Source organism: Sulfitobacter mediterraneus (genome assembly GCF_003054325.1).
GTDB lineage: Bacteria > Pseudomonadota > Alphaproteobacteria > Rhodobacterales > Rhodobacteraceae > Sulfitobacter > Sulfitobacter mediterraneus.
Genome location: NZ_QBKU01000011.1, coordinates 1 through 164,840, shown reverse-complemented (window position 1 = coordinate 164,840; position 164,840 = coordinate 1). Strand labels below are relative to the sequence as shown.

The window sequence follows — 164,840 nt, the reverse complement described above, 5'->3', positions numbered from 1 at the left end:
TTTGCTCTTCACTGAAACGGCTTCTCTTCATCGTCTGTCTCCTTGTTGGAGAACAGGCTAACTCAAAACACCGGACGTTTCAGGGGAGCAGGTCATACCGTCCAAAGCACCGTAATAGGCTTTGCGCATAAGAGTGCTTTTACCACACCCTCGTGGACCGATCAGAAGCTTCGCGCCACCGCCAACAAGTTTCTTGACTATGCTGGCTTCGCGAGGATGCTCAGCTGCAAGCAGAAGAAACCTGTCGCGACCAATATATTCGGCTTGTTCGATGAAGTTCTCTTCGAATGGCAACTCATCGTTCGCTTCGTCTTTGAATAGTAGTGATGACATGACAGATGTTTCCTGTAGTTTTTAGATCCAGCTACATTTGAGTCCTCTAACACTCTTACATGTCACCAGCGGCTTCATATCTATGCTTTTTGGCATACTGTCACTAAATTGCAGAGCTTTGACAAGGTCGCGGGGGGCCTTACCGCTTAGCGCCGCTACTTGCTCTAAGCTGTTAAAGTTGCTTTTCGGATAAAACCCAGTAGCTGGCCCACACTCTTCATCTGAATTTCCAAGCTCAGATCCATAGCGCAAACCTCCCGTCGATGTCGCCCTGTCTTGGATGATCAAACTACGAAGGTCTGCTTTCGTTCCCAGGTTAGTCAAAATACTGGTATGCAGCGAAGGTCAGCTCTCCGCCCATAGTCTCATGTCAGGATATTAAAAGTAGAACTCCTCGAGCTACCCATCTAACGTGTCTTTGTGGCAAATGCACGATTGTAAGGTATTTTTTTGTTCGCGGAGATCAACTGAGGGGCAGTTAGATCGGGTGGGGCCTGCCAGGTACCTAGATCGAGCCTTACAGAACGCTCATCGGCCTCTTGGACGCGCAGTCGGCCTCAAATGCAGCCAGAAACCCTTGCTAACGTTCGGAACACTAGCCAATCGCCCTCGGAGACATAAGTATCGGAGAGGGTGATGGGCGGCGCCAAAACACCTTCCCCCCTTGTTCCAGTATACACCTAGCGACACAATTCTCTCTAATTCCAACCTTCAACGCGTAAGGTTTCGTGGCCACATTTGCCGTTGCCCAGCGGCGGCCAGCGCCTGAAGTCAAGTTTCTTTTCGAGGGAACGCCTCAAGCAGACGTAAAAGTGCTATAAATGCCGCAGAGCCCTGTATGCGCCTAGAGACACAATTTCTCCTCCTGAGCGGAAAAGTGTTTTCGTTTGTTGCGATGAATTTTCGCCCTGTCTAGACTCCAAGTATCAGAACAGTTTGCATGGTCTCAATTAGCCCATTCACCCGATAGAGTGCGCAAAGCTGTTCCAAATATGGCTACTATTCTAGGTAAGAAAATGTCGACGAAGAACATTGAAAAGAAGGCACTAGGGCTCCTCAACGCATTCGAGAATGCTGGGAAGTTGGTTAGTTGTGTCGCTATAGATGGTCGGAAAATTGAGATATTTCTAACGAAGAAAAGTGATGCCGATGAATATGCGGGGATAGACATGCGCCATGGCAAAACGTGAGTTACCAAAACATATCTACAGACAAAGGAACGGGCTGTATTTTCAGCGACGCGGCTGGCCATCTCAGAAGTTAGTAACAGAGTTTGGCACACCAGAATTTTGGAAAGAGTATTCGGACATTTTGTCTGGCAATGAAGCGCCAAAGCGGGTCACCTCACGCAACTTCTCCTCACTAATTTCCCAATATCGTAAGTCTCCTCGCTACAAGAACCTCAAGCCGCGAACTGCGCTGGATTACGATAAATATCTAGATTTTTTCGAAAAAATCATGGGGACTGCGAACCCCTCGAATATGAAACGGAAAGACGCCATCCGGCTTCGGGACGCGAATGCACAGAAACCCTATTTCGCGAATTACTCCGTCCGTGTTCTGCGCATACTAATGGAACATTGCGTTGACTTGGGGTGGCGCGAGACCAATCCGGTCAAGGGGGTTCCTGAACTGAAAATCCAAAAGACTGAACGTGAGCCTTGGCCGCTTGAACTCCTTTTGGCCTATCGCGTTGTTTGTGCGCATGGAACCAGGGAACGTCTTGTAATGGAGCTGTGCTTAGGTACTGGCCAAAGAATTGGTGATGTTCTCGAAATGCGATGGTCTGACATTCAGGACGGCGCTGTTTTCGTGCGTCAGAACAAAACAGATAAGGAACTCTGGGTTCCGATCCTACCTGAACTTCAAGCGACCCTTGACGCTGCTAGCCGCCATTCGATCTTCATCCTCACCAATGAGCGGGGGACCAACCGTTGGTCTTACCGTGGGGCCTCAGCTGCGGTCCGGAAGGTCAGGGACCAGATCGGAGCGTTGGCCTACGATATCCATAGTTGGCGCTACAACGCCGCCTGCGAGTTGGTTGAAGCTGGATGCAGCGATGATCTGGTCGCGGCGGTGACAGGCCAAAGTCCAGCGATGGTCCTTCACTACACAAAGAAGGTACGCCAACGGATCAGGGCTCAGCAAGCTCAGCAAAAGCGAACAGAGCGCAGCAACAACTAATTTCTACCGAACTATCAGAGAGGTGGCCGGTTTAGTTGTTTCTGGGAGGACCAATGGAAGACATCGTTTCTTTAGTACTCACCCTGCTTTTGACCGTCTTCGTTGTCTATCTTGTGCTGTGGTTCTGCATCCTGCTGCCCGCAAGCATGGCGAAACGCAGGGGCCGCAGCCAAGTTATTAGGGTGCTGGTGTCCGTGCTCATCACACCATTCTTAGCGATCTTCCTTCTTTGGGCGTTCGGAGACGCAAAGGCTTAAGGCTCTTCGGCACATATCTGTACCGCGCGTCACAGCCCAAGACAGAACAGAACAAAAACAGAATGTTTAGACATTTGTTTAGACTCGCATAAGCGAGTTTCGCAAAAATCATCTAAGTGGTTGATTTTAAATGGAGGCGAGTACCGGAATCGAACCGGTGTACACGGATTTGCAATCCGCTGCGTAACCACTCCGCCAACTCGCCGCCTGTGGTATCGGCACTGCTAACGGATCATTTCGGCGGCTGCAAGATGCGACTTGCGGGAAAGTGCATGCTAGCCGTTGCTGATAGCCCCGCGATGTGGCACATCTGTTTCAGAAGAATCTGAACGTATGAGTTTAGCTGATGAGTGATTTCACTGCCCGCCGCACAATGATGGTCGATACACAGGTCCGTCCGTCTGATGTGACCAAATTTCCAATCATTGACGCCATGCTAACGGTGCCGCGCGAGGACTTTGTGCCAGCGGCCCGGCGCGAGGCGGCCTATCTCGGCGAAAACCTCGATTTGGGGCAGGGGCGTGTCTTGCTGGAGCCGCGCACTTTGGCCAAAATGCTGGATGCGTTGGCGATTGTGAACACCGAAATGGTGCTCGATCTGGGGTGCGGCATGGGATATTCTGCCGCCGTGATCGCCCATATGGCGGAGGCGGTTGTTGCCGTCGAAGAGGACGAAGCCATGGCCGCCGAAGCGCAAGAAGCTTTGACCGCGGCTGGGGCGGACAATGTGATTATGCACACCGGCCCCATTGCCGAAGGTGTGGCGCAGCATGGGCCATATGATGTGATCGTGGTTGAAGGCGGCGTTGCGGCTTTGCCGGATGCGATTTTGGGGCAACTCAAGGACGGTGGCCGAATTGCCTGTCTCTTTATGGAGGGGCAGCTGGGCGAGGTTCGGATTGGTTACAAGCGCGGTGATCAGGTGAGCTGGCGGATGGCCTTCAACGCAGCGGCACCAGTGTTGCCGGGTTTTGAAAAAGCGGCTGAATTTCAGCTTTGACGTGCGGACATCTTTGCGATGTCATTTGTATTGAATTGGTGAGAGGCGTTCGAGATGCGGTCTGCAAGAACATCGTTTAAATCGCGGTTGCTGGGCGGAGTGCTGGCGGTTGCCGCTGGCCTGTCTTTGCCCCAGGCCATGTCTGCCGAAACTCTCGCGGATGCGCTGGTTGGTGCCTACAATCATTCGGGCTTGCTGGAACAAAACCGCGCTTTGCTGCGCGCCGCTGACGAAGATGTGGCGATTGCCGGATCGGCGCTGAAACCGGTTGTGCGCTGGACCGCAGCGGCGACCCAAAGCTTTGGACGGGTGCGGACGGCGGCGACCGGGGTCGCGGTTGCAAATGATGACCTGACCGCGTCATTGAGTCTTGTGGCAGAGATGCTGATCTATGACGCCGGTGCCCGGAAATTCCGGGTTGAGGCGACAAAAGAAACGGTTCTGGCGACCCGCGATGCGCTGGTGAACGTGGAACAGCAGGTACTGTTGCGGGCCATTTCAGCCTATATGGGCGTGCTGGAAGCCTCTGAATTTGTGGCCCTTCGCACCAACAACGTTCGCCTTTTGACCCAGGAATTGCGGGCCGCCCGCGACCGGTTTGAAGTGGGCGAAGTGACGCGCACCGATGTGGCGCTTGCCGAGGCCCAGTTGGCGCAGGCCCGCAGCGGTTTGGCGGGCGCGCAGGGGGATCGGCTTCGGGCGATTGAGGAATATCGCAACGCGGTCGGCCGCAAACCCGGCCAGTTGCGCGCAGCACCGCCATTGCCTGCCATCGGACAAAGCGTTGATGCAGCCAAAGCCTTGGCTGTGCGTGTGCATCCGCTGCTTTTGTCGGCGCAGCATCAGGTGGCCGCCGCAGATCTGCTTACCCGTGCAGCTGAATCCGATATGTCGCCTCAGGTCACTGTGAACGGCCGGTTCGGCCTGACAGAAAACCTCAGTTCAAGCGACTTCAACCACAGTGGGTCCGTCGGCATTGAACTGGGACAAACGATTTATCAAGGGGGCCGCTTGTCCGCAGGCGTACGCCAGAACCAAGCGCGGAGTGACGCGCAGCGGGCCAACCTGCACACCGTGCGTCATGACGTGCAGCAATCCGTTGGCAATGCCTATGCCAACCTTGCCTCGGCCCGCGCACAATTGTCGGCATCCGAACGCCAGATCCGCGCCGCCAGCATCGCCTTCCGCGGCATCCGCGAAGAGGCAGCCTTGGGCGCACGGACGACGCTGGATGTTCTGGATGCGGAACAATCTTTGCTGGACGCGCAGTCCCTGCAGGTTTCGGCCCGTGCCAACCTTTATGTTGCGGCCTATACATTGTTGTCTGCGACGGGGCGTTTGACGGTCAAAGACCTCAAGCTTCCGGTGCAGACATATGATCCTGCGGCCTATTATAACTTGGTCAAAGACAGCCCTGCCAAACGCTCCAAACAGGGCAAACAGTTGGATAAGGCGCTCAAAGGTATCCTTAAAAACTGACCAATTGTAACCAACCATTGTGAGAATCCGGTGTTCGCGTTAAACTGGCGAGCGAGGAAAGAGTGGTAATGATATGTCCGACCCCGTCACAAATGCCGAGGTAGAAGATGTTTTGTCTTCGATCCGGCGTCTGGTCTCAGAAGACAAGCGCCCGATGCAGGCCTTCAAAGAACCTGAGCCGCAGGCCGCTGCACCCAGTGATCGCCTGGTGTTGACCCCCGCCTTGCGGGTGGCGGATGCACCGGCAGCAGAAGAAGGCGCAGACACTCCTGATGCGCCGCAATCGGCGGATGATTTTGCCCGGGACGTCCAACAGATGACCGCCGCAGCTGAGCCAGCCCATGCAGAAGTAGAAGTCTCTGATGCAGGCAATGGCGGCGAGACGGTCGAAGCGGACCTGCACAAATTGTTCGAAGATGAAGCCTCAAGCGAAGAGCAGACCGCACCGGATCAGGACTATTCGGATGATCCTTACGGCTTTGCTGATGATGAGGATGCTGATGGTGCAGAGGATGAACAATCCTGGCTGCGCCGCGCCCCCGAGGACGAGGAAGCCCAGGACGGGGAAGACGCCCCTGTCGGCACCGCCTCCTTGACCGCCAAGATCGAAGCGCTGGAAACGGCGATTGGCAATATTTCCGACACTTGGGAGCCTGACGCACCGGGCGAGGATGAATATTCCGGCACAGATGCGCCTGCGATGTCCTGGGAGGACGAGGCCAACGACCAGCCAGAGCCCGCCCAGCAGGAAGAGGCATCGCAGGACGCCGAAAGCGATGCCCTTGCCGTGATGGAAGACAGCACCGACGAGGATGAAGACGAAGATACCTCACCCGGTATTTTTGCCTCAACGCGCCATCACGCGGCGGATGCCACTGAAATACTGGAAGAATCCGCACCTGAAGCAGACGTAATGCTGACCCCGCCACCAATGGCGAACGTGTCCAGCGCGGCGGATGAGGGTGATTTTGAATACGAACAGGATGATCAGGTCATCGACGAAGAGGCGCTGCGCGATTTGGTCTCTGAGATTGTCCGGTCTGAACTACAGGGCGCATTGGGTGAACGGATCACCCGCAATGTCCGCAAATTGGTCCGCCGCGAAATTCACCGCGCATTGACCGCACAGGAAATGGAATAACGGCGCTAAGCCGTTATTTCGCCTGCACAATTCAACAACAGGTCAACATCCATATAACGTTCGACATGGTCGGCCAGCGCATCCAGCGCGGCCTCTACGCCGGTCTCAAACACGACGGATGATGTTCCACCCAGCCCCGCCAGAAACACAGCGCGGAAGGCGTCAGAGCTGAAGATCCCATGCATATAGCAGCCCCGCACACGGCCATCGAGACTGGCCGCGCCTTCGGGCCGGCCGTCAAAATCAAGCCATGCGCGTTCAGTGTCCGGGCCGGATGTTTCGCCGATGTGGATCTCATAACCGTCCAAGTGCGCGCCGCTTTCGCAGTGCGTACCCGATTTGAGCGACAAATGCTTGATCGGGGCCATTTCTGTCTCGATGTCCAGATGCCCGAGGCCAGCAACCTCTGACGGATCGCCCTCAATGCCGTGTGGATCAGCAATGCGCTGGCCCAACATCTGATAGCCGCCACACAGGCCCAGCACATGCCCGCCGCGCCGGATATGGGCAGCCAGATCAATATCCCAGCCCTCGGCGCGGAAGGCCGCCAGGTCGGCGATGGTTGCCTTGCTGCCGACCATCAAGACCAGATCCGCATCCGCGGGCAGGGGGCTACCCGGCATGATCATCCGCAGATCTACACCGGGTTCAGCGGCGAGCGGATCAAGATCGTCAAAGTTGGAAATGCGCGGCAGACGCGGCACTGCAATCACAATGCCATCACCGCTGGATCTCGCCCGCGCGGGCAGGTCCATCACATCCTCGGCTGGCAGGCGGTGCGCCTGATCAAACCACGGGATCACCCCAAGCGAGGGCCAGCCAGTGCGCCGGGCGATGTCATCCCGCCCCGCATCAAAGAGGCTGCGATCCCCACGAAATTTGTTGACGGCAAAGCCGCGCACCAAGGCGTTGTCTTCGGCCTCTAGCACCGCTTGCGTGCCGACGATCTGGGCGATCACACCGCCCCGGTCGATATCGCCCATCAAGATCACCGGGACATGCGCGGCGCGGGCAAAACCCATATTGGCAATGTCGCCGGCCCTCAGATTGGTCTCGGCCGGGCTTCCGGCCCCTTCGACGATGATCAAATCGCATCCCTCGGCCAGACGATGAAAGGACTGCAACACCGCTGGCATCAGCGCGTTCTTGTTCTTGCCAAAGGCGGCGGCCTCCTGATGGCCCGCGATCTGGCCTTGAACAATCACCTGTGCCCCTGTGGCGGTCTGCGGTTTGAGCAGGATCGGGTTCATATCCGTGTGGGGCGCAACGCCAGCCGCGCGGGCCTGCAAGGCCTGCGCCCGGCCAATCTCGCCGCCATCCTCGGTTACGGCGGCGTTGTTGGACATGTTCTGCGGCTTGAAGGGGCGCACGACAATCCCCCGCCGGGTGCAGGCGCGGATCAGCCCTGCAACAATCATGGATTTGCCGACATTGCTGCCGGTGCCTTGAATCATGATGGCTTTGGTCATGGGGGGCCTTTGTCCGTTTGACCGCAAAATGGCGCAATTCGGACAGGGGCGAAAGCACTTTGGCGACCAACAGGCCGGAAAGAACGGCGCGGCGGGTGCAGCATTGCTCAAAAACAAAAGACGCAGCCCGAAGGCTACGTCTTTTTGTCAGTTCTATGATTGGATGCTTAGGCCGCTTCGGCCTGTTGTGCGGCATTGCGACGCTCAGATTCTTCGCGCGACAGCGCAACGGAGGTCCGAACACCCTTGCCAACAAAATCCATCAGGCCTTCCACAACACGTTCGTTGGGGTCGATACCTGCACAGCTCAATACTTCACGGCCATCGCGCGAACGCGCCCAGCGTGCAATCTGCTCGGGGCCATTGCCATATTTCTTGTCGTCAGCAATAGCGTCGTCCAGTGCAGCCAGTACCACAGCTGCGAAAAGTTTACGGGCACGGTTGCCTTGTTCGTTATTGAAAGCGGTGCCATCAACGAAATCTTTCATCTCGTCGTCCTTTCCATTATTCTTGCTCTTGTCATTTCGGCGTGAAGCCTCTTATGACGGATATCGCGCGATTCGGATACCAATTTATTGCATAACTCCTATGCATTTGATGCATATCTCCCCGATATGGGCACGAGATATCGTTGCCTTGCAGGGGGCGCACCTCCCAGATATAGAGCTGATCATCATTCTATCAACCTTTTGCCTTGGTTTGGACACATGCCTAAAATTAACGGAAATGAGATTCGCCCCGGTAACGTGCTGGAGCATAACGGCGGCCTTTGGGCTGCTGTGAAAGTCGATCACGTCAAGCCCGGCAAGGGCGGCGCGTTTGCCCAGGTCGAGATGCGCAACTTGCGCAACGGCTCAAAACTCAACGAACGTTTCCGGTCTGCGGACAAGGTTGAGAAAGTGCGCCTTGAACAAAAAGATCAGCAATTTCTCTATGAAGACAGTGGGATGCTGGTTCTGATGGACACCAACACCTATGAACAAGTGCAGCTTCCGGCCGAGCTTTTGGGTGATCGTCGCCCCTTCCTTCAGGACGGGATGATGGTGGTTGTGGAGTATCACGAGGACGAGGCGCTGAATGCGTCCCTCCCGCAAAAGGTGGTCTGCAAGATCGTCGAGACGGAGCCTGTCGTCAAAGGCCAGACCGCAGCGAACTCATTCAAACCCGCGACATTGGACAACGGCGTGCGCGTCAGCGTGCCGCCGTTTGTGGGACAGGACGAAGATATCGTGGTGAATACAGAAACCATGGAATACGTCGAACGCGCCTGATATCGCCTTTGGGTGACGTGGCGTCATAGCTAGGTCAACTTACAAAGCCCCGGTCGATCCGGGGCTTTTTTGTATCAATCTGCCGGTTTTTGATCCCATTGCACCGCAGCATCACCGGCCTGCATCGGACCTTTGGCGCGGTCAAAGCGCAGATAGGCGATGGCGCGGCCACCTGATTGGGTAAAGAGCGTTCCCGCCGGTTTCTCGCCCGCAAGTATCTCACTGCCCTCTGGCGCTGTGCCTTCAATGGCAACTGTGGCGAGCCCTTTGCGCAGTTCGGTCTTGTGTTTCATTCGCGCGGTGACCTCTTGGCCCACGTAACACCCTTTGCGGAAATCCACGCCGTTCAGCCGCTCAAATTCGGCCTCAAGGATGAATGTATCCGGTGTCAGTTCCACTCCGGTCTCCGGGACCAGATGTGTGACGCGCAGCGCATCCCAATCAATGCCGCTGTCCGGTTGCGGTGCATCGCGGTAGGCCCGCCAGCCAAGGGCTGGATGGCGCGGGTCTGCATAACCGTCCGCAGGCACATCGCCCACACCGCGATGTAGATGCAGATCGGTCTGTTCAATCGCGACCTTGGCCCGCAATTTATACATGCCCAACCGTTGAGCCAGCATATCGCCAAGCGGCTCTGCCACGTCAAGCAACACGCCATCGCCATCGCGTGCCAAAAAGAAATCCGCCATGTATTTGCCCTGCGGCGTCAATAGCGCGGCGTAAACCCCGCCGTCCTTTAGCTTGGCAATGTCATTGGTGATGAGCCCTTGCAGGAAATCTGTTGTGTCATCGCCTGTCAGGCGCAGAATGCGGCGCGTGGTCATGGGTGTGTCCTTTGGCATTTTGCCATGACATATAGTCTGCAACGTTCCATCAAAAGAGCCAATGATGCCCGCCCCCATTTCCGTGATCATCCCGACATTAAACGCCGAAGCGGTTTTGCCCCGCTGTCTGGAAAGCCTGATGGAGGGCTTGGAGGCCGGGTTGATCCGCGAATTGGTGATCAGCGATGGTGGATCAACAGATGCAACCGGCGCCTTGGCGCAGGCTTGGGGCGCCGAGGTGGTGCAGGGGGGCGCATCGCGCGGAGGGCAACTGCGGCGGGGCTGTGCAGCCGCCAGGGGCGATTGGTTGCTGGTGCTGCACGCCGACAGCCGTCTGTCACCCGGCTGGGCCGACGTGGCCGCAAGGGCGCTTGCGCAGGCCGATCAGGCCTATTGGTTCCAGCTGCGGTTTGATCAGGGCGGACTGCCCGGGCGGATCGTGGCCGGATGGGCCAACCTGCGCAGCCGGATGGGATTGCCCTACGGGGATCAAGGTTTGCTCATTTCCAAAACGCTTTATGAGGCGCATGGCGGCTATCAGAACATTCCGTTGATGGAAGACGTTGCATTGGCGCGGGCCTTGAAAGGGCAACTTTGCGGATTGGAGGCGCAGGTCATTACCAGCGCCGAAAAATACCGCCGTCAGGGATGGCTGCGCCGGGGCGGGCGCAATCTGTGGACCTTGCTGCGCTACTTTGCCGGGGTTGATCCCGAAACGCTTGCAGCAGCCTACCGCCAAAAATAGCCGTTCATCCGCTGCCAAACAGACGCTGACCCAGCCGTTGAAACAGTCCCGGCTTGCTGGGCTTGGTTGCGCGGTCCTTGGCGCTGAGGGCGCGTAGACCTTCGGCGTCACTGATGGTTTTGCCATCCTGAAATTGCAGGCGATAGAGATCGGCATAGATCCCGCCCCGCGACAACAGCTCATCATGGGTGCCTTCGTCCGTCACACGGCCCCGATCCATCACGACAATCTTGTCGGCGCTGCGGATTGTAGCAAGACGATGAGCGATCACGATCGTGGTGCGCCCTTTGGACAAACGGTCCAGCGCATCCTGCACAACCTGTTCGGATTGCGCATCCAACGCCGAGGTTGCCTCATCCAGCAGCAGAACAGGTGTATCGCGCAGCAGCGCCCGCGCAATCACAACCCGCTGGCGTTGACCGCCCGACAGGGCCGACCCACGCGGCCCGACCAGTGTATCAAGGCCCTTTTCCAGCTTGGGCAGGAAATCGGCCACATGGGCGGCTTTTAACACTTCTTGCAGCCGTGCCTCGGTGACATCGGTGCGGCCCAGCACGATATTCTCGCGCAGGGTTTCATCAAACAGGAGCGCCTCTTGCGTCACCACAGAGAACAGCCCGCGCAGGTCGGTCATCTTCATCTGATCCACAGCAACGCCGCCGATGCTGACACTGCCGTTTTGCGGATCAATCAATCGGGTCAGCACATTGAAAATGGTGGATTTCCCTGCACCAGAGGCACCGACCAGCGCCGTGGTCTGCCCGGCCTTGGCTGTCAGGTTCAGCCGATCCAGCACCTTGGCCTCGCCATAGGACAGATCAACATCTTTCAGGACGATGTCGGTGTTTGTGGTCGGTGCCGCGACAGGGCTGGCCGGATCCTTGAGCCGCAGAGGCGCCTCCAGCAATTCGCGGATGCGTTCCAGCGCTGCTGCCGCAACCTGCCAAAGCCCGCTGATCCCGCCCAAACGGCGCAGCGGGCTAAAGGTAAAGCCCATGGCGGTGAAGAATGTCATGAACTGGCCAATGGTCTTGTCGCCCGAGATGATCTCGGACCCGCCATAGAGGATCACCGCCATAAACCCGACACCCGACATGATGTCGATCATCCCCGGAATGGCCGAATTGCCAAAGGCAGCGCGCACTTCGGTGCCAATGAATTTATCGGTCAAATCGCGATATTGCCGCGCTTGGTAGGATTCCAGCGCGTTCAGTTTGACCTGCACAATCCCGTGGAACACCTCGTCCAGACGGGTCGCCAGATTGGCGCCCAGATCCTTGGCTTCGCGCGAGCGGCGGCGCACAAACCGCTGCGCGGCGGCGGCAGGCAGCACCATCACCGGAATGCCGACACAGGCCAATAGGGCCCAAACCGGGTCAATAGATATCGCAACACCCAAAAGCACCATCAGCCCGATGAAATCGCGCCCCGCGCCGGTGATCACCGCCCGCCAGACATCCCCGACCGAATTCACATCCGATTGCACCCGCTGGATCAGGAAACCGGGGGGGTGCGATTGATGGAACGCGCCGTCCTGCTTCATCATCCGGTCGAGCAGATCAATGCGCATATCCGCCGCCGTGCGCTGCGCCACGCGGGTCAACAAAACCTTTTGCGATACACCTGCCACAGCTCGCAAAATGAAAATGCCGATCAACACCAGCCCAACCCAAAGTAGGGCGTCCTTTTCCCCGGCAACAAACACCTGATCGAACATCGGCTCCATCAGCCGCGCCAAAGCGCCCAGAGTACTGCCCTCGATAACCATAAAGAACGTGGCCAGCGCCATAAGGCCAATATGCTTTTTCAGATAGTTCTTCCAAAGCCAGCGCAGCAGATCACCGGACGTATAGGTTTGGTCATTCATCCCCGGTCGATCCTTTCGAAACCCTTTGGCCGTTGTACGTAACGCGGCCAAGCAGGGCAAGGGTCCGCCATCTGGTTGACGCGGCAAGCAAGCAGCCTAATGTGCGGTTGAAACTCAATAAATTCAGGGTCGCTATGGCACATTCCATCTCATTGGCGCAGGGGCGTCCTTATCTGGCCATCCCCGGCCCGTCGGTCATGCCGGACGCGGTCCTGACCGCTATGCACCGGCCCACACCCAACATCTATGCCGGTGAACTGGTCGAGATGATGCCGGGGTTGATGGAGGATCTGAAAAAGGTCGCCCGAACCAAACACCATGCTGCGATGTACATCGGCAATGGCCATGCAGGCTGGGAGGCGGCACTGTGCAATGTGATCACGCCGGGCGACAAAGTACTCGTGCCCGCAACCGGTCACTTTGGCATCAGTTGGGGCGAAATGGCCAAAGCCCTGGGCGCCGAGGTGGAATTGATAGACTTCGGCCGCAACTCTCCTATCCAGATGGACCGTATCGCAGAGATATTGGAGGCTGACAAAGCCCATGAAATCAAGGCGGTGCTGGGCGTTCATGTGGATACTTCAAGTTCCGTGCGCAATGATCTGGCTGCTTTGCGCGGGGTTTTGGATGCCGCAGGGCACCCCGCGTTGTTGATGGCTGATTGCATCGCGTCCATGGGCTGTGACCGTTTTGAGATGGATACATGGGGCGTCGATATCGCCGTCACCGCCAGCCAAAAGGGGCTGATGGTGCCGCCCGGTTTGGCTTTTGTGTTCTTCAACGATCGCGCGGCTGAGGCGCGGGCGCGGTTGCCCCGTGTCAGCCGCTATTGGGATTGGACCCAGCGTGCAAACGGGGTGGAGCTTTTTGAATACCATTGCGGCACCGCACCGACCCAACATCTGTATGGCCTGCGGGCGGCACTGGACATGATCCATGATGAAGGTATGGAACATATCTGGCAGCGCCACGCCGTGCTGGCCGAGGCGGTTTGGGCCGCTTGCGAGGCCTGGTCCGAAAAAGGCAGTTTTGCCATCAATATCGCCGACCGGTCGCATCGCAGCCATGCGGTGACCGCGCTGCGGCTTCAGTCCCCTCAGGCGACGGAGCTGCGCAACTGGGTGGAGCAAAACCTCGGTCTCACGCTTGGTATCGGGTTGGGCATGGCCGCGCCCGGAGATCCGGCCCGTGACGGGTTTTTTCGGCTGGGGCATATGGGCCATGTGAACGGACATATGATCATGGGCATGCTGGGCGGCATTGAGGCAGGGTTGTCCGCGCTGAACATCGAACGCGGGTCCGGTGCGCTGGACGCCGCGGCGGCAGTGATCGGCGGGGCTGTGTAAAAAGCGTTCGGATTAACTGCGAGCCGCATCAATGCGGCTGATCACCCGGTTGACGGCCCAGCCGGTCGCGGCAGCCGCCAACAATCCCCAAACCACCCAGATCGCCATGAGGATCCATGTCAGATTGATACCGAACATCACCACACAAGCGGTGGTGTAATTGGGGGCGGCGGGGCGGTCATTGGTATCGCGCATGAGGCATCCGTTGGCTGACTGCCAAGGACTATAGACCGCAAATCCCGCAGGTCAGGTGTTTTTTGCATCCTCAATCGCGGCGGGCAAGGCGGCGGCCAGCGCATCAAGCTGCGCATCAGTGCCGCAGCTGATCCGGATACAGCGGTTTTGCGGGGTCGCAAATGGCATACGCACAAAGATACCCCGCGCCACCAAACCATCCAGCACGGCCTTGGCGAAAGCCCCGTCGCGGCCGCAATCCACAGCCACAAAATTTGCGGCGGAGGGCAGCGGTGTCAGCCCGTTTTCGGCTGCGATCTGTCCGATCCGATCGCGCGCGCGCGATACCCGGTCCAGCGTTCGCGCCAGCCACTCCTGATCTTGCAATGCCGCCAATGCTCCGGCCTGTGCGGCGCGGTTCATACCAAAATGGTTGCGCACCTTGTGAAAGGCGGTGATCAACTCTGGCGCGGCGATGGCATACCCAACCCGCGCCCCGGCAAGGCCATAAGCTTTTGAAAAGGTGCGCATTCTGATCACCCGCGGATCATCCTTGGGCAGCGGCAGTTCCGTCCCCTCCGGCGCGCATTCCACATAGGCCTCGTCCAGCACAAATAGCGATCCCGCCGGCAAACCCTCCATCGCCTGGGCCAAAGTGGCACCGCTGTGCCATGTGCCCATCGGATTGTCCGGATTGGCCAGATACACCAGCTTGGCATCCACCTCTGCGGCCTTGGCAAACAGGGCGGAGGGGTCTTCGTGATCGTCCCGGTAAGGCACTTTGTGGATCGTGCCGCCAAAGCCTGCCACATGGTAGTTAAACGTTGGATAGGCGCCGTCTGAGGTCACCACCGCATCGCCTTGCCCGACAAACAACCGCACCAGATAGCCCAGTAGCCCGTCGATACCTTCACCCACGATAATGTGATCCATCGTCGTGCCATGATGGGCCGCCAAAGCACGGCGCAGCTCATAGCTTTCTGCATCGCCGTACATCCATTGCTCTGTCTCGGCCATCGCCTGAACCGCATTGGGCGAGGGGCCAAATACATTCTCATTCGCACCAATGCGCGCCACGAACGCACGGCCAACCTGCCGCTCATGGGTGTCAGGGCCAACAAATGGCACAGTGGCGGGCAGGGATTGGGCAAGCGGGGTCAAGCGATATCGGGTCATGCAAAGGTGATAGGCCCAGCCGGGGCAGGGGGCAAGGGTTGCAAATCTGCGGAGGATGCCTACATGAGAATCATTCGCAACAACGGGAGCGCCATCCATGGCAAACCTCACCAGACGCGGCTTTATCGCTGCAACCGTGGCCGCCGGTACCATTCGCAGCGTGCCAATGCTGGCCACCAAACCCGCTGCACGGCGGGTTCTGACACTGGTCTATGACAAGAGCCTCGGCATGATGCGGGCGATTGACCGGTTGGTTCCGTAAAAACCAGCGCTGCCGCCACGTTCTGCTTTTCACGCAAGACCGGATCGGGTGTTATGCCCCTGCCCAAGCAGGAGGACAGCATGGCCCGCGTTACCGTCACCTATGAAAACCACATCGCTTTTGTGCGCCTGACCCGCGCCGACAAGATGAACGCCGTTGACCAAGCCATGATCGACGGGATCATCGCCGCAGGACAGGAAATCGCCGAAAGCAAGGCGCGGGTGGCTGTCATCTCGGGCGAGGGCAAAGCGTTCTGCGCAGGGATCGACATTTCGGGCCTGTCGGGCATGATCGGCAAAGACCCCGCAGAACTCTTGATGCCGCGCACCCACGGCGATGAAACCACCAACCAATGGCAAGAGGTTGCGATGATCTGGGCGCGGCTCGACATCCCGGTGATCGCGGCGGTGCATGGAGCGTGTTATGGTGCGGGACTGCAACTCGCGCTGGGTGCGGATATCCGAATTGCCACGCCGGATGCCAAATTTGCCGTGATGGAAATGAAATGGGGCATCGTGCCGGATATGGGCGGTATGGTCCTGCTGCCCAAGCTGGTGCGCAGCGACGTGCTGCGCCTGCTGACCTACACGGCGATGCCGGTGAATGCCGCCCAGGCGCTGGCCTGGGGCCTGATCACGCAAACGGCGGATGATCCGCTTGCCAAAGCGACAGAGCTGGCAACGCTCATCGCGGGCAAAAGTCCCTCTGCCATCCGCGCGGCCAAACGCCTGATCGATACGGCAGAAACCCAAGACGCCAATGCGGTCCTGCTGGCAGAATCCCAGGAACAAGTGGCGCTGATGGGCAAACCCGAACAAATGGAAGTGGTCGCCGCCGAGTTCGGAAAACGCCCGGCCAAGTTCGATTAATCCCCCGCGATTCGAAGTGGGGTCAAGGATCGCAGCGCGACCTCGCCATCGGCGCGGCCTGTCCTTGACGCCGCTGCGACTCGCATAAACACTTGACCAAGGTCGTTCAGGACGCATTGCGCCCTGAACACCATCTCAGCGATATCAAACCCCTTAGCCTTGCCACCAGCATCACCGTGATTGGCTCAGGCGGCGACAAGCTCCAATGAAAAGCACCGCGCATCGCGCGGCCTTCGGATCACTCCATCTCGGCCAAACGATCCAATGCCGCCTGAAGCTGATCGGCTTCTTCCTGCCGCGCATCCAGATTGGCCTGCGCCTCGGCGACAACCTCTTCGGGGGCGGAGGCAGCAAATTTGGGGTTGTTCAACCGCCCCTTCAGACCGCCAATCTCTTTGCCCAGCTTGTCCAAGGATTTCTGCAACCGCGTCTTTTCCTCGCCAATGTCAATCAGCCCGGCCAAAGGCAGGCCAAAGCTGGCCCCCGGCACCGCAATCGAAACCGTCCCTTTTGGGAAATCGCCAGTTTTTTCAAGGCTTTCCACACGCGCCAAACGCTTGATCATCACTTCGTTGCGATCCCATGCGGCCTGTCCAGCCGCGTCCAGATCGGTGACCAGCATCGGCACCTTCAATCCCGCAGGCACATGCATCTGCTGGCGTGCCGAACGGATGCTTTCGATCAGGCCAATCACCCAGTTCAATTCGCGGTCCGCATCAGCATCCAGCAAATCGGCGGTGCTGTAGGTCGGCCAATCGGCATGCACCAACATCTTGGCGCGGCTGGCGGTGGTCTGCCACAGCTCTTCGGTGATGTAGGGCATGATCGGATGCATCAGGATCAGACATTGATCCAGCACCCAGCCCATGGTCTGGCGCGTCTCGGCGGCCTCAGGTGCATCGTCCTGCAACAGCGGTTTGGACAATTCCACATACCAATCGCAAACCTTGCCCCAGACAAAGGCATAAAGCGCATTGGCCGCATCGTTGAAACGGAAATTCTCCAGCGCCTGATCCACCTCTTCGCGGATCCGGGCACATTCGCCGACAATCCATTTGTTCAAGGTGGCTTCGGGCCTGGGCATTTCCGCCTGCGTACCGGTGAACACACCATTCATTTCGGCAAAACGATGTGCGTTCCACAGCTTGGTGCCAAAGTTGCGATAACCCGCAATCCGCGCTGTCGACAGCTTCAGATCACGCCCCATGGCAGCCATTGCCGTCACGGTAAACCGCACCGCATCCGCGCCGTATTCATCAATCAATTCAAGCGGATCAAGCACGTTGCCGAGGCTTTTCGACATCTTCTTGCCCTTCTCGTCACGGACAAGAGCGTGGACATAGACGGTGTCGAAGGGTTTTTGATCCACCACGGCATATTGCATCATCATCATCCGGGCGACCCAGAAGAAAATGATGTCGAAGCCGGTAATCAGCACGGAGGTGGGGAAGTATTTGTCCAGCGCCTCGGTCTGTTCGGGCCAGCCCAGCGTGCCGATGGGCCAAAGGCCGGAAGAGAACCATGTGTCGAGAACATCGGGGTCGCGGCCAAGGAAAATAGTGATGTCATCTTGGGTATCTGACGGAACGCCAGGCGCTCCTACAGCGGCGGTTGCTGCGAGCGAGCGGCCCTTCTCGTCAGCATTCGTGAGCGAGTCCCAAATTGGCTTCACCGTGATATTTGCGTTAGGATATTTTTCTGAGTGCAAAGCGTGAGCAAGATCCATCGCTTCCGCTTCCGTTGCTGCACAGAACTCGTTTCCGAAATCATCAAACCAAACCGGAATCTGATGCCCCCACCACAGCTGGCGTGAAATACACCACGGCTCGATATTCTCGAGCCAGTGGAAATAGACCTTCTTGTCCTGCTCAGGCATGATCTGCACATCGCCGTTGCGCACCGCGTCAATGGCGGGGCCGACGATCTTGGCGGTGTCCACAAACCACTGATCGGTCAGCATCGGCTCGATCACCACTTTGGAGCGATCGCCAAAGGGCTGCATGATCTTCTTGGCCTCGACCAGCGGCACCGGACCGGCCTCAACTTCGGCTTCGTCCTGCTTCTTCTTTTTCTTCGGCTTGCCCAGACGCGGATCATCGGCATCGGTCATCACCGCGAGACCCTCAGCGGTGATGTCGGCAACCACGGCCTTGCGGGCCTCGAACCGGTCCATGCCGCGATAGGCCTCGGGGACAAGGTTCATTGCGGCGATCTTGGCCACATCGAACGCTTCCTCGCCGGCGGCTATGCGTTGGGCAATCGCGGCCTCTTCGGCATAGGCACGGCCATCGGCCCGCATGGCGCCTTTGGTGTCCATGAGGTTGTACATTGGGATGTTGCCGCGCTTGGCAACTTCATAGTCGTTGAAATCATGGGCGCCGGTGATCTTCACCGCGCCGGAGCCAAAATCCTTGTCCGGATATTCGTCAGTGATGATCGGGATCAAACGGCGGCTTTCCTTCGGGCCAACAGGAATTTCGCAAAGCTGGCCGACGATGGAGGCATAGCGTTCGTCCGATGGGTGCACCGCAACCGCGCCATCGCCCAGCATAGTCTCAGGCCGCGTGGTGGCGATGGAAATATAATCGCGCACCTCTTCCAACGTGACGTTGCCGTCTTCGTCTTTTTCAACATAGGTGTAAGTGGCGCCCCCGGCGAGTGGGTACTTAAAATGCCACATGTGGCCGTCAACTTCGATATTCTCGACCTCAAGATCGGAAATCGCGGTCTCGAAATGCGGATCCCAGTTCACCAGACGCTTGCCCCGGTAGATCAGCCCTTTGTTATACATGTCCACAAAGACCTTGATCACCGCATCGTGGAAGTTGCCTTCCTCGCCCGCCGGGGCGTTTGGCGCACCGGACATGGTAAAGGCGTTGCGGTCCCAGTCGCAGGACGCGCCAAGGCGCTTGAGCTGGTCAATGATCGTGTTGCCAGATTCGGCTTTCCATTCCCAAACTTTTTCAAGAAACGCCTCACGGCCCATTTCACTGCGAGAAGGCTGCTGGGTTTCGGCCAATTTGCGTTCCACCACCATTTGCGTGGCAATGCCCGCATGGTCCTGACCGGGCTGCCAAAGCGTGTCAAAGCCGCGCATCCGGTGCCAGCGGATCAGGATGTCCTGAAGCGTGTTGTTGAACGCATGGCCCATGTGCAGAACGCCGGTGACATTGGGCGGCGGGATCATGATGGAAAAGGTCTCATCCCGGCTGGCGTTTGCGCCGGCCTTGAAGGCACCCGCCTGTTCCCATGCCGCATAAAGCCGCTTTTCCGCTTCGGCGGCGTCGAATGTTTTGTCCAGAGCCATGATCGTAAATCCTGTGGTCGTTTGGGATGGGGGTCTACCGGAGGATTGCAGCAAGGGAAAGGGCGGCTGGCCGCCGCTCCTGCGCAAAAGCGCAGATCGCCCCGCCCTCCGGCCCGTGTTCCTGCGCTGCCGCCGCAAAAGCACGGCGCGGGCGGTGAATACGGGAGAGTTTTAAGGGCCAAATGAAGCGGGATCGGGGTATGTGCCTTGCTGCACAGGCTTCGCTTGATGTCAGAGCGGTTGTATTGCTTCATTTGGCAAGAAAAACTCTACCCTGCGTTATCAGCGTGGGCTGCCGGTTCTGGCTGGACAAGCCGCCTCAGCCCTTTATCTGTTGTACCTAATATAGTGTTGGAGGATCCGCAGATGGATAAGTTTGGTAAAAGTCAGCCGGTCAAGCGGACCGAGGACATGCGGTTTCTCACCGGCGAGGGGCAATATGTCGATGACATTGCGCCGCAAGGATCACTGCACGGTTTCTTCTTTCGCTCTTCGGTTGCCCATGGGGTCATCACCGAGTTGGACGTCAGCGATGCGGCCGAGCTTGAGGGCGTGCATCTGGTCCTGACCTGCGCGGATCTTGAGGCGGCGGGCATGGATGTTTCCATGGCCGGGGCCGTGGTCGACAACCGCGATGGCACCAAAGGGGCCAAGCCGCAGCGCCCGATGCTGGCCAAGGGCAAGGTCCGCTATGTGGGTGAGCCGGTGGCCTTGATCGTGGCGGACAGTTTGGCGCAGGCGCGGGATGCGGCCGAGATGATCATGTTTGACGTCGATGATCTGCCGGCCAAGGTGGATATGGCCCGCGGCGGCGCAGCCGTGCACGATGAGGCGCCCGACAATTGTGCCTTTGATTGGGGCATGGGCGATGAGGCCGCAACGCAGGCCGCCTTTGATGCGGCAGCCAAAACCGTGGCGTTGCAGGTGGATGACAACCGCATCATCGTCAATTCGATTGAGCCGCGCGGCTGTTACGCCGAATGGGACAACGGCCGGGTTCATGTGTCGATCAACGGGCAGGGCGTCTGGGTGCACAAGGGGTTCTTGCAAAAGGCCTTTGATCTTGAGGAAGATCAGGTGCGCGTCACCAACCCGGACACCGGCGGCGGCTTTGGCATGAAGGGCATGACCTATCCGGAGTATTTCAGCGTGGCGCAGGCGGCGCGGGTCTTGGGCCGTCCGGTGCGCTGGATGTCGGAGCGGACAGAGGCGATGCTGACCGACAATGGCGGTCGCGATCTGACCTCGCTGGCCGAGTTTGCCTTTGATACAAACAACAAGATCACCGCATATCGGGTTAGCACCCGCTGCAATTTGGGTGCCTATAACTCGCAGTTTGGCCAGCCCATTCAGACCTTGCTGTTCAGCCGGGTATTGATGGGTGTTTACGACGTTCAGACCACCTGGTTGCAGGTCGAAGGGTACTACACCAACACCGTGCAGGTGGACGCCTATCGCGGCGCCGGACGGCCTGAGGCGATTTATGTGCTGGAGCGGTTGATGGATCGTGCCGCCCGCGAGCTGGGCATTGATCCATGGGAGCTGCGGCGGATCAACTTTATCAAACCCGATCAGTTTCCCTATACATCCGCCACGGGTGAGACCTATGACGTGGGCGAGTTCAACCGTCTGCTGACCCGAATGGCGGCCGAGGCCGACCGCGCCGGATTTGAGGCCCGCCGCGCCGCGGATGCCAAGCGTGGTCTGCTGCGGGGGCAGGGCCTGTGTTACTATATCGAAAGTATTCTGGGCGATCCTTCGGAAGGGGCCAAGGTGGTCTTTGAAGAGGATGGCACGGTGAAGATCTTTGTCGGCACTCAAAGCAACGGTCAGGGGCATGAAACAGTTTATGCGCAGTTCCTGTCGGATCAGACGGGCATTCCCGCAGAACTGATCACCGTGGTGCAGGGGGATTCCGACTTGATCAAACAGGGCGGCGGCACCGGCGGTTCACGCTCTGTCACCACGCAGAACACCGCGACGCTGGCGACGGTGGCCAAAATGACCGAGGCCTTCACCGCCTTTCTGGCCGAGAAAATGGGCGTGCCTGCCAGTGCGGTCGAATTTGACGATGAACGGTTCCGCGCCGATGGGTCCAACCTGACACCAACGATGCTGGAGGTTGCCGAGATGGCCCGCGAGAAGGGCCGCGAGGATCTGCTGGAGCATCACGAACGCGCCACCTTGCCGGGGCGCAGCTACCCCAACGGGGCGCATGTTGCCGAGGTTGTGATTGACCCCGAGACCGGCGTTGTAACCACCGATCGCTACACCGTGGTTGATGATTTTGGCAATCTTATCAACCCGATGCTGGCCGAAGGTCAGGTGCATGGCGGGGTCGCTCAGGGCATTGGGCAGGCCGTGCAGGAACGGGTTGTCTATGACGAGGACGGCCAGCTGCTCACGGCATCGTTTATGGACTATGCCTTGCCCCGCGCGGCGGATCTTCCCAATATTTCTTTCACGTCAGAGCCGGTGCCCTCAACGGCCAATCTCATGGGAATGAAGGGCTGCGGCGAGGCGGGCACGGTTGGGGCGCTCGCGGCGATATCGAACGCGGTGCAGGATGCACTGTGGGATCAGGGGGTGCGGCAGGCAGATATGCCATTCACGCCGCACCGTGTTTGGGAGATGTTGAAAGGTGCGTCCATCGCTGCGGAATGACAGCTTTCTCAGCCGCCTGTTCGGGCGTCTTTGGCATCGCCCTGCCTCTGACTTCGGTCCGCGGCGGGGCAATGTCACCCATGTGATCATCCTCGACGGCACGATGTCTTCCCTCGATCCGGAGAGCCAGACCAACGCAGGCCGCGCCTATGCCCTGCTGCGCGAGATGGGCAGCGACATTTCCATCTATTATGAGCCGGGTCTGCAATGGCGCGACTGGCGGTCCGCTGTGGATGTGGCGATGGGGCGGGGGATCAACCGCCAGATCAAACGCGCCTATGGCTATCTGGCTTCGCGGTTCAGACCCGGTGACAAGATATATATGCTTGGCTATTCGCGCGGTGCCTATGCGGTGCGCAGCCTTGCAGGCATCATGGATCAGGTCGGTCTGCTCCGGGCCGATTGCGCGACCGAGCGGAACATCCGCGATGCTTACCGTCATTATGAGAACAACCCGTTTGGCGCTGCGGCGCGGGCCTTCGCCGATGTGCATTGCCATGAGCGGGTCGAGATTGAGGCGATTGGCGTCTGGGATACGGTCAAATCCCTCGGAATCAACGCCCCGGTGCTGTGGCGTTTGACGGAGCCGCGCCATGCCTTTCACAACCATGATTTGGGCGGGACCATTCGCAACGGATTTCACGCGCTGGCGTTTCACGAATCCCGCCTCGCCTTTGCGCCGGTGCTTTGGGAAACCCATGCCGGGTTCAATGGCCACGTCGAACAGGTTTGGTTTCGCGGCACCCATGGTGATGTTGGCGGTCAGCTTGGCGGGTATGAGGCCGCGCGGCCCTTGGCCAATATCCCGCTGGTGTGGCTTTTGGCCCGGATCGAAGAGACCGGACTGCCGATGCCCGCCGGATGGAAGCTGCGATTTGATCAGGACATTGATGCGCCCTCTGCGGGCAAATGGCGCGGCTACGGCAAAATGTTCATGAGCCGCCGCAAGCGCAAGGTTGGGGCCGATCCGTCAGAGCGCCTGCATGAGACGCTGCAAGAACACCAAGGGCGCGCAAAACCCGTGCGCTCAAGCCTCGTTGATGCGGTGACGCGCTAGCCGAGCTTCATCACAATGCAGGTTGTCGATCCGGTGGCATAAAGCTTGCCATCTTCAACACCGCGGATTTCACCATGTGCTACCCCGGTGGACCGGCCGACATGATCTGCGATGCCGATGGTGTCGACCTCCATGCCAATCGGGATCGCCCGCAGGATATTGATCTTGTATTCCAACGTTGTGTAGACGCTGCCGCGCGGCACTTTGGTCATCACCGCGCAGGCCATCGCACTGTCCAGCAAGGTGCCATACCAGCCGCCATGCACCGTGCCCATTGGGTTGGTCATCATGAATGTGGGCGCACCGCGAAACACGGCGCGGCCATCTTCAACCTCTAACAGTGTGTAACCCATGGTCTGACCGATCGGCGGACCGGGGTTCGTGCCATCCACAATCCGCTGCATGAATTCGAGCCCCGACAAGGACAACGCCTCGCTTTGGCTCAGCAGGTCTTCGGGGCGTTCGGCAACGCGGGGCATGGCACTCTCCGGTTTGGATATTTGCGCAAATGCTAGGGCGCAAAACCGTGAAAGTGCAAGCTGTTACGCCACGTCCGAAAGGGCAATCTGCGGCATGACACCCAAGGCCCGGCACACGTTGCGTGTCAGATCGGGGCGGTTCAGGGTGTAAAAATGCAAGGCATCAACCCCTTCATCCACCAGCTTGCTGCACATTTCCGTGCACAGGGCTGTGGCCAACAGATCATGCCGATCATCCCGGATCGCCGCGTCAAAGGCCTGATCCAGCCAATCGGGGATCGGGGTGCCACAGCGCTGGGCAAAACTGCGGGCGGATTTCCAGTTTACGATGGGCAAAATACCGGGGGTCACCGGCTTGTCGATGCCCGCTTTGGCACAGGCATCACGGAACCGCAGAAAGCTGTCGGCATCAAAGAAAAACTGGGTGATCGCCTCATCTGCGCCCGCCTCAAACTTGCGCTTGAGCCAGTTAACATTGGCTTGGGCGTCTGACGCTTCGGGATGCACATCAGGATAGGCACCCACACGAATGTTGAAGGTGCCGGTTTCCGCCAGCGCTGTGATCAGCTCGCAACTGTCCTGAAACCCGTCAGGATGCGGGGTGAATGTTTCCGCCCCGCCTTCAGGATCGCCGCGAAGAGCAACAATATCGGTCACGCCGATCTCAGCATACCCTTTGGCAACGGCCAAGGTATCGGCGCGGCTGGCGCCGACACAGGTCAAATGCCCGGCCACCGGCAAGCCAGAGGTCCGCGCCAGAACATGCGCTGCATCATGAGTTAAGTCGCGCGTCGTGCCGCCTGCGCCATAGGTGACCGAGAAAAACCGCGGCGCCAACGGGGCCAGCGCCTGCGCGGTGTCCCACAGTTTGAACGCGGCATCCACGTTACGGGGTGGAAAAACCTCAAATGAAACGGCAGGGGTTGGCATAGCGGTGATCCTCATGTGCGAATTTCCTTGCTTGTCTCATGTTTCTTGATGTGAGACAAATTCATAACTTTCATCTTGAACATGAGTGATGCCTCATATGCATATCGAATTCCGTCACCTGCGTACGATTCAGGCCATCCACGAGGCCGGCGGTCTGGCCCGCGCCGCCGAACAGATGAACATCACGCAATCCGCGCTCAGCCATCAGGTGAAAGGGCTGGAAGATCAGGCAGGAGTGGAACTTTTTGTGCGCCGTTCCAAGCCGCTGAAGCTTTCGCCCGCAGGGCAACGGCTGCTGAAACTGGCGCAGCAGGTGTTGCCGCAGGTGCAGGCGCTGCAGGACGAATTTGCCGGTCTGCGCGAGGGCAGCACCGGGCGCATGCACATCGCCATCGAATGCCACGCATGTTTTGAATGGCTGTTTCCGGTGCTCGAACACTTCCGCCGCGCCTGGCCGGATGTGGATGTGGACATCCGCCCCGGTCTGGCCTTTGACGCGCTGCCCGCACTGCTGCGCGAAGAGGTCGATCTGGTGGTGTCTTCCGACCCAGAGGAACTGCCGGGCGTGAAATTTGTTGAACTCTTCGATTATAATCCAGTTTTTGTCGCATCGGCCAACCATCCTCTGGCACAAAAAACCTATGTAGAGGCCGCAGATTTTCGCGCGGAAACCCTCATCACCTATCCAGTAGAACGCACGAGGCTGGATATCTTCAGCCAGTTGTTGATCCCCGCCAAAGTCGAACCCGCCGCCATCCGGCAGGTTGAACTGACGGCGGTGATCTTGCTGCTGGTCGCGTCAAATCGCGGTGTTTCCGTGCTGCCCGATTGGGTGGTGCGCGAGGTGAAATACAGCTCTGACTATGTCACCCGCCCCCTCACCAAAGACGGCATCACCCGCCGGCTTTATGCCGCCGTGCGCGAGGATGATCTGGGCAAACCGTTCATGGACGAGTTGTTGCGTCTGGCTGGGGAAGAGGCCCGTAAACTGCAAGCGCAATAGGGGGCCAGCCCCCATCGCCGCAAACGGCGATTCCCCCGGAGGTTTTTTGAGCCAAATGAAGAGAAGAGCGCCTTTTTCTTCATTTGGCCCTTAAACCTCTGGGGTCCGGGGCAAGGCCCCGGGTGTCAGCCGACTTTCACAATCGCTTTGCCGTGATTGCCGCCGGTCAGCAAATCCATGAAGGCTTGCGGTGCGTTTTCCAGCCCTTCGGTGATGTCTTCTTGGTATTTGACCCTGCCATCGGCGATCATTGGCGCGACCTCTGCGACAAACTCTGGGAAGCGGTCCCAGTGATTTGAGATGATAAAGCCGTTCACGCTGAGGAAGTTGACCAAGATCGTGCGCCAAATTTTCGGCGCCGTCAGCCCCTGACCGGCAGCGTCGGCACCCAGACCGCCCGCGTTGTACCATGCGATCATCCCGCAGACGGGGATACGGCCATGTGGGTTCATCAAAGACAGGGCCGCATCCAGAACCGGCCCGCCGACGTTTTCGAAATAGACGTCTATGCCGTCTGGTGCGGCTTCTTTCATGGCTTTGCGCAGGTCTTTGACGTTGTCATAAGCGCGGTGGTCGATGCAGGCGTCAAAGCCAAAGCTGCCCTTGGCCAACGCACATTTCTCAGCGCCGCCTGCGATGCCCACCGTGCGCAGCCCCTGCGCCTTGGCAAGCTGCCCGACCATAGAGCCAACTGGTCCGGTTGCCGCAGCAACGGCGAGGGTTTCTCCCGATTTGGGGCGGCCATATTCCTTGAGGCCCAGCCAGCCGGTGAAACCGGGCATGCCCAGCACGCCGAGTGACGTGGTCACGGGGGCCTGCGCCGGGTCCAGCTTGCGGCACATTTTGGCATTGGCGGTGCTGTGTGTGGCCCAACCAAACGGGCCGAACATATGATCGCCCTCGGCAAAGCCCGGCGCGTTGGATGACAGGACCACACCAACGCTGCCGCCCTCCATTTTGCCGCCGATCGGCACCGGTGCGGCGTAGGATTTTGCATCGTCCATGCGGCCGCGCATATAGGGATCCAGCGACATATGGCTGACTTTTACCAAGATCTCGCCCTCGCCAGGGCTGGGGATTGCCGCGCTCTCAAGGCGGAAATTCTCTTGGCTGGGTGCGCCCGTGGGGCGGCTGGCCAGCACGATCTGTTGCATCTGGTCGCTCATCTGTCTCTCCCTTTGATCTGTTGATTGGGGGGCATGGTGCCGGGCGGTGCGGCGATTGCAAGGGCAGATCAAAATCACGGTGCGTCAGTTTGGATCTGCCCCTTGGCATTCGCGGCATTGGCGCTTATACGCAGCGCCTGATCCATCGAAGGTACAGCAAATGGTTGGCAGTGCGAATCTCAACATTATGATCAAGGCTGCCCGCAAGGCGGGCCGGGCATTGATCAAGGACTTCCGTGAAGTCGAAAACCTGCAGGTCTCTGTCAAAGGTGCCGGGGATTTCGTCAGCAAGGCAGATCTCGAAGCGGAACGGACGCTCAAGCAAGAGCTGATGGGCGCGCGCCCAACCTATGGCTGGCTGGCCGAAGAGGGCGGCAAAGAGGCGGGCCAAGACCCGACGCGCCGCTGGATTGTGGACCCATTGGATGGCACAACCAATTTCCTGCACGGTCTGCCGCATTGGGCGATTTCCATCGCACTGGAGCACAAGGGCCAGATCGTTGCGGGTGTGGTGTTTGATCCTGCCAAAGACGAGATGTTCTTTGCCGAAAAGGGCACAGGCGCTTGGATGAACGAAAGCCGGATGCGTGTGTCGGGCCGGAACCGCATGATCGAGAGCATCTTTGCAACTGGTTTGCCCTTTGGGGGCCGCTCTGATCTGCCTGCAACGCTGCAAGATCTGGCGCGATTGATGCCGGTCTGCGCGGGCGTGCGGCGCTGGGGCTCTGCGGCGCTGGATTTGGCCTATGTTGCCTCTGGCCGCTATGACGGGTTTTGGGAACGTCGTTTGAATTCCTGGGACCTGGCCGCGGGCATGTTGATCGTCAAAGAGGCGGGCGGCTTGGTTGAGCCGCTGAACCCTGCGGGCGATGTTCTGACGGATGGTGAGATCATTTGCGCCAACGAGGCGATCTTCTCAAACTTTGCCAAGGTCGTGCGCGGCTGATCTATTGATCTGATGGGTGGTTTACGCCGTCGTTCCATGGGAACGGCTCGTGCTCCCATGTCTTGACCCCGTCAATACACCCCAGATTGATCCCGCATTCATCGGGGTCGGACCTGCGTTGATGATGGGTGTAGATGCCGCAGGTTTTGCAAAAGTAATGCTGCGCGGTTTGGGTGCCCCAGGTGTAGAGACCAAGGTTGTCCGCGCCTTTCAGGATCTTGAGCGATGCCGTTGTTGCGGTGACCGCAGCGGCCTGCCTGCGGGCGCAGAACGAGCAGGTGCAGCGGGCCGCATCGGACAGGCCATGGGGCAGCGTTGCCGATAAGATCACAGCGCCGCAGTGGCAACTGGCGCGGATATCCATCGCATCACTGCTCATTTGCGCCGCACCTTTGGAATACTGCTTTTGAGCATCGGATATTCGGCGGGGGGATGCGGCGGGTGTCCTTCATTGCGGGCCCAGAACGATCCCGCGCCGCGCCGCAACCACAGTGGCAGTGCAAAGGTCAACCCGGCCACAAAACCGCCCGCATGGGCCCAATAGGCCACGCCGCCCGTTCCAGCATCGGCCGCAATACCGCCCAAAAACTGCGCGCCGAACCACAGCGCCAGCATAATCCATGCCGGGATTGGAAAGATGCGGAAAAACACCACAAATATGATCAGGATATCGACCTTGGCCTTTGGGAACAGCAGCAGATAGGCGCCCATAACACCCGCAATCGCGCCGGACGCGCCGACCATTGGCACGCGCGATGATGGCTCAAACCACACCTGTGCAAGCCCCGCAGCGACACCGCAGGCAATGTAGAACAACATATAGCGGACATGCCCCATCTCGTCTTCGATATTGTCGCCAAATATCCATAAAAACAGCATGTTGCCCAGAAGATGCATCCAGCCGCCATGCAGGAACATCGAGGTAAAAAGCCCTTCAAACCCCTGTCCCATGCCGATCCGCGCCGGGATCAATGCCCATGCATCATAAAAGGCATAGAGCGCCCTAGGTTCGGTCAACAGCGGCACATAGCTGAGAAAAATGCCGATGTTCATCGCCATCAAGGCATAGGTGACATAGGGCGTGCGCCCTGACGGGTTGTGATCGCGTATTGGAAACATGACCGCACGCTCTGCGATTGGTCCGCCGGGGTCAAGGCAGGTGTGGTCAATCTGTGCATTGGGCCGGGCAATGCTGCCCGGCCCAATGCCGTTTAGGTGACCGCGCCGAGCAAGGCCGCGTTGCCGCCCGAGGCGGTGGTATCCACACAAACGTGCCGTTCTGCGCGGACCCGTGCCGTGTCCGGCAGACCATGGATCAACGGCAAGATCGGGCCATTGCGCTGCGCCAGCGCCTGTTCGATCTGCCGTGCGGTTTCTTCGTCGCCCCACCACAGAACGCCGCCATAGGCCGGGCCGTCAGTCAACGCTGCTGGATCAAAACCGCCACCAGCCTGCAAAGCAACGCCGCCAAGGGCCGTAACCGCGCGGGCCTGTTCGGAGGCGACATCGGCCCCCGGGCCCATACACAGCAAGGCCGGACGGGGCAGGGTGGACAGGCGATTGGATTCGCCCGTAGGCCCCGGCATCGACAGGGTCTCAATTGGCAAGGCCGGACCATGAGCAGGCAGCGATGGCAATGCACCCTGAACGCCATCCCAGTTTCCATCGAGAGATTTGTGATCTGGCGCAGAGAACCGTGGCAGATAGTTCGGCCCGCCCGCCTTGGGCCCCGTACCAGAAAGACCTTCGCCGCCAAAGGGTTGGCTGCCGACAATTGCGCCGATCTGGTTGCGGTTGATATAGACGTTGCCCGCCTCGATCCGTTCCGAGACATGTTGCACCCGGTCATCGATCCGCGTGTGCAACCCAAAGGTCAGCCCGTATCCGGTGCCGTTGATCGCATCGATCACACTGTCCAGTTCATGCGATTTGAACGTCGCAAGATGCAGCACGGGGCCAAAGATTTCACGCTCCAGATCGGCAATGCCGTTCACCCGGATGATGGTGGGGGCAACGAATGTGCCATCTGTCGGCGCTTTGATCTCGGCCAGAACGCGGCCCTCGTTGCGGGCCGCCTCGATATGATCGGTGATGCCTTTACGGGCCTGTGCGTCAATCACGGGGCCGACATCTGTGCTGAGCTGCCATGGATCGCCCATTTTGAGGGCCTCCATCGCGCCGATCAGCATCTTGGTTAGATCTTCGGCAATGTCGTCCTGCACATAGAGACAGCGCAAGGCCGAACACCGCTGCCCTGCGGATTGGAACGCGCTTTCGACAATCGCCTGCACGGCCTGTTCGGGCAAGGCGGTGCTGTCCACAATCATCGCGTTCAGACCGCCGGTTTCTGCAATCAATGGTGTGCCGGGCGCGCAATGGTTGGCCATCGCCGCACGGATGCGCATCGCGGTGGCGGTTGAGCCGGTAAAGGCCACGCCGCCAATGCGCGGATCAGAGGTCAGGGCTGCCCCAACAGCGCCGCCGCCGGGCAGCAATTGCAAGGCACTGCGCGGCACGCCCGCCTTGTGCAGCAGCGACACAGTGACATGGGCCACCAGCGGTGTTTGCTCCGCAGGTTTGGCCAAAACCGCATTGCCCGCCGCCAAAGCCGCCGAGATTTGCCCGACAAAGATCGCCATCGGGAAGTTCCAAGGCGAAATACAGGTAAAAATCCCAGCAGGCGGCATATTGGTGGCCTGTCCGGCATAGTAACGCAAGAAATCAACACCTTCGCGCAGTTCGGCGACACAATCGGGCAGGCCTTTTCCGGCCTCCCGCGTCAGCAATGCAAAAATTTCGCCATAGTTGTCTTCGATCAGCGCGGCGGCCTTCAGCAGCACATCACGGCGGGTGGCTAAGGGCGCATCCCACGGCGCGGCGTGATCAAGGGCCGCTTTTACATCCGCCTTTGATGCGTTGCGGACCTCACCCGGTGACAGGGCCGGATCGGCCGGATTAACCACAGCAGTGGCGGCGTCTGGCTTGGCCTCGACCGCCAGCAACGGACCGGCCTGCCATTGGTGGGCTTTAAACGGGTCGCGTGCGGCATCAATCGCTTGCAAGGTCGGTGTATGGGCCAGATCAAAGCCGATGGCATTGCCGCGCTGGGGCAAAAAGACCTCCGGCCCTTTCGGGATCACCATGCCAGTAAGGCCGAGGCTCTCAAACGGATCGGCCGCGACCACCTCTGGCGGGACGTCCTCATCAACGATCTGGTTCACAAAGCTGGAGTTTGCGCCGTTTTCCAGCAGACGCCGCACCAGATAGGCCAGCAAATCGCGATGCGCACCAACGGGGGCATAGATGCGGCAGCGGGTGCCGTTCTGTTCCAGAACCAAGTTATGCAAGGTTTCACCCATGCCGTGCAAGCGCTGGAATTCAAACGCTTCTTTGTCTTGTGCCATTTTGAGAACCGCACAAACCGTATGTGCGTTGTGGGTGGCGAATTGCGGATAAATCCGGTCCGTCATGCCCAGCAATTTGCGTGCATTGGCGATATAGCTGACATCGGTTGCGGCTTTTTCGGTGAAGACGGGAAAGCCATCAATCCCCTCGACCTGCGCCCGCTTGATCTCGGTGTCCCAATAGGCGCCCTTGACCAACCGCACCATGATCCGGCGGTCATGGCGCTGTGCCATCTCATAAAGCGCATCAATCACCCGGCCCGCACGGGGGCCAAATGCCTGTACCACAACGCCAAATCCGTCCCAGCCCGCCAAGGCCGGTTCGGACATCACGCGGTCAATCACCTCCAGCGACAGAGCCAGGCGATCGGCCTCTTCGGCATCGACGTTCAGCCCCATGCCCGCCGATTTCGCGAGCAGCGCCAGCGCCCGCAAACGCGGCACCAGATCGCGCATCACCGCGTCATGCTGTGCGACCTCATAACGGGGGTGCAGGGCGCTGAGCTTGACCGAAATGCCGGGGTTTTTGCGAATGTCCTCGTCAGTACAGGCCGTGGCAATCGCCGAAATCGCCCGGCTGTAGCTCAGGTGATAGCGCTTGGCATCCGCCTCGGTCCGCGCCGCTTCGCCCAGCATGTCATAGCTATAGGTATAACCTTTCTTTTCCATGCCTTGGGCACGGGTCATCGCGGCGTTGATATCCTCGCCCAATACAAACTGCCGGCCCATTTCCTTCATGGCACGGGACACGGCGGTGCGGATCACCGGCTCCCCCAAACGTTTGATCGCGGCCCGCAGATGGCGCACCGGTCCGGGCTGATCGTCGTCCAGCACACGGCCCGTCAACATCAGCGCCCAAGTGGATGCGTTCACGAGGCTTGAGGTAGAATGCCCCATATGGCGGCCCCAATCGGACGGCGCGATCTTGTCCTCGATCAGGGCATCAATGGTATCGGCATCCGGCACCCGCAACAGAGCCTCCGCGAGACACATCAGCGCGACGCCTTCGTCCGTCGAGAGGCCATATTCGGCAAGAAACACTTCCATCATGCCGGGCGCCGTGGCGCCGCGAATGCCGCGCACCAGCGCAGCGGCGTCTGCACTGATCGCGGCGCGGGCATCCGCAGACAGATCGGCGGTGCGGATCAGTTCGGGCAGCACCTGTTCAGGATCGGCGTAGGTACCTTGATCAATCATCAAGCTCAGCGGGGAAGCGACGTCATGGGCCATTGGAAACTCCAGTCAGAAGGGATTTATCGTAAGTACACTGGATTTGACGGTCTGAATGACTTAGTTTATGAAAAAACGAAGTCATAATGACCAAATTTCAGGAGAACAGCGATGCAAAGTGGAAAGGTCAGTTTGGATCGCTTCGACTCAGCGATCCTTGGTGTTCTGGGGCAAGATGGCCGGATCTCGGTCACAGAACTGGCCAAACGCATCGGATTGTCGAAATCCCCAACGCAGGCGCGGCTGCGGCGGCTTGAGGAAAGCGGCGTGATCCAAGGCTACCGCGCCATGCTGGATCCAATCCGGCTGGGATTGGATCATGTGGCCTTTGTCGAGGTGCGATTGGATGACACCCGCGAGGCCGCGCTGCGCAAATTCAATGCCGCCGTTCTGAAGGTGCCGGAGATTGAGCAGGCGCATATGATCGCCAGTCATTTTGATTACCTACTCAAGGTTCGGACCCGCGACATGTCCGCTTACCGGCGGTTTTTGGGCGAGACAATCTCGGCGCTGCCGCATGTTTCTAACACCTCGACCTATGTCGCGATGGAGGCGGTCAAAGGCACCATGCTGACGGACGGCACTTGACGGAATAGGGCCGGGCGCTCTTTATTATGGGATGATCCGGTCCAGTTTGATCCCAGCGTTGGTGACCGCCCTTTGGGCTGGGCCGCTTTTTGCGGATTGCCCCGCGCCTGCCGACACCCGCGCCGAACTGCTTGGGCTTTTTGCTGACGCGCAGTCGGCACAGACCTTTACCGATGGGCGGCGGGCATCGCAGGCCATGTGGCAAGTCTGGCTAAGGGCACCGGACGAGGCCGCCCAAGAGGTGCTGGATGCCGGGATGCGCAAACGCGATTCCTACGATTTTCTTGGGGCGCTTGCGGCCTTTGACCGGCTGGTTGCGTATTGCCCGGAGTATGCCGAAGGTTTCAATCAGCGGGCCTATATTCATTTCCTGCGGCAGGACTATGCCAAAGCATTGGTGGATCTCGATGCGGCGCTGGCGTTGCAGCCTTTGCATGTCGCCGCGCAGTCGGGCCGGGCGCTGACATTGATGAACCTGGGCCAGCTTTCTGCGGCCCGCAAGCAACTGCTGGAGGCGGTTGAGAACAATCCTTGGTTGTCCGAAGCGGCGCTGTTGGCGAAGGGCGCACCGCTTGGACCGCAAGGCGAGGATCTATAGGCATTTACACCGCCCGCCGCATGGCTATGGTGCGCCCATCACCCGGCGCGGGCGTGATGGAATGGTAGACATACCAGACTTAAAATCTGTTGGGGCGTAGCCCCGTGTGGGTTCGAGTCCCACCGCCCGCACCAAAAGCTCTTCCGAAGGAAGATGCCGAAGCTTTTTACAACATCTGCAAGCGGCAGTTGCCCCGCATGAGCAATGAGAGCATCTGGTGCTAAATTTCGCCTTGCCCGATCTGCCAGATCAACCTGCGCGTTGATTGACCCGTTTGATCAGGGCTTCGCCGGTCTCCTTGCGCTCGCTATAACGTTCGACCAGGTAATCTTTGCGCCCTCGCGTTAGCAGGGTGAATTTCACCAGCTCTTCCATCACATCGACCATCCGGTCGTAGTTCGGCGAGGGCATCATCCGGTCATTGTCATCAAATTCCAGAAACGCTTTGGGCGTTGAGGATTGATTGGGGATGGTCAAAAGCCGCATCCAACGGCCAAGGATCCGCAACTGATTGACGGCGTTGAAACTTTGCGAGCCGCCATTGACCTGCATCAGGGCCAGCGTTTTGCCCTGCGTGGGCCGGACCGCGCCCAGCGAAAGCGGGATCCAGTCGATCTGCGCTTTCATAATCCCTGTCATGGCGCCGTGCCGTTCGGGGGAACACCACACCATGCCCTCGCTCCAGCTGACCAGATCACGCAATTCCTGTACTTTGGGATGATCGGCCTCGGCGTCATCGGGCAGGGGCAAGCCGCTGGGATTAAAGGTTTTTGTCTCAGCGCCAAACCGCGTCAAAACGCGGGCGGCCTCTTCGGTCATAAGGCGGCTGAAGGACCGGTCCCGCAAGGAGCCATAAAGCAACAGGATGCGTGGCGCATGGGCGGAGGCATCATTGGCAAACAACCGGTCGGAGTCGATGTCGCGAAAGTGGTCGTTTTCGATGTTTGGTGTATCGGTCATGGTGTTGTCTTTCGATGGGTTTTGAGAGCAGTGATCAGGCTGTCCATGGCGCGGTCCAGATGCGTCCGCGGGCAGGCAATATTGAGCCGGCCAAAGCCAGCGCCAGAGGGGCCAAAGGCAAGGCCGCGGGTGATGGCCCAGCCGGCCTTGCTGCGCAGAAATTCGGTGAGATGCGCGGGATCGAACCCCAGTCCGTTGAAATCGAGCCAAAGCAGGAACGTGCCCTCTGGTTCGATCAGAGTGACCTCAGGACTATCTGCAAGGCGGTCCCGAACCAACGCCAGATTGCCCTCGATATAGGCATTCACCGCATCCAGCCACGGACCACCCTCAAGATACGCTGCCTGCATTGCGGCGCTGGCGAAGGCGTTGTTTTTATTGACCGTTAGGCGGCTGTTCTCGGCCTTGAACGCAGCGCGGCGGGCCGCGTCCGGCACCACGGTGAACGCAGAGCAGCAAGCAGCGATGTTAAAACTTTTTGCCGGGGACAGGCAGGTGAGGCTGTTCAATGCGTCTGCCTCGGAGACCGAGGCAAAGGGCGTGTAGCGATGACCGGAGAATGTGATATCGCCGTGGATTTCATCGCTGACCACCACAACGCCATGTTTGCGGCAGATCGCACCCAACCGCGCCAGCTCGGCCTTTGTCCAGACCCGCCCGACAGGGTTGTGCGGATTGCACAGGAACATCATTTTTACGTCGGGTTTTGCCGCTCTAGCCTCAAAGTTTGCAAAATCCATTTCGTAACGGCCATTGGACAGCACCAGCGGATTGACCACCAGCCGGCGGTCGTTCTCTGCGATGATGTCTTCAAAATCAAAGAAGACCGGCGGCTGGATGATGATCCCGTCCCCCGGATCGGTGAAAAGGTTCGCCGCCATCGCAAGCGCGTTCAGAACGTTGGGCGCACGCAGAATGTGATCTGTTTCTACCGCCCAATCATGCCGGTTCCGCAGCCATCCCAACAGCGCAGGTAGCAATTCGCTCGGTACCGTTTCATAGCCAAACACTCCGTGGGCCGCGCGCGCTGCGATGGCCTCCAGCACCGGTCTCGGGGCGCGAAAGTCCATGTCCGCCACGCCAGCCGCAAACAGATCCATCCCATCGGCGCCAAGGACCATTGGATGAACCTTGAGCGCAGGCACTGCACGCCGATTGATCACCTCATCAAAGTCGAACGGTTCTTCAACCATCGTCGCTTGTGTCCAACAGCCAGCCGAAAAACAGGGTCGCCAGGACCGCCGCGACCAGCTGCACCGCGATGAACGCCGCCACATCCACAGGGGCAATCCCGGCAAATGTATCGGAAAACCCGCGTGCAATGGTCACCGCTGGATTGGCAAAGGAGGTGGAGGAGGTAAACCAATAGGCCGCCGTGATATATAGACCCACGGCCATCGGAACCGCCGTAGGCCGGGCTTTGATACAGGCAAGAATGGTGCCGACCAAGCCAAAGGTGGCCACAAATTCGCCCGCCCATTGGCCAATGCCACTGCGCACTGTGGCGGAGGGATCAATCAGTGGATGTTCAAACATCACATGTGCAGCAAGCACCCCAATGATGCCGCCAAAGACCTGCGCCAGCACATAAAGCGCGGCCTCCCGCTTGGCGATTTCCCGGCGCATCGCGAAGCTGAGCGTCACTGCGGGGTTGAAATGCGCACCAGAGATTGGGCCGAAAATGGTAATCAACACCACCAGTATGGCCCCGGTAGGGATGGTATTTCCCAATAGCGCAATGGCGATGTTCCCGTCTGCCAGCCGCTCCGCCATGATGCCCGATCCAATGACCGTCGCCAAAAGCGAAAACGTGCCCAACCATTCTGCCATTAGCCGGCGTTCGAGTGTCATAATGTGTCTCCAGTGAGTGCCGCGAACCGCGACGTGTCTATATTCCCGCCGGTGATGACGGTTGCAATTGTGCGACCCTTGATGTCGATTTGTCCGTTCAGGATTGCAGCAAGGCCAACAACCGCGCCAGGTTCGGTGACGATCTTGAAATGATCAAAAGCAAAGCGCATTGCGGCGCGTACTTCGGCATCCGTTGCGGTCACGCCCCCCGCCAGCAGGTCAAGGTTGATCGGGAAAGTTACGTCATTGGGAATGGGCGTCATGATCGCGTCGCAGATCGTGCGCTGGCCCGCCGGGTTTCCGATACGCTGGCCCGCTTGCAGTGACCGGCGCGTGTCATCAAAAAGTTCAGGTTCTGCAGAAAAAACTTCGGTGGCGGGCGATGCCTCAGCCAGCACTGCCGCAGTGGCCGCCGTCAGGCCGCCGCCGCCGCAGGGCACCAAAACTTGGTCCAGCGGTCCTGCGTCTTGAACCAATTCAAGCGCCGCAGTTCCCGCGCCAGCCAATACCTGCGGATGGGCACTTGGCGGAACCTCGATGCGGCCTGTTTGTGAGGCTATGCGTTCTACCACCTCAGCGCTGTTTTCGCTGTCCCGCTCAAACGTCACAATCTCGGCTCCCAAGGCGCGGGTGGCGGCCATTTTTGCGGCAGGCACGTCGGCGGGCATTACAAGGATCGCGGACGAGCCCAGCATTTGCGCTGCTCGCGCAAGTCCAAGCGCATGGTTGCCTGACGAATAACTGACGGTGCCGCGTGCCCGTTCCTTGGCAGTGAGATTGGAGATCCGGTAAAAGGCCCCCCGGATTTTAAAGGCACCGGTGCGCTGAAAATTCTCGGCCTTTAATAGCAGCCGACCACCGAGCATGGCGTTAACGTCAGCGTTCTCAAGGATCGGCGTACGCACAACAACATCGGCTAGAGCGTTCTGTGCGGTGCGCACCGTGTCCAAAGTAACGGGGTGTTGGGTCACTCTTGATCCCCGCGAGGTGCAGCGTCCGATGCGATTTGAAACACGGCATCGCCGCGTACAACCTGTGCCATTGTGCGCATGCAAAGGACCATACCGCCATAGGGGGACGTGATTTGGTCTGGCTCGGCCAGAGGTGTATCTGGATGATGAATTAGGCCGACCAACTCGCCGGGCGCAACATCATCGCCGATGGTCTTTAATGGCTCAAATTGACCTGCTGCATAGGTGTAGACCGACCCCTGCACATTCAGCTCGCGGGTGCCTGCTGCGGCATCGGGCTGATAATCAGGCATCATGCCAAGCGCATGCAAAATGCGGCGCAATCCCCGTTCGGTTTGGCGCAAGATGTCGGGCGTTACCGCGCCACCGCCGCCCAATTCGGCCATGATGTTGATCACACCTTTGCGGTTGGCCGCACCCATGGCGGTACGGGCAGTGCTGCCTCGGCCGCCGCCGCTGGTAAAGACCCACGCATAGGGAAGATCGAAAGCATTTTGCATACAGATCAATGCCTTGGTTTCTTCGGGGGTATTTCCTTGACCGCGAAACACGGTCGGTGGGTAGAACAGGGAACTGCCTCCTGAATGCAGATCGACGGCGTAATCTGCCATCGGCAATATGACCTCTTCGACGTAATGCGCGATCATTTCGGTAGGGCTGCCACTGGCATTGCCGGGGAAGGAACGGTTGAGGTTTCCTTGATCAATCGGAGAGGTCCGCAAACCAGCCTCGGCCGCAGGGGCGTTAACCATCGGCAGCAAGATCAACCGTCCCTTGATTTCGTCGGCCTCAAGGTCGCGGGCCAGATTGGACACAGCGATCTGGCCTTCGTATTCATCGCCATGATTGCCCGCCATGATCACCAGCGTTGGCCCGTCACCATTGTTTATGGACACGATAGGAACAGGGAGCCAGCCATACGCCGACCGATGCACGGAATAGGGAACGCGTAGAAAGCCGAAGTGCTTTCCGGGTGCATCAAAGTCCACTTCGGAGGTGATCGAAGTTCCTGCCATCTACATACCTTTGCCTAGTCAATTCGGCAAACGCCGAAGTGACTCTGGGCTAGGTCAGCCATTCCGCCTTGTCAAGCTTCGATATTTCGGGCATTACCGAATTATGGAGCAAGACACCGCCATCGAAGCCTTTGCCGCCCTCGCGCAGCCGACGCGGCTTGAGGCGTTCCGCCTTTTGGTCAGGGTTGGGCCGAAGGGCTTGCCCGCGCTGGAAATCTCGCGGCAATTGGGGACAAAGCCATCAACGCTGTCGGGGCATCTGTCGATTCTCAAGCGGGCAGGGGTCTTGGCCGCGACCCGGCATCAGCGCGAGATCCATTATTCGGCCAATCTGGCCAGTGTGAATGCGCTTGTGCAGTTCCTGATTGCCGATTGTTGCGGCGGGCAGATCAAAAACTGCTCTGAAATTGTGGCCTTGCTAGAGCGCCAAGGCACGGGCTGTTAGGCGGGCCACCGCCCGCCCTCCATCTTGCACATCAATTCAGCCTCAGGCCGGTGTCCGGCGCGAAATATGACACTTTGCCAAGGTCAAAGGCCAGGCGCTGGGCATTGCCGGGGGCGGCGTTGGTTTCCGAATGCAACCGTGCGGTCACATGTTTGCCGCCAAGCTGCATCACGGCATAGGTGTCTGCGCCCGCCGGTTCCACAATATCAATCAGGCACTCGGCCTCCTGCATATGCGCGCCCGACCGCATCGCTGCATCGCCAATGTCTTCGGGGCGCACGCCAAGGATGACATCCTCGGGCAGATCGCGGTTCTTGGTGTCGGTCAACACGATCGGATCGCCGCGATCCTGCGCGATCTGGATGTCCGTGCCGCTGCCATTGGCGCGGGCCTTGGCCGGGATCAGGTTCATCGCTGGGCTGCCCATAAAATCCGCGACAAAAAGGTTGGCGGGGCGATTGTAGATCTCTGCCGGGGTGCCGATCTGCTGGATCACGCCGCCTTTCATCACCACGATTTTGGTGGCCAGCGTCATCGCTTCGATCTGGTCGTGGGTCACATAAACCATGGAGGCCCCAAGCCGTTGGTGCAGTTGCTTGATCTCTGTGCGCATCTCGACGCGCAGTTTGGCGTCGAGGTTCGAAAGCGGCTCATCAAACAAGAACAGCTTGGGATCACGGACCAAGGCGCGGCCCATGGCGACCCGCTGTCGTTGGCCACCCGAAAGCTGGCCGGGCTTGCGTTTGAGGAGGTTCTCGATCTGCAATTGCTGCGCCACATGGGCCAGCTTTTTGTCCTGCGTCGCTTGATCCACGCCGCGCACTTTCATGCCAAAGGTGATGTTCTTGGCAACCGTCATCGTGGGGTAGAGCGCGTAAGACTGAAACACCATCGCAATGTCACGGTCTTTGGGGCTGACGGCAGTCATGTCCTGCCCGCCAATGTGCAGCGATCCGCCGGTGATCGGCTCAAGCCCTGCGATGCAATTGAGCAAGGTGGATTTGCCACAGCCGGACGGGCCGACCAGAACAAGGAAATCGCCCTGCTCAATCTCCACATTGATGTCTTTGAGGATCTCGACAGACCCGTAGTTCTTGAACAGATGTTCGATTTTCAGGATGTTTGCCATTGGGATTATCCTTTCACGGATCCGGCGGTCAGGCCGCGGACGAAATATTTGCCGGCAACGACATAGACAAGCAGGGTCGGCAGCGCAGCGATGATCGCGGCGGCCATATCAACGTTGTATTCTTTGACGCCGGTGGTGGAGTTGACGATGTTGTTCAGCGCGACCGTCACAGGCTGGGTTCCGGCCTGACTGAAGGACACACCAAACAGGAAATCATTCCAGATCTGGGTGAACTGCCAGATCACGGTGACAACGATGATCGGCAGCGAGAGCGGCAGGAAGATCGACCAGAAGATGCGAAAGAAACCCGCGCCGTCCACTTTCGCGGCTTTGGTCAGATCCGCCGGGATCGAGACGTAATAGTTTCGGAAAAACAAGGTGGTAAAGCCCAGGCCATAAATCACATGCACAAAGATCAAGCCCGGAATGGTACCGGCAATGCCCATCATCCCAAGCACCCGCGCCATCGGCAGCAGAACCACCTGAAACGGGATGAAGCAGCCAAACAGCATCAGCGAAAAGATGATATTGGCCCCGCGAAACCGCCATTGCGCCACGACATAGCCGTTCATCGCACCCAACAGGGTTGAAATGGCCACGCCGGGAATGGCGATCAGGACGGAGTTCCAGAAATAGGGCCGCACCCCTTCGCATTGGATACCGGTGCAGGCACCAGACCACGCGGTGCGCCAGGCGTCGAACGTGACCTCGCGGGGCAGGGAAATCAGATCCCCTGTGCGAATTTCATCAAGGCTTTTCAGTGAGGTGGTGATCATCACAAAAAGCGGCAGCAGGTAAAACAGCGCAAACAGGCACAGCAGCGTATAAAGCGACCAGCGCAGGGCAATTTTGCCGGTTTGGCTTTGCCCCGCAGGGGAGGCAGCGGAGACAGACAGATCAGCCATCTTTGGACCTCAATTCGGAATAAAGGTAGGGCACCACAATCGCAAACACGACCAGCATCATGATCATCGCAGAACTGGCCGCCTGACCGATATCGCCGCGCGAAAACGCCATGGCGTACATGTAGGTTGCGGGCAGATCGGTGGCATAGCCGGGGCCGCCGCCAGTGAGCGCGATAACCAGATCAAAGCTTTTGATTGCAAGGTGCGACAGCACGATAAACGCTGAGAGGAAAATCGGCGCCATCGATGGAATGATGATCGCGGTATAGACACGCCACGTGGGGATGCCATCGACCTGCGCGGCCTTAATGATCTCTTCGTCCACGGACCGCAGACCCGCGAGGAACAGCGCCATCACAAAGCCCGAGCTTTGCCAGATCGCGGCCAGCACAATCGTGTAAATCGCCATATCTGGATCAACCAACCAGTCAAAGGTAAAGTCCTCAAACCCCCAACCCCGCACCATGGCCTGAAGACCCAGACCGGGATTCAAAATCCATTTCCATGCGGTGCCGGTGACAATCATCGAAAGCGCCATTGGATATAGGTAAATCGTACGGATCGCGCCTTCGGTACGGATGTTCTGATCCAGCAAGATCGCAAGCACCAAACCAAGGATCATTGCGATCACGATGAACAGGGTGCCAAATATAAACAGATTGCCAAAGGCCGTGTCCCAGCGCGGCGATGCAAACAGCCGGTCATACTGGATAAACCCTTCGATCTCGTATTTGGGCAACAGCCGCGAGCGCGTCATCGAAACCCATGCTGTCCAGGCGATAAAGCCGTAGACGAACACAAGGATGGCAATGAAAGAGGGCGCCAGCACCAGTTTGGGTGTGTTTTCTTCAAGCCATTTTGTCATGAACTTTATCCCCCCGGAAAATCTGCCGCCCCGGCCAATTGGCGGGGCGGCAGCGTGGCTTACATGCTGTTTGCGACAGCGTCTGCCAACATCTGAACCGCATCCGCAGAGGACATGTCAGAGTTGAAATGCGCCGTCACAACATCGGTAATGGCACCGGCCTGTGCGCCGCGCAGGGCCATGCCGTGCGCATAGCTGGGCAACAGTGATCCGTTGTCAGAGCTGGCCGCCATATCTGCCGCAGACAGAACCGCGCAGCTGTCAAATTCGTCGAGCGGTACGTCGGTGCGTGCAGGGATCGAGCCCTTGTTCAGGTTGAACACCTTTTGGAAGTTTTTGCCGACAACCAACTCAGCCAGCAGGGCCTGACCGGCCTGCTTGTCTGCACCGCCCACTTCGAACATGGCAAAGCTGTCAACGTTGTAGAGGAACCCATCGCCGGGGGTCGAGGCGCAGAGGAAGTCCTCGCCGGGCGCTTTACCCGCTGCCATAAATTCGCCCTTGGCCCAGTCGCCCATGATCTGAAACGCCGCCTCGCCGTTCATCACCATGGCGGTGGCCAGGTTCCAGTCGCGGCCCGAGAAGTTCGGATCAACATAACCGCGCATTTTGCGCATCTGGTCAAAGGTGGCGACCATCGCGTCAGAGGTCAGCGTGTCTTTGTCCAGTTCCACAAAAGCCTTGTGGAAACCTTCGGCGCCCAGAATGCCAAGCGCGACCGCTTCAAAAACCGTGGCGTCCTGCCAGGCCTGACCACCATGTGCCAATGGAATGATACCTGCCGCTTGCAACTTGTCTGCGGCGGCGTTGAACGCCTCCCAGCTGGTTGGCATTTCGATGCCGTTGGCCTCAAGCACGTTGGCGTTGGCCCAGATCCAATCCACGCGGTGAACATTCACCGGCGCCGCACACCAGCTGCCCTCGCATTTCATGTGGCCCGCAATAGAGGCTGGCAGAACGGCCTCCCAATTGTTGGCCTCGGCGACGGCTGAGATATCGGCCAGCACGCCTTCTTCGTACCATTCCTGAATGGCGGGGCCCTTCAATTGAACAGCGGTGGGCGCATTGCCCGACAGAACCCGCGCCCGAAGCGCGGTCATTGCGGCATCACCGCCGCCGCCTGCCACTGGCATGTCCGTCCAGGTGCCACCATTTGCGGCAAACTCTTCTTGCAACACGGCGACGGATTTGGCCTCGCCGCCGGATGTCCAGTAATGCAGCACTTCGGCTTGCGGTTCGGCAAAGGCCGCGCCGGATGTGCCCAGTGCGACACCGCAGGCAATGCTCAAAGCATAGGATTTCATGTGTGTTTCCTCCCAGAATTATCCGCAAAAGCGGTCATGATGGCGCAAGTCTGTGGGATGGGCCGCCCGCCATGCAATCCACTTATAGCGGCGCCGGGCCCGGAAATGGCAATTAAACAGCAGCGCCGTTACCGGTTGTTACATAGCCCTCGATTTTGTTGCATTGTGTTACATGAATTGCATCACCGGCGGCCAGAACGGCCCGCCCCAAAGGAGAGACCCAGGTGACAATCCCCCGGATTCTTGTGGTTGATGACGACCAGGACGTGCGCCAGATGGTGACGCAATTCCTGCGCCAGAACGGTGCGATGGCCCTGCCTGCGGGGACAGAGGCGGACGTGCGCAAACATCTGGATGGCGGGCGGGTGGATCTGATCTTGCTCGACGTGATGCTGGGCGATGAAAACGGACTTGAGATCTGTGCGCGGCTGCGCAGTGAACAGGATGTGCCGATCATCATGGTCTCGGCCCTGTCTGCCGATCATCAGCGCATGGAAGGCTATGAGGTTGGCGCGGATGATTACATTGCCAAACCCTTCAACCCCGATCTGTTGCTGGCGCGGGTCAAGGCGGTCCTGTCGCGGGCGCGGCGGTCTTCGTCGCTGGTTCATCGGCGCAACACCAAGACATTTGAATTTCACGGCTGGGTCTACAACGCCAAACGCGGTGAGGTCCTGTCGCCCGCGGGCATTCAGGTCACCCTGTCCCGGCGCGAGTTGGCTTTGTTGCAAACGCTGGTGGCCAATCCACATATCCCCCTCACCCGAGAGGAAATCGCCGCCGCGCTGGATGTGACGGGCGATACCGGACAAACAGCGGATGCAACGGGCCGTGCCATTGATGTGCTGGTCGGGCGGCTGCGTTCCAAGATTGAGAAAAACCCCAAAGATCCGCAAATCCTGCGCACCGAACGCGGGGTCGGCTATGTCTTTTCCGCAGACGTCACGGTGCAGGACCAGTGAAAGCCCTGCACAGCCTCCGCGCGATCGTCAGCGCCTTGGTGCTGGCGGCCTTTGTGGCGGCGGCGGTCGCGGTTGGCCTGTGGATGCAATCGACCCAAAACTGGAAATCCCATCTGGCGCAGGCGCAACTGGCGGGCACAACCCTTTATTATGCGATGCAAAACGGCACCGCGCCGCCCGAAGGTGTCCGCGTCACGCCCTTGTCAGCGGTGGATCAAACCCACGCAGAGGCCGGAGCCTTTCACCAGATCAGTGGTGCACCCAATGGAGCGCGGATCACCAATGTGCCGATCCTTGCAGATGCCCTGAACCGCACAACCAGCAAGCCACTGACTTTGGCGATCCTGTCGCCCGATCTGACCTACCGTTTGGCCGGACTGCCGCACCGCGACGGGCAAACTGCGGCGGAAACCACTGGGGCGGTGCTGCGGCTTTTGGCTTCTTATTGCAGCGATCCTGTGGTGGTGGCCCAGATGGGCCAAGCGCCATGGGTGCGGATTGACGGTGCGCTGGTCTGGGGTTGCGACGCGGCGCCCGTTGACCTGCGCCTGCCTGCGGTTCTCTTTGCCATCGTCGCTTTTGGCATTTTGATCACCATCGCGCTCAATCAATCCAGCGATTTTGCCCGTTTTGCTGCACAGTTGCGCGACCGCCGCCGGGTGGGCGGGCCAGCCAGCTATGATCTGCCCGGCCCGCAAGAGCTTCAGGATATCGTCGCGGCGGTGAACAGCTATCTTGAGGCGGAACGGGCGCATCTGGCCAATCGTGCGGCAGTCTTGTCGGGGGTCAGTCACGATCTAGGCACCCCTGCCACCCGCCTGCGCCTGCGCACCGCGCTGATCGGCGATGCAGACCTGCGCGGTAAGTTGGACGCGGATATCGACAGCATGACAGGCATGATCGAAAGCGTTCTGACCTACACCCGCGCCGAGATGAACGTGGAAGAGCCGCGCAAGCTATCGCTCAATGCGCTGATTGATGCGGTTGTGACGGATTATCAGGACATGGGCCGCGCGGTCAGTTTCCGCGCGGCGCAAGACGTGGTGATGCAGGGGGGCGGATCGGTGTTCATGTCCCGGCAGGGCCAAAGTGTGATGGCGGGGGACCGGCAGATCACCGTCACCGGCCGGCCTATTGCCCTGCAACGCGCGATGGCCAATCTGATCGACAATGCGCTGAAATACGGACGGCGTGCGACCGTTTCGCTTGAGGCAGACGCAGGCAGCGCCACGATCATCGTTGAGGACGAAGGATCAGACAGTTCCGCCAAGGACATCGAGGCCTTGCTGGCCCCGTTTCAACGGGGTGAGAATACCGCGACGATTGATGGCTACGGCCTTGGCCTGACCATCGTGGCCACTATCGCCCATTTGCACGGAGGCACATTGTCGTTTGAGGACACCGCCGTCGGGGTCTCCGCGCGACTGCTGATCAAACGCGGGTAGGGGGCTTACAACACCACATCGTCAAGCGCTTTGGAATGATCCGTGATCTGTTCATACCCGTCTTCGGTGATGATGAAACTGTCGCCGACCTGCGCCCGGAAATGATCGGTGTTCACTGACCCGTCCACGGCCAGAACCATCCCCGGTTGCAAGACAGTGGTGTCACCCGTCACCAGTTGCGGATGTTCCAGATAGCTGAACCCCGTCGCCCGCCCGCAGCGGAAGGGATACTCATATCCCGCTGTCTGGATCACCTCGGCATAGGCGGCATGCACGCTTTGTGCTGTTACGCCGGGGCGCAATACCTTCAAGGCAGCCTGCTGGCTGGCCACGGCAACATCGTAGATCGGAAGCTGTCGTTCATCTGCAACTTCGCCAATCCAGAAGGTCCGGTCAAAGCCCAGCTTGAAGCGGTGAAAATTGGTCATCCCGCAAAAACACAGAAACACCGGCTCCCCCCGCCGCATCACACGGGTCGAGGCGCGGTGGTGGGTTTTGGTGATCTGATCCCCCGACGCCATGATCTGTAGAAAATGGGTGTTGGGTGACATGTCGGCATCGTCATAATGCGCCGCCAGCAGTTCCGCTGCTGCCCTTGTGCCCGCCTGCGATGTGGCAATGGCCACCTCGTATTCCGGTACACCATCGCCAATGGCATCGCGCCCCGCGCGCATCATCGCATTGGCCACTTGGCCTGCGTGGCGGGCCAGCTGCAATTCCGCTGGGGATTTGATCATGCGCATTTCTGACAGGATCGGAGTGGCATCCACAACCTCTTGCGGACCTGTGATGTCATCCACAAACTTGCGCACAGAGGGCGGCATATGCGCGGTTTCAACCGCAATCTTGCGCCCCTCCTTCAAAACGGCCGGAAGCTCTGCCCGCCATTCGTCTCCGGCGCCATCGTTCCAAGGGGCGATCCGATCGACCTGCGCGGCACTTTGCGCCGCCACATAATCAATAATCGGAGTGATCAGAACACTTGGCCCATCGCGTGGGATGATCAAAATGGTCGGCCTACCAAATTCCATATGCAGATAGTCGTAATAACCGGTGAGGTAATACACGCTGTCATCATCAGTGATCAGCGCCACATCCACGCCCGCCTCGGCCATCTTTGTGCGAAAGGTCTCAAGGTTGCGTTGGAACATCTGCTTTCCTTTCAGGTTTGGGTGGGCAGGCGATCTTGTACAAGTTGCGTCCAAAAGGCCGCGCCAATGTGCGACAAATCGTCGTTGAAATCGTAATCCGAGGCATGCAGCGGGCGGCCATTTGCGCCTTCAGTTCCATTGCCCAACAACAAAAAGCACCCCGGAATGGCGGCGCTGAAATGGGCAAAATCTTCGGAAAAGCTCATTGGTTCACGGTCGCCAATCACTTCCAGACCGCGGGTTTGCCCGGCACTCAAAACGGCCTCCACTGGTTCGGGCGCATTGACCGTTTCGATAAATTCGGTGTTGAACGATACCGCGACCTCAACCCCATGCGCCGCGCCGATGCCATTGGCGATCTGATCCATCAGGGATGCAACGGCTTTTCTGTCTTCGCCGGACCGCGCCCGCACGTCCCCCTTTAGAACCGCAGGTCCGGGCAGCACGTTGCGTTGGCCATCGGTCAGAAACTCGGTCACCGAAACCACGACACCGGCGCCGGGTGCCAATTTGCGCGAGACGATGGTTTGCAGCGCCAGCACGATCTCTGATCCGATGGTGATACTGTCACGGCCCGCTTGCGGCATCGACGCATGACCGCCCTGACCGTTGATAGTGATTTCAAACAGGCTTTCGCTGGAACAGATCAACCCCGGACGGGTGGACAATTGCCCAAGCGGCGCACCGGGCAGATTGTGGATGGCGTAGACTTCCTGCACCGGAAACCGTTCTAGCACGCCTTCGTTGATCATGGCCTTGGCGCCGAGCCCGTGTTCCTCATTGGGCTGAAAGATAAACACCACTGTTCCGTCAAAATGACCGGTCACGGCCAGTTCCGCCGCCGCACCCAAAAGCATCGTCATATGGCCGTCATGGCCGCAGGCATGCATCGTTCCGGGTGATTGCGAGGGGTAGTCATGCATGCTGGTCTCAAGAATGGGCAGGGCATCCATATCGGCCCGCAGGGCGATGGCGCGATTGCCGGTGCCGCGTTTCAGGATGCCAATAATGCCCGCGCCGCGATGCACCTCGATTCCGAGATCCGTCAAAATCTCGGCCACTTTGTCCTTGGTTTGGTCTTCTTCGAACCCCAGTTCGGGATTGCGGTGAAAGTGGTGCCGCAATTGGCGCAGTTCTGCTGGCGTCATGGCATGCCTTTCCTGCAGTGTCCGGCGCAAGCCTAACCGCAGGATAGGCAGCTGGGGAAGCGTAAACTAGGGGGCTGGGGTGCCTGCAATCTCGTGCAACACTGCCCGACGAACAAGGCTTTCGGGGGACCATACATCTTTGATAACGAAATATTCCTCAAAGGCAGGTGCATCCTGCGGCAACACCACCCAAGGCTGTTTTGTCGAGGTGAAAATATGGACATCGGGCGGAAAGGCGTCGGGGTTATCAAGCGTGCCAACCCGAATGAACCGAACCAATTGCCCCAAGCCGCCGCGCATTGCCAGATACTTGGTCCAAAGCGTGACCTGACACTGAGGACACTTTGAAAACAACTGTCCGATGCCGCTTTGCGAGGGTACCAAAATTTCGGCGACATCACCCTTGGTGACGGTCACGCGGTCCGCTTCGATCAATGCATTCACCGCAAAGGCGCCACCACTTTCGCGCTGGCACCAGCGGCAGTGGCAACCATGCACGATCATGGGGGTGCTGCTGATTTCATAACGGACATGCCCGCAGGCGCATCCCCCTTCAAAGGGGCCATTCGGTTCGGTCATAATGTAATCCTCAAAAACTGTTGTTTCTCACGCGGGTATCACGGCATGAGACAATGAGGTGAGCCTAGGCCAAGTGGCCAGCTGTGCCTAGCGCCCGACCACGTGAACAGAATCCACCTCACCCAGCGATTGCAGCAGGCTGCTGGTGTTGGCGACGCCGAATTTCTTGAGCAGCTTGGCGCGGTAGATCTCCACCGTTCTGTAGGAAATATCGAGTTTCAGCGCGATCTCTTTGCTGGTCAGCCCCAGCGCCAGAAAAGACACGATCTCGCGTTCGCGGCGGGTCAGTGGTTTGTAGGGGCGCACCTCGGACAGATCCGCAAAACTCCACACCGCGCGGCCCAAGGGCGCGTCCGGGGTAAAGGAATGTCCGCGCACCCGGCACCAGAACAGACTGCCATCCTTGCGGGCCATGATCCGTTCGTCCCAATAGTGATTGGTGGTCTGCAACTCTTTGACACCGCGATCACGGATGTTGGCAAACTCTTCATCCGAGGGGTAAAGCACGGCAAAAACCTGATCGCGCAAGTCTTTGATTTCATAACCAAACATCTGCGCAAACGCATGGTTGCAATCGCGGATCACGCGGTTCTCCGTGACCACAAGACCCACAGGCGCATAGAGGTAGGCAAGCTCTGCAAACTGCCCGTCACGAAAGCTGTCGTCTATACGTGTTTCCACAATATTGCGCCCAATCCCGTGACCTGAAACATTTCTACTTACAGAAAGTAAGGGACCGATCACATGGGCGCAATGCCCGCGTGGGATGGGTCACTGTAGGGAGAGAGAAAATGAAATTATTCACACGGCGGCTTGGGGCCGCCTTGTTTGGTCTGGCTATCGCGACCACGGCGCAAGCCGAAGATCCGGTCAAGATCGCGCTGGTGCATGGCATTTCGGGCCACTCGTTTGAGGTGTTCTCAAAGCAGGCTCAAACCGGGTTTGAGCTGGGCATCGAATATGCCACTGGCGGCACAAATATGGTCAAAGGCCATCCGATAGAGATCATTCACAAGGACACGCAGTTCAAACCGGACGTGGCCCGCGCCGTGCTGGCCGAAGCTTATGGTGATGATGAGGTCTTGCTGGCGGTTGGCGCGACATCCTCTGGTGTAACCAAGGGATTGCTGCCGATTGCGGAGGAATATGAGCGCATCTTGATCATTGAACCCGCTGTTGCCGACAGCCTGACCGGGCCAGACAGCAACCGCTATGTGTTCAAAACCTCGCGGAACTCATCGATGGACATGCAGGCGCAGGCTTTGGCGTTGGCACCCGATGAAAACCTCTTTGTGGCGACCTTGGCCGAAGACTATGCCTTTGGCCGCGACGGGATTGCCGCATTCAAGACGGCGCTGGACGGATCGGGCGCGACCATCGTGACCGAAGAATACACCCCGCAAGGCACCACAGATTTCACTGCCGCAACGGAACGCATGTTCAACGCGCTGAAAGACAAGGAAGGCCGCAAGGTTATCTTGATCTATGTGGCGGGCGGCGGCGATCCGATGGGCAAAATCCTGGCCATGCAGCCAGAACGCCATGGCATCGAGATTTCCACAGGCGGCCACATCTTGCCGGTCTTGCCGACCTACAAACGGGCACCGGGCATGGAAGGCGCGATCTACTATTACTATGAGATGCCCAAGAACCCGGTGAATGAATGGTTGGTGACCACCCATCAGGAACGTTTCGACGGCCCGCCTGATTTCTTCACCGCAGGTGGCATGGCGGCGGCACTGGCCGTGGTCAAAGCGCTGGAAACAGCCGAAGAATGGGAAACCGAGGCCCTGATCACCGCGATGGAGGGGATGAGCTGGGAAACACCCAAAGGCACCATGACCTTCCGTCCCGAAGACCATCAGGCGCTGCAATCCATGTACCACTTCAAGATCCGGGTGGATGATGACGTGGCGTGGGCGATCCCTGATCTGGTGCGCGAGATTACCGCCGAAGAGATGAACATCCCCATCGGGCGCAACAATTAAACCCAATGCATCCGGCCCCTTTGCCGGGGCCGGACAGCCACCGGATAGAATTCATGACAGTGCAACCTTCCTTGGAAACGCGTGATCTGAAGATCCGCTTTGGCGGCCATGTGGCCGTGAACGCGGTCTCTTGCGCCTTTCACCCCGGCGAATTGACCGTGATTGTTGGCCCAAACGGCGCGGGCAAGACGACCTATTTCAATCTGATCTCGGGACAGCTGGCCGCGTCGCAGGGGCAGGTCATCAAATCCGGCACCGACCTGACGCGTATGTCGCCCTCTGCACGGGCGCAGCGCGGCATTGGCCGCGCGTTTCAGCTGACCAATCTGTTTCCGCAATTGTCGGTGCTTGAGAACATCCGTCTTGCCGTGCAGGCGCGCTCCGGCGACGGCTGGCGGATTTTGCGGCAGGTGGCGGGCCTCACAGATCTGGCAGAACAAGCCGAGCATTACCTTGAAGCCGCCAAGTTGAGCGGGGTCGCGCATCTGCCAGCCGCGGCCTTGCCCCACGGCGATCAGCGCAAGCTGGAGGTGGCGCTCTTGATGGCGATGGAGCCGGATATCTATATGTTTGATGAACCCACCGCGGGCATGTCTCTTGATCATGCGCCGGATGTGCTGGACCTGATTGCAGGCATCAAGAAAGACACCAGCAAAACCGTGCTTTTGGTGGAACACAAGATGGATGTTGTGCGCAGCCTCGCCGACCGGATTATTGTTCTGCACAACGGGGAACTGCTTGCGGATGGTGCGCCAGATACGGTGATGTCCAGCGACATTGTGCGCGATGTCTACCTTGGCAAATCGGCGGTGCCCGCATGAGCCTTTTGTCCCTCAATTCAATGAAAACCAACATCGGCCAATATGCCGTGTTGCATGACGTGACCCTTGAGGTGCCGGAGGGAGGCGTGTTTGTCCTGCTGGGCCGCAATGGCGCGGGCAAGACGACCACGCTGCGTTCAATCATGGGCCTGTGGCAGCCTTCACCGGGGTCGGTGCTGTTCAACGGCCAGGATATCACCGCGATGCACACCGCGGATATCGCCCGGCTGGATATCGCGTTTGTGCCTGAAAACATGGGCGTTTTTGGCGGGCTGACGGTTGAAGAGAACCTAATCCTTGCCACCGCCAAAGGCCGCTTTGATCCCGCACGCCTGAAACGCATTTATGAGCTGTTCCCGGCACTTGAGACCTTTTGGACCAAGCAGGCATGGGCGCTGTCAGGCGGGCAGAAACAAATGCTGGCCGTGGCCCGCGCAATAATCGAGCCGCGTGCATTGATCCTGATTGACGAGCCGACCAAGGGGCTGGCGCCCGCGATTGTGGATGCGATGGCCGATGCCTTTCGCGAGATCGCGCAGACCACGACAATCCTGCTGGTCGAACAGAACTTTGAATTTGCCAAATCGCTGGGCCGCGACATGGCGGTGATTGACGATGGCCGGATTGCCCACAGCGGCACGATGGCCGATTTCGCCGCAGATACGGCGCTGCAAGACCGGCTGTTGAGCCTGTCAGCCTGAGGAAGAATGATGCAACAGATAAACGATTTTGCAGGCCGATTAGGCGGGGTTTACCTGCTGCCTGTGGTGGTGGCGGCGCTGGCCTTTGTGATGATCGGTGCGCCGTCGTCTTGGGTGACGCTTACCGTGGCCGGACTGGCGATGGGCATGATGATTTTCCTGATGGCCTCGGGCTTGTCACTGGTGTTTGGCCTGATGGATGTGCTGAACTTCGGTCATTCGGCCTTTGTCAGCTTTGGCGCATTTATCGCGGCCAGTGTGCTGGCATGGCTCTCTGGCTGGTTGGAGGCGGACGCGGTCTCGCTCAATATTGCCGCATTGTTTCTGGCCTTTGGTGCAGCGATCCTTTTTGGGCTGGTGGCCGGATGGTTCTTTGAAACCGTGATCGTCAAACCGGTCTACAAGGATCACCTGCGCCAGATCCTGATCACCATGGGGGCGCTCATCGTGGCCGAGCAGATGATCTTGGCGATCTGGGGCGGCACACCCGTGTCCGTGCCGCGCCCCGAATTTCTGGAAGGCTCACTGCTGATCGGGGACATCACGATCGAGATTTACCGGATCTTTGCCTTTCTGCTGGGGCTGGGGGTCTATGCCGCGCTGTATCTGACGCTGAACCGCACACGCATCGGCTTGCTGATCCGCGCCGGCGTGGAAAACCGTGAAATGGTTGAGGCACTGGGTTTTCGCGTGGACCGGCTTTTTGTGGCGGTGTTCATGCTTGGCTCTGCTCTCGCGGCCTTGGGCGGCGCGATGTGGGCGGGCTATGAAACGCTGATCACGCCTGCGCTGGGCGCGGAGATGATGATCGTGGTCTTTATCGTGGTGATCATTGGCGGTCTGGGCTCGATCCAAGGCACTTTGCTGGGCGCGATCATGGTGGGGCTGATGGCCAACTACATCGGATATCTCGCGCCCAAGCTGGCACTGGCGTCGAACATGATCCTGATGGTGGCTATCCTTTTGTGGCGGCCCAATGGCCTGAAACCGGCGGTGAAATAAGATGAACGCGTTGTCTCAAACCACCAGCGGCACCAAGGCCGTAAAAGCCGCGGTTTTGTTGATCTTTGCCCTGTTGCTGTTTGCGCCCTTTCTGTTTCAGGACGTTCGGGCGCTGGAAGTTGCGGCGCGTGTTTGTGTGTTTATCGTGCTGGTCGCCAGCTATGACCTGCTGATCGGGTATACCGGGATCGTCAGTTTTGCCCATACGATGTTTTTCGGCTTTGGCGCTTATGGTGCTGCGATCAGCCTCAAACAGATGGGTCCGGGGTGGGATGCTGTTGTGGTCGGTGCCTTGGCCGGGATGGGGGTCTCACTGATTGTGGCGGTTGCGATTGGCCTGCTGTCCCTGCGGGTCAAGGCGATCTTCTTTGCGATGATCACCCTTGCCACGGCCAGCGTGGCGCTGGTTCTGGCCTCACAGCTGAGCGATTTTACCGGCGGCGAGGATGGGATCACCTATCGCGCACCGGCGTTGTTCAAGACAGCGACCAAACTGATGCTGGATGAAAACGGCAAGGTGCTGCGGGTGTTTGGAGTCAAGATCAACGGCAAACTGGCGGCCTATTATTTTGTGTTCTTCAGCTGTCTTGCCCTGTTTGTGGTGATGCTGCGCATGGTCGGCTCACCGCTTGGCACCGTCCTCAAAGCGATCCGAGAAAACGAAGCGCGCGCCGAGGCGATTGGCTACCGTGTGGTCAGTTACCGGACCTTTGTGTTCTGTATTGCCGCGCTGGTGGCGTCGCTGGCGGGTACGATCTATGCGATCTGGCTCAAATACACCGGGCCGGACACCGCGCTGAGCTTTGCGATCATGATCGACATCCTGTTGATGGTGGTGATCGGCGGCATGGGCACGATGTGGGGTGCAGTGATCGGTGCAACGATGCTGGTGCTGGCGCAATATTACCTGCGCGATCTGATGGGAGCGGCGGCCAAGGCCACAGTGGATATCCCGATCCTGCCGCATGTGCTGGACCCTGATCGCTGGCTGTTCTGGTTGGGCATCATCTTTATCCTGCTGGTCTATTTCTTTCCAAAGGGCATTGCCGGCACGGTGATGGCCAAAGGGGCCCCTCGGTGAGCCAGTGGTCACAGCCACGCCATGCCTTTGTGCCTGTGCTGGGTCATGAGATCTATGTCGCGGAGTGGGGCGACCGATCCGCGCCGCCGCTGGTGATGTGGCACGGGCTGGCCCGCACGAGCCGCGATTTTGATGAACTGGCGACAGAGCTGGCCCGCGATCATTTTGTGATTTGCCCCGACACCATTGGCCGCGGGCAATCCAGTTGGTCGCAACATCCCGAAGCCGAATACTCAATCAAACACTACACCCAGATCGCGCTGGGCTTGATGGAGCATTACGGGATGGAACAAGCGGGCTGGTTTGGCACCTCAATGGGCGGTTTGATCGGAATGCGCATTGCATCCGGGCCAATGGCGGACCGGCTGAACTATCTGGTTATCAACGACATCGGCCCCGAAGTTCCGCAACCGGCCATAGATCGGATATTGGCCTATGCTGCCGAGTTGCCCTGCTTTGACACTGTCGCAGAGGCGGATCGTTGGCTGAGGGCCACCTACGCCCCCTTTGGCGTGGCGGAGGACGCATTCTGGCAACGCATGGCCGCGACATCGCTCAGGCGAAAAGGCAACGGCAAGCTGACTTTGCATTATGACCCTAAGATTCTTGTGCAATTCACGGCCTCGGCCAAAGAATTGCTGTCTTGGGACCGTTATGACCGGATTGCGTTGCCCATGCATGTGATTCAGGGCGCAGCATCTGACATCCTGCCGCCGCAAATCCTACAGCGCATGTGCGCCAACGGTCCGCGCCCGACAGTGACCACGGTGCAGGGCTGCGGTCATGCGCCAAACCTTTCGATGCCCACCGATGTCCGCTTTGTCCGCGAGGTTATTTCCACATTGGAAGTCGATTGTTCCACGTCGGGCTGAAGCCAATTGTTGCCAATCCCTTGATGTGGATCAACGTGGCCCCACCGCAAAGCCATTAGACCGACGTTCAGAAAAGCGGCTGTCGAGCCGTCTGAGCAAAGGAAAAATGACATGGCGGGTTGCAAGAACTGGGGCAGGGCAATCATTGGTATGATCGGCCCGGTCTTGCTGTGTTTGATGGTCCTGGCCGGGACCGCACAAAGTGATCCGATTGTCGAAAAGTTCATTCCCAAAGTCCCCATCGACGAGTTGGTGCCGGGGGCAGATGCCTATGGGCCCATGCACGCGGATCTGCCGGTCTTGCCTGCGCAAAAGGACGGGAAAACAATTGGTTATGTTTTTCTGACTTCGGATTTTGTGACCACGACAGGCTATTCGGGCAAGCCCATTCATGTGCTGATGGGGGTGGACAACGACGCCAAGGTCACGGGTGTGAACCTTGTCAAACACTCCGAACCTATCGTTTTGATCGGCATCCCTAATTCCAAAATCAAGGCCGTGACCGAAAGCTATAAGGGCATGGATCTGACCGAAGAAGCCGCGAGCGGTGGCAGCGCGCATGAGCTGGATATCGTGTCGGGGGCCACGGTGACGATCATGGTCATCGACGATTCCATCGTGCGGGCAGGCATCAAGGTGGCGCGGCAGCTGGGCCTTGGCGGTTTGCAACCGACCGTACGCAACAGTGGCCCGCAAAAGACCATCAAGCGGCCAGACGGTGCCGAGGCGCCGGTCTCCGATTGGCAGACTCTTGATGGGGATGGCTCCATCCGGACGCTGCGACTGGACGTGGGACAGGTCAATCAGGCCTTTATCGACAGCGGCGATGCCCGCGCCATCGCGCGGCCCGACAAGGGTGCGCCAGAAGACACCTTTATCGAGATGCACGTCGCCTTGGCCAGTGCACCGGAAATCGGGCGCACGCTTTTGGGTGATGATGAATATGCGAACTTGCAAGACTGGCTGGAGGAAGGCGAAGAGGCGATCCTTGTGCTGGGCCGGGGCAAATATTCGTTCAAAGGATCGGGCTATGTGCGCGGCGGCATTTTTGACCGGATACAACTGATCCAGCAGGACAATTCTGCGCGGTTCTTTGACAAACAGCAACGCCGCCTTGGACGGCTGGCCCCTGATGGCGCGCCATCCTTCACCGAGCTGGACATCTTCAAGATACCTGCTGATATCGAATTTGATCCGGCAGAGCCCTTTCGCCTGCAACTGCTGGTGCAGCGGGCCGTGGGGGCAATTGACAAGACCTTTATCACTTTCGATCTGGGCTACCGTCTGCCGGACCGATACCTCGAAGTGGTGACCCCGGCGGCGGCCCCCACAGATACCACATCCGCTGCGGCGACAAGCGATCCGGATGAACTGAGCCATCTGTGGCTGCGCATCTGGGAGCAAAAGCAGATCGAAGTGGCACTGCTGGTGGCGGCCATTGGGGTGCTGACGGTGGTGTTCTTTTTCCAGATGCAGGTTACCCGCAATGCACGGTTTGCCTATTGGTTCCGCATCGGGTTTCTCAGCTTTACCCTGATCGTTCTGGGCTGGTATTCTAACGCGCAATTGTCCGTGGTGAATGTTCTGGCGTTTTTTGCAGCTGTAACGGCAGATTTCTCATGGTCCGCGTTCCTGATGGATCCGCTGGTATTTATTCTGTGGTTCTCGGTGGCGGCATCGCTATTGTTCTGGGGCAGGGGCGTTTTTTGCGGATGGCTCTGCCCGTTTGGAGCGTTGCAGGAACTGTCGAACAAGATCGCGCGGTTCTTCAAGGTGCCGCAGATCACCGTACCATGGGGCCTGCATGAGCGGCTTTGGCCGATCAAATACATGATCTTTCTGGGGCTCTTTGGCCTGTCGCTTTATTCGCTTGAGATTGCTGAACGTTACGCCGAGGTGGAGCCGTTCAAGACCGCGATCATCCTGAAATTCCAACGCTCATGGCCCTATGTTCTGTTTGCCGTGGCACTGCTTGGGGCGGGGCTGTTTATCGAACGGTTTTATTGCCGCTACCTGTGCCCGCTGGGCGCCGCGCTGGCGATACCGGGGCGTCTGCGGATGTTTGACTGGCTGAAACGGTACAAGGAATGCGGCAGCCCCTGCCAGCGTTGTGCCAAGGAATGCATGGTGCAAGCCATTCATCCTGAAGGAAATATCAATCCAAACGAATGCCATCAGTGCCTGCACTGTCAGGTTCTATATCAAAGTGAAAAGGATTGTCCTGTCTGCATCAAGAAGGCCGTGCGCCGGGCGCGGGACAAGGCGAACCATCCAAATGCATTTGTTGTCCCAGATCAAAGACAGAAAGAATCGACCTAGGTACTCAGTCCTTAATGTTACCGAATCTCGGAAACATATTCAAGATTTAATATCTGAAAAAAGGAAGAGAGTTATGTCTGCTGAAGAAACCCGGAAAAAAGGCTTCTCGCGGCGCGGTGTGCTGACAGCGGGGGCCGCTGCTGCTGCTGGTGCCGGTCTGGCGTCCGGCTTCGTCCCTGGGTCTGCCAAGCCTGCTGCGGCGGCTGGTGCGTCCAAAGTGAACCTCGCCCCCGGCGAGTTGGACCCGTATTACGGCTTCTGGTCGTCCGGCCAGACGGGTGAAGTGCGCATTCTCGGCTTTCCTTCCATGCGCGAATTGATGCGTATTCCGGTGTTCAACCGTTGCTCGGCCACTGGCTGGGGCCAGACCAACGAGAGCCTGAAGATCCTGACCGAAGGCTTGATGCCCGAAACCAAGGAATTTCTGGCCGCCAAGGGCATGAAAACCTACGATAACGGCGATTTGCACCACCCACATATGTCCTTCACCGACGGCACCTATGATGGCCGCTATCTGTTTGCCAACGACAAGGCCAACACCCGCGTGGCGCGTATCCGCTGTGACGTGATGAAATGCGACAAGATCATCGAGATCCCGAATGCCCAAGACATCCACGGCATGCGTCCGCAAAAATATCCGCGCACCGGCTACGTCTTTGCCAATGGCGAACACGAAGTGCCACTGGTCAATGACGGTCAGATCCTGAACGAGCCCGAGAAATACGTGAACATCTTCACCGCCATTGATGGTGACGAGATGAAAGTGGCCTGGCAGGTGATCGTCAGCGGCAACCTTGATAACACCGATTGTGACTATCAGGGCAAATACGCGTTCTCGACCAGCTATAACTCCGAAATGGGCATGACGCTGGCTGACATGACCGAAGCCGAGATGGATCACGTGGTTGTCTTCAACCTCAAGGCCATCGAAGAGGGTGTCAAAGCGGGCGATGTTCAGATGCTGAACGGTGTGCCTGTTGTGGATGGCCGCAAAGGTCAGAACAAGAAATACACCCGCTATATCCCGATCCCGAACAGCCCGCATGGTGTGAACACCGCGCCAGACAAACGCCACGTGGTGATCAACGGTAAACTGTCCCCGACAGTGTCGATCATCGACGTTGAAAAACTGGATGCGCTGTTCGAAAGCGATATCGATCCACGGTCCTGCATCGTCGGCGAGCCAGAGCTGGGCCTTGGCCCACTTCACACCGCCTATGACGGCAAAGGCAACGCCTTTACCACGCTGTTCCTCGACAGCCAGGTTGTGAAATGGAACATCGACAAAGCCATCCGCGCCTTTGCGGGCGAAGATGTCGATCCGATCATCTCCAAAGTGGACGTGCATTATCAGCCGGGCCACAACTCCACCTCGATGGGCGAAACCGCCGAAGCGGATGGCGAATGGCTGATTTCGATGAACAAGTTCTCAAAGGACCGGTTCATCAATGTAGGTCCGTTGAAGCCAGAGAACGAACAGCTGATCGATATTGCCTCGGGTGATGAGATGTCTGTTGTGCATGATGGCCCCACTTTTGCCGAGCCGCACGATTCTATCATCGTTCGCTCTGACATTGTGAAGCCTGTGAATGTCTGGGATCGTGCTGATCCGGTCTTTGCCGATGCGGTCAAGCAAGCTGCGGCTGATGGTGTGGATCTGGAATCCGACGATGTGGTGATCCGCGATGGCAACAAAGTGCGGGTCTATATGACATCTGTCGCGCCGCAGTTCGGGCTTGAGGAATTCACCGTCAAACAAGGCGATGAAGTCACCGTTTATGTGACCAACCTCGATGATGTGGACGACGTGACCCACGGCTTTTGCCTGTCCAACCACGGCATCGCGATGGAGGTTGCACCACAAGCAACATCGTCGGTGACCTTCGTGGCCAACCGTCCGGGCGTTCACTGGTTCTATTGCCAGTGGTTCTGCCATGCGCTGCACATGGAAATGCGCGGCCGGATGTTTGTTGAACCACGGGCAAGCTAAGGCAGCCTAAAATGAAACGGATGGCCCTCGTCCTTACAAGCGCTCTGTGTCTGGCGCTGCCGGTGTCTGCCTTTGCGGCAGATATTCCGGTGGCACCGGGGCAGGGCAGCTTGGCCGGGGCCATCCGAACCGCTGACGCCGGGGACCGGCTGATCTTGCAGGCCGGCACCTATGGCGGCGGCGTAACATTGGATCAAACGCTGTCTATCATCGGACAGAACGGAACAGAGGTGATCGGTCCCGATGAGGGGTCTGTGATCACCGTGAACGCGCCGGACGTAACCATCTCTGGCCTGACCATTCGCGGTTCCGGGTCGGACCACCAGAACATCGACAGCGGCGTACAACTGACCAAAAAGGCCAAGGGCGCCCAGATCATCGACAACCGTTTTGAGGGCAACCTTTACGGGGTGGATGTGCACGGCGCCAAAAACGCGCTGGTCGAGAACAACACAATCATTGGCCGCCGCGACCGCCTGATGAACCGCCGCGGCAACGGAATTTATATCTGGAATGCGCCGGGCACAAAGGTGGTCGGCAATTCCGTTCGCTATGGGCGGGATGGTATTTTTGTGAACTCCAGCCGCAAAAACGTGTTTTCGTACAACCGGTTCGAGGATCTGCGCTTTGCGGTGCATTACATGTATGCGGACAACACCGAAGTGACTGGCAATGTCTCGATCGGCAATCACCTCGGCTTTGCCATCATGTTCAGCACACGGGTCAAAGTGATCGGCAACACCTCTATTCGTGACCGCGATCACGGTATCATGCTGAACTACGCCAACTCCTCGGTGATCAAAGGCAACATTGTCCGCGAAGGCGGAGAAAAGTGCCTGTTCATGTACAACGCCAACAAAAACAAACTGCTTAATAACACCTTTGAAAAATGCCAAATCGGTATCCATTTCACCGCCGGTTCTGACCGCAACACAATTGCCGGAAACGCCTTTGTCGGCAGCAAGACGCAGGTCAAATACGTGGGCACCAAAGATCACACATGGACTGGCAACTACTGGAGCGATCACAGCGCATATGACGTCAACGGCGACGGCATCGCAGATCAGGCCTTTCGTCCCAACGATGCGATGGATCACATCTTGTGGACGCAACCCTCGGCCAAGTTGCTGCTGGGCAGTCCTGCGATCCAGTTGATCCGCTGGGCGCAAAAAGAATTTCCGGCGCTTTTGCCGGGCGGCGTGGTCGATGACGCCCCCTTGATGAACGCGCCACAGGCGCTTGCCCCCCTCGCAAAACAGGCCTCCCTCAAATGACCTCCTTGCTCAATATTTCCAACGTTTCCATGTGCTTTGCGCATCGGGACGTGCTGTCAGATGTCTCCTTTGATGTCGCACCGGGTGAACGGGCGGCCCTGCTGGGCCACAATGGCGCGGGTAAAACCACGCTCTTTCGCATCATTTTGGGATTCTTGAACCCCAGCGCAGGGCAGATCACGGTAAACGGCGCTGTGCCCGGCACGGCTGCGGCCCGCAACGCGGTGTCCTACCTGCCAGAAAGCGTGTCATTCCCCAAGCTTTTGACAGGCCGGGAAACCGTCGCCTTCTATGCCAAGCTGAAGGGCGTTGCGCCTGCTGCGGTGGATCAGGTGTTGGCGGATGTGGACCTGACGGATGCCGCAGATCAACGGTGCGGCACCTATTCCAAAGGCATGCGCCAGCGGCTTGGCCTTGCGCAGGCGATGCTGGGCGATCCCAAACTGCTTTTGCTGGATGAGCCAACCTCGGGCTTGGACCCATTGGCGCGGCAAAGGTTCTACCACCTGATTTCAAAAATGGCGGAACGGGGCACAGCGGTGCTGCTGTCCTCTCATGGTCTCAGCGAGATCGAAGCGCGCACGGACCGCGTCGCCATCCTGCGCAAAGGCAAGCTGGTGGCGGATGCCCCCCTGACCGATCTGCAACATTCGGCGAACCTGCCGCTGCGCATTCGGGTACAGGCCGACACGGCCCATGTCGATACAGTGCATCAGCAGATGGGCGGCCAGCGGATCAACGGTGCCACGGTCGAACTGGAATGCCGTTATCCTGAAAAGATGCAGCGGCTGTCGGCCATCTCGGCCCTTGGACCCGCGGTGCGGGATGTCGAGGTGTATCCGCCAAGCCTGGACGACATTTACCGCCATTATTCGGCCGGCAAGGAGACAAAACAATGAGCGGCCTGATCGCCATCGCCCGGAACGAAGTGCGCATCGGAATGCGCAACAAATGGATCATGTTGGCCACAGCGATCTTGCTGGTGTTCGCGCTGTTGCTGGTGCTTCTTGGCTCTGGCCCCGCCACATCCAGCAGCACGGACGGATTGACGATCATCTCCGCCAGCCTCGCCACCCTGTCGGTCTATCTGGTGCCGCTGATCGCATTGCTACTGTCATTTGACGCGATTGCCGGTGAAATTGATCGTGGGACTTTGCAACTGACCCTTGCCAGTCCGGTCAGCCGCGCGGCGGTGGTGCTGGGCAAGTTTCTGGGCCATGTCATAGTGTTGTCCATTGCGGTGATGATTGGCTATGGCCTGGCCGGGCTGTGCGCCTTTGTTGCCATCGAAAACGTCGCCGCCGAAGGCGTGTTGGATCTTGCACGGGTGGTCGGCACAAGCATTGCATTGGGCGCAACATTTGTTGCCATCGGATATGTCGCCAGCGCTTGCGTGCGCCAAACCGGCACGGCGGCGGCTTTGGCCATTGCGATCTGGCTTTTTGCGGTGGTGCTGTATGATATGGCGCTGCTGGGCGGCTTGCTGGCCGATCCCGAAGGGGTCTTTGCCACCGATCTGTTTCCCTATCTTTTGGTGGCCAATCCGGCGGACGCGTTCCGCCTGTTTAACCTCACAGCTCTGGATGCCGCTGGCGCCAGCACCGGTTTTGCGGCAGGCGGTGACGTTCTGCCCTTCGCGCCGCAGCTTGCCATTGCCAGCCCGTTTATCTGGATCGCCGTCACGCTTTGGCTCACGGTTGTGATGATGCAAAGGATCAAACCATGAGACAGCATTTGAAACTGGCCGCATTGGCCGTCTGTGCCTGTGCCGCCCTCGTGGGCTGCAAGCAAGAGCAAGCGGCCGAACGCCCCGTCGCCATCGCCATGACGGAAGAGGCGGTTGGCCACTATTGCAACATGACCATTCTGGAGCATACAGGCCCCAAAGCGCAGATCCATCTCAAGGGCATCCCGTTCCCGATCTGGTTCTCGCAGGTGCGTGACGCCATCGCCTTTACACGCTTGCCCGAAGAAACGCAGGAACCCGTGGCGATCTACGTCAACGACATGGGCCGCGCGGCAGATTGGGATTTTCCCGCAGACGACACCTGGATCGACCTTTATGAGGCGTTCTTTGTGATCGAAAGCACCCGTACCGGCAGCATGGGCGCGCCCGAAGCCGTGCCGTTCAGCACGCAAGCCGCCGCAAATGATTTTGCCCAGACCCATGGCGGCCGTGTGCTGCAACTCAATCAAATCCCGGATGACTATGTGCTGGGCCCGGTTGAGCTGGATTTTCAGGATTCTTAAGACAGAAGGACGCAGGCCATGACTGTTTCACGCCGCCGATTTATCGCAATCACCGCTGGTTTTGCGTTGGCCTCAGGACAGGCCAGTGCCGCCCAAGCCACGGCGGATTGGCAAGGCGTTGCATTGGGCGCGAGGGTGCAGCTGCGGCTGGTCGGGCTTGATCAAGACCATGCCGCGCATCTGATTGATATCACCCGCAATGAGCTGCTGCGCCTGGAAAAACTCTTTAGCCTTTATCAACCCGGCAGCGCCTTGTCGCAGTTGAACGCCGAGGGACGTTTGCAAGCGCCGCCGCCTGAAATGTTGGAACTCTTGGGGCAGGTCGGGGCGATCCACCGCGCCACGGATGGCCTTTTTGACCCCACCATTCAAACGCTCTGGACCGCCTATGCCAATGCCAACGGCACGCCCACACCGGACACAATTGTGGCCGCCCATGCCAAGATCGGCTGGGAAAAAGTTCGCTTTGGCGCGGGCGAAATCTCCTTTGATCAAGAGGGCATGCAACTGACCCTCAATGGCATCGCGCAGGGCTATATCACCGACCGCATCACCGCATTGCTGCGCAGCAATGGCGTCACAGATGCCGTGGTCGATATGGGTGAGGTTTCTGCCATGGGGCAGGGGCCGGACCAGAAACCGTGGCGCATTGGGCTGGCTGAGAAAAGTGATCAACCGGCGGCGCAGTCTATCCAGCTGAGCAATAAATCGGTGGCAACATCTGCCCCGCAGGGCATGACAATCGCCGGACAGGCCAGCCATATTCTAGATCCCAGAACCGGCAATCCCGCCCCGCAGTATTGGAGCCGTGTCAGCGTGATCCATCCATCCGCAGCGATTGCCGATGGGCTCTCAACCGCCGCGAGCCTGATGCAGGCCGATCAAATGCGCAGTTGTATCAAAGGCTTCGCTTGCGTTGACATTATCGCCGCCGGGCCGGAGGGGCGTCAGCTGCGCCTGCGTGTGACCTGAAGTTCAGATATCCTTCACCAACCTTAACGCGTCATAGATCGCCGCGTGGGTGTTGCGGGCTGACACAGCATCGCCAATCCGAAACAGTTGAAACTGCCCCTCTGGGTTGGCTGTGATCCCTTGCGGTTGCCCCGCGATCAGCGCGTCATAGTCCACCGCGCCACCGTTGGAGGACAGCGGTTTGAGGTCGAAATATAGATCATCCAAGGGCAACGTGCCGTAGTTCAGCACCACCTGATCAAAGTCTTTCTCATAGGTGTGGTCTGAGTAATCCGTCCCGATGGTTGCCCGCATTTTGTTCCCCGCAGGGGCCACATCGACCAAGCGGCGCGTGACGGTAAAGGTCACATCCTTGTCCTGAAGGCTACGCATATAGGGCACAAGGTTCATGCCCATCACCTCGGGGGCAAAGCTACGATCGGGGGTCATGATCTCAACCTTCGCGCCACTTTGTGCGGCAACCTCGGCGGCTTGCAGCGCAGGGTGATCGCCGCTTTCGTCATAGATCAGGATATGCCCTGCAGGTTTCACATCGCCCGAGATCAGATCCCAACTGGTGATCACATGCGGGGCCTCGCGTCCGGTTTCAAACAGCTCGGTGTTGGGAAGGCCGCCCGTGGCAACAATCACCACATCGGGGTTCAGCGCAATGACATCCGCCGTCTCCGCCCAAGTGTTAAAGTGGAAGGTTACATCACGCGCCGCGCATTGCGCCATGCGCCAATCAATGATGCCGATCATCTCGCGCCGCCGATGCGACTGCGCGGTCAGCCGGATTTGTCCGCCGGGATCTGCGGCGGCCTCAAACACCGTCACCTGATGACCGCGCATCGCTGCCACCCGGGCGGCTTCCAATCCGGCAGGGCCAGACCCGATGATCACCACCTTGCGCGGCTGCGGCGCAGGGGCAATATCTTGCGGCATGGTCAATTCGCGGCCCGTCGCGGCATTGTGGATACACAGGGCTTCACCCGCCTGATAAATCCTGTCCAGACAATAGGTTGCCCCGACACAGGGGCGAATGTCATCCTCGCGCCCTTCGGTGATTTTGCGCACAATATGCGGGTCCGCCATGTGGGCGCGGGTCATGCCGACCATGTCCAAAAGGCCGGAAGCCACCGCATGCCGCGCGGTGGCCACATCGGGAATGCGGGCGGCATGAAAGGTCGGCATGCCGGTTGCCGCTTTGACCGCTCCGGCAAAATCCAGATGCGGGGCGCTTTGCATGCCCTGAACCGGGATGATGTCGGTCATCGCGGGATCGGTATGAATGCGCCCCCGGATCACATTTAGGAAATCCACCTGACCGCTGTCTGCGAGGCGTTTGGAAATCTCAAGGCCTTCCTCCGGAGAGATCCCGCCCGACTGCGCCTCATCAGCGGTATAGCGCAGGCCCACGATGAACTCAGACCCGACGCGTTTGCGGATCGCGTCCAGCACATCCATCGGAAACCGCATCCGGTTTTCCAACGTATCGGCGCCATATGGGCCGGTCAGATTATTTGTCAGTGGCGACCAAAACTGATCCAGAAGATGGCCGTAGACCTGTAATTCGATCCCATCCATGCCACCGTCTTTCATCCGCTCGGCGGCATCGGCAAAATCTGCGATGATCCGGTCAATATCCCAATCTTCCAACAGCTTGGGAAAGGACCGATGCGCGGGTTCGCGGTGTTTGGAGGACGACACAGAAGGCAGCCAATCACCCTTGTTCCACCCCGTGCGCCGCCCCAGATGGGTCAGTTGGATCATCACCGCGCAGCCATGTTCATGCACCGCATCTGTCAGGTTGCGCACCCATGGCACCACGTCATCGCGGTAAGCCAGAATATTGTTGAACACCGGTGGGCTGTCCCGGCTCACGGTGGCGGATCCGGCGGTCATCGCAAGCGCCACCCCGGCTTTGGCCCGCTCTGCATGATAGGCGGCATAGCGGTCCTTTGGCATGCCGTCCTCGGGATAGGCTGGTTCATGTGCCGTGGTCATGATCCGGTTTTTCAGCGTCAGGTGTTTGAGCTGAAAAGGCTGGAGCAGGGGATCTTTTGACATGAGCCTCACCATCGGAATGCGCGGCCCTTATAGCGGCCATTTGTGATCAAGCTTAGCCCCCAACCCAAGCTTTCGGAAAACAAAAAGCGGCGTTTCCAAAGGCAGGAAACGCCGCTTTTCAATGTTTTCGGACCATTGGCCGGAATTTAGGCCAGATCAAACCGGTCTGCGTTCATCACCTTGGTCCATGCCGCAACAAAATCCGGGATGAAGGTGTCTTTGGCATCCGCTGCGCCATACACCTCTGACAAGGCACGCAATTGCGAGTTTGAACCAAAAATCAGATCGGTCCGCGTGGCGGTCCATTTGACCTCACCACTGGCGCGGTCACGGCCCTCAAACACCTCCTCTTTGTCGTCCACAGGCTTCCATTCGGTGCCCATGTCCAGAACGTTGACAAAGAAATCGGTGGTCAGCGCGCCGGGACGGTCGGTGAAAATGCCATGGGTTGAGCCGCCTGCATTTGCGCCAATCGCCCGCATCCCGCCAACCAAAACGGTCATCTCAGGCGCGGTCAGGGTCAGCAGTTGCGCACGGTCCACCAACAGCTTTTCTGTTGGCACCGCATAATCCACCTTGAGGTAGTTGCGGAACCCGTCTGCCTGCGGCTCCAGCACGTCAAAGCTTTCGGCGTCGGTTTGATCAGCAGAGGCATCCATGCGGCCCGGTGCAAACGGCACCTCGATGTCATGGCCTGCCGCTTTGGCTGCCTGTTCAACACCAACAGACCCCGCCAGCACGATCAGATCGGCAAGGGACACTTTCTTGCCGCCCGAAGCCGCTGCGTTGAAATCAGATTGGATCTTTTCCAGCGCATCCAACGCTTTGGACAATGTTGCCGGTTCGTTGACTTCCCAATCCTTCTGGGGTGCCAAGCGGATACGGGCGCCATTGGCACCGCCACGTTTGTCAGAACCGCGGAAGGTAGATGCCGAGGCCCATGCCGTTTTGACCAGATCAGCGGTGGACAGGCCAGTCTCGGCAATCTTACCCCTAAGCGCCGTGATGTCTGATGCATCTACCAGCGGGTGATCTGCCGCCGGAATGGGGTCTTGCCAGATAAGGTCTTCGGCAGGCACTTCCTTGCCCAGATAACGAGCCTTTGGCCCCATATCGCGGTGGGTCAGCTTGAACCAAGCCCGCGCATAGGCATCGGCAAACTCTTCGGGGTTTTCGTGATAATGCTTTGAGATCTTGGCATATTCCGGATCAACCTTGAGCGCCAGATCCGCAGTGGTCATCATCGGTTGATACTTTTTCTCGCCGCTGGCCGCATCCGGCACGGTGCTGGCCATTGCATCGCCTTTGGGCTTCCACTGGTTGGCACCAGCGGGGCTTTTGGTCAGCTCCCATTCGTTGTTCATCAGCGTATCGAAATAGCTCATGTCCCACGTGATCGGCGTCGGCGTCCATGCCCCTTCGATGCCGGATGTGGTGGTATGCGCCGCCAACCCGCTTTCAAAAGTATTGCGCCAGCCAAGGCCCATCTCGTGGATCGGCGCGGCCTCTGGTTCTGCGCCAACAAGGGATGGATCGCCCGCACCATGCGCCTTGCCAAAGGTGTGACCACCGGCAACCAAGGCAACGGTTTCGGCATCATTCATCGCCATCCGGGCAAAGGTGTCACGAATATCATGGGCAGAGGCCTGCGGATCGGGGTTTCCGTCCGGGCCTTCGGGGTTCACATAGATCAAGCCCATTTGCACAGCAGCCAGCGGGTTTTCCAGATCGCGTTCGCCGGAATAGCGGCTGCCTTCCTTGTCGGAGGTGGCCAGCCATTCTTCTTCGGTGCCCCAGTAGATATCTTCCTCAGGCTCCCAGATGTCCTCGCGGCCCCCGGCAAAGCCAAAACATTCAAAGCCCATGGTTTCCATGGCGACATTGCCGGTCAGGACAAACAGATCGGCCCATGAAATTGCATTGCCGTATTTCTGTTTGATCGGCCATAGAAGACGGCGGGCCTTATCAAGATTGCCGTTGTCCGGCCAGGAGTTCAGCGGCGCAAACCGCTGCGAGCCGGAAGAGGCGCCGCCGCGACCGTCACCGGTGCGGTAGGTGCCGGCGGAATGCCAGGTCATGCGCACGAACATCGGGCCATAATGGCCATAGTCGGCTGGCCACCAACTCTGCGAATCTGTCATCAGAGCCGCCAGATCTTTTTTCAGAGCGTCCAGATCCAGTGATTTGAACGCTTCGGCATAATTGAAATCCTTGGCCATCGGATCGGACAGGGGGGTGTTCTGATGCAAAATCCGCAGGTTAAGCTGATTTGGCCACCAGTCTCGGTTTGACCGGACGCTTTGTGTCGTGTTTTTGGCCGCGCCGTGCATCACCGGGCATTTGCCGCCTGTATCCATGTCATTGCCGTCCATTGGTCTCTCCCTTTTGTGTGATTTGGAATCTTTCTAACAAGGCAGAGTGTTAAATAAAAATTGGAATTTCGGATGGGTTTGATAGTTTGAAGTTATGATAAACCTCACCCTGAAACAGCTCCGCTATTTTGAAGCCTTGGCGCAGCAACAGCATTTTGGCCGCGCCGCCGCCTTTTGCTCCATTTCGCAGCCCGCGTTGTCCGTGCAGATCAAAGAGATGGAAGTCCAACTGGGCCGCCCCTTGTTTGAACGCGGTGCCCGCGAGGTGCGCCTCACGGCGTTTGGGGCCGAAATCAGTACCAAAGTGCGCAGTATCCTCAGCGCTGTAGATGACTTGGGCGATTTTGCCCGTGCGGGGCAGGACGGCTTGGCAGGCACGTTCCGACTGGGGGTCATTCCGACCATTGCACCTTATCTGCTGCCCCGATTGATCGGCGATCTGACGCGGCGCTATCCGCGGATGGATCTGCATTTGCGCGAAACGTTGACCGCGCGGCTGGTGCAAGAGCTGCTGGAGGGCGGTCTTGATGCGGCCATTGTGGCCTTGCCAGTGTCAGAGCCATCGCTCACCGAAACACCGCTCTTTTCCGAAGATTTCCTTTTGGTGCGCCCGGCCGCGCAGGCCGATGCCCCAGTGCCAAGCCGCGAGGAATTGCGCGATATGCGCTTGCTGCTTTTGGAAGAGGGGCATTGTTTCCGCGATCAGGCATTATCGTTCTGTCAGGCGGATGCCGGGCCGGCGCGGCACGGTTTGGATGGCAGTTCGCTTGCGACCTTGGTTCAAATGGTTGGTGCCGGTATCGGCGTGACCATGATCCCCGAAATGGCGCGATCGGTCGAAACCCGGTCAGCGGCGGTTGATTGCGCCCGGTTTGCAGGGCCGCAACCCTCGCGCAGGATCGGAATGATCTGGCGGCGCACCACGCCGCTGGCTGGGCAATTGCAGGAAATGGCAGAAGTCGTGCGTCTGGCTGCACAGGACCAACGGCTTGCAAACTAAAGAAAAACCGCTGCGTATTCCGTGACAGTTGGGACGGGGCTATGTATTTCAACAGGTTAAGGGGGGTTCCAATCCGAGAAATGACATTGCTCCGTTAATCTGGTTGTAACGACTACTGTTCTAGATGCCCCAAACGGACAGGGCAGTCCGAACAGGTCGAAGGAACTTCATATGTCTGAACGCGGCAGTCAAAAACCACGGTTGAACCCGATCCATTCGCTGTTCTTTAAATGCACGTTTATGGTCGCAATCTGCGTGATCGTTGTTGTCGCGGTCATTGAATTTCGCAACAACGTTTACGTCCGCGCAAAAACCCAGCAGAACATCGCCGAACGCGCCGAGGAGGTGACAAATCTTCTGGCGGTTCAAATGGGCGGTTCGGTGAAATTTGGCAACACAGACGCGGTCGAAGGGATCGTCAGCGGCGTCGTGACCGAAGCGCGGCGGGAGGCAGTTGGCGCAGTGGTGATAGATCGCGAAGGCAAAATTGTCTTCCAAGGCGAAACACCGGAATTTGAACCCCTGCGCGAAACGGCTGAAGAATTGGCACGCCAATCCCTCTCCAGCGGCGCGGTTGTCACGGCGGACAATGGCAAATTGATCGCGATGCCCCTGCGCTTTGGCCGGGAAAATGCGGTGGTCGGTTCAGTTGTCACCGCATGGAGCGATGCCTACGCGTTGCAAGCACTTGCGCAGGAGAATGTGATTACGCTGGGCGTCGCGTTGGCCATTCTGGTCGCGGCGTTGGGGGTTGCAGCCTATTACCTGCGGACCCGGATGTCCCAACCCCTGGGCGCGTTGGAAGCCGCGATGGAGCGGATTGCCGGCGCAGATTATGATACAGCGGTCCCTTTCATCAAGCGGCGCGACGAGATCGGCAAAATGGCAGGCAAGTTGGATGCGTTTCGCATGTCCTTGAGCAAGGCGCATCAGGCGCAACGCGAAAACGCCTTCAAAAGCGCCGCTTTTGCGGGATCTTCCGCGTCTTTGATGGTCGTTGATGAAAACGCCAAAGTGATTTTTTCCAACCCCGCTTGCATTGCCATTATCGAAAGCTTGATGCCTGAATTGGAAGAACATTGGCCAGATATCTCGCCGGAGAATCTGGTCGGCGCATCGCTGACACAGTTGCACGGGATGCAATCCGCGATCACAGGCATACTCGAGGGCGGCGAAGGGGCGGGCGCATCTGGGGAAACGGCAGTGACCCTTCGCGTTGCAGATCGGATCTTGAGAATTCGGACCAATCTGGCCCGTGATGGGGAAGGCAGGGTGATTGGATGTGTGGTCGAATGGACGGACCGAACGGAAATTCAACACAATGCCGCTTTGCTGGATGCGATCAACACAGGCCAGTTGAGCGTAGAATTCTCGATCAAGGGGCAAGTTCTGGATGCCAACGACAATTTCCTCAAGATGATCAACGGCACCAAAAAAGATACAGAAGTCTGTTCATTGTTCTCGATGTTTGCAAACAATCTGGAAGGAGACACAGACGGCCGTCTCTTCGCAGCAGAGGCCTGCGCAGGCAAAATCCCTCCCGGTCGGTTCAAGGCCTACAGCATTCATGCGGACAAAGCGTTTGTTGTTGAAGGCAGCCTTGCGGTGATCAAGGATGAAAGCGGCGCACCGGAAAAGGTCATTTTCCTTGGCGCTGATGTGACCGGCCAGGATGAGGCAATGCGGGCCGTAGAACAGAGCAATGCAAAATCCGCAGAAGAGCAGGGCAATGTGGTGTCACTGTTGGGGGAGGCGCTGAACCGTCTTGCTGATGGCGATCTTGAGGCCGAAATCTCGGAACATGTGCCGCCCGCCTACGAAAAACTGCGTTCGGATTTTAACGGCACCGTCGACAGTCTGCGCAACGCCATTTCTACCGTGATCCACAATTCAGATTCGATCCGCAGCGAAACCAACGAAATTACCTCAGCCGCAGACGATCTGTCACGCCGCACCGAAAAACAAGCCGCGACCCTGGAAGAAACCGCCGCGGCCTTGGATGAATTGACCGTTTCCGTTCGATCAGCAGCCGAAGGGGCCGATGACGCCAGCAAGATGTCGGCAGACGCCCAGAAAAATGCCGAACAAGGCGGTGAGGTGGCCCGGCAGGCCGTGGATGCGATGGATGGAATTAAAAACTCGTCTCAGGAAATTTCCAAGATCACCAGCGTGATCGACGACATCGCCTTTCAGACCAATCTTCTGGCGCTCAACGCCGGGGTCGAAGCGGCGCGCGCAGGCGAGGCAGGCCGCGGCTTTGCGGTTGTCGCTACCGAAGTCCGCGCCCTTGCCCAACGGTCGTCAGATGCGGCGCGTGAGATCAACACGCTGATCTCGTCCAGCGGTGAGCAGGTCCGCCAAGGGGTTGATCTGGTAGACCGCACCGGCAGTGCCCTGGCTTCCATCGTGACGTCGGTTTCCGAGATATCAAACAGAGTTTCGAATATCGCCACCTCGGCCCGCGAACAATCCAGTGGCCTGGCCGAGATCAACACAGCGGTCAATGAGTTGGACCATGTCACCCAGCAAAACGCAGCCATGTTCGAAGAAACAACTGCGGCCAGCCATGCACTGACAAGTGAGGCTGATGCGTTGGCGCAAGCCGTCGCACGGTTCCGGTTGGGTGCCACCCACACGGCACCCCCGCCGATTGCAACAGCGCCCGCACCGGCCAGCCCCGCAAAAAAGCCGGTGCCAGCCTTGCCTGCGACCCAAGGCAACGCCGCGCTGAACATCGCCGCTGACGCTGACGGCTGGGAAGAATTCTAACGTCGAGAATTGAAGCAGATGACAACCCGCTCCGAGGGCTAGCCCAAAGGGCAATCGCAATAGCCCAAAAAAAGACAAAAAGGACGCTATCTAAAGCAGGGCGGGTGAAAACACCGCCAAAGCAATCAACGCTAGCGCCAGTGGCGATCAGTCACGGGTTCCGGCAAAACGCTCCGCCCAGCTTTCGCGATCGTCGTCGCTGATCTTTGCGAACAACACCTCCGGAACGTCGAATGCATGGCCCGGCGCCATCACTGACAATGTGGCGGGCACATCATCGGGCCAGACCTGATCGGGAAGATGTACGGCAGACAGCATTTTGGCCGCTGCATCAGGAATAAACGGCGCAGAAAGGTTGGCATAGAACGGGATCAGGTTCAGCGCCAATCGCACCTGCGCGGCGGCCTTGTCCGGATCGGTTTTGAACGTCGTCCAAGGCGCTTGGGCCTGCAGGTATTCGTTGCCTGCCGCCCAAATCGCACGCAACTCCTGCGCGGCCTTGCGCACTTCAATCGCGTCCATATGACCCTGATACCGCGTGACCCGCTCGGTCAGATCCGCGATCAACGCCGCCTCTGCCTCACCAAATTCACCCGCCTCCGGCACGGCTTCGCCAAATTTGGAGCGGCAGAACTTAGTGATCCGGCTGACAAAATTCCCCAAAACATCGGCCAGATCCTTGTTCACCGACGATTGGAAGTTCTCCCAGGTGAATTCCGCATCCGAGGTCTCGGGCGCATGGCTGAGCAGCCACCAGCGCCAATAGTCGGCTGGCAAAAGCTCAAGCGCCTGATCCATAAACACACCGCGTCCGCGCGAGGTGCTGAATTGGCCACCATCATAGTTGAGGTAGTTGAACGATTTGATGTAATCCACCAACTTCCATGGCTCATTCGACCCCATGATCGTCGCGGGGAAACTGAGCGTGTGAAACGGCACATTGTCCTTGCCCATAAACTGGGTGTAGCGCACGTCATCCGCGCCTTGATCGGTGCGCCACCAACGCTGCCAATCCGTGCCTTTGCCCGCATCGACCCATTCCTGCGCACAGGCGATATATTCGATGGGGGCGTCAAACCAAACGTAGAACACCTTGCCTTCCATGCCCGGCCATTCCGCATCACCGCGTCTGACCGGCACGCCCCAATCGAGATCCCGCGTGATGCCGCGATCTTGCAATCCATCGCCGTCATGCAACCACTTTTTGGCAATCGAGGTGGTCAACACCGGCCAATCGGCCTTGCTGTCAATCCATTGATCAAGACGGTCTTTCATCTGGCTTTGCTTGAGAAACAGATGTTTGGTGTCGCGCATTTCAAGTTCGGTTGAGCCGGAAATGGTGCTATGCGCGTCGATCAGGTCAACCGGGTCCAACTGCTTGGTGCAATTGTCACATTGATCGCCGCGCGCGCTGTCAAACCCGCAATTGGGGCAGGTCCCCTCAATATAGCGGTCGGGCAGGAACCGCCCGTCAGCAATGGAATAGACTTGCTGTTCGACGACGTCTTCGATCAAGCCCTGATCGGCCAGAACACCGGCAAAATGCTGGGTCAGCTTTTGGTTTTGGACGCTGGAGGAGCGGCCGAAGTGGTCAAACGAGAGGCCAAATCCATCCGCGATCTTGGCCTGCGCTGCATGCATTTCCGCGCAATACTCGGCGACAGGTTTGCCCGCTTTTGCCGCCGCCAATTCGGCGGGCGTGCCGTGTTCATCCGTGGCGCAGAGGAACAAAACCTCGCTGCCGCGCGCGCGCAGGTAACGGGCATATAGATCCGCAGGCAGCTGGCTGCCCACAAGATTGCCCAGATGTTTGATCCCGTTGATATAGGGGATGGCCGATGTAATCAGATGTCGGGTCACGCGCGAAATGCCTTTAGCCGTTGTTTGATGCTGCTTTAGCAGGCGGCGGGATCACTGGCCAGCCTGCACAAACAGCATCGATTATTTCTCGCGGCTGCGGCCCAATAGGCGCCCCACCTGAAAGCTTGTGCGCGGCGCATAGACATAGCGGGTGCGATCTTTGCGGGTCGGACGTGCCCGCATCCGGGTCAACCCAAAGACGACCAATACTGCGTGGCCTGCCGATATCATCAAAAACAGCGCCGATGCGCCGAAATTCTCGATCAGGACCGAGGCAAGGTAGGGCGCAAAAATCGCTCCAAGCGCAAAGAAAAACATCAAGGCCGCGGACAGTTCCACCCGTTCTTCGCTGCTGGCAAAATCATGGGCGTGGGCGGCGGCGACAGAATAAATTGGAAAGGTCGTCAATCCGAACAATCCGGCGGTCAGCATGATACCAACAGTACCCATGCCCGACGCCATCACGGTAATGAAACAACTGCCCATGGCCGCAACCGACAGCCAGATCAACACGACCCGCCGGTCGTATTTGTCCGCAAGCCAGCCGATGGGAAACTGGGCCAAAGCGCCGCCTAAAACAAAGGCAGACAGGAACCAGGCGATCTGCCCTGCGCTCAGCCCGACTTCCTGACCATAGATCGGGCCGACCATACGGAACGAAGCGCTGGAAAGGGCGGCAACTACCACGCCCGCTGCGGCAAGGGGGGATCGCGTGACGGCCAACATGGGCCGCAGACGGGGGGATTCTGGCGTTTCGGGTTGCTTTACCTTGGTCAAAGTCAGCGGCAATAGCGCGGCGCAGCAACCCATCGCCAACAGATTATAAGAGACATAGCTGGCAGGTGCCAGAATGCCGATGATCATCTGTGCGCCCAGTGAGCCGGTCATATCCACAACGCGGTAAATGCCCATGGTGCGCCCGCGGGTCTCATTGGTGACTTTGGATTGCAGCCATGCCTCGATCACCGTGTAACAGCCCGCCACGCACAGGCCTGAGGCCACCCGCATCACCGCCCAGGCATATGCATCAATGACAACCATATGCGCCATCAGGCCAATTGCGCCCGTTGCGGTAAAGGCGGCAAAGGCGCGGCTGTGCCCGACCGATCCCATCAGGCGCGGTGCCCACCAGCATCCGATGAAAAACCCAAAGAAATGCGCCGAGCCGAGCATCCCGATTTCCTGCCGGGAAAAGCCCAGAACCGTGCCCGACAACACATCAAGCGGACCAGTGCCACCAGAGGAGAGTTGCAGCAAGATGACGGAAAAGAAGAGGGCGGCAAATGAAATGAGCAGGCGCATACCCGCTGATAGGCCGAATGCACGCATAACCCCAAGAGGTTTACCGACAAAATCCGGTCGTTTTCGAAAAACGACAGCACTTTTTAACGTTTTTCACAGACATAGGCTTGTGGGAATGTGGCTTGCGACGGCGGGCAGAGGGCGTAGTGTGTCGCCAAAAGGAGAGGCGGAATGAAGCGGAACAAACTCGGCCAAAGCGATATCGAGGTGTCTGATTTGTGTTTGGGGTCCATGACATGGGGCACCCAAAACACGGCGGAAGAGGCGCATGAACAGATCGACCGGGCGCTGGACGCGGACATCAACTTTGTCGATACGGCGGAAATGTATCCGGTCAATCCGGTGAATGCGGAAACCATCGGCCGAACCGAACGCATCATCGGCCTGTGGTTCGAACGCGACAGCCGCCGCAGCGATATGGTGCTGGCCACCAAACATTCGGGCGAAGGGATGACCCATGCCCGTGACGGCGCGCCCATTTCGTCAAAAACCATTCCCGACGCGATTGAAGGGTCGTTGCGCCGCCTCAAGACCGACTACATCGACCTCTATCAGTTCCATTGGCCCAACCGCGGCAGCTATATGTTTCGCAAAAACTGGAGCTTTGATCCTTCGGGACAAAACCGGGCGGAAACGATTGCCCATATGGAAGACACGCTTGGCGCGCTGCAAAAGGAGGTCAAACGCGGCACGATCCGTGCCTTTGGCCTCAGCAACGAAAGCGCGTGGGGCCTGACCCAATGGGCCAGTGTGGCAGAGCGGGTTGGCGGACCGCGACCGGTATCGGTGCAGAACGAATATTCGCTGCTCTGCCGGATGGCCGATACAGATGTATCAGAGACATGCATCAACGAAGAAATTGATATGTTGGCGTTTTCTCCCCTCGCGGCGGGGCTTCTGACTGGCAAATATCAAGGCGGCGCCGTGCCGGACGGATCACGCATGTCACTGAATGCGGAACTGGGCGGGCGCAAAACAGAACGCGCCTTTGACGCGGTGGATGCCTATCTGTCCTTGGCGCAGGCTTACGGCCTTGACCCGGTGCAGATGGCGCTGGCGTGGTGCAGGCAGCGGCCTTTCATGGGGTCGGTCATCTTTGGCGCGACAAATATGGACCAGCTTGAGCTTGCTATCGGGGCCGGGGATCTGGACCTTCCCGATCAGGTGATCAGGGCCATTGACGACGCGCATAGATCACATCCTTTCCCCTACTAACCGGACAAATACAGTTGCTAGGCTGAGCTTTCGCGGCTTTGCCCCTGCCGCATCTGGGTGGCCGACATCGCAAACTGCCCTCGAAAGGCACGGGCAAAGCTGGCCTGCGAGGCAAAGCCGGTCGCCAAGGCAACGTTTTGCAAGCTGAGATGGGTCTGGCGCACCAATCGCTCTGCCTCGGACAAGCGCAGGTGCAGGTAATGCGCTTGCGGGCTGCGCCCAAGCCGGTTTTGAAACTGCAATTGCAGCGCCCGCTGGCTCAGTCCCAAGCGCTTGGCCAATTGCGCGACGGGCAGTGGATCATCAAGCGCGGCCTCCATCAATTGTTGGGCTTTCGCGGTCACTGCATTGTGGCGCGGATCGATGCCGCGGCTTTGTGGCCTTGGCGGTGCGGGGTCGTAAATGAACGTTCCGGCGATCCTTTGCGCCAGCGTTGACCCATGTTGTCTGCCGATCAGATCCAGCATCATCTCAATCGCGGGCGCCGCGCCAGCGCAGGTCAGACGGCTGCCACTGATCTCGAACCGGCTGTTGACCACATCAATCAGCGGGAAACGCTCGGTAAATCTTTCCAAATCTTCCCAATGGGTTGTGGCGCGATGTTGATCCAAAAGGCCAGCCATCGCCATCACCCATGGTCCACCATCAATGCCGGCAATCACGCTGCCTTGGCCATCCAATCGGCGCAAACTTGCGGTAAGGGCGGGGGTCGATTGTGCCTCAAGATCAAAACCTGCGACGATGATCAGAAGATCGGTGCGCGTGACCTTCTGCAAGGGCGCGGCGGGGATCGTCACACCACTGGTCAGGGTCACGGGGGCCGCGCCGGGGGTGGCAAATTGCCAATCAAAAAGGATGCGCCCCGCCTGCCGGTTGGCCGCCCTTAACGGATCAACCGCCGCTGCAAAAGTCAGGGTGTTGCAATCGTCGAGAACCAAAAGAGTGGTATGTGTGATTTTGCCGGATTTCATTAACTCACCTTCGTATTGTGCAAAGCCAGCCAGATCAACCTGTCTCATACTTACGGGAATTCAGATCAAGGGAGCCTGACAATGCCGCTCAATATGAACAAAGACGTGTTTATCACCTGTGCCGTGACCGGATCGGGAGGCACCCAAGACCGCAGCCCGCATGTGCCGCGATCCCCCAAACAAATTGCCGACAGCGCCATCGCGGCAGCAAAGGCAGGCGCGGCGATTGTGCATTGCCATGTGCGTGATCCCGAGACGGGCGCCCCCAGCCGGGATCTGGCGCTTTATCGCGAAGTGACTGAGCGCATCCGCGACAGCGACACCGATGTTGTGCTCAATCTCACCGCTGGCATGGGCGGGGACATCGTATTTGGCAATGTCGAAAGCCCGTTGCCGACCCGTGAAGGCACGGACATGATCGGCGCAACAGAGCGCGTCGCACATGTGGCGGAATGTCTGCCGGAAATCTGCACGCTGGATTGCGGCACCATGAACTTTGCCGAGGCCGATTATGTGATGACCAACACGCCCGGCATGTTGACGGCCATGGGCCGGATGATGACCGATCTGGGCGTAAAGCCCGAGATTGAGGCCTTTGACACTGGCCATCTTTGGTATGCGAAACAATTGGTTACCGATGGCGTGCTGGACAGCCCGGCCTTGGTACAGCTGTGCATGGGCGTGCCTTGGGGCGCGCCGGATGATCTCAATACCTTTATGGCGATGGTCAACAACGTGCCAGACGACTGGACCTTTTCTGCCTTTGGTCTGGGGCGCAATCAGATGGCCTATGTCGCGGCGGCGGTGCTTGCGGGCGGCAATGTGCGGGTGGGCCTTGAGGACAATCTCTGGCTGGAAAAAGGTGTTTTGGCCGAGAATTATCAACTGGTGGAACGCGCGCAAACCATCATCGAAAACATGGGCGCGCGGGTCATTGGCCCGGCAGAAGTGCGCGAAAAACTGGGCCTGACCAAACGGGCACCCAAGTGAAAAGGGCGCTGGCTTTTGTGCTGATCTTGGCCGGATGCGCAGCAGCGCCCTTGCCGGAGATCAGCATCGGCTTGCGCAATCCGACCGCGCCCATTGGCGGCACCAGCCGGTTTGATGCGGCGCGTTTTGCAGGGGATTGGCATGTGCTGCGCTGCCTTGGGAATTGTGCGGCGCAGGTACGCTATGACCTTGGTGCAAGCGGGAAAATACTGCGGCAGACCGGGGCGGATCAAACACTGTTCACCGTCACAGCCCCCGGCATTTTGCGGTCCGATGCGCCAAAGCAAACAGTGGTGGTGATGTGGGTGGACGAAGGGTTCCGAACAGCCGCAGTTGGCGATGCCGATGGCCGCTGGGCCGCGATCCTTGACCGCAGCGCGGCATCCTCGCCTGACCGGATCAAAGCGGCAACTCAGATATTGGATTTCAACGGCTGGGACATCAGCCAACTTCGGAAAGTGAACAAATGACCAAGACAGCAGCAATTATCGGCGGCGGCGTGATTGGCGGCGGCTGGGCCGCGCGGTTTGCCTTGAACGGCTGGACCGTGCAGGTGTTTGACCCCGATCCAGAAGCCGAACGCAAGATCGGTGAGGTTATGGCCAACGCCCGCCGGTCCTTGCCCGGATTGACGGATGTGGCTTTGCCAGATGAGGGTGAAGTCCGGTTTTGCGCCTCAATTGCCGATGCCGTGACCGGCGCGGATTGGATTCAAGAAAGCGTACCGGAGCGCCTTGAAATAAAACACAAAACCTTTGCCGAGGTGCAGGCCCATTGCGCGGCGGATGCGGTGATCGGATCGTCCACATCGGGCTTCAAGCCGTCGCAGTTGCAACAGGGCGCGGCCCGCCCCGGTCAGATCATGGTCGCCCATCCGTTTAACCCGGTGTACCTGCTGCCGCTGGTGGAACTGGTACCGGGGGATGCGGGCGATCCGGCTTTGATTGAGCAGGCCAAGACTCTGCTGTCCGGCATCGGCATGTATGCGCTGCACCTCAAAAAAGAGATCGACGCCCATGTCGCGGACAGGTTTCTTGAGGCGGTCTGGCGCGAGGCGCTGTGGCTGGTCAAAGACGGCATCGCCACCACCGAAGAGATCGACAATGCGATCCGCTATGGTTTTGGCATCCGTTGGGCGCAGATGGGCCTGTTTGAAACCTACCGCGTCGCGGGCGGCGAAGCGGGCATGAAACATTTCATGGCGCAGTTTGGTCCGTGCCTCAGTTGGCCATGGACCAAGCTGATGGATGTGCCTGAGTTCACCGACGAACTGGTTGATCTGATTGCAGGGCAGTCGGATGCCCAATCCGGGCATCTGTCGATCCGCGAGCTGGAGCGGGTGCGCGACAACAATCTGGTGACCATGATGCGCGGTCTCAAGGCGCAAGATTGGGGGGCAGGGGCGCTGCTCAACCAACAGGAAGTTCTGATGCGCCAAGGCTCCGAGATGGGGGCAAGTGCTGCTGATCTGCCTGCGGACCAACCTGTGCCAACGGCGCGGCGCACGGTGCCGCTGGATTGGACCGATTACAACGGTCACATGACGGAATCGCGCTATCTGCATGCCTTTGCCGATGCCACGGACCGGTTCATGGAACTCATTGGCTGTGATGCGGCCTATATCTCTTCGGGAGGCAGCTATTTCACGGCCGAAACCCATATTCGCCATCTCGATGAGGTCCATGCCGGGGCGGTGATCACGATCACCACCCATGTGGTTTTGGGCGAGGGGAAAAAGATGCACCTGTTCCATGAAATGCGCGAAGGGGATCGGTTGTTGGCGACCGGGGAACATTTCCTGCTGCATGTGGATCTGGAGACCCGCAAACCGTCACCGCCATCGCCGCAGATCGAGGCCAATCTTGTGCGCTTTGCCCAAGGGCATGCACAGCTGCCGGCGCCGGATGGTCTGGGCCGTGCGATCGGAGCCCCACGGTGAAGCGGGCGCTGATCACTGCGGGGGCAGCTGGTATTGGCCGCGCCATGGCCGATGGGTTTGACGCCGCGGGGTTTGAGGTTTGGGTGACGGATGTTGATGCGGGCGCCTTGGATCAATGCCCCGATCACTGGCGTTGCCACCACGCCAATGCTGCAGATGAAACGGCCGTGCGGGATGTGTTTGACCAGATGGATCATCTCGATGTGCTGTGCGCCAATGCCGGAATTGCCGGACCGACAGCATTGGTTGAGGATGTGGCTTTGGCCGACTGGCAGGCCTGTGTCAGTGTCAATCTGGAAGGGGCTTTTCTGGCCGCCAAACACGCGGCGCCCTTGATGAAACGGGCACAATCCGGCGCGATGATCCTCACATCTTCAACGGCGGGGATCTACGGATACCCCAACCGTGCGCCCTATGCGGCGGCCAAATGGGCGGTGATTGGCCTGATGAAAACCCTCGCGATGGAGCTGGGCCCCTTTGGCATTCGGGCCAATGCAATTTGTCCCGGTGCCGTCGAAGGGCCGCGCATGGAAGGGGTGTTGGAGCGCGAAGCGGATACCAAGGGCATGACCCGTGATCAGGTCTATGAGGGCTACGCCGCTGGCACGTCGATGCGCAGCTTTGTGACGGCGCAGGATATCGCCGACATGGCGGTGTTTCTTGGGTCCGATCAGGCGCGGATGGTGTCAGGGCAGGTGATCGCGGTGGATGGCCACACGGAAAATCCCGACCCGAAACTTTAACGGATCAGCGCCCGCATCTCGGTCAGGAAATCGGGGAATTCGCGGGCGGTGGTGCTGGCTTCACGGACAAGATTGTCAAAATCCGCACTCATGGTGTCGATCCGTTGGCGGTCGCGAAAGGCCATGTAGTGGCCGCCCGTATAAAACACCGCCAAAAGCGGCCCAAACACCGTGACAGGGGCGCTGTACATCTGGCGGGCGTCAAATTGATAGATGCGCAGACGGGGGTACAATTGCCGCGACAGCGCGATCAACTGATCGGTTTGGGCCAGCCGTAAGAGGGCGGGCAATCCGGCATAATAACCAACGCCGCGCACAAAACACTCGATCTCGGACAGGGGCATCGCGATCTCGTATTCCGAGCCTGCACCGCGCATCCAATCCAACCGGTCGCGCGAGGCGTTGATCGCCTGCTGTGTGGTCCGGCCCAGATGCGGCCCGTATTCCCACTCCAGCATGTCCTGGGTCTTGAGCATATCCGGCAACGTCGCGGGTACATGGCGGATTTTGTAACCCGCTGCCTCCTGATGCCAGCTGAAGATCTGCTCGTCCACCAAGGCGCGGGGCGCTTGGGACACTTCAAAGCTGTTTGACACCAGATCCGCCGCGGTTTCGGGCCGGTCAGACAGCCCCAAAAGCCAATCGGACGACACCCCCAGAACCTGCGCACAGGCGGCGACCACATGCGCCCCCGGCATCCTTGCACCGCTATCGGTCAAGGCTTGAGACAGGGTGGATCGATCGGTGCCGATGGCCCGCGCAAGCGCACTTTGTGAGATGTTTGCATCCTTGATTGCCTGCGTCAGGCGGGTGCGAAACTGGGCGGCGCGGTCAAGTTTGCTGTCATTTTTAATCATATGTTTACTTTTGTCACGATATGTCCGCTTTGTTAATCATTATCTGAATGGGCAGCGCAAAGAGTTTGAGTCATCACGAAACCGTTACAATTCAAATATGAAACGGGGTTTTATGCAGGCGGAACAGGTTCAGGCAACAATTCTTCCTGAACAGATCGACGTTGGCCCGGTCCCCAATACCCAAAACCTGTCTTTCGAATGGCCCACGATATGCCTTTTGGCGATCTGTGCGGCGCTCTGGATTGTCGCGCTTGCGCTACCTGCCGGATGGTGGCCACTGGCCTTGGTCCTGCTGATCCCTGCATTGGCGCAGCATTCCTCGTTGAGCCATGAAATCCTGCACGGGCATCCGTTTCGTGCTGACTGGGCTTGCACTTTTCTCGGTCTGTTTCAGCCGGGACTGTTTGTACCTTATCTGCGGTTCAAAGCGCTGCACCTTGCGCACCACCATGATGCGCGGCTGACCGATCCCTACGATGATCCTGAAACCAACTACCTTGATCCGGCGATCTGGGCACAGATGTCAGGTTGGCAGCGGCACATCTTGAACTTCAACAACACCTTGCTGGGGCGAATGCTGATTGGTCCGGCGTTTGGCACCCTGTGTTTTGTCAAATCGGACATCAAACTGATCTGCCGCGGTCAATTGGATGTGGCGATGCATTGGATTTTGCATCTGCCCGGTGTCGTTCTGACGCTCTGGCTGGTGAGCCTTTCGGCGCTGCCGCTCTGGGCCTATCTGCTGGCCTGCTATGCTGCGCTGTCGATCCTGAAAATTCGCACCTTTCTGGAACATCAGGCCCATGAACGCGCCTCTGGCCGGTCGGTGGTGATTGAGGATCGTGGCCCGCTGGCATTGTTGTTTTTGAACAATAACTTGCATGTGGTGCATCACATGCACCCCACTGTTGCATGGTATCGCCTGCCGGGTCTGTACCGCGCACAGAAGGAACGGTTTTTGCGCCGCAATCATGGCTATGTTTTCGCCTCCTACGGCGAGATTTTCCGCAAGTTCCTGCTGCGCAGCAAAGATCCGGTGGCGCATCCGCTCTGGAAGCCGAAGGCCGAATGAGCCTATAGGAAGGGATGAACATCCCGTTTCCTGATCTCTGGATCATCGTTTCATTGGCTGCGGCCGCCTTTCAAACTGTGCGGTTCATGCTGCAAAAGCATCTGGCGACGGCGACATTATCTGCGGGCGGCGCAACCTTTTCGCGGTTTCTTTATTCGATCCCCTTCATTCTGGCGCTGCTGGCAGCCTATTTGTTGATCTCTGGCAAGCCGATGCCGCAGATCGGTGCGGGCTTCTGGATTTACGGTCTGGCGGGGGCCACTGCGCAGATTCTGGCAACCGTCTGTGTGGTGATGCTGTTCAAACAGCGCAACTTTGCCGTGGGCATCACCTTTAAGAAAACCGAAGTCATTCAGACGGTTCTGATGGGATGGATCCTGCTGGGCGAGGGGGTTTCGACCCTTGGTTTTGCCGCGATCGCACTGGGCATTGTTGGGCTGCTGTTGCTGTCTGGCGGACCAGAGGCCAAGGGCTGGCAGCTGGGCGATCTGCGCAACCGTGCAGCGGGGCTTGGACTGGCCTCGGGCATTCTGTTTTCGATTTCTGCGGTCAGTTATCGGGGCGCGTCCTTGACCGTGGTTGAGGCCGATCCGATCCTGCGAGCGGCGGTGACATTGGCGGCGGTGGTGACAATGCAAACGCTGATCATGGTGATCTGGCTGCGCCTGCGCGAACCCGGAGAGATCACAGCAGTTTGGTCGGCGCGTAAGGTCGCGATCTGGATCGGGTTGACCTCTATGGGCGGCTCACTGTGCTGGTTCATCGCCTTTACCTTGCAAAACGCGGCCTATGTCAAAGCGGTGGGACAGGCGGAACTGATCCTGTCCGTCGCGGCCTCTACTTTGTTTTTCCAAGAGAAAATCACCCCACGCGAATGGGCAGGCATGGCGATCCTGATGGCATCTATCTTGATGCTGGTTTTGGTGATCTAAACCGAAGTGTCAGCCGGACGCCTGCAGTTCCTTCAACACCTGCATGGCTTTCTCGCTGAGCGCATCGGGAACAAAAGCATGATCATGATGGAACGCGGCGACCATATTGCAGGCGATGCCATTTTCGGCCAAGGCAGTGGCCACCGCCGCCGTCAGGCCAACCCCTTCCAGCGATGAATAGACGTTCAAAGTGATGCAGCGCATAGGTTGATCTACGGGCAGGCCCGCCGTTTCCGCGACCTTGGCAGGCAAGAGCAGGGACAGCCCCTCATCCTCGCGAAACATCGAAACGGCCTGCGCTATCAGACCTGCGCCAACCTGTTCGTCAACACTGGCAAACACAAAGCTGCCCGGCCGCAATTCGGGAGACATGCCCGAGATCATATCGGAAGCGGTATGGGCGATCTCTGGCATTGGGCGTTCCTTTTTGGATCAATCCGTCATCGGGTGGCCGCGCAGGCGCAAAAACAGGCTTTCTTCGTCGTTGTTCTTGAAAAACGGCACCGATGCGGGGGGCGCAAGGTCGCGGGCGCGGGCCTGAACCTCGGCCAGCACAACCTCGGTGATAAACGGCATGTCAAAGGAACGGGCTTCGCTCAACGCGACCCATTGCAGATGCGACAGCTCATCACAGGCGGCGTCAAAATCATCCAGATCACTGGCAATGTCTTCTGCGTCCACCAAGAAAAACCGCGCATCAAATCGGCGTGGACGGCCCGGCGGGGTCAGGGCGCGAAACACGAACTGCAAGGGCGCTGCATGTGGCAAATGCCCGGTGGCGGCAAAGCTGGCCCAATCGGCGGGCGGCTCGATGTCCCATGTACCGGGGCGGCCAAGGATCAGGCCGGTTTCTTCCCACAGCTCGCGCACCGCGGCTACGGCAACCGCATGAGCCAGCGCCGGATCTGCATCTTCGCGCAGACGCGCAGCGCAGGTGTCGGGCAGGGGGGCGGCGAGCGGGATCTGGGCATCTTCTGCGTCAACCGCGCCGCCCGGAAACACGAATTTGTTGGGCATGAACGCCGCTTTGGCGCCGCGTTGTCCCATCAGGATCTTGGGATCGTCATGGCGATCGCGCAACACGATCACGGTGGCCGCATTGCGGATCTGGCTCTTGTCGATGGTCATCTATGGTTCCCCGTCCTGCCTCGGACCGAAGGGACAGATCAGGTGCCGCTTCCGAAGCCGCCCATCTCTTTGGCCCATTGAAAGCCGATCATGGCCCCCTTCAGTCTGGGCAGAAGGTAAAGCGACAGGCCGACACATCCAACCGCAAAAATCGTGAACAGCGTCAGCGGCTCGGGACGCCATTGCACAAACACGATATGCAGCAGCGGCGCCATCAGATGCCCGACGATCAAAATCGTCAGATAGGCCGGGCCGTCATCGGCGCGGTGATGGTGAAATTCCTGATGACAGACGGTGCAATTGTCGTTGACCTTTAGATAGCTCTTGAGCAGTGGTCCTGACCCGCAATTGGGGCATTTGCGCCGCCAACCGCGCAGCATCGCCGCGCCGCGCGCACGTCCGCCCTCGGCGTCGGTGGCATAGGTTTGCATATCGGCTTCGGCGATCACAGTCTGGGTCATGTCAGCATCCTTTGGTCCGATCTAGATGGGGGGAACGGGGGCAAAAAGAAAGAGGGCAAATATCGCTTGCGGCGGGATGTCGCAAATTCTCCTCAACGATTTTTTTCAAAATTGTCCGACGGAAAACCGATTTGGGCCCGTTTGACCTGTATCGCACCTCAAAAGGGGGCGGAAAAAAACAAACCAAGGAGATCACATATGACTGTTCGAGCAACCCTTCACATCGTGTCTTTGGCCGCATTGATTGCCATCGGAGGTCAAGCTGCCGTCGCCAAGGGCGATGGCAATGCATCCAAGTTCGCCGAGATTGACAGCGACAGCAACGGTCAGGTGACCGAGGCCGAAATGCGCGCCCATGCCGCCGCCCGCTTTGCCGCAGCCGACAGCAACGGTGATGGCTTTTTGACTGCGGATGAAATGCTGGCCTCTCGCAAGGCGCATGGCGGCAAACATGCCGAAAAGATGCTCAAGAAGTTTGACAAGGACGGCAACGGATCGCTGGATGCATCTGAACTTGAAGCCGCCGCCGAAGGCCGCCAGGGCAAGCGCGGCAAACGCATGATGTCGCGGCTGGACGCCAATGACGATGGCAAGCTGGCGCTTGAGGAAATGACCGCAAAACGCGACCCGGCGAAAATGATCAAGAAGCTGGACAAAGACGGCAATGGCACGTTGAGCGCCGATGAATTTGCCGAAATGCGCAAACATGGCAAGAAACGCCATGGCAGCTACAGCTCTGACTAAGATCGGGCAGGGGGCGCTTGTCATGACCGCCCCCACACCCTAGCAATCATGAATATGCACGCGGGCAATACCGAACCGGATACCGAAGCCGAGCTTCTGGCGCGATACGCGGCGGGCGATCCTGCCGCTGCCCGTTTGCTGGCGGCGCAGGTGACCCCGCGCATGTTTGCCCATGCACTGCGCGTGTTGGGCGATCAGGCGGAGGCCGAGGATGTCACGCAAGACGCGATGATGCGGCTTTGGCGCATCGCGCCGGAGTGGCGGGCAGGCGAGGCAAAGGTCAGCACTTGGCTGTACCGCGTCGTGGCCAATCTGTGCATCGACCGGCTGCGCAAACGCGGCAGTGTCGCGCTTGAAGACATCGCCGAACCGGCCGATCCGGCACCTTCGGCCATGCAGGGGATGCAGCAGGCAACACGGCTGGATGCCTTGCAAGCCGCGCTTAATACTTTGCCGGACCGGCAGAGACAGGCGGTGGTGCTGCGCCATATTGATGGGCTTGGTAATGCGCAGATCGCTGCCATTCTCGATATCGGCGTGGAAGCCGTAGAAAGTTTGACGGCGCGGGGGAAACGGGCGCTGAAAACGGCCCTTGAGGGGCAAAAGGACGCATTGGGGTTTGAAGATGACACGATCTGACAAGAACACATCGGACACAGAGATCGAGACATTGTTTGCGGCGGCACGATCTGCCCCGCCGGCCGTGCCGGACGCCTTGATGGCCAGTATCCTTGCCGATGCGGGGCAGATGCAACCGGCACAGCCCGCGCAGGGCGGCGTTTTCTCGTGGCTGCGGGCCTTGGGCGGCGGGCCGGGTGTTGGCGGGCTGGTTTTTGCCACCTGTGTCGGGTTCTGGATCGGGGTTGCACCGCCCGCAAACCTGCCGGACCTGGCGGGACAACTGTTGAACTTGCAATCCAGCACAGACATTGACGACAGCGATCTGACCGGCTTTGGCTGGGACATCGAAGAGGGATAGTTCTATGGCACATCAGACACCTACACCCAAGGCCAGCCGCAAAATGCGCTGGGCGCTGGGTCTGTCTTTGGCAGTGAACCTGCTGTTTGTCGGTGCCATCGGCGGTGCGGTCTATCGCAATGCGGGCGGTCCCGGTCTGGACCGGCATCGCGCCCCCGAGCTGCGCAGCTATGGCACCCCCTATGTACGCGCCCTTCCGCGCAAGGACCGGCGCGACCTGCACGCAAATCTGAAGAAAGACAACGGCGCGGCGCGGCCCTCCCGAGCCGAGCGGCGGGCGCAGTATGACAACATGTTGGCCGTCCTCAGGGCAGACCCCTTCGAGGTTGACGCCGTGCGGGATATCCTCAAGGCGCAGGGCGCTGCCGCTTATGGAATGCAGACAGCGGCACACAGCGCTTGGCTGGACCGGATCAGCGCCATGTCAGAGGCAGAACGGCAGTCCTACGCAGACCGGCTTGAGCGGGAGTTGAAAAAGCCCAAGCGCAAATGGCGTAAGCCGCCGCGCGACTAGGGCCTTGCCTGCGGTTCCCGTGGCTTGCTCTCTTAGAACCGGCGCGATAGGCACATGCCGTAGGATTTGGAGCTGGCGATGAAATTCAAGGACAACGACGAAGTGCTGGCCACAGTGCAGGCGTCTTCTGGGCGGCGGTTTTTGGGCGTTGTCTCGCTCGGGATCTTGGGCGTGTTGCTGATCTATATTGCGATGGTGCGTTCGCCCGGTTGGGAATGGCAATTGTTTCTTGTCGGCATCGGCGCAGCGGCGCTTTGGATGGCGCAGGCGATGTGGCGCGCCACGGCCAGCGCGGTTGAACTGACACCGCTGGTGCTGCGGGATGCAGACGGCACCGTCATCGCAGAGGTTGCGGATATCGTCGGAATGGATCGCGGATTTTTCGCGTTCAAACCCTCAAACGGTTTTTTGCTGAAGGTTGGCAGCGGCAGCACGCGCAACTGGCGGCCGGGCCTGTGGTGGCGTTTTGGCCGCCGGATCGGCATCGGCGGGATGACCCCCGGCAGTCAGACCAAATTTATGTCAGAGATCATCTCGGCGATGATGGCCACCCGCGACGCGGATATGCCAGAAATTTAGGTGCCAGCCGGACAATTTTCCCAGCACACGCGCGGCGCATAACGGGGCCGTGTAAACACAAAGTTGCGGATCTCGCGCTCTTCCAGCCCTGTTTTGAAGGGGGCCTCGTAGGTCGTAAATGTCTCAACCACAATGACGCGTTCGCGGTCGGGCAAAACGGGCAAAACATCATGCCAGTTTTCGACATCCGAACTGCTCAGCGGTAGAATGCCGCCGCCGCGCGTTTGCGACCAATCCCGATAAAAGCGATCCTCGGACTGATCATAGAGGATCGAGGTCACGCGGATCGAAGAATCCCCCTGACTGTTGCTGAGGTATTCAAACAACTGGTGCAGCCCGGTCAGATATGCCCCATCAATCGGAACTGTCTCACGGGAAATGGCATCGCCCAGGGAATAGGCCGCACGTTGGGTCAACCCATGGGTCCGAAACGAATGAAAGATCGAGAACATGGTCAGGAATGCCCAGAACATAGCGGGCAGAATGATCATTGCCTCGAGGGCAATCACACCATCCTCCCGGCGCATGAAGTCTGCACGGGCAATGGATTTCAAAGTGACTTTGAAGCGTTGATAAAGCATTAACCCGGCTCCTGAACAAATGTGGAGGATGAGAGCATTCTAGCCTTGCCTGACCCGTCTTTCTCGAACGCATAGCCTAGTCCGCTGGTCGGATAGACCGGATCAAAGCGCACGCAGGCCCGCATCATCATCAGTTCGTGTTGTTGGCCCAACGTGAACCCGCGCACCGGTTGAACCGGTTGTGCTGTGTCTACGCAATCGGCCTGCTGATCAAAGGTCGCAAAATTGCGCGGATCAACTGGCGTCATCTCAAGGCGCAGCGACGAGTCGCAATCCTCAAGGAACCCGGCGTTGTCACAGATAATCGTCTTGATCTGGTCATGGGTCATGGCGACATTGGTGTTCAGGCGCACATAACGCACCGCGATGTCGAGACCGCGATCGAGATACATCTGCCGCATCGAATAAAGGCCCATCTCAACCGACATCAGGAATGCCCCAAAGAGGATCGGGATGAAGATACAAAATTCGATGACCAGCGCAGAGCCGTCCTCGTCGCGGCGAAAACGCCGCAACTGGTTTTTCAAGATGGTCTTCATTGTGTCAACCTCAGCTGGTTAATCTGGCGTGCAATGGCCGAGAATGCCTCGCTGATTTCCACACCTTCTACCCGGAAGAAGTGGCTGGGCGAAGAGGCGCAGTTCTGCATCACGGATGCACCGTGATCGGAGACCTCAAAACCAATGGACCAAATCACCATCTTATGGACCTTCGCGGCGTCGCAGATGTTGTCCAGCAGGCTGTCGCCAAGCGACGCAGTATACCGGCGCCAGTAGTAACGCGAGCGGCGCGAGGAGCTAACGGAGTTGTACAGATAGTATTGCAGATTATAGCGGTTCCAATGCGCATATTCGCTGTCGGAGTTGTAATAACGATCTGAAATCCGGTAGCTTCGGTCGTTCTGGCCATCGGTCATTAGAATGATGGTTTTCAGAGTTTCGTGATCACCGTAAGTTGCCGGGCGGTTAGCAAACACTGCATCAACATGACCTGCGTTGGACAATTGGCCGGTAAGGGTCGTGAAGGAATTGTCCAACATCGAAACGGCCCATTTCATACCAAGGAAAATTGACGTACCCGCACGTGGTTTGAACCGATCAATCCGGTTTTTTAGATCATTGGCATCCTGGCTGAACGGCACAATCTCTTCGTACCAGTTACGCGGGCAGACCGTGTCGTAACGTGTGTTGCGGGTGCTGCCGGATTCGTTGGAGTAATAGTTCCACTGGAAATGCTGCATCTGGTCGTAGGTCTGGCCTTGGTTCAAGGACGCGTGGCTGTACTCTGTGTCCGGCATTTCGAGGCAATGGGAGAAGTTGTGGACCTGATTGACGTTCAATTGATCCATAATCTTTTGACCCACATTCACATGTTCCGAATAGGGGATCATGGAGATGGAGATCAGATCACGGTTCCCCGGCGTCAGAACAGTGTCGATAAACACTGATGCGGCATCTTGAAGGTTTTCCATCTTGCTGTTGTTTTTCATCGACCCGGAGATATCGAGCACCAGGGAGATTTCGACTTTGTTGACCTTTTCCTGCGCTCTTGAACGGGCGGGCACGCTCAACTCTTCGACGCCCATCGTGTCCATAAACTGTGTGTTCATGGTCATCGACGCATCAACAGTCACTGTGCGGTAATTCAGCCCTTCGTCCACATCGACGTTTGACACGTAACCAGCCATGCCCGACTTATCGAAATAGTCGCGCACAACGGCTTCGGGATCCAGGGTCTGATCAAGGTCGGCCGCGGCCAGCACCGCCCGGTCAGAGACAGCTTGAATGCGCGTGCGTTCCATCTCGTGGCGCATCATGTCTGCGCCAATGCCGCCGATCATCACCATCATCAAGACCATGAACATCGCGAAGATGGTGATTGTCCCGTCTTCCTCGCGGGCGAATTTCCGCGGCTGCTTCATGATCGCATCGATCATTTCTTGGTTCATATCTGGTTTCATACCGTCACCTTTTCATGGTTGGACTGTCACCAGCCCGCAGCGCGGATTACGCACTATGCCTTAAGAAGGTTGTGATCCCGAAACGTGTCTTAAATAGGGCCATTGAATGTCAATCCGGGCCCATTTCGCCGACATTTTAGCGTCAATACAGGTGCTTGGAGCATTCTGTTTCCGAGCCAGGAACAAAAGCCCCAGAATCCGGCGAATCACCGCTTATGCCTACAAATTGAGCATTAACTATGAATATTGTCGCACCTTGCAATTCTGGCGGTTAGGGTGGTGACGCAGGGGAAGGCCAACTGAGTCGTCCTGCATAGGTTGCATCACTGGAATAATACAGGAGCCCCCAATGAACCCTTCCAACGAGCCGAGCTTTCGTGACAGCGTTGACATGATGTTCAATCGTGCTGTCGCACTGATGGACCTGCCGCCGGGGCTGGAAGAGAAAATCAGGGTGTGTAACGCAACCTATACCGTGCGTTTCGGGGTCCGCCTGCGCGGCAAGATCCAGACCTTCACCGGCTACCGTTCGGTGCATTCGGAACATATGGAACCGGTCAAGGGCGGTATCCGCTATTCCATGGCTGTGAATCAAAACGAGGTGGAGGCGCTTGCGGCGCTGATGACCTACAAATGCGCTTTGGTCGAGGCGCCCTTTGGCGGCTCCAAGGGTGGTTTGTGCATTGATCCGCGCGAATATGACGACCACGAGCTTGAGCTGATCACCCGCCGTTTTGCCTATGAGCTGATCAAACGCGATATGATCAATCCGGCGCAAAACGTCCCCGCCCCCGATATGGGCACCGGAGAGCGTGAGATGGCGTGGATTGCGGACCAATACAAACGCATGAACACCACGGACATCAACGGCGTTGCCTGCGTCACCGGCAAGCCGACCAACGCAGGCGGCATTCAAGGCCGGACAGAGGCAACGGGCCGCGGAGTGCAATACGCGCTGCGGGCTTTCTTCCGCGACGAGCAGGGCAAAAAGAAAGCCGGCCTAGAGGGCAAGCTGGATGGCAAACGGGTCATCGTGCAGGGTCTGGGCAACGTGGGCTACCATGCGGCGAAATTCCTGTCTCAGGAGGATGGCTGCAAGGTTGTGGGCATCATCGAACGGGACGGCGCGTTGCACGACGAAAGTGGTCTTGATGTCGATGCCGTTTATCAGTGGATTGCCAAACATGGCACCATCACCGGCTATCCCAGCGCCAATTGCGAGGCCGACGGTGCCAAACTGCTTGAGGGGGAATGCGATATCCTGATCCCCGCCGCGCTGGAAGGTGTGATCAACCTCAGCAATGCCGAGCGGGTTCAGGCGCCGCTGATCATCGAGGCGGCCAATGGCCCTGTGACTGCGGGCGCTGATGATATTCTGCGCAAGAAAGGCACAGTGATCATTCCCGATATGTACGCAAACGCTGGCGGTGTGACGGTGTCCTATTTCGAATGGGTCAAAAACCTTAGCCACATCCGCTTTGGCCGGATGCAACGGCGCCAGGAAGAGGCGCGTCACCAGTTGGTTGTGGACGAATTGGAACGCTTGTCCTCGGACAGCGGCATTGGCTGGCAACTGAGCCCAAATTTCAAAGAACAATACCTGCGCGGTGCGGGTGAGTTGGAATTGGTGCGTTCTGGTCTCGATGACACCATGTCGACGGCTTATGATTCCATGGCGGCGGTTTGGCACGGGCGTGATGATGTCGATGATCTGCGCACGGCGGCCTATCTGGTCTCGATTGACAAGGTTGCCGCCAGCTATCGCGCCAAAGGGCTGTGACCCTGTAAAGACCGGGGCAGGGCGTGCAATGGCGCCCTGCCACCTCAAACCATTTTCCCAACGGATCGCATTTTCTGGAATAGCTGCCCGATCAGAGGCGGACAGCCTTCAAACCTGCGCGTAAGGTGCGGCTATGATGTTTGATCTGCCTGATGAAAACGCGCTTTATGCAGCGTTGATAAACCGCGACGCGGATTTTGATGGCCGCGCCTATGTCGGGGTCACCTCGACGGGCGTCTTTTGCAGATTGACCTGTCCGGCCCGCAAACCCAAACGCGAGAACTGCCGTTTCTTTGAAACAGTTGCCGCCTGTGTCGAGGCCGGGTTCAGGCCCTGCAAACGCTGCCATCCCACCGGCACGGCGGCAGAGGCTGATCCGATGATCGTGCAACTGATGCAGGCCTTGCAAGCCGATCCCGCCCGCCGCTGGGGCGAGGCGGAGGTGCAGGCGCTGGGCCTTGACCCGTCGACCGTGCGGCGCAGTTTCAAACGGCACTTTGGTATGACCTTTCTGGAACTCGCGCGGCTCACACGGCTGCGCACCGGTGCTGCGGGCCTGCCCGGCGGCGCTCGCGTGATTGATGCACAGCTTGAGGCCGGATATGACAGCCCCGCCGCGTTCCGCAGTGCCTTTGCCCGCTGGATGGGGATGCCGCCCGGACGTTTTGCCAAGGATGCGCTGTTGCGGGCTGATTGGATCGACACCAAGCTGGGCGTGATGATCGCGGTCAGCGATGCCCATGCGCTGCACCTGCTCGAATTTGCAGAACGCCGCGCTTTGCCGGGTGAGCTTAAGAAACTTTACACCATGTCCAAGGGCAGCCTTGGGTTTGGCCGTTTTGCCCCCACCGACCAGATCGAAACAGAGCTGGAGGCGTTCTTTGACCTGCGCTGCGCCCGCTTTGAAACGCCGCTTGCCCCGCTGGGCACGCCGTTTTCGCAACAGGTTTGGCAAGCACTGCGCGAGATCCCCGCAGGCCAGACCAGTAGTTATTCCGATCTGGCCCGCGCCATGGGCCGCCCTGATGCCACCCGCGCCGTGGCCCGCGCCAATGGGGCAAATCCGATTGCCATCGCCATCCCTTGCCACCGGATACTGGGGGCGGATGGGGCGCTCACCGGATATGGCGGCGGGCTGTGGCGCAAACAGGCGCTGATCGATCTGGAACGCCAATTTGGTGCAGACACCCCTCAGAAAAGGACAATCCAATGGTAAATCAAACAGGCAAAGCGACAGAATTTGCAAAGCTGCACGTCAAAGGCACGCCTTTGGTTCTGTACAATGCATGGGACGCAGGATCGGCGAAGGCCGTTGCGGAAGGCGGAGCACCGGCCATCGCAACAGGCAGTTGGTCCGTTGCGGCCGCGCAGGGCTATGCGGACGGGCAGGCCTTGCCGTTGGATCTGCTACTGCAAACCGCCGGTCAGATCGTGCGGGCCGTTGATCTGCCGGTCAGTGTGGATTTTGAAGGCGGCTATGCCACTGATGCAAATGAAGTCGGGCAAAACGCCGCTCGTTTGCTGGACAGTGGCGCCATTGGGCTCAACTTCGAGGATCGGATTGTGGGCGGCGACGGGTTGCACCCCGTTGCGGATCAGGCCCGCAAGATTGCCGCAATCCGCGCCGCAGCTGAAACCGCCGGCGTGCCTTTGTTTATCAATGCCCGCAGCGACGTGTTCTTTCAAAAGAACAGTGCACCGCATGCAGACCTGATGGACGAAGCGCTGACCCGCGCGAAGGCCTATGCCGATGCCGGGGCGAACGGGATCTTTGTGCCGGGACTGTCGGACTTGGGCCTGATCAAGGAACTCAGTGATAGCCAAACCCTGCCTGTGAACATCATGCGCATAGGGGACAGCACCGATATTGGGGATCTCGCATCGGCAGGTGCCGCACGGATCAGCCATGGCCCCGGACCCTATATCGCGGCGATGGACGCGCTTAGCAAAGCGGCGGCGCAGCTTTACCAAGGATAGGTCGCTGGTAGGACGGTCAATGACGCTAATTGCTGCAAATTCCGTCTGGGACGTTGATAGTCCTGTTACAAGCTGACTAGAGTGAACAGTCTGCACGAAACAGGAGTATCTGATGCGGTTTTCTGGCTTGCGCGTGTTGCGTGAAGGTTTGACCGGCAACAAGGGCTGGGCCCCGCACTGGCGGGATGCCGAACCCAAGGCGGAATACGATGCGATCATCATCGGTGGCGGAGGGCATGGGCTGAGCACGGCCTATTATCTGGCGAAGAACCACGGCATGACCAATATCGCGGTGCTGGAAAAGGGCTACATCGGCGGCGGCAACGTGGGCCGCAACACCACGATTGTGCGGGCCAACTATATGCAGCCGGGCAACTCGGAGTTCTATTCCCATTCCCTCAAGCTATGGGAAGGGATGGAGCAGGATCTGAACTACAACGCCATGCATTCGCAGCGCGGGATCATCAACCTGTGCCACTCTGATGGCCAACGCGATGCCTTTGCCCGGCGCGGCAATATGATGATTGCGCAGGGCGACGACGCTGAACTGCTGGACCGCGAAGGCGTGCGCAAATATCTGCCCTATCTCGATTTCGACAATGTCCGCTTTCCAATCTACGGCGGTCTGCTGCACCGGCGCGGCGGCACCGCCCGCCATGATGCTGTGGCTTGGGGTTATGCCCGCGGGGCCAGTGATCGGGGCGTGGATATCATCCAGCAATGCGAAGTCACCGGCATTGATATCGAAAACGGTCAGGTGCGCGGCGTGCAAACCACCCGCGGTGCGATCAAGGCCAAGAAGGTCGGCATCGTTGTCGCGGGCAGGTCCGGTCAGGTTGCCGCGATGGCCGGTATGCGCCTGCCGATCGAAAGCCACATCCTGCAGGCCTTTGTCACCGAAGGCATCAAGCCGGTGATCGACCATGTGGTCAGCTTTGGCATGGGTCACTTCTACATCAGCCAGTCGGACAAGGGGGGCCTCGTCTTTGGCGGCGATCTGGATTTCTACGCCTCTTATGCCTCGCGCGGCAACATGCCGATGATGGAACATGTGATGGAGGCGGGCATGACCCTGATGCCGATGATCGGCAAAGCCAAGGTCTTGCGGTCCTGGGGCGGGATCATGGACATGACCCCCGATGGCAGCCCGATCATCGACAAGACCGACACCGAGGGTTTGTTCATTGATTGCGGCTGGTGTTACGGCGGGTTCAAGGCGGTGCCGGGGTCCGGCTTTAGCTTTGCGCATCTGATGGGCACCGGCAATCACCATGCACCTGCCGCACGGTTCCGTCTTGACCGGTTCCGCACCGGACGCGGGATCATGGATGAAGAGGCCACCGGGTCTCAACACAACCTGCACTGAGGGTTGAGAGCATGGAATATGAGTTTTTTTGGCCAAATGAAGCAGGGGCACAGCGCCCCTCAAGGAGCCTGTTGTGAGAATTGAATGTCCGATTTGCGGCAGCCGTGACCGGCGCGAATTTTACTATCAAGGCGCGGCTGTGGCGCTGGATCGCCCTGCGCCAGACGCAGGCGAGGCGGCCTGGGACAGCTATGTGCATCTGCGGGAAAACCCGGCGGGGGAAACCCGCGATCTGTGGCACCATGAGGGTGGTTGCGGGTCTTGGCTTGTGGTCACACGCGACACCGTCACCCACGCGGTTCACAAGGTGGAGCTGGCCAGCGATGTGAAAGGGGCGATGTCATGAGAATTGATGGCAAAGGTCTGATCGACCGGTCCAAGCCGCTCAGCTTTAGTTTTGATGGCAAGTCCTATCGCGGCTTTGCCGGGGATACAGTTGCCTCGGCGCTGCTGGCCAATGAGGTCAAGCTGATGGGGCGGTCGTTCAAATATCACCGCCCGCGCGGCGCGTTGACCGCGGGCAGCGAAGAGCCAAACGCCTTGATCACTGTCGGGAAGGGCGCACAGCAAGATCCCAACGTGCGTGCCACCGTCCAAGAACTCTATGAGGGATTGGTCACGCGGTCGCAGAACGCATGGCCATCGCTGGATTTTGACGTGATGGCGGTCAACGATCTGGCGGCGCCATTTTTGGGCGCGGGTTTCTATTACAAGACCTTCATGTGGCCCAAAAAGTTCTGGGAAGCGGTCTATGAGCCGATCATCCGCAATGCGGCGGGTCTTGGGGCGCTGGGCGGCGCGACAAACGAAGACGATTATGAACGGGCTTATGCCTATTGCGACCTGCTTGTCATTGGGGCGGGGCCAACGGGGCTGATGGCGGCATTGACCGCCGCGCGGTCGGGCGCAGATGTGATCCTTGCCGATGAAGACGCGGTCATGGGCGGACGGCTGAATGCTGAAACCGGCAAGATCGGCCACCAATCTGGCGCGGCTTGGGCGGCAGAAGTTTTGGCAGAACTCGGCGCGATGGACAACGTGCGCCTGATGACCCGCACCACGGTGACCGGCGCCTATGATGGCGGCATGTATGGCGCGCTGGAACGGGTCAACCACCACACGGGCAAACGTGGCGGCGGCGCCCCGATGGAGACCTTCTGGCGGATCTCCACCAAACAGGCGATCCTTGCCGCAGGTGCAATTGAACGCCCCGTGGCGTTCCGCAACAATGACCGTCCGGGCATCATGACGGCCTCTGCTGTGCGGTCTTATCTGAACCGTTGGGGCGTCAGCCCCGGCAAATCCGTCACCGTCTTTGGCAACAATGACGATGCACACCGCACCGCTCTTGATCTGTCAGCGGCAGGCGTGCGCGTTGCGGCCCTGATCGACAGCCGCCATGACGCGGCCATCGAAGGCGCGGATTTCCCTGTCTATACGGGTGCAGAGGTCTGCAACACGGGCGGGCGCAAGGAATTGGAAAGCATCACCATCCGCACCACCAGCGGCGAGCAATCCATCCAGACCGATTGTCTGGCGATGTCCGGCGGCTGGAACCCAACAGTGCATTTGACCTGTCACATGAACGGGCGTCCCACTTGGCGTCCTGACATTCAGGCGTTTGTGCCAACCGAAGGCATGATCCCCGATATGACTGTGGCCGGGGCCTGTAACGGCACCTTCTCGACCCATGGCTGTTTGCAAGACGGGGCCGAAGCGGCCAAGACCGCATTGGCTGCACTGGGCAAGAAACCAGCAGATGTTGCATTGCCCGAAGCCGAAGACGCGCCTTACACCCTGTCCCCACTTTGGGCTGTGGCAGGCAAGGGGCGGGCGTGGCTGGATTTCCAGAACGATGTTTCGGTCAAGGATGTCAAACAGGCGGCCACTGAAAACTTCCGCTCAGTCGAGCATATGAAGCGTTACACCACCCAAGGGATGGCGACCGATCAGGGCAAGAACTCCAACGTTGGGGCGCTGGCGGTTTTGGCAGATGCCACAGGGCGCGGCATTCCTGAAACCGGCACCACCACATTCCGTCCGCCCTATTCGCCAGTGGCAATTGCCGCGATGGGGGCAGGGGCGCAGGGCAAGGGATTTGCCCCGCAGCGCATGACCACCAGCCACAAAGCCAGCCTGCGCATGAACGCGCCGATGATCGAGGCCGGCCTGTGGTATCGCCCCAGCTATTTCCCGAAATCGGGTGAAACCAACTGGCGGCAATCGTGTGATCGCGAGGTTGGATATGTGCGCAATGCGGTTGGGGTCTGCGATGTGTCCACATTGGGCAAGATCGACATTCAAGGGCCGGATGCCGCGGCACTGCTCGATTTTTGTTACACAAATATGTTCTCGACCCTCAAGGAAGGGCGGGTGCGCTACGGGCTTATGCTGCGCGAAGATGGCTATGTCTTGGACGACGGCACCTGTGCGCGGCTGGGCGAAAACCACTATGTCATGACCACCACCACCGCTGCGGCGGGTCTGGTGATGCGGCATCTGGATTTTGTGACCCAGTGTTTGCACCCGGAATGGCAGGTGTCCTTCACCTCTGTCACCGAACAATGGGCGCAGTTTGCAGTGGCGGGGCCAAAATCTCGCGAGCTGTTGAACCGTCTTTTGGAAACCGAAATCGACAATGAAAGCTGGCCCTTCATGGCCTGCGGTCCGGCCAAAATCAGCGGCGTGGATGGGCGCTTGTTCCGCATCTCGTTCTCGGGGGAACACGCCTATGAGGTCGCGGTGCCAGCCCGATATGGGGCGGCGCTGTTTGACCTGTTGGTCGAACGCGCCAACCAGATGGGTGGCGGCGCTTACGGAATGGAAGCGCTGAACGTGCTGCGGATCGAAAAGGGTTTCCTCACCCATGCCGAGATTGAAGGTCGGGCAACGGCCTTTGACATCGGGATGCAAGGGATGATGTCACAAAAGAAAGATTTCATCGGCAAGACCATGGCGGCGCGGCCCGGTCTGGTGGATGAAGATCGCCCGCAACTGGTGGGCCTCAAACCCGTTGGCGCGGTTAAGAAACTGACCGCTGGCGCCCAGCTTTATCCGCAGGGCGCAGATGCGGTCGCGAACAATTTGGAGGGGCATATCTCTTCGGTTGGATTCTCACCGGATGTGGGCACGTTCATTGGCATGGGGTTCCTCAAACGGGGCCGGGACCGCATGGGCGAGGTGATCCGCATGGTGGATCATGTCCGCGGTTTGGAAACGGATGTTGAAGTGTGCAACACAGTCTTTGTCGATCAAGAAGGGGAGCGGGTACGTGGTTGAACTCAAAGCAAAAACACCGTTTGAGGGAACGCTTCCGCTGACCATTGGTCAGGCCAAGCTGACGGAGTTGGATGTCGGACATCTGACCTCTCTGTCGCCTTTGGGTGATGAAAAGGCGATGGCGACGGCACTGGAAAAGGCGCATGGCATGGCCTTGCCGAAACCCAACCGGTCAACCGGCAAGGAAGGCGCACGCTGCATCTGGTTTGGCCGGGGTGAGGCGCTTTTGATGGGGCCTGCACCGGATGCGAGCCTATACAAGCATGGTGCGGTGGTGGACATTTCTGATGCGTGGTCCGTGGCCTTGCTTGAAGGGCCGGCAGCGGACGATGTCTTGGCGCGGCTGGTGCCGGCGGACCTGCGCGACAGCCAGTTCAAGCGCGGCCATTCCATCCGCACTCAGGTGTTTCACATGGCGGCATCCATCACCCGGCTTGGGCCGGAAAAGTTCATGATCCTCGTGTTCCGGTCGATGGCAGGGACACTGGTTCACGATCTCAAGGCAGCTATGGCAGCGGTCGCCTCGCGCGGTTAACCTATCGGCGGGGTGCGAATCCTGCAGGTAAACGTAAGTGGAGACCATTAACGATGAAATATGTTGCATTGGCATTGGCCGGGGCGCTCACCTTGAGTGCAGGAGCCGTGGCGGCAAACACCGCCAAAGAAGAGGACTGCGGTCATCAGGCGGCGATTGTGTCGGCGATCCAAAAGGCCCGTATGGACCGTGTGAAGGAACGCAAAGTGCAAGAGGCGGTCTTGGCCGGAGAGGTCACCTGGCCGGGACGTTACAATGCTGCAATCCCGCTGTTTACCGGTGAGATTTACAAGCTGAAAAAGCGCGATCTGCGCAAAACCGATCTGGGCGCACAATGGAAGGCGGCCTGTTTGGCGAACTAGTTGGTGCCGCAAGGCGCTGCTAATTTGCAAAAGGCAGCGCCGCTCTGTGGACTTTGATCCACCGGACCCAATATAAAGTGGTATGAGCCTGCCACCCGGATTTTTGGACGAATTGCGCAGCCGATCCAGCCTGTCACAGGTGGTCGGCCGAAAAGTCATTTGGGATCCGCGCAAATCCAATCAGGGCAAGGGCGACATGTGGGCGCCTTGCCCCTTCCATCAGGAAAAATCTGCGTCTTTTCATGTGGATGACCGAAAGGGGTTCTACTATTGTTTTGGCTGTCACGCCAAAGGCGACGCCATTTCGTTTGTCCGTGAGACAGAGAATGTCGGCTTTATGGAAGCGGTGGAGATCCTTGCCCGTGAGGCTGGGATGCCGGTGCCAAAACAAGACCCCAAAGCGCAGGAAAAAGCCGACAAACGTACCCAACTGGCTGAGGTCATGGAATTGGCGGTGCGCTGGTTCCGGCTGCAATTGCGTACTGGTCCCGCCGAAGAGGCACGCAATTATCTGGACCGGCGCGGGCTCAACGCTGATGCGCTGGAACGCTGGGAAATCGGATTTGCGCCCGATCAATGGCAGGGGCTTTGGGATGCGCTAAAGGGCAAGGGTATCGAGGATGATTTGATCCTTGGTGCGGGGCTGGCCAAGCCATCGACCAAAGGCGGCAAACCCTACGATACGTTCCGCGGGCGGATCATGTTCCCGATCCGCGATGCGCGGGGCCGGGCGATCGCCTTTGGCGGGCGGGCGATGGACCCCAACGACAACGCCAAATATCTCAACTCCCCCGAGACCGAACTTTTTGACAAGGGTCGCAGCCTCTACAACGTCCGCGAGGCCAGAACGGCGGCGGGCAAGGGCATGCCTTTGCTGGTGGCCGAAGGGTATATGGATGTCATCGCCCTGCATGGTGCGGGATTTGAGGCTGCCGTGGCGCCGCTTGGCACGGCGATTACCGAAAGCCAGCTGCAGATGCTTTGGCGGATTGCACCCGAACCGATCATCACACTGGACGGTGACACCGCTGGCCAACGCGCCGCGATGCGGCTTGTTGATCTGGCGCTACCGCTGCTGGAGGCGGGGCAATCGCTGCGCTTTGCGGTGATGCCAGAGGGGCTCGACCCAGATGATCTGCTCAAGGCGCAGGGCGCACCGGCGCTGCAAAAGCTGATTGATCAGGCGATGCCGATGGTTCAACTGCTGTGGCAGCGCGAAACAGACGGCAAGGTGTTTGACAGCCCCGAACGCAAGGCCGCTCTCGACAAGGCGCTGCGCGAAAAGATCAAACTGATCAAAGACCCTTCTATCCGCAGCCATTATGGGCAGGAAATCAAAGACCTGCGCTGGCAATTGTTCCGTCCGAAAAGTAGCGCGGCACGCCCCGCAGGACGAGGCGGCAAGGGCCGCTGGCAATCCAATGCGCCGCAGCCGCCTGTGCCCTCGACCAAGGCATCGGCACTGGCCACGGCAGCAGACGACCGCACCACAGAACATCTGCGCGAAGCGGTGATTTTAGCGGCGTTCCTAACCTGTCCGCAGATCATCGAAGATTTCGAAAGCGGACTTGAAACGATGACCTGCGCAGACCGTACCCATGCACATCTGCGCGATCTTATTTTGCGTTTTGGCCATCAGGGCGACGCGGTGTTGCGTGAAAAAATATCGGACGCACTGGGCTATGACGCCCTTGAAAACCTGATCACACAGCGCCATGTCGCCATTACACCCTGCATTCGCAATCCGGGCGACGCCGAGATGGCCGCGATGACCGTGGCCGAGGAACTGGCCAAATTAAGCGCGATGCGGGGGCTGGATGCGGAAATAGCCGAAGCGATGGAAGACCTGACCGGCGTTGCAGACGAAGGCGTCACCTGGCGGCTCAGCGAGGCGGCCCGCGCCGCCGATCAAGCCACCCGCACAGGGCAGGAAGACAAGGCTGAATACGAGGTGGGTTACAATGGCGCCCGCATGAGCAGAGACGAACGCAGTGCGCTGGATACACTGCTGGGAAACATCAAATACGAAAAGCCAAAAGGGCGGGGGTAAACCGTTCCGTGACCTTTTGGCAGGTACTTTAGGAAAAAGCAGGGTAACGGGTTTAAGAATCACCCCGAACCCCTCATGATTCGGAAAATTCGAATCACCCCCAGATGATTCGCGCGATCGCGCCGGAGGAGACGACATGGCCGCTAAGGATACAAACGACGACAGCAAGCGGGACGAGAACGACAGCGGCCATTCGCTGGATATGTCTCAGGCTGCCGTCAAAAAGATGATCGGTGAGGCCCGCGAGAAGGGCTATATCACCTATGATCAGCTGAACACGGTTCTGCCGCCCGATCAGGTCAGCTCCGAACAGATCGAAGACGTGATGTCGATGCTGTCGGAGATGGGTATCAACATCATCGAAGATGAAGACGCCGAAGAGGAAGAGGCCAAGGGCTCTACCGAACTGACGACCACCGACAGCAACAAAGAGGTCGCGCTGTCCTCTGGCACCAGCGAAAAGCTGGACCGCACCGATGATCCGGTGCGCATGTACCTGCGCGAGATGGGTTCGGTTGAACTGTTGTCCCGCGAAGGCGAGATCGCGATTGCCAAGCGTATCGAGGCTGGCCGCAACACGATGATTGCCGGCCTGTGCGAAAGCCCGCTGACCTTTCAGGCGATCACCATCTGGCGTGACGAACTTTTGTCCGAAGACATTTTGCTGCGCGATGTGATTGATCTGGAGGCCACCTTCGGCAATCAGATGGGCGACGAAGAAGAAACCACGCCCGTGGTGCCTGCCGCAGGTGCCGCAACAACCGAGACCAAGACCGAAGAGACCAAGCAAGAGCTGGACGCCGACGGCAACCCCATCACCACCGATGACGACGATGATGAGGACGAACAGGCCAACATGTCCCTCGCGGCCATGGAAGCGGCGCTGAAACCGCAGGTGCTTGAGGCGCTGGACATCATCGCGGACGACTATGCCAAGCTGAGCGAGATGCAGGACAGCCGGATTTCGGCGACCCTGAACGAGGATGGCTCTTTCTCGAAAAAGCAGGAAGACACCTATCAGAAACTGCGGGCAGAAATTGTGCTGCTGGTGAACGAACTGCACCTGCACAACAACCGTATCGAAGCCCTGATTGACCAGCTTTATGGCATCAACCGCCGGATCATGCAGATCGACAGCGCGATGGTGAAACTGGCCGACCAAGCCAGGATCAACCGCAAGGAATTTGTTGATTCCTATCGCGGCTATGAGCTTGACCCCAACTGGCTTGAGCGGATGTCCGAAAAGACCGGCCGCGGCTGGCAGATGTTCATTGAACGCTCCACCGACAAGGTCGAAGAACTGCGCGCCGACATGGCGCAGGTGGGTCAATACGTTGGTCTGGATATCTCTGAATTCCGCCGCATCGTGCAGCAGGTTCAGAAGGGTGAAAAAGAGGCCCGTCAAGCCAAGAAAGAAATGGTCGAAGCGAACCTGCGCCTCGTGATTTCCATCGCCAAAAAGTACACGAACAGAGGCCTGCAATTCCTTGATTTGATTCAGGAAGGTAACATCGGCCTGATGAAGGCGGTGGACAAGTTCGAATACCGCCGCGGTTATAAATTCTCGACCTATGCAACGTGGTGGATCCGTCAGGCGATCACCCGTTCGATTGCCGATCAGGCCCGCACGATCCGTATCCCGGTCCATATGATCGAAACCATCAACAAACTGGTGCGCACGGGCCGCCAGATGTTGCACGAGATTGGCCGCGAGCCCACGCCAGAAGAATTGGCCGAAAAGCTGCAGATGCCGCTTGAGAAGGTCCGCAAGGTGATGAAAATTGCCAAGGAACCGATCAGCCTTGAAACCCCCATCGGAGATGAGGAAGACAGCCAGCTGGGCGATTTCATTGAGGACAAGAATGCCGTGCTGCCGCTCGACAGTGCCATTCAGGAAAACCTCAAGGAAACCACAACCCGCGTTCTGGCCTCGCTCACACCACGTGAAGAACGTGTGTTGCGGATGCGCTTTGGCATCGGCATGAACACCGATCACACCCTCGAAGAGGTCGGCCAACAGTTCAGCGTGACACGTGAGCGTATCCGCCAGATCGAAGCCAAGGCGCTGCGCAAGCTCAAGCACCCAAGCCGGTCACGCAAGTTGCGGTCCTTCCTCGACCAGTAACGCGCTCTTACATCACCCATCAAAAGACGCCCGGTTCTCCGGGCGTTTTTTTGTGGGCTGTGTTCTGACGATCCCTGCGCCAAATGCCGCTGATGTGAAAGGGATTGAATTTGAACTTCGGCCCTGAGCCCCTATTTGTAGGACAACAATGAAAGGTGCCCCCATGCGAACCGCTCTTCTTGCAGTTGCGATCACGCTTGCGCCCGGCCTTGCGGCAGCGCAATCCTTCACGGCCGTCAATCATCTCAAGGTGGTCCCGCTGAACAAAAGTACCTTCGAAGTGATCGAAGCACGCGGAGAGGGGGCACGGGGCATGTGGTGCGCGGCATCGGAATTTGCCCAGAAACGTCTGGGGCTGACACGGGGCGGACGGATCTATGTTCATACCGCCCGTGGCCCGTCCATTAGTGGTCTGGGCCGCAAAGGTGTGGTGTTCACGGCGGATCCATCCACCCTGTCCGTGCCGCCAAGTACATCCGTTTCAGTCAGTGTTCGGCAGGTCGGACAAGGCCTTCCCATTCAACACGCCTATCTGTTTTGCAAAGACTATCTGATCGAACGTCGTGACATAAAATTCCGTAGAATGGGAGCCGACACATGGTAAAATTCGCAACCGCCCTCTTTCTGGCCTTCGCCGGTGCCACAGCTGCATCTGCGCAGGATTTTCGCGCCGAGAACCGTGTGACGGTCACACCGGTTGATGGCGGGTTTCAAATTGCTGACGGTGCGGGCTTTGGCGCCCGCGGCATGTGGTGCGCCGCGGCGGATTACGCCAATGACGTACTGGGTGCCCGCAGCAACGTACGAATTTACGTTGTTGGTCCACGCCTGTCCTTTGATGCGCCGGTGACCTTTTCGCTTGATCCGGCAGGCAATGATCCCAAACGGGTCTTGATCCTCTCACAATCGCTGCGTGCTGCCGGGTCCAACCTTTCACTGGCCCATGCACATAGCTTTTGCGCAGATGCGCGGCTGATCAAACGCTGATGCGCGGGGCCTGTCATGCGCTGATAATGGCGTGCCTGCCACTGACCGTTGCGGCGAGCACCGATGGTGAAGAAGACCGGTTTTTGGTGATCAACCCCCTTAGCGCTTCCGACTTCGAAGTGGTGCAGGGCATGAACATGGGCGCGGCAGAGTTTTGGTGCGGCGCGGCCAGCTATGTTGAGCGGCGTCTTGGCCTGTCCGAAACCACCCCGATTTACCTCAAACGGCCACGCGGCCCATCGCAGACCGCGGCAGGGCGCAAGGCCGTGACATTCTCGCTTAGCAATGCGGGCCTGCCGCCCGATGATCCCGGTCGTCTGACGCTTACAGTCAAGCAACCGGGCACGATGGTGAAATCTGCCAGTGCGCGGCGGTATTGCCGTGATGCTTTTACCCGGTCCACGAAATAGACCGATTGCCATCCGGCCTTGTGCAAGCCACCCTGTGCCCATGCAAACCCGTTTTTCCATTTCGACCCGAGGACAGGGTCTTTACGAATTTACCCCGCAAGTTACCTCTTGGCTCAAGGGGCAGGGTGATGGCCTGCTGACATTATTTGTGCAGCACACCTCTGCCTCGCTTTTGATACAGGAAAACGCCGATCCAGATGTGCAGGGCGATCTTTTGGCCTATTTTGCCCGCCTTGTGCCGCCAGCGGATGATCCAGCGATGGGCTATCTGCGTCACACGATGGAGGGGCCGGACGATATGCCCGCCCATATCAAGGCTGCGATGATGCCGGTTTCATTGAACATTCCGGTCACGGCAGGGCGCATGGCACTCGGCACATGGCAAGGCATCTACCTATTTGAGCACCGCACCGCGCCGCACCACCGCCAGATCGCAGCGCATTTTGCCTGAGGTCGGCCAAAGCTGCAGTTTAGCCCGTCAATGGCCCCAGATGTAGTGGTCAAATTGCCCCCTACCCAAAACCTCGTGAACCCCCTATAAGTTTAGACAAGAGGGCGGGTTGCGCCCCTATAGAGGCGGAATGACAAAGAGGGGGACGGCCCATGCGCTGCCCGTTTTGCGGAAATATCGACACCCAAGTAAAAGACAGCCGTCCGGCAGAGGATCACGTCTCGATCCGAAGGCGCCGGTTCTGCCCGGCCTGCGGCGGGCGATTTACCACCTACGAACGGGTCCAGCTGCGCGATCTGGTGGTGATCAAAACCAGCGGCAAACGCGAAGATTTTGACCGCGACAAGCTGGAGCGCTCCATCCGCATCTCTATGCAGAAACGCCCGATTGATCCCGAACGCATTGATCAAATGATCAGCGGCATCGTGCGGCGCCTCGAAAGCATGGGCGAAACCGACATAGGCTCCAAACAGATCGGCGAGATCGTGATGGAGGCTCTGGCCCGGATCGACACCGTTGCCTACGTGAGATTTGCCAGCGTTTACAAGAACTTCCAGGCGGCTGATGATTTCGATAAGTTCGTTCAGGAACTGCGGCCGGATCACCCTGTAGAAGAAGAGTGAGCGACCAAAGATACATGGCGCTGGCGCTGTCCCTCGGGCGGCGCGGGCAGGGGCGTGTCTGGCCCAATCCGGCAGTGGGCTGTGTCATCGTGGCACAAGGCCGGATCGTCGGACGGGGCTGGACCCAGCCGGGCGGACGGCCCCATGGCGAGGTTGAAGCATTGGCGCAAGCGGGCGCTGCTGCACGCGGTGCGACGGCCTATGTCACACTGGAGCCTTGTTCCCATCACGGACAAACCCCGCCCTGCGCACGGGCCCTGATCGACGCGGGCGTGGCGCGTGTCGTCGTGGCCACCACCGACAGCGATGCGCGGGTGAATGGGCAAGGCCTGCAAATGCTGCGTGATGCAGGCATCGAGGTCACCCTTGGGGTGGGCGAGGCCGAGGCCCGCCGCGATCATGCCGGATTTTTCCGGCGCGTAGAGCTCGGGCGGCCGTTGCTGACCCTGAAGCTGGCCAATTCCTTTGATGGGCGCATTGCCACCGGCACCGGCGAAAGCCAATGGATCACCGCCCCACAAGCGCGGCGCGTGGTGCATGCCATGCGTAGCCGCCATGACGCGGTGCTGATTGGCGGCGGCACCGCCCGCGCCGATGATCCAAGCCTGACAGTGCGCGATCTGGGTGTGGATCACCAGCCAGCCCGCGTTGTGGTCTCCCGCAGGCTTGATCTGCCGCTTATGGGTCAATTGGCGCGCACTGCCGCCGAGGTTCCGGTGATCTTGTGCCACGGCAAAGACGCCGACCCGATGCTGGTGCAAACCTGGCGCGATCTGGGCGCGACCCTGCTGCCCTGTGCGGCGCGGGGTGGGCAGCTTGATCCGGCGGATATCCTGCAACAACTGGGCGCACATGGGCTGACACGTGTGTTTTGCGAAGGTGGCAGCGCCTTGGCCGCCTCCCTGCTTGAGGCTGATCTTGTGGATGAATTGATCGGCTTTACCGCCGGTTTGGTGATCGGGGCCGAGGGCTTGCCGGGGGTTGGCGCGATGGGGCTGGAAGCCCTGCGCAACGCGCCCCGCTTTGATCTGCGCGAGACCATGGCCTGCGGTCCTGATATTCTACATGTCTGGACACGCCCCTAGGATCAACGGCCCCGCCATAAATGGGCGCGGCTGGCCATAAGTCCCTGTAGTTTAGACAAAATCCGAAGACCCAACCCCGGCGCGGACACTTCACCTGAGATCAGGCGATCCACGATCACCTCGACCGGGCAAGGCAGGCCAGTTTGCGGATCAAAATAGCGCGGGTAATCAATCAGAACTGCATGGACGAGCCCCTCAAGCGGGACATCGACCCGCCGGCGCGGCGGCACGTCACCTCGATCATCGCTGAGGCCCCAACCGGCATAGAACGGCGCGCCAAAGGTCACCACAGGCACCCCGCGCAGCAGCGCTTCGAACCCCAAAAGCGAGGTCATGGTCCATACCTCGTCCACTTGGCCCAGCAGATCTGCCGGATCGGCACCGGATGCGATGTGATCGGCAAGATCGGCGGCGTCAATCGCGCCATCGCGCAGGCCCGCTTCAACATCCGGATGCGGTTTGTAGATCAGAAAGGCATCCGGATTGGCTGCACGGGCGGCTTGCAACAGCGTCAGATTATCGCCAACGTCCTGCGTGCCCAAACGGACAGAGGCGTCATCAGCCACCTGACCGGGCACCAAAATACGCTTCTGAACAGGTGCATCGCCCAATTGGCATGCCGCACCGATGTTGTATTTGCTCAGCCCAGCCTTGGTCAGCGCGGTGATCAAAGCACGGGCGCGGGCGGTTTGATCGGGCCGCATCTGCGCCCGCGTTTCGATCCATTTTTCCAACCGGCTGGGGCGAGAGGGGTCATAGTAAATCCCCAGATCGTCACAAACCAACGACAGTGGTGGCACCAGGGCCGCGCCAAGTCCCTTGGACCGCAAAAACCCGTCTTCAACCCGCACCGCATCTTCATGGCCGACCTGCGCAAGGCCAGACCACACCATCCAGGGGCGCCCCGTGTTGCGAGCCTCTGCCGGATCATCTTTGAATATCAGGGGCTTGAACTGCCCAAAGATTTTGTTCAGCGGGCCGCGTTTCCACATCCGCATACCTGAGGCGACCCAACCGCGATGATCCTCGCGCCATGCACGGGCCTGCGCGGCCTGCGCTTCGATCGCGGTTTCCAGCTCGCAAAGCTGATCGCGGTAGGGGTCATACCATTTGGGGTAAAGGATCATCGCAGCGGCAAACAATTGCGCCCGCGTCAGGGTCCGCTGGCGGCGCTGCACGGGAAATTCGTCCTTGGTCAGGCCCCAACCGGCATAAAACGGTTTACCGAACACCCGCGGTTTGTGCCCCGCAAAGATCGCCTCAAAGCCAAGCTGCGAGGACACGGTGTAAACGCCGACTGCCCCGTCAAACAGCGCCCAAGGGCTGACCGGATCAGTGAGCAGAGAAATCTTGTTGTTGACGTCTTTGTCGGTGAAATATCCCGCGCGGTGGCCCTGTGCGGTTTCGGGATGCGTCTTGATAATGACCTTGGCACCGGGGTGTTCCTCTTGGGCAAACACCAGCATCTCAAGGAAACGGCCGCGATCGGCCTCGGAGGCGGTGACGGAGGCATCGCCCTGCGTCTGGTCAATCACCAACACATAGCCGGGCGGCGGGACGGGGGCGGCGGGATCAAACCCGCTATATTTGGTCAGTTGGGCCTCGGCGATCCGTGCCATTGCACCCCGTGCGCGGTTCAAGAGCGCGGTGTCATCCAGTGGATGTTCGGCCAGCAGGATCTCAAGATCCGATGGCTGAGCCGGATCAAAATGCGCCCCGCGATGATCGATTAACAGGCCCAGCGGCGGCTCACCGCCCCGTCCCGGATGCAAAGAGCGCAGCCATGCATCCTCCACCCGGACAACGGGCGCCTCATATTTGGCAGCAACGGCAAGCCCGCGATGGGCGGTGGGCGAATTGCCCCAAACCGCAACGGAATCGCCCTCCCTAGGCCGACCCAGATGCAGGGAATATCCAGAAAGCTTCAATATGCGGCGGATGCGGCGCTGGGTCAAAAACCCGCCGTTATAGACAAAAAGCCGCCGGTCCTTGTCGGGACCGGCGGCGGGTGTGTCATATGTCTCAGGCCCGAGAGCCATGATCAGGGGTTATTCGCCGGTCAGCGATGTCAGGCTCGCTGCAGATCCGGCTGTGCCTGTGATGGCCGAGATGACCTTGCTCCACTGGGTAAATGGCGCCTCTGTCACATAAAGCGTGTCGCCGTCCCGCACCACAAAATCACGGGCCATGAACATGCCGTTGGGTTTGGTCAGGTCGAGCACATAGACCATGCGCTGTGCGCCTTGAAAGTCATTGCGGCCCAACACCTGTCCAGCAATCTCTGCCGGTTCATTGCGGAAAATAAAGACGCCGGTCGGATCCGCCGAAGAGGCGCTTAGTCCGCCAACCTGTGCGATGCCTTCAAGTGCCGACAGGTTCTGCGATTCAAATGGCACCTGCGCCTGGCTGCCGGTGGCGCCCAATGCGGTGAAAGACCGTGTGTCTTCTTCGACGAGGATGCGATCCCCGGCGCGCAATGCGATGTCCAGTTCGGGGTGGTCATAGAGATCTTGCAACCAGATCTTGCCGCGCATCTTGCCACGGATCACGGTGATCTGGGCAATCTCGGGTTCAATCGAAACACCGCCTGCGCGGGCCATCATAGTGCCCAAGGTGCGCGTTGGCCGCTCAATGGCATAGACGCCCTGCGCCCCAACCGCGCCAATCAGCGAAACGGTCGAACCGTCACCCGCAGCACGGCGGACTTCGACCTGTGGGTCAGGGGTCTGTTCGCCCAGTTTGGTGGTGATGATGCGGCGAATGGCGTCTGGCGTGTTGCCTGCTGCCTTGATCCGGCCCGCATAGGGAATAAAGATAAAGCCTGCGCCATCAACCTGCACTTCTTCGAGCAGGGTCGCGGGGGAACCTTCGACGCCCAAAAGCGGATCATCAACGTTTTCATATACCGTAATGCCCAGAACATCGCCGGGGCGGATCGTGTCAGACCCAAGCGGGGCTGCGCGTTTGAATTCCTCGGAGAATCCCAAAGCAGGGGTCAAAGCGGTGGCGCGAGTGACGCGGTCGTTGACGGAGACAACAAAGGCGTCGCCTTCCTTTTGCACGGATCCTGCGAAAATCTGGCGTTTGTTGGGGCCGACCTGCGGCAAACCACAAGACGAAACAACGGCCAACGCCGCGATTGCTGCGATGGGGCGCGCCCACCGGAAAGATACGGATTTCACTGCCCGGTCTCCTCGACCTATTCAATTCTGCCTCAGTATTCGCCGGTTTTTTCGGCGTAGTTGCGGTCAAGTTAACGCAGTTATCTGTAAAAATCTAGCGTGCAGAGGTGCTTGGCTCAGGTGACGAGACGCAACTGTTGCCTTGGGGCCGCGGTTCCTTGATCAAACGCCTGATAGGGATCATCACCAGCCAGCATCATATCCACTACCAAACGCAACAATTGTCGGCGCCCCTTGGAGGAATAATACCCGCCGGGAATTTGTGAAGTTTCAAGCAGATAGCGCCGATAGTCCTTGTAGGCGCGGCTGTCAGGGCGGCTGGGTGCTGCGAAAAATTCCGTCAACGGTTGGTCAGAGACAAATTCCGACTTTCCATAAACAGCATCACCAAACACCTTCAGCGGAATGCCGCGCCAAAGCGCCTGCTGTCCCGCTGTAGAGTTCACCGTGACAGCGGTGCGGGCATCATCGAGCAGGCGGGCCAGCTTGCCGCCGCGCACAAAATGAACCCGGTCTGCAACCCCTGCCGCACGGGCCAGCCGCTTGATATCGCGCCGCACCGGCACGCGGCCATCCTCAAGCGGATGGGCCTTGAACACAAGGTGATGATGGGTCGCCGCACCCTTGGCAAAACCGTCAATCACCAGCTCCAGAAACTCCGTCATCGTGCCGAAGGGAGAATGCATCTGGAAGGAGCTGTCATGCTCCAACTGCAGCAGCGCCAGATGGTATGGGAACCCGCCATTGCGCACCCGCCAGGTGGCCAGAAACCGCTGTACCCAGATCACCGGCATCAGCAGCAACCGCTTGAGGTACAGCTGAAACTCTTTCGACACAGGCAAGCTGCGATGGGGCCGGAAATGCCGGTATTTGCGGTTCGCGAACATCACAAACCAATGATAGGCGGCGCCGTAAAAAATATGTTGGCGCATATCGCCCCAATGGCCCGGGGGCAGGGGCGCTTCCATGTCGGATTGGGCCATGACACTGCGCATCTGATCGATGCTCATGCCCATCAGATGCGAGTTGCCGTTGCTGCCGCCACGCTCATACGTAACCCAATAGGGCCGCATATAGCCTTCCTCAAAGACATGCACCGCAATGCCCGCCACCTTTGCCGCCGCAACGGCGGAAGCATGGATCGGGCGGGTATCGCCATACAGCACGATGTCGGTGACAGATTTTTCGACCAACAGATCTGATAGGAAAGCATCCCACTCATCACTGGGCGCGGAAAACGGGATGTAACTGGGTTTATGCCCCCAAAACGCCTGATCACCCGCATTGAACCCGACACGCCAGACCTCGGCCCCGGCAAGGCGCAGCATGCGGCCAAGCCTGTCAAAGAACGGCCCATGCGGCCCCTGAAGGAACAAAAAGACCCGGTTTTGCCTATCGTCTGAGGACATTCTGCCCTTTCTTCTGCGCGTGCCATATTTTTAATCAGGATATGGCCCCTGCCGCAACAACACTGTGCTTTCGCTTGCCTGTACCACAGGTGAAGGTTACGGAAAGTTAACGACGATTGCGAAAAAAAGGAAAACCCAATGTTCACCGGGATTATCACCGACGTAGGCGAGGTTGTCGCGCTGGAGCAGGAAGGTGACCTGCGGGCGCGGATCAAAACCGGTTATGACACCTCGGGCATTGATATGGGCGCCTCGATCGCCAGCGATGGGGTATGCCTGACGGTGGTGGACCTTGGCCCTGATTGGTACGAGGTGCAGATCAGCGCCGAAACGGTCGAGAAAACCAACATCGGCGGCAATGGATGGCACAAAGGCAAGCGGCTCAATCTTGAGCGGGCCTTGAAAGTGGGCGACGAGTTGGGCGGGCATATCGTGTCGGGCCATGTGGACGGCGTGGCCGAAGTGGTCGCGATGCAAGACGAGGGCGACAGCACCCGCGTGACCCTGCGTGCGCCTGCCGAGTTGGCCCGGTTCATCGCGCCCAAAGGATCTGTTGCGCTGAACGGGACATCGCTGACCGTGAACGCGGTCGATGGCTGTGATTTTGGCATCAACTTCATCCCCCACACCAAGGACGTCACCACATGGGGCGATGTCAAAGTGGGCGATCAGATCAACCTTGAGATTGACACTCTGGCCCGCTACGTCGCGCGTCTGGCTGAAATGTCATGACACCGGGCATCGGGCATAACCAGGGGCCAAGCATGGAGCGCGGCCAGACCTTTCGCGCCTTTCAGTGGAAAAAGGCCCGCGAGGCCGCGATGCCCAAGACCATGCCTTTGATGGTGGTGCGGATGCATGTGCGCCGCGCCCATGCGCTGGGTCTGGATTATCCCACCTACGCCTCAATCCGCAAAGCCAGCGGGCGTGACATCATGGGATTGTTGTTTTCCTCCAACGCGCTGCGCGTGGTAAAGGCATCAGAGCCGCAGATGCCCTTGCCACGCAGTGAGGCCGTCTCAGCCATCGAAGGCGCACAGAAACTGGCGCTGGTGCATCTGCCCTTGCATGCGGGGCAGGTGGCGCAGGCCAATCCCGCGCTCGATCACGTGGGCAATGCACCAAAGTTCACCGACAGTTGGTCCGATATGCGCGATCATCTGGGCCGGGTGATCACGGATCGCAAGCTGGTTTCGGATCAGGTGTTGATCATTGGCGACACCGCGCTGGAACGTGATTGGAGCGCGGCCGCCCGCGCCGCCGGATATCTCGATGCCGCGCGGTATTTCGGCGCTGGCGCCTGAGGGCGGAACCGCTCTATTTTGTTGGGCTTTGACCGCAGTGATGCTGCGGCACCTCTGGCCATCGCCGGGCGCTTGAGCTATGTGCGGGCGAGAACGGCGATAGGATATGTCATGAATTTTGAAACACCCGGACCGGTCGAAGAAGGGCTGGCAAGTGCCATTGCCCCAATCGAAGAGATCATCGCAGAGGCCCGCGCAGGCCGGATGTTTATTCTGGTTGATCACGAGGACCGCGAAAACGAAGGTGATCTGGTGATCCCGGCGCAGTTTGCGGACGCGGAAGCGATCAATTTCATGGCCACCCATGGGCGCGGCCTGATTTGCCTGCCGATGACCACGGCGCGGATAGAGACGCTGGAACTGCCGATGATGGCGGTCAACAATTCGTCCCGTCACGAGACCGCATTTACCGTCAGCATCGAGGCCCGCGAGGGCGTCAGCACCGGTATTTCCGCTGGCGACCGCGCACTGACCGTGGCCACGGCCATCAACGAAGATCTCGGTGCGGCAGACATCGCCACCCCCGGCCATGTCTTTCCTCTGCGCGCCCGCGATGGCGGCGTTTTGGTCCGTGCTGGCCACACGGAGGCCGCCGTAGACATCAGCCGCCTTGCCGGATTGCACCCTTCAGGCGTGATCTGCGAGATCATGAAGGAAGACGGCACCATGGCCCGCCTGCCGGACCTGGTGGCCTTTGGCGCAGAGCATGGCCTCAAGATCGGCACGATCAGCGACCTGATCGCCTATCGCCACAAGCATGACAACCTGCTGGTGGAACGCGACCGCCGCACAGTGATCTCTGCCTATGGCGGGGAATGGGATATGCGGATCGTCGCGGATGAGATCACCGGGACCGACCACGTTGTCCTGACCAAAGGTGACATCAGCACCGATGCGCCGGTGCTGGTGCGGACCCATGCGATCAATGCACTCGAAGATATCCTTGGACTGGGGCCCAGCCCGGCAGACGAGCTGCCCCGCGCCATGCAGATCATCGCGGACGAAGGCCGAGGCGCGGTGATCCTGTTCCGCGACCCGTTCCCGCGCTTGCGGCTGGACGACGACGAAGAAGACGCGCCGCGCACCGTCAAACGCACAGGTTTGGGCGCACAGATCCTCGCCTCCATGGGGCTGTATCAACTGGTTCTGCTGACCGACAACCCCGAAACCCGTTATCTGGGCCTTGATGCCTATCACATCGAAATCGTGGGCACCCGGCCCATCACGGCGGAGTAAACCCCATGGCAGCATCCGAAGATCACACCGTTCTGGACCGACCCAGCTTTGACAAACCGCTGAAGGTTCTGATCGTTGTTTCGCCCTACTACAGCGATATCGCCGGCGGGCTGCTGACCGGCGCCAAAGCCGAGCTTGAGGCGGCAGGCGCCAGTTACGAGGTGGTCGAAATGCCCGGCGCCTTGGAAATCCCCACCGCCATCGGCATCTCGGACCGGCGCAGCAACTTTGACGGATATGTCGCGTTGGGCTGTGTGATCCGGGGGGAAACGACCCATTATGAAACCGTCTGCAACGACAGCTCACGGGCGCTGCAATTGCTGGGCCTTCAGGGGCTGTGCATCGGCAATGGCATCCTGACAGTGGAAAACCGCAGCCAAGCCGAGGTGCGCGCCGATCCGGACGGGCAAAACAAGGGCGGCGGTGCGGCGGCTGCGGCCTTGCATCTCATTGCGCTCAGCCGTAAGTGGGGCAGCCAAAGCAAAGGCATCGGTTTTAAACCGCTGGGCGAAGACACGCTCATGGCGGGCGATACGGACGGAAACACACACGCATGACCCAATCGGCACCCGGCCTGTCCGGCAACCAGAAACGCAAGATGAAATCGGCATCGCGGCTTTATGCCGTGCAGGCGTTGTTCCAGATGGAACATTCCTCGCAGACCATTGACCGCGTGCGCCGCGAATTCATCGAACACCGCTTTGGCGCTGTCTATGAAGACGGCGAAATGCTGGACGGCGATCTGGATCATTTCTCAACTGTGCTGGAAACCGCCGTCAACCATCAGGCGGCGATTGACCAGATGACCGACCGGGCGCTGGTGGCAAAATGGCCAATTGCGCGGATCGACCCGACGTTGCGGGCCCTGTTTCGCGCCGCTGGCGCTGAACTGCGCGGCAACGACACGCCGCCGCGTGTGGCGATCAAGGAATATGTCGACATCGCAGGTGCGTTCTTTCCCGATGGCAAAGAACCCAGCTTTGTGAACGCGGTCCTTGACCATATGGCCCGCGAGGCCCAGCCCGAGGCATTCTGACACCTTTTGCCGCTTGCGCATAATGGGCTAGTCTTCTTTGCAGGAGGACTGCCCATGCCTGTGATCGTTCGTTTCTACATTCAACACACCATCATTGGATTTGTCGCCTCAGCTGCATTCATCGCGGGGCTGCTCTATTTCAACGTCGCCAACCTCTGGCACCTGATCAGCACCTCTGACATCGGGCTGCTGGCCGGGTTTTTGCTGTGGTTTTTCAATGGCATCGTTTTTTCAGGGGCACAAACCGCCGTGGCCGTCCTGTTGATGAGCGAAAGCGATGAAGACGATGGACCAAAGGGCGGCAAAGGCATCGCTGTGCCGGTTTTGGCTCAGGCGCGCCGACCATGAAATCGGGGGGAGTGTGACGGGACCGCACCTGCCGGTCAGCTTTTTATTCCCGAGGACCTGTATGTACAGGTGGGCGCCAGATAAATGAACCAGGGCTCAAACAGAGCCAGCTCCCTCGGATTTGCTTAAGGCCACTGGAATGTAGCGTCACACGCACAGGGCAGTACCCGTCACGGACCTTAGGTAGGCCCGTAACGGGGAGGCGGCAAGGGGTCAGTCCGCTTTTTCGTGAATGTGCGCACGCATCCGCCCGATATGATCATCCCACCCTTTGTCGAGCGCCAGTGTGAGGCCAAAGGCGGCTTCGCCTTGGGGCAGCCCGTCATGCTCCAGCGCCAGTTTAGTTCCACCGGGCACTTCGGTGAGGGTCCATTTGACGGTACTGACCGCATCACCCATCGGTTTGACGGTAAAGGTATATTCCAGATACTCGGGCTTGCGGGCCGCACGCACTTCGCCCCAGATCAGCAAATCACCGCTTTCGGTGCCAAACATTTCCAGCTTTGCCCCGGCTGCCAATGCTGTCTTGGGGGCGTGAAACCATTTGGCCAAATGTTCGGGCTGGGTGAGATACTCCCAAACCGCCGCGCGGTCGGCCTCCAGAAAGATGGTTTTTCGGATGTTTGTGTCTGTCATGTCTTGTCCTTTTCAATGGCAGTTTTCAAATCGCTCAGGCGGTCGTCCCAGAAGCCGTCGAAATAATCGAACCAGCTGAGAACGGGGCCAAAGCCCAAGGGGTTGATGCTGTTGATACGTTCTCGGCCACGCGGTTCGACCGTGATCAGGCCGCCGTCGCTGAGAACGGTGAGATGTTTTTTGACCGCCGCGCGGGTCATATCGAAACGCCCGGCGACATCGGTGATGGTCATGTCCTGCTGGCTGAGCATTTTGAGAATGTCGCGCCGAGTCGGATCTGCCAAAGCGCGAAAGCAAAGCTGTGCGGGGTCGGGCATTGGAGCGAGTTCCTTTTGTGATACTGTTTGGTATCATTAAATTAGAAACCATATGGTATTATGTCAAGAGGCGCGGAGCTCCCTCGTTAGTCATTGATATTGATCAGTTAATCCTAGGTACGTCGGGCCAGGGCAGGGCGTAAGCCAGTTTGATCGGAGCAAGACATTCCGCCAAAGCAAAACAGATTCGATTGGCCATCTTGCAAATGTTCACGAAATGTTCATAAATTCACCTATGGCATTTGTTGATCTTTCCCCGGACGCGCCCGCCCCGCAACCCGGCCAATTGCTGGCCCGCGGCGTGGCCCGGCATCTGGTCAGCCATGGCTTTGCCTGCGTCGAAGAGCTGGTGCCAACGCGAGGCCTGCGGGTCGATGTGATGGCGCTTGGCCCAAAAGGCGAGATTTGGGTGGTCGAATGCAAATCATCCCGCGCCGATTTTACCTCAGACAACAAATGGCAGGGCTATCTGGAATGGGCTGACCGGTTTTTCTGGGCTGTTGACGATGTCTTTCCCACAGAACTGCTGCCGGATGAAACCGGGCTGATCATTGCGGATGCATATGGCGGAGAAATTCTGCGCATGGGACCGGAAACCAAGCTGGCCCCGGCGCGGCGCAAAGTGATGTTGCAAAAGTTCGCATTCCACGCCGCCCGCCGGCTGCACCATCTGCGCGATCCGGATATGCGGCTCAGCGACGGTTGAGGATCAGCGCTTGCCGCCGCCTGCGCGATGGGCCGCTGCGGTGATTTCTTCGGCAATCTCGATCGCTTCTTCCGGTGTGAAATCCATCGGAATTTCGATGCCGTTTCCCTCGATATAAAGCCGCACCATACCCGCGTCGGTCGGCCCGATTTGCAGGTTTGCTTCGATATCGCGTTCGGTGTTGATACCCATGTCATTCTCCGGTCTTGCTGGGCCGTATCGCTATCCTGCCCGGCCTTGAAAGGCAAGCGGACTAAGGCGCAGACTGTCCCCATGGACAAGATCGAGATTCGCACGTTTACCCCGCAAGACCGCGACTGGCTGCTTGAGCAACACAAAGTGCACTACGCCAACGAAGAAGGCTTTGATGACAGCTTTGGTGTGCTGGTGGGATCCATCCTTGATGGCTTTATCGCAGATCACGATCCAAGCTGCGAGGCTGGCTGGATCGCATGGCAGGGGGAACAGCGGCTTGGCAGTGTGTTCTGCGTCAGGTTGGACGAACAAACGGCCAAACTGAGGTTATTCCTGCTGGTGCCACAGGCCCGCGGAACGGGACTGGGCCGCCGGATGCTGGACACCTGCATGGATTTTGCCCGCGCACGGGGCTTTGGCAAAATGCAACTCTGGACTCACGAATCCCACCGGGCAGCAGGGGCGCTCTATGCCAAGGCCGGCTGGGAATTGGGGGAAACCAAGAGGGTGATTTCATTCGGCAAGGAAAATGTCGAACAAACATGGCGGATTGCCCTCTAACTTCTCAAATGATCGGGCGCTTAGGGTCTTGCAATCTTTGGACGTGGCAGCTAAATCCGCCCCAGTGCCGCCTTAGCTCAGTAGGTTAGAGCGCCTGATTGTGGATCAGGAGGTCCCCCGTTCGAGCCGGGGAGGTGGTACCACCCTACATCCCCCATCTTTGTCTTTTGTGCCTTTTTGGCCCCAAATACCTCCGGGGGTTTGGGGGCTGGCCCCCATACAGGCTCGCCGCAGGCGATACCTGTTGGCTCAAGCAGAGCCGTCTTCAAGCCTCAAACCCAAGCCGGGGCGCGGCTGCAATCCCCGTTCCGGCGCCTTGCGCGGCCCCCAAAACACTGTCCGTCAGCGCATTGACAGCCAAAAGCCGCTCCATCGCAGCCTGATATTGCCAGCATTTGTGAATATAGACCTGCCGCGCCGAAGTGCCTCCGGTCAATCAGACAGGTTTCAGCGTCCTGCCATAGCCGTCTGTGTTGGCAGGCGCACCTGATCCGTAAGAGGCGAGCAACGGCGCCTTCAGCCGGACAGCGTTGATATAAGACAGCTGGGCAGGATCGCCGCCATACCATTCATGTAAAAGGGCCAGAACGCCATGCAGCGCCGATGCCCCCGCTGAACGTCCTTGGACCAAGGCGCTGCCGTCCACCCTAAAATAGTCGCAGATCCGCCGATACTCAAACGGGGTAAACCACCACGCGCCAAAATCACCGGGCGTATCCCCCTTGTTCAGCACTGGTTTATAGAGGCGTAGCAGGACAGCATTTGCCGGGAGCGTGACCACGATAGGCCGCTCAATGCCGCCGCCGCGATGGCCTGATGCATCAAAGCCAAGCGCGCCCAGTTTTGCCCCCTGACCGGCTTGGCCATCCGGGTAGTCGGCATCGTTTATCGGCATTGCTCAGTCCTCCGCTCGGGCAAAAGAATGCTACACTGATTTCCCTGTAGGGTGAAATGGCTTGGGCTTTTCGCCTGCGGCGGGCGTGCATGGGGGCCAGCCCCCATACCCCCGGAATATTTAGGGCCAAAAAGGGATCAGGGGGTGACCTGAACCGTTTGGCGGAGCTTTCCGGTCAGGCGGTCAAAGATTATGATCTCGTTGCGGTCGGTTACAACGGCGTACCAATCGGGGCCTTGGGTAAAGGCGACAGCGCTTGCGCCTTCTGGCAGGGCGATTTCTTGGGGCAAAATCGGGCTATCGCGGTTCAGCCGCGTGACAAGCAGGCCAATCACCACTAGAACGCCGCAAATCATCACGGTGGTCAGCACAGTTACCAGCCGCCGCAGAAACCGCAGATTTGCAGGCTCAATCGGATCATCCATGTCACACCGCCTTGTTACCTTTGTCTTTGGCGAAACGCCGCCCTCCCGTCTTGATAAGGCGCTGGCGCGGGATGTGCCAGAGGATGCAAACCTGTCACGGACCCGCATGGCGCGTCTGATCGAGGCCGGTTCGGTGCAGATCAATGAACAGGTTGTCTACGACCCCCGCGCCAAGGTGGCCGAAGGGGACCGCGTCGCTATTGCGGTGGAGGAGGCGGAGGAGAGCCATATCCTGCCGGAGGCGATTCCGCTTGAGGTGATCTTTGAAGATGACGATCTGATCGTGATCAACAAACCCACAGGCATGGTGGTGCATCCTGCGCCAGGCACGCCGTCGGGTACATTGGTCAATGCGTTGCTGGCCCATTGCGGTGACAACCTGTCCGGTGTGGGCGGCATGAAACGGCCCGGCATTGTGCACCGGATTGACAAGGAGACCAGCGGTTTGCTGGTGGTTGCGAAATCGGATGCCGCACATCAGGGTTTGGCCAAACAATTTGAGGCCCATACGGTTGAGCGCTATTACCGCGCTGTCGTCTACGGCGTGCCGGACGCCAATGATCCGCGGTTGCGCGGCATCAAGGGCGCGTCATTTGAGCCGGGCAATATTCTGAAACTGACCACACAACTGGCCCGCCACAAAACCGACCGCCAGAAACAGGCAGTGCTGTTCAACGGGGGCCGCCATGCGGTCACACGCGCGCGGACGGTGGAGCGCTTTGGCACACCGGCGGTGATTGCCTTGATGGAATGCTGGCTTGAGACCGGGCGCACCCATCAGATCCGTGTGCATATGGCGCATGCTGGCCACGGGTTGGTTGGTGATCCCACCTATGGTGGCAAACGCAAACTGTCCAAGGCGGCGATGCCGGAGGCCGCAGCCGAGCAGGTGCGCAGCTTTCCGCGTCAGGCGTTACATGCGGCGGTTTTGGGGTTCGAACATCCTGTCACCAAAGAAAACATCCGGTTTGAGGCACCTTTGCCGCAAGACATGCAGGATTTGCTCTCAGCATTGCGCGGAACCTCCTGAGCGGTCTGTTGCAACGTGCACGAGGCCGTGAGGACACGGTAACGTAACTTATCTTTTACATGTCCTATGCCAATATTAACGCAATCGCTTTAATGGCAGGTCTTGAATCCGCCGATACCGCTACCATATCTATGTTAAGCTCATAAACATGAGCCCCGAAACAATGGGGAAAGGGACAAAGATGGCCAATTATGCAAACTTGCCGGCACCAACACCGGAAGGCGGGCTGAACCGCTATATGCAGGAAATCCGCAAGTTCCCGCTGCTGGAGCCGGAAGAGGAATATATGCTCGCCAAGGCATGGGTCGAGCAGGAAGACACCGAAGCGGCGCACCGAATGGTCACATCGCACCTGAGGTTGGCTGCGAAGATCGCCATGGGCTATCGCGGCTATGGTTTGCCGCAGGCCGAAGTGATTTCAGAGGCAAATGTCGGCCTGATGCAGGCGGTCAAACGGTTTGATCCCGAAAAGGGTTTCCGTCTGGCGACCTATGCAATGTGGTGGATCCGCGCCTCTATTCAGGAATATATCCTGCGGTCCTGGTCCTTGGTCAAACTCGGCACAACCTCAGGGCAGAAGAAACTGTTCTTTAACCTACGCAAGGCCAAGAACAAGATCGGCGCCTTGGAAGAGGGCGATCTGCGCCCCGAGAACGTCAAGCGGATCGCAACCGATCTGGGCGTGACCGAGGCGGAAGTGATCTCGATGAACCGGCGCATGTCGGGGGGCGACGCATCGCTGAATGCGCAGGTCGGCTCTGACGGCGAAGGCACGATGCAATGGCAGGATTGGCTTGAGGATGAAGATGCCGATCAAGCGGGTGATTACGCCGAAAAGGACGAGCTTGAGACACGCCGCGAGATGTTGGCGGAGGCTTTGGAGGTGCTGAATGACCGGGAAAAGGACATTCTGACCCAGCGCCGCCTGTCGGATGAGACAATCACGCTGGAGGATCTGAGCGGACAGTATGACGTGAGCCGTGAGCGTATTCGCCAGATTGAAGTGCGGGCCTTTGAAAAGCTGCAAAAACGCATGCGTGAATTGGCCAAGGAAAAAGGTCTGATGGCCAGCGCCTGATTACGACGTGACCTGAAAAATTGCCCCGCTTGCCTCAAGGCAGGCGGGGTTTTTGTGTGCTATTGCAACCGTGCCCGGAGCACCCGCATCATATTTTCGCCCATGACCTTGCGGATCTGCGCCTCGGTCACCCCCGCCTCAAGCAGGGCATGGGTCAAGGCAGGCAGTTCGGATGTGTCAAAGGCCGTCGACACCGATCCATCGAAGTCAGAGCCAAGCGCGACATGATCTTCGCCTACAACCTCAATCGCTTTGACGATCATATCGGCGATGCCTGATGGGGTGATATTGCCGCAAGCGACCTCGCCCCAATAGCCCATGCCGATGACCCCGCCGGTGGCGGCAATGTCCTGCATCAAATCATCCAGAAAATTGCGTTTCACGGCGCAATGGCCGTGGATGCCCGAATGACTGATGATCAGGGGAATATCTGTCATATCAAGCACATCACGCGCCACCTGCGGGCTGGAATGAGCAAGATCCAACAGCAATCCACGGCGGGCGACCTCAGCCACCACGCTGCGGCCAAACTCTGTCAGACCCTGATTGCCTTCGCCGTGCAAAGACCCGCCCAGTTTGTTGTCGAAGAAGTGTTGCAGCGCAATCAAACGGTGACCGGCCTCCACCAGCTTGTCCAGATTGGCCAGATCCCCCTCAAGCGGATGCGCCCCTTCGATTCCCAGCAATCCACCAACCACCTGCATGCCGTTGGCGCGATCGGCCAGCAACTGGTCCAGATCCGCGCGGCTGCGCAGGATGCGGAACTGTTCGGGGATCGCGGCCTCAACGCGGTGCAGCTTTTCGGCCTGATACAGCGCCCTTTCCAAAAGGCTGCCCCAAGTGCGTATTGGCCAAAGTTGCCCGATGGCCAGCGGAGTGATGTTGTCAAAGGCATCCGCTGAATTTTCATCATAGTTCTGCCCTGCGGGGGATTTGGTCACGGCAGTAAACACCTGCACCGCCACGCCCCCTTCGATCAGGCGGGGGATATCGACTTGCCCATAAGTGCTGCGCTGGCTTAGGTCGCGATTCCACAGCAGTGGGTCTGCATGCAGATCGCCAACCACCAATGTGTCATGCAAGGCGCGGGCCGCGTCTGAGACAGGGTAGGGGTCATGTTCAGCCACCGCGTTGCGCGATTTTTCAACATAGGCAGGCGCAAAGGTGAAAAAGCCCACTGCCAGAACCACTATGAGCGCCAGAAACCGCCCCAACCATTTTCCGAACGTCCGCATGTGCCTTGCCCCTTATTGAATTTCACACAGGCTAATCAACCTTGGCGGCTGGGCAAGGGTGACGTACCGTAGGGTGCTGAACAAGCAGGAGCACGACATGGCTGGTGGATGGGCAAAAGACGGCGCCGTAAGCGAACAGATAGAGGCGTCGATCAACGATGAACTGGCCCGTCTAAAGGCCCGCAAACAGCCGCAGGGAGAGAGCCTGACACATTGCGCGGAATGCGAAGAGCCGATCCCGGAGGCGCGGCGAGTGGCCCTTCCGGGGGTAAAGCTATGCATCGAGTGTGTGCAGGAACGGGATGCCCAGTTCAAAGCGCGGGGCGGGATCAACCGGCGCGGATCAAAGGACAGTCAGTTGAAATAACGCGCTAGTTCGGCCGGGTGAGGACATAGGCAGCCGCGCCCGACATGCAGATCGCCTGAATGATCAGAATTACGATTGGCAAGCCCATAGCAAGACTGACGGCAAAGGTCAGCGCCATCATCGCCACGGCAATCGCCTTGAACCGCGGCGCAATCGCCCCGCGAAGCCGCCATTCCTCCAAGATCGGGCCAAAGATGTGATGGCCATCCAACATCGCTGCCAAACGCGGCGATCCTTTGGTGAAACAGAACGCTGCGAGGATGATGAAGGGCGTGGTTGGCAACCCGGGCAAGACAACGCCAATCGCTCCCAACGCAAGGGCGACAAGTCCGCAGGCCGTCCAGATCAGTTTGGTCATTCTGTCTGTCCTTTCTCCGGCTGTCGCTCGCTTGGCAAAGGTGGCGCGGCGGTTATCGGTTGGTGCCGCGCCGTTGAAAAAGGATCACTCCTCCATCGCCTCCAGCTCATCAATAAAGCCCGAGATCATCGACAACCCCTTGTCCCAGAACGCCGGGTCCGAGGCATCAAGGCCAAAGGGCGCCAGCAGCTCTTTGTGGTGTTTGGAGCCGCCCGCCTTGAGCATATCAAAGTATTTCTCTTCAAAGCCCGCCTCACCTTCGGCGTAAACCGCATAAAGTGCGTTCACCAAACCATCGCCAAAAGCATAGGCGTAGACATAGAACGGCGAATGCACAAAATGCGGGATGTAGGACCAAAAGGTCTCATAGCCATCCATAAATTCAAAGGCAGGCCCAAGCGATTCCGCCTGCACCGACATCCACAGCGCGTTGATGTCATCGGGCGTCAGCTCTCCGCCCCGGCGGGCCTCGTGCAGCTTGCATTCAAAGTCGTAGAACGCGATCTGGCGCACGACGGTGTTGATCATATCTTCGACCTTGCCCGCCAGCAGGACACGGCGCTCGTCTTTGGTCTTGGCCCCGTCCAGCATCTTGCGGAAGGTCAGCATTTCGCCAAAGACACTGGCGGTTTCGGCCAGCGTCAACGGGGTAGAGGACAACATCTCGCCTTGTCCGGCTGCCAGAACCTGATGCACGCCGTGGCCCAATTCATGCGCCAGGGTCATCACATCACGCGGTTTGCCCAGATAATTCAGCATCACGTAAGGATGCACATCCGTTACCGTAGGATGGGCAAAGGCACCAGGCGCCTTGCCCGGTTTGACCGCCGCATCGATCCAGCCTTTGGTAAAGAACGGTTCGGCCAGCTCTCCCATGCGTGGATCAAAGGCATTATAGGCATCCATGACGGTTTTTTGTGCCGTATCCCAATCCACCACACGCGGATCTTCCATCGGCAGGGGCGCGTTGCGGTCCCAGACCTGCATAACGTCCAGACCCAGCCATTTGCGTTTCAGTTCATAATAGCGGTGGCTCAGCTTTGGATAGGCCTTCACAACCGCATTGCGCAGCGCCTCAACCACCTCGGGCTCCACCTGATTGCTCAGATGCCGGCCGGTTTGCGGTGTCTCCATGCCGCGCCAACGGTCGATGATCTCTTTTTCCTTGGTCTGGGTGTTGTGGACCCGCGCAAAGGTTTTGACATTGTCGCCCAAAACCTCGGCCAACTCATGGGAGGCGGCCTCGCGCTTTTCGCGGTCAGGATCGGTCATGAGGTTCAACGTGCCTTCGATATTCAACGGCTCACCCTGCACGTTGAACTCAAGACCGGCGATGGTTTCATCGAACATCCGCTCCCATGCGTCGCCGACAACCCCCAGATCATGCAGGAACTTTTCCAACTCATCGGACAGCTGATAAGGCTTCATCGCGCGAATGCGGTCAAACACCGGCTTGTATCGGGCCAGATCCGCGTTCTGCGCCAACAGCCCGTCCAGATGATCATCTTCCAACCGGTTCAGCTCCAGCGTGAAAAACACCAGCGGGGTGGTGAAATTGGTGATCTGTTCTTGCATGTCGGACATAAATTTGGCCCGGCCTGCATCGGTGGTCAGCTGATAATAACGTAGCCCCGCAAAGGACATGATGCGCCCGGCGATCATGTTGATCCGTTCGTTGCGCAGCACACAGTCCAGCAAACCTGCCGCGTCCAGATCGGCCAGCTTGCCCTCATAATCAGCGGCAAAACTGGCGCAGGCCTGTTCCAGCCAGTCGAGATCACGCTTGAGTTCAGGCGCATCTTCACCGGCATAAAGATCGCTCAGATCCCATTCGGGCAGATCGCCAAACGGGCTTGCGCCACCGGCGGGATTGGTATCACGAACAGGGAAGGGCAGCTGAAACATATTGGACCTCATTTGGTGTTTGGGAATACCTATGCGCGAGGGGCAGGGGGAACAACCATTTACCCGTAGATGCGCAGCATTTCGTTCAGATCATCCAGTGTATTGGCCTCTTGCAGCGGCTTGTCCTGACGCCAGCGTTTCATGCGCGGAAACCGCAGGGCGACCCCGGATTTGTGGCGCGGGCTGGCTTGGATGCCCTCAAAGGCAATCTCGAACACATGATGCGGCGTGACCTGCCGCACCGGGCCAAACCGCTGTTGGGTGTTCTTGCACACCCATGCGGTGATCTGTCGAAACTCTGCATCCGTCAGGCCGGAATAGGCCTTGGTGAACGGGACCAAATCATTGCCGTTCCAAACCGCAAAGGTGAAATCGGTGAACAGGTTTGCCCGCCGCCCCGATCCGGCCTGCGCATAGATCATCACGGCATCAATGGTTAGCGGCTCCAGCTTCCATTTCCACCAATCGCCCTTTTTCCGGCCCGCCAGATAGGGGCTATCGGCGCGTTTGAGCATGAGACCCTCGGCATGGGCCTCTCGTGCCCCGCTGCGCAAGGTGGCCAAGTCGTCCCAGGTGTCAAAGGCCAGTTGCGGCGACAGGCGCACCGGGGCATCGCGGGGCAGGGCGGCGGTGGCCTGTTCAAGCAAACCGCGCCGCTCGGCGAAAGGACGGCTGCGCAGATCAACCCCTTCCCATTCCAGCAGATCATAGGCATGCAGCACCACGGGCGCCTCCGCCAGCAGCTTTTTCGGCACTGTTTTGCGCCCGATCCGTTTTTGCAATGCGTTGAACGAGAACGGTTTTTCCGCGTCCATCGGCCAGACCAGCAATTCTCCGTCCAGAACGGTGCCGGGGGGCAGGTGGTCAATGGCGCGGGCCAGTTCGGGGAAACGGTCCGTCATAAGTTCCTCGCCCCGTGACCAGACGAAATAATTGCCATCGCGCAGGATCAATTGCCCGCGAATGCCGTCCCACTTCCATTCTGCCCGCCAATTTAACGGATCATCCAAGGTGTTCGGCCCATCCTCCAGCGCATAGGCCAGATAAAACGGATAAGGCCGCGAGGCATCGGCACTGGCGTCTTCGGCCTCGATTAGGCTGTGCCAACTCACCTCATCGGGGTGCCAATTGCCCATCAGCCGATGCGCCAACTCTGCCTCAGGCTTGCCCGTGGCCTTGGCCAGCGCACGGGTCATCAGTTTTTGACTTACCCCCACCCTGAAACCGCCTGTGAGTAACTTATTGAACAGAAACCGCTCCGCCCCGCCAAGCTGTTGCCACGCCTCCAGAACAAAGATCTTGCGTCGCGCTTCGTCCACATCCGCAAGGCCGCGCAAGGCATTGATCCAGAACGTCAACGAACGGTTGTCCACAGACGGGTTCGGCGGCAGGATCAGAGCAATCGTTTCGGCCAGATCGCCAACAACGCTATAGCTTTCCTCAAACAGCCACAGCGGCAGATCCGCCACCTCTGCCGCCCATTCCCGCAGACGGGTGGTGGTCACCGCACGTTTGGGGCGGCGGCCGGAAAACAGCGCAACGGTCCACAAACGGTCCTCTTCGGGTGCTTGGCGAAAATAATCTGCCAATGCAGCCACTTTCACTGTGGTTTTGGTGCTTTGATCAATGGCGGCAAAGAGGGTTGCAAACTGTTTCATGCCGCATCCCCGCTGTCCAAATTTTCCCCTTCGAACTGGGTGGGGACAACTTGAGCGTTCCAGCCCGCGTCGTTCAAGAATCGCGTGAAGACATCGGTGTAACCATGTGTGACATATATGTTTTCCGCACCGGTATCGCGAATTGCACAAATCAAACCTTGCCAATCTGCGTGGTCGGAAATGACAAACCCCCGGTCTCCGGCGCGCCGCCTGCGCACGCCCCGCAGTGCCATCCACCCGGAGGCAAATGCGCTTTCCGATGGGCCAAATTTTCGCGCCCATTGACTGCCCAGTGCGGAGGGCGGCGACAGGACCAATGCGCTGGGATGATCCTTGGGTGCAATGTCGGGGCCAGCCAGCACTGTTGCGGGCAGTTTGTACCCTTGCTTGCGCAGCACAACATTGGTGTTTTCCACCGCCGTATGGGTCAGGATCGGGCCAATCTCTGGATCTAACATCGACAAGAGCCGCTGCGCCTTGCCCAAAGCATAGGCGCCCAGAAACGCGGTTTTGCCCTGGGCCGCGCAATCGGCCCACCATGTGTTGATCTCATCCGCCACCCGCGCTTGGGGCTGCCAGTTGAACACCGGCAGGCCAAAGGTGCTTTCGGTGATGAAATGATGGCATTTGACCGGCTCGAACGCTTCGGAGAACCCGTCATCGGTGGTTTTGTAGTCACCAGAGGCGACAAAAACTTCGCCCGCGACTTCAACCCGAATTTGCGCCGAACCGGGCACATGACCCGCCGGGTGAAACGATACATTGGCCCCGCCAATGCGCCGCACTTCGCCATAGGCGATGCCTTCTGCGTTGATCTCGCCCAGGCGATGACGCATCACCGGCAGGGCGGCATGGGTGGCAAGGTAACGGCCCATGCCCGATCTTGCATGATCGGCGTGGCCGTGGGTGATCAACGCCCGCGGCACGGGGCGCCACGGGTCGATGTAAAAATCACCTGAGGGGCAATAAATGCCTTTGTCGGTAAAGGTCAGGACGCCGGTTTGTGTCATGCATCCAATCTAGGCGGACCCGCCAAAAGGAACAGACCCCCAAGCGATTTTTGCACGATCAGCTGGTGACGGTGTCCAGAAACAGCTTGGCCATATCGTCCATAATGGGGGTCCGCATGGCGCGGCTTTCCATCAGAACCTCATGTTCACCGCCCTCGACAATATCCAGTCGGCCACCCTTCCAAGTTTCCATCCGTTGATGAATGCGGGCGGTTTCCACGATACGTTCATTGCTGCCAAGCCAGCTGACGGCGGGCAGATTGGGCGCAGATCGCCCCGCCAGATGCTGGGTTTCCGTCAGCGCCTCACGCAGCCAGATAAAGCTGGGCGCACCAAGGGCCAATTCGGGGTGCGCGGCCAGTTGATCGCGCATCATGTCGTACATTTCGCTGTCCGTGGTCAGCATGTTGTCTTCAAAGGGTTGCACCGTCACGTAAGGATCAATCTTGGTGCCGGGCGGAAGGCTTAGCCCTTTGCCGATGGCGGGCATCACCCGCGCCATCATGCCAGCCACGGCCCGCAGATGCGGCGCGATGAAGACGCCCCACATCGGGCCGGTGAACGCCGCCGCCTTGACCGGCAGCCCTTCCATCACGGCCCGCAAGCCAATGCAGCCGCCCATGGAATGTGCCAATAGAAAATAGGGCCGGGGCAAAGCCAGCTCACGGGCCGCCCTCAACATGGCCGAGACATCTTTTTGATAATCGGAAAAGGCGTCCACATGGCCAATGCGCGGATCATCACACAGACGTTCCGCCAATCCTTGGCCGCGCCAGTCGATGGCAATGGTGGCCAGACCGCGATCCGCGAGATCCTGTGCAATCACCCCATATTTTTCGATATATTCGGTACGTCCCGGAAACAGCAACACCGTGCCCTTGGCCCCGGACAAAGGCCAGTGGCCCACACGAATACGTTTTCCATCAGACGTTTGCGCCCAATGGGCCTGCCCCCCCTCTGGTCCGGGGTACACATCGGTAAAAAAGGGGGCAGGGGAAAGTTCCATCAGGACAGAACAGAGGCCAGCTTCATCGCCATGCCCATATCGCCGTCAACCTTCAGCTTACCGGTCATGAAAGCGGAAGTCGGGTTGGTGTCACCCTCAAGAATGCCGCGAAAGGTCTCTGCATCCGCGCTCAACGTCACATCCGCATCTTCGTCAGCCGCGCGCGCGCCGGAGCCGTCGATCATCACAGCGCCTTCGCCTTCGATGTCGAACTTTGCCGTGCCGTCAAAACCGGCATCTGCCATCTTTGCGTTCAGTGCTGTTACCGCTTCGTTCACAATATCGCTCATTTTGGGCCCTTTTTGCCTAATTGGCCGCCGTCACGTCTGGAATTGCGGCGGCAGCCTGTTACATTCACTCTTGTTATGCGCAACAGACCCGTCAACCTCAAACATACCGTTGCGGCAATTGGGCCGCTGCTGTTGCTGTCCGGCATGGCTTTGGCGGATGTGCCGCCGCCAGAACTGTTCGACAAACTGCGCGATGCCGAACCGGCAGAGGCCAAGCGGATCGAGGGCGAGATGTCGCGCATCTGGTCGCGCTCCGGCTCTGCGTCGATGGATCTGCTACTAAAACGTGGACGCGAGGCGATGGAGGCGGGCGACAACCGGCTGGCCATTGAACATCTCACCGCATTGACCGATCACGCGCCGGATTTTGCCGAAGGGTTCCACACCCGCGCACGCGCCTATTTCCGCAGCGATCTTTATGGTCCGGCACTGGCGGATCTGGAACGCACACTGGCCCTGAACCCGCAACATTACGAGGCGATCTTTGGCTTTGCCGTGATGGTGCAGGAATTTGGCGATCTGCGCCGCGCGGCGGAATTGTACCGCCGTGTCTTGGCAATTCACCCCAATCATGAAAATGCACAAACCGCACTGTCCCGCCTGAAACGGGACGGTATCGGGCGCGAACTCTGAACGGGGAACAACGTGGCAAGGAATGGACGTGTCGTGGCCGTATTGGGCCCGACCAACACTGGCAAGACGACCTATGCCATTGAGCGGATGCTGGGCCACCGGACCGGAATCATCGGCCTGCCGCTGCGCCTGTTGGCACGTGAGGTCTATGACCGGATTGTTGCCCTGCGCGGACCGTCGGTTGTGGCGCTGGTCACGGGCGAGGAACGCATCGTGCCGCCGCGCACCCAATATTGGGTCTGCACAGTCGAGGCGATGCCCGAAGGGATGGGCGCGGATTTTGTCGCTATCGATGAGATCCAGCTTTGCGCCGATCCTGAGCGCGGGCATGTGTTCACCGACCGGTTGCTGCGGTCGCGCGGCCTGCATGAGACGCTTTTTCTGGGGGCCGACACGATGCGCGGCACGATTGCGTCACTTGTGCCAGAATCAGAATTTATCCGCCGCGAGCGCATGTCAGAGCTGGTCTATGCCGGGCAGAAAAGGATCAGCCGCATGCGCCCGCGATCTGCCATTGTCGGGTTCTCTGTTGAAAACGTCTATGCCATTGCCGAACTGATCCGCCGCCAAAAGGGCGGCGCCGCAGTGGTGATGGGCGCGCTCAGCCCGCGCACCCGCAACGCGCAGGTCGATATGTACCAAAACGGCGAGGTCGATTACCTCGTCGCGACAGATGCAATTGGCATGGGGCTGAACCTTGATGTGGATCACGTGGCCTTCTCCGCGCTGGCGAAATTTGACGGGCGGCGCATGCGCCCCTTGGCCCCAAATGAGTTGGCACAGATTGCAGGCCGGGCCGGGCGCGGCTTTAAAAGCGGGACATTTGGCGTCACGGGCGATGCCCGCCCCTTGGATGACGGCGTGGCGCGGGCGATCATGGATCATTCCTTTACGCCGCAAAACAAGATCAACTGGCGCAATCCGGCGTTGCAATTCGGCTCCATCGACCGGTTGATCCAAACTCTGGAGTTGCCGCCAGACAACGAACGGCTGGTCAAGGCGCGCGAGGCGGACGATCTGCGGGCGCTCAAGATGCTGGGGCAGGTCGATGAGGTCTTTGCCCGTTGCACCGATGGGCCTTCTGTCAAGTTGCTGTGGGATGTCTGCCGTATCCCTGATTTTCGGGGCATCAGCCATGCCGAACACGCCAACCTGCTTGAGATCATTTTCAACGATCTGCACCAACGTGGTACAATCCCCGATGACTGGCTGGCGCGGCAAATCAAGCGGATTGATCGCACCGATGGCGACATTGATGCCCTGTCCAAGCGATTGGCATTTATCCGCACATGGACCTATGTCGCCCAACGTAAGGGCTGGACCAAAGACGAAAGCCATTGGCGCGGGGCCACTCGTGTCGTAGAAGACCGCTTGTCAGATGCGCTGCACGAACGTCTGACCCAAAGATTTGTAGACCGGCGCACATCCGTGCTTTTGCGCCGGCTAGGACAGAAGGAAGCCATGGTGGCCGATGTAAACGAGACCGGTGAAGTCACCGTTGAAGGTGAATACGTAGGCAAGCTGGACGGATTCCGTTTCCGCGCAGACAAGGGCGCTGGCGGGGCGGAAGAGAAAACCATCAAGGCCGCAGCCTTGCAGGCGCTAGCGCCCCAGTTCCATTTGCGGGCAGATCGGTTCTACAACGCGCCGGACACCGAGATTGATTTCACCGAACAGGGCGGCCTGATGTGGGGCAACGCTGCTGTCGGAAAGCTGGTGGCGGGCTCTGATGCGCTCAAGCCGCAGGTCGAGGTATTTGTCGATGACGTGGCCGGACCAGAGGTTGCGCAAAAGGTGCAGCGCCGTTTGCAGCACTTCATTGATCGCAAGGTAGCAGCCTTGTTTGAGCCACTGCTGAACCTGTCCAAAGACGAGGCGTTGACCGGGCTCGCACGTGGCTTTGCCTTCCAGATGGTCGAAAACTTTGGCCTGCTGCCCCGTGCGCAGGTGGCCGAAGACGTCAAATCCCTTGATCAGGACGCCCGCGGCGCATTGCGCAAGCACGGCATCCGGTTTGGTCAGTTCACGATCTTCATGCCGCTTTTGCTCAAGCCTGCGCCGACGCGCCTGCGTCTTGTGTTGTGGTCGCTGACCAAAGGTTTGGCCGAATTCCCAGAAAGCCCGCCCCCCGGTTTGGTCACCATTCCGGTTGAAAAAGACGCGCCCGACGGGGGCGACACGATGTCCGGCTACCGCAATGCAGGCAGCCGTGCGATCCGTATTGATATGCTGGAACGGCTGGCCGATATGCTGCGCGCTGAGGATTCGCGCGGCGGGTTTGAGGCCAAGGCCGATATGCTGTCGATCACGGGCATGACGCTGGAACAGTTCTCGGAGCTGATGCAGGGTCTTGGTTACAAGGCTGAAAAGGCCGAGCGGGTGAAGGTCAAGGCTGTGGATGCGGTGGTGCCCAAAGACGGGGCAGGGGCGGCAGATACCGCCGACACGCCGGTTATGGACGTGGCCGCAGATGCCCCCGAAGGCGGCGTAACCGAGGTTGCAGAGACGCCAACGCCGGCAGACACACCGGCAGAGGTTGCTGATATCCCTGATGCTGGTGTTGCACCTGTTGCAGCCGAAGCGGCGGAAACGCCTGCGGTTGCCGATGGCATACCGGCCCAATCCGAAGGGGAGGTGCCGCAAGGCACAGCCGCAGATGCCGCCATCGCAGAAACCGAGATGGAAACCTTCTACACCTTCACTTGGGGCCGCGCTCCACGCGGGCAGCAAAACGCCCGCCGCGGTGGTGGTGAGCGCCCGCAGGGCAAAGGCGGCAAAGGCCGCCCGCAAGGCCAAGGCAAAGGTCGCGGCAAAGGTGGCCCGCGCGGCGACAAGGGTGGCGACAAAGCCAAGAGTTTCTCGGCGCGTCCGCCACGCAAGGAAAAGCCCATCGACCCGGACAACCCCTTTGCCGCAGCCCTCATGGGGCTCAAGGACAAGACCTAAGAAACCTGCTAACTTCACTGTGCAACGGAGAGAATCAGAAGATGGGTCAGCTGGCCGAAAAACGATTGAGTGCAAAGCAAGCCGTTGAAGCGGCCTTTGAGCATTTCAACGAATTGTACGGCAGTCAGAAGCTTCGAAATCTGCTCCTTGAGGGGATCCGCTATGATGAGTTACTCAATTCTTGGGATGTCACGATTGGGTTTGATATCGGGCGCGAAAAAATTGGGCAACTCAATCTTCTGGAGAAAAACTGGGAACCAGTTCGGGAATTTCGCATAGTTAAACTCAGGGCAGACAACGGCGAATTCTTGGAACTTGATCACGAGTGAGGCGGATACTGCTTGATACCAATGTTTTGGTGTTCTGGATCGTCGGAAACCTCGATCCATCAAAAGTTGGAGCGCGTCGACTAGAAGCTTTCGATCTTGACCACCTTGAAGTCCTCAACGAAATTGTGGGGCGATTTGAACATCATGTTTCGACGCTAAATGTGCTTACAGAAGCGTCGAACCTGATTGGCGCTGGACGGCAACAGCTATGTAAGGGGGCGGCTAATAGGCTCGGCCGATACATTGAATATTTGGAAGAAATTTACGTTCCAAGTTCCGACACCTTGTCAAAGCCCTTTTATTCATCTTTGGGTTTGGCCGATGCAGGGCTTGCTGCAATTTCTCGAAACGGCGACATTGTATTGACCGCGGATGGGCCGCTTTATGGAGCCATGTCTGGACGGGGCGTGAAAATTGAAAACTTCTGGCACTATGCCGTTCTGAAATGACAATAAAAACTAATGCAAAACTGCGCGTGGACAAATGGCTGTGGCATGCGCGGTTTTTCAAAACCAGATCGCTTGCCGCGGCCCGCGTACAGGCGGGCACTGTGCGCATCAACGGCGATATCACCCAGAAACGCGCCAGCACGATCAGCCCCGGTGACGTGCTGACCTTTGCGCAGGGCGATCATATCCGCGTGATCCAGATCGACGCGCTTGGCACTCGGCGAGGACCAGCGCCCGAAGCGCAGGCACTTTACACCGATTTGTCCCCGCCAGAGCCGCGATCAAAGGACAAACCACCCGAGAATCCCGCCTTTGAAGGAAAAGGCCGTCCGACCAAACGTGACCGGCGGCAGCTTGATCTTTCTAAATCGCGCCATCTTGAATGATCGGGCGCTCTGGACTAGCTAGTCCACAAACAAATCGGATGAAGATCATCACATGACCTATATCGTCAACGACGCCTGCATCGCCTGCAAATACACCGATTGCGTGGAAGTTTGCCCCGTGGATTGTTTCTACGAGGGGGAAAACATGCTGGTGATCCACCCAGATGAATGCATCGACTGCGGCGTTTGTGAACCTGAATGCCCCGCCGATGCGATCCGCCCGGACACAGAGCCGGACATGGAAAAATGGGTCGAGTTCAATCGCAAGTATTCCGAATTGTGGCCGGTGATCATCACCAAGAAAGACCAACTGCCCGAAGCGGAAGAGCGTGATGGCGAATCCGGCAAGCTGGAAAAGTACTTTTCCGAAGCACCGGGCGAGGGTGGCTGATTCGGCTTTTGATTCGCGTGATGCTTGAAGAAAATGCTGCAAATTACTGAGAAATATCCGTTTTCTCGTGCTTTCCGCAGGGGCAGCTTTCGGTAGGCCGGTTTTTGTGGTACACTTAGGCAAAGCTGATACTGACGGTCGAACTCTACGGACATACGTGTGACACAACCAAGCTGCCAAGGTTGACATCCACATCCTAAGAATAACGCAACCGGACGCGGGCCAAGGGGCCGCCGCCCGACTGTGTTTTTGACGTCTTTCAGCCCCATGAATTCAACTGCGGGTCCGCCCGCGCCACAGGAGCCACTACATGACCAAATCGAAAAAGCTTGATTTCCGCCCCAATGAATTTGTCGTCTACCCCGCGCATGGCGTCGGGCAGGTTGTCTCCATTGAAGAGCAGGAAGTCGCCGGCATCACGCTGGAGCTGTTTGTGATTGCGTTTGAGAAAGACAAGATGACTTTGCGGGTGCCAACGCACAAGGCAACCGAGATCGGCATGCGCGCGCTCAGCTCGCCTGATGTGATCACCCATGCGATGAAGACCCTCAAGGGCAAGGCCAAGGTCAAACGCGCCATGTGGTCGCGCCGTGCGCAGGAATATGAGCAAAAGATCAACTCTGGCGATCTGATTGCCATCGCCGAAGTGGTGCGCGATCTGCACCGCACCGATGATCAGCGCGAGCAAAGCTATTCCGAGCGTCAGCTGTATGAAGCCGCGCTTGAGCGGTTGACCCGCGAAGTGGCTGCCGTTGGCGGCGGGGATGAACTGGCCGCCGCGAAACAGGTGGGTGATGTTCTAGAAAGCCGCGTCGCAGCCTAAGTTGTTGAGAAATTGAGTAAAACGCCGTGCCCCAGGGTGCGGCGTTTTGCGTTCAGGGGCTGTGGGCCGCGATCAGGCACAGCCAGACGCCGATCTCTGTCAATTGTTGGGTCGCCCCCAGAACATCGCCGGTTTGTCCGCCGATCTTGGATTTGGCCAGCCAGCCAAGGCCCAGCAGGATCAGCACAGTTGTCACCAAAACCCACAGAAACGAAACCCCCGGCAGACACAGCGCCGCGACAAGTCCAAGCGCCCCGGCGGCCATCGTGGCAGTCCCGCTTGGCCGCCCGGTTTGGCCCGAAAGCCCGCCTTTGCGGGCCAGCGGCAGTTGGTACATCACCGCCACCATCGCCCCACGCGAAAGGACCGCAGCGCCAATCAGCGCAGGCCACAAAACGCCCTGTTCGATCACCAGACTGATCGCCGCCCATCGCAGCAACAGCGACAGCACCAATGCAATCACACCGTAGCTGCCGATCTGGCTGTCTTTCATAATCTCCAGACGCCGCTCGCGGGTCCAGCCGCCCCAGAACCCATCGGCGCAATCGGCCAAACCATCTTCATGCATCGCCCCCGTGGTGACGATCAGCGCCAGCAACACAATCACGGCCTGCGCCATCGGCGGCAGGCCCAACCCTTGGGCAATCCCGCCAATGAGGGCCGCAATCACCGCAATCACCAATCCCGCCAAGGGATAGGCCCAAGCCGCATGCGCCGCTGGCCGCGTCGAGGCAGGATCATAAGCCGGGTAGGGCAGCGGCAAACGGGTCAACAAACCCAGCGCCATGGTCAGATCGGAGTTCCGAAACGCCGCCCCAAACCCTTTGATGTCGCTATCATCCATTATTTTGCCCCTCCCGCACTTTCGGCCCGGCCCTGCCGCAGATAGACATGGGCGCAGTTCCATTTGCAAGCCGAGCGTGCCCATGTCCCAGACTTTTGCCACCCTGTCCGAATTTCGCGCCCTTCTGGCCGCGCAACATGTTGTTGACGAGGCCGCCGCAGCGGCGGCACAGGATCACAACATGCAGTTGACTAAGCCCCCCGGTGCCTTGGGGCGGCTGGAGGATCTGGCGATCTGGTATCGCGGTTGGCGCGGCGGTGATCGGGCCGAGATTTCCGCGCCGCAGGTGATCGTCTTTGCCGGCAATCACGGTGTCGCCGCGCGGGGCGTGTCGGCCTTTCCGGCGGAAGTCACCGAACAGATGGTCCTGAACTTTCAACATGGCGGCGCCGCGATCAACCAGATTGCCCGCGCAAACGGGGCCAAGCTGGATGTGGTGGCCTTGGATCTGGACAATCCGACACAGGATTTCACCCAAGCGCCCGCGTTGTCCGAGGAGGATCTGGTTGCCGCGCTCAAGGCCGGTTGGGATCAGGTCGATGAAACCGCCGATCTGCTGGTGGTGGGCGAGATGGGCATTGCCAACACCACATCGGCGGCGGCGCTGTCCTGTGCCTTGCTGGGGGGTGAAGCAGGGGATTGGACCGGTCGCGGCACCGGTGTGGACGATGCAGGGCTGGCGCTGAAAACCACTGTGGTTGCCGAAGGTGTGGCGCTGCATGGCGGGCAGGGCGACGGGCTTGAGACATTGCGCCGCTTGGGCGGGCGTGAACTGGCCGGAATGGCAGGCGCGATGGCGCGGGCCCGTGCCCTCCGCATGCCCGTGATCCTCGATGGCTTCATCTGCTGCGCGGCGGCACTGTGCCTTGAGCATACGCAAACAGGCGCGCTGGATCACGCAGTGGCAGGCCACCAAAGCGCCGAGGGCGGCCATGCCCGCTTGCTAGGTGCATTGGGCAAAGAACCCTTACTGCAACTGGGATTGCGCCTTGGTGAAGCCTCCGGCGGCGCAATGGCGATTGCGGTGATGAAGGGTGCAATGGCATGTCATGCAGGTATGGCGACGTTTGCTCAAGCGGGGGTCAGCGACGGCTAGGGCATGATATTCTGGCAGTGGCGCATTTTTTGCGGTGCATTAGATGCCTCATGCTTATCCTATGGCTGGGGCAATGTCGGCTTTGCGGACTTAGCCGCCAATTGTCACTTCTTGGTCAAATCTCTGAGACCGATAAATAGTCTGAAGGTAGCTTTCGCCGATCTGACGGTACTTCACGGTTGCCCATAGCCCGATAAGCCGTTCCTCATCCGAGACATCTCTCAGGAAAATGCCTGATTTTCGAACTCTTCCGTCTGGCAAGGCCTCATCCAACTCCCACCGACTTACAGTAAGATCAGAAAAGTGGAGATACATGAAGACGAACGCCATAACCTGTCGTTTTCCTATTGAAATCAGATAGGTATCAATCTCGGCTGCCACGGCCAGCACTTCGTCAAAACTAGGCTCGCGTTTCGAGCGTTCGAGTTTTACGAACTTACCGAAGAGGACTTTGTCATTCAAAGTGATGAGGCCATCATCGGTCTTCATCACCCCGTGTGTGATCAGCTTGTCTCTGACAAGTTGATAGATTGATTGCTCGGTCATGACGGACACGTAGCACAGAAAATTGCTCCTTGGTATGTTGTTAGCATTGGTTACTTCGGGCTCATAGCCGACATCTGGCAATTCCAGTCAGCTTTTCGTTCAACCCGTTCCCGCTCATGGCGCAGCCTAACAACGCCACACCTCATCCCAAACCCACCTAAGCCCGCTTCTGATCCTCTTCATCAACCCGGTTCAAAAACGCGGTTTCGAGATCTTTCTGTAGCTCCTTGGCCCGCTCCACATAGGCCTTGTTCTGCGATGGCTCGACATCGGCCCGCCACAGCGCCGCCAATTCACGCACCGACAGGCGGTCATGCGCGTAGAACATGCGCTGCGCCTCTGCCGCCTCGTATTCCGACAGCCCCATGTTTTCGAGCACATAGCGCCCTGCACGCAGCGAGCTGTCGAACATCTCGCGCACGATGTCATTGGCGCCGGCCTGATACTGGCGGTAGACGTCCGTGCGGTCATGGGCGCGGCTGACGATGTGTAGATCGGGCCGTTGTTTGCGGGCATAGGTGATCAGTTGCAGCGCCGCCTCGGGGCTGTCGAGGGCCACAACCAGCACCCGCGCGTCTTTCAGCCCGGCCTTGCGCAAGATGTCAGGGCGGGTGGGATCGCCCAGAAACGCCTTGAACCCGAACCGCCGCATCACGGCGATGGTTTCGGGGTTGTGGTCCAGCACAACGGTCTGAAATCCGCTGGCTTGCAACAGTCGGTTGACGATCTGGCCAAACCGGCCAATGCCCGCGATGATCACTGGCCCTTCTTCGTCAATTTCATCAGGTACAAAGGGGCCACTTTCATCAAAGCGGCGGCTGATCATCTCGTGCAGGATAAAGAGCAGTGGCGTGATCAACATCGACAGCGCAATCACCAGCAGCAAGGTTTCAGCCACCCCGTTTGGCATCACCCCGGTGGCCACGGAGAAACTGATCAGGACAAAGCCGAATTCACCCGCCTGCGCCAGACCCAGCGCAAACAGCCATTGGTCGCGCCCACGCAGTTTGAAGGCCAAGCCAAGCGCATAAAGGATCAACCCTTTGACGATGATCACCAGCAGGGCCATACCCATGATGATCACAAAATCGGCAAACAGCAGCTCAAAATTGATGCCCGCTCCCACGGTGATAAAGAACAGACCAAGCAGCAGCCCCTTGAAGGGCTCAAGGTCGGTTTCCAGCTCGTGACGGAACTCGGAACTGGCCAAGACCACACCGGCCAGAAACGCGCCAAGGGCAGGGGAGAGCCCGACCAGCATCATCACAAAAGAAATGCCAACCACGATTAACAGCGCCAGCGCGGTATACATCTCGCGCAGTTTGGCGGAATGGATAAAACGGAAGACGGGACGGGTGAAAAACACACCCACAACGATGATAGAAACAACCGCACCGATGGTCAGCAGGGTCACACCCCAGCCCGGCAGGCTTTGCACAAAGCTGAACGCGGCATCGGCGGCCTCTGATCCGCTGTGACCGCCGTGATCATGGGCCTTTTCCACCTCGTCCGGGTTCAGCGAGATCGATCCGTCCGGCAATAGCCCGCCAATTGTGTCCACCGCCAAGAGCGGCAGGAAGGCGAGGATCGGAATGACCGCGATATCCTGCGTCAGCAACACCGAGAAAACAGACCGCCCGCCACTGGTTTGCATCAGGTTCTTTTCCGAAAGCGTTTGTAGGACAATCGCGGTCGAGGACAGCGCCAGCGTCAGACCAATGGCCAGCGATACGTTCCACGGCTGGTCATAGGCCATCGCAATGCCCATCAGCGCCGCCGTTGACAGCGCCACCTGCAACCCGCCCAAACCCAACAATCTGTGCCGCATGTCCCACAAGGCACGCGGTTCCAGTTCAAGCCCGATCAGGAACAGCATCATCACCACACCAAATTCGGCAAAGTGTTGCAGATCCTTGGTCTCTGCGCCCACCAGCCCCAACACCGGCCCGATCAGAATGCCCGCAGCCAGATAGCCCAGCACAGACCCAAGCCCCAATCGCGACGCGATAGGCACCGCAATCACAGCTGCCGCCAGATAGATCGTTGCTTGAAACAGGAAACCTTCCATTGTGGTCCTTTCAGGAGGATCAGGTGGGCAAAGGCCCGTCACGTTTAAGTTGGTCCATAACAATCTGACTGTGCACCCGTGAGACCGCAGGATGGGGCAACAGAACCTCGTGGATCAGCCGGTTCAGGCCTGGCAGATCTTCACAATAGACCCGCAAGAGATAGTCCGCATCCCCTGTCATCGTCCAGGCGCTTACTATCTCGGGGCGGGTGGCCAGCAATCGGCCAAATGTCGCCGAGTTTTGCGGGCCGTGGGTATCGAGATGCACTTGCACAAACCCCTGCACATTCAGGCCCAGTTTCACCGGATCAAGCCGCGCGGTGTAGCCTTGGATATATCCGTCCGCCTCAAGCCGCTGTCGCCGCCTGCCAGCCTGCGATGCGGACAGGTGCAATTGTTCGCCCAGTTCCTGCGCGGTCAGATGCGCGTTCTTTTGCAGGGCGGCCAGCAGCCTTGTGTCGGTTTCGTCCAAATTCATGCAGGTTTTCCGCGCTGTTTGACGTAATGATGCGGTGAATGCGTAAAAATTGCCAGAAAGAAGCGCATCAATGCGCAGAATTGGCAAGCTTTCGCGCATATCTTTGCTTTAATACCCCTCATGTTAAGAAAAGGTGACACAATGGGCCCTTTCCCTCACGACGCCCCGAAATCCGTGATCTCTGACGAAAACCCTGCCGGAACCGACGGCTTCGAATTTGTCGAATTCGCCAGCCCCGATCCGCAAGAGCTGCGCGATTCGTTTATCCGCATGGGCTATACCCATGTCGCCAATCACAAGACCCAGCAGATCGAGCTGTGGCAGCAAGGCGACGTGACCTATCTGCTGAATGCCGATCCAAACAGTTTTGCCGCCGGATTTGTCGAAACGCACGGGCCATGTGCGCCCTCAATGGGCTGGCGGGTTGTCGATGCGAAGAAAGCCTTGGCCCATGCCGTTGCCAATGGCGCCGAAGAATACACCGGGCCCGGCAAGGCGCTGGACGTGCCTGCGATCATGGGCATCGGTGGCTCGCTGCTGTATTTTGTGGATCAGTACTACGACACCTCACCCTACAACTGGGAATACGACTGGATCGCGCAATCCAAGCCTGAGGGGGTTGGGTTCTATTACCTCGATCACCTGACGCACAATGTGTTCAAGGGCAACATGGATGTCTGGTTCAAGTTCTACGGCGATCTGTTCAACTTCAAGGAAATCCGGTTTTTTGACATTCAGGGCAAATTCACCGGCCTGACCAGCCGCGCCTTGACCTCGCCTTGCGGGCGTATCCGTATCCCGATCAACGAGGACCGCGACGAGAAAGGCCAGATCGTGGCCTATCTCAAAAAGTACAACGGCGAAGGCATTCAGCACATCGCGGTGGGATCGAACAATATCTACGATTCGACCGACGCGATTGCACAGAACGGCCTCAAGTTCATGCCCGGCCCGCCAGATGCCTATTACACGATGAGCAAGGACCGCGTTGTTGGCCATGAGGAACCGCTGGACCGGATGAAGAAACACGGGATCCTGATCGACGGCGAAGGGGTGGTCGATGGCGGCGAGACCCGTATCTTGTTGCAGATCTTCTCAAAAACCATGGTTGGCCCGATCTTTTTTGAATTCATTGAACGCAAAGGCGATGACGGCTTTGGCGAGGGCAACTTCAAGGCGCTGTTCGAAAGTATCGAGCAAGAGCAGATCGACACGGGCGAGCTTGCAGAAACATAAAACCGAGGGGCCTCTCTGCCTCGGACAACAGGGGATCAACCCCTGACTGGGAACGCCGCATCCACTGGGTGCGGCGTTATCCTTTGGGCATCTTCAGGACAACGTTGCGCCCGCGTTTGGTATAGCGCAATTCGCTGTCACCAATGGCGGATACACGGCCACCATCAATCCGGTCCCCCACAACAACCTTTTTGTAGCGGCCATTGCTGAGCCGCACCAAAGCGCGGCGGCTGGAGGGTTTGCCATAAACGCCGATCAGGTTGACCTTCTTGAGGTTAATCGCGTTTTTCACGGTGGCCTGTTTCGCAACGGAGGTCTTCGACGGGATCTTTGGTTTGACCGTGCGCGGTGCCACGGCGGCGGCGCTGGCCACACGGACCTCGTCATTGGCGGTGCTGCGTTCGGCGCGTTTGACGATGCGCGCAAAATTGCGCGGACGGGTGTCTGGCCGGATGGAGGCGGCGACCGCTTGCCGGGTTGCGCTGTCAAAGGGATCTTCGGCGGCTTCGGGTGCGGAAAGCGCGGCGGCAACCGCTTCGTTGGTGTCAGCAGGGCTGACCAATTGGGCGCGTGCGGCCTCTTGCACCGACAGCGGGCGCAGAACCGGGCGCAATCCGGCCAATTCACTGCGGGTCAAGCCGTCAAGCTGGGCGCGTTCGGTTTGCTCTTCCAGATCGCCGGGGCGCAGTTTGGGCCGAAACGCGGCCAGCGCATCGCGCACACCCAAATCCTGCGGCACAGATTGAAACCGGGTTGGGGTCGCAGGCGGAATGACCGGCGGCTTGCCCAAAAACACAGTAATGCCATCCGGGCTAAGTGCGCCTTGGGCCGTGGGCCGCACCAGCCCACGTGCATCCAGCGCAAAGCGGGTGCCAGCGGCCACCGGCGATGACACGGCTGCCAGGGCCAGATCAGTTGCAAAATTATCGGCGGGGGGCAGGGCGACTGCATCGTTTGCTGTGCTCACAGGGTCGATGCTGGTCAGGTAGAAATCATCAATGTCGATCAAGCTGGCAGGTTCTGGTGGCACATCGGGGGCGCGTGGCCAGATGCCGGACGTGGCATAGTTCGCCTCAAGCTCCGCCTCGCTCAGCGGCTCGGGCAGGGCAGGCTGCGCAGGCTCGCGCAGCGCATCCAGCACCGCGCCATCCTCATCTGAAAGTGCCGGATCAAGGGAGGCTGTTTCGATGGCCGCATCCGCCACTGGATCTTCGGCGGGCAATGCTGGCGGAGAATCCTGTCCCTGTTCCACGGTCGCCTTACCGCCAAAGAGGCGCGACAGGCTAAAATCTTCGTCCATAAATACCGAAGCCCAAGCCGCAACGCCGGCCAGAAAGATCAGCAAAACGGCCGTGAGGATCAACCCAAGGAACCGGGGTTTTCCGCGCACGTCGGTCTTGCGTGCGCCAAATACGGTCAGCCGCTCGGTCTCTGATGCGGCAGCGCCGCCATGGGCATCTTCGGCTGGGGCGGTCTCTGGTTTGGCCTTGCGGCGGCTGAGAAAACCGCTTTTGGCCGGGGCGGGTGCGGGCGCCGGATCAGGATCTTCAAACGAGCTGCTGTCGGGTTCAATCGGGATGCCGGGCGCGGTGACCGAAGCATCGGCGGCAGGCACGGGTGTCGGCGGCACCGCGCGACTTGCCGCCCCAAGAACCGGTGCCTTTGATGCGCCATTGCCGCGGCGGCTGGCAAATCCGGCAGAGGTGCCTTCCCGCTTGGGTGGGGGCGGGATGTCCTCAACGGGTGCCGCATCGGGACGGGCCTCTTTGGCACCCTTCAGCGGCGGTAGCACCGGCAAGGGATCATCCTCTTGCGCAGCGGCCTCAGGCGCGTCTTCGACAGCGCTATCAACCGCTACTGGGTCCGCATCGGGCGCGGCATCAGGCTCTGCCTGTGGACCGGCGTCTTTAACTTCAGCGGTATCTTCCTTTGGCTCAGCCCCCTCCGCATTGTCGGCTTCGGGCGTGGCCTCGTCCGCTGCTTCGGGCCATTCCACATCCCCGATCACCACGACGGCAATGCCGTCCGGCTCTACGGTATCGCCCGGCTCTAACAGATCATCAGATGCGGCCGTTGCACCAAAAAACGGCTCTCCCAAGAACGGGCTATCGTCCGGCACGGCGACATAGCACAACGGGTGAAATCGGTACTGCGTGGCGAAACCTTCGGCCTCGGCCATCGTCTCACGCGCCACGGCAGCGATATGGGTCTGATCGCCATCGGTACAAATATCAAAGGCCAGATCTGCCACGGCATAGGGCGTGGCCCCGTCCAACGCCAGCGCGGCAGCTTCGCGGCGGGCCTCAGGATCAAGGCCGGGGGTGTCGATCGTCAGGTATTTGATCTGATCATTGGGCAAGATCAGCTTGGTCTCGACGCCGCCGGGATCCAAGGTCAGCGCCTTTTGGCGCAGCGCCTCAAGATCTGTGCCCAGATCAGCCGAATCCAGCGGCACCTCTCCCACCACGCGCCAGCCACCCGCCGCACGGTGCAAGAGCCTGATTCCTTCGAATGACAGGGAAAGGGCAAAATTCGGCTTCATTGGGCGATCTTTAACATATTGCACGGACCCGGATCGAGACAGCTCCGGTGAGGTTCAAGAATAGCGCGGGTCTTTGCCTAAGGAAAGGGAAAGGCGGCGCAGAGGCTTGCCCCCATTGAAGGCGCGGGGGCATTGTATCCCCAATTATAGCGCATGAAAGGTTAAATGGTATGAGATGGATCAATTGGGCGGCTGTGATCTGGCTGTTGGCGGCGCCGGCGGCATGGGCGCAAGCGACAACCGAGGCCGGCATCATCGTCACAGGTGAGGGGCGCGTCGCCGTGGCACCCGATATGGCTGCCATTACTTTGGGGGTGCGCCACCGCGGCGATACGGCGCAAGAGGCCATGGCACTGGTGACGGATGATGTGGCCGGGATTCTGAACACTTTGACCAATGTTGGCATTGCAAACACCGATCAGCAGACCAGCGGGTTTTACCTGCGTCCGGTCTATAATTCGCGCGGCATCAACGATGGCACGCCGCCTGATCTGGTGGGCTATGAGGCGGGCAATACCGTGACGGTGCGGGTGCGGGACTTGGCGGTTCTTGGGTCAACCCTTGATGCGGTGATCGAGATCAGAGCGAATGAATTCAATGGTTTGCGATTCGATCTTCAAGATCCTAGCGCCGCGCAATCGCTGGCGCGGCGGCTTGCAGTCGGGGATGCGCGGGCCAAGGCCGAAGAACTGGCACAGGCGGCGGGTGTCGCGCTTGGCCCGTTGGTGCGGCTCAGCGAGGCGGGCAGCAATGCCGGACCGCGGATGATGGAAATGTCGGCGGGCCGGGCCAGCATGGACAGCGCCATCGCCAGCGGAGAGGTGGGCGTAGAGGCGCGGGTGACACTGGTGTTCGAAATCCGCCAGCCATAAACATTGCATGTTGGATGGTGGCGCGGCTGCCTGTGGTCCATGCTTAATGTCTGAAGTGCGAACGAAGCCGCTCTAAAGCAACCACCGCGCCCGCCCCGTCAAACCGTAGGTTTGCCTTCGCCAAAACGGGGCGGTTCGGGCGCTGCCAAACCGGCGATTTGGCAAATCGTGCTTCATCTCTGTGGGCATCTTGTGCTCGGAGCTGACAATCGTCCACATAAGAAGAAAGGCCCCGCCTTTGCAGACGGGGCCAAAACGCTCATGAGGCGGGCGGTCAGCCTGCCGCTTGGGCCAAAGCCTGATCGAGATCGGCAATCAGATCATCGGCGTTTTCCGTACCGATGGAGATCCGCACCACATTGGCCCCTGCGCCGGCCGCCTCTTGCTGTTCCGGGGACAGTTGGCGGTGGGTCGTGGAGGCCGAGTGGATGACCAGCGAACGGGTATCGCCGAGGTTGGCCACATGGCTGAAGATCTCAAGCGAATTCACCAGCTTGACGCAGGCGTCATAACCGCCCTTGACCGCGATGGTGAACAGGGCACCGGCGCCTTTGGGGCAGACCTTGGCGACGCGATCATAATAGGGCGAGGATTCCAGACCGGCGTAGGTCACAGCATCAATCCGGTCGTCGCTTTCGAGCCATTTGGCGACTTTCACCGCGTTCTCAACGTGCCGCTCCATCCGCAAGGACAGGGTTTCAGTGCCCATCAACGTGTAATGCGCCGCCTGCGGGTTCATCGTCATGCCCAGATCGCGCAGGCCGATGGCGATGCCGTGGAAGGTGAAGGCAAGATTGCCAAAGGTCTCGTGGAACTTGAGGCCGTGATAGGCCGGCTCCGGCTGGCTGAGCGAGGGGAATTTGTCATTGGCGGACCAGTCAAACTTGCCCGAATCCACAACGCAGCCGCCCGTGACGGTGCCGTTACCGGTGAGGTATTTGGTGGTGGAATGCACAACCAGCGTCGCGCCCAGATCAATCGGGCGGCACAGGAACGGCGTGGCCGAGGTGTTGTCGATGATCAACGGAATGCCCGCGGCATCGGCCACATCGGCCACGGCCCGCACATCCATGATGTAACCGCCGGGGTTTGCAATCGCCTCACCAAAGACCGCCCGGGTGTCATCGTCGATGGCGTCGCGCACGGCGTCTAGATCATCAAAATCGACAAACTTACAGGACCAGCCAAAGCGTTTGATCGTGTGGCTGAACTGGGTGACCGTGCCGCCATAAAGACGGGTGGAGGCGACGATGTTTTTGCCCGGACCCATCAGAGGGAACAACGCCATGATCTGTGCCGCGTGACCCGAAGAGCAGCAAACAGCGCCAACGCCGCCCTCTAGCGTGGCAATGCGTTCCTGCAACACCGCAACCGTCGGGTTGGTCAGGCGCGAATAGATATAGCCCACCTCTTGCAGGTTAAACAGCGCCGCCGCGTGATCTGCATCGCGGAACACATAGGCCGTGGTTTGGTAGATCGGGGTTTGCCGTGCACCGGTGGCCGGATCGGGCCGTGCGCCAGCGTGGATTTGCAGGGTGTCAAAGCCGTAGGTGGCATCTGTCATGGGTGTCTCTCCTCTGTTTGGGAATATGGTTACGGCAATGGTTATGGCCGCACAAGAGAAGGGCGGTTTTCAGGGAGCCTATGCGGCGTGGCGATGCGCGAAAGAACGTGCGTTCTGTTTGAGGACGCGTTCGCGAACATATGTTTTGGATGGTATTTGCGGCCAACCGCTGGGGGTTTCACACCTCCAGACCCCCGTGGAGTATTTTTTGCCAAAAAGGGGAGGGGTCAGCGCATCCAGAAGCCGTTGGATTTGATCTTGTTGCGGATCGCCTGTTCCTTGCGCGGCAGGTTGCCTTGGTCAAAGAGGGCGCGGACTTTCTGGCCGCGGCCCTGATAGATCATGCGTTTGATGGCGTCGTAGCCTTTGAGCACTTTTTTGATTTTGTTGGGGGCGGTCACCTGTTCGAGCACTTCGACCACGCGGTCGGTTTCGCGGGCGTAGAGCAATGGCAGAACCCGGTAGTGGCAGGACACCTCGCCGTCCAGAAGGCCCTCTGGCAGCGTATCGCGGCCGCCTCCGAGCGCGTGGATCACCAATGGCAGCGCGATCTGGTCGAGCCAGGGATCAAGGCTTTGGGCGCAAAGCTCTACGGGCGGGGTGTCGCGGATGGCGCGGGCATATTCGAGGAACAAAGCGCCAAACTCATGCGGGCAGCGGTAAAAGAAAAAGCCCGCGTTGAAGTAGAGGTAGCGTTTCCAGTACTCGTCGGGTTGGCTGAGATCGAGGCTGCTCTCGAAATCCAGCCCGAATTTGTCGTAGAGGGATTTCCACAGGCCTGCGTAACCCGGACCGTAAAGCTGTGGCTGGGGCCATGTGCCTTCGCGGCGCAAAGACGCGCTGGGGCGGTCAAAATCAAACGGCACTCGGGACAGATCCCCGGTGATCAGCGTGTCTGTGTCGAAAAACACAAATGGCTCCCCCTTGGGCAGGGATTGCAGCATTTCGATCTTGTTGCCGTAGGGGTAGTTCTCGCCAAAAACCGTGTTGTGGAAGGGGATGATCTCGGCGCCCAGTTCCTCAAGCGCCTCACGCACGGGGGTGTTCTGGATCGCGGGATTGCCTTCCCACAGGGGGCCCGCTTGCGGCTCCGCGATGAGCAGGCGGCCCGAAAAATCAGGGCTGCATTGGCGCAAAGAGGCCGCAAAAATCAGCGCCTCATAGGACAATCTGCCCTGTTGGCCGACAACAACCACGTTGAAGGTTTGCGGCTTGCCTGTTTTGCGTGCCATACTTGATCTGCCCTTTGGTCTTTTGTGGTCACTATAGGGGCAGATGTTGCATGGCAAAAGACGGCAATTGAGCCGCGGCCAGGGGGAGATAAAAAATGATTGATTTCTTTTTCGCGATGATGGCGGCTGGATTGAATTCGGCGGATGGACCCGGCGGCAGTGCGAACGCGCAAGCGCAAAGCCAGTTTACCGCGCCCAGCGTGGTGATTTCCGAGCAATCCGTTGTGGTTGGCGAGGGCGTCCAAATTGGTGGTGCAACGGCAACTGCCAGTGTGCCAGCGGTGCCCGCCGCGCCTCAGGTGCAGACCCCAGCCGCAGGCGCCGGGTTCAACATGGCCGTGGTGCCCGCCGGATTGGTGGCTGAGCCGCAGACCCCGTCGGGCAAATTTACCACGGCGGCCGAGGTCAAGCCGATCCTGAATGCAACCAAAGGCAACTGGGTGGCGGTGCGCGATTATGACGGCAATGACTTGCTGTATGTGACACATCTGTGGAGCTGGCGCTGCGGCTTGGCGGCGATGGCGATCTCAGTCAACAACGAGCCGATGCAGAACTGGCCGCTGCCGCCCTGTCACACCCAGTTTTCAACGCCCAACGCGATCTTGGAAGACGATGGGTTTCCCTATCTCAAGCTCAAACAAGGTGCCGTCCATTCGATCACGATCCAGGTGGTCTATGATGATCTGAGTATGGATGTCGCGAGCTTTCAACGCGGCGATGTTTTGATCCCCTGATGCACCAGAAACAGCGCTTTGATCCACGGTGGCACCCCGCCTGCTGTTAGGGGCAGCTCCGCCCTGGGCGGCGCGGAGTTGGACCTGAGGCGCATTTTCAACTAACACTACAGGACCGACCCATTGGCGCAGGCACCATTGGATCCCCCCTTTTGACGCATGGATTGTGCGGCAAGAGGCCAAGTCGCCTGCTGATATCTGCTGTTTTACAGACCAATGGAAGGACACCGCCATGCCCGCCACCGCCAATGAAAAGAAAGTTGCCAGTTCTGCCGATCACATCCTTACGGCCGCGCAACAAACCCGCAAGGAAATCGAATATAGCCTGCGGGATCTCACCCGACTGGAACAACGATATGCACTGGGCAAAAAGATGGAAGATTGGGCGCCAAAGCGGCTGGCTGAGTTGACGGAAGCGCGGGCCAGTGCGGTCAGGATGTACACCAGCTATCATCAATTGGTGCGGGCGGGGAACGAACAACTGACTTTGCAGCGCGAAGGGGTGACAATCCGCCAGGCGACCGGGACAGCCTATGCGCTGGTTGCCGCGGGCAAACTCGCGGAGTGTTTTATCGCCGGGGCCAAAGTGTTGCGAAAATTTGAGGCGCTGACCAAGGGGTCCAAGTTTTTTGCCGGGACCGAGGGGCTCAAAACCGCATTGGACATTGGCAAAGACGGGCAAGAAGCCGCCAGAGCGATGGCGGCCGGCAAGGGCAAAGAGGCCGGTGAAAAGGGCGGTCAGGCGCTTTTGAAACTCACGTCCGCCACACGGGATTTTGCAGATATTGTTGATACGGTTTTTGCGCTTGCAGGCCTGTCGGACAGCAAGCCGGACGGATCGATGAAATCGGCGGCCGATGTCATGGTCAAGATGATGAAGGCAACCAAGTCCCTGCTGCTCGCCTGCCGCGAGATCGAACAAAGCAGCATGTTCAGGGCAGGTGCCTCCAAGGCGGCGATGAAGGCCTCAGCGGATCAATTTGTCGGCGGCATGGAATCGCTTGGCATCATCGGCAATATCATCGAAGCGCTGGTGGCCATTGTGAATGCGATTGAGCAATTCCAAGAAGCCAACAAGCTGGCCGAGGTCTCCGCCAAGCAGGAGGCGTTTAACGTCAAAATTGGTGGAACTGCCCTGACCACCAAACAGATCATGATGCTGCGGGTTGCGGTGGGCGCAGAGACTGGCAAAACCGATCTGGGTGCCATTCGCAAATCGATCACCAGCCTGGCCTCGGCCAAGGCCGTCACGCAGGAGCTGAACGAAAGCCACGCCGAACTGGAGGCGAAATACACCCATGCCCAAACCCATGTGACCGGTTTCACCGCCGCCTATGCCCGTCGGCTGGAATGGCTGTCCAAGTATTACGCCACCGCGCAAGTCCAGCTGCCCCAGTTGATGACAAGCTATGAGGCGGCAGTGAAAGAACAGCGGGCCGGGGGGACCGGGTGGCGCGGGGCCATCGGATTTTTGCCGGAACGGATGAACACCGAACTGGGGGTGCTGGTTAACGCGATGGCACGGGCGCATATCCGTCTGTACTGTTGAAGCGGAAAGGGCTGTGGCGGGGCAGGCTCATCAAAATGCCAAGACCCTTGCTTGGCCAGCAAGACCGTTCCACCATATCCGTAAAGCCAATCCGCACGGAGATTGCCTGAAGTATTGGAGAGATCATGAGAATTAGGGTCAAGAATCCAGCTGCAAATCAAGATTTCACCGAATATGTGATGGGGATCGCAGAAGAGACGGTCAGGTTTCCCGGCATTGCCCAATGTTTTGGAATTGTAGGGTTATTTGGCGGCAGGATGCTGTGCGTGCATGTCAGCCCCGGCACCACCGAGGAAGAGATGGACACCATTTTTGCCAACCTGAACCTGATGGGCGGCGACAACGTTTTGGATTGGTACATCATCGGCCCGTTTGATGAACATTTCGCCGTTGGCAGCGCATTGTGGCGCTCCAAGAAGGACATCAAGAAAACCTTCCGGCAGCATTTCCCGAAAAAGGCGCGATTCCACATCATGGATGTCACAGCGGAAAGATCGGCCAAGGTTTTGTTTGAAGGCAACATGTGGCCCATCGGAGCAATTGACATTCGGGTTGTGCGCAATTCTTTCAGTTTGGCCTTTGCCTACAAAGAGGGGCGGCTGTCGGTCACAACATGGACGCCGCTTGATTTGACAAAGTTCAAACGGCTTTGACGGGTACAGCGAGCTGAGGTGAGGTGGGCGTTTGATTGGAGTGGGGCAGGATTGATCCGGGGGATCAATTGGCGTGTTCTTGGCGTTTGATTTGAGAGGGTGTGCGCTGTCACTTTGCTGCGCAAAATGACTTTGCGCACGCGTTCAATTTTTTCGTTGAAATATGGTTTGATGGTGGGCGACCCTGGAATCGAACGTGGGCAGTGCGTCTCCGCGAGGGAACCGCAGGTGGCCCCTGCCACGAAGAAACGCGCAGGATTGATCCGGGGGATCAATCGGGGTGTTCTTGGTGTTGGATTTGAGAGGGGGTGCGCTGTCACTTTGCGGCGCAAAATGACTTTGCGCACGCGTTCAATTTTTTCGTTGAAAAATTGTACGGTGGTGGTGGTCACAGTCTGCATCGAACCCGTCTCAGCCAATATTTCCCTGCTATCAGGGAATTTAACAGGGAAATCCGCCACAATCGCATCGAACTGGAGCGCAGATATCTCGCAAGTCTATGATACTTAGGGTATTTTTCTGAATTCCCTAATCATAAGAACAGGGAATAACAGTGGAATTTGCAGGGATGTTTCGCGTTTTTTCAGCGAACCCGGTTCGTTTGTGTCTGCACCCGCGACATTGAAAAGACCATTTCTCGAATGGATAACCATCTAACTAATTGAAAAAATGAGAAATAGCCAGCGCACCGGGTGCGGAGCGGTATTTAGTTGCATATGCAACGACTGATAACCCGACACCCTATTGCTCCACAACAATTTGTGCTCATAATCAGAGGCCAGCCCAAGATATAGAGGAGAGCTGGCAGTGAGACACACAAATCAAAAACAACTGAACGTTCGTCGACGGATTAGGAAACGCAAATCTGTATCCGCTTTGGTGGAAGGTCAAAATGTCGTTTTTCGGAACATCAACGACTTGCAACCATATGCAAAGAATGCGCGTCGCCACGACGCCAAACAAATCGGGCAACTAAAAAACTCGATATACGCGTTTGGGTTCATGAACCCAATTATCGTCGACAGCGATGACGTTGTGATAGCCGGCCACGGTCGCCGGCAAGCCGCAATCGAATTGGGTATGACGAATGTGCCTGTCATCGAGGTTACGCATCTCAGTGATGCGGAAGTCAAAGCCTATCGGTTGGCGGATAACAAATTGGCCGAAAATTCAAAGTGGGACGAAGGCCTTCTACAAATCGAACTGGCGGAGTTGATCGATCTGGAATTGGCAGGCGATCTGTCGTTCGACTTTAACACCATCGGTTTCGAGACGGCAGAGCTTGATATCATGCTGACTGATGCTGTCTCTGAAGACCTGGAGGAGTTTGTTGAAGGGCCCGCGGCAGAACCCATTTGCAAAGTTGGGGAAACATGGGTTCTTGGTAAACACCGAATTGCTTGTATGTCCGCGTTGGTAGCGTCCAGCTTTGTGCAATTACTCGATGGCGATGAACCTTCGTTGATCAACACTGACCCGCCGTACAACGTGCATGTTAATGGGCACGTGCGTAGCGGTGCTGCTGCAAAGCACCGCGAATTTGCGATGGCGTCAGGCGAGATGACGACATCGGAATTCACAGACTTCCTGAAAACGTCTTTGGGCCATGCGGTCGCTGCGGCAAGGGCAGGGGCGATCATGATGTCCTTCATTGACTGGCGTCATCTGAATGAATTGGATGCCGCTTGCAGGGCTCTGCATTTGGAACAAATCAACTTGTGTGTCTGGGTGAAGACAAACGGCGGCATGGGTAGCTTGTATCGATCTCAGCATGAGCTTTGCGCTATCTACAAGCTCCCGGGAGGGGCGCACATCAACAACGTGCAATTGGGAGCGATGGGCCGCAACAGAACCAATGTCTGGGAATATGCTGGTGTGAATTCCTTTGGCCATAACCGAAGTGCGGACCTCGCGGATCATCCAACGGTAAAGCCAGTGGCGATGATCGAAGACGCGATCAAGGACGTCACGAACCATGGTGACATTGTTCTCGATCCCTTTGGCGGCTCTGGCACAACACTGCTTGCGGCAGAACGGTGCAGGCGCCGCGCACGGCTCCTGGAAATCGATCCACTTTACGTCGATGTCACGATCCGCCGGTGGCAAGAGCTGACGGGTGAACAAGCCTACAACCTGGAAACCAATGAGACTTGGAATGATCGTGGGGCGCGGGCGAGCGATGAGTAAAGTGATGAGGGGGATCCGGCTGATGACTAAGAAATTCACAAATCCCGTCGGTTACTGCAAGCCGCCTGTCTCTGGCCAATTCAAACCTGGCCAATCAGGTAATCCAAAAGGACGACCAAAGGGACGTAAGTCGCCTGATCAGGTCATTGCAGATCTGTTCAGCAGAAAAGTAACCATCCTTGAAGGCGGCAAGAAAAAGAAGATCTCTCACATGGAAGCCCTGGGTCGCCGTGTTCTCAATGATGGATTGAAGGGGAATGCCAAGGCAACGGATCAGGCGCTCACTCTGCTCAAAATCATGTCCTCCCTGCAAAGCGACCCCGCTGAACAAGATGACGGAACAATGCCTGACGCCTCTGCAGATTTGCGAGCTGTCCAAGCGCTCCTGAAACATCATGACGTTTCAATGGACAACGAGGATGATGAAGATGACTAAGTTGAGCCCTGAAGACCTTGCGAATTATGCTCAAGCTGCGCGCAGAACCAACTTGCACGTTTTCTTAAGCGACGCTTTTGGCGTCCTGTTTCCTGATGAGGAATTGAGTGGCGATTGGTACATAGAGGCGCTTTGTTACGCCCTTCAAACCGCTGCACAACAAGATGGCGGCAGGCTGATGGTGACGATGCCGCCGCGGTACCTCAAGTCGGTTGCCGCTTCGGTTGTGCTACCCGCCTGGATATTGGGGAAGGAGCCGGCAACAAAAGTCATTGTCGCGAGCTATGCTGAGGCTTTGGCCAAAGAGCAGTCCAGGTTGTTTCGAAAGCTTGTCGCCAGCAGATACTACCGGTCGGTTTTTCCTGGCGCTGGACTGAAGCCCAAAGTCAACAATGCAACCGAATTTGTAACGCTTCAGGGCGGCGGTCGTCGTGCTGTCACCGTTGGCGGGTCGGTTACAGGTATCGGCGCCGATCTGATCATCGTCGATGACCTTATGAAAGCGAGCGACGCGAATTCGGATGCAATGCGAGAAGACGCACGCCGGTTCTTTGACGAAACGCTGTATACACGGATCAACAAGAAAGCATCGGGTAGCATCGTCGTGGTTCAGCAGCGTCTACATCAGGACGATCTTATCGCGCACCTTCAGGACAAGGGAACTTTTGAGCACCTAAACTTACCCGCAATTGCCCAAATTTCAGAACAGATCCCCCTCTATTGCGGGTTTGTGCACGAGCGCGAGCAAGGTGATCTGCTTTCCCATAGCCGTGAAAACGAAGACACGTTGGCCCAAATCCGGAGGGACCTTGGCGAAGCACCCTTCTGCACACAGTATCTACAGGATCCTGAAGCTGCGGGCAGCTCAATGTTGGACTTTTCGAAGGTAACGCTGTTGGATGACGAGGTCGCTGACATTCGGCCGCTCGAAACGTACCAAGTCTGGGACACCGCGATTAAGGCAGAAACGACCAACGATTACTCGGTCGGCATCACCTTTGGCTGGGATGACGAGAGGTGGGTCATCCTCGACGTCATTCGTAGGCGGATGAAGTTCGACGCGCTGAAAGCTGCCGGCATTGCGTTTCATGACAAATGGAAGCCGGATTTAGTTCTTGTCGAAGACAGCGCAAATGGATCGGCGATGGTCACGGACCTCAAGAAGATCGAACGCATCTATATCAAGACATTGGGTGTAAAGGGATCGAAGGAAGAACGGTTTTCGTTCGCTGTAGATTACCTTGAAAATGGCAAGCTGGCCTTGCTGCGCAAAGCGCCGTATTTTGATGATCTGAGGCGCGAACTTCTGGCCTTCCCCACAAGTCGGCATGACGACCAAGTCGATGCGATCAGTTTATTTGTACGGAGGTTGCGATTGCCGAGGCCACTGCCGGGCAAGTCAGGGGGTTCTAGGCGAAAGATGAGATAGTTGACCGACTGTCGTGAACGCATCGGCAGAGCGACATGGGTTTGCAGCGTGAACGTGTGGCGCAAGACTGATGAGCGCGTATGTTAGCTTTCCTTCTAGCCGCAGTGTAGATTTGGAAGGCAATCAAAGCCGTCGTTCGATCAATCCGCCGCCAAGGGTCACATGGAGCCCATAGCGGAAGCGTCGAACCCTCGCTGCATGCGCGCGCAGCAGAAAAATGCTGCGACTGCTAATATTTCGGTGTCGCAACGTGGCGTAAAAACCGGCCGTTCATACAATTTGCAGCGAAGGAACGACGGCCAAGGATCAAGGAGCGGACATAGCTGCCGTCTGGAACTTGGATTGCAACGGCTGCTTTATGGGATTTGATGCTGCTTCGACTGTCTTGATCAGATGAGTCGCCTGAGGTTCCACTAGCTCAACACAAGTTCTGACTGCCGAATAGCATCGGTTAACCGGTCCGTAGCGAAATCCACAAACGCCCGCACCTTTGGGGCGACGATTTTGCTTTGCGGATACACAAGATGGATGGGCTCCGCAGGCGGCAGGTAATCGACCAGCACAGGCGCAAGGTGGCCGGAACGGATTTCGTCGGCGATCATGTATGACAAGGCCATTGTTATCCCCTCACCAGCGGTCGCGGCCGTCAGTGCCGTCGTTGCATCATTCACTTCAAACCGGGGATGCAATTGGACGTGACCCCGTGATTTGCCATGCTTGTAGTGCCAGTCATGGCTGGGCATGATCCCAGTAAACCCGATTATGGAATGCAGCTTTAGTTCTGATGGATCCATTGGAGTGCCCCGGCGTTCCAGATATTCTGGGCTGGCGACGAATAAACGGCGCACCACCCCCAATCGCTTCGCCATGAGGCTGGAGTCCGGCAGTTCACCAATTCTAATCGCGACATCGATTCCTTCTTCGACAATGTTCGTCACACGGTCGACCGCAATCAGTGACACCGAAATCCGTGGATGCGAGGCCAGGAACGACCGAATGACAGGCGCGGCGATCATCCGACTGAAGGCCAGCGACGCCGAAACCGTCAAATGGCCTTGTGCCACCCCTTCTTCGCCGACCGCCAGCTTTTCGGCTGTCTCGATTTCGGCAAGTAGCTGGCGGGTTGCGATCAAAAAGCGCGCTCCGGCATCAGTAAGGGTTAGCTGGCGGGTGGAGCGCGTCATCAACTGAACGCCCAACCTGTCTTCTAAAGCGTTCATGGCCCGCGTGACTGCCGGTGGCGACATGCGAAGCCTGTTGGAGGCCTGCACAAAACTGCCGGTGTCATTGATGGCAGCAAATACTTCCATTTGATGGATGCGGTCCATTTATTCCACTTTTCGCAATAATGAATTCACACTTATCATTATTCTTCCAACTTCGGAAGGTCCCTATCTGTTGCTACACGCCGCGGCAATGCTCCCTGAAACGCGGCCTATTTCGAAGGATGCAGAAATGAAAATGAACTCGATCAAGCCGACCCTTTTGTCCGGCCTCATCGCATTGGCGCTGTCAGTCCCGTACGCAACGACAGCCTTCGCAGAAGAAATTGCAACGTCACCGGCCGCTCTCAGTGGTATTGGCCAAGACGCGGTTCGCTACAACACTGTGAACATTGACGGGCAGGAAATTTTCTACCGAGAAGCCGGGAACGTAAATGCTCCTACCTTGCTGTTGTTGCACGGTTTCCCCACGTCGTCACAACAGTATCGCGACCTCATTCCCGAACTGGCGACTGACTATCATGTGATTGCGCCGGACTATCCCGGTTTTGGACGCAGTTCGATGCCGGACCCCAGCGAATTTGAATACAGCTTCGCCAGCTATGCGGCTTTGATGGACGGGTTTACCGACACTTTGGGCCTCACGTCCTACAGCCTTTACGTGATGGATTATGGCGCGCCCGTTGGATACCGGTTGGCCTTGAAAGAGCCGGAGGCAATCGAGGCGCTGATCATTCAGAACGGCAATGCCTATGAAGAAGGCCTGCTGAAGTTCTGGGATGTGTTCCGCACCTACTGGAGCGATGCGACCGACGAAAATCGCGAACCATTGAGAGGTTTCCTGAACGTCGGCGCAACCGAATGGCAGTACACCCACGGGGTGCCTGAAACCCATCTGAACCGCGTCAGCCCGGATGCGTGGACGCTGGACCAAGCGTATCTTGATCGACCCGGAAACCAGGAAATCCAACTGGACCTGTTTTATGATTACCGGACAAACGTCGATCTCTATCCAGCTTTCCAGGAATTCTTCCGCGCATATCAACCACCCACATTGATCGTTTGGGGCGAAAATGATTACATCTTCCCAGCCGAGGGGGCGACACCATATCTACGCGATCTACCGAATGCGGAACTGCACCTGATCGACGCCGGCCACTTCATCCTTGAAACCCACGGGCCTGAAGTATCGGCAATCATCCGGGCATTCTTGTCTAATAACCTGATCAACTAGGCCACTGCGGTGCAGGGCCCGCCCTGCACCGTCTTACCGGCTCCAACGATCTGCGTATCACTGAAAGTGAGTGCGCTATCTTGTTGCTGTTTTCTGGCCCGGGTTCGCTGATCTCGGCCTGCAATTCCTTCTACTCGGAAAGGTCCGCCAAATGGGACACAAATTCGCTGAACTCGCTTTCACGGACGCCGTGAAAAACATCCAGTCCGAACAGGGGTCGCGCAACGCATATGCGCGAATGGAGGTTGGTGCAGATTACAACGACTCTCTGGGTCCAAACGAAGCCCAATTCATTGCCGCGCGCGACAGCTTTTACATGGCAACCGTCAGCGATACGGGCTGGCCCTATGTTCAACATCGCGGTGGTCCGGTTGGGTTTGTACGAGTTCTGGACGGCAAAACACTCGGTTTTGCCGACTTTCGCGGCAATCGACAATACGTAAGTATGGGAAATCTAAGTCAGAACGACCGCGTGTCGCTGTTCTTTATGGATTACTCGAACAAAACACGTCTCAAGCTGCTGGGCAGGATTCACACAATTGATCCATCTGATCAGGACACCTTGCAAAAGCTGTCACTGGACGACCGTCACCGTGCGCGTACAGAACGGGGGCTGCGAATATCTGTCGAGGCGTTCGACTGGAACTGCCCGCAATACATCACGCCCCGGTTCACGCGCGCTGAAGCGGATCTGGAGCTGTCATCGGTGCAAGCCAAAATATTGGAGCTCGAAGCAAAATTGAGGGCCAAAAATGCACAAAACTGAGTTTTCCGGCCAACGCCAGTATGCGCGGATCGTTAGGGAATGGGTTTCGTCTATTGGGTGGGAAGGCACCGCCTACGGCACCCATTCTATGCAGCGGACAAAGGTCACGCAGATTTACAAGAAAACTGGCAACCTCCGTGCCGTCCAAGTCCTATTGGGGCACACCAAGATGGACAGTACGGTCAGATATCTTGGTGTTGAATTGGAAGATGCCCTGGCAATTGCCGAAGCTATCGACATCTAATCTTTAAGGGCCGTCTTCACGGACGGCCTTGACCGGATTATGGCCAGTAAACTCTTTACTGCAGCGCAGCTTCACCAGACAGGTCGTTGGTGCATCTCGCAGTATTTCAATATGCTGAAGGAGCAGTGTGCGGACTTTGCGGTCGTTGTGCTCACGCAGAAAAAAGTCATGGCAGACCCGAGCAACCGCAGCACTGAAATTTTGGCGGCGCAGCGATTTTCACCAAACCAGCCATTCAAGCGGATAGAATATGGGGGTACCTAAACCGCCCTTTCGCTGCGCGTGGGCTCAACTTGCAGGTCGCGGACGAAGCGCCATTTCGCTGCATATGCATGATAAGTTGCTTTGATGCGCATTGCGGACTTTCACACAAGAATTTGCGCATCTAGTGGCCGCAGCCTTGATAGTTAACAAAGTGTTCATTGAAAAAACAGTTGGACCGCACACGGTCCAAGCGAATGTGATGAAACCAATACCTGGCCACGACCCTAAATCTTAGCAGTTGAGAATTGCGCCCATACTCAACTCAGGCTCCAGAGCTGCATGCCGGCGTTTGGAATGTATAGCTTTTGTGAAAACAGGAGCGTAGCGAAAAATTGATGTCCTACTAAAATAGCCGCTAATTGGCTGGCGGCTTGGCTGCCAGACGTAGATTTGCTAGTTTTGGTCGCAGAAACGGCGTCCTGATGGAAAACTTTCAGGTAGGTAGATACTAATCTGGCTTGAGGTCATGCGAGCTTTTGCCGTGCATTGTACCATGAAAGAGTTGACTGAATGAAAAGACTTGCCCTTGATGCAGCAGACATCCGGATTTTAAGTGCGCTGCAACAGCATGGGCAATTGAGCAAAGCCAAGCTTGCCGAGATCAGCGGTCTTTCTGCGACACCGTGCTGGGCGCGGCTGGGTAGATTGAAAACGGGCGGATATATTCGGGGCTATCACGCCGATATTGAGCTGGGTCGACTGGCTGATTTCGCCCAAGTGATTGTTACAGTCTCCTTGAGCCGTCATAGAAAAGCGGATTTTGAACGCTTTGAGACCTTCATCAACAGTCGCGACGAGATCATCGATTGTATCGCCACCGGTGGCGGGGTCGATTACATCATGAAGGTCATCAGCCCGAGCCTTGCTGCGTTTCAAGACTTGATGGAAGATTTTCATGCCGAAGATCTTGGGATTGACCGCTACATGACTCACTTTGCCACTCGACAGGTGAAATCGGGCTTGCCGAACGTCACAAAATTGGCCGCCGCAAACCCGAAATAGTCAAATCGGCCCAAACGGTCCTGTTAAGGCCAGAAAAACGGCCCGCATGGTCCGAGAATTCGGAATCTTCAGACCGCATTCGCGGCCCATCCTGGACTACATCTCGCAAAGATTTTGACAGTCTTTGATCATGGAGATCACGGACAAAACGGGAGGACCTTCCAATGCAAGCAGATGATTTCGGTTTCGGCACACAGATCCGCAAGTCGCCCTATTTTGACGCAACAGTGCGTTGGGGTGCCCAAGGATTTTCAGTCTACAACCATATGTATATCCCGCGTGATTTCGGTGATCCCGAGCAAAACTTCTGGAACCTCGTGAATGAGGCGATCCTGTGTGATGTGGCTGTTGAGCGTCAGGTTGAGATCACCGGCCCGGACGCTGCCAAGTTCACCCAGATGCTGACGTGCCGTGACCTGTCCAAGATGGCCGTGGGCCAGTGCAAGTACATCCTGATCACCAACGCCGATGGCGGCCTTCTAAATGATCCCATCCTGTTGCGACTTGCAGAGAACCATTTCTGGATTTCGCTGGCAGACAGCGACATCCTGCTTTGGGCGCAAGGAGTTGCGATCAATTCTGGCCTTGATGTCACGATTGGCGAGCCTGATGTGTCTCCCTTGCAGTTGCAGGGACCAAAGTCTGGCGAGATCATGCGTGTGCTCTTTGGCGACGATATCATGGAGCTGCGCTATTACTGGCTGCGCGAGGTCGAGTTGAACGGCATCCCGCTGATTGTGTCCCGGACCGGTTGGTCGAGCGAGCTGGGGTATGAAATCTACCTGCGTGACGGCTCCAAGGGCGATCTGCTGTGGGAAACCATCATGGCCGCGGGTCTGGAATTCGGCCTCAAGCCAGGGCACACTTCCTCCATTCGCCGCATTGAAGGCGGGATGCTGTCCTATCATGCTGACGCTGATATGAGCACCAACCCCTATGAGCTCGGCTTTGACCGGCTGGTCAACCTCGACATGGAGGCTGATTTCATAGGCAAGGCTGCGCTGCGTCGCATCAAGGAAGAAGGCGTGAGCCGCAAGCAAATCGGCCTGATCATCGATAGTGACCCGCTCACCGCCCCGAACACGACGTTCTGGGAAATCAATTTGGACGGTGCACCAATCGGTAAGGTCACATCCGCGGTTTATTCCCCACGTTTGGAACAGAACATCGCTCTGGCTTTGGTGTTGGCAGAGCACGCCAACATCGGCGCGCAGGTCGAGGTCGTCACAAAGTCTGGCCCCTTCCGCGCGACCATTTGTGAGCGCCCGTTCTATGATCCGAAAAAGCAAATCGCGGCGGCTTGACGCCCTCCCAAACGAAAGAAGACCGATATGTCAGACCTCGCTATCGAGCTGCACTGGCAGCGCGCCACTCCCGTATTGCAAACTGGGGCTTATTCAAACGAGCACACCGTGCAATACAATAACCACTACGACCTGCTTGTGGATTCCGCCCCTGATTGGGGCGGAAATCCGGACAACACGAACCCGGAGCAAGCACTCGCCTCGGCTCTGTCCAGTTGCCACATGATGACCTTTCTGGCGCTGGCGGCAAAAGCAGGCTGGCCCGTGGCCAGCTATCACGATTACGCCGAAGCCCATTTGGGCAAAAACCCCAAAGGCCAGATGTCTGTGACGCGAATTGACCTGCATCCGGTCGTGCGTTTCGACACCGGCTTTTCAATCAGCGCCGAGAAGCTGGCAGAGATGCAGGAGCGCGCCCACCGCTACTGCTTCATCGCGAACACCTTGGCCGACAGTGTCGAAATCAACATTCTTTAGCACACAAGAGGAGTAGCCCCGTGACCACATCTGACATCCTATTCGCCAATCTGGACGAAAACGGCATACTGCGCCTGACCTTGAACGATGTGGCGCGCCGCAATGCCTTGTCCGAAACGATGCTGGCGGAATTGGGTGCTGCGTTTGGAGATGCAGGGGCCGATTCAAAAGTGAGGGTCATTGTTTTGGCAGCCAATGGCCCAGCGTTCTGCGCGGGTCACGACCTCAAGGAGATGACAGCTGGGCGCGCGCGCGAGGATGGTGGAAAAGCCTATTTTGCACATGTCATGGCGATGTGCGCAGGCGTGATGCAAGGTATCGTGAATTGCCCCAAACCAGTTATCGCTGAAGTTACCGGCGTGGCCACGGCCGCGGGCTGCCAGCTGGTTGCTAGCTGTGATCTGGCAATCGCAGCGGACACGGCGCAGTTCAGCACACCAGGTGTTCATATCGGGCTGTTTTGCTCCACCCCCATGGTGGCACTGTCGCGAAATGTCGCCGACAAACACGCGATGGAGATGCTGCTGACAGGCGATATGACTTCTGCTGCGCGAGCCGCAGAGATAGGTCTTGTGAACCGCCTTGTCGCCCCCGAAACACTGCAAGAGGCCACGATGGAAATGGCGCGCAAGATTGCGTCGAAATCCAGCATGACGCTCGCAACAGGCAAACGTGCTTACTACGCACAGCGCGAAATGACACTGCCTGACGCCTACGACTATGCCTCAGGTGTGATGGTCGATAACATGCTGGCGCACGACGCCGAAGAAGGCATCGGTGCTTTCATCGAAAAGCGCGCGCCCCAATGGCAGGACGCCTGAGCAATGACTACGAACCCCTACAACACCGATCTTGACCGCAATCCGGCAAACCACCAGCCGCTGACGCCGCTGACATTCCTGGAACGGGCGGCTTCTGTCTTTCCTGCTCATACAGCGATCGTGCACGGCGCGCTCAGGCGCACTTACGCGGATTTTTACGCTCGATCACGCCAGTTGGCTTCCGCTTTGGCGCAGCAAGGCATCTGGCGCGGTGATACGGTATCAGCCTTGCTGGCCAATACGCCCGCGATGTTGGAATGCCACTACGGGGTGCCCATGTGCGGCGGTGTTTTGCACTCTATAAACACCCGCCTTGATGCATCGGTGATCGCGTTTCAGCTGGACCATGCGGTATCCAAAATCGTTATCGTCGACCGCGAATTCATGCCCTTGATGCAAGACGCGCTTGCGCTGGCAACAGTGAAACCGCTTGTGATCCAATACAACGATGCCGAATTCACGGCGCCTGCAACTGCGACTGATGCGCAGGATTATGAGGCCTTCTTGTCGACGGGTGATCCTGACTTCGACTGGCTAATGCCGCTGGACGAATGGGACGCGATTTCCATCAATTACACCTCCGGCACAACCGGCGATCCAAAGGGGGTGGTGTCGCACCACCGCGGTGCCTATTTGTTGGCGCAGGGCAATGCACTGACGACATCAATGGCGAAACATGCGGTCTATTTGTGGACGCTGCCCATGTTTCACTGCAACGGATGGTGTTTCCCGTGGACTCTCTCGGCGATTATCGGGACCCACGTCTGTCTGCGTCAGGTGCGGGCAGAACCGATCTGGAGCGCCTTGGCAGATGAAGGTGTCACCCACCTCTGTGGCGCGCCCATTGTCATGTCTCTGATGATCTCGGCGCCCGAGGAAGAGAAGCGCAAGCTTGACCAAACCGTGCAATTCTTCACGGCCGCCGCCCCGCCACCCGAAAAACTGCTGGCCGATATGAAATCCGCAGGCTTTGATGTGACGCATTTGTATGGGCTGACAGAGACCTATGGTCCTGCCGTGGTGAATGACTGGCATCAGGACTGGTCTAAACTTCCGCCCGCCGAACAGGCTACGCTGAAATCACGTCAAGGCGTGCGCTATCTGCCGCTTGAAGGCCTTGATGTGATGGACCCCGAAACCATGCTGCCGGTTCCACGCGACGGTAAAACCATGGGCGAAGTCATGTTTCGCGGCAACGTCGTCATGAAGGGCTATTTCCGAAATCCGAAAGCAACGCGAGAAACCTTTGCTGGCGGCTGGTTCCATTCCGGCGATCTGGGCGTGCGTCATCCAGACGGCTATATTCAGCTCAAGGACCGTTCCAAAGACATCATCATTTCGGGTGGCGAAAATATCTCATCCATCGAGGTGGAAGAAGCCCTCTACCGTCACCCCGCAGTCGAGATTGCCGCCGTGGTTGCCATGCCCCATGAGAAATGGGGCGAAACGCCATGTGCCTTTGTGGAATTGGCTCGAGGTGAAGCAGTGGATACCGACACCTTGCGCGCATGGTGCAAAGAGCAGCTCGCGCCTTACAAGGTGCCCGGGCAGTTTGTCTTCATGCCGATCCCGCGCACGTCTACCGGCAAGATCCAGAAATTTATCTTGCGCGACCAAGCCAGAGATATCGCATAGAACGCAACTGCAGATCAAATGTCTCCGGCTCAATAAGCCGGAGCTTTTCTGAGCCTGTCAGGATGGCAAGCTCTCGAATTCTGCACTTACAAGCTAGGAGTACCCCAAAACCACCCCCTCACCACCACGCAGGTTTTGTTTGGGGCTGGCCCATCGCACACTGAATAGCTGCTAATTTCACTTATCAGACATTCGAGCAGATTGCAGCAACTGTCGGAGTTGGGCTCAATTAGGCCGTTCTCTGCCGTGTTTACCAACGACCGCTACTGCAGGTTCGACAGCAAGTTAACATCAGACAGACTCTCGGAAATTTGGGTGCAAATTCGGGTAAATAGCTAGAAAGTATACTGAACCGCCCCGGTTTTACCGGAGACTGTTAAGCTCGTATTTCAAGCTGCAATGTCGTCAGTTTTCAAGCCTTGATAGTATGCGTCCTCGGCTTC

The 164,840-nt window shown here is 58.4% G+C and carries 162 protein-coding genes, 3 tRNA genes, 1 other RNA gene and 1 pseudogene; 102 read left to right on the top strand and 65 right to left on the bottom strand.

Annotation, left to right across the window (positions count from 1 at the left end; translation table 11 throughout):
• Positions 1 to 57: 57 nt before the first annotated feature.
• Positions 58 to 333 (bottom strand): hypothetical protein, encoded by a 276-nt coding sequence (locus tag C8N31_RS16965; RefSeq protein ID WP_081785621.1) that lies wholly within the window; start codon positions 331 to 333, stop codon positions 58 to 60.
• A 971-nt stretch (positions 334 to 1,304) separates the two neighbouring features.
• Here C8N31_RS16965 and C8N31_RS20435 point away from each other — a divergent pair.
• The 3 genes from C8N31_RS20435 to C8N31_RS16950 are packed head-to-tail and all read left to right on the top strand — an operon-like array spanning position 1,305 to position 2,774.
• On the top strand, positions 1,305 to 1,523 hold the full coding sequence (locus C8N31_RS20435) for a hypothetical protein (protein ID WP_156026852.1): 219 nt from the start codon (positions 1,305 to 1,307) through the stop codon (positions 1,521 to 1,523).
• Entirely contained in the window at positions 1,510 to 2,517 is a 1,008-nt protein-coding gene (locus tag C8N31_RS16955; RefSeq protein ID WP_025046671.1) for a tyrosine-type recombinase/integrase, read from the top strand. Before C8N31_RS20435 ends, C8N31_RS16955 begins: the two co-directional genes overlap by 14 nt.
• 53 nt (positions 2,518 to 2,570) lie before the next feature.
• Complete coding sequence (locus tag C8N31_RS16950; RefSeq protein WP_025046672.1) at positions 2,571 to 2,774, top strand: hypothetical protein; 204 nt, start codon at positions 2,571 to 2,573, stop codon at positions 2,772 to 2,774.
• Between the two features lie 131 nt (positions 2,775 to 2,905).
• On the opposite strand, the gene C8N31_RS16945 is transcribed toward C8N31_RS16950, so the two are convergent.
• Positions 2,906 to 2,979 (bottom strand) — tRNA-Cys (locus tag C8N31_RS16945).
• Between the two features lie 141 nt (positions 2,980 to 3,120).
• On the opposite strand from C8N31_RS16945, the gene C8N31_RS16940 reads away from it, so the two are divergent.
• The 3 genes from C8N31_RS16940 (at position 3,121) to C8N31_RS16930 (ending at position 6,394) form a co-directional block, all read left to right on the top strand.
• Positions 3,121 to 3,774: a protein-L-isoaspartate O-methyltransferase family protein gene (locus tag C8N31_RS16940; protein ID WP_025046673.1), complete on the top strand. Its 654-nt coding sequence runs from the start codon at positions 3,121 to 3,123 to the stop codon at positions 3,772 to 3,774.
• 54 nt (positions 3,775 to 3,828) lie between these two features.
• The gene (locus C8N31_RS16935) at positions 3,829 to 5,253 is read left to right on the top strand and encodes a TolC family outer membrane protein (protein WP_025046674.1); all 1,425 of its coding nucleotides are present in this window, start codon (positions 3,829 to 3,831) and stop codon (positions 5,251 to 5,253) included.
• 73 nt (positions 5,254 to 5,326) lie between these two features.
• Positions 5,327 to 6,394: a hypothetical protein gene (locus tag C8N31_RS16930; RefSeq protein WP_025046675.1), complete on the top strand. Its 1,068-nt coding sequence runs from the start codon at positions 5,327 to 5,329 to the stop codon at positions 6,392 to 6,394.
• Positions 6,395 to 6,399: 5 nt separating this feature from the next.
• On the opposite strand, the gene C8N31_RS16925 is transcribed toward C8N31_RS16930, so the two are convergent.
• Positions 6,400 to 7,863, bottom strand: coding sequence for a cobyric acid synthase (locus C8N31_RS16925; protein ID WP_025046676.1), 1,464 nt, complete (start codon positions 7,861 to 7,863; stop codon positions 6,400 to 6,402).
• A gap of 167 nt (positions 7,864 to 8,030) precedes the next feature.
• Entirely contained in the window at positions 8,031 to 8,351 is a 321-nt protein-coding gene (locus C8N31_RS16920) for a DUF6280 family protein (RefSeq protein WP_011567985.1), read from the bottom strand.
• Between the two features lie 219 nt (positions 8,352 to 8,570).
• Here C8N31_RS16920 and efp point away from each other — a divergent pair, with 219 nt between their 5' ends.
• Positions 8,571 to 9,134, top strand: coding sequence for an elongation factor P (gene efp / locus C8N31_RS16915; protein WP_025046677.1), 564 nt, complete (start codon positions 8,571 to 8,573; stop codon positions 9,132 to 9,134).
• Between the two features lie 74 nt (positions 9,135 to 9,208).
• Here the strand turns inward: efp and ygfZ are convergent, their stop codons facing one another.
• Positions 9,209 to 9,958: a CAF17-like 4Fe-4S cluster assembly/insertion protein YgfZ gene (ygfZ, locus tag C8N31_RS16910; protein WP_025046678.1), complete on the bottom strand. Its 750-nt coding sequence runs from the start codon at positions 9,956 to 9,958 to the stop codon at positions 9,209 to 9,211.
• 64 nt (positions 9,959 to 10,022) lie between these two features.
• On the opposite strand from ygfZ, the gene C8N31_RS16905 reads away from it, so the two are divergent.
• Positions 10,023 to 10,703 (top strand): TIGR04283 family arsenosugar biosynthesis glycosyltransferase, encoded by a 681-nt coding sequence (locus tag C8N31_RS16905; RefSeq protein WP_025046679.1) that lies wholly within the window; start codon positions 10,023 to 10,025, stop codon positions 10,701 to 10,703.
• Positions 10,704 to 10,707: 4 nt separating this feature from the next.
• Here C8N31_RS16905 and C8N31_RS16900 read toward each other — a convergent pair whose 3' ends face one another.
• On the bottom strand, positions 10,708 to 12,570 hold the full coding sequence (locus tag C8N31_RS16900) for an ABC transporter ATP-binding protein (protein WP_025046680.1): 1,863 nt from the start codon (positions 12,568 to 12,570) through the stop codon (positions 10,708 to 10,710).
• Between the two features lie 134 nt (positions 12,571 to 12,704).
• Here C8N31_RS16900 and C8N31_RS16895 point away from each other — a divergent pair, with 134 nt between their 5' ends.
• The gene (locus C8N31_RS16895) at positions 12,705 to 13,916 is read left to right on the top strand and encodes a pyridoxal-phosphate-dependent aminotransferase family protein (protein ID WP_025046681.1); all 1,212 of its coding nucleotides are present in this window, start codon (positions 12,705 to 12,707) and stop codon (positions 13,914 to 13,916) included.
• Positions 13,917 to 13,928: 12 nt separating this feature from the next.
• Here C8N31_RS16895 and C8N31_RS16890 read toward each other — a convergent pair whose 3' ends face one another.
• Positions 13,929 to 14,111, bottom strand: coding sequence for a hypothetical protein (locus C8N31_RS16890; RefSeq protein ID WP_025046682.1), 183 nt, complete (start codon positions 14,109 to 14,111; stop codon positions 13,929 to 13,931).
• Positions 14,112 to 14,162: 51 nt separating this feature from the next.
• On the bottom strand, positions 14,163 to 15,266 hold the full coding sequence (locus C8N31_RS16885) for a pyridoxal phosphate-dependent aminotransferase (protein WP_025046683.1): 1,104 nt from the start codon (positions 15,264 to 15,266) through the stop codon (positions 14,163 to 14,165).
• Between the two features lie 97 nt (positions 15,267 to 15,363).
• Between C8N31_RS16885 and C8N31_RS16880 the strand changes: the two genes are divergently transcribed.
• Together C8N31_RS16880 and C8N31_RS16875 are read left to right on the top strand one after the other, a co-directional pair.
• Complete coding sequence (locus C8N31_RS16880; RefSeq protein ID WP_025046684.1) at positions 15,364 to 15,528, top strand: hypothetical protein; 165 nt, start codon at positions 15,364 to 15,366, stop codon at positions 15,526 to 15,528.
• An 80-nt stretch (positions 15,529 to 15,608) separates the two neighbouring features.
• The gene (locus C8N31_RS16875) at positions 15,609 to 16,397 is read left to right on the top strand and encodes a crotonase/enoyl-CoA hydratase family protein (protein ID WP_025046685.1); all 789 of its coding nucleotides are present in this window, start codon (positions 15,609 to 15,611) and stop codon (positions 16,395 to 16,397) included.
• Between the two features lie 238 nt (positions 16,398 to 16,635).
• On the opposite strand, the gene C8N31_RS16870 is transcribed toward C8N31_RS16875, so the two are convergent.
• Positions 16,636 to 19,704, bottom strand: a complete 3,069-nt coding sequence (locus tag C8N31_RS16870) for a valine--tRNA ligase (RefSeq protein WP_025046686.1) — start codon at positions 19,702 to 19,704, stop codon at positions 16,636 to 16,638.
• 366 nt (positions 19,705 to 20,070) lie between these two features.
• On the opposite strand from C8N31_RS16870, the gene C8N31_RS16865 reads away from it, so the two are divergent.
• Together C8N31_RS16865 and C8N31_RS16860 are read left to right on the top strand one after the other, a co-directional pair.
• On the top strand, positions 20,071 to 22,368 hold the full coding sequence (locus C8N31_RS16865) for a xanthine dehydrogenase family protein molybdopterin-binding subunit (RefSeq protein WP_025046687.1): 2,298 nt from the start codon (positions 20,071 to 20,073) through the stop codon (positions 22,366 to 22,368).
• 16 nt (positions 22,369 to 22,384) lie between these two features.
• On the top strand, positions 22,385 to 23,425 hold the full coding sequence (locus C8N31_RS16860) for a DUF2235 domain-containing protein (RefSeq protein WP_051544558.1): 1,041 nt from the start codon (positions 22,385 to 22,387) through the stop codon (positions 23,423 to 23,425).
• On the opposite strand, the gene C8N31_RS16855 is transcribed toward C8N31_RS16860, so the two are convergent.
• Positions 23,422 to 23,904: a PaaI family thioesterase gene (locus tag C8N31_RS16855; protein ID WP_025046689.1), complete on the bottom strand. Its 483-nt coding sequence runs from the start codon at positions 23,902 to 23,904 to the stop codon at positions 23,422 to 23,424. The two genes, C8N31_RS16860 and C8N31_RS16855, sit on opposite strands and share 4 nt — an antisense overlap.
• A gap of 63 nt (positions 23,905 to 23,967) precedes the next feature.
• Positions 23,968 to 24,834: a methylenetetrahydrofolate reductase [NAD(P)H] gene (metF, locus tag C8N31_RS16850; protein ID WP_025046690.1), complete on the bottom strand. Its 867-nt coding sequence runs from the start codon at positions 24,832 to 24,834 to the stop codon at positions 23,968 to 23,970.
• A 97-nt stretch (positions 24,835 to 24,931) separates the two neighbouring features.
• Here metF and C8N31_RS16845 point away from each other — a divergent pair, with 97 nt between their 5' ends.
• A complete protein-coding gene (locus C8N31_RS16845; protein ID WP_025046691.1) occupies positions 24,932 to 25,837 on the top strand; it encodes a LysR family transcriptional regulator in 906 nt (301 codons plus the stop codon).
• A 125-nt stretch (positions 25,838 to 25,962) separates the two neighbouring features.
• Here the strand turns inward: C8N31_RS16845 and C8N31_RS16840 are convergent, their stop codons facing one another.
• Positions 25,963 to 27,003 (bottom strand): NADP-dependent oxidoreductase, encoded by a 1,041-nt coding sequence (locus C8N31_RS16840; RefSeq protein ID WP_025046692.1) that lies wholly within the window; start codon positions 27,001 to 27,003, stop codon positions 25,963 to 25,965.
• 160 nt (positions 27,004 to 27,163) lie between these two features.
• On the opposite strand from C8N31_RS16840, the gene C8N31_RS16835 reads away from it, so the two are divergent.
• A complete protein-coding gene (locus C8N31_RS16835) occupies positions 27,164 to 27,949 on the top strand; it encodes an inositol monophosphatase family protein (RefSeq protein WP_025046693.1) in 786 nt (261 codons plus the stop codon).
• A gap of 1 nt (position 27,950) precedes the next feature.
• Here C8N31_RS16835 and C8N31_RS16830 read toward each other — a convergent pair whose 3' ends face one another.
• The 3 genes from C8N31_RS16830 to putA all read right to left on the bottom strand — a co-directional run bounded on the left by C8N31_RS16830 (position 27,951) and on the right by putA (position 32,583).
• Positions 27,951 to 28,328, bottom strand: a complete 378-nt coding sequence (locus tag C8N31_RS16830; RefSeq protein WP_231476677.1) for a GFA family protein — start codon at positions 28,326 to 28,328, stop codon at positions 27,951 to 27,953.
• Complete coding sequence (locus C8N31_RS16825) at positions 28,325 to 29,068, bottom strand: rhomboid family intramembrane serine protease (RefSeq protein WP_025046695.1); 744 nt, start codon at positions 29,066 to 29,068, stop codon at positions 28,325 to 28,327. Before C8N31_RS16825 ends, C8N31_RS16830 begins: the two co-directional genes overlap by 4 nt.
• A 92-nt stretch (positions 29,069 to 29,160) precedes the next feature.
• Positions 29,161 to 32,583, bottom strand: a complete 3,423-nt coding sequence (gene putA, locus C8N31_RS16820) for a bifunctional proline dehydrogenase/L-glutamate gamma-semialdehyde dehydrogenase PutA (protein WP_025046696.1) — start codon at positions 32,581 to 32,583, stop codon at positions 29,161 to 29,163.
• Positions 32,584 to 32,694: 111 nt separating this feature from the next.
• On the opposite strand from putA, the gene C8N31_RS16815 reads away from it, so the two are divergent.
• The 3 genes from C8N31_RS16815 (at position 32,695) to C8N31_RS16805 (ending at position 33,903) form a co-directional block, all read left to right on the top strand.
• Entirely contained in the window at positions 32,695 to 33,171 is a 477-nt protein-coding gene (locus tag C8N31_RS16815) for an Lrp/AsnC family transcriptional regulator (protein ID WP_025046697.1), read from the top strand.
• A 31-nt stretch (positions 33,172 to 33,202) separates the two neighbouring features.
• Positions 33,203 to 33,769, top strand: coding sequence for a tetratricopeptide repeat protein (locus C8N31_RS16810; protein ID WP_025046698.1), 567 nt, complete (start codon positions 33,203 to 33,205; stop codon positions 33,767 to 33,769).
• A 47-nt stretch (positions 33,770 to 33,816) separates the two neighbouring features.
• Positions 33,817 to 33,903: transfer RNA gene (locus C8N31_RS16805), tRNA-Leu, on the top strand.
• A 115-nt stretch (positions 33,904 to 34,018) separates the two neighbouring features.
• On the opposite strand, the gene arsH is transcribed toward C8N31_RS16805, so the two are convergent.
• From arsH to C8N31_RS16780, 5 genes are read right to left on the bottom strand one after another with little or no spacing between them, the layout of a single operon-like run.
• A complete protein-coding gene (arsH, locus tag C8N31_RS16800) occupies positions 34,019 to 34,729 on the bottom strand; it encodes an arsenical resistance protein ArsH (RefSeq protein WP_025046699.1) in 711 nt (236 codons plus the stop codon).
• Positions 34,726 to 35,922 (bottom strand): MalY/PatB family protein, encoded by a 1,197-nt coding sequence (locus C8N31_RS16795; protein ID WP_025046700.1) that lies wholly within the window; start codon positions 35,920 to 35,922, stop codon positions 34,726 to 34,728. The genes arsH and C8N31_RS16795 overlap by 4 nt, the downstream gene beginning before the upstream one ends.
• Positions 35,915 to 36,580, bottom strand: a complete 666-nt coding sequence (locus C8N31_RS16790; protein WP_025046701.1) for an aquaporin — start codon at positions 36,578 to 36,580, stop codon at positions 35,915 to 35,917. Before C8N31_RS16790 ends, C8N31_RS16795 begins: the two co-directional genes overlap by 8 nt.
• A complete protein-coding gene (locus C8N31_RS16785; RefSeq protein ID WP_025046702.1) occupies positions 36,577 to 37,551 on the bottom strand; it encodes a threonine ammonia-lyase in 975 nt (324 codons plus the stop codon). Before C8N31_RS16785 ends, C8N31_RS16790 begins: the two co-directional genes overlap by 4 nt.
• On the bottom strand, positions 37,548 to 38,567 hold the full coding sequence (locus tag C8N31_RS16780) for a succinylglutamate desuccinylase/aspartoacylase family protein (RefSeq protein ID WP_025046703.1): 1,020 nt from the start codon (positions 38,565 to 38,567) through the stop codon (positions 37,548 to 37,550). Before C8N31_RS16780 ends, C8N31_RS16785 begins: the two co-directional genes overlap by 4 nt.
• A 103-nt stretch (positions 38,568 to 38,670) precedes the next feature.
• On the opposite strand from C8N31_RS16780, the gene C8N31_RS16775 reads away from it, so the two are divergent.
• Positions 38,671 to 39,012, top strand: a complete 342-nt coding sequence (locus C8N31_RS16775) for an ArsR/SmtB family transcription factor (protein WP_025046704.1) — start codon at positions 38,671 to 38,673, stop codon at positions 39,010 to 39,012.
• 31 nt (positions 39,013 to 39,043) lie between these two features.
• On the opposite strand, the gene C8N31_RS16770 is transcribed toward C8N31_RS16775, so the two are convergent.
• The 4 genes from C8N31_RS16770 to C8N31_RS16755 are packed head-to-tail and all read right to left on the bottom strand — an operon-like array spanning position 39,044 to position 43,215.
• Positions 39,044 to 40,141, bottom strand: coding sequence for an ABC transporter ATP-binding protein (locus C8N31_RS16770; RefSeq protein WP_025046705.1), 1,098 nt, complete (start codon positions 40,139 to 40,141; stop codon positions 39,044 to 39,046).
• Positions 40,142 to 40,146: 5 nt separating this feature from the next.
• A complete protein-coding gene (locus tag C8N31_RS16765) occupies positions 40,147 to 41,046 on the bottom strand; it encodes a carbohydrate ABC transporter permease (RefSeq protein ID WP_025046706.1) in 900 nt (299 codons plus the stop codon).
• Positions 41,039 to 41,911 (bottom strand): carbohydrate ABC transporter permease, encoded by an 873-nt coding sequence (locus C8N31_RS16760; RefSeq protein ID WP_025046707.1) that lies wholly within the window; start codon positions 41,909 to 41,911, stop codon positions 41,039 to 41,041. Before C8N31_RS16760 ends, C8N31_RS16765 begins: the two co-directional genes overlap by 8 nt.
• A gap of 59 nt (positions 41,912 to 41,970) precedes the next feature.
• Entirely contained in the window at positions 41,971 to 43,215 is a 1,245-nt protein-coding gene (locus C8N31_RS16755; RefSeq protein WP_025046708.1) for an ABC transporter substrate-binding protein, read from the bottom strand.
• Between the two features lie 224 nt (positions 43,216 to 43,439).
• Here C8N31_RS16755 and C8N31_RS16750 point away from each other — a divergent pair, with 224 nt between their 5' ends.
• Together C8N31_RS16750 and C8N31_RS16745 are read left to right on the top strand one after the other, a co-directional pair.
• Complete coding sequence (locus C8N31_RS16750) at positions 43,440 to 44,177, top strand: response regulator transcription factor (RefSeq protein ID WP_025046709.1); 738 nt, start codon at positions 43,440 to 43,442, stop codon at positions 44,175 to 44,177.
• Positions 44,174 to 45,622 carry a sensor histidine kinase gene (locus C8N31_RS16745; protein WP_025046710.1) on the top strand — a complete coding sequence of 483 codons (1,449 nt, stop codon included), beginning with the start codon at positions 44,174 to 44,176 and terminating at the stop codon, positions 45,620 to 45,622. Before C8N31_RS16750 ends, C8N31_RS16745 begins: the two co-directional genes overlap by 4 nt.
• Positions 45,623 to 45,627: 5 nt before the next feature.
• Here the strand turns inward: C8N31_RS16745 and C8N31_RS16740 are convergent, their stop codons facing one another.
• The 4 genes from C8N31_RS16740 to C8N31_RS16725 all read right to left on the bottom strand — a co-directional run bounded on the left by C8N31_RS16740 (position 45,628) and on the right by C8N31_RS16725 (position 49,184).
• Positions 45,628 to 46,773: a M24 family metallopeptidase gene (locus C8N31_RS16740; protein ID WP_025046711.1), complete on the bottom strand. Its 1,146-nt coding sequence runs from the start codon at positions 46,771 to 46,773 to the stop codon at positions 45,628 to 45,630.
• An 11-nt stretch (positions 46,774 to 46,784) separates the two neighbouring features.
• On the bottom strand, positions 46,785 to 47,921 hold the full coding sequence (locus C8N31_RS16735) for an amidohydrolase (RefSeq protein WP_025046712.1): 1,137 nt from the start codon (positions 47,919 to 47,921) through the stop codon (positions 46,785 to 46,787).
• A 66-nt stretch (positions 47,922 to 47,987) separates the two neighbouring features.
• Positions 47,988 to 48,500, bottom strand: a complete 513-nt coding sequence (locus C8N31_RS16730) for a GFA family protein (RefSeq protein ID WP_037917598.1) — start codon at positions 48,498 to 48,500, stop codon at positions 47,988 to 47,990.
• 87 nt (positions 48,501 to 48,587) lie between these two features.
• Positions 48,588 to 49,184 (bottom strand): LuxR C-terminal-related transcriptional regulator, encoded by a 597-nt coding sequence (locus C8N31_RS16725; RefSeq protein WP_372439868.1) that lies wholly within the window; start codon positions 49,182 to 49,184, stop codon positions 48,588 to 48,590.
• 107 nt (positions 49,185 to 49,291) lie between these two features.
• On the opposite strand from C8N31_RS16725, the gene C8N31_RS16720 reads away from it, so the two are divergent.
• The 13 genes from C8N31_RS16720 to C8N31_RS16660 all read left to right on the top strand — a co-directional run bounded on the left by C8N31_RS16720 (position 49,292) and on the right by C8N31_RS16660 (position 63,770).
• The gene (locus tag C8N31_RS16720; RefSeq protein ID WP_025046715.1) at positions 49,292 to 50,488 is read left to right on the top strand and encodes a substrate-binding domain-containing protein; all 1,197 of its coding nucleotides are present in this window, start codon (positions 49,292 to 49,294) and stop codon (positions 50,486 to 50,488) included.
• A gap of 53 nt (positions 50,489 to 50,541) precedes the next feature.
• Positions 50,542 to 51,309 carry an ABC transporter ATP-binding protein gene (locus C8N31_RS16715; RefSeq protein WP_025046716.1) on the top strand — a complete coding sequence of 256 codons (768 nt, stop codon included), beginning with the start codon at positions 50,542 to 50,544 and terminating at the stop codon, positions 51,307 to 51,309.
• The gene (locus C8N31_RS16710) at positions 51,306 to 52,010 is read left to right on the top strand and encodes an ABC transporter ATP-binding protein (protein ID WP_025046717.1); all 705 of its coding nucleotides are present in this window, start codon (positions 51,306 to 51,308) and stop codon (positions 52,008 to 52,010) included. Before C8N31_RS16715 ends, C8N31_RS16710 begins: the two co-directional genes overlap by 4 nt.
• A 9-nt stretch (positions 52,011 to 52,019) precedes the next feature.
• Positions 52,020 to 53,012, top strand: coding sequence for a branched-chain amino acid ABC transporter permease (locus tag C8N31_RS16705; RefSeq protein ID WP_025046718.1), 993 nt, complete (start codon positions 52,020 to 52,022; stop codon positions 53,010 to 53,012).
• A 1-nt stretch (position 53,013) separates the two neighbouring features.
• Entirely contained in the window at positions 53,014 to 54,093 is a 1,080-nt protein-coding gene (locus tag C8N31_RS16700; protein ID WP_037917599.1) for a branched-chain amino acid ABC transporter permease, read from the top strand.
• Positions 54,090 to 54,965, top strand: a complete 876-nt coding sequence (locus C8N31_RS16695; RefSeq protein WP_025046720.1) for an alpha/beta fold hydrolase — start codon at positions 54,090 to 54,092, stop codon at positions 54,963 to 54,965. Before C8N31_RS16700 ends, C8N31_RS16695 begins: the two co-directional genes overlap by 4 nt.
• 111 nt (positions 54,966 to 55,076) lie before the next feature.
• Positions 55,077 to 57,284 (top strand): NosR/NirI family protein, encoded by a 2,208-nt coding sequence (locus C8N31_RS16690; RefSeq protein ID WP_025046721.1) that lies wholly within the window; start codon positions 55,077 to 55,079, stop codon positions 57,282 to 57,284.
• A 73-nt stretch (positions 57,285 to 57,357) separates the two neighbouring features.
• Entirely contained in the window at positions 57,358 to 59,274 is a 1,917-nt protein-coding gene (gene nosZ / locus C8N31_RS16685) for a TAT-dependent nitrous-oxide reductase (RefSeq protein ID WP_025046722.1), read from the top strand.
• Between the two features lie 11 nt (positions 59,275 to 59,285).
• Positions 59,286 to 60,548, top strand: coding sequence for a nitrous oxide reductase family maturation protein NosD (locus C8N31_RS16680; RefSeq protein WP_037917602.1), 1,263 nt, complete (start codon positions 59,286 to 59,288; stop codon positions 60,546 to 60,548).
• Positions 60,545 to 61,447: an ABC transporter ATP-binding protein gene (locus tag C8N31_RS16675; RefSeq protein WP_025046724.1), complete on the top strand. Its 903-nt coding sequence runs from the start codon at positions 60,545 to 60,547 to the stop codon at positions 61,445 to 61,447. The genes C8N31_RS16680 and C8N31_RS16675 overlap by 4 nt, the downstream gene beginning before the upstream one ends.
• Complete coding sequence (locus C8N31_RS16670) at positions 61,444 to 62,274, top strand: ABC transporter permease (protein ID WP_025046725.1); 831 nt, start codon at positions 61,444 to 61,446, stop codon at positions 62,272 to 62,274. The genes C8N31_RS16675 and C8N31_RS16670 overlap by 4 nt, the downstream gene beginning before the upstream one ends.
• On the top strand, positions 62,271 to 62,798 hold the full coding sequence (locus tag C8N31_RS16665) for a nitrous oxide reductase accessory protein NosL (RefSeq protein WP_197021492.1): 528 nt from the start codon (positions 62,271 to 62,273) through the stop codon (positions 62,796 to 62,798). The genes C8N31_RS16670 and C8N31_RS16665 overlap by 4 nt, the downstream gene beginning before the upstream one ends.
• 18 nt (positions 62,799 to 62,816) lie before the next feature.
• A complete protein-coding gene (locus C8N31_RS16660; RefSeq protein WP_025046727.1) occupies positions 62,817 to 63,770 on the top strand; it encodes an FAD:protein FMN transferase in 954 nt (317 codons plus the stop codon).
• Between the two features lie 3 nt (positions 63,771 to 63,773).
• Here the strand turns inward: C8N31_RS16660 and C8N31_RS16655 are convergent, their stop codons facing one another.
• Positions 63,774 to 65,819 (bottom strand): NADH:flavin oxidoreductase, encoded by a 2,046-nt coding sequence (locus C8N31_RS16655; protein WP_025046728.1) that lies wholly within the window; start codon positions 65,817 to 65,819, stop codon positions 63,774 to 63,776.
• 146 nt (positions 65,820 to 65,965) lie between these two features.
• Positions 65,966 to 68,191, bottom strand: a complete 2,226-nt coding sequence (gene katG / locus C8N31_RS16650; RefSeq protein ID WP_025046729.1) for a catalase/peroxidase HPI — start codon at positions 68,189 to 68,191, stop codon at positions 65,966 to 65,968.
• Between the two features lie 94 nt (positions 68,192 to 68,285).
• On the opposite strand from katG, the gene C8N31_RS16645 reads away from it, so the two are divergent.
• On the top strand, positions 68,286 to 69,191 hold the full coding sequence (locus C8N31_RS16645; RefSeq protein WP_025046730.1) for a hydrogen peroxide-inducible genes activator: 906 nt from the start codon (positions 68,286 to 68,288) through the stop codon (positions 69,189 to 69,191).
• A gap of 171 nt (positions 69,192 to 69,362) precedes the next feature.
• Entirely contained in the window at positions 69,363 to 71,960 is a 2,598-nt protein-coding gene (locus C8N31_RS16640; RefSeq protein ID WP_025046731.1) for a methyl-accepting chemotaxis protein, read from the top strand.
• 147 nt (positions 71,961 to 72,107) lie between these two features.
• Here the strand turns inward: C8N31_RS16640 and metG are convergent, their stop codons facing one another.
• Positions 72,108 to 73,820 (bottom strand): methionine--tRNA ligase, encoded by a 1,713-nt coding sequence (gene metG, locus C8N31_RS16635; protein WP_025046732.1) that lies wholly within the window; start codon positions 73,818 to 73,820, stop codon positions 72,108 to 72,110.
• A gap of 81 nt (positions 73,821 to 73,901) precedes the next feature.
• Positions 73,902 to 75,122 carry an MFS transporter gene (locus C8N31_RS16630; protein ID WP_025046733.1) on the bottom strand — a complete coding sequence of 407 codons (1,221 nt, stop codon included), beginning with the start codon at positions 75,120 to 75,122 and terminating at the stop codon, positions 73,902 to 73,904.
• A gap of 171 nt (positions 75,123 to 75,293) precedes the next feature.
• Here C8N31_RS16630 and C8N31_RS16625 point away from each other — a divergent pair, with 171 nt between their 5' ends.
• A complete protein-coding gene (locus C8N31_RS16625; RefSeq protein ID WP_025046734.1) occupies positions 75,294 to 76,337 on the top strand; it encodes an aldo/keto reductase in 1,044 nt (347 codons plus the stop codon).
• Positions 76,338 to 76,354: 17 nt separating this feature from the next.
• Here the strand turns inward: C8N31_RS16625 and C8N31_RS16620 are convergent, their stop codons facing one another.
• Positions 76,355 to 77,356 (bottom strand): GlxA family transcriptional regulator, encoded by a 1,002-nt coding sequence (locus C8N31_RS16620; protein WP_025046735.1) that lies wholly within the window; start codon positions 77,354 to 77,356, stop codon positions 76,355 to 76,357.
• Between the two features lie 33 nt (positions 77,357 to 77,389).
• On the opposite strand from C8N31_RS16620, the gene bcoG reads away from it, so the two are divergent.
• From bcoG to C8N31_RS16600, 4 genes are read left to right on the top strand one after another with little or no spacing between them, the layout of a single operon-like run.
• The gene (bcoG, locus tag C8N31_RS16615; RefSeq protein WP_025046736.1) at positions 77,390 to 78,298 is read left to right on the top strand and encodes a 3-dehydrocarnitine:acetyl-CoA trimethylamine transferase BcoG; all 909 of its coding nucleotides are present in this window, start codon (positions 77,390 to 77,392) and stop codon (positions 78,296 to 78,298) included.
• Positions 78,295 to 78,768, top strand: a complete 474-nt coding sequence (locus C8N31_RS16610; protein WP_025046737.1) for a lipocalin/fatty acid-binding family protein — start codon at positions 78,295 to 78,297, stop codon at positions 78,766 to 78,768. Before bcoG ends, C8N31_RS16610 begins: the two co-directional genes overlap by 4 nt.
• A complete protein-coding gene (locus C8N31_RS16605; RefSeq protein WP_025046738.1) occupies positions 78,765 to 80,237 on the top strand; it encodes a carnitine 3-dehydrogenase in 1,473 nt (490 codons plus the stop codon). Before C8N31_RS16610 ends, C8N31_RS16605 begins: the two co-directional genes overlap by 4 nt.
• Complete coding sequence (locus tag C8N31_RS16600; protein WP_025046739.1) at positions 80,234 to 80,980, top strand: SDR family oxidoreductase; 747 nt, start codon at positions 80,234 to 80,236, stop codon at positions 80,978 to 80,980. The genes C8N31_RS16605 and C8N31_RS16600 overlap by 4 nt, the downstream gene beginning before the upstream one ends.
• On the opposite strand, the gene C8N31_RS16595 is transcribed toward C8N31_RS16600, so the two are convergent.
• Entirely contained in the window at positions 80,977 to 81,837 is an 861-nt protein-coding gene (locus tag C8N31_RS16595) for a helix-turn-helix domain-containing protein (RefSeq protein ID WP_025046740.1), read from the bottom strand. The genes C8N31_RS16600 and C8N31_RS16595 overlap by 4 nt on opposite strands.
• A 97-nt stretch (positions 81,838 to 81,934) precedes the next feature.
• On the opposite strand from C8N31_RS16595, the gene C8N31_RS16590 reads away from it, so the two are divergent.
• Positions 81,935 to 82,909, top strand: a complete 975-nt coding sequence (locus tag C8N31_RS16590; protein ID WP_025046741.1) for a fatty acid desaturase — start codon at positions 81,935 to 81,937, stop codon at positions 82,907 to 82,909.
• 14 nt (positions 82,910 to 82,923) lie between these two features.
• On the top strand, positions 82,924 to 83,841 hold the full coding sequence (locus C8N31_RS16585) for a DMT family transporter (protein ID WP_025046742.1): 918 nt from the start codon (positions 82,924 to 82,926) through the stop codon (positions 83,839 to 83,841).
• A 9-nt stretch (positions 83,842 to 83,850) separates the two neighbouring features.
• Here the strand turns inward: C8N31_RS16585 and C8N31_RS16580 are convergent, their stop codons facing one another.
• From C8N31_RS16580 to C8N31_RS16570, 3 genes are read right to left on the bottom strand one after another with little or no spacing between them, the layout of a single operon-like run.
• The gene (locus C8N31_RS16580) at positions 83,851 to 84,255 is read right to left on the bottom strand and encodes an ACT domain-containing protein (RefSeq protein WP_025046743.1); all 405 of its coding nucleotides are present in this window, start codon (positions 84,253 to 84,255) and stop codon (positions 83,851 to 83,853) included.
• 18 nt (positions 84,256 to 84,273) lie between these two features.
• Positions 84,274 to 84,969 (bottom strand): NUDIX hydrolase, encoded by a 696-nt coding sequence (locus C8N31_RS16575; protein ID WP_025046744.1) that lies wholly within the window; start codon positions 84,967 to 84,969, stop codon positions 84,274 to 84,276.
• A 38-nt stretch (positions 84,970 to 85,007) separates the two neighbouring features.
• Positions 85,008 to 85,400, bottom strand: coding sequence for a DUF983 domain-containing protein (locus tag C8N31_RS16570; RefSeq protein ID WP_152543028.1), 393 nt, complete (start codon positions 85,398 to 85,400; stop codon positions 85,008 to 85,010).
• A gap of 228 nt (positions 85,401 to 85,628) precedes the next feature.
• On the opposite strand from C8N31_RS16570, the gene C8N31_RS16565 reads away from it, so the two are divergent.
• The 5 genes from C8N31_RS16565 to C8N31_RS16545 all read left to right on the top strand — a co-directional run bounded on the left by C8N31_RS16565 (position 85,629) and on the right by C8N31_RS16545 (position 88,246).
• A complete protein-coding gene (locus tag C8N31_RS16565; RefSeq protein ID WP_025046746.1) occupies positions 85,629 to 86,174 on the top strand; it encodes an EF-hand domain-containing protein in 546 nt (181 codons plus the stop codon).
• Positions 86,175 to 86,222: 48 nt separating this feature from the next.
• Positions 86,223 to 86,813, top strand: a complete 591-nt coding sequence (locus C8N31_RS16560; RefSeq protein WP_025046747.1) for an RNA polymerase sigma factor — start codon at positions 86,223 to 86,225, stop codon at positions 86,811 to 86,813.
• Positions 86,800 to 87,153: a hypothetical protein gene (locus tag C8N31_RS16555; protein ID WP_025046748.1), complete on the top strand. Its 354-nt coding sequence runs from the start codon at positions 86,800 to 86,802 to the stop codon at positions 87,151 to 87,153. Before C8N31_RS16560 ends, C8N31_RS16555 begins: the two co-directional genes overlap by 14 nt.
• 4 nt (positions 87,154 to 87,157) lie before the next feature.
• A complete protein-coding gene (locus tag C8N31_RS16550) occupies positions 87,158 to 87,667 on the top strand; it encodes a periplasmic heavy metal sensor (protein WP_025046749.1) in 510 nt (169 codons plus the stop codon).
• Positions 87,668 to 87,745: 78 nt separating this feature from the next.
• Positions 87,746 to 88,246: a hypothetical protein gene (locus tag C8N31_RS16545; protein WP_037909482.1), complete on the top strand. Its 501-nt coding sequence runs from the start codon at positions 87,746 to 87,748 to the stop codon at positions 88,244 to 88,246.
• Here C8N31_RS16545 and C8N31_RS16540 read toward each other — a convergent pair.
• The 3 genes from C8N31_RS16540 to C8N31_RS16530 are packed head-to-tail and all read right to left on the bottom strand — an operon-like array spanning position 88,243 to position 90,787.
• The gene (locus tag C8N31_RS16540) at positions 88,243 to 88,827 is read right to left on the bottom strand and encodes a TadE/TadG family type IV pilus assembly protein (protein ID WP_025046751.1); all 585 of its coding nucleotides are present in this window, start codon (positions 88,825 to 88,827) and stop codon (positions 88,243 to 88,245) included. The two genes, C8N31_RS16545 and C8N31_RS16540, sit on opposite strands and share 4 nt — an antisense overlap.
• A complete protein-coding gene (locus tag C8N31_RS16535; RefSeq protein ID WP_025046752.1) occupies positions 88,827 to 89,366 on the bottom strand; it encodes a TadE/TadG family type IV pilus assembly protein in 540 nt (179 codons plus the stop codon). Before C8N31_RS16535 ends, C8N31_RS16540 begins: the two co-directional genes overlap by 1 nt.
• Complete coding sequence (locus tag C8N31_RS16530; protein WP_025046753.1) at positions 89,363 to 90,787, bottom strand: Tad domain-containing protein; 1,425 nt, start codon at positions 90,785 to 90,787, stop codon at positions 89,363 to 89,365. The genes C8N31_RS16535 and C8N31_RS16530 overlap by 4 nt, the downstream gene beginning before the upstream one ends.
• 349 nt (positions 90,788 to 91,136) lie before the next feature.
• Here C8N31_RS16530 and C8N31_RS16525 point away from each other — a divergent pair, with 349 nt between their 5' ends.
• From C8N31_RS16525 to ribD, 16 genes are all read left to right on the top strand, one after another.
• On the top strand, positions 91,137 to 92,567 hold the full coding sequence (locus C8N31_RS16525; RefSeq protein WP_025046754.1) for a Glu/Leu/Phe/Val family dehydrogenase: 1,431 nt from the start codon (positions 91,137 to 91,139) through the stop codon (positions 92,565 to 92,567).
• Positions 92,568 to 92,700: 133 nt separating this feature from the next.
• Positions 92,701 to 93,783 carry a bifunctional transcriptional activator/DNA repair enzyme AdaA gene (locus tag C8N31_RS16520; protein ID WP_025046755.1) on the top strand — a complete coding sequence of 361 codons (1,083 nt, stop codon included), beginning with the start codon at positions 92,701 to 92,703 and terminating at the stop codon, positions 93,781 to 93,783.
• The gene (locus C8N31_RS16515) at positions 93,777 to 94,544 is read left to right on the top strand and encodes an isocitrate lyase/PEP mutase family protein (protein WP_025046756.1); all 768 of its coding nucleotides are present in this window, start codon (positions 93,777 to 93,779) and stop codon (positions 94,542 to 94,544) included. The genes C8N31_RS16520 and C8N31_RS16515 overlap by 7 nt, the downstream gene beginning before the upstream one ends.
• A gap of 112 nt (positions 94,545 to 94,656) precedes the next feature.
• Positions 94,657 to 95,910, top strand: coding sequence for a sarcosine oxidase subunit beta family protein (locus C8N31_RS16510; protein ID WP_025046757.1), 1,254 nt, complete (start codon positions 94,657 to 94,659; stop codon positions 95,908 to 95,910).
• 73 nt (positions 95,911 to 95,983) lie between these two features.
• Positions 95,984 to 96,256, top strand: a complete 273-nt coding sequence (locus C8N31_RS16505; RefSeq protein WP_025046758.1) for a sarcosine oxidase subunit delta — start codon at positions 95,984 to 95,986, stop codon at positions 96,254 to 96,256.
• The gene (locus C8N31_RS16500; protein ID WP_025046759.1) at positions 96,253 to 99,189 is read left to right on the top strand and encodes a sarcosine oxidase subunit alpha family protein; all 2,937 of its coding nucleotides are present in this window, start codon (positions 96,253 to 96,255) and stop codon (positions 99,187 to 99,189) included. The genes C8N31_RS16505 and C8N31_RS16500 overlap by 4 nt, the downstream gene beginning before the upstream one ends.
• On the top strand, positions 99,182 to 99,724 hold the full coding sequence (locus tag C8N31_RS16495; protein ID WP_025046760.1) for a sarcosine oxidase subunit gamma: 543 nt from the start codon (positions 99,182 to 99,184) through the stop codon (positions 99,722 to 99,724). The genes C8N31_RS16500 and C8N31_RS16495 overlap by 8 nt, the downstream gene beginning before the upstream one ends.
• Before the next feature lie 53 nt (positions 99,725 to 99,777).
• Positions 99,778 to 100,086, top strand: coding sequence for a hypothetical protein (locus C8N31_RS16490; protein WP_025046761.1), 309 nt, complete (start codon positions 99,778 to 99,780; stop codon positions 100,084 to 100,086).
• A gap of 82 nt (positions 100,087 to 100,168) precedes the next feature.
• Positions 100,169 to 102,136 carry a DNA primase gene (gene dnaG / locus C8N31_RS16485; protein ID WP_025046762.1) on the top strand — a complete coding sequence of 656 codons (1,968 nt, stop codon included), beginning with the start codon at positions 100,169 to 100,171 and terminating at the stop codon, positions 102,134 to 102,136.
• Between the two features lie 136 nt (positions 102,137 to 102,272).
• Positions 102,273 to 104,261, top strand: a complete 1,989-nt coding sequence (gene rpoD, locus C8N31_RS16480) for an RNA polymerase sigma factor RpoD (RefSeq protein ID WP_025046763.1) — start codon at positions 102,273 to 102,275, stop codon at positions 104,259 to 104,261.
• Positions 104,262 to 104,424: 163 nt separating this feature from the next.
• Positions 104,425 to 104,865, top strand: coding sequence for a hypothetical protein (locus tag C8N31_RS16475; RefSeq protein ID WP_025046764.1), 441 nt, complete (start codon positions 104,425 to 104,427; stop codon positions 104,863 to 104,865).
• Positions 104,859 to 105,248 (top strand): hypothetical protein, encoded by a 390-nt coding sequence (locus C8N31_RS16470; RefSeq protein ID WP_025046765.1) that lies wholly within the window; start codon positions 104,859 to 104,861, stop codon positions 105,246 to 105,248. Before C8N31_RS16475 ends, C8N31_RS16470 begins: the two co-directional genes overlap by 7 nt.
• A gap of 26 nt (positions 105,249 to 105,274) precedes the next feature.
• Entirely contained in the window at positions 105,275 to 105,658 is a 384-nt protein-coding gene (locus C8N31_RS16465) for a hypothetical protein (RefSeq protein ID WP_146173144.1), read from the top strand.
• 40 nt (positions 105,659 to 105,698) lie between these two features.
• Positions 105,699 to 106,109 (top strand): secondary thiamine-phosphate synthase enzyme YjbQ, encoded by a 411-nt coding sequence (locus C8N31_RS16460; RefSeq protein ID WP_025046767.1) that lies wholly within the window; start codon positions 105,699 to 105,701, stop codon positions 106,107 to 106,109.
• 152 nt (positions 106,110 to 106,261) lie between these two features.
• Positions 106,262 to 106,732, top strand: coding sequence for a transcriptional regulator NrdR (gene nrdR, locus C8N31_RS16455; protein ID WP_025046768.1), 471 nt, complete (start codon positions 106,262 to 106,264; stop codon positions 106,730 to 106,732).
• Positions 106,729 to 107,817: a bifunctional diaminohydroxyphosphoribosylaminopyrimidine deaminase/5-amino-6-(5-phosphoribosylamino)uracil reductase RibD gene (gene ribD / locus C8N31_RS16450; RefSeq protein WP_269146518.1), complete on the top strand. Its 1,089-nt coding sequence runs from the start codon at positions 106,729 to 106,731 to the stop codon at positions 107,815 to 107,817. Before nrdR ends, ribD begins: the two co-directional genes overlap by 4 nt.
• A 2-nt stretch (positions 107,818 to 107,819) precedes the next feature.
• On the opposite strand, the gene C8N31_RS16445 is transcribed toward ribD, so the two are convergent.
• The 3 genes from C8N31_RS16445 to C8N31_RS16435 form a co-directional block, all read right to left on the bottom strand.
• Entirely contained in the window at positions 107,820 to 109,856 is a 2,037-nt protein-coding gene (locus tag C8N31_RS16445; RefSeq protein WP_025046770.1) for a capsular polysaccharide biosynthesis protein, read from the bottom strand.
• Positions 109,857 to 109,865: 9 nt separating this feature from the next.
• Entirely contained in the window at positions 109,866 to 110,999 is a 1,134-nt protein-coding gene (locus C8N31_RS16440) for a polysaccharide biosynthesis/export family protein (protein ID WP_025046771.1), read from the bottom strand.
• Between the two features lie 116 nt (positions 111,000 to 111,115).
• A complete protein-coding gene (locus C8N31_RS16435) occupies positions 111,116 to 112,408 on the bottom strand; it encodes a capsule biosynthesis protein (protein ID WP_025046772.1) in 1,293 nt (430 codons plus the stop codon).
• A 138-nt stretch (positions 112,409 to 112,546) separates the two neighbouring features.
• On the opposite strand from C8N31_RS16435, the gene C8N31_RS16430 reads away from it, so the two are divergent.
• From C8N31_RS16430 to C8N31_RS16405, 6 genes are all read left to right on the top strand, one after another.
• The gene (locus C8N31_RS16430) at positions 112,547 to 113,140 is read left to right on the top strand and encodes a riboflavin synthase (RefSeq protein ID WP_025046773.1); all 594 of its coding nucleotides are present in this window, start codon (positions 112,547 to 112,549) and stop codon (positions 113,138 to 113,140) included.
• Positions 113,137 to 113,712 carry a hypothetical protein gene (locus tag C8N31_RS16425; RefSeq protein ID WP_025046774.1) on the top strand — a complete coding sequence of 192 codons (576 nt, stop codon included), beginning with the start codon at positions 113,137 to 113,139 and terminating at the stop codon, positions 113,710 to 113,712. Before C8N31_RS16430 ends, C8N31_RS16425 begins: the two co-directional genes overlap by 4 nt.
• 111 nt (positions 113,713 to 113,823) lie before the next feature.
• Positions 113,824 to 114,948, top strand: coding sequence for a 3,4-dihydroxy-2-butanone-4-phosphate synthase (gene ribB / locus C8N31_RS16420; protein WP_025046775.1), 1,125 nt, complete (start codon positions 113,824 to 113,826; stop codon positions 114,946 to 114,948).
• Positions 114,949 to 114,953: 5 nt separating this feature from the next.
• On the top strand, positions 114,954 to 115,505 hold the full coding sequence (locus C8N31_RS16415) for a 6,7-dimethyl-8-ribityllumazine synthase (protein ID WP_025046776.1): 552 nt from the start codon (positions 114,954 to 114,956) through the stop codon (positions 115,503 to 115,505).
• Positions 115,502 to 115,984, top strand: coding sequence for a transcription antitermination factor NusB (gene nusB / locus C8N31_RS16410; RefSeq protein ID WP_025046777.1), 483 nt, complete (start codon positions 115,502 to 115,504; stop codon positions 115,982 to 115,984). Before C8N31_RS16415 ends, nusB begins: the two co-directional genes overlap by 4 nt.
• A gap of 54 nt (positions 115,985 to 116,038) precedes the next feature.
• Positions 116,039 to 116,332, top strand: a complete 294-nt coding sequence (locus C8N31_RS16405; protein WP_025046778.1) for a hypothetical protein — start codon at positions 116,039 to 116,041, stop codon at positions 116,330 to 116,332.
• 15 nt (positions 116,333 to 116,347) lie between these two features.
• On the opposite strand, the gene ssrS is transcribed toward C8N31_RS16405, so the two are convergent.
• The 3 genes from ssrS to C8N31_RS16395 all read right to left on the bottom strand — a co-directional run bounded on the left by ssrS (position 116,348) and on the right by C8N31_RS16395 (position 117,285).
• Positions 116,348 to 116,502: non-coding RNA, 6S RNA (gene ssrS / locus C8N31_RS20750), on the bottom strand.
• A 43-nt stretch (positions 116,503 to 116,545) separates the two neighbouring features.
• Positions 116,546 to 116,968, bottom strand: coding sequence for an SRPBCC family protein (locus C8N31_RS16400; RefSeq protein ID WP_025046779.1), 423 nt, complete (start codon positions 116,966 to 116,968; stop codon positions 116,546 to 116,548).
• Entirely contained in the window at positions 116,965 to 117,285 is a 321-nt protein-coding gene (locus tag C8N31_RS16395; RefSeq protein WP_025046780.1) for an ArsR/SmtB family transcription factor, read from the bottom strand. The genes C8N31_RS16400 and C8N31_RS16395 overlap by 4 nt, the downstream gene beginning before the upstream one ends.
• Before the next feature lie 235 nt (positions 117,286 to 117,520).
• Between C8N31_RS16395 and C8N31_RS16390 the strand changes: the two genes are divergently transcribed.
• Complete coding sequence (locus tag C8N31_RS16390; protein ID WP_025046781.1) at positions 117,521 to 117,991, top strand: MmcB family DNA repair protein; 471 nt, start codon at positions 117,521 to 117,523, stop codon at positions 117,989 to 117,991.
• A gap of 3 nt (positions 117,992 to 117,994) precedes the next feature.
• On the opposite strand, the gene C8N31_RS16385 is transcribed toward C8N31_RS16390, so the two are convergent.
• Complete coding sequence (locus C8N31_RS16385) at positions 117,995 to 118,183, bottom strand: DUF6324 family protein (RefSeq protein WP_025046782.1); 189 nt, start codon at positions 118,181 to 118,183, stop codon at positions 117,995 to 117,997.
• Positions 118,184 to 118,264: 81 nt separating this feature from the next.
• Between C8N31_RS16385 and C8N31_RS16380 the strand changes: the two genes are divergently transcribed.
• Both C8N31_RS16380 and C8N31_RS16375 read left to right on the top strand, forming a co-directional pair.
• On the top strand, positions 118,265 to 118,747 hold the full coding sequence (locus tag C8N31_RS16380) for a GNAT family N-acetyltransferase (protein WP_025046783.1): 483 nt from the start codon (positions 118,265 to 118,267) through the stop codon (positions 118,745 to 118,747).
• Positions 118,748 to 118,813: 66 nt separating this feature from the next.
• Positions 118,814 to 118,890, top strand: a tRNA-His gene (locus C8N31_RS16375).
• Between the two features lie 122 nt (positions 118,891 to 119,012).
• Here the strand turns inward: C8N31_RS16375 and C8N31_RS20430 are convergent.
• The 3 genes from C8N31_RS20430 to C8N31_RS16365 form a co-directional block, all read right to left on the bottom strand.
• Positions 119,013 to 119,183, bottom strand: a complete 171-nt coding sequence (locus C8N31_RS20430) for a hypothetical protein (RefSeq protein ID WP_156026855.1) — start codon at positions 119,181 to 119,183, stop codon at positions 119,013 to 119,015.
• A complete protein-coding gene (locus C8N31_RS16370; RefSeq protein ID WP_025046784.1) occupies positions 119,184 to 119,642 on the bottom strand; it encodes a hypothetical protein in 459 nt (152 codons plus the stop codon).
• 137 nt (positions 119,643 to 119,779) lie between these two features.
• Positions 119,780 to 120,067 carry a DUF6476 family protein gene (locus C8N31_RS16365; protein ID WP_025046785.1) on the bottom strand — a complete coding sequence of 96 codons (288 nt, stop codon included), beginning with the start codon at positions 120,065 to 120,067 and terminating at the stop codon, positions 119,780 to 119,782.
• Here C8N31_RS16365 and C8N31_RS16360 point away from each other — a divergent pair.
• Both C8N31_RS16360 and rpoH read left to right on the top strand, forming a co-directional pair.
• On the top strand, positions 120,066 to 121,097 hold the full coding sequence (locus C8N31_RS16360) for an RluA family pseudouridine synthase (protein ID WP_025046786.1): 1,032 nt from the start codon (positions 120,066 to 120,068) through the stop codon (positions 121,095 to 121,097). The two genes, C8N31_RS16365 and C8N31_RS16360, sit on opposite strands and share 2 nt — an antisense overlap.
• Positions 121,098 to 121,278: 181 nt before the next feature.
• On the top strand, positions 121,279 to 122,175 hold the full coding sequence (rpoH, locus tag C8N31_RS16355) for an RNA polymerase sigma factor RpoH (protein ID WP_025046787.1): 897 nt from the start codon (positions 121,279 to 121,281) through the stop codon (positions 122,173 to 122,175).
• A gap of 59 nt (positions 122,176 to 122,234) precedes the next feature.
• Here rpoH and C8N31_RS16350 read toward each other — a convergent pair whose 3' ends face one another.
• The gene (locus C8N31_RS16350; protein ID WP_025046788.1) at positions 122,235 to 123,410 is read right to left on the bottom strand and encodes a dipeptidase; all 1,176 of its coding nucleotides are present in this window, start codon (positions 123,408 to 123,410) and stop codon (positions 122,235 to 122,237) included.
• Between the two features lie 97 nt (positions 123,411 to 123,507).
• Here C8N31_RS16350 and C8N31_RS16345 point away from each other — a divergent pair, with 97 nt between their 5' ends.
• Positions 123,508 to 123,777, top strand: a complete 270-nt coding sequence (locus tag C8N31_RS16345; protein ID WP_025046789.1) for a DksA/TraR family C4-type zinc finger protein — start codon at positions 123,508 to 123,510, stop codon at positions 123,775 to 123,777.
• 4 nt (positions 123,778 to 123,781) lie between these two features.
• Here C8N31_RS16345 and C8N31_RS16340 read toward each other — a convergent pair whose 3' ends face one another.
• The 6 genes from C8N31_RS16340 to C8N31_RS16315 all read right to left on the bottom strand — a co-directional run bounded on the left by C8N31_RS16340 (position 123,782) and on the right by C8N31_RS16315 (position 130,004).
• On the bottom strand, positions 123,782 to 124,135 hold the full coding sequence (locus C8N31_RS16340; RefSeq protein ID WP_025046790.1) for a YbaN family protein: 354 nt from the start codon (positions 124,133 to 124,135) through the stop codon (positions 123,782 to 123,784).
• An 84-nt stretch (positions 124,136 to 124,219) separates the two neighbouring features.
• Positions 124,220 to 126,040, bottom strand: coding sequence for a M3 family oligoendopeptidase (locus C8N31_RS16335; protein WP_025046791.1), 1,821 nt, complete (start codon positions 126,038 to 126,040; stop codon positions 124,220 to 124,222).
• Positions 126,041 to 126,099: 59 nt separating this feature from the next.
• Positions 126,100 to 127,698, bottom strand: coding sequence for an ATP-dependent DNA ligase (locus tag C8N31_RS16330; RefSeq protein WP_025046792.1), 1,599 nt, complete (start codon positions 127,696 to 127,698; stop codon positions 126,100 to 126,102).
• Positions 127,695 to 128,708, bottom strand: a complete 1,014-nt coding sequence (locus C8N31_RS16325) for a ligase-associated DNA damage response exonuclease (RefSeq protein WP_025046793.1) — start codon at positions 128,706 to 128,708, stop codon at positions 127,695 to 127,697. Before C8N31_RS16325 ends, C8N31_RS16330 begins: the two co-directional genes overlap by 4 nt.
• Positions 128,709 to 128,766: 58 nt before the next feature.
• Positions 128,767 to 129,714, bottom strand: a complete 948-nt coding sequence (locus tag C8N31_RS16320) for an alpha/beta fold hydrolase (protein ID WP_025046794.1) — start codon at positions 129,712 to 129,714, stop codon at positions 128,767 to 128,769.
• Positions 129,714 to 130,004: an SCP2 sterol-binding domain-containing protein gene (locus C8N31_RS16315; protein ID WP_025046795.1), complete on the bottom strand. Its 291-nt coding sequence runs from the start codon at positions 130,002 to 130,004 to the stop codon at positions 129,714 to 129,716. Before C8N31_RS16315 ends, C8N31_RS16320 begins: the two co-directional genes overlap by 1 nt.
• Positions 130,005 to 130,079: 75 nt before the next feature.
• Between C8N31_RS16315 and C8N31_RS16310 the strand changes: the two genes are divergently transcribed.
• From C8N31_RS16310 to C8N31_RS16280, 7 genes are all read left to right on the top strand, one after another.
• On the top strand, positions 130,080 to 130,637 hold the full coding sequence (locus C8N31_RS16310; protein WP_025046796.1) for a tetratricopeptide repeat protein: 558 nt from the start codon (positions 130,080 to 130,082) through the stop codon (positions 130,635 to 130,637).
• A 33-nt stretch (positions 130,638 to 130,670) separates the two neighbouring features.
• Entirely contained in the window at positions 130,671 to 133,583 is a 2,913-nt protein-coding gene (locus tag C8N31_RS16305) for a helicase-related protein (RefSeq protein WP_197021493.1), read from the top strand.
• A 41-nt stretch (positions 133,584 to 133,624) separates the two neighbouring features.
• Positions 133,625 to 133,912: a hypothetical protein gene (locus C8N31_RS16300; RefSeq protein WP_025046798.1), complete on the top strand. Its 288-nt coding sequence runs from the start codon at positions 133,625 to 133,627 to the stop codon at positions 133,910 to 133,912.
• Between the two features lie 29 nt (positions 133,913 to 133,941).
• Positions 133,942 to 134,361 (top strand): PIN domain-containing protein, encoded by a 420-nt coding sequence (locus C8N31_RS16295; protein WP_156026858.1) that lies wholly within the window; start codon positions 133,942 to 133,944, stop codon positions 134,359 to 134,361.
• Positions 134,358 to 134,747, top strand: a complete 390-nt coding sequence (locus C8N31_RS16290; protein ID WP_025046800.1) for an RNA-binding S4 domain-containing protein — start codon at positions 134,358 to 134,360, stop codon at positions 134,745 to 134,747. Before C8N31_RS16295 ends, C8N31_RS16290 begins: the two co-directional genes overlap by 4 nt.
• Before the next feature lie 52 nt (positions 134,748 to 134,799).
• A complete protein-coding gene (gene fdxA, locus C8N31_RS16285) occupies positions 134,800 to 135,138 on the top strand; it encodes a ferredoxin FdxA (protein WP_025046801.1) in 339 nt (112 codons plus the stop codon).
• Between the two features lie 310 nt (positions 135,139 to 135,448).
• The gene (locus tag C8N31_RS16280) at positions 135,449 to 135,961 is read left to right on the top strand and encodes a CarD family transcriptional regulator (RefSeq protein WP_025046802.1); all 513 of its coding nucleotides are present in this window, start codon (positions 135,449 to 135,451) and stop codon (positions 135,959 to 135,961) included.
• A gap of 52 nt (positions 135,962 to 136,013) precedes the next feature.
• Here the strand turns inward: C8N31_RS16280 and cobS are convergent, their stop codons facing one another.
• Entirely contained in the window at positions 136,014 to 136,805 is a 792-nt protein-coding gene (gene cobS, locus C8N31_RS16275; protein WP_025046803.1) for an adenosylcobinamide-GDP ribazoletransferase, read from the bottom strand.
• Between the two features lie 82 nt (positions 136,806 to 136,887).
• On the opposite strand from cobS, the gene cobT reads away from it, so the two are divergent.
• On the top strand, positions 136,888 to 137,901 hold the full coding sequence (gene cobT, locus C8N31_RS16270) for a nicotinate-nucleotide--dimethylbenzimidazole phosphoribosyltransferase (protein WP_025046804.1): 1,014 nt from the start codon (positions 136,888 to 136,890) through the stop codon (positions 137,899 to 137,901).
• A 90-nt stretch (positions 137,902 to 137,991) separates the two neighbouring features.
• On the opposite strand, the gene C8N31_RS16265 is transcribed toward cobT, so the two are convergent.
• From C8N31_RS16265 to C8N31_RS16255, 3 genes are all read right to left on the bottom strand, one after another.
• Complete coding sequence (locus C8N31_RS16265; protein WP_025046805.1) at positions 137,992 to 138,447, bottom strand: hypothetical protein; 456 nt, start codon at positions 138,445 to 138,447, stop codon at positions 137,992 to 137,994.
• Between the two features lie 157 nt (positions 138,448 to 138,604).
• A complete protein-coding gene (locus C8N31_RS16260; protein WP_025046806.1) occupies positions 138,605 to 140,515 on the bottom strand; it encodes a cation:proton antiporter domain-containing protein in 1,911 nt (636 codons plus the stop codon).
• A 19-nt stretch (positions 140,516 to 140,534) separates the two neighbouring features.
• Positions 140,535 to 140,993, bottom strand: a complete 459-nt coding sequence (locus tag C8N31_RS16255) for an Lrp/AsnC family transcriptional regulator (RefSeq protein ID WP_025046807.1) — start codon at positions 140,991 to 140,993, stop codon at positions 140,535 to 140,537.
• A 141-nt stretch (positions 140,994 to 141,134) separates the two neighbouring features.
• Here C8N31_RS16255 and hppD point away from each other — a divergent pair, with 141 nt between their 5' ends.
• Positions 141,135 to 142,229 (top strand): 4-hydroxyphenylpyruvate dioxygenase, encoded by a 1,095-nt coding sequence (hppD, locus tag C8N31_RS16250; protein WP_025046808.1) that lies wholly within the window; start codon positions 141,135 to 141,137, stop codon positions 142,227 to 142,229.
• Positions 142,230 to 142,305: 76 nt separating this feature from the next.
• Here the strand turns inward: hppD and C8N31_RS16245 are convergent, their stop codons facing one another.
• Positions 142,306 to 144,771: a hypothetical protein gene (locus C8N31_RS16245; RefSeq protein WP_025046809.1), complete on the bottom strand. Its 2,466-nt coding sequence runs from the start codon at positions 144,769 to 144,771 to the stop codon at positions 142,306 to 142,308.
• Between the two features lie 170 nt (positions 144,772 to 144,941).
• On the opposite strand from C8N31_RS16245, the gene C8N31_RS16240 reads away from it, so the two are divergent.
• Entirely contained in the window at positions 144,942 to 145,643 is a 702-nt protein-coding gene (locus C8N31_RS16240) for an SIMPL domain-containing protein (RefSeq protein ID WP_025046810.1), read from the top strand.
• 274 nt (positions 145,644 to 145,917) lie between these two features.
• On the opposite strand, the gene C8N31_RS16235 is transcribed toward C8N31_RS16240, so the two are convergent.
• Both C8N31_RS16235 and C8N31_RS16230 read right to left on the bottom strand, forming a co-directional pair.
• A complete protein-coding gene (locus C8N31_RS16235) occupies positions 145,918 to 147,207 on the bottom strand; it encodes an O-acetylhomoserine aminocarboxypropyltransferase/cysteine synthase family protein (protein WP_025046811.1) in 1,290 nt (429 codons plus the stop codon).
• A gap of 227 nt (positions 147,208 to 147,434) precedes the next feature.
• Positions 147,435 to 148,439, bottom strand: coding sequence for a hypothetical protein (locus tag C8N31_RS16230; protein WP_025046812.1), 1,005 nt, complete (start codon positions 148,437 to 148,439; stop codon positions 147,435 to 147,437).
• Positions 148,440 to 148,534: 95 nt separating this feature from the next.
• On the opposite strand from C8N31_RS16230, the gene C8N31_RS20585 reads away from it, so the two are divergent.
• The 7 genes from C8N31_RS20585 to terL all read left to right on the top strand — a co-directional run bounded on the left by C8N31_RS20585 (position 148,535) and on the right by terL (position 155,427).
• Positions 148,535 to 149,173 carry a hypothetical protein gene (locus C8N31_RS20585; RefSeq protein ID WP_025046813.1) on the top strand — a complete coding sequence of 213 codons (639 nt, stop codon included), beginning with the start codon at positions 148,535 to 148,537 and terminating at the stop codon, positions 149,171 to 149,173.
• 232 nt (positions 149,174 to 149,405) lie between these two features.
• Positions 149,406 to 150,722: a hypothetical protein gene (locus tag C8N31_RS16220; RefSeq protein WP_037917613.1), complete on the top strand. Its 1,317-nt coding sequence runs from the start codon at positions 149,406 to 149,408 to the stop codon at positions 150,720 to 150,722.
• A 125-nt stretch (positions 150,723 to 150,847) separates the two neighbouring features.
• Positions 150,848 to 151,375, top strand: coding sequence for a hypothetical protein (locus C8N31_RS16215; protein WP_107992395.1), 528 nt, complete (start codon positions 150,848 to 150,850; stop codon positions 151,373 to 151,375).
• 126 nt (positions 151,376 to 151,501) lie between these two features.
• Positions 151,502 to 151,885 (top strand): hypothetical protein, encoded by a 384-nt coding sequence (locus C8N31_RS20425; RefSeq protein ID WP_156026861.1) that lies wholly within the window; start codon positions 151,502 to 151,504, stop codon positions 151,883 to 151,885.
• Positions 151,886 to 152,182: 297 nt separating this feature from the next.
• A complete protein-coding gene (locus C8N31_RS16210; protein ID WP_231476679.1) occupies positions 152,183 to 153,562 on the top strand; it encodes a site-specific DNA-methyltransferase in 1,380 nt (459 codons plus the stop codon).
• A 22-nt stretch (positions 153,563 to 153,584) separates the two neighbouring features.
• On the top strand, positions 153,585 to 153,998 hold the full coding sequence (locus C8N31_RS20230; RefSeq protein ID WP_156026864.1) for a DUF5681 domain-containing protein: 414 nt from the start codon (positions 153,585 to 153,587) through the stop codon (positions 153,996 to 153,998).
• A complete protein-coding gene (gene terL / locus C8N31_RS16200) occupies positions 153,982 to 155,427 on the top strand; it encodes a phage terminase large subunit (RefSeq protein ID WP_025046818.1) in 1,446 nt (481 codons plus the stop codon). The genes C8N31_RS20230 and terL overlap by 17 nt, the downstream gene beginning before the upstream one ends.
• 413 nt (positions 155,428 to 155,840) lie before the next feature.
• Here terL and C8N31_RS16195 read toward each other — a convergent pair whose 3' ends face one another.
• Positions 155,841 to 156,755 (bottom strand): LysR family transcriptional regulator, encoded by a 915-nt coding sequence (locus tag C8N31_RS16195; RefSeq protein WP_025046819.1) that lies wholly within the window; start codon positions 156,753 to 156,755, stop codon positions 155,841 to 155,843.
• Positions 156,756 to 156,882: 127 nt separating this feature from the next.
• On the opposite strand from C8N31_RS16195, the gene C8N31_RS16190 reads away from it, so the two are divergent.
• From C8N31_RS16190 to C8N31_RS16150, 9 genes and pseudogenes are all read left to right on the top strand, one after another.
• Positions 156,883 to 157,884 (top strand): alpha/beta fold hydrolase, encoded by a 1,002-nt coding sequence (locus C8N31_RS16190; protein ID WP_025046820.1) that lies wholly within the window; start codon positions 156,883 to 156,885, stop codon positions 157,882 to 157,884.
• 70 nt (positions 157,885 to 157,954) lie between these two features.
• Complete coding sequence (locus tag C8N31_RS16185; protein WP_231476680.1) at positions 157,955 to 158,650, top strand: pyridoxamine 5'-phosphate oxidase family protein; 696 nt, start codon at positions 157,955 to 157,957, stop codon at positions 158,648 to 158,650.
• A gap of 10 nt (positions 158,651 to 158,660) precedes the next feature.
• Positions 158,661 to 158,894: pseudogene (locus C8N31_RS16180) on the top strand (tyrosine-type recombinase/integrase); the annotation flags it as partial.
• 39 nt (positions 158,895 to 158,933) lie between these two features.
• Positions 158,934 to 159,158: a hypothetical protein gene (locus tag C8N31_RS16175; RefSeq protein ID WP_025046823.1), complete on the top strand. Its 225-nt coding sequence runs from the start codon at positions 158,934 to 158,936 to the stop codon at positions 159,156 to 159,158.
• 510 nt (positions 159,159 to 159,668) lie between these two features.
• Positions 159,669 to 160,160, top strand: coding sequence for an Lrp/AsnC family transcriptional regulator (locus tag C8N31_RS16170; protein ID WP_025046824.1), 492 nt, complete (start codon positions 159,669 to 159,671; stop codon positions 160,158 to 160,160).
• A gap of 164 nt (positions 160,161 to 160,324) precedes the next feature.
• Positions 160,325 to 161,464: a glycine cleavage T C-terminal barrel domain-containing protein gene (locus tag C8N31_RS16165; protein ID WP_025046825.1), complete on the top strand. Its 1,140-nt coding sequence runs from the start codon at positions 160,325 to 160,327 to the stop codon at positions 161,462 to 161,464.
• 27 nt (positions 161,465 to 161,491) lie between these two features.
• Positions 161,492 to 161,941, top strand: a complete 450-nt coding sequence (locus C8N31_RS16160; protein WP_025046826.1) for an OsmC family protein — start codon at positions 161,492 to 161,494, stop codon at positions 161,939 to 161,941.
• Between the two features lie 20 nt (positions 161,942 to 161,961).
• Positions 161,962 to 162,762, top strand: a complete 801-nt coding sequence (locus C8N31_RS16155; protein WP_025046827.1) for an enoyl-CoA hydratase — start codon at positions 161,962 to 161,964, stop codon at positions 162,760 to 162,762.
• 3 nt (positions 162,763 to 162,765) lie between these two features.
• Positions 162,766 to 164,397, top strand: coding sequence for an acyl-CoA synthetase (locus C8N31_RS16150; protein WP_025046828.1), 1,632 nt, complete (start codon positions 162,766 to 162,768; stop codon positions 164,395 to 164,397).
• The last annotated feature ends 443 nt before the right edge of the window (positions 164,398 to 164,840 follow it).

Coding starts and splice junctions, on each gene's coding strand:
- C8N31_RS16965 (WP_081785621.1), bottom strand. CDS start 333: ATGTCATCACTACTATTCAAAGACGAAGCGAACGATGAGTTGCCATTC.
- C8N31_RS16955 (WP_025046671.1), top strand. CDS start 1,510: ATGGCAAAACGTGAGTTACCAAAACATATCTACAGACAAAGGAACGGG.
- C8N31_RS16950 (WP_025046672.1), top strand. CDS start 2,571: ATGGAAGACATCGTTTCTTTAGTACTCACCCTGCTTTTGACCGTCTTC.
- C8N31_RS16940 (WP_025046673.1), top strand. CDS start 3,121: ATGAGTGATTTCACTGCCCGCCGCACAATGATGGTCGATACACAGGTC.
- C8N31_RS16935 (WP_025046674.1), top strand. CDS start 3,829: ATGCGGTCTGCAAGAACATCGTTTAAATCGCGGTTGCTGGGCGGAGTG.
- C8N31_RS16930 (WP_025046675.1), top strand. CDS start 5,327: ATGTCCGACCCCGTCACAAATGCCGAGGTAGAAGATGTTTTGTCTTCG.
- C8N31_RS16925 (WP_025046676.1), bottom strand. CDS start 7,863: ATGACCAAAGCCATCATGATTCAAGGCACCGGCAGCAATGTCGGCAAA.
- C8N31_RS16920 (WP_011567985.1), bottom strand. CDS start 8,351: ATGAAAGATTTCGTTGATGGCACCGCTTTCAATAACGAACAAGGCAAC.
- efp (WP_025046677.1), top strand. CDS start 8,571: ATGCCTAAAATTAACGGAAATGAGATTCGCCCCGGTAACGTGCTGGAG.
- ygfZ (WP_025046678.1), bottom strand. CDS start 9,958: ATGACCACGCGCCGCATTCTGCGCCTGACAGGCGATGACACAACAGAT.
- C8N31_RS16905 (WP_025046679.1), top strand. CDS start 10,023: ATGCCCGCCCCCATTTCCGTGATCATCCCGACATTAAACGCCGAAGCG.
- C8N31_RS16900 (WP_025046680.1), bottom strand. CDS start 12,570: ATGAATGACCAAACCTATACGTCCGGTGATCTGCTGCGCTGGCTTTGG.
- C8N31_RS16895 (WP_025046681.1), top strand. CDS start 12,705: ATGGCACATTCCATCTCATTGGCGCAGGGGCGTCCTTATCTGGCCATC.
- C8N31_RS16890 (WP_025046682.1), bottom strand. CDS start 14,111: ATGCGCGATACCAATGACCGCCCCGCCGCCCCCAATTACACCACCGCT.
- C8N31_RS16885 (WP_025046683.1), bottom strand. CDS start 15,266: ATGACCCGATATCGCTTGACCCCGCTTGCCCAATCCCTGCCCGCCACT.
- C8N31_RS16880 (WP_025046684.1), top strand. CDS start 15,364: ATGGCAAACCTCACCAGACGCGGCTTTATCGCTGCAACCGTGGCCGCC.
- C8N31_RS16875 (WP_025046685.1), top strand. CDS start 15,609: ATGGCCCGCGTTACCGTCACCTATGAAAACCACATCGCTTTTGTGCGC.
- C8N31_RS16870 (WP_025046686.1), bottom strand. CDS start 19,704: ATGGCTCTGGACAAAACATTCGACGCCGCCGAAGCGGAAAAGCGGCTT.
- C8N31_RS16865 (WP_025046687.1), top strand. CDS start 20,071: ATGGATAAGTTTGGTAAAAGTCAGCCGGTCAAGCGGACCGAGGACATG.
- C8N31_RS16855 (WP_025046689.1), bottom strand. CDS start 23,904: ATGCCCCGCGTTGCCGAACGCCCCGAAGACCTGCTGAGCCAAAGCGAG.
- metF (WP_025046690.1), bottom strand. CDS start 24,834: ATGCCAACCCCTGCCGTTTCATTTGAGGTTTTTCCACCCCGTAACGTG.
- C8N31_RS16845 (WP_025046691.1), top strand. CDS start 24,932: ATGCATATCGAATTCCGTCACCTGCGTACGATTCAGGCCATCCACGAG.
- C8N31_RS16840 (WP_025046692.1), bottom strand. CDS start 27,003: ATGAGCGACCAGATGCAACAGATCGTGCTGGCCAGCCGCCCCACGGGC.
- C8N31_RS16835 (WP_025046693.1), top strand. CDS start 27,164: ATGGTTGGCAGTGCGAATCTCAACATTATGATCAAGGCTGCCCGCAAG.
- C8N31_RS16830 (WP_231476677.1), bottom strand. CDS start 28,328: ATGAGCAGTGATGCGATGGATATCCGCGCCAGTTGCCACTGCGGCGCT.
- C8N31_RS16825 (WP_025046695.1), bottom strand. CDS start 29,068: ATGTTTCCAATACGCGATCACAACCCGTCAGGGCGCACGCCCTATGTC.
- putA (WP_025046696.1), bottom strand. CDS start 32,583: ATGGCCCATGACGTCGCTTCCCCGCTGAGCTTGATGATTGATCAAGGT.
- C8N31_RS16815 (WP_025046697.1), top strand. CDS start 32,695: ATGCAAAGTGGAAAGGTCAGTTTGGATCGCTTCGACTCAGCGATCCTT.
- C8N31_RS16810 (WP_025046698.1), top strand. CDS start 33,203: ATGATCCGGTCCAGTTTGATCCCAGCGTTGGTGACCGCCCTTTGGGCT.
- arsH (WP_025046699.1), bottom strand. CDS start 34,729: ATGACCGATACACCAAACATCGAAAACGACCACTTTCGCGACATCGAC.
- C8N31_RS16795 (WP_025046700.1), bottom strand. CDS start 35,922: ATGGTTGAAGAACCGTTCGACTTTGATGAGGTGATCAATCGGCGTGCA.
- C8N31_RS16790 (WP_025046701.1), bottom strand. CDS start 36,580: ATGACACTCGAACGCCGGCTAATGGCAGAATGGTTGGGCACGTTTTCG.
- C8N31_RS16780 (WP_025046703.1), bottom strand. CDS start 38,567: ATGGCAGGAACTTCGATCACCTCCGAAGTGGACTTTGATGCACCCGGA.
- C8N31_RS16775 (WP_025046704.1), top strand. CDS start 38,671: ATGGAGCAAGACACCGCCATCGAAGCCTTTGCCGCCCTCGCGCAGCCG.
- C8N31_RS16770 (WP_025046705.1), bottom strand. CDS start 40,141: ATGGCAAACATCCTGAAAATCGAACATCTGTTCAAGAACTACGGGTCT.
- C8N31_RS16765 (WP_025046706.1), bottom strand. CDS start 41,046: ATGGCTGATCTGTCTGTCTCCGCTGCCTCCCCTGCGGGGCAAAGCCAA.
- C8N31_RS16760 (WP_025046707.1), bottom strand. CDS start 41,911: ATGACAAAATGGCTTGAAGAAAACACACCCAAACTGGTGCTGGCGCCC.
- C8N31_RS16755 (WP_025046708.1), bottom strand. CDS start 43,215: ATGAAATCCTATGCTTTGAGCATTGCCTGCGGTGTCGCACTGGGCACA.
- C8N31_RS16740 (WP_025046711.1), bottom strand. CDS start 46,773: ATGTTCCAACGCAACCTTGAGACCTTTCGCACAAAGATGGCCGAGGCG.
- C8N31_RS16735 (WP_025046712.1), bottom strand. CDS start 47,921: ATGACGCCAGCAGAACTGCGCCAATTGCGGCACCACTTTCACCGCAAT.
- C8N31_RS16730 (WP_037917598.1), bottom strand. CDS start 48,500: ATGACCGAACCGAATGGCCCCTTTGAAGGGGGATGCGCCTGCGGGCAT.
- C8N31_RS16720 (WP_025046715.1), top strand. CDS start 49,292: ATGAAATTATTCACACGGCGGCTTGGGGCCGCCTTGTTTGGTCTGGCT.
- C8N31_RS16715 (WP_025046716.1), top strand. CDS start 50,542: ATGACAGTGCAACCTTCCTTGGAAACGCGTGATCTGAAGATCCGCTTT.
- C8N31_RS16710 (WP_025046717.1), top strand. CDS start 51,306: ATGAGCCTTTTGTCCCTCAATTCAATGAAAACCAACATCGGCCAATAT.
- C8N31_RS16705 (WP_025046718.1), top strand. CDS start 52,020: ATGCAACAGATAAACGATTTTGCAGGCCGATTAGGCGGGGTTTACCTG.
- C8N31_RS16700 (WP_037917599.1), top strand. CDS start 53,014: ATGAACGCGTTGTCTCAAACCACCAGCGGCACCAAGGCCGTAAAAGCC.
- C8N31_RS16690 (WP_025046721.1), top strand. CDS start 55,077: ATGGCGGGTTGCAAGAACTGGGGCAGGGCAATCATTGGTATGATCGGC.
- nosZ (WP_025046722.1), top strand. CDS start 57,358: ATGTCTGCTGAAGAAACCCGGAAAAAAGGCTTCTCGCGGCGCGGTGTG.
- C8N31_RS16680 (WP_037917602.1), top strand. CDS start 59,286: ATGAAACGGATGGCCCTCGTCCTTACAAGCGCTCTGTGTCTGGCGCTG.
- C8N31_RS16675 (WP_025046724.1), top strand. CDS start 60,545: ATGACCTCCTTGCTCAATATTTCCAACGTTTCCATGTGCTTTGCGCAT.
- C8N31_RS16670 (WP_025046725.1), top strand. CDS start 61,444: ATGAGCGGCCTGATCGCCATCGCCCGGAACGAAGTGCGCATCGGAATG.
- C8N31_RS16665 (WP_197021492.1), top strand. CDS start 62,271: ATGAGACAGCATTTGAAACTGGCCGCATTGGCCGTCTGTGCCTGTGCC.
- C8N31_RS16660 (WP_025046727.1), top strand. CDS start 62,817: ATGACTGTTTCACGCCGCCGATTTATCGCAATCACCGCTGGTTTTGCG.
- C8N31_RS16655 (WP_025046728.1), bottom strand. CDS start 65,819: ATGTCAAAAGATCCCCTGCTCCAGCCTTTTCAGCTCAAACACCTGACG.
- katG (WP_025046729.1), bottom strand. CDS start 68,191: ATGGACGGCAATGACATGGATACAGGCGGCAAATGCCCGGTGATGCAC.
- C8N31_RS16645 (WP_025046730.1), top strand. CDS start 68,286: ATGATAAACCTCACCCTGAAACAGCTCCGCTATTTTGAAGCCTTGGCG.
- C8N31_RS16640 (WP_025046731.1), top strand. CDS start 69,363: ATGTCTGAACGCGGCAGTCAAAAACCACGGTTGAACCCGATCCATTCG.
- C8N31_RS16630 (WP_025046733.1), bottom strand. CDS start 75,122: ATGCGCCTGCTCATTTCATTTGCCGCCCTCTTCTTTTCCGTCATCTTG.
- C8N31_RS16625 (WP_025046734.1), top strand. CDS start 75,294: ATGAAGCGGAACAAACTCGGCCAAAGCGATATCGAGGTGTCTGATTTG.
- C8N31_RS16620 (WP_025046735.1), bottom strand. CDS start 77,356: ATGAGACAGGTTGATCTGGCTGGCTTTGCACAATACGAAGGTGAGTTA.
- bcoG (WP_025046736.1), top strand. CDS start 77,390: ATGCCGCTCAATATGAACAAAGACGTGTTTATCACCTGTGCCGTGACC.
- C8N31_RS16605 (WP_025046738.1), top strand. CDS start 78,765: ATGACCAAGACAGCAGCAATTATCGGCGGCGGCGTGATTGGCGGCGGC.
- C8N31_RS16595 (WP_025046740.1), bottom strand. CDS start 81,837: ATGATTAAAAATGACAGCAAACTTGACCGCGCCGCCCAGTTTCGCACC.
- C8N31_RS16590 (WP_025046741.1), top strand. CDS start 81,935: ATGAAACGGGGTTTTATGCAGGCGGAACAGGTTCAGGCAACAATTCTT.
- C8N31_RS16585 (WP_025046742.1), top strand. CDS start 82,924: ATGAACATCCCGTTTCCTGATCTCTGGATCATCGTTTCATTGGCTGCG.
- C8N31_RS16580 (WP_025046743.1), bottom strand. CDS start 84,255: ATGCCAGAGATCGCCCATACCGCTTCCGATATGATCTCGGGCATGTCT.
- C8N31_RS16575 (WP_025046744.1), bottom strand. CDS start 84,969: ATGACCATCGACAAGAGCCAGATCCGCAATGCGGCCACCGTGATCGTG.
- C8N31_RS16570 (WP_152543028.1), bottom strand. CDS start 85,400: ATGCAAACCTATGCCACCGACGCCGAGGGCGGACGTGCGCGCGGCGCG.
- C8N31_RS16565 (WP_025046746.1), top strand. CDS start 85,629: ATGACTGTTCGAGCAACCCTTCACATCGTGTCTTTGGCCGCATTGATT.
- C8N31_RS16560 (WP_025046747.1), top strand. CDS start 86,223: ATGAATATGCACGCGGGCAATACCGAACCGGATACCGAAGCCGAGCTT.
- C8N31_RS16555 (WP_025046748.1), top strand. CDS start 86,800: ATGACACGATCTGACAAGAACACATCGGACACAGAGATCGAGACATTG.
- C8N31_RS16550 (WP_025046749.1), top strand. CDS start 87,158: ATGGCACATCAGACACCTACACCCAAGGCCAGCCGCAAAATGCGCTGG.
- C8N31_RS16545 (WP_037909482.1), top strand. CDS start 87,746: ATGAAATTCAAGGACAACGACGAAGTGCTGGCCACAGTGCAGGCGTCT.
- C8N31_RS16540 (WP_025046751.1), bottom strand. CDS start 88,827: ATGCTTTATCAACGCTTCAAAGTCACTTTGAAATCCATTGCCCGTGCA.
- C8N31_RS16535 (WP_025046752.1), bottom strand. CDS start 89,366: ATGAAGACCATCTTGAAAAACCAGTTGCGGCGTTTTCGCCGCGACGAG.
- C8N31_RS16530 (WP_025046753.1), bottom strand. CDS start 90,787: ATGAAACCAGATATGAACCAAGAAATGATCGATGCGATCATGAAGCAG.
- C8N31_RS16525 (WP_025046754.1), top strand. CDS start 91,137: ATGAACCCTTCCAACGAGCCGAGCTTTCGTGACAGCGTTGACATGATG.
- C8N31_RS16520 (WP_025046755.1), top strand. CDS start 92,701: ATGATGTTTGATCTGCCTGATGAAAACGCGCTTTATGCAGCGTTGATA.
- C8N31_RS16515 (WP_025046756.1), top strand. CDS start 93,777: ATGGTAAATCAAACAGGCAAAGCGACAGAATTTGCAAAGCTGCACGTC.
- C8N31_RS16510 (WP_025046757.1), top strand. CDS start 94,657: ATGCGGTTTTCTGGCTTGCGCGTGTTGCGTGAAGGTTTGACCGGCAAC.
- C8N31_RS16500 (WP_025046759.1), top strand. CDS start 96,253: ATGAGAATTGATGGCAAAGGTCTGATCGACCGGTCCAAGCCGCTCAGC.
- C8N31_RS16490 (WP_025046761.1), top strand. CDS start 99,778: ATGAAATATGTTGCATTGGCATTGGCCGGGGCGCTCACCTTGAGTGCA.
- dnaG (WP_025046762.1), top strand. CDS start 100,169: ATGAGCCTGCCACCCGGATTTTTGGACGAATTGCGCAGCCGATCCAGC.
- rpoD (WP_025046763.1), top strand. CDS start 102,273: ATGGCCGCTAAGGATACAAACGACGACAGCAAGCGGGACGAGAACGAC.
- C8N31_RS16475 (WP_025046764.1), top strand. CDS start 104,425: ATGCGAACCGCTCTTCTTGCAGTTGCGATCACGCTTGCGCCCGGCCTT.
- C8N31_RS16470 (WP_025046765.1), top strand. CDS start 104,859: ATGGTAAAATTCGCAACCGCCCTCTTTCTGGCCTTCGCCGGTGCCACA.
- C8N31_RS16465 (WP_146173144.1), top strand. CDS start 105,275: ATGGCGTGCCTGCCACTGACCGTTGCGGCGAGCACCGATGGTGAAGAA.
- C8N31_RS16460 (WP_025046767.1), top strand. CDS start 105,699: ATGCAAACCCGTTTTTCCATTTCGACCCGAGGACAGGGTCTTTACGAA.
- nrdR (WP_025046768.1), top strand. CDS start 106,262: ATGCGCTGCCCGTTTTGCGGAAATATCGACACCCAAGTAAAAGACAGC.
- C8N31_RS16445 (WP_025046770.1), bottom strand. CDS start 109,856: ATGGCTCTCGGGCCTGAGACATATGACACACCCGCCGCCGGTCCCGAC.
- C8N31_RS16435 (WP_025046772.1), bottom strand. CDS start 112,408: ATGTCCTCAGACGATAGGCAAAACCGGGTCTTTTTGTTCCTTCAGGGG.
- C8N31_RS16430 (WP_025046773.1), top strand. CDS start 112,547: ATGTTCACCGGGATTATCACCGACGTAGGCGAGGTTGTCGCGCTGGAG.
- C8N31_RS16425 (WP_025046774.1), top strand. CDS start 113,137: ATGACACCGGGCATCGGGCATAACCAGGGGCCAAGCATGGAGCGCGGC.
- ribB (WP_025046775.1), top strand. CDS start 113,824: ATGAATTTTGAAACACCCGGACCGGTCGAAGAAGGGCTGGCAAGTGCC.
- C8N31_RS16415 (WP_025046776.1), top strand. CDS start 114,954: ATGGCAGCATCCGAAGATCACACCGTTCTGGACCGACCCAGCTTTGAC.
- nusB (WP_025046777.1), top strand. CDS start 115,502: ATGACCCAATCGGCACCCGGCCTGTCCGGCAACCAGAAACGCAAGATG.
- C8N31_RS16405 (WP_025046778.1), top strand. CDS start 116,039: ATGCCTGTGATCGTTCGTTTCTACATTCAACACACCATCATTGGATTT.
- C8N31_RS16400 (WP_025046779.1), bottom strand. CDS start 116,968: ATGACAGACACAAACATCCGAAAAACCATCTTTCTGGAGGCCGACCGC.
- C8N31_RS16395 (WP_025046780.1), bottom strand. CDS start 117,285: ATGCCCGACCCCGCACAGCTTTGCTTTCGCGCTTTGGCAGATCCGACT.
- C8N31_RS16390 (WP_025046781.1), top strand. CDS start 117,521: ATGGCATTTGTTGATCTTTCCCCGGACGCGCCCGCCCCGCAACCCGGC.
- C8N31_RS16385 (WP_025046782.1), bottom strand. CDS start 118,183: ATGGGTATCAACACCGAACGCGATATCGAAGCAAACCTGCAAATCGGG.
- C8N31_RS16380 (WP_025046783.1), top strand. CDS start 118,265: ATGGACAAGATCGAGATTCGCACGTTTACCCCGCAAGACCGCGACTGG.
- C8N31_RS16370 (WP_025046784.1), bottom strand. CDS start 119,642: ATGCCGATAAACGATGCCGACTACCCGGATGGCCAAGCCGGTCAGGGG.
- C8N31_RS16360 (WP_025046786.1), top strand. CDS start 120,066: ATGTCACACCGCCTTGTTACCTTTGTCTTTGGCGAAACGCCGCCCTCC.
- C8N31_RS16365 (WP_025046785.1), bottom strand. CDS start 120,067: ATGGATGATCCGATTGAGCCTGCAAATCTGCGGTTTCTGCGGCGGCTG.
- rpoH (WP_025046787.1), top strand. CDS start 121,279: ATGGCCAATTATGCAAACTTGCCGGCACCAACACCGGAAGGCGGGCTG.
- C8N31_RS16350 (WP_025046788.1), bottom strand. CDS start 123,410: ATGCGGACGTTCGGAAAATGGTTGGGGCGGTTTCTGGCGCTCATAGTG.
- C8N31_RS16345 (WP_025046789.1), top strand. CDS start 123,508: ATGGCTGGTGGATGGGCAAAAGACGGCGCCGTAAGCGAACAGATAGAG.
- C8N31_RS16340 (WP_025046790.1), bottom strand. CDS start 124,135: ATGACCAAACTGATCTGGACGGCCTGCGGACTTGTCGCCCTTGCGTTG.
- C8N31_RS16335 (WP_025046791.1), bottom strand. CDS start 126,040: ATGTTTCAGCTGCCCTTCCCTGTTCGTGATACCAATCCCGCCGGTGGC.
- C8N31_RS16330 (WP_025046792.1), bottom strand. CDS start 127,698: ATGAAACAGTTTGCAACCCTCTTTGCCGCCATTGATCAAAGCACCAAA.
- C8N31_RS16325 (WP_025046793.1), bottom strand. CDS start 128,708: ATGACACAAACCGGCGTCCTGACCTTTACCGACAAAGGCATTTATTGC.
- C8N31_RS16320 (WP_025046794.1), bottom strand. CDS start 129,714: ATGGAACTTTCCCCTGCCCCCTTTTTTACCGATGTGTACCCCGGACCA.
- C8N31_RS16315 (WP_025046795.1), bottom strand. CDS start 130,004: ATGAGCGATATTGTGAACGAAGCGGTAACAGCACTGAACGCAAAGATG.
- C8N31_RS16310 (WP_025046796.1), top strand. CDS start 130,080: ATGCGCAACAGACCCGTCAACCTCAAACATACCGTTGCGGCAATTGGG.
- C8N31_RS16300 (WP_025046798.1), top strand. CDS start 133,625: ATGGGTCAGCTGGCCGAAAAACGATTGAGTGCAAAGCAAGCCGTTGAA.
- C8N31_RS16290 (WP_025046800.1), top strand. CDS start 134,358: ATGACAATAAAAACTAATGCAAAACTGCGCGTGGACAAATGGCTGTGG.
- fdxA (WP_025046801.1), top strand. CDS start 134,800: ATGACCTATATCGTCAACGACGCCTGCATCGCCTGCAAATACACCGAT.
- C8N31_RS16280 (WP_025046802.1), top strand. CDS start 135,449: ATGACCAAATCGAAAAAGCTTGATTTCCGCCCCAATGAATTTGTCGTC.
- cobS (WP_025046803.1), bottom strand. CDS start 136,805: ATGGATGATAGCGACATCAAAGGGTTTGGGGCGGCGTTTCGGAACTCC.
- cobT (WP_025046804.1), top strand. CDS start 136,888: ATGTCCCAGACTTTTGCCACCCTGTCCGAATTTCGCGCCCTTCTGGCC.
- C8N31_RS16265 (WP_025046805.1), bottom strand. CDS start 138,447: ATGACCGAGCAATCAATCTATCAACTTGTCAGAGACAAGCTGATCACA.
- C8N31_RS16260 (WP_025046806.1), bottom strand. CDS start 140,515: ATGGAAGGTTTCCTGTTTCAAGCAACGATCTATCTGGCGGCAGCTGTG.
- C8N31_RS16255 (WP_025046807.1), bottom strand. CDS start 140,993: ATGAATTTGGACGAAACCGACACAAGGCTGCTGGCCGCCCTGCAAAAG.
- hppD (WP_025046808.1), top strand. CDS start 141,135: ATGGGCCCTTTCCCTCACGACGCCCCGAAATCCGTGATCTCTGACGAA.
- C8N31_RS16245 (WP_025046809.1), bottom strand. CDS start 144,771: ATGAAGCCGAATTTTGCCCTTTCCCTGTCATTCGAAGGAATCAGGCTC.
- C8N31_RS16240 (WP_025046810.1), top strand. CDS start 144,942: ATGAGATGGATCAATTGGGCGGCTGTGATCTGGCTGTTGGCGGCGCCG.
- C8N31_RS16235 (WP_025046811.1), bottom strand. CDS start 147,207: ATGACAGATGCCACCTACGGCTTTGACACCCTGCAAATCCACGCTGGC.
- C8N31_RS16230 (WP_025046812.1), bottom strand. CDS start 148,439: ATGGCACGCAAAACAGGCAAGCCGCAAACCTTCAACGTGGTTGTTGTC.
- C8N31_RS20585 (WP_025046813.1), top strand. CDS start 148,535: ATGATTGATTTCTTTTTCGCGATGATGGCGGCTGGATTGAATTCGGCG.
- C8N31_RS16220 (WP_037917613.1), top strand. CDS start 149,406: ATGCCCGCCACCGCCAATGAAAAGAAAGTTGCCAGTTCTGCCGATCAC.
- C8N31_RS16215 (WP_107992395.1), top strand. CDS start 150,848: ATGAGAATTAGGGTCAAGAATCCAGCTGCAAATCAAGATTTCACCGAA.
- C8N31_RS20425 (WP_156026861.1), top strand. CDS start 151,502: ATGACTTTGCGCACGCGTTCAATTTTTTCGTTGAAATATGGTTTGATG.
- C8N31_RS20230 (WP_156026864.1), top strand. CDS start 153,585: ATGACTAAGAAATTCACAAATCCCGTCGGTTACTGCAAGCCGCCTGTC.
- terL (WP_025046818.1), top strand. CDS start 153,982: ATGATGAAGATGACTAAGTTGAGCCCTGAAGACCTTGCGAATTATGCT.
- C8N31_RS16195 (WP_025046819.1), bottom strand. CDS start 156,755: ATGGACCGCATCCATCAAATGGAAGTATTTGCTGCCATCAATGACACC.
- C8N31_RS16190 (WP_025046820.1), top strand. CDS start 156,883: ATGAAAATGAACTCGATCAAGCCGACCCTTTTGTCCGGCCTCATCGCA.
- C8N31_RS16175 (WP_025046823.1), top strand. CDS start 158,934: ATGGCCAGTAAACTCTTTACTGCAGCGCAGCTTCACCAGACAGGTCGT.
- C8N31_RS16170 (WP_025046824.1), top strand. CDS start 159,669: ATGAAAAGACTTGCCCTTGATGCAGCAGACATCCGGATTTTAAGTGCG.
- C8N31_RS16165 (WP_025046825.1), top strand. CDS start 160,325: ATGCAAGCAGATGATTTCGGTTTCGGCACACAGATCCGCAAGTCGCCC.
- C8N31_RS16160 (WP_025046826.1), top strand. CDS start 161,492: ATGTCAGACCTCGCTATCGAGCTGCACTGGCAGCGCGCCACTCCCGTA.
- C8N31_RS16150 (WP_025046828.1), top strand. CDS start 162,766: ATGACTACGAACCCCTACAACACCGATCTTGACCGCAATCCGGCAAAC.